The organism is Microbispora sp. H11081 (assembly GCF_012999535.1).
Classification (GTDB): Bacteria; Actinomycetota; Actinomycetes; order Streptosporangiales; family Streptosporangiaceae; genus Microbispora.
Map to the genome: position 1 here is coordinate 171858 of NZ_JABBWV010000001.1, position 229157 is coordinate 401014.

At 72.1% G+C, this 229157-nt stretch carries 200 protein-coding genes and 1 tRNA gene (1 of these 201 only partly in view); 117 read left to right on the forward strand and 84 right to left on the reverse strand.

Annotated features, from left to right (window positions below; all coding sequences use genetic code 11):
• A protein-coding gene (locus HHX31_RS00715) for a hypothetical protein (protein ID WP_169944062.1) crosses the window boundary here: on the reverse strand, nt 1-51 show its start. 165 nt of this gene lie to the left of the window's left edge; the window shows 51 of its 216 coding nt (coding positions 1-51); its start codon is at nt 49-51; its stop codon lies beyond the left edge, outside the window.
• Nucleotides 52-434: 383 nt separating this feature from the next.
• Between HHX31_RS00715 and HHX31_RS00720 the strand changes: the two genes are divergently transcribed.
• The 12 genes from HHX31_RS00720 (at nt 435) to HHX31_RS00775 (ending at nt 19244) form a co-directional block, all read left to right on the forward strand.
• A complete protein-coding gene (locus HHX31_RS00720) occupies nt 435-773 on the forward strand; it encodes a hydroxyisourate hydrolase (protein ID WP_169944063.1) in 339 nt (112 codons plus the stop codon).
• A gap of 10 nt (nt 774-783) precedes the next feature.
• Nucleotides 784-2568 (forward strand): 2-isopropylmalate synthase, encoded by a 1785-nt coding sequence (locus HHX31_RS00725; RefSeq protein ID WP_169944065.1) that lies wholly within the window; start codon nt 784-786, stop codon nt 2566-2568.
• 4 nt (nt 2569-2572) lie between these two features.
• Nucleotides 2573-5410, forward strand: a complete 2838-nt coding sequence (locus HHX31_RS00730; RefSeq protein ID WP_311931007.1) for an AAA family ATPase — start codon at nt 2573-2575, stop codon at nt 5408-5410.
• 101 nt (nt 5411-5511) lie between these two features.
• Nucleotides 5512-5763 carry an acyl-CoA carboxylase epsilon subunit gene (locus tag HHX31_RS00735; RefSeq protein ID WP_169944067.1) on the forward strand — a complete coding sequence of 84 codons (252 nt, stop codon included), beginning with the start codon at nt 5512-5514 and terminating at the stop codon, nt 5761-5763.
• Between the two features lie 184 nt (nt 5764-5947).
• Nucleotides 5948-6934: a DUF1702 family protein gene (locus HHX31_RS00740; RefSeq protein WP_169944068.1), complete on the forward strand. Its 987-nt coding sequence runs from the start codon at nt 5948-5950 to the stop codon at nt 6932-6934.
• A gap of 142 nt (nt 6935-7076) precedes the next feature.
• Nucleotides 7077-8090 (forward strand): DUF1702 family protein, encoded by a 1014-nt coding sequence (locus HHX31_RS00745; protein ID WP_311931010.1) that lies wholly within the window; start codon nt 7077-7079, stop codon nt 8088-8090.
• On the forward strand, nt 8087-10054 hold the full coding sequence (locus tag HHX31_RS00750) for a CRTAC1 family protein (RefSeq protein ID WP_169944070.1): 1968 nt from the start codon (nt 8087-8089) through the stop codon (nt 10052-10054). Before HHX31_RS00745 ends, HHX31_RS00750 begins: the two co-directional genes overlap by 4 nt.
• A 6-nt stretch (nt 10055-10060) precedes the next feature.
• Entirely contained in the window at nt 10061-11059 is a 999-nt protein-coding gene (locus tag HHX31_RS00755; protein ID WP_169944071.1) for an enediyne biosynthesis protein, read from the forward strand.
• Nucleotides 11056-16875 carry a type I polyketide synthase gene (locus HHX31_RS00760; RefSeq protein WP_169944073.1) on the forward strand — a complete coding sequence of 1940 codons (5820 nt, stop codon included), beginning with the start codon at nt 11056-11058 and terminating at the stop codon, nt 16873-16875. The genes HHX31_RS00755 and HHX31_RS00760 overlap by 4 nt, the downstream gene beginning before the upstream one ends.
• Nucleotides 16872-17300, forward strand: a complete 429-nt coding sequence (locus tag HHX31_RS00765) for a thioesterase family protein (protein WP_169944075.1) — start codon at nt 16872-16874, stop codon at nt 17298-17300. Before HHX31_RS00760 ends, HHX31_RS00765 begins: the two co-directional genes overlap by 4 nt.
• Before the next feature lie 52 nt (nt 17301-17352).
• Nucleotides 17353-17868, forward strand: coding sequence for a flavin reductase family protein (locus tag HHX31_RS00770; protein WP_169944077.1), 516 nt, complete (start codon nt 17353-17355; stop codon nt 17866-17868).
• Nucleotides 17865-19244, forward strand: coding sequence for a cytochrome P450 (locus HHX31_RS00775; RefSeq protein ID WP_169944079.1), 1380 nt, complete (start codon nt 17865-17867; stop codon nt 19242-19244). Before HHX31_RS00770 ends, HHX31_RS00775 begins: the two co-directional genes overlap by 4 nt.
• A gap of 109 nt (nt 19245-19353) precedes the next feature.
• Here HHX31_RS00775 and HHX31_RS00780 read toward each other — a convergent pair whose 3' ends face one another.
• The gene (locus HHX31_RS00780; RefSeq protein ID WP_169944081.1) at nt 19354-20136 is read right to left on the reverse strand and encodes a helix-turn-helix domain-containing protein; all 783 of its coding nucleotides are present in this window, start codon (nt 20134-20136) and stop codon (nt 19354-19356) included.
• Between the two features lie 295 nt (nt 20137-20431).
• Nucleotides 20432-21277: a metallophosphoesterase gene (locus HHX31_RS00785; RefSeq protein ID WP_169944083.1), complete on the reverse strand. Its 846-nt coding sequence runs from the start codon at nt 21275-21277 to the stop codon at nt 20432-20434.
• Nucleotides 21278-21483: 206 nt separating this feature from the next.
• Between HHX31_RS00785 and HHX31_RS00790 the strand changes: the two genes are divergently transcribed.
• The 7 genes from HHX31_RS00790 (at nt 21484) to HHX31_RS00820 (ending at nt 28455) form a co-directional block, all read left to right on the forward strand.
• A complete protein-coding gene (locus HHX31_RS00790; protein WP_169944085.1) occupies nt 21484-22047 on the forward strand; it encodes a SigE family RNA polymerase sigma factor in 564 nt (187 codons plus the stop codon).
• A gap of 38 nt (nt 22048-22085) precedes the next feature.
• A complete protein-coding gene (locus tag HHX31_RS00795) occupies nt 22086-22655 on the forward strand; it encodes a DUF5987 family protein (protein WP_169944087.1) in 570 nt (189 codons plus the stop codon).
• Nucleotides 22652-24313 (forward strand): FAD-dependent oxidoreductase, encoded by a 1662-nt coding sequence (locus HHX31_RS00800; RefSeq protein ID WP_169944089.1) that lies wholly within the window; start codon nt 22652-22654, stop codon nt 24311-24313. The genes HHX31_RS00795 and HHX31_RS00800 overlap by 4 nt, the downstream gene beginning before the upstream one ends.
• A 10-nt stretch (nt 24314-24323) precedes the next feature.
• Nucleotides 24324-25424 carry a carboxymuconolactone decarboxylase family protein gene (locus HHX31_RS00805; protein ID WP_169944091.1) on the forward strand — a complete coding sequence of 367 codons (1101 nt, stop codon included), beginning with the start codon at nt 24324-24326 and terminating at the stop codon, nt 25422-25424.
• Nucleotides 25421-26224: a TIGR03084 family metal-binding protein gene (locus tag HHX31_RS00810; RefSeq protein ID WP_169944093.1), complete on the forward strand. Its 804-nt coding sequence runs from the start codon at nt 25421-25423 to the stop codon at nt 26222-26224. The genes HHX31_RS00805 and HHX31_RS00810 overlap by 4 nt, the downstream gene beginning before the upstream one ends.
• Nucleotides 26225-26249: 25 nt before the next feature.
• On the forward strand, nt 26250-27347 hold the full coding sequence (locus HHX31_RS00815; RefSeq protein WP_169944095.1) for a hypothetical protein: 1098 nt from the start codon (nt 26250-26252) through the stop codon (nt 27345-27347).
• 121 nt (nt 27348-27468) lie between these two features.
• The gene (locus tag HHX31_RS00820; protein WP_169944096.1) at nt 27469-28455 is read left to right on the forward strand and encodes a LuxR C-terminal-related transcriptional regulator; all 987 of its coding nucleotides are present in this window, start codon (nt 27469-27471) and stop codon (nt 28453-28455) included.
• A 31-nt stretch (nt 28456-28486) separates the two neighbouring features.
• Here HHX31_RS00820 and HHX31_RS00825 read toward each other — a convergent pair whose 3' ends face one another.
• Nucleotides 28487-28705 carry a hypothetical protein gene (locus tag HHX31_RS00825; RefSeq protein ID WP_169944098.1) on the reverse strand — a complete coding sequence of 73 codons (219 nt, stop codon included), beginning with the start codon at nt 28703-28705 and terminating at the stop codon, nt 28487-28489.
• 243 nt (nt 28706-28948) lie between these two features.
• On the opposite strand from HHX31_RS00825, the gene HHX31_RS00830 reads away from it, so the two are divergent.
• The 10 genes from HHX31_RS00830 to HHX31_RS00875 all read left to right on the forward strand — a co-directional run bounded on the left by HHX31_RS00830 (nt 28949) and on the right by HHX31_RS00875 (nt 39705).
• The gene (locus HHX31_RS00830) at nt 28949-30565 is read left to right on the forward strand and encodes an acyl-CoA carboxylase subunit beta (RefSeq protein WP_169944100.1); all 1617 of its coding nucleotides are present in this window, start codon (nt 28949-28951) and stop codon (nt 30563-30565) included.
• A 215-nt stretch (nt 30566-30780) separates the two neighbouring features.
• Nucleotides 30781-31110 carry a hypothetical protein gene (locus HHX31_RS00835; RefSeq protein WP_169944102.1) on the forward strand — a complete coding sequence of 110 codons (330 nt, stop codon included), beginning with the start codon at nt 30781-30783 and terminating at the stop codon, nt 31108-31110.
• 24 nt (nt 31111-31134) lie between these two features.
• Nucleotides 31135-31896 carry a 4'-phosphopantetheinyl transferase superfamily protein gene (locus HHX31_RS00840; RefSeq protein ID WP_169944104.1) on the forward strand — a complete coding sequence of 254 codons (762 nt, stop codon included), beginning with the start codon at nt 31135-31137 and terminating at the stop codon, nt 31894-31896.
• Nucleotides 31897-31995: 99 nt separating this feature from the next.
• Nucleotides 31996-32721, forward strand: a complete 726-nt coding sequence (locus HHX31_RS00845) for an alpha/beta fold hydrolase (RefSeq protein WP_169944106.1) — start codon at nt 31996-31998, stop codon at nt 32719-32721.
• 55 nt (nt 32722-32776) lie between these two features.
• Nucleotides 32777-35341: a DNA translocase FtsK gene (locus HHX31_RS00850; protein WP_169944107.1), complete on the forward strand. Its 2565-nt coding sequence runs from the start codon at nt 32777-32779 to the stop codon at nt 35339-35341.
• Between the two features lie 309 nt (nt 35342-35650).
• The gene (locus tag HHX31_RS00855) at nt 35651-36388 is read left to right on the forward strand and encodes a helix-turn-helix domain-containing protein (RefSeq protein ID WP_169944109.1); all 738 of its coding nucleotides are present in this window, start codon (nt 35651-35653) and stop codon (nt 36386-36388) included.
• A 30-nt stretch (nt 36389-36418) separates the two neighbouring features.
• The gene (rimO, locus tag HHX31_RS00860; protein WP_169944111.1) at nt 36419-37831 is read left to right on the forward strand and encodes a 30S ribosomal protein S12 methylthiotransferase RimO; all 1413 of its coding nucleotides are present in this window, start codon (nt 36419-36421) and stop codon (nt 37829-37831) included.
• A complete protein-coding gene (gene pgsA / locus HHX31_RS00865; protein ID WP_169944112.1) occupies nt 37828-38601 on the forward strand; it encodes a CDP-diacylglycerol--glycerol-3-phosphate 3-phosphatidyltransferase in 774 nt (257 codons plus the stop codon). Before rimO ends, pgsA begins: the two co-directional genes overlap by 4 nt.
• Nucleotides 38601-39095 carry a CinA family protein gene (locus tag HHX31_RS00870; protein ID WP_169944114.1) on the forward strand — a complete coding sequence of 165 codons (495 nt, stop codon included), beginning with the start codon at nt 38601-38603 and terminating at the stop codon, nt 39093-39095. The genes pgsA and HHX31_RS00870 overlap by 1 nt, the downstream gene beginning before the upstream one ends.
• Nucleotides 39096-39348: 253 nt before the next feature.
• Entirely contained in the window at nt 39349-39705 is a 357-nt protein-coding gene (locus tag HHX31_RS00875; protein ID WP_169944116.1) for a helix-turn-helix domain-containing protein, read from the forward strand.
• 318 nt (nt 39706-40023) lie between these two features.
• Here HHX31_RS00875 and HHX31_RS00880 read toward each other — a convergent pair whose 3' ends face one another.
• The 3 genes from HHX31_RS00880 to HHX31_RS00890 form a co-directional block, all read right to left on the reverse strand.
• A complete protein-coding gene (locus tag HHX31_RS00880) occupies nt 40024-40809 on the reverse strand; it encodes an Fpg/Nei family DNA glycosylase (RefSeq protein ID WP_169944117.1) in 786 nt (261 codons plus the stop codon).
• Between the two features lie 34 nt (nt 40810-40843).
• Nucleotides 40844-41308, reverse strand: coding sequence for an Rrf2 family transcriptional regulator (locus HHX31_RS00885; RefSeq protein ID WP_169944119.1), 465 nt, complete (start codon nt 41306-41308; stop codon nt 40844-40846).
• A 175-nt stretch (nt 41309-41483) separates the two neighbouring features.
• Entirely contained in the window at nt 41484-41942 is a 459-nt protein-coding gene (locus HHX31_RS00890; protein ID WP_169944122.1) for a MarR family winged helix-turn-helix transcriptional regulator, read from the reverse strand.
• Between the two features lie 87 nt (nt 41943-42029).
• Between HHX31_RS00890 and HHX31_RS00895 the strand changes: the two genes are divergently transcribed.
• The 3 genes from HHX31_RS00895 (at nt 42030) to HHX31_RS00905 (ending at nt 44840) form a co-directional block, all read left to right on the forward strand.
• Nucleotides 42030-42590, forward strand: a complete 561-nt coding sequence (locus tag HHX31_RS00895; RefSeq protein WP_169944124.1) for an NADPH-dependent FMN reductase — start codon at nt 42030-42032, stop codon at nt 42588-42590.
• A 36-nt stretch (nt 42591-42626) separates the two neighbouring features.
• Nucleotides 42627-43391, forward strand: a complete 765-nt coding sequence (locus tag HHX31_RS00900; protein ID WP_169944126.1) for an SDR family NAD(P)-dependent oxidoreductase — start codon at nt 42627-42629, stop codon at nt 43389-43391.
• A 270-nt stretch (nt 43392-43661) separates the two neighbouring features.
• Complete coding sequence (locus HHX31_RS00905; protein ID WP_169944128.1) at nt 43662-44840, forward strand: ROK family transcriptional regulator; 1179 nt, start codon at nt 43662-43664, stop codon at nt 44838-44840.
• A 129-nt stretch (nt 44841-44969) separates the two neighbouring features.
• Here the strand turns inward: HHX31_RS00905 and HHX31_RS00910 are convergent, their stop codons facing one another.
• The 4 genes from HHX31_RS00910 to HHX31_RS00925 form a co-directional block, all read right to left on the reverse strand.
• A complete protein-coding gene (locus HHX31_RS00910; RefSeq protein WP_169944130.1) occupies nt 44970-46454 on the reverse strand; it encodes a glycoside hydrolase family 3 protein in 1485 nt (494 codons plus the stop codon).
• Nucleotides 46455-46577: 123 nt separating this feature from the next.
• Nucleotides 46578-47429 carry a carbohydrate ABC transporter permease gene (locus tag HHX31_RS00915; protein ID WP_169944131.1) on the reverse strand — a complete coding sequence of 284 codons (852 nt, stop codon included), beginning with the start codon at nt 47427-47429 and terminating at the stop codon, nt 46578-46580.
• Complete coding sequence (locus HHX31_RS00920) at nt 47426-48445, reverse strand: carbohydrate ABC transporter permease (RefSeq protein ID WP_169944133.1); 1020 nt, start codon at nt 48443-48445, stop codon at nt 47426-47428. The genes HHX31_RS00915 and HHX31_RS00920 overlap by 4 nt, the downstream gene beginning before the upstream one ends.
• 3 nt (nt 48446-48448) lie before the next feature.
• Complete coding sequence (locus HHX31_RS00925) at nt 48449-49771, reverse strand: sugar ABC transporter substrate-binding protein (protein ID WP_169944135.1); 1323 nt, start codon at nt 49769-49771, stop codon at nt 48449-48451.
• Nucleotides 49772-49988: 217 nt separating this feature from the next.
• Here HHX31_RS00925 and HHX31_RS00930 point away from each other — a divergent pair, with 217 nt between their 5' ends.
• On the forward strand, nt 49989-51164 hold the full coding sequence (locus HHX31_RS00930) for an ROK family protein (RefSeq protein ID WP_169944137.1): 1176 nt from the start codon (nt 49989-49991) through the stop codon (nt 51162-51164).
• 51 nt (nt 51165-51215) lie between these two features.
• Here HHX31_RS00930 and HHX31_RS00935 read toward each other — a convergent pair whose 3' ends face one another.
• Nucleotides 51216-52265 carry an AraC family transcriptional regulator gene (locus tag HHX31_RS00935; RefSeq protein ID WP_169944139.1) on the reverse strand — a complete coding sequence of 350 codons (1050 nt, stop codon included), beginning with the start codon at nt 52263-52265 and terminating at the stop codon, nt 51216-51218.
• Between the two features lie 89 nt (nt 52266-52354).
• On the opposite strand from HHX31_RS00935, the gene HHX31_RS00940 reads away from it, so the two are divergent.
• The gene (locus tag HHX31_RS00940; RefSeq protein ID WP_249345318.1) at nt 52355-53296 is read left to right on the forward strand and encodes an NADP-dependent oxidoreductase; all 942 of its coding nucleotides are present in this window, start codon (nt 52355-52357) and stop codon (nt 53294-53296) included.
• 58 nt (nt 53297-53354) lie between these two features.
• Here HHX31_RS00940 and HHX31_RS00950 read toward each other — a convergent pair whose 3' ends face one another.
• Complete coding sequence (locus HHX31_RS00950; RefSeq protein ID WP_249345320.1) at nt 53355-58538, reverse strand: DEAD/DEAH box helicase; 5184 nt, start codon at nt 58536-58538, stop codon at nt 53355-53357.
• Between the two features lie 137 nt (nt 58539-58675).
• Between HHX31_RS00950 and HHX31_RS34895 the strand changes: the two genes are divergently transcribed.
• The 7 genes from HHX31_RS34895 (at nt 58676) to HHX31_RS00980 (ending at nt 62477) form a co-directional block, all read left to right on the forward strand.
• A complete protein-coding gene (locus HHX31_RS34895) occupies nt 58676-58810 on the forward strand; it encodes a hypothetical protein (protein ID WP_283244361.1) in 135 nt (44 codons plus the stop codon).
• A gap of 46 nt (nt 58811-58856) precedes the next feature.
• Nucleotides 58857-59345 (forward strand): VOC family protein, encoded by a 489-nt coding sequence (locus tag HHX31_RS00955; protein ID WP_169944141.1) that lies wholly within the window; start codon nt 58857-58859, stop codon nt 59343-59345.
• 68 nt (nt 59346-59413) lie between these two features.
• The gene (locus HHX31_RS00960) at nt 59414-59608 is read left to right on the forward strand and encodes a DUF3046 domain-containing protein (RefSeq protein ID WP_169944143.1); all 195 of its coding nucleotides are present in this window, start codon (nt 59414-59416) and stop codon (nt 59606-59608) included.
• A gap of 179 nt (nt 59609-59787) precedes the next feature.
• Entirely contained in the window at nt 59788-60219 is a 432-nt protein-coding gene (locus HHX31_RS00965) for a hypothetical protein (protein ID WP_169944145.1), read from the forward strand.
• On the forward strand, nt 60216-60524 hold the full coding sequence (locus HHX31_RS00970; protein ID WP_169944147.1) for a transcriptional regulator: 309 nt from the start codon (nt 60216-60218) through the stop codon (nt 60522-60524). Before HHX31_RS00965 ends, HHX31_RS00970 begins: the two co-directional genes overlap by 4 nt.
• The gene (locus HHX31_RS00975) at nt 60517-61395 is read left to right on the forward strand and encodes an ATP-binding cassette domain-containing protein (RefSeq protein ID WP_311931043.1); all 879 of its coding nucleotides are present in this window, start codon (nt 60517-60519) and stop codon (nt 61393-61395) included. The genes HHX31_RS00970 and HHX31_RS00975 overlap by 8 nt, the downstream gene beginning before the upstream one ends.
• The gene (locus tag HHX31_RS00980) at nt 61392-62477 is read left to right on the forward strand and encodes an ABC transporter permease (RefSeq protein WP_169944150.1); all 1086 of its coding nucleotides are present in this window, start codon (nt 61392-61394) and stop codon (nt 62475-62477) included. Before HHX31_RS00975 ends, HHX31_RS00980 begins: the two co-directional genes overlap by 4 nt.
• Before the next feature lie 19 nt (nt 62478-62496).
• On the opposite strand, the gene HHX31_RS00985 is transcribed toward HHX31_RS00980, so the two are convergent.
• Nucleotides 62497-62772, reverse strand: coding sequence for a hypothetical protein (locus HHX31_RS00985; protein ID WP_311931045.1), 276 nt, complete (start codon nt 62770-62772; stop codon nt 62497-62499).
• 322 nt (nt 62773-63094) lie between these two features.
• Between HHX31_RS00985 and recA the strand changes: the two genes are divergently transcribed.
• From recA to rny, 3 genes are all read left to right on the forward strand, one after another.
• Entirely contained in the window at nt 63095-64216 is a 1122-nt protein-coding gene (recA, locus tag HHX31_RS00990) for a recombinase RecA (RefSeq protein WP_169944152.1), read from the forward strand.
• Between the two features lie 314 nt (nt 64217-64530).
• Nucleotides 64531-65238: a recombination regulator RecX gene (recX, locus tag HHX31_RS00995; protein ID WP_396710002.1), complete on the forward strand. Its 708-nt coding sequence runs from the start codon at nt 64531-64533 to the stop codon at nt 65236-65238.
• A 277-nt stretch (nt 65239-65515) separates the two neighbouring features.
• Nucleotides 65516-67141 carry a ribonuclease Y gene (gene rny, locus HHX31_RS01000; protein WP_169944156.1) on the forward strand — a complete coding sequence of 542 codons (1626 nt, stop codon included), beginning with the start codon at nt 65516-65518 and terminating at the stop codon, nt 67139-67141.
• Between the two features lie 207 nt (nt 67142-67348).
• On the opposite strand, the gene HHX31_RS01005 is transcribed toward rny, so the two are convergent.
• The 3 genes from HHX31_RS01005 to HHX31_RS01015 all read right to left on the reverse strand — a co-directional run bounded on the left by HHX31_RS01005 (nt 67349) and on the right by HHX31_RS01015 (nt 70952).
• Nucleotides 67349-68287 (reverse strand): trans-aconitate 2-methyltransferase, encoded by a 939-nt coding sequence (locus HHX31_RS01005; RefSeq protein ID WP_169944157.1) that lies wholly within the window; start codon nt 68285-68287, stop codon nt 67349-67351.
• Nucleotides 68288-68409: 122 nt separating this feature from the next.
• Nucleotides 68410-69006 (reverse strand): XRE family transcriptional regulator, encoded by a 597-nt coding sequence (locus HHX31_RS01010; RefSeq protein ID WP_311931049.1) that lies wholly within the window; start codon nt 69004-69006, stop codon nt 68410-68412.
• 140 nt (nt 69007-69146) lie between these two features.
• Nucleotides 69147-70952, reverse strand: a complete 1806-nt coding sequence (locus tag HHX31_RS01015) for an LVIVD repeat-containing protein (protein WP_211589140.1) — start codon at nt 70950-70952, stop codon at nt 69147-69149.
• Between the two features lie 197 nt (nt 70953-71149).
• Between HHX31_RS01015 and HHX31_RS01020 the strand changes: the two genes are divergently transcribed.
• Nucleotides 71150-71827 (forward strand): DUF305 domain-containing protein, encoded by a 678-nt coding sequence (locus HHX31_RS01020; protein ID WP_169944161.1) that lies wholly within the window; start codon nt 71150-71152, stop codon nt 71825-71827.
• Between the two features lie 10 nt (nt 71828-71837).
• On the opposite strand, the gene HHX31_RS01025 is transcribed toward HHX31_RS01020, so the two are convergent.
• From HHX31_RS01025 to HHX31_RS01055, 7 genes are all read right to left on the reverse strand, one after another.
• The gene (locus tag HHX31_RS01025) at nt 71838-73715 is read right to left on the reverse strand and encodes a prolyl oligopeptidase family serine peptidase (protein ID WP_169944163.1); all 1878 of its coding nucleotides are present in this window, start codon (nt 73713-73715) and stop codon (nt 71838-71840) included.
• A gap of 53 nt (nt 73716-73768) precedes the next feature.
• Complete coding sequence (locus HHX31_RS01030; protein ID WP_169944165.1) at nt 73769-74506, reverse strand: transporter substrate-binding domain-containing protein; 738 nt, start codon at nt 74504-74506, stop codon at nt 73769-73771.
• Nucleotides 74507-74597: 91 nt separating this feature from the next.
• A complete protein-coding gene (locus HHX31_RS01035) occupies nt 74598-75467 on the reverse strand; it encodes an amino acid ABC transporter permease (protein ID WP_169944167.1) in 870 nt (289 codons plus the stop codon).
• The gene (locus HHX31_RS01040) at nt 75464-76135 is read right to left on the reverse strand and encodes an amino acid ABC transporter permease (protein WP_169944169.1); all 672 of its coding nucleotides are present in this window, start codon (nt 76133-76135) and stop codon (nt 75464-75466) included. The genes HHX31_RS01035 and HHX31_RS01040 overlap by 4 nt, the downstream gene beginning before the upstream one ends.
• A 35-nt stretch (nt 76136-76170) precedes the next feature.
• The gene (locus HHX31_RS01045) at nt 76171-77004 is read right to left on the reverse strand and encodes a glutamate ABC transporter substrate-binding protein (RefSeq protein ID WP_169944171.1); all 834 of its coding nucleotides are present in this window, start codon (nt 77002-77004) and stop codon (nt 76171-76173) included.
• 43 nt (nt 77005-77047) lie between these two features.
• Complete coding sequence (locus HHX31_RS01050; protein WP_169944173.1) at nt 77048-77803, reverse strand: amino acid ABC transporter ATP-binding protein; 756 nt, start codon at nt 77801-77803, stop codon at nt 77048-77050.
• A gap of 173 nt (nt 77804-77976) precedes the next feature.
• Nucleotides 77977-79380: a cell wall metabolism sensor histidine kinase WalK gene (locus HHX31_RS01055; protein ID WP_169944175.1), complete on the reverse strand. Its 1404-nt coding sequence runs from the start codon at nt 79378-79380 to the stop codon at nt 77977-77979.
• 376 nt (nt 79381-79756) lie between these two features.
• On the opposite strand from HHX31_RS01055, the gene miaB reads away from it, so the two are divergent.
• Nucleotides 79757-81205, forward strand: coding sequence for a tRNA (N6-isopentenyl adenosine(37)-C2)-methylthiotransferase MiaB (gene miaB, locus HHX31_RS01060; RefSeq protein ID WP_169945482.1), 1449 nt, complete (start codon nt 79757-79759; stop codon nt 81203-81205).
• Between the two features lie 60 nt (nt 81206-81265).
• Here the strand turns inward: miaB and HHX31_RS01065 are convergent, their stop codons facing one another.
• The gene (locus HHX31_RS01065) at nt 81266-82015 is read right to left on the reverse strand and encodes a hypothetical protein (protein ID WP_169944177.1); all 750 of its coding nucleotides are present in this window, start codon (nt 82013-82015) and stop codon (nt 81266-81268) included.
• A 359-nt stretch (nt 82016-82374) separates the two neighbouring features.
• On the opposite strand from HHX31_RS01065, the gene HHX31_RS01070 reads away from it, so the two are divergent.
• Nucleotides 82375-83325: a ribonuclease Z gene (locus HHX31_RS01070; protein WP_169944179.1), complete on the forward strand. Its 951-nt coding sequence runs from the start codon at nt 82375-82377 to the stop codon at nt 83323-83325.
• Here the strand turns inward: HHX31_RS01070 and HHX31_RS01075 are convergent.
• Nucleotides 83298-83987, reverse strand: a complete 690-nt coding sequence (locus HHX31_RS01075) for a class III extradiol dioxygenase subunit B-like domain-containing protein (protein WP_169944181.1) — start codon at nt 83985-83987, stop codon at nt 83298-83300. The genes HHX31_RS01070 and HHX31_RS01075 overlap by 28 nt on opposite strands.
• Nucleotides 83988-84029: 42 nt before the next feature.
• Here HHX31_RS01075 and HHX31_RS01080 point away from each other — a divergent pair, with 42 nt between their 5' ends.
• From HHX31_RS01080 to HHX31_RS01120, 9 genes are all read left to right on the forward strand, one after another.
• Nucleotides 84030-84563, forward strand: a complete 534-nt coding sequence (locus HHX31_RS01080; protein WP_211589141.1) for a methylated-DNA--[protein]-cysteine S-methyltransferase — start codon at nt 84030-84032, stop codon at nt 84561-84563.
• Between the two features lie 43 nt (nt 84564-84606).
• Entirely contained in the window at nt 84607-85503 is an 897-nt protein-coding gene (gene miaA, locus HHX31_RS01085) for a tRNA (adenosine(37)-N6)-dimethylallyltransferase MiaA (RefSeq protein ID WP_311931059.1), read from the forward strand.
• A gap of 9 nt (nt 85504-85512) precedes the next feature.
• Complete coding sequence (dapF, locus tag HHX31_RS01090; RefSeq protein WP_169944187.1) at nt 85513-86325, forward strand: diaminopimelate epimerase; 813 nt, start codon at nt 85513-85515, stop codon at nt 86323-86325.
• A 163-nt stretch (nt 86326-86488) separates the two neighbouring features.
• Nucleotides 86489-88771: a tetratricopeptide repeat protein gene (locus HHX31_RS01095; protein WP_169944189.1), complete on the forward strand. Its 2283-nt coding sequence runs from the start codon at nt 86489-86491 to the stop codon at nt 88769-88771.
• A 581-nt stretch (nt 88772-89352) separates the two neighbouring features.
• Nucleotides 89353-90420 (forward strand): glycine betaine/L-proline ABC transporter ATP-binding protein, encoded by a 1068-nt coding sequence (locus tag HHX31_RS01100; RefSeq protein ID WP_311931063.1) that lies wholly within the window; start codon nt 89353-89355, stop codon nt 90418-90420.
• The gene (locus tag HHX31_RS01105) at nt 90421-92358 is read left to right on the forward strand and encodes a proline/glycine betaine ABC transporter permease (RefSeq protein ID WP_169944193.1); all 1938 of its coding nucleotides are present in this window, start codon (nt 90421-90423) and stop codon (nt 92356-92358) included.
• On the forward strand, nt 92355-93335 hold the full coding sequence (locus HHX31_RS01110; RefSeq protein WP_169944194.1) for an ABC transporter substrate-binding protein: 981 nt from the start codon (nt 92355-92357) through the stop codon (nt 93333-93335). The genes HHX31_RS01105 and HHX31_RS01110 overlap by 4 nt, the downstream gene beginning before the upstream one ends.
• A 226-nt stretch (nt 93336-93561) precedes the next feature.
• A complete protein-coding gene (locus HHX31_RS01115) occupies nt 93562-94512 on the forward strand; it encodes an ABC transporter substrate-binding protein (RefSeq protein ID WP_169944196.1) in 951 nt (316 codons plus the stop codon).
• Nucleotides 94513-94732: 220 nt separating this feature from the next.
• A complete protein-coding gene (locus tag HHX31_RS01120; RefSeq protein WP_249345323.1) occupies nt 94733-95506 on the forward strand; it encodes an HNH endonuclease family protein in 774 nt (257 codons plus the stop codon).
• 107 nt (nt 95507-95613) lie between these two features.
• On the opposite strand, the gene HHX31_RS01125 is transcribed toward HHX31_RS01120, so the two are convergent.
• From HHX31_RS01125 to aceB, 10 genes are all read right to left on the reverse strand, one after another.
• Complete coding sequence (locus HHX31_RS01125; protein ID WP_169944198.1) at nt 95614-96654, reverse strand: CU044_5270 family protein; 1041 nt, start codon at nt 96652-96654, stop codon at nt 95614-95616.
• The gene (locus tag HHX31_RS01130; RefSeq protein WP_311931068.1) at nt 96651-97364 is read right to left on the reverse strand and encodes an RNA polymerase sigma factor; all 714 of its coding nucleotides are present in this window, start codon (nt 97362-97364) and stop codon (nt 96651-96653) included. The genes HHX31_RS01125 and HHX31_RS01130 overlap by 4 nt, the downstream gene beginning before the upstream one ends.
• Nucleotides 97365-97487: 123 nt before the next feature.
• Nucleotides 97488-99449: an FHA domain-containing protein gene (locus HHX31_RS01135; RefSeq protein WP_169944200.1), complete on the reverse strand. Its 1962-nt coding sequence runs from the start codon at nt 99447-99449 to the stop codon at nt 97488-97490.
• 118 nt (nt 99450-99567) lie between these two features.
• Entirely contained in the window at nt 99568-100236 is a 669-nt protein-coding gene (locus HHX31_RS01140) for a hypothetical protein (protein WP_169944202.1), read from the reverse strand.
• Between the two features lie 74 nt (nt 100237-100310).
• Nucleotides 100311-100529, reverse strand: coding sequence for a DUF2277 domain-containing protein (locus tag HHX31_RS01145; protein ID WP_169944204.1), 219 nt, complete (start codon nt 100527-100529; stop codon nt 100311-100313).
• A gap of 29 nt (nt 100530-100558) precedes the next feature.
• Complete coding sequence (locus HHX31_RS35480) at nt 100559-101293, reverse strand: IclR family transcriptional regulator (protein ID WP_169944205.1); 735 nt, start codon at nt 101291-101293, stop codon at nt 100559-100561.
• Nucleotides 101294-101321: 28 nt separating this feature from the next.
• The gene (locus HHX31_RS01155; RefSeq protein ID WP_169944207.1) at nt 101322-102572 is read right to left on the reverse strand and encodes a (Fe-S)-binding protein; all 1251 of its coding nucleotides are present in this window, start codon (nt 102570-102572) and stop codon (nt 101322-101324) included.
• Nucleotides 102572-103927 carry an FAD-binding oxidoreductase gene (locus HHX31_RS01160; protein ID WP_169944208.1) on the reverse strand — a complete coding sequence of 452 codons (1356 nt, stop codon included), beginning with the start codon at nt 103925-103927 and terminating at the stop codon, nt 102572-102574. The genes HHX31_RS01155 and HHX31_RS01160 overlap by 1 nt, the downstream gene beginning before the upstream one ends.
• The gene (locus HHX31_RS01165) at nt 103927-105378 is read right to left on the reverse strand and encodes an FAD-linked oxidase C-terminal domain-containing protein (RefSeq protein WP_169944210.1); all 1452 of its coding nucleotides are present in this window, start codon (nt 105376-105378) and stop codon (nt 103927-103929) included. The genes HHX31_RS01160 and HHX31_RS01165 overlap by 1 nt, the downstream gene beginning before the upstream one ends.
• A gap of 18 nt (nt 105379-105396) precedes the next feature.
• Complete coding sequence (gene aceB / locus HHX31_RS01170; RefSeq protein WP_169944212.1) at nt 105397-106986, reverse strand: malate synthase A; 1590 nt, start codon at nt 106984-106986, stop codon at nt 105397-105399.
• A gap of 158 nt (nt 106987-107144) precedes the next feature.
• On the opposite strand from aceB, the gene HHX31_RS01175 reads away from it, so the two are divergent.
• Nucleotides 107145-107825: a DUF4097 family beta strand repeat-containing protein gene (locus HHX31_RS01175; RefSeq protein ID WP_169944213.1), complete on the forward strand. Its 681-nt coding sequence runs from the start codon at nt 107145-107147 to the stop codon at nt 107823-107825.
• 36 nt (nt 107826-107861) lie between these two features.
• Here the strand turns inward: HHX31_RS01175 and HHX31_RS01180 are convergent, their stop codons facing one another.
• Entirely contained in the window at nt 107862-109214 is a 1353-nt protein-coding gene (locus HHX31_RS01180; RefSeq protein WP_169944214.1) for an FAD-binding protein, read from the reverse strand.
• Nucleotides 109215-109364: 150 nt separating this feature from the next.
• Between HHX31_RS01180 and HHX31_RS01185 the strand changes: the two genes are divergently transcribed.
• Nucleotides 109365-112898 carry a BTAD domain-containing putative transcriptional regulator gene (locus HHX31_RS01185; RefSeq protein WP_169944216.1) on the forward strand — a complete coding sequence of 1178 codons (3534 nt, stop codon included), beginning with the start codon at nt 109365-109367 and terminating at the stop codon, nt 112896-112898.
• A gap of 7 nt (nt 112899-112905) precedes the next feature.
• On the opposite strand, the gene HHX31_RS01190 is transcribed toward HHX31_RS01185, so the two are convergent.
• Nucleotides 112906-114270 carry an FAD-binding oxidoreductase gene (locus HHX31_RS01190; RefSeq protein ID WP_169944217.1) on the reverse strand — a complete coding sequence of 455 codons (1365 nt, stop codon included), beginning with the start codon at nt 114268-114270 and terminating at the stop codon, nt 112906-112908.
• Nucleotides 114271-114439: 169 nt separating this feature from the next.
• Between HHX31_RS01190 and HHX31_RS01195 the strand changes: the two genes are divergently transcribed.
• The 7 genes from HHX31_RS01195 (at nt 114440) to holA (ending at nt 126959) form a co-directional block, all read left to right on the forward strand.
• Nucleotides 114440-117841 carry an AfsR/SARP family transcriptional regulator gene (locus tag HHX31_RS01195; RefSeq protein ID WP_169944218.1) on the forward strand — a complete coding sequence of 1134 codons (3402 nt, stop codon included), beginning with the start codon at nt 114440-114442 and terminating at the stop codon, nt 117839-117841.
• A gap of 115 nt (nt 117842-117956) precedes the next feature.
• Nucleotides 117957-119360, forward strand: coding sequence for a GTPase HflX (gene hflX / locus HHX31_RS01200; RefSeq protein WP_249345325.1), 1404 nt, complete (start codon nt 117957-117959; stop codon nt 119358-119360).
• Between the two features lie 451 nt (nt 119361-119811).
• Nucleotides 119812-121020, forward strand: coding sequence for an imidazolonepropionase (gene hutI / locus HHX31_RS01205; protein ID WP_169944221.1), 1209 nt, complete (start codon nt 119812-119814; stop codon nt 121018-121020).
• Between the two features lie 100 nt (nt 121021-121120).
• On the forward strand, nt 121121-121969 hold the full coding sequence (locus tag HHX31_RS01210) for a DegV family protein (protein WP_169944223.1): 849 nt from the start codon (nt 121121-121123) through the stop codon (nt 121967-121969).
• A gap of 108 nt (nt 121970-122077) precedes the next feature.
• On the forward strand, nt 122078-123247 hold the full coding sequence (locus HHX31_RS35485; protein ID WP_211589142.1) for a ComEA family DNA-binding protein: 1170 nt from the start codon (nt 122078-122080) through the stop codon (nt 123245-123247).
• The gene (locus HHX31_RS01220; RefSeq protein ID WP_311931084.1) at nt 123244-125841 is read left to right on the forward strand and encodes a ComEC/Rec2 family competence protein; all 2598 of its coding nucleotides are present in this window, start codon (nt 123244-123246) and stop codon (nt 125839-125841) included. The genes HHX31_RS35485 and HHX31_RS01220 overlap by 4 nt, the downstream gene beginning before the upstream one ends.
• A gap of 152 nt (nt 125842-125993) precedes the next feature.
• Nucleotides 125994-126959: a DNA polymerase III subunit delta gene (gene holA / locus HHX31_RS01225; RefSeq protein ID WP_211589143.1), complete on the forward strand. Its 966-nt coding sequence runs from the start codon at nt 125994-125996 to the stop codon at nt 126957-126959.
• Nucleotides 126960-127111: 152 nt separating this feature from the next.
• Here holA and rpsT read toward each other — a convergent pair whose 3' ends face one another.
• Together rpsT and HHX31_RS01235 are read right to left on the reverse strand one after the other, a co-directional pair.
• Nucleotides 127112-127384 carry a 30S ribosomal protein S20 gene (gene rpsT / locus HHX31_RS01230; protein WP_169944227.1) on the reverse strand — a complete coding sequence of 91 codons (273 nt, stop codon included), beginning with the start codon at nt 127382-127384 and terminating at the stop codon, nt 127112-127114.
• 139 nt (nt 127385-127523) lie between these two features.
• Nucleotides 127524-128600, reverse strand: coding sequence for a hypothetical protein (locus HHX31_RS01235; protein WP_396709534.1), 1077 nt, complete (start codon nt 128598-128600; stop codon nt 127524-127526).
• Between the two features lie 113 nt (nt 128601-128713).
• Here HHX31_RS01235 and lepA point away from each other — a divergent pair, with 113 nt between their 5' ends.
• Nucleotides 128714-130537, forward strand: a complete 1824-nt coding sequence (lepA, locus tag HHX31_RS01240) for a translation elongation factor 4 (RefSeq protein ID WP_311931089.1) — start codon at nt 128714-128716, stop codon at nt 130535-130537.
• Between the two features lie 67 nt (nt 130538-130604).
• On the forward strand, nt 130605-131252 hold the full coding sequence (locus HHX31_RS01245) for an MOSC domain-containing protein (protein WP_169944230.1): 648 nt from the start codon (nt 130605-130607) through the stop codon (nt 131250-131252).
• 59 nt (nt 131253-131311) lie between these two features.
• Here HHX31_RS01245 and HHX31_RS01250 read toward each other — a convergent pair whose 3' ends face one another.
• Nucleotides 131312-132580: a glycoside hydrolase family 18 protein gene (locus HHX31_RS01250; RefSeq protein ID WP_169944231.1), complete on the reverse strand. Its 1269-nt coding sequence runs from the start codon at nt 132578-132580 to the stop codon at nt 131312-131314.
• 296 nt (nt 132581-132876) lie between these two features.
• Here HHX31_RS01250 and HHX31_RS01255 point away from each other — a divergent pair, with 296 nt between their 5' ends.
• Genes HHX31_RS01255 through HHX31_RS01275 form a run of 5 tightly spaced genes read left to right on the forward strand, consistent with a single transcriptional unit; the run spans nt 132877 to nt 139610 of the window.
• A complete protein-coding gene (locus HHX31_RS01255) occupies nt 132877-134538 on the forward strand; it encodes an ABC transporter substrate-binding protein (RefSeq protein WP_169944233.1) in 1662 nt (553 codons plus the stop codon).
• A gap of 37 nt (nt 134539-134575) precedes the next feature.
• Nucleotides 134576-135532 carry an ABC transporter permease gene (locus tag HHX31_RS01260; RefSeq protein ID WP_211589145.1) on the forward strand — a complete coding sequence of 319 codons (957 nt, stop codon included), beginning with the start codon at nt 134576-134578 and terminating at the stop codon, nt 135530-135532.
• Nucleotides 135529-136374 (forward strand): ABC transporter permease, encoded by an 846-nt coding sequence (locus tag HHX31_RS33995; RefSeq protein WP_211589146.1) that lies wholly within the window; start codon nt 135529-135531, stop codon nt 136372-136374. The genes HHX31_RS01260 and HHX31_RS33995 overlap by 4 nt, the downstream gene beginning before the upstream one ends.
• Nucleotides 136371-138263, forward strand: a complete 1893-nt coding sequence (locus tag HHX31_RS01270; RefSeq protein ID WP_249345328.1) for an ABC transporter ATP-binding protein — start codon at nt 136371-136373, stop codon at nt 138261-138263. The genes HHX31_RS33995 and HHX31_RS01270 overlap by 4 nt, the downstream gene beginning before the upstream one ends.
• Nucleotides 138264-139610, forward strand: coding sequence for a M20/M25/M40 family metallo-hydrolase (locus HHX31_RS01275; RefSeq protein ID WP_169944234.1), 1347 nt, complete (start codon nt 138264-138266; stop codon nt 139608-139610).
• Nucleotides 139611-139640: 30 nt separating this feature from the next.
• Here the strand turns inward: HHX31_RS01275 and HHX31_RS01280 are convergent, their stop codons facing one another.
• Together HHX31_RS01280 and HHX31_RS01285 are read right to left on the reverse strand one after the other, a co-directional pair.
• On the reverse strand, nt 139641-140828 hold the full coding sequence (locus tag HHX31_RS01280) for an alpha-hydroxy acid oxidase (protein ID WP_169944235.1): 1188 nt from the start codon (nt 140826-140828) through the stop codon (nt 139641-139643).
• Nucleotides 140829-140865: 37 nt separating this feature from the next.
• A complete protein-coding gene (locus HHX31_RS01285; protein WP_169944237.1) occupies nt 140866-142458 on the reverse strand; it encodes an amidohydrolase family protein in 1593 nt (530 codons plus the stop codon).
• Nucleotides 142459-142690: 232 nt separating this feature from the next.
• On the opposite strand from HHX31_RS01285, the gene HHX31_RS01290 reads away from it, so the two are divergent.
• Nucleotides 142691-144313: a thiamine pyrophosphate-binding protein gene (locus HHX31_RS01290; protein WP_211589147.1), complete on the forward strand. Its 1623-nt coding sequence runs from the start codon at nt 142691-142693 to the stop codon at nt 144311-144313.
• On the opposite strand, the gene HHX31_RS01295 is transcribed toward HHX31_RS01290, so the two are convergent.
• Nucleotides 144306-145334 carry a D-cysteine desulfhydrase family protein gene (locus tag HHX31_RS01295; RefSeq protein ID WP_169944240.1) on the reverse strand — a complete coding sequence of 343 codons (1029 nt, stop codon included), beginning with the start codon at nt 145332-145334 and terminating at the stop codon, nt 144306-144308. The two genes, HHX31_RS01290 and HHX31_RS01295, sit on opposite strands and share 8 nt — an antisense overlap.
• A gap of 108 nt (nt 145335-145442) precedes the next feature.
• Between HHX31_RS01295 and HHX31_RS01300 the strand changes: the two genes are divergently transcribed.
• Both HHX31_RS01300 and hemW read left to right on the forward strand, forming a co-directional pair.
• Nucleotides 145443-147077, forward strand: a complete 1635-nt coding sequence (locus tag HHX31_RS01300) for a CdaR family transcriptional regulator (protein WP_169944241.1) — start codon at nt 145443-145445, stop codon at nt 147075-147077.
• 78 nt (nt 147078-147155) lie between these two features.
• The gene (gene hemW / locus HHX31_RS01305) at nt 147156-148376 is read left to right on the forward strand and encodes a radical SAM family heme chaperone HemW (protein WP_169944243.1); all 1221 of its coding nucleotides are present in this window, start codon (nt 147156-147158) and stop codon (nt 148374-148376) included.
• A 238-nt stretch (nt 148377-148614) separates the two neighbouring features.
• Here the strand turns inward: hemW and HHX31_RS01310 are convergent, their stop codons facing one another.
• Both HHX31_RS01310 and HHX31_RS01315 read right to left on the reverse strand, forming a co-directional pair.
• Nucleotides 148615-149424: a DUF3097 domain-containing protein gene (locus HHX31_RS01310; protein WP_169944244.1), complete on the reverse strand. Its 810-nt coding sequence runs from the start codon at nt 149422-149424 to the stop codon at nt 148615-148617.
• A gap of 18 nt (nt 149425-149442) precedes the next feature.
• Complete coding sequence (locus tag HHX31_RS01315) at nt 149443-150069, reverse strand: hypothetical protein (RefSeq protein ID WP_169944246.1); 627 nt, start codon at nt 150067-150069, stop codon at nt 149443-149445.
• A 158-nt stretch (nt 150070-150227) separates the two neighbouring features.
• On the opposite strand from HHX31_RS01315, the gene hrcA reads away from it, so the two are divergent.
• The 3 genes from hrcA (at nt 150228) to HHX31_RS01330 (ending at nt 153202) form a co-directional block, all read left to right on the forward strand.
• Nucleotides 150228-151241 (forward strand): heat-inducible transcriptional repressor HrcA, encoded by a 1014-nt coding sequence (gene hrcA, locus HHX31_RS01320; protein WP_169944248.1) that lies wholly within the window; start codon nt 150228-150230, stop codon nt 151239-151241.
• Nucleotides 151242-152378, forward strand: a complete 1137-nt coding sequence (gene dnaJ, locus HHX31_RS01325; RefSeq protein WP_169944249.1) for a molecular chaperone DnaJ — start codon at nt 151242-151244, stop codon at nt 152376-152378.
• 89 nt (nt 152379-152467) lie between these two features.
• Nucleotides 152468-153202: a 16S rRNA (uracil(1498)-N(3))-methyltransferase gene (locus tag HHX31_RS01330; RefSeq protein WP_169944251.1), complete on the forward strand. Its 735-nt coding sequence runs from the start codon at nt 152468-152470 to the stop codon at nt 153200-153202.
• Nucleotides 153203-153223: 21 nt separating this feature from the next.
• Here the strand turns inward: HHX31_RS01330 and HHX31_RS01335 are convergent, their stop codons facing one another.
• The gene (locus HHX31_RS01335) at nt 153224-153892 is read right to left on the reverse strand and encodes a hypothetical protein (RefSeq protein WP_169944253.1); all 669 of its coding nucleotides are present in this window, start codon (nt 153890-153892) and stop codon (nt 153224-153226) included.
• On the reverse strand, nt 153889-154368 hold the full coding sequence (locus HHX31_RS01340) for a SigE family RNA polymerase sigma factor (protein ID WP_169945498.1): 480 nt from the start codon (nt 154366-154368) through the stop codon (nt 153889-153891). Before HHX31_RS01340 ends, HHX31_RS01335 begins: the two co-directional genes overlap by 4 nt.
• Before the next feature lie 243 nt (nt 154369-154611).
• Here HHX31_RS01340 and HHX31_RS01345 point away from each other — a divergent pair, with 243 nt between their 5' ends.
• The 7 genes from HHX31_RS01345 to era all read left to right on the forward strand — a co-directional run bounded on the left by HHX31_RS01345 (nt 154612) and on the right by era (nt 160124).
• The gene (locus HHX31_RS01345; RefSeq protein WP_169944255.1) at nt 154612-154956 is read left to right on the forward strand and encodes a histidine triad nucleotide-binding protein; all 345 of its coding nucleotides are present in this window, start codon (nt 154612-154614) and stop codon (nt 154954-154956) included.
• A 169-nt stretch (nt 154957-155125) separates the two neighbouring features.
• Complete coding sequence (locus HHX31_RS01350; RefSeq protein ID WP_169944257.1) at nt 155126-156148, forward strand: PhoH family protein; 1023 nt, start codon at nt 155126-155128, stop codon at nt 156146-156148.
• Between the two features lie 28 nt (nt 156149-156176).
• The gene (gene ybeY, locus HHX31_RS01355) at nt 156177-156650 is read left to right on the forward strand and encodes an rRNA maturation RNase YbeY (RefSeq protein WP_169944260.1); all 474 of its coding nucleotides are present in this window, start codon (nt 156177-156179) and stop codon (nt 156648-156650) included.
• Nucleotides 156647-157942 carry a hemolysin family protein gene (locus HHX31_RS01360; RefSeq protein WP_169944262.1) on the forward strand — a complete coding sequence of 432 codons (1296 nt, stop codon included), beginning with the start codon at nt 156647-156649 and terminating at the stop codon, nt 157940-157942. The genes ybeY and HHX31_RS01360 overlap by 4 nt, the downstream gene beginning before the upstream one ends.
• Before the next feature lie 276 nt (nt 157943-158218).
• The gene (locus HHX31_RS01365; RefSeq protein ID WP_169944264.1) at nt 158219-158878 is read left to right on the forward strand and encodes a hypothetical protein; all 660 of its coding nucleotides are present in this window, start codon (nt 158219-158221) and stop codon (nt 158876-158878) included.
• Nucleotides 158875-159210: a cytidine deaminase gene (locus tag HHX31_RS01370; RefSeq protein WP_169944266.1), complete on the forward strand. Its 336-nt coding sequence runs from the start codon at nt 158875-158877 to the stop codon at nt 159208-159210. Before HHX31_RS01365 ends, HHX31_RS01370 begins: the two co-directional genes overlap by 4 nt.
• 2 nt (nt 159211-159212) lie before the next feature.
• On the forward strand, nt 159213-160124 hold the full coding sequence (gene era / locus HHX31_RS01375; RefSeq protein WP_169944268.1) for a GTPase Era: 912 nt from the start codon (nt 159213-159215) through the stop codon (nt 160122-160124).
• Nucleotides 160125-160128: 4 nt separating this feature from the next.
• Here era and HHX31_RS01380 read toward each other — a convergent pair whose 3' ends face one another.
• The 7 genes from HHX31_RS01380 to HHX31_RS01415 form a co-directional block, all read right to left on the reverse strand.
• Nucleotides 160129-160611: a hypothetical protein gene (locus HHX31_RS01380; RefSeq protein ID WP_169944270.1), complete on the reverse strand. Its 483-nt coding sequence runs from the start codon at nt 160609-160611 to the stop codon at nt 160129-160131.
• Between the two features lie 105 nt (nt 160612-160716).
• On the reverse strand, nt 160717-161580 hold the full coding sequence (locus HHX31_RS01385; protein WP_169944272.1) for an urease accessory protein UreD: 864 nt from the start codon (nt 161578-161580) through the stop codon (nt 160717-160719).
• A 1-nt stretch (nt 161581) separates the two neighbouring features.
• Nucleotides 161582-162292 (reverse strand): urease accessory protein UreG, encoded by a 711-nt coding sequence (gene ureG, locus HHX31_RS01390; RefSeq protein ID WP_169944275.1) that lies wholly within the window; start codon nt 162290-162292, stop codon nt 161582-161584.
• A 39-nt stretch (nt 162293-162331) separates the two neighbouring features.
• A complete protein-coding gene (locus tag HHX31_RS33465; RefSeq protein ID WP_249345329.1) occupies nt 162332-163423 on the reverse strand; it encodes an urease accessory protein UreF in 1092 nt (363 codons plus the stop codon).
• On the reverse strand, nt 163423-165141 hold the full coding sequence (locus HHX31_RS01405) for an urease subunit alpha (RefSeq protein ID WP_169944277.1): 1719 nt from the start codon (nt 165139-165141) through the stop codon (nt 163423-163425). The genes HHX31_RS33465 and HHX31_RS01405 overlap by 1 nt, the downstream gene beginning before the upstream one ends.
• Nucleotides 165134-165469 (reverse strand): urease subunit beta, encoded by a 336-nt coding sequence (locus tag HHX31_RS01410; RefSeq protein ID WP_169944279.1) that lies wholly within the window; start codon nt 165467-165469, stop codon nt 165134-165136. Before HHX31_RS01410 ends, HHX31_RS01405 begins: the two co-directional genes overlap by 8 nt.
• Complete coding sequence (locus tag HHX31_RS01415) at nt 165466-165768, reverse strand: urease subunit gamma (RefSeq protein ID WP_169944281.1); 303 nt, start codon at nt 165766-165768, stop codon at nt 165466-165468. Before HHX31_RS01415 ends, HHX31_RS01410 begins: the two co-directional genes overlap by 4 nt.
• 220 nt (nt 165769-165988) lie before the next feature.
• Between HHX31_RS01415 and urtA the strand changes: the two genes are divergently transcribed.
• From urtA to urtE, 5 genes are read left to right on the forward strand one after another with little or no spacing between them, the layout of a single operon-like run.
• A complete protein-coding gene (gene urtA / locus HHX31_RS01420; protein WP_211589240.1) occupies nt 165989-167176 on the forward strand; it encodes an urea ABC transporter substrate-binding protein in 1188 nt (395 codons plus the stop codon).
• A 9-nt stretch (nt 167177-167185) separates the two neighbouring features.
• A complete protein-coding gene (urtB, locus tag HHX31_RS01425; protein ID WP_169944285.1) occupies nt 167186-168040 on the forward strand; it encodes an urea ABC transporter permease subunit UrtB in 855 nt (284 codons plus the stop codon).
• Entirely contained in the window at nt 168037-169101 is a 1065-nt protein-coding gene (gene urtC / locus HHX31_RS01430) for an urea ABC transporter permease subunit UrtC (protein ID WP_169944286.1), read from the forward strand. The genes urtB and urtC overlap by 4 nt, the downstream gene beginning before the upstream one ends.
• Nucleotides 169098-169859, forward strand: coding sequence for an urea ABC transporter ATP-binding protein UrtD (gene urtD, locus HHX31_RS01435; protein ID WP_169944288.1), 762 nt, complete (start codon nt 169098-169100; stop codon nt 169857-169859). The genes urtC and urtD overlap by 4 nt, the downstream gene beginning before the upstream one ends.
• Complete coding sequence (urtE, locus tag HHX31_RS01440; protein WP_169944290.1) at nt 169846-170538, forward strand: urea ABC transporter ATP-binding subunit UrtE; 693 nt, start codon at nt 169846-169848, stop codon at nt 170536-170538. The genes urtD and urtE overlap by 14 nt, the downstream gene beginning before the upstream one ends.
• 167 nt (nt 170539-170705) lie before the next feature.
• Here the strand turns inward: urtE and HHX31_RS01445 are convergent, their stop codons facing one another.
• The 3 genes from HHX31_RS01445 to HHX31_RS01455 form a co-directional block, all read right to left on the reverse strand.
• Complete coding sequence (locus tag HHX31_RS01445) at nt 170706-171788, reverse strand: alpha/beta fold hydrolase (RefSeq protein ID WP_249345333.1); 1083 nt, start codon at nt 171786-171788, stop codon at nt 170706-170708.
• A 19-nt stretch (nt 171789-171807) separates the two neighbouring features.
• Complete coding sequence (locus HHX31_RS01450) at nt 171808-172809, reverse strand: GNAT family N-acetyltransferase (protein ID WP_169944294.1); 1002 nt, start codon at nt 172807-172809, stop codon at nt 171808-171810.
• Nucleotides 172810-172882: 73 nt separating this feature from the next.
• Complete coding sequence (locus HHX31_RS01455; protein WP_169944296.1) at nt 172883-173128, reverse strand: DUF2630 family protein; 246 nt, start codon at nt 173126-173128, stop codon at nt 172883-172885.
• A 298-nt stretch (nt 173129-173426) separates the two neighbouring features.
• Between HHX31_RS01455 and leuA the strand changes: the two genes are divergently transcribed.
• From leuA to HHX31_RS01470, 3 genes are all read left to right on the forward strand, one after another.
• Nucleotides 173427-175151 carry a 2-isopropylmalate synthase gene (gene leuA, locus HHX31_RS01460; protein WP_169944298.1) on the forward strand — a complete coding sequence of 575 codons (1725 nt, stop codon included), beginning with the start codon at nt 173427-173429 and terminating at the stop codon, nt 175149-175151.
• A gap of 308 nt (nt 175152-175459) precedes the next feature.
• The gene (locus tag HHX31_RS01465) at nt 175460-175753 is read left to right on the forward strand and encodes a type II toxin-antitoxin system Phd/YefM family antitoxin (RefSeq protein ID WP_169944300.1); all 294 of its coding nucleotides are present in this window, start codon (nt 175460-175462) and stop codon (nt 175751-175753) included.
• A 5-nt stretch (nt 175754-175758) separates the two neighbouring features.
• The gene (locus HHX31_RS01470) at nt 175759-176157 is read left to right on the forward strand and encodes a type II toxin-antitoxin system VapC family toxin (protein WP_211589148.1); all 399 of its coding nucleotides are present in this window, start codon (nt 175759-175761) and stop codon (nt 176155-176157) included.
• Nucleotides 176158-176318: 161 nt separating this feature from the next.
• Here the strand turns inward: HHX31_RS01470 and HHX31_RS01475 are convergent, their stop codons facing one another.
• Nucleotides 176319-176828 (reverse strand): carboxymuconolactone decarboxylase family protein, encoded by a 510-nt coding sequence (locus HHX31_RS01475; protein ID WP_169944304.1) that lies wholly within the window; start codon nt 176826-176828, stop codon nt 176319-176321.
• 239 nt (nt 176829-177067) lie between these two features.
• On the opposite strand from HHX31_RS01475, the gene sigJ reads away from it, so the two are divergent.
• Nucleotides 177068-178000, forward strand: coding sequence for an RNA polymerase sigma factor SigJ (gene sigJ / locus HHX31_RS01480; protein ID WP_169944306.1), 933 nt, complete (start codon nt 177068-177070; stop codon nt 177998-178000).
• Between the two features lie 32 nt (nt 178001-178032).
• On the opposite strand, the gene HHX31_RS01485 is transcribed toward sigJ, so the two are convergent.
• Nucleotides 178033-178731, reverse strand: coding sequence for a TetR/AcrR family transcriptional regulator (locus tag HHX31_RS01485; RefSeq protein ID WP_169944308.1), 699 nt, complete (start codon nt 178729-178731; stop codon nt 178033-178035).
• Between the two features lie 112 nt (nt 178732-178843).
• Here HHX31_RS01485 and HHX31_RS01490 point away from each other — a divergent pair, with 112 nt between their 5' ends.
• Nucleotides 178844-179191, forward strand: a complete 348-nt coding sequence (locus HHX31_RS01490; protein WP_169944310.1) for a YrdB family protein — start codon at nt 178844-178846, stop codon at nt 179189-179191.
• Nucleotides 179192-179241: 50 nt separating this feature from the next.
• Complete coding sequence (locus HHX31_RS01495) at nt 179242-180162, forward strand: Gfo/Idh/MocA family protein (RefSeq protein WP_169944312.1); 921 nt, start codon at nt 179242-179244, stop codon at nt 180160-180162.
• A 97-nt stretch (nt 180163-180259) separates the two neighbouring features.
• On the opposite strand, the gene HHX31_RS01500 is transcribed toward HHX31_RS01495, so the two are convergent.
• A complete protein-coding gene (locus HHX31_RS01500) occupies nt 180260-181576 on the reverse strand; it encodes a Glu/Leu/Phe/Val dehydrogenase (RefSeq protein WP_169944314.1) in 1317 nt (438 codons plus the stop codon).
• Nucleotides 181577-181813: 237 nt separating this feature from the next.
• Here HHX31_RS01500 and HHX31_RS01505 point away from each other — a divergent pair, with 237 nt between their 5' ends.
• On the forward strand, nt 181814-183397 hold the full coding sequence (locus tag HHX31_RS01505) for an alkaline phosphatase D family protein (RefSeq protein WP_169944316.1): 1584 nt from the start codon (nt 181814-181816) through the stop codon (nt 183395-183397).
• Here HHX31_RS01505 and rocD read toward each other — a convergent pair.
• The 5 genes from rocD to HHX31_RS01530 all read right to left on the reverse strand — a co-directional run bounded on the left by rocD (nt 183366) and on the right by HHX31_RS01530 (nt 187956).
• Nucleotides 183366-184571 (reverse strand): ornithine--oxo-acid transaminase, encoded by a 1206-nt coding sequence (gene rocD, locus HHX31_RS01510; protein WP_169944318.1) that lies wholly within the window; start codon nt 184569-184571, stop codon nt 183366-183368. The genes HHX31_RS01505 and rocD overlap by 32 nt on opposite strands.
• Nucleotides 184568-185422: a dimethylargininase gene (gene ddaH / locus HHX31_RS01515; protein WP_169944320.1), complete on the reverse strand. Its 855-nt coding sequence runs from the start codon at nt 185420-185422 to the stop codon at nt 184568-184570. The genes rocD and ddaH overlap by 4 nt, the downstream gene beginning before the upstream one ends.
• A gap of 106 nt (nt 185423-185528) precedes the next feature.
• Complete coding sequence (locus HHX31_RS01520) at nt 185529-185978, reverse strand: Lrp/AsnC family transcriptional regulator (protein WP_169944322.1); 450 nt, start codon at nt 185976-185978, stop codon at nt 185529-185531.
• A 123-nt stretch (nt 185979-186101) separates the two neighbouring features.
• On the reverse strand, nt 186102-186788 hold the full coding sequence (locus HHX31_RS01525; RefSeq protein ID WP_169944324.1) for a DsbA family protein: 687 nt from the start codon (nt 186786-186788) through the stop codon (nt 186102-186104).
• A gap of 157 nt (nt 186789-186945) precedes the next feature.
• A complete protein-coding gene (locus tag HHX31_RS01530) occupies nt 186946-187956 on the reverse strand; it encodes a DMT family transporter (RefSeq protein ID WP_169944325.1) in 1011 nt (336 codons plus the stop codon).
• A gap of 101 nt (nt 187957-188057) precedes the next feature.
• On the opposite strand from HHX31_RS01530, the gene HHX31_RS01535 reads away from it, so the two are divergent.
• Nucleotides 188058-188738: a TetR/AcrR family transcriptional regulator gene (locus tag HHX31_RS01535; RefSeq protein ID WP_169944327.1), complete on the forward strand. Its 681-nt coding sequence runs from the start codon at nt 188058-188060 to the stop codon at nt 188736-188738.
• On the opposite strand, the gene HHX31_RS01540 is transcribed toward HHX31_RS01535, so the two are convergent.
• Entirely contained in the window at nt 188725-189384 is a 660-nt protein-coding gene (locus tag HHX31_RS01540) for a TetR/AcrR family transcriptional regulator (RefSeq protein ID WP_169944329.1), read from the reverse strand. The genes HHX31_RS01535 and HHX31_RS01540 overlap by 14 nt on opposite strands.
• 64 nt (nt 189385-189448) lie before the next feature.
• Between HHX31_RS01540 and HHX31_RS01545 the strand changes: the two genes are divergently transcribed.
• The 3 genes from HHX31_RS01545 (at nt 189449) to HHX31_RS01555 (ending at nt 191896) form a co-directional block, all read left to right on the forward strand.
• Nucleotides 189449-190192 (forward strand): ATP-binding cassette domain-containing protein, encoded by a 744-nt coding sequence (locus tag HHX31_RS01545; RefSeq protein ID WP_169944331.1) that lies wholly within the window; start codon nt 189449-189451, stop codon nt 190190-190192.
• On the forward strand, nt 190189-190917 hold the full coding sequence (locus HHX31_RS01550; RefSeq protein WP_169944332.1) for an ABC transporter permease: 729 nt from the start codon (nt 190189-190191) through the stop codon (nt 190915-190917). The genes HHX31_RS01545 and HHX31_RS01550 overlap by 4 nt, the downstream gene beginning before the upstream one ends.
• Nucleotides 190918-190987: 70 nt before the next feature.
• Nucleotides 190988-191896: a LysR substrate-binding domain-containing protein gene (locus tag HHX31_RS01555; RefSeq protein ID WP_169944334.1), complete on the forward strand. Its 909-nt coding sequence runs from the start codon at nt 190988-190990 to the stop codon at nt 191894-191896.
• A 1-nt stretch (nt 191897) separates the two neighbouring features.
• On the opposite strand, the gene HHX31_RS01560 is transcribed toward HHX31_RS01555, so the two are convergent.
• Nucleotides 191898-192806, reverse strand: coding sequence for a helix-turn-helix transcriptional regulator (locus HHX31_RS01560; protein ID WP_311931122.1), 909 nt, complete (start codon nt 192804-192806; stop codon nt 191898-191900).
• Between the two features lie 221 nt (nt 192807-193027).
• On the opposite strand from HHX31_RS01560, the gene HHX31_RS01565 reads away from it, so the two are divergent.
• Nucleotides 193028-193522, forward strand: coding sequence for an ATP-binding protein (locus HHX31_RS01565; RefSeq protein WP_169944338.1), 495 nt, complete (start codon nt 193028-193030; stop codon nt 193520-193522).
• Between the two features lie 86 nt (nt 193523-193608).
• Here HHX31_RS01565 and HHX31_RS34915 read toward each other — a convergent pair whose 3' ends face one another.
• Both HHX31_RS34915 and HHX31_RS34920 read right to left on the reverse strand, forming a co-directional pair.
• The gene (locus tag HHX31_RS34915; protein WP_169944340.1) at nt 193609-194325 is read right to left on the reverse strand and encodes a DUF5941 domain-containing protein; all 717 of its coding nucleotides are present in this window, start codon (nt 194323-194325) and stop codon (nt 193609-193611) included.
• A complete protein-coding gene (locus HHX31_RS34920) occupies nt 194322-195917 on the reverse strand; it encodes a CDP-alcohol phosphatidyltransferase family protein (RefSeq protein ID WP_169944342.1) in 1596 nt (531 codons plus the stop codon). Before HHX31_RS34920 ends, HHX31_RS34915 begins: the two co-directional genes overlap by 4 nt.
• A 282-nt stretch (nt 195918-196199) precedes the next feature.
• Between HHX31_RS34920 and recO the strand changes: the two genes are divergently transcribed.
• Both recO and HHX31_RS01585 read left to right on the forward strand, forming a co-directional pair.
• Nucleotides 196200-196967 (forward strand): DNA repair protein RecO, encoded by a 768-nt coding sequence (recO, locus tag HHX31_RS01580; protein WP_169944344.1) that lies wholly within the window; start codon nt 196200-196202, stop codon nt 196965-196967.
• Nucleotides 196968-197090: 123 nt separating this feature from the next.
• Complete coding sequence (locus tag HHX31_RS01585) at nt 197091-197900, forward strand: isoprenyl transferase (protein ID WP_169944346.1); 810 nt, start codon at nt 197091-197093, stop codon at nt 197898-197900.
• 1 nt (nt 197901) lies between these two features.
• Here HHX31_RS01585 and HHX31_RS01590 read toward each other — a convergent pair whose 3' ends face one another.
• The 3 genes from HHX31_RS01590 to HHX31_RS01600 all read right to left on the reverse strand — a co-directional run bounded on the left by HHX31_RS01590 (nt 197902) and on the right by HHX31_RS01600 (nt 199391).
• Nucleotides 197902-198450, reverse strand: coding sequence for a CGNR zinc finger domain-containing protein (locus HHX31_RS01590; RefSeq protein WP_311931128.1), 549 nt, complete (start codon nt 198448-198450; stop codon nt 197902-197904).
• 61 nt (nt 198451-198511) lie between these two features.
• Nucleotides 198512-198913, reverse strand: a complete 402-nt coding sequence (locus tag HHX31_RS01595) for a Fur family transcriptional regulator (protein ID WP_169944348.1) — start codon at nt 198911-198913, stop codon at nt 198512-198514.
• 55 nt (nt 198914-198968) lie between these two features.
• Nucleotides 198969-199391, reverse strand: a complete 423-nt coding sequence (locus HHX31_RS01600) for a DUF6703 family protein (protein WP_311931131.1) — start codon at nt 199389-199391, stop codon at nt 198969-198971.
• 124 nt (nt 199392-199515) lie between these two features.
• On the opposite strand from HHX31_RS01600, the gene HHX31_RS01605 reads away from it, so the two are divergent.
• Both HHX31_RS01605 and HHX31_RS01610 read left to right on the forward strand, forming a co-directional pair.
• Nucleotides 199516-199833 carry an antibiotic biosynthesis monooxygenase gene (locus HHX31_RS01605; protein WP_169944350.1) on the forward strand — a complete coding sequence of 106 codons (318 nt, stop codon included), beginning with the start codon at nt 199516-199518 and terminating at the stop codon, nt 199831-199833.
• Between the two features lie 169 nt (nt 199834-200002).
• The gene (locus tag HHX31_RS01610; protein ID WP_169944352.1) at nt 200003-201388 is read left to right on the forward strand and encodes a glycine--tRNA ligase; all 1386 of its coding nucleotides are present in this window, start codon (nt 200003-200005) and stop codon (nt 201386-201388) included.
• 55 nt (nt 201389-201443) lie between these two features.
• Here the strand turns inward: HHX31_RS01610 and HHX31_RS01615 are convergent, their stop codons facing one another.
• Nucleotides 201444-204521 (reverse strand): BTAD domain-containing putative transcriptional regulator, encoded by a 3078-nt coding sequence (locus HHX31_RS01615; protein WP_169944354.1) that lies wholly within the window; start codon nt 204519-204521, stop codon nt 201444-201446.
• Between the two features lie 427 nt (nt 204522-204948).
• Here HHX31_RS01615 and HHX31_RS01620 point away from each other — a divergent pair, with 427 nt between their 5' ends.
• Together HHX31_RS01620 and HHX31_RS01625 are read left to right on the forward strand one after the other, a co-directional pair.
• Nucleotides 204949-206049 (forward strand): ThiF family adenylyltransferase, encoded by a 1101-nt coding sequence (locus tag HHX31_RS01620; protein ID WP_169944356.1) that lies wholly within the window; start codon nt 204949-204951, stop codon nt 206047-206049.
• Nucleotides 206050-206059: 10 nt separating this feature from the next.
• Entirely contained in the window at nt 206060-207322 is a 1263-nt protein-coding gene (locus tag HHX31_RS01625; RefSeq protein WP_169944358.1) for a hypothetical protein, read from the forward strand.
• Nucleotides 207323-207349: 27 nt separating this feature from the next.
• Here the strand turns inward: HHX31_RS01625 and HHX31_RS01630 are convergent, their stop codons facing one another.
• Complete coding sequence (locus HHX31_RS01630) at nt 207350-208846, reverse strand: alpha/beta hydrolase (RefSeq protein ID WP_311931133.1); 1497 nt, start codon at nt 208844-208846, stop codon at nt 207350-207352.
• Nucleotides 208847-209196: 350 nt separating this feature from the next.
• Here HHX31_RS01630 and ppdK point away from each other — a divergent pair, with 350 nt between their 5' ends.
• Both ppdK and HHX31_RS01640 read left to right on the forward strand, forming a co-directional pair.
• Entirely contained in the window at nt 209197-211848 is a 2652-nt protein-coding gene (gene ppdK / locus HHX31_RS01635; protein WP_169944359.1) for a pyruvate, phosphate dikinase, read from the forward strand.
• 150 nt (nt 211849-211998) lie between these two features.
• Nucleotides 211999-213897: a M14 family zinc carboxypeptidase gene (locus HHX31_RS01640; RefSeq protein ID WP_311931136.1), complete on the forward strand. Its 1899-nt coding sequence runs from the start codon at nt 211999-212001 to the stop codon at nt 213895-213897.
• 26 nt (nt 213898-213923) lie between these two features.
• Here the strand turns inward: HHX31_RS01640 and HHX31_RS01645 are convergent, their stop codons facing one another.
• The gene (locus tag HHX31_RS01645) at nt 213924-214715 is read right to left on the reverse strand and encodes a hypothetical protein (protein WP_311931138.1); all 792 of its coding nucleotides are present in this window, start codon (nt 214713-214715) and stop codon (nt 213924-213926) included.
• Nucleotides 214716-214888: 173 nt separating this feature from the next.
• On the opposite strand from HHX31_RS01645, the gene HHX31_RS01650 reads away from it, so the two are divergent.
• Nucleotides 214889-216196: a deoxyguanosinetriphosphate triphosphohydrolase gene (locus HHX31_RS01650; protein WP_169944360.1), complete on the forward strand. Its 1308-nt coding sequence runs from the start codon at nt 214889-214891 to the stop codon at nt 216194-216196.
• An 88-nt stretch (nt 216197-216284) separates the two neighbouring features.
• On the opposite strand, the gene HHX31_RS01655 is transcribed toward HHX31_RS01650, so the two are convergent.
• Nucleotides 216285-217142 (reverse strand): LysR family transcriptional regulator, encoded by an 858-nt coding sequence (locus tag HHX31_RS01655; RefSeq protein WP_169944362.1) that lies wholly within the window; start codon nt 217140-217142, stop codon nt 216285-216287.
• 71 nt (nt 217143-217213) lie between these two features.
• Here HHX31_RS01655 and HHX31_RS01660 point away from each other — a divergent pair, with 71 nt between their 5' ends.
• Complete coding sequence (locus tag HHX31_RS01660) at nt 217214-217957, forward strand: SDR family oxidoreductase (protein ID WP_169944363.1); 744 nt, start codon at nt 217214-217216, stop codon at nt 217955-217957.
• Between the two features lie 25 nt (nt 217958-217982).
• Here HHX31_RS01660 and HHX31_RS01665 read toward each other — a convergent pair whose 3' ends face one another.
• Entirely contained in the window at nt 217983-218828 is an 846-nt protein-coding gene (locus HHX31_RS01665) for a M23 family metallopeptidase (protein WP_169945510.1), read from the reverse strand.
• 150 nt (nt 218829-218978) lie between these two features.
• Here HHX31_RS01665 and dnaG point away from each other — a divergent pair, with 150 nt between their 5' ends.
• The 3 genes from dnaG (at nt 218979) to HHX31_RS01680 (ending at nt 222892) form a co-directional block, all read left to right on the forward strand.
• The gene (dnaG, locus tag HHX31_RS01670; RefSeq protein WP_311931143.1) at nt 218979-220901 is read left to right on the forward strand and encodes a DNA primase; all 1923 of its coding nucleotides are present in this window, start codon (nt 218979-218981) and stop codon (nt 220899-220901) included.
• A gap of 146 nt (nt 220902-221047) precedes the next feature.
• Nucleotides 221048-222187, forward strand: coding sequence for an RNA polymerase sigma factor RpoD (gene rpoD, locus HHX31_RS01675; RefSeq protein ID WP_311931567.1), 1140 nt, complete (start codon nt 221048-221050; stop codon nt 222185-222187).
• A 201-nt stretch (nt 222188-222388) separates the two neighbouring features.
• Complete coding sequence (locus tag HHX31_RS01680; RefSeq protein ID WP_249345335.1) at nt 222389-222892, forward strand: hypothetical protein; 504 nt, start codon at nt 222389-222391, stop codon at nt 222890-222892.
• Nucleotides 222893-222964: 72 nt separating this feature from the next.
• Here the strand turns inward: HHX31_RS01680 and HHX31_RS01685 are convergent, their stop codons facing one another.
• The 5 genes from HHX31_RS01685 to HHX31_RS34005 form a co-directional block, all read right to left on the reverse strand.
• Entirely contained in the window at nt 222965-223855 is an 891-nt protein-coding gene (locus tag HHX31_RS01685) for a sulfite exporter TauE/SafE family protein (RefSeq protein ID WP_169944368.1), read from the reverse strand.
• Between the two features lie 17 nt (nt 223856-223872).
• Nucleotides 223873-224460, reverse strand: coding sequence for a rhodanese-like domain-containing protein (locus HHX31_RS01690; protein ID WP_169944369.1), 588 nt, complete (start codon nt 224458-224460; stop codon nt 223873-223875).
• A gap of 41 nt (nt 224461-224501) precedes the next feature.
• On the reverse strand, nt 224502-225842 hold the full coding sequence (locus HHX31_RS01695) for a rhodanese-like domain-containing protein (RefSeq protein WP_169944370.1): 1341 nt from the start codon (nt 225840-225842) through the stop codon (nt 224502-224504).
• Nucleotides 225843-226180: 338 nt separating this feature from the next.
• The gene (locus HHX31_RS01700) at nt 226181-226450 is read right to left on the reverse strand and encodes a metal-sensitive transcriptional regulator (protein ID WP_169944372.1); all 270 of its coding nucleotides are present in this window, start codon (nt 226448-226450) and stop codon (nt 226181-226183) included.
• 132 nt (nt 226451-226582) lie between these two features.
• A complete protein-coding gene (locus HHX31_RS34005; RefSeq protein ID WP_249345337.1) occupies nt 226583-226882 on the reverse strand; it encodes a YtxH domain-containing protein in 300 nt (99 codons plus the stop codon).
• Nucleotides 226883-227125: 243 nt separating this feature from the next.
• Between HHX31_RS34005 and HHX31_RS01710 the strand changes: the two genes are divergently transcribed.
• Nucleotides 227126-227198, forward strand: a tRNA-Asn gene (locus HHX31_RS01710).
• Between the two features lie 334 nt (nt 227199-227532).
• Here HHX31_RS01710 and HHX31_RS01715 read toward each other — a convergent pair.
• Nucleotides 227533-227883, reverse strand: a complete 351-nt coding sequence (locus tag HHX31_RS01715) for an MmcQ/YjbR family DNA-binding protein (RefSeq protein ID WP_169944373.1) — start codon at nt 227881-227883, stop codon at nt 227533-227535.
• Between the two features lie 492 nt (nt 227884-228375).
• On the opposite strand from HHX31_RS01715, the gene HHX31_RS01720 reads away from it, so the two are divergent.
• A complete protein-coding gene (locus HHX31_RS01720; protein WP_311931146.1) occupies nt 228376-228915 on the forward strand; it encodes a DUF1062 domain-containing protein in 540 nt (179 codons plus the stop codon).
• Nucleotides 228916-229157: the final 242 nt, after the last annotated feature.

Here is a 229157-nt window from a genome sequence, read left to right on the forward strand (position 1 = left end):
GAAGACGGAGACGGCGAATCGCTTGACGAGGATGTTGCTGCTGCCGGCCACTGGATTACCTCCACCGTTTTCGCGGCGTCCTGTACGCCGTTCGCTTACGGGACAGACGCTCACACCCCCCGCCATCGGGCCCTTATCGTCGCGCTTCCGCGATTCCATCACCGCAGGTCAGAGCGCTATTGATGGGTGGGGTGCGGGGGTTCGCGCAACCACGGGGGAGCGCGGTCCCGCCACCGGCGGAGCCGCGGCGGCTAGCGGCGATCGCGGCGCGATGCCTACGCGATAGCGGGGCGATGCCGGGCCGATAACGGGGTGCGCGACTGTGGCATGTACCCGGGACAAGCCCGCACATGGTGGCCATGCCGGGATCGCAAGGTCCGAAGACGAGAGCGTCTAGCCGAGTCGTCAGGGACTCGGGAATGTGTGGCGATGAAATGGGCATTGCTCTGCAGGCGCTGGACGGCCTTTACGGCCGGCCGGCCGCCGGTGTGCGCGTGCGGCTTGAGCACATCGACAACGGCGCGTGGTGCGCCGATGTCAAGGCGGAGACCGACCACGAGGGGCGGGTGGGGGAGTGGCGCGGGCGCAGATTCGACCGCGGCCTCCACCGCATCGTCTTCGAGAGCGACTCGTACTTCGTCGGCCTGGGGCTCACAGCGGCCTATCCCGAAATCTCGATCACGTTCCGCATGCAGGACGAGGCCGACTCCTACCAGTTGCAGGTTCTGCTCTCGCCGCACTCCTACTCCGCCTATTTCGGATCGCTCACCTAAGGAGCCGGCCGTGAATCTCGGACGCTACAGCGGTTCTCCGCGGCTATTCCTGGAGGACCGCGCCTGGCCGGACGCGACCATCGGCGCGGCGCCGCGCTGGCTGTCGACCGATCTGCGGGACGGGAACCAGTCGCTGGCGGAGCCGATGACGCCGGCCCGGAAGCTGATCATGTTCGACCTGCTGGTGGACATGGGCTACAAGGAGATCGAGGTCGGCTTCCCTGCGGCCAGCAAGGACGACTACGACTTCGTCCGGATGCTCGTCGAGCGCGACCTCGTCCCCGACGACGTCCGGATCTCCGTACTGACCCAGGCCAGGGACGAGCTGATCGAGCGCACGGTGGCGAGCCTGGAGGGCGCGTCGCGCGCCACCGTCCACCTCTACGCCGCGACCTCGCCGCTCTTCCGCGGCCTGGTGTTCGGCATGAGCCGCGACGAGTGCAAGGACCTCGCCGTCCAGGGGACCCGGCTGGTGATGAAGTACGCCGAGCGGACGCTGGACGGCTGCGACCTCGGCTACCAGTTCTCACCCGAGCACTTCGCCGACACGGAGCCGGAGTTCGCGCTGGAGGTCTGCGAGGCCGTCATGGACGTCTGGCAGCCGGAGGCCGGCCGCGAGACCGTCCTCAACTTCCCCACCACGGTCGAGCGCGCCACGCCGAACGTCTTCGCCGACAGGATCGAGTGGATGCACCGCAACCTGTCGCGGCGCGAGCACGTGTGCCTGTCGGTCCACCCGCACAACGACAGGGGGACCGGCGTCGCCACCGCGGAACTGGCCGTCATGGCGGGCGCCGACCGGGTCGAGGGCTGTCTGTTCGGCAACGGCGAGCGCGCGGGCAACGTCTGCCTGGTCACCCTCGGGCTCAACCTGTCCACGCAGGGCGTGGACCCCGGCATCGACTTCTCCGACCTCGACCGCGTCCGCCGCACCGTGGAGCACTGCACGGGGGTGCCGGTGCATCCCCGGCACCCGTACGGCGGCGACCTCGTCTACACCGCCTTCTCCGGCTCCCACCAGGACGCCATCAAGAAGGGCATGGACGCCGCGGAGAGGGAGGCCGCCCGCGGCGGGGACGACGCCGCGCGCCTGCCGTGGCGGGTGCCTTACCTGCCGCTCGACCCGCAGGACGTTGGCCGGACGTACGAGGCGGTGGTGCGGATCAACAGCCAGTCGGGCAAGGGCGGCCTCGCCTACGTGATGAGCGTGTGGCACGGACTCACCCTGCCGCGCGAGCTGCAGGCCGACTTCGCCAAAAGGATGCAGGCGCTGACGGACGCGGAGGGCGGGGAGGTCGCGCCGGAGCGCGTCCTCGAGGTCTTCGTCCGTGAGTACGTCGTGGACTCCACCCTGCCGATCCCGCCGTACGTCGAGACCGCTGGCACGGTCACCCTGCACATCGACGCCGGCTGGTTCCGCACCGGCCCGGCGAGGACGGACACGGTCCAGGCGGTCCGCGCGGAGCTCGCGCGCCGGGGCCTGCGGGTGCGGATCGTCCATCACACCCGCCCGGCGGCCGGCGCGGGCGCGGCGGGGCGGGACGTGGCCGCGGTCTACGCCGAGTACCGCGCGGACGGCGTCTGCCACTGGGGGGCGGGTATCGATCGGGACGTCGAGCGGGCCGCGCTGGCCGCGGTGCGCTCCGCCGTCGCCAGGGCCGCCCGCGAGCGGACGCCGGGGGCGGGCGGCGGCAGCGGTGACGGCAGGGGTGACGGCAGGGGAGCGACGGACGGAAGCGGGCGGCACGGACGCCCGGGCGCCGGGCGATCCCGGCGGGTGACGGCCGGCAGGTGACCACGTGAAGGGCGGTGACACGGCGATGACCATGGTCGAAAGAGAACAGGAACTCGCGCTGCTGGAGGCGCTACTCGCCAGCGCCGTCATGGGCAGGGGCAGGGTCGCCCTGGTCGGCGGCGCGGTGGCGACGGGCAAGAGCACGCTGCTGCACACGTTCGCGGAGCAGGCCATCGAGCTGGGCGCCCTGGCCGTCACCGCGACGGGCTCGTCCCTGGAGCGCGACGTCCCGCTGGGCGTGCTGCGTCAGCTCGTGGAGGACGCCCCGCTGGTCCCGCAGGAGCGGGAGCGCGCGCTTTCCCTGCTGGAGGAGGGCGCGCGGGCGGTCGCGGCGGGCGCGGGCGAGCGCAGGCCGGTGGACGCCCAGCTCGTCCACGCGCTCTGCGGCGTCATGCTCGACCTGTCCGAGCGGTGTCCCCTGGTGCTCGTCGTCGACGACGTCCACCACGCCGACCGGGAGTCGCTGCTCTGCCTGGCCTACCTCGCCCGCCGGGTGCGGCTCGCCCAGATCGTGGCGATCTTCGGGCACGCCGACCAGGCGTGGCGTACGGACTCCTACTTCCAGACCGAGCTGCTGCGCCAGCCGCACTGCCGCCGGGTCAGGCTGACCCGGCTGTCGCGGACGGGGGTGGCGGCGATGCTGGCCGAGCGGCTCGGCGACGAGGCCGCCGAGCGGCTCGCCGACGAGATGTACGCGCACAGCGGCGGCAACCCCCTGCTGGTCACCGCGCTGGCCGACGACTACGAGGAGTCCGCCCGTACGGCGCAGGAGCCCCCGGCGGGGGTGGTCGCGGGCGAGCAGTACGGCCAGGCCGTGCTTTCGTGCCTGAACCGCGGCGAGGCGCGGGTGGCGCGGGCCGCCCGCGGGCTCGCGGTCCTCGGCGAGCCCCGCTCCCTCGACCTCCTGCTGGGCGTGCCCGCGGCCGACGTGAACAAGGACCTGCACGCCCTCGGCGCCGCCGGCCTGACCGCGCTGGGCACCTTCCGCCACGAGGCCGCGCGGCAGGCGGTCCTCGGGGCGATGGACGCGGGGGAGCGGACGGAGTTGCACCGCAGGGCGGCCGAGCTGTCGTACGGCGTCGGCGCCTCCCCCGCCGTGGTGGCCCGGCACCTGCTGGAGGCGGGGCGGGTGGACGCTCCCTGGGGCATCGAGATCCTGGAGGAGGCGGCCAGGAGCGCGCTGCGGGCCGGCCAGGTCGACAGCGCGGTCGGATACCTGCGGCTCGCCTGGCGCGCGTGCGCGGACGACACGCAGCGGGCGAAGATCATGACGATGCTCGTGCGGGCCGAGTGGCGCATCAACCCTGCCGCGCCCGCCGGCCGTCTCGCCGAGCTGGCGGAGGCGGTGCACCGGGGCAGCCTGCGGGGCGCCGACGCCGTCGTGCTGGCCAGGGCGCTGCTGTGGCACGGCCGCGTCGACGACGCGCGCGACGTGCTGGAGCAGGTGCTCGAATCGGGTGGCACGACCGACCAGGAGACGCGCGCCGAACTCGTCGTGGCCCGGCTCTGCCTGCGCGTGGCCCATCCCCCGTTCCTCACCGCGCTGGGGCGGATGACGAAGGAGGAGGAGGGGCCTGGCGGCATCGTCTCGGTGTCCGTCAGCCGGCGGCTGGAGTCGGCGCTCGCGCTGGCGGAGGTGCTGACCCGGGGGCCGCGCGAGGAGTACGTCGACGCCGTCGAGCGCATCCTGGAGGACTCGAGGCTCGACGAGATGTCGCTGGACACGGTCGAGAACTCCCTGCTGACGCTGACGTACGCGGGGAGGGCGGACCGGGCGGCCCCGCTGTGCGACATCTTCGCCGCCGAGGCGTCGGCGCGGCAGGCGCCGAGCAGGCGCGCGAGGCTCGCGGCGATCCGGGCGGAGATCGCGACCCGCCAGGGGGACATGCCGGCGGCGGAGCGCCACGCGCGCGCCGCCCTGCAGATCATCCCGATGAGCGGCTGGGGCGTCGCCGTCGGCGGGCCGCTCGGCAGCCTCATTCTCGCCCTCACCGCGATGGGGAGGTACGACGAGGTGCGCGAGCACCTGGACGCGCCGGTCCCCGAGGTCATGTTCCAGAGCCGCTACGGGCTCCACTACCTGCACGCCAGGGGCCGTCACAGCCTCGCGACCGGCTACCCGGGACTGGCGCTGACCGACTTCCGGCGCTGCGGCGAGCTGATGACTGAGTGGGATCTCGACACGCCCGGCCTGATCCCCTGGCGGGCCGACGCGGCGGACGCCTGCCTGCGCCTCGGGCAGGTGGAGGAGGCGCGTGAGCTGGTGCGGGCCCACCTCGACGGGTGCGTGCCCGACGACCCCCGGGGCAGGGGGGTCGCCCTGCGGATGCTGGCCGCCACCCTCGACCCGGTCGAGCGGCCCGCGCTGCTGCGGCAGGCGACCGGGTGCCTGCAGGCCGCGGGCGACAGGTACGAACTGGCCCGCGCGCTGGCCGACCTCGTGGAGACCCACGACGCGCTCGGGGAGTACCGCAGGGCGCGGACGATCGCCACCTGGGCGCAGGCCGTCGCCGCGGAGTGCGGCGCCGAGCCGCTGAGCGCGGCCCTGAGCCCGAGGCAGCAGTCGCACAGCGGCCCGCGCGCCGGGTCGGGCGGCGGGCCGGACCACGAGGCGGCGGCCGTCCGTCCCGGGGCCGAGCCGCTCGGCGCGCTGAGCGACGCGGAGCGCCGGGTCGCGTCCCTGGCCGCGGCCGGCTGCACCAACCGGGAGATCGCGGCCCGGCTCTTCGTCACGGTCAGCACGGTCGAGCAGCACCTGACCCGCACCTACCGCAAGCTCGGCATCGCCCGGCGCTCCGACCTGCCGCTCGTGCTGGAGTTCGGGGAGGAGGCCGGGGTCTGACCCGCCGGCGTCACCCTGGCTGGGCGCGGGCTCCCTCAACGGCAACCGGAAAGTTGCCCGCCCGCTTCGCGAGGTGTGACCGTCGAGGCGGGAGGCGCATCGTGGAGCACAGCAGCGACCTGATCGTCGTACGCGGCGACCCGACGCCGGAGGAACTCGCGGCCGTCGTCGCGGTCGTGGCCGCCGTCGCCGCGCGGGCGGGGTCGGCGGCGGACGCGCCGGAACCGCACCCCGCGCCCGTTTCGCCGTGGGCCTCGGCGTGGGCGGCCTTCGCCTGGCTCGCCCCCGGCCCCCGTCCGCTCGCCAGGGGCGCGTGGTCTTCTCCGAATGTGCGCTGGCATTGGATTAGCTGAGGAATCGCCACTCCCTTACCCCGATCGCGCATTTTACGAAAAGCCGCTTAGGACCCGCCGACGCATCCTGAGGAAAGAGCCGGCGAGGCCTTCCGGGATAACGCGGGAAGAGGAAAGCGGCTTCGGCGGCGCGGTGCCGACGGCGTTTCGAGCCCGTCCAGGGACCACGAGTGAGAGGTGTGGCATGTCGACGTTCTCCGGTTCGCTCCGCAGGCTGGTGCTGGCCCCGTCCCTGCTCGATGTGACCTTCGCCGCGCGAGGGTTTCCGGGCTCTCCTTCCGAGGTCACCCGGCGGCTGGAGGCCATCCCCCAGTCGGTCGTCTGCGGCTTCGAGTGGGGCATCGACGCCCGTGACCAGTGGGAGGTCGAGCGCAGGCTGAGCATGATCGAGCCGGAACTGCGCGGCTTCGCCTACGAGGGCGCGACGATGGCGTTCACGGTGCTCGACGCGATGGGCGGCGGCCGCGGCCACCGCACCCGCGACCTGCTGCTGGGGCCCGGGCAGCCGCACATCTTCCTCACCTACATCGGCATCGGATTCGCCATGGCCCGGCTGCCCCGGGTGCTGTGGCGCAAGGTGATGCCCGACCTCGGCGGATCGCCGTACTACCCGACGATGAGCTGGCTGGCCGTGGACGGCTACGGCTTCGACCGCGCCTACTTCGACACTCGCAAATGGGTGGACGAGCAGCGGGTGCCCACGCCCTACGCCTGGGAGGGGTCGCCCGACTACTTCCTGCGCGCGGTCGACCAGGGCATCGGGCGGGCGCTGTGGTTCATCCACGGCGCGCGGGCGGCGGACGTCGCCACCGCGGTGCGGAACTTCGCCGGCAATCGGCAGGCCGACCTGTGGAGCGGCGTCGGCCTGGCCGCGACGTTCGCCGGCGGATGCGACGCCGACGGGCTGGCGGGCCTGAGCCGCGAGGCCGGCGAGCACGCGCCCCAGGTGGCCCAGGGCTCCGTCTTCGCCGCGAAGGCGCGCAGCTACGCCGGGTTCGTGCCGCCGCACACCGAGGTGGCCACCTCCGCCCTCGCCGGCCTGTCCGTGCGGGACGCGGTCGCGCTGGCCGACGACAGCGAGGTCACCGCCGACCCGTCCGCGTCCGTGCCGGCGTACGAGCTGTGGCGGGGCCGGGTCCGCGAGCACTTCGCCGCGCGCCTGGCGGTCTGACCCGCCGGCCTCCCTTTTCCCCTGTCGCGCCGAATTATTTCAGCGCGATTCAATTCGCCATGCCCGAAATCGCGACAAATAGGCACTTCCGAAGTGGTCGCGAGTCGGCGGAATATGCGTGAATAACGCCAGAATCAGCAATGTGTGCGGGACTTTATGGAGGGCGGAGAGGAAATTGACGAGTTTTCTGCGTTCGCTGAGACGCCGAATCATGACACCGAACATCTCGGAGACGAAGCTCGCCACCCGGGGTTTCCACGTGAAGAGCCCGGAGGCCCGGGACCTGCTCGAGACGGTCGGTGAGACCTTCCTCAAGGGCTACGGCTACGCGATGGAGGCGTGCACGGTCGCGGAGGCGGAGGAGCGCCTTGAGCAGGTGCCGACCCGCTTCCGCGGCTTCGCCTACGAGGGCGCGGGAATGGCCTTCACCATCCTCGACGCGATGCCGTTCGGCGGTGGCCGGGTCGAGGAGTTCCTCGCCGGGCGCGGCGACCGGCACAACTACATGATCTACGTCGGCATCGGCTGGGGGATGGCCAGGCTGCCGAAGTTCCTGTGGCCGAAGGCCGAGTCGCTCGACCCGCTGCTGCGCTGGCTGGCCCTGGACGGCTACGGCTTCCACCAGGCCTACTTCCGCACCGACCAGTACGTGCACGGGCAGTACCGCGACGCGGCCTTCCCCTGGCCGGCCGACGCCACCCGGCCGTACGCCAACCACGCGATCGACCAGGGCATCGGCCGGGCGATCTGGTTCGTCGCCGGGACCGACGCTGAGCGGTGCGCGGACCTGATCGACCGCTTCGACCCGTCGCGGCGCGCCGACATGTACGCGGGCGCCGGGCTGGCCGCCACCTACGCGGGCGGCGCGGCCGAGGACGAACTGCTGACGCTGCGGGAGCGGGCCGGCGCGCACCGCCCGCAGCTCGCGCAGGGCGCCGCCTTCGCCGCCGAGGCGCGAGTGAGGGCCGGCCTGGTCGTGCCGCACACCCGCCTGGCGGCCGAGATCTTCTGCGGCCTGCCCGAGGACCGGGCGGCCCAGGTCACCCAGCTGGTCCGCCCGCCGCAGCCGCTGCGGGACGGCGACCCGCCCGCCTACGAGCTCTGGCGGCAGTGCATCGCCAACGAATTCGTCTCCCTTGGAGGTGTTACCCAGTGACCGCGACCCTTGGCTGGCTGCGCAGGCAGATGGCGGGAATCGTGGCGCTCGTGCTGATCGCGACCGCCTTCCTCATCGCCCGCCTGCCCTCGTACTCCGCCGCGCAGACGGCGGAGACGGCGAGCAAGTACGCCTTCACGCCGTTGTCCATCGCCCTGCCGAGCGGCTTCGACCAGAAGACGATCCGCAAGGTCAACAAGGACTACACGCACATCGACGCCTGGATCTCCTCGGTGGGCGCGGCGATCGCGATGAACGACCTCGACGGCGACGGGCTGTCCAACGACCTGTGCCTCGTCGACACCCGCATCGACCAGGTCGTGATCACGCCCACGCCGGGCGCCAAGGCGGAGCGGTACGCGCCGTTCGCGCTGAACCCGGCCCCGCTGCCGGTCAACGACCACATGGCGCCGATGGGCTGCGTCCCCGGCGACTTCAACGAGGACGGCCGGATCGACCTGCTCGTCTACATGTGGGGCCGCACGCCGATCCTCTACCTGGCCAAGACCGGCGCCACCGGGCTGTCGGCCGACACGTACCGGCCGGTCGAGCTGGTGCCCGGCGCGAACAGCACCGAGGGCAAGTACACCGGCCCGCAGTGGAACACCAACGTCGCGACGGTGGCGGACTTCGACGGCGACGGGCACGACGACATCTTCATCGGCAACTACTTCGCCGACGGGCCGGTGCTCGACCCCACCGTCTCCGGCGGCGTGCACATGAACCACTCGATGTCGAACGGCCACAACGGCGGTGAGAACTACTTCTTCCGCTTCGTCAAGGCCAAGAGCGGCGACAAGCCGGCGGCGACGTACCAGAAGCTCGACGAGGTGCTGCCCGAGGAGGTGTCGCGGGGCTGGGAGCTCGGCGCCGCCGCCAACGACCTCGACGGCGACCTGCTGCCCGAGCTGTACCTGGCCAACGACTTCGGCCCCGACCGGCTGCTGTACAACCGCTCCACGCCGGGACACTTCAAGTTCTCCCTGGTCGAGGGCACCCGCTCGGCGTTCATCCCCAAGTCGAAGACCGTGGGCCACGACTCCTTCAAGGGCATGGGCGTCGACTTCGGCGACCTGAACCACGACGGCGTCTACGACATGTTCGTCAGCAACATCACCACCTCCTGGGGCATCGAGGAGAGCAACTTCCAGTTCGTCGCCGACGTGAAGAACCAGGCCGAGCTGCGCGAGAAGTTCCGTGAGGGTGTGGCGCCGTACCGCGACGAGAGCGCGCCCGCGCAGACCGCGTGGTCCGGCTGGGGCTGGGACGTCAAGATCGCCGACTTCAACAACAGCGGCGAGCTCGCCATCGCGCAGGCCACCGGCTTCATCAAGGGACAGACCGACCGCTGGCCGCAGCTCCAGGAGCTGGCCACGGCCAACGACCAGCTCCTGCAGAACCCGACCTGGTGGCCGAACGCCCGCGCCGGTGACGACATCGCGGGCAACCAGAGCCTGCACTTCTTCGTCAAGGGTCCCGAGGGCCGCTACATCAACATCGCCCCGCAGATCGGCCTCGACGTGCCGGTGCCGACCCGCGGCATCGCGACCGGCGACGCCGACGGCGACGGCCGCCTCGACATGGCGGTCGCCCGCCAGTGGGACGCGCCGATCTTCTACCACAACCAGAGCCCCGAGCAGGGCTCCTTCCTCGGGCTGCGCCTGACCCGCGACGAGAAGCCCGCCGACGGGACCCTGCCCCCGGCCGGCTCGCCGGTGACCGGCGCGCAGATCTGCGTCATGACCCCCGACGGCCGGATGCTCATCAGCCGGGTCGACGGCAGCAGCGGCCACTCCGGCCGCCGCAGCACCGACGTGCACATCGGGCTCGGCCAGAACATCACGGGGCCCGTCAAGGCGCGCCTGCAGTGGCGCGACCGCACCGGACAGGTGCGCGAACAGGAACTGCAGCTCACCCCGGGCTGGCACTCGCTCAAGCTCGGCAGCCAGGCCAAGGAGAAGTGATCGGACATGGCTGAGAACACGCCCGTCGCGGCGCCGCGTCACGACCCCAAGGTGGTCATCGCGCTGCGTAACTTCGCGATCTCGATTTCGGTCTTCAACATCTTCGGCTACACGATCCTCGGCTTCGAGCAGCCCTGGCTGTGGCCCTTCATCGCCCTCGCCACCGGATACACCACGGAAATCGTGCTGGAGCGGATCGGCTCGCGGGCCGAGGGCCGCGGCCCCCGCTACCGCGGCAACGGCATGCGCGGCCTGGTGGAGTTCCTCTACCCGGCGCACATCACCAGCCTCGCCATGAACATGCTGACCTACGTCAACGACCAGGTCCTCGTGCTCGTCTTCGGGGTCGTGGTGGCCGTGGGCGCCAAGTGGGTGCTGCGGGCTCCGGTCAAGGGCCGCATGCGCCACTACATGAACCCGTCGAACTTCGGCATCGCCGTCATCCTGCTGGTCTTCCCCTGGGCCAGCATCGCCCCGCCGTACCACTTCACCGAGAACGTCGACACCTGGATCGACTGGCTGGTGCCGGGAATCATCATCATCGGCGGCACGATGCTGAACGGCAAGCTCACCGGCCGTATGCCGCTCATCCTCGGCTGGGTCGGCGCGTTCGCCCTGCAGGCGATCCTGCGCGGCGTCTTCTTCGGCACGTCGATACCCGCCGCGCTGGGCATGATGACGGGCGTCGCCTTCATCCTGTTCACCAACTACATGATCACCGACCCGGGCACGACGCCGTCTAAGCCCGGCCCGCAGATCGCCTTCGGCGCCGGCGTCGCCCTGCTGTACGGCCTGCTCACCGCCGTCCACATCTCGTACGCGCTGTTCTTCGCCACCGCCGGCGTCTGCGCGATCCGGGGTGGCTTCTTCTGGGCGCTGCACTTCGTGAACAAGGCCCGCCAGCAGGCGCAGACGCCGACGCCCACCATTCCACCCCAGACGCCGGCCCCGGTCATCGTCACCGGCCCCGTCTCGGTCAACGGCAAAGAGGCGGCGTCCGTATGAGCACCACCAGGATCGCCATCGTCGGCATGGCCTGCCGATATCCCGACGCCGCCTCTCCGCGGGAGCTGTGGGAGAACGCGCTGGCCGGCCGGCGCGCCTTCCGCAGGCTCCCGGACGAGCGGATGCGCCTGGAGGACTACTGGGACCCCGACCCGTCGGTGCCCGACCGGTTCTACGCCCGCACCGCCGCCGTCATCGAGGGCTACGAGTTCGACAGGGTCGGCTACCGGATCGCCGGCAGCACGTACCGCTCGACCGACCTGACGCACTGGCTCGCCCTCGACATGGCGGGCCGTGCGCTGGCCGACGCCGGCTTCCCCGAGGGGGAGGGCCTGCCGCGTGAGCGCACAGGAGTCGTCGTCGGCAACACGCTGACCGGCGAGTTCACCCGCGCCAACGTCCTGCGCCTGCGCTGGCCGTACGTCCGCCGCACGGTCGCGGCGACGCTGAAGGACCAGGGCTGGGACGACGAGCGGATGGCCGCCTTCCTCGCGGACCTGGAGGCCACCTACAAGAGCCCGTTCCCCGAGGTCGACGAGGACACCCTCGCGGGCGGCCTGTCGAACACCATCGCGGGGCGCATCTGCAACCACTTCGACCTCAACGGCGGCGGCTACACCGTGGACGGCGCCTGCTCCTCCTCGCTGCTGTCGGTGACGACGGCGTGCAAGGCGCTGCTCGACGGCGACCTGGACGTCGCCGTCGCCGGCGGGGTCGACCTGTCCATCGACCCCTTCGAGATCATCGGTTTCGCCAAGACCGGCGCGCTGGCCAAGGGCGAGATGCGCCTGTACGACAAGCACTCCAACGGCTTCTGGCCGGGCGAGGGCTGCGGGATGGTCGTGCTGATGCGCGAGGCCGACGCCGTCGAGGCCGGTCGCCGGATCTACGCCGTCGTCGCCGGATGGGGTGTCTCCTCCGACGGCAAGGGCGGCATGACCAGGCCCGAGGTGAGCGGTTACCGGCTCGCGCTGAGCCGGGCGTACGAACGGGCCGGGTTCGGCATCGAGACGGTCGGCCTGTTCGAGGGCCACGGCACCGGCACCGCGGTGGGCGACGCCACGGAGCTCACCGCGCTGTCGGAGGCCAGGGCCGACGCGTCCCCGGCGGCGGCGCCCGCCGCCGTCACCTCGATCAAGGGGATGATCGGGCACGCCAAGGCCGCGGCGGGGGTGGCAGGGCTGATCAAGGCCGCGATGGCGGTCCACGAGCAGGTCCTGCCGCCCGCGATCGGCTGCGTCGAGCCCCACCAGATCCTCGCGCGGGAGGACGCCCCGCTGCGCGCGCTGCGCAAGGCGGAGCCCTGGCCGGAGGACGTCCCGGTCAGGGCCGGCGTCACGGCCATGGGCTTCGGCGGCATCAACACCCACGTCGTGCTGGAGCAGAGCGGGCCGCGGCGGCGGGTGCTGCCCGCCCGCACCAGGAGCCTGGCCTCCTCGCTGCAGGACGCCGAACTGCTGCTGGCCGACGCCGCGTCGCCGCAGGCGCTGCGGGAGCGGGTCGCCACGCTGGCCGACTTCGTGACCAGGCTGTCGTACGCGCAGCTCGCCGACCTGGCGGTCACGCTGCAGCGCGAGCTGCGCGGGCTGCCGTACCGGGCGGCCGTGGTGGTCTCCTCGCCCGAGGACGCCGAGCGGCAGCTGCGGCGGGTGCTCACCGCCCTCGACGGCGGCGAGACCAGCCTGTTCGCGTCCGACGGCAGGGCCTTCCTCGGCCACGCCGACGGCCCCAGCAGGATCGGCTTCCTGTTCCCCGGCCAGGGCTCCGGCCGCGGCACCAGCGGCGGGGCGCTGCGCCGCCGCTTCGCCGAGGTCGAGGAGATCTACGCCAGGGCGGCGCTGCCGGCCTCCGGGGACATGGTGGCCACCGCGGTCGCCCAGCCGCGCATCGTCACCGGCTCGATGGCGGGACTGCGCGCGCTGTCCCTCCTCGGCCTGGAGGCGGACGTCGCGGTCGGCCACAGCCTCGGCGAGCTGTCGGCGCTGCAGTGGGCCGGCGCCATGGACGAGGACGCGCTGCTCGGCCTGGCCGCCGCCCGCGGCCGGGCCATGACAGAGCACAGCTCCTCGGGCACCATGGCGGGCATCCGGGCGACCCCGCAGACGGTCGCCGACCTCATCGCCGGGCTGCCGGTGGTGATCGCCGGATACAACGGCCCGAACCAGACCGTCGTCGCCGGTCCGGCCGACGCGGTGGAGGAGGCGGGGCGCAGGGCCTCGGACGCGGGCCTGAACTGGACCCCGCTCGCCGTGTCCCACGCCTTCCACTCGCCGCTGGTGGCTCCCGCGGCCGAGGCGTTCGGCGCGTACCTGGCCGGGCAGGAGTTCGACCGGGTCGGGCGGCGGATCGTCTCCACCGTGACCGGCGAGGAGCTGCCCGCGAACGCGGACCTGCGCGATCTGCTGAGGCGGCAGATCACCGAGCCGGTGCGCTTCACCCAGGCGGTCGAGCGGGCGGCCAAGGACGTCGCCCTGTTCGTCGAGGTGGGTCCCGGCCGGGTCCTCGCGGGTCTGGCCGCGGCGGCGACGGACGTGCCCGCGGTCGCGCTCGACACCGACGACGAGTCGCTGGCCGGGCTGCTGCGGGTGGCCGGCGCCGCCTACGTGACCGGCGTCCCCGTCCTCCTGGAGGACCTGTTCCACGGCCGGCTGGTCCGGCCCCTGGAGGTGGGCGCGGAGTTCCGCTTCTTCGCCAGCCCGGCGGAGGCCGCTCCCCGGGTCGCGATCCCGAAGGCGCGGTCGCGCGCGGCCGAGCAGGCCGCGCCGCCCGCGGGGACGGCGGCCTCCTCGGCCGCGGCGGACGCCGTGGCCGACGCCGGGTCGAGCATCGAGCTGCTGCGACGCCTCGCCGCCGAGCGGGCGGAGCTGCCGCTGGAGATGGTGAGCGAGGACAGCAGGCCGCTCGACGAGCTGCACCTCAGCTCGGTCACCGTCATGCACATCATCGACCAGGCCGTCCAGCGCCTCGGGGTGCCGGCGGCCCAGGCCCCGACCAACCTCGCCACCGCGAGCCTGCGCGAGCTGGCCGAGGCGCTCGACCGGCTCACCCGGGAGCCGCAGGGGCAGGCCGCCGCCCCGGCCGTGGCGGCCGGCGCCGCCGACTGGGCCAGGGCGTTCGCGGTCGACCTCGACGAGGTGCCGCTCCCGGCGCGGACCGGCCCCGGCGAAAGCGGCAGTTGGCGGCTGTACACCGCGGGGACCTCCGCGATCGCCGAGCCGCTGCGCCGGGCGCTCGACAAGGGGAACGTCGGCTCCGGGGTGCTGGTGTGCCTGCCCCCGGACTGCGCGGAGGAGCACCTGGAGCAGGCGCTGCTGGGCGCCAAGGCCGCGCTGGCCGGCCCGCCCGGCACCCGGTTCGTCCTGGTCCAGCATGGCCGGGGCGCGGCCGGGCTGGCCAAGACGCTGCACCTGGAGGCGCCGCACCTGACCACCACCGTCGTGCACACCCCCGCGGTGCCGCAGGCGGTCGACCGCGTGGTGGCCGAGGTGGCGGCGACCAACGGCTTCGCCGAGGTGTACTACGACGCCGACGGCGTGCGCCGGGTGCCGACGCTGCGCGCCCTTCCGGTACGGCCGGCCGCCCAGGCGCAGCCGCTCGGCCCGGAGGACGTCCTGCTGGTGACCGGCGGCGGCAAGGGCATCACCGCCGAGTGCGCCCTGGCCGTGGCCGAGGACACCGGCGCGAAGCTGGCCGTGCTCGGCCGCTCCGACCCCGCGGGCGACGCGGAGCTCTCCGCCACCCTGCGGCGGATGGCCGAGGCCGGGGTGACCGTGCGGTACGCCAGGGCGGACGTGACCGACCTCGGTCAGGTGCGCCGTGGGATCGCCGAGCTGGAGGCGGAGCTGGGGCAGGTCACGGCCGTCCTGCACGGCGCGGGCCGCAACGAGCCCGTGGGCCTCGCCGGTCTCGACGCCGACGCCTTCAGGCGGACGTTCGCCCCCAAGGTCGGCGGGCTGCGCAACGTGCTCGACGTGGTGGACGCCGGCAGGCTGCGCCTGCTGGTCACCTTCGGCAGCATCATCGGCCGGGCCGGCCTGCACGGCGAGGCGCACTACGCCACCGCCAACGAGTGGCTGGCCGACCTGACCGCCGAGGTCGCGGACAAGCACCCCGGCTGCCGCGCCATCTGCATGGAGTGGTCGGTCTGGTCGGACGTCGGCATGGGCGAGCGCCTGTCGGTGGTCGAGGGGCTGACCCGCAAGGGCATCGTCCCGATCACCCCCGCGCAGGGGGTGGAGATCATGCGGAGGCTGGTCGCCGACCCCGCCTCGCCCGTCGTCGCCGTGATCAGCGGGCGTACGGAGGGGATCGGCACGGTCCGCAGGGACGAGCCGCCGCTGCCCCTGCTGCGCTTCGTCGACCGGCCGCTGGTCCGCTACCACGGCGTGGAGCTCGTCACCGAGGTCGAGGTCAACTCGGGCACCGACCTCTACCTCGCCGACCACCTCCTCGACGGCAACCTCCTGTTCCCGGCCGTCTTCGGGATGGAGGCCATGGCCCAGGTCGCGTACGCGGCCACCGGGCGGGCGGAGACGCCGGCGATCGAGGACGCGCGGTTCCTGCGGCCGATCGTGGTGCCGCCGTCCGGCAGCACGACGCTGCGGATCGCCGCGACGGTCACCGGCGACGACATCGTCGAGGCGGCGATCCGAAGCTCGGACACCGGCTTCGAGGTGGACCACTTCCGCGCGACGCTGCGCTACACCGGCGAGCCCGTGGCGGACGGGCCGCCCGGCCAGGTCGCCGAGGGGCTGCCCCCGGTGACGCTGGACCCGGCGCGGGAGATGTACGGTGACGTGCTGTTCCAGGGCGGCCGGTTCCACCGGCTGCGCCGTTACCACCGAGCCGCAGCCCGGCACGTGGACGCGGACGTCGCGGCGGTGGCCGACGGCGACTGGTTCGCCCGCTACCTGCCGGACACCCTGCTCCTCGGCGACCCGGGCACGCGGGACGCGCTGATGCACGGCAACCAGGTCTGCGTGCCGGACGCCACGCTGCTTCCCGTGGGGATCGAGCGGGTGCGTCCGGGCGGCCCCGCCCTCGTGGAGGCCGGCGCGCTGCGGTACTGCGCGACGGAGCGGGAGCGCGACGGCGACACCTACGTCTACGACATCGCGGTCCGCACCAAGGACGGCGCCGTCGTGGAGCGGTGGGACGGCCTGACGCTGCAGGCGGTGCGCAAGAAGGACGGCGACGCCGGCCCCTGGGTGGCCCCCCTGCTCGGCTCCTACCTGGAGCGCACGCTGGAGGACCTGACCGGTGACCGGGTGGCCGTCGTGGTGGAGCCCGGCCTGCCGGGCGAGCAGGACGGCCCGGCCGAGCGGGACGCCCGCGCCGCCGTCGGGCTCGGCCGGGCGCTCGGCCGGCCCGTGGAGGTGCGGTTCGGTCCCGGCGGCGAGCCGGAGATCGACGGAGAGGCCGGTGTCGCGGTGTCGGCGGCGCACGGGGCCGGGGTGACGCTCTGCGTCGCCGGCGGCGGGCGGCTCGGCTGCGACGTCGCCGAGGTGGCGGCGTCCGGCGAGGGGCCCGAGCGGTGGCGGGAGGCCCTCGGGCCGAACGCCGCGCTCGCCGAGCGGGTCGCCGGCCTCGCGGGCGAGGCCCCCGCGGTCGCGGCCGCGCGGGTCCTGGCCGCGGCGCGGTCCCTTGGGCGGGCCGGCCTGCCGGAGGACACCCCGCTCGCGGCCGGGACCGTGTCCGGCCCGTGGGTGGTCGTCGACGCCGGGGACGCGCGGATCGCGACGCTCGTCACCACCCTGCGGGACGTCGCGGGGCCGGTAGTGATCGCGGTGCTCACCGAAGGGGGGTCGCGGCCGTGAGCGACTACTACGAATACCTCCACACCGTGGGGTTCGAGGAGACGAACATCGTCGGGAACGTCTACTACGTCAACTACCTGCGGTGGCAGGGACGCTGCCGGGAGATGTTCCTCAAGGAGCGGGCTCCGGAGGTGCTCGCCGACCTGCAGGACGACCTGAAGCTCTTCACGCTGAAGGTGGACTGCGAGTTCTACGCCGAGATCACCGCCTTCGACGAGCTGTCCATCCGGATGCGTCTGGTCGATCTCGCCCAGACGCAGGTGGAGTTCAGCTTCGACTACGTGCGGCTCAACCCGGGCGAGGGCGAGACGCTCGTGGCCCGCGGGAGGCAGCGCGTGGCCTGCATGCGCGGGCCGAACACCCGCACCGCGCCCGCCCGGGTCCCCGACGCGCTGGTCAGGGCGCTCGAACCCTACGCGTCCTAACCCCCAGGAGGTCAGCGTGACTGTCGACCAATCAACGGCATCATCCCTGCAGATGGACGGCCAGGTGAACGACGCCAAGGCGCTGCGGCGGGCGTTCGGCGCATTCGCCACCGGTGTGACCGTGGTGACGACGGGCGGGTCCGTCCCGCACGCCATGACCGCCAACTCCTTCGCCTCCGTCTCGCTCGACCCGCCGCTCGTGCTGGTCTGCATCGACCGGGCAGCCGTCATGCACCAGTGCCTCAGCATGACGAGCTACTTCGGGGTCTCGGTCCTCGCGGCCCACCAGGAGAGCGAGGCGAGGCACTTCGCCAACCGTTACCGCGCGCTGGGCGCCGCCCAGTTCGAGGAGGTCGAGTGGGTGCCCGGCGACCTCACGGGGGTCCCGCTCATCGCAGGGACGGTCGCCAGGTTCGAGTGCGAGCTGTGGCGTACCTACGACGGGGGCGACCACACGATCTTCCTGGGCAAGGTGCTGTCCATGGAGCAGCAGACCGACAGGGAGGGACTGCTGGTCTACCGCGGACGGTTCCAGGAGCTCACCGACCGGCCGGGGGTGGCGGCGTGAGCGTCACGAGCCGCCGCGCCCCCGCCCGGCCCGGGACCCGTACGGGCGGCGCCGCCCTGGCGCCGCCCGGGCCTCCGATCACGGCCACGCCGCGGCTGTTCCTCCAGCTCGTCCGTGACCGGATCGGGATGCTCACCTCGGCCACCAAGGCGTACGGCGACGCCGTACGCCTGACCATCGGGCCCAAGAGCATCTACCTGTTCAACCACCCGGACCACGCCAAGCACGTGCTGGCGGACAACAGCGCGGCGTACCACAAGGGCATCGGCCTCGCCGAGGCGAAGCGGGTCATCGGCGACGGGCTGCTCACCAGCGAGGGCGAGGTGTGGCGCGCCCAGCGCAGGACGGTCCAGCCGATGTTCCAGAACAAGCGGATCGCCCACCAGGACACCGTGATCGCCGGCGAGGCGGCGCGCCTGGTGGAGCGGCTGCGGGCGCGGGCGGGCGGGCCGCCGGTCGACCTGGCGGTGGAGATGACGAGGCTCGCCCTCGGAGTGCTCGGCCGCACCCTGCTCGACACCGACCTCGACCGGTTCCACTCCATCGGGCACGCCTTCGAGGACATGCAGGACCAGGCGATGTTCGAGATGGTGACGCTGAGCATGGTGCCGCTGTGGCTGCCGCTGCCGGGGCACCTGCGCTTCCGCCGCGCCCGCCGGGACCTCTACCAGGTGGCCGACCGCCTGGTGGCGTCCCATCGGGACGGCGGGGACGACGTCGTCACCCGGCTGCTGGCCGCGCCCCCCGGCGCCGACCGCCGGTCCAGGCGGCAGCGGATGCGCGAGGACCTGGTCACCCTGCTGCTGGCCGGGCACGAGACGACGGCGAGCACGCTGTCGTGGGCCTTCCACCTGCTCGACCGGCATCCGGAGGTGCGCGAACGGCTGCGCGCCGAGGCCGTGGAGGTCCTGGGCGACCGGCAGCCGGTGTACGACGACCTGCACAGGCTCAGGTACACCGCCATGGTGATCGAGGAGGTGATGCGTCTGTACCCGCCCGTGTGGGCGCTGACCCGGGTGGCCCAGCGGGACGACGAGGTCGGCGGCTACCACGTGCCGGCCGGGGCGGACGTCATGATCAGCCCGTACACGCTGCACCGGCACCCGGCGTACTGGACCGACCCCGAGCGGTTCGATCCCGAGCGGTTCGACCCGGACCGCGCGCACGGCCGGCCGCGGTACGCCTACATCCCGTTCGGCGCGGGGCCGCGGTTCTGCGTCGGCAACCACCTCGGCATGATGGAGGCGACGTTCGTCCTCGCGATGGTCTGCAGGGAGCTGCGGCTGGCCCATGTGCCCGGCCGTCCCGTGGAACCCGAGGCGATGCTGTCGCTGCGGGTCCGCGGCGGCCTGCCGATGACCGTCCATCGCGTGTAGGCGACCCGGTGCGGGCAGCCGGGGAAAAGCGAGCGGCCGGGCGGTGACGCCCGGCCGCCTTCGTCTCCGGCGAGCCGCTTGGGAACCGCGGGGGCGCGGGACCGGCCGGTCAGGAGGCCTGCCTGGAGGCGCCGGCCGGTGACAGCAGGTCACGCAGGGCCAGCAGGACCGGCGGGTCGATCGGGCGCATCGGCCGGAGCCGGACGTCGGCGAGCTGCGGTTCCGCACCCGCCTGCACGGTGATCGGCCCGAGGCACGCGATGCACTGTGCCTCGTCCTCGCCGCCGGGGATGCCGCCGGGGATGCCGAAGGCGTCCTCGTGGCCCTCGGCCGCGGACTGCGCGATCAGGTGCCACCGCCCCGGCGGCACGTTCTCCAGCACGTACGGCCCCGGCCGGTCGAGCAGGGTGAAAGAGACCGGCCGCCCGCCGAGGATCCGCTCGGGGAACAGCCCGGCGAAGACCGGCCGGTCCGGCAGGGGAGAGGAGATCTCCCCGACGATCGTCGCGGTGGCGCCGGCCGCCGCGCCGCCGCGCCCGGCCGCGAGAAGTTGGGCCGGCACGCTCCCGAGCACGCGGTACCTGCTCGGGGACAGGCCCACACTGCTGGTGAACCGCGAGCTGAAGGTGCCGACGCTCGAATAGCCGACCTGGTGGCTGATGTTCGTCACGCTCATCGCCGTCGAGGCGAGCAGCCTCTTGGCCTCGCGGAGCCGTACGGCCGACAGGAAGCGTCCTGGCGACAGTCCGGTGACCCGCTGGAAGACCCTTGAGAAGTGGAACTTGCTGAACATGGCCACCCTGGCCATGTCGTCGATGGTGATGGGTTCGCCGAGGTTCTCGTGCATGTTCTCGATCACTCTCAGCGCGGCTCGCTCGATTACGTCGTCCATTACTCCTCCCGGGGTTCGGAGGCGTCTGGTGAGCGATCCTCAATCGGATCGGGGTGGCCCGCGCGGCGAATTGTGCCGCCCGTGCCTTTCCTGGAATGCTCGTCGTCCGGAATCCACGGCGGCGCCGTGCGATTTCCGACCGCCTCGTTCCGGTCTCTGTTCTTTTACATGCGGCCGGAGCGGCCGGGCGCTGCATGGAAACATGGATTAATTTGATAATTGTTTTCCGGTGGTCGTCTGGTCGCTTTCCGTGGTCGCCGCGCCGCGTTCGGCACGGTGGTGGCGGCGCCCGCGCCTACGCCGCGGCGGGGAGGATCTGCCGCATCGCCGTGGGTCCGGGGCGGTGGCGCCGCTCGCGCGGGTAGCCGAGCGACACCTCCTCGAACCGCACGCCGTCGTGCCATGTGGTCCGCGGCACGTGCAGGTGGCCGTACACCACGGCGGACGCCTGGTAGCGCAGGTGCCAGTCGGCGGTGTGCTCGGTGCCGCACCACTGGGCGAACACCTGGTGGCGCAGCACGCGGGTGGGTTCGCGCAGCAGCGGGAAGTGGTTGACCAGCACGGTCGGCAGCCCGGGGTCGCGCGTGTCGAGTCGCGCCTCGGTCTCCATCAGCCGCGCCCTGCACCAGGCCTCCCGGCTGGGGTACGGGTGGGGGTCGAGCAGGATCTCGTCGGTGCAGACGATGCCCAGCCGGTACGCCTGGGCGAGCGACTCCTCCTTGGTGAGGCGGGGGTCGCGGAAGCTGTAGTCGTAGAGCAGGAACAGGGGGACGACGGTCGCCGGGCCGCCCGGCCCGGTCCACACGGGGTAGGGGTCCTCGGGTGTGAGCACCCCGATCCGGCGGCAGACCTGGACGAGCCTGCGGTAGCGCTCCTCGCCGCGGAGGGGCTCCGGGTCGCCGGGCGTGGTCCACAATTCGTGGTTGCCCGGCGTCCACACCACCGCCGCGAAACGATTTCGCAGAGTGGTCAGCGCCCATTCGATGTCGGAAACCTGTTCGCCGACGTCGCCGGCGACAATAAGCCAGTCACCGGGCGCGCCGGGACGCAGCGACTCCACGAAAGCCCTGTTTTCCGGGTGGGCGACATGGAGGTCGCTTATCGCGAGTAATCTTCCATTTCTCGTCCGCCGACCGGTCACGACGAAATACTAAGGGGGCGCGCGGGGCAGGGGAATCGCTCACGGCGGTTATGGGACCCCAGATTTCCGGATAGGGGACAGGGGATCCGGATAGGGGTTGTGACACCAACTTGGGCGACCAATTCTGACTCCGTTGGCCCATGCCGCGTCCGTCCTGACACCGGACGCGGGCAGGGACGCGGCCCCTCTTTGGGAGTGTGGGACGGATGGCCGAGGCTCGTGACGGCGGGTTCTCGCGCTATGCGAGACAGGCCTGGCCGGCGCTGCGGCGCACGGCTTTCCTTCTCTCGGGGGACTGGCACGAGGCCGAGGACCTCGTCCAGCGGACCCTGATCGCCCTCCACCGCCACTGGGACAGGCTGGAGCGGCACGACAGGATCTCCGGGTACGCCCGGGTGATCATGATCAGGCTGGTCTACAGCGACCGCAGGTCGCACCGGTGGTCGCGGGAGGTCCCGCACGAGTTGCCGCCGGAGCCCGAGCCCCTGGCAGATCCCTACACGCTCGTGGTCGACCGCATCCTGCTGATGAACGCGCTCGCCGGTCTCGGCCCCAGGCAGCGGGCCGCCGTCGTGCTGCGCTACTGGGAGGACCGGAGCGTCGAGGAGACGGCGTCGGCGATGGGCAGCGAGGGCTCCACGGTCCGCAGCCAGACGGTCCGCGCGCTGGCCACCCTGCGTACGGCCCTGACGGCCGCGCCGGACGGCACGGCGGGAGAGGCGCGGCGCAACGCGGAAGATGCGGCCCGCGCGGCGGTCACCGGACGATGAGGGTGACCTGAGTCGAACTGAGACACGAGGGAACGCCCATGCCGCCGCGAGCCCCAGCAGACGACAATCCCAGGACGACGACACTGGAAGCCTTCGCGGACACGATCGTCCCCGGTGAGAAGAGGTACCCGGACGACGTGGCCGTGGCCGGCGCGGCCGAGGGGGGCGGCGCGGTGCAGGCCGGCGCCATAGAACTGCTCGAATGGAACGCGACCGGCGTCACCGAGGGCCTGGACGACTACGCCCGCATGCTCAGCGACCACGCTCGCGACTACGCGGCGGAGCACGGGCTCACTCTGGACGAGTCCCTGCCGCCGTTCGTCGCGCTCTCCTTCGAGCACAGGACCGCCCTGGTGCGCCGGCTGACCGCGCCCGACCACCCGGAGAAGCCGTTCTGGGTCCTGCTCACGCTGTTCAGCAACATGGCCTACGACTCCGCGGCGCACATGAGCACGGCCGAGGCGATCGCCGCCGGGCATCCCGGGCTGCTCGCGATGGGCGTCGCCCGGCCCGACGAGGACGGCCTGTGGCGGTTCCCCGCCCACTCCTACGGCAGGCCGCTGGCCCGCCTGCACCCGGACACGACGCCTTCAGGGAGCCCCGCATGACCAGCACTGAACGCACCGACGTCCTCGTGGTCGGCAGCGGCTTCGGCGGCGCCATCGCGGCCTACCACCTGGCCGCGGGCGGCGCGCGCGTCGTCGTGCTCGAACGGGGGCCGTGGCTGGGCACGCAGGACTTCGAGCACGACTTCAAGCTCGGCTCGTCCTACACACGGGCCTTCGACTTCGTCGTCGGCGACGGCATGAGCGTGCTCGGCGGCAACTGCGTGGGCGGCGGAAGCGTCGTGTACTTCGCCGCCATGCCCCGCGCGCCGCGCTTCATCTTCGAGCGGCACGGCACCATCGGCCGCAGGATGTGGCCGGCCTCCGTCACCCGCGACACCCTCGACCCCTGGTACGACCGGGTCGCGGAGTCCATCCCCGTCACCACCCAGGACTGGAACGACGTCACGTACGCGGGCGGGCTGTGGGCCGCCGCCTGCGACCACTCCGGCCGCACCGCCAACCCGGTGCCCGTCGCGATCGACAACACCAAGTGCGTCAACTGCAACTGGATGATGGCCGGGTGCCGCTTCGACGCGAAGCGCTCGCTGCTGACCAACTACCTGCCCGCGGCGCTCGCCCACGGCGCGCAGATCCGCCCGCTGCACGAGGTGCAGCAGATCGCGCGCAACGACGACGGCTCCTACCGCGTGCACTACGACCTCATCGACGAGGAGGACTACCGGATCCGCTACGACGGCGGGGCGATCGACGCCAAGATCGTCGTGCTGGCGGCGGGCGCCGGCGCCACCCCCGTCATCCTGCAGCGCAGCGAGGCGACGCTCGGCGCCATGCCGCACGCCGTGGGCCGCTACTTCTCCGGCAACGGCGAACGGCTCAACACCGCCGTGCTCAACGAGGACCGGGTGCGCGAGGTGCTCGGCCTGTCGCGGGGCGACGGCCTCGCGTACGCGGCCAACCAGATCGGCAAGGGCCCGACCGTGGCGAACTGGGACCGGCTCGACGGCTCGCTGCCGGAGTTCACCCGCTACTCGCTCGAACAGCTCTACTTCCCGCCCGGCCTCGGCACCATCCTCGCCCAGGTCGCCGACGCCGCCCCCGGCGAGTCGACCTGGTTCGGCGTGAAGAAGAAGGAGATGCTGCGGCGCTGGCAGTCCTGGCTGATCATCTTCCAGATGATCGAGGACGCCAACGAGGGCGTCTTCGGCCCGCCGCCGGCCAAGGGCAACGCCGACCGCGTGTCCCAGCAGATGCTCGGCATCGGGCGCCTCAAGTACGACCCCGTGGAGTCCACGCTGCGCGCCTGGGCGATGGCCGACGCGGAGGTGAAGGAGATCCTGGAGCGCGACGGCCTGGCCACCGTCACCGCCTGGACCAACGACGTGATCGGCGCGTACACCGTGCACCCGCTGGCGTCCTGCCGCATCGGCGACGACCCCGCGACCTCCGCCCTCGACGACAGGAACGAACTGCGCGGGCACCCGGGCATCTTCGTCACCGACGGCTCCGCCGTGCCGGGCGCGCTCACCGTGAACCCCGCCATGACCATCGCGGCGCTCGCCGAGCGCGCGATCCCCGGCATCGTACGGGCCGCCCAGGAGCGGGGGGTGGACGTCACCTACGGCGCGCCGGCCCCCGACGGCGGGATCAGCGCCCGCCGGGGGGTCGCCGACCTGCTGCCCAGCCTGACGAGAAGGTAGGGGGCCACCGATGGGGGCCGTCCTCGCCCGCGTGATGCTGCCGGCGACGCTGCGGCAGATACGCCACGTCACGCCGGTGCGCCCCGGCGCCGCGCCGGACCTCGTGCGCCGGGTGTACGGGCAGGTCGAGCGGGACTTCGGCATGCTCGCGCCGCCCGTCATCCTGCACTCGCCCGCGCCGCAGGTGCTGGCCGCGTGCTGGCTGACGCTGCGTGAGTCGCTGCTCGCGCGGGGCGCGGTCACCCGGGAGGTCAAGGAGGCCGTCGCGGCGGGCGTCTCGCGCGGCAACTCCTGCCCGTACTGCGTGGACGTGCACCAGGCCACGATGGACGCGCTCGTCAGACGCGGCGGCGCGCCCGGCGACGGGCTGACCGCGCGGGTCGAGGAGTGGGCGCGTACGGCCGGGCGGGGCGGGCAGGCCGGGTCGCAGGCCGTTCCCGCGCCGTCCGGGCAGGCGGCGGAACTGCTCGCGGTGGCCGTGACGTTCCACTACCTGAACCGGATGGTCAACGTCTTCCTCGGCGAGTCCCCGCTGCCCCCCGCGGTGCCCGCGCGGGCGCGCAAGGGATCCATGCGGCTGTTCGGGCTGGTCATGGCGCCCGCGGCGAGCAAGGCGGGGACCCCGGGCGACTCGCTGGACCTGCTGCCCGACGCGCCGCTGCCGCCCGACCTGTCGTGGGCGGGGGACGTCCCGCACGTCGCCCTGGCCTTCGCCAGGGCGGCCGCGGCCGTGGAGGAGGCCGGACGCCGCTCGGTGCCGGAACCCGTGCGCGACCTGGTCACCGGCACGCTCGCCGGCTGGGACGGCGAGCCTCCGGGCCCGAGCCGCGCCTGGGTCGCCGACGCCGTGTCCGGCCTGCCGGACCGGCACCGCCCGGCGGGACGCCTGGCGCTGCTCACCGCCCTCGCTTCATACCAGGTGGACGACGGGGTCGTGAACGACTTCAGGCGCGAGGAGCCCGGTGACCGCGCGCTCGTCGAACTGACCGCGTGGGCCGCCATGTCCGCCGCGCGCCGCGCCGGCGCCCTGGCCCACGCGACCGGCCCGTACGCGGGCGACCGTGACACCGCTACGACTCCTACGACCTCAAGTGAGAGGACTGCGCGATGACCCAGCTGGAGACCGTGCTCAGGGACCTCACCGCGGAGGGCGAACAGCTCGACCGCGTCGTGGCCGGCCTCGACGCCGACCAGTGGAACCTGCCCACCCCCGCGCCCGGATGGACGATCCGGGACCAGATCGCCCACCTCACCTTCGTCTTCCGGCTGGCCGCGACGGCGGCGAGCGACCCCGCGGCGTTCGAGGCGATGACCGCCCCGGCCAAGGGGAACTTCGACGCGGCCGTGAACGCCGCGCTCAAGATGTTCGAGAACGACACGCCGGCGGAACTGCTCGCCAAGTGGCGTGCGGTGCGCGCGGAGGTGGTCGAGGCGCTCGCCGCCGTGCCCGAGGGCACGACCGTGCCCTGGCTGGTCAACCCGCTGCCGCCGGTCGTGCTCGCGTGCGCCGGGATCATGGAGCAGTTCGCCCACGGGCAGGACATCGCCGACACGCTGGGAGTGGAGTTCGAGCGCACCGACCGGCTCGGCCACCTCGTCGTGTTCGCCGTGCTCACCCGCGACTTCGGCTACCTGTCGCGGGGCCTCACGCCGCCGGCCGAGGAGTTCCGCTTCGAGATCACCGCGCCCTCCGGCCAGGTCTGGGCGTACGGCCCGGAGGACGCCGAGCAGCGGGTCTCCGGCCCCGCCGCCGACTTCTGCCTCCTGGTGACCCGGCGCAGGCACCGCGACGACCTCGCGGTCACGGCCGTCGGCGCCGAGGCCGACCGCTGGCTGGACATCGCCCAGGCCTACCGCGGCCCGGCCGGTGAGGGTCGCAGGCCGGGCCAGTTCGCTCCCGCGCGCGTGTAGCGGGAGGCGGAGTAAGGAGGAACCGATGAGGCCCACACCCGCGGGCTTCCGGACGGCGGGGGAGACGCCGGGGACGGCGGGAGAGGTGGCGGGCTGCCTGGACGGCACGGTCCACCTCGCGTACGCGCGGGCGTCGGCGGCCGATCCCCCCGTGGTCGCCGCCGGTTTCTCCCCCGAGACGGCACTGTCCAGGGCACGGGCCCGCGCCCGTGCCCTGGGCCTGCTGCGCGAGGCGCGCGGACCGCACGCGGCGCCCGGCGGGAACGCCAGGACGCTGCGGCTGTCCGATTTCGCGCCGCGCTCTGCTGCCGAACCGCGCTCTGCTGCCGAACCGCGCCCCGATTCCGGGCCGCACGCGGCCGGGGCCGCCGTCCCGCAGGTCGCCGGCAGGGGGCTGCTGACCGGCGCCGCCTACCGGCTGCCCGGCGAGGTCGTGTGGCTGCGGGATCACGGCGGCCCGGTCGGGCCGACCGCGATCGGGGTGGTGGACGACCACGCCCCGGCCGGCGTCGCCGACGTGCTCGCCCACGACGCGGTCGTCCGCTGGCGGGCCGCATCTCGCCGCCCGCCGCTGCGGATCACGCCGTACCTCGGCGGCCTGCTCCCGCCCGGGGTCGCGGAGGCGGCCGCCGGGCTCGGCCTGTCGGTCTCGGCGTACGCGCTGCCGGCCGGCGAGTTCAGGGCCGTGCTGGTCCGCGTGGGCGGCGCGGCCACGACCACGGCCGCCGCCTGCGGGCACGCGCTCGGCGCGGCGGTCCGCGAGGCGTTCCTGCGCGCGCTCGCGGGCGGGGTGCGGCCGGGGCGCGACGCCGGCGACCCGGGCGCGCCGGGCGGCCTCGCCGTGTGGCGCCACGAGGACGGCGACCTGAAGGACAGCGACCTGAAGGACGGCGACCCATTGGACCTGGAGCGGGTGGCCGTCGACGCCCATCCGGGGATCGTCGACGAGGCCGCCGGGCCCGTCCCTTCCGGCTGGGCGGGCGTCGCCCACCGCCGGTTCGGGCACGAGCCGATCCTCGTCCAGGCGGGAGAGGCCCGCGAGGCCGTCAAGGTGGTCTGCCCGGGCGCCGCCTGCTATCGGAGAGAGCGGCAGGGAATCGGGGTGCCGTGTCCCGTTCTGTAGTCCCCGCACCGTCGCACACACCGTCGCACACACCGTCGCACACACCGTCGCGGGCCCTGTCGGGTGCCCCGTCGGACGCGCCGTCGCGCGGATCGCGCCACCAGGACGCGGGAGGTGAGCCGTGGACGTCTCCGTGATCGGCATCTCGCCCGAGGCGGCCGAGATCTACCGGTATTTCCTCCGGTGCAAGGGCGAGGGAGTCGGATCGGTGCCGGAGGCCCTGGGGCTCTCTCCGGACACCGTCGAGGCCGCCGTCGAGACGCTCAACCGGCTGTCCCTGATCGACATCTCCGACCGGCACAGGGTCGTGGCGACGGAGCCGCGGATCGGCATCGAGCGGCTGGTGGAAAAGCGGCTCAACGAGCTCAATGCGGAGATCCGCCGGGTCCTCGCGGCGCGCGATGCCATCGCCGTCTTCATGGAGGACAAGAACGAGGGCGACCGCGCGGCGACGGTCCTCGACATCGAACGGGTGGAGGGCGTGGAGCGGGTCCGCCAGCGCATCGACGACCTCGCCTTCTTCTCCTACAAGGAGACGCTCTGCCTGCACCCGGGCGGCCCGTTCAGCCGGGCGATGATCGAGTCGGCGCTGCCGCTTGACACCCGCTCGCTGCGCCGGGGCCTGGCGATCAAGGGCGTCTACCACCCGGCCGCGCTCGACGACCCGTTCATGGTGTCCTACCTGCGCGAGCTGGTCAGCCTCGGCGCCGAAGTACGCGTCACGGACCAGCCGATGGACCGCATGCTCATCTACGACAGGAGCGCCGCCGTCGTGCCCATCGACCCCAAGGAGAGCGCGAAGGGCGCCTTGCTGGTCAGGGAACCTGGGCTGGTCTCGCAGCTCGTCATCTACTTCGACGGGGTGTGGAAGTCGGCCACCGACTTCCGCGACATCATCGAGCCCACGACCGTGGAGCCGGTGCTGTCGGAGATGGAACAACGGGTGCTCGCGGTGATGGCCACGGCGGACAAGGACGAGATCGCGGCCAGGGAGCTGGACGTCTCTGTGCGGACCTACCGGCGCTACGTGGCCGATCTGATGGCCAGGCTCGGCGCCGTCAACCGTTTCCAGGCGGCCCTGCGGGCCAAGGAGGAGAAGTGGATCTGAGCGCGGTGCCGCCCACGTGGGGGCGCCGCGCTCACCCCCAGGTGTTGCCGTACTGCACCGGGCTGCCCCAGGTGTTGCCGTCGGCGAGCACGGTGATCCGCGGCGTGCCGTCCACGACGCCGGAGTCCTGCGCCGTGCCCACCGCGCCCGCCGTCAGCCCGCACACGAGCGCGCCGGAGGTCAGGGCGACGGCCCACTTGAGGGTGCTCCACGAGGCGGTGGCGGTGGCGGTGGCGACCAGGGTCTTCATCTCGGTACCTCTCTCAGTGCCGGAGCAGTTCGTTCTCGCACTACCTACTGTGCGTCGGCGCGGGGCCGGGAACCAGGCGTACGGCGTGCAGCAAGCTGCACCGGCGTTACCGCTTCCTGCCATCGCCGCGCCGCATGGCAAAGCAGGAGGTGACAGGGCAGGCGCGGGAGATTTTGACTGAGGCCACGTGACCCGGAACGCCGGCGCGCGCACACCGCGCACCCCCCGGGGGAAGGAGCGCTGATGAGCATCTCGGAACTCGACGTCGCACCGGCCGGCCCGCCGCCGCGTACGCCCCCGGAGCGGCGGGCCCGTTCCATGGGGGCGCTGCGCGAGGAACTGGCCCGCCTGCGCGCCCGTACGGTCGCGGGCCGGCCGGACGGCGTGGCCAGGCAGCACGCGCTCGGCAAGCGGACCGCCCGCGAGCGGCTGGAGATGCTGCTCGACGAGGACTCGTTCGTGGAGATCGACATCTACCGGCGCCACCGGGCGCAGGGGCTGGGCATGGACGGGCGGCGCCCCCACACCGACGGCGTCGTCGCGGGCTCGGGCACCGTGCACGGCAGGCGGGTGTTCGTCTACGCCCAGGACTTCACGATCTTCGGCGGCGCGCTGGGAGAGGCGCACGCCGAGAAGATCCACAAGGTGATGGACCTCGCCATGTCCACCGGCTCGCCGTTCATCGGCCTGAACGACAGCGGCGGCGCGCGGATCCAGGAGGGGGTGATGTCCCTCAACGGATACGGCGGCATCTTCCGGCGCAACGTGCAGGCGTCCGGCGTGATCCCGCAGATCAGCGTCGTGCTCGGGCCCTGCGCCGGAGGCGCGGCCTACTCCGCCGCGCTCGCCGACTTCACCTTCATGGTGCAGGGCACCTCGCAGCTCTACCTGACGGGACCGGACGTCGTCGAGGCCGTGACCGGCCAGCGGGTCACCCACGCGGAGCTGGGCGGCGCCCAGGTCCACGGGACCCGGTCCGGCGTGGCGGCGTTCGTGCACGAGGACGAGGAGGCCTGCCTGGCGGAGGTGCGCTACCTGCTGTCGATGCTGCCGGGCAACAACCTCGAACCGCCGCCCGCGGGGCCGGCGTGCGGCGCGACCCACGACGCCCGCCCGCGCCTGGCGGAGATCGTCCCGGCCGAGCCCAGCAAGCCGTACGACATGCGCGAGGTGATCGCGGAGGTGGTCGACGACGGCGACTTCCTCGAACTGCACGAAGGCTGGGCGCGCAACGTCATCTGCGCCCTCGCCCGCGTGGACGGCGCGGTGGTCGGGATCGTCGGCAACCAGCCGCTGGTGCTCGCCGGCGTGCTGGACGCCGACGCGGCGCAGAAGGCGGCCAGGTTCGTCCGGTTCTGCGACGCCTTCAACATCCCGCTGGTGACCCTCGTCGACGTGCCGGGCTTCCTCCCCGGCACCGAGCAGGAGTACGCCGGCATCATCAGGCACGGCGCAAAGCTGCTCTACGCGTACTGCGAGGCGACCGTGCCCCGCGTCCAGGTCATCCTCCGCAAGGCGTACGGCGGGGCCTACATCGTGATGGACTCCCGGTCGATCGGCGCGGACCTGTCGCTGGCGTGGCCGACCAACGAGATCGCGGTGATGGGCGCGGAGGGGGCGGTCAACGTCGTCTTCCGCCGTGAGCTCGCCGCCGCGACCGACCCGGCGGGACTGCGCGCCGAACTGCTCGCGCGGTACGCCGGCGAGCTGGTGCACCCGCAGTACGCCGCCGAGCGCGGCCTGGTCGACGACGTGATCGACCCGGCGCAGACGCGCTCCGCCGTCGCCCGCGGCCTCGCCATGCTGCGTGACAAGCGCAAGCCAGGGGCCCAGCGCAAGCACGGGAACGTCCCCCTCTAAACGCACCGTCTCCGCGCCCGCCCCGCCCGCACGGGCGGCGGCGGGCGTTCGCGTGCCCGGACTCCTCCGCTGGCAGGATGCGGTAACCCCGCTGCAGCTTGCTGCCTGGCCAAGCCCTGGTTCCCCACCACCCCACGGCCGCACATTGATGGTGTGACGACAGAAGGCAGCGGACGGAGACGGCCCCCGGGCGCCCGCCTCCCCGCAGGAGCCGTGTGCCGGCCAGGGACGCGGCGGCACGCGAGGTCGCCGGGCCGGCGGCCGGAGAGGGAGCCGAGGCCATGCTGGTTCAGCTGACGGTGCGGCGGACGGACGGGCAGGCGGCGCCGGGCTCGCCGGTGGACGGGATCCGGGTGCTCGCGCTTCTTCCCGGGAGCTGGCACAAGCACCTCGAACACGTCGCGGGCGACATCGTCATCAGAGTCCGCGCCGAGGGGACGACGGCGGGCGGAGTCCGCGCCGAGGTGACGAGGATCCTCGCCACCCCCGAAGTGAGCCACCTGGAACTGGTCGCCTGCCGTTCCCTCGACGGCCCCCGGCAGTAGGACGCGAACAGAAGGAGACAACCGATGATCGCCTCGGCTGTGACGGCGGGTGAGTGCCAGGTGTGGTGGGCGGACCCGCGGCAGGAAACGATCGAGACCCTGGTGGGTGACCTCAGTGCGAACGAACTGCGGCGTGCGGCGCGCTTCCGCCGTGAGCCGGACCGCCGGCGCTTCCTGACCGGGGCGTGGCTGCTGCGGGAGGCGGCCGGCGACCGGCTGGGAGTCCGCCCCGCGGACGTGGTGGTGGACCGGACGTGCCCCGACTGCGACAGGTACCACGGCAAGCCCCGCGTCGTGACGGAGGAGGAGAGCCTGCACGTCTCCATCTCCCACTCCGGCGACAGGGTCGCGGTGGCGCTGACGGACGTGGGGCCGCTGGGCGTCGACGTGGAGGCGGTGCCCGAGACGCCGGTGGACGACCTGGCGCGCTGCGCGCTGACCGAGAGCGAGCGCCAGGCCCTCGCGGCGCTCCCCGAGCACGCGCGGTACGAGGGCTTCGCCCGGATCTGGGTGCGCAAGGAGGCGGCGCTCAAGGCCACCGGGCACGGACTGCGGATCTCGCCGGACCGGGTCGAGGTGACAGGTCCGGGGGAGAGCCCCGCGCTGCTCGGCTGGCCCGTCGACGTGCCGCCGGAAGCGGTGCGGATCCACCCGCTCGACCCCGGCCCGGGGTACGTCGCCGTCGTCGCGGTCGTCGGCGGCGACCACGGCATCACCATCCGCGAGGCGGACGCTGCGCTCCTGCGCGGGCGCGCCGGGATCGCGACGGCACGCCAGGCCGCGTGACCGGCGTTGACGACTCCCGGTGTGAGGCGCTCAATGGCGGGTGAGGCCCGCCGCGCAGGGTAGCTCCGCACCTGGCCGACCAGAAGAAGGCTGATTCTCGTGAACAAGGGCTTCATCTTGATCCCCGGCCCCTGGATGGGCGCCTGGGCGTGGGGGCCGGTGGCCCGGCGCCTGCGTGGTCACGGTCACGCCACTCGCGCGATCACGCTCCCGGGCCTGGCCGACCCCGACGGGGACGTCGCCGGCGTCGGACTCGAGACGCACGTCGGCACCGTGCTGTCGCTGCTGGAGGAGGAGGACCTGCGCGACGTCGTCCTCGTCGCGCACAGCTACTCGGGCATCGTGGCCGGGCAGGTCGCCGACCGCGCGGCCGACCGGGTGGCGCACACGGTGTTCGTCGAGGCGTTCCTGCCGCACGACGGCAAGTCGATGCTGCACGCGTTCCCCGAGCGTCAGCACGCCGCCGAACTGCGGCTCATCGAGGACAACGGCGGCCGCTGGCCCGCCCCCGACGCCGCCGTCGTTGGCGAGGGGCAGGGCCTGACCCGGCGGCAGGCGCGGTGGCTGGCCGATCGGCTCGTCGGCCATCCGGGGCGCACCGTCGCGGAGCCCGCCGTCCTCACCCGCCCCCTGACGCAGCAGCGCGCCACGTACGTCGTCTGCTCGATGGAGCACTTCGACGGACGCGTCGCCGCGGACGTCGACGCCATGCGCGCCGCCCCGAACTGGCGCTTCCACACCCTCCCGACCGGGCACTGGCCCATGATCTCGGCGCCGGGGCGGCTCGCCCATCTCCTGCACCGGATCGCCGCACGCGCCGAGTAGGGCGTCCCGGCGCGCCGCCCCGGGAATCGCCCGCATCCGGGGTAACTTCGGCATCATGGCCACCCGTACGTCCGGACAGGGGTCCGGCAAGCGCCCCTCGTCGCGCTCCGGATCCCGTGCGGCTTCCCCGAAGCGATCCCCGGCGGGTTCCCAGAGACGGCCCCCGGCGGGCTCCCGAGGCAGGGCGGCGCCCAGGCCCGCGCCCAGACGGCCGGTCGCCACCGGCCAGGACCCGGTCAGCTGGTTCTTCATGGTGATCGGCAAGCTCGTCATCGGCATGTGGATGCTGGTGGCGAACAGCGTGGGCGCGGCCGCGCGGGCGCTGGGACAGGGCGCGCGCGACCTCGACCCCGTGCACCGCCGCGACGGGCAGGGCCTGTCGGTGCTCGCGGGCGCCATCGTGATCGCCACTTTGACCTGGCGGGACACCAAGACGGGGTTCGCCGCGATCGTCGACGCCGTGGTGCGCGGGACGGTGGGGGCGCTCGCCTGGGCGGTGCCCGTGCTGCTCGCGGTGCTCGCCTGGCGGCTGCTGCGCCACCCCGACCAGAACGCCGAGACCGGCAGGATGGGCATCGGCTGGACCGCGCTGCTGGCCGGGATCCTCGGGATCGTGCACGTCGCCCACGGCACGCCGTACCCCTCGGGGGGACCCAGCGACGGCATGGACAACGTGTCGGCGGCGGGCGGCATGGTCGGCTTCATCGTCTCGGCGCCGCCGTCGAGCATCCTGCCGGCGTTCATCACGATCCCGCTGCTGCTGATGCTGTCCGGCTTCGGCCTGCTGGTCATCACCGCGACGCCGGTGCACCGCATCCCCGAGCGCCTCGCCGAGATCCAGCACATGCTCTTCCATCGGCCGGAGGAGACCGGGGAGACCCGCAAGCCGTCGGCGCCGCGCAAGCGCGGGCGCAGGCAGCCGGGCGGCGGGCGAGAAGGGTCCGAGGGCGGCGACGGCGTCAAGCCGTACGACACGCCGGTGCTGTCGGACAAGGACCACTCGCCGGAGATCGTCCCCGGCCTGATGGACGAGGCTGCGGATCCGGCCGAGCCGACCGAGCCGGAGATGCGGATCCCCAGGCAGGGGCCGCAGCCCCCGCTGCCGACACCCGCGCCGCGCAAGGTCGAGCAGCTCGTCCTGTCCAGCCAGGAGGGGCCCTACACGCTGCCTGACCTCGCGCTGCTGCGGCCGGGCAGCGCGCCCAAGCAGGAGACCAAGGCCAACCGGACGGTCCTGAACGCGCTGACCAGCGTGCTCGAGCAGTTCTCCATCGACGCGCAGGTCGTCGGGTTCACCCGGGGGCCGACGGTGACCCGGTACGAGATCGAGCTGGGCCCGGCCGTCAAGGTCGAGAAGGTCACCGCGCTCACCAAGAACATCGCCTACGCCGTCAAGTCCGCGGACGTGCGGATCCTGTCCCCGATCCCCGGCAAGTCGGCGATCGGCGTGGAGATCCCCAACGTCGACAAGGACCTCGTGTCGCTGGGCGACGTGCTGCGCTCGCAGGTGGCCCAGGCCGACCACCACCCGATGATCGTCGGGCTCGGCAAGGACGTCGAGGGCCGCACGATAGTGGCCAACCTGGCCAAGATGCCGCACATCCTCATCGCGGGCGCCACCGGCGCGGGCAAGTCGACGTGCATCAACGGGCTGATCTCCTCGATCCTGCTGCGGGCCACGCCCGACGAGGTCCGGATGGTGCTGGTCGACCCCAAGCGGGTGGAGCTCAGCGTGTACGAGGGGATCCCCCACCTCATCACGCCGATCATCACGAACCCGAAGAAGGCCGCCGAGGCCCTCGAATGGGTGGTGGGCGAGATGGACCGGCGCTACGACGACCTCGCGGCCAGCGGCTTCCGGCACGTGGACGACTTCAACAAGGCCGTAAGGGCGGGCAAGCTGGTGCCGCCGCCGGGCAGCGAGCGGGTCTACCAGCCGTACCCGTACCTGCTGGTGATCGTGGACGAGCTGGCCGACCTGATGATGGTCGCGCCGCGCGACGTGGAGGACTCGATCGTCCGCATCACGCAGCTCGCCAGGGCCGCCGGCATCCACCTGGTCATCGCCACCCAGCGGCCGTCCGTGGACGTCGTCACCGGTCTGATCAAGGCGAACGTGCCGTCGCGGCTGGCGTTCGCGACCTCCTCGCTCGCCGACTCGCGGGTCATCCTCGACCAGCCGGGCGCGGAGAAGCTGGTCGGGCAGGGCGACGCGCTGTTCCTGCCGATGGGCGCGAGCAAGCCGATGCGGCTGCAGAACGCGTTCGTCTCCGAGAAGGAGATCGGGGAGGTCGTCGCCCACTGCAAGGCCCAGATGCAGGCCGAGTACCGGGAGGACGTCGCCGCGCCCGCCGCCGCCAAGCGGGAGGTCGACGAGGAGATCGGCGACGACCTCGACCTGCTCGTCCAGGCGGCCGAGCTGATCGTGTCGACGCAGTTCGGGTCCACGTCCATGCTGCAGCGCAAGCTGCGCGTCGGCTTCGCCAAGGCCGGTCGGCTGATGGACCTGCTGGAGAGCCGCAACGTGGTCGGCCCGAGCGAGGGGTCCAAGGCCAGGGAGGTGCTGGTCAAGCCCGACGAGCTGCCCGGCCTGCTCGCCGATCTGCGCGGGGGGGCGTAGGGCCGCCGCCCGCCCCTCAGGCCCGGCCCGCCCTGAGGGGCGGGCCCGCGCGCCATGCCCTCGTACCGCCGCCGCATGACCGGCCCGGCGGCGAAGACGTGGCCGGGCCCCACCCCCGCCGAGGAGCGGATCTCCAGCCTGGAGATCGTCGTGTCCCGCCCCGTCCCCTAAACCAGTCTGGAAGTGACAGGGTAGTTGCTCGATGTCCCCCTCTGGGTACCCTCCGTAGTTAGTTACTGATTGAATGCGACTAACTACGCATCGCGGGGTGAGCTGGACGACGGTGCGCTGGAGACAGGGGGCGGAACGATGAGCGTTGGTGCTGTTTTGGCCGAGGCCCGTGAGCGCGCCGGGCTGACCGTGCGTCAGCTCGGCGAACGCACGCGGATCCGCGAGACCGTCATCGAACGCTTCGAGCAGGACGACTTCTCGGTGGGCGACTTCTACGTACGCGGACACCTGCAGGCGATCGCCTCCGCTCTCGGCCTGGACCCGGACGAGGTGCTGCGGCAGTACGCGCAGGAGAACGCCGACATCGCGTCGCCGGTCAGGGCGTCGGCCGTGTTCAGGGGCGACGTGGGCGAGCGGGCCCGCATAGCGCCCGGCTGGACGAAGGCCGCCGCGGTCGCCCTGGCCATCGTCGTGGTCGTCGTCGTCGCGCGGATGCTCGGAGGCGCCGGCGAGAAGGCGGGCCCGACGGCCGCCCAGGTTCCGGTGACGGCGCCGCACCTGCACGCGCGGCAGGACAAGGCCCACGACAAGAAGACCTTCGAGGAGGCCCTCACGCCCGGCCGCGTGGTCGTGAAGGTCACCACGCGCAAGCCCGCCTACATCGACGTGAAGGACGCCAAGGGCAAGGAGATCTTCCAGGGGACCCTGCCCGAGGGGAAGACCACGACCTACTCGGCCAAGGACAAGGTGCGGATGGTCATCGGCGACGCCGGAGCGGTCCGCGTGGAGGTCAACGGAAAGGACGTCGGCACCCTCGGCAGGGACGGCCAGATGGTCCGCCGCACCTTCGCGGCGGGCGGCCCGAGTCCCCGTTAATCGCCGACTGCCGATACCGTAGTTCGCATCATGTCTTCTCGCCGAACCGTATCGCTGATCACGCTGGGCTGCGCCCGCAACGAGGTCGACTCCGAGGAGCTGGCCGCTCGCCTGGAGGCCGCCGGCTGGCACACCGGCGACGACGATCCCGACGTCGTCGTCGTCAACACGTGCGGCTTCATCGATTCGGCGAAGAAGGACTCGATCGACACCCTGCTCGCCGCGGCCGACTCGGGCGCGAAGGTGGTGGCGGCGGGCTGCATGGCCGAGCGGTACGGCGCGCAGCTCGCCGACGCCCTGCCCGAGGCGTCGGTGATCTCCTTCGACGACTACGCCGACATCGGGGAGCGTCTCGACGACGTGCTCGCGGGCAGGCCGCTCGTCCCGCACTCGCCCAGGGACCGCCGCACGCTCCTGCCGATCTCTCCGGTCGAGCGCTCGGCCGCCCAGGCGCACATCCCCGGGCACGGCCAGGACGACGCGCTCCCCGCGGGGGTCGTCCCCGCCAGCGGCCCGCGCACCCTGCGCAAGCGGCTCACCGGCGGCCCGGTCGCCTCCCTCAAGCTCGCGTCCGGCTGCGACCGGCGCTGCACCTTCTGCGCGATCCCGGCCTTCCGCGGCTCGTACGTCTCCCGCCGGCCGGAGGACCTGCTCGCCGAGGCCGCCTGGCTGGCCACCCAGGGCGTCAAGGAGCTCGTGCTCGTCAGCGAGAACTCCACGTCGTACGGCAAGGACCTGGGCGACCTGCGCGCACTGGAGAAGCTGCTGCCCCCGCTGGCCGCGACCGAGGGCATCGAGCGGGTCCGCGTCAGCTACCTGCAGCCCGCCGAACTGCGGCCCGGCCTGCTCGACGTGATCGCCTCGACCGAGGGCGTCGCGCCCTACTTCGACCTGTCCTTCCAGCACGCGAGCGGGACCGTGCTGCGGCGGATGCGGCGCTTCGGCGACCCCGAGAGGTTCCTCGGCCTGCTCGCGCAGATCCGCGAACGCGCCCCGGAGGCGGGCGTCAGGTCCAACTTCATCGTCGGGTTCCCCGGGGAGACGCAGGAGGAGTTCGACGAGCTCGTTGGCTTCATCGAGGAGGCCAGGCTCGACGTCGTCGGCGTGTTCGGCTACTCAGACGAGGACGGCACCGAGGCGTACGGCTTCGGCGGCAAGCTCGACCAGGACGTGATCGACGAGCGGGTCGCGACGCTGACCGAGCTCGCGGAGGAGCTGACCGCCCAGCGGGCCGAGGAGCGCATCGGCACCGAGCTCGAGGTCCTGATCGAGGAGGACCTCGGCGACGGCGGCTACGAGGGCCGGGCGGCCCACCAGGGGCCGGAGGTGGACGGCGCGGTCACGGTCCAGGGCATCGGCCTGGTCCCCGGCCAGATCGTCCAGGCGGTCGCCGTCGACTCCGAGGGGGTCGACCTCATCGCCCGGATCAAGGCAGGCACATGACGGAGCGCGGTGAGCCGCCGGTGGACGTGGCGGGCCCGGGAGAGGTGGCGGGCGAGCCGATGACGCCGCCGGTCGTCGCCATGCCCGCCATGCCCGCTGTCGCCGCCGGGCCGGCCGTGCCCGCCGCTCCGGCCATGCCCACGCCGGCCATGCCCACTCCTGCGGTGCCCGCCGCCCCGGAGCCGCCGGCCGCGGGGGCCGCGGCGGAGGGCCAGGCGCGCCGTGTCAGCACCTGGAACATCGCGAACGTCCTGACGATCGCCAGGCTGGCGATCGTGCCCGTCTTCATCGTCTTCATGTTCGCCGAGGGGCAGGCCTGGCGTCTGGCGGCCCTCGGCGTGTTCCTGCTCGCCTCCCTGACCGACCAGCTAGACGGCTGGCTCGCCAGGAAGTACGCGCTGATCACGGATTTCGGGAAGATCGCCGACCCGATCGCGGACAAGGCGCTGATCGGCGCCGCGCTGGTCAGCCTGTCGTGGCTCGGCGAGGTCCCGTGGTGGGTCACACTCGTGATCATCGCCCGCGAGGCCGGGGTGACGCTGCTGCGCTTCCTCGTGATCAGGCACGGGGTCATCCCCGCCAGCTACGGCGGCAAGGTGAAGACCGTGCTGCAGATCGTGGCCATCGCCCTCTACATCGTGCCGGTGATGCCCGACCTGGTCAGGTGGGCGGCGATGGGCCTCGCCCTGCTGGTCACGGTGGGGACGGGAGCCGACTACGTGGTGCGGGCGGTGCGGCTGCGGCAGTTGGCCAGGAGCGCGAGAACCTGATGATGGGCCTGGCAGGCGAGGTGCTGTCCCTGCTGGTCAGGCAGGGCGCGACGGCAGCCGTGGCGGAGTCGCTTACGGGCGGCCTCATCGGCGCCGCGATGACCGGCCCGATGGGGGCCTCGGCCGCGTTCCGCGGCGGGGTCATCGCGTACGCCACCGAGTTGAAGGCGAGCCTTCTCGGCGTCCCTCCCGACCTCCTCGACGCGGAGGGGGCGGTGCATCCCGGCGTGGCCGCGGCCATGGCGGCCGGAGTGCGGAAACTCACAGAGGCCGACTACGGCCTCGCGGTGACGGGGGTCGCCGGCCCCGACCCGCAGGACGGCAAGCCGGTCGGCACGGTCCACATCGCGCTGGCGGGGCCTGGTGAGCGCGTCTGGCACCGTGACCTGCGCCTGACCGGAGACAGGGACTCCATCAGAAACACCACGTGCCTGGAAGCGTTGAAGCTGCTGGAAGGTGTGCTGAAGGCAAATTCGGGGGAACATTCCGGGTGATCACCGCGTTACGTCCCCAGCGAACATGCTCGCATCGGTCTGCCGCGGTGTCGCCCTCTACAGGTACGGTGGAGCTGTGAGTGAGGTCCGTGAGCCATCGGCGAGGAGCAAGACAGGCACGCGCCCGGCGAAGGGGCCGAGCGAACCCATGATGACGGCGAGGCGTATGTACGAAGGGCAGATGAAGAAGGGGCGGCATGAGCCCACCGTGCGAGGCGTCGTGAAGGCGCCCCCCCTGGGGAGGGAGCGACAGATGATCCTGCTGCGTCAGCTGCTCGGTGACGTACTGCGGCGGCTGAGGGTGCGGCAGAATCGCACCCTCCGTGAGGTCTCCACGGTGGCGCGTGTCTCACTCGGCTATCTGTCCGAGGTCGAGCGCGGCCAGAAGGAGGCCTCCTCCGAGCTGCTCGCCTCGATTTGCGGCGCACTCGGTGTGCCGCTGTCCCAGGTGTTGCGCGAGGTGTCCGACCAGTTCGCGCTGGCCGAGCTGCAGGCCGCCCCCGTGCTCGCGGATGTGCCTGAGCACGAGCGCCTGCCCATCCCCGAGACCGTGCCCGCGGGGCCGGAGTTCGAGGGTTTCCCGGAAGTCAAGGACATGGTCGCCGCCTAGGCGGCGGATTTCACCCCGTCGCGCGGCCGAGGCGTCCCCGCGACGTCGCCTGGCCGGTCCGTGCCGGTGGGCAGAGGGTCAGGTGTGGCCCGCGCTCGCGGTGCGGGGTGTGCCCTGGTGAGGGCCGAAGCCGGGTGCCCGTCCCGGCCCTGCAGACGGGTGCCTGCCCCCCGCAGGCGTTCACGCGTTCTCTTTCGCGCTGTCTCCGCCGGTCGTGTTCGGCGATCTGTCCCTCGGTCGCGTCCTTCGCCGGTCAGTCCCGCGCTGTCTCCGCCGGTCGCGTCCGCCGGACAGTCCCTCGGTCGGGTCCTTCGCCGGTCAGTCCCGCTGGCAGGCGGGGCACCAGTAGACGAGCCGCTCGGACGGCTGAGGTCCCATCTCCCCGCGCCTGATCGGGGCGCCGCAGCGGCGGCAGGCCTGGTGCGTCCTCCCGTACACGAACAACGACCGCCCGGGGCGCGGGTCGCCCGTCGTCACGGGAAACCGCGCGTCCTTGTTCGCGTCGAGGAGACGGTGGGCGACTGAGACCAGCGCCTCCAGGTCATCCGCGGGGAAGGATCCCACCGGACGCCACGGCGACACCCGCGCGGCGTACAGCGTCTCGGCCCGCCAGATCGTCCCGATGCCGGCGAGGTCGCGCTGGTCGAGCAGCGCCTCCCCGATCGTCCGCTCCGGGGCGCGCAGCAGGTTGCGCACGGCCAGGGCCGCGTCCCAGTCGGGACCGAGCAGGTCCGGGCCGAGATGCCCGACGACCCGCTCCTCGCGGTCGGTGGGCACGAGATCGACCATCCCCAGCCGGGTGCCGACCGCCTGCCACTCGGCGTTGGCGAGGATCAGCCGGACCACGTCGCCCCTGGGCGCCGGGCCGCCGGCGGGGCCGACCCGCCAGCTTCCCTCCATGCGCAGGTGGGTGTGGACCGTGAGGCCGCCCTCCACCCGGGTCAGGAGATGCTTGCCACGCGAGATCGTCGTCATCACGGTGCGGCCGCGCAGGTCGGCGGTGGCGTACCGGGGCACCCGGAAGTCGCTGCGGGTCAGCCTCCGGCCGTCGAGGGCCTGCCTGAGCCGCTTGGCGGTCCGGTAGACGGCGTCACCCTCCGGCACGGCTCTCCTCCCGTGAGGATCGTGGCCAGGCGGCTCACACGGGCATGTGCGAGTCCCACGCCGCCGGGTCGGCGGCGAGCTCGGTCACCCGCGCCGGCAGCTCGCCCTTGGCGATCTGCTCCAGGGTGACCTCTTCGAGGATGGCCCGCTCGCTCGCCCGCAAGGCGATCCACACCTGCTGCAGCGCCTGCGCGGCGCCCTGGTAGCCGACGTGCTCGGGCCGTTCGCCCCGGACGTTGGCCAGCGGTCCGTCCACCGCGCGGATGACGTCCGCGAGTGAGATCTTGCTGGCCGGCCGTGCCAGGACATAACCCCCCTCTGGACCCCGCTGACCGCGCACCAGTCCGGCGCGCCGCATCTGCAGCAGGATGTTCTCCAGGTATTTGGGGGGCATCTCCTGCTCCTTGGCCAGCTCGCCCACCGTGGTGGGTCCCTCGCCCGCGGCGGCGAGCTCGGCGGCGGCACGGAGGGCGTAGTCGACACGGGCAGAAAGTCGCATGTAGTCGATTATCCCGCCTGGTTGACCTCGGTAGGACGTCGCCCGCCCACATGACCCCGGAAGGGCCTCATCCAGACGCGGCCGTACGACGGGGGAGCGGCCAGGAGCACGGCACGCGGCGGGTCGACGGCCACCGCCGTGGCTCCCGCCGGGCTCAGGGCTGCCGCGCACCGCCTCAGGCGTCACCCGCGACGTTCTGGATCGCACGGGCGAGGCGCGCGAGATCGATGCCTTCGAGGTGGTCGAGGAAGTGCCTGCGCACGCTGGCCAGGTTGCTCGGCCACGCCCGTTCCAGGCGGGCGAGGCCGGCGTCGGTGAGGACGGCGTTGAACCCGCGGGCGTCGTCGGCGCTCCTGACGCGCTCGACCAGGCCTTGCCGCTCGAGGACGGTGACGATGCGGGTCATCCCGCTCAGCGACAGCTCGCAGGCGACCGCGAGCTCGCCCATCCGCATCCGCCGCTCCGGCGCCTCCTGCAACCGCATCAGCGCGATCCACTCGATGAGCGGCAACTGTTGTTCCCGCACCAGGTCGGCGTCGATCGCGCGGGGGAGCGCGTAGATCAGGCGAGGCAGCGCGCGGACGAGCGCGTCCTCGTCGTCGGTCAGCGGCCTCATCGGCTCCGATGTGGTCATGCCCACATTCTACTTGCTTCGCGAACGAAGCATTCATATGCTTCCTTCGCGAAGCAAGTATTTCGCTTTCGGGAAACGGAGATCGTCATGACCAGAATCGGGATCATCCTCGGCAGCACCCGCCCCGGACGCAACGGGGAGGCCGTCGCCCACTGGGTGCACCAGGTCGCCGCGCGGCGGACCGACGCGGAGTTCGAGCTCGTCGACCTGCTCGACTACAAACTCCCGCACCTCGACGAGGCGCTGCCGCCGTCGCTGGGTCAGTACACGCAGCCGCACACGATGGCGTGGGCCGGCAAGATCGCGTCGTTCGACGGGTTCGTCATGGTGACGCCGGAATACAACCACTCGACGTCGGGCGCGCTGAAGAACGCCATCGACTTCCTGTACGGCGAGTGGAACAACAAGGCCGTCGGTTTCGTCAGCTACGGCTCGGTCGGCGGCACCCGCGCGGTGGAGCACCTGCGCCTGATCGCCGGTGAGCTGCAGATGGCGGACGTGCGAGCCCAGGTGGCGCTGTCGCTCTTCACCGACTTCAAGGACTTCAGCGTGTTCACGCCCAGCGAGTTCCAGCTCGACTCGCTCACCGCGATGCTGGACCAGGTCGTCGCGTGGAGCAGGGCGCTCGCGCCGCTGCGCACCCGTTGAGCCGGCGCCGTTCACAGGAAGCGGGAGGGGGACTCGATGGGGACGCTTGACGGCAAGGTGGTTCTGATCACCGGCACCGCCGGAGGTCAGGGCAGGGTCGCGTCGCTGGTCTTCGCGCGAGAGGGCGCGAAGGTCGTCGGGTGCGACATCCAGGTCGAGGCGAACGACGAGACGGTGGAACTCGTCCGGCGCGCCGGAGGTGACATGACGGGCATCGCGCCCGTCGACCTCACAGACCCGGAACAGGCGCGGCGGATGGTCGAGGACGCCGTGGCCGCCTACGGCGGGCTCGACGTCGTCTACAACAACGCGGCCAGGCCGCGCTTCGGGCCGGTGCCGGACTTCTCGGTGGAAGACTGGCGGGTGACCATCGCCAGCGAACTCGACAATCCCTTCTTCGTGTTGAAGTTCGCCTGGCCGCACCTGGTCCGGCGGGGTGGCGGCGTCATCGTCAACGTGGCGTCCATGGCCGGCATGATCGCCGGTGAGGTCCCCCCGATGGTCGCGCACAGCGCGGCGAACGCCGGGGTCATCGGCATGACCCGGCAACTCGCGCTCGAAGGCGCGCGCCACGGGATCCGCGCCGTGGCGATCAGCCCCGGGCCGGTCCTCACCCCGGCCAGCGAGCGCGATCTCGGCGACAACCAGGCGGTCAGGGACGCGATAACCCGCAAGACGCTCCTCAAGCGCTTCGCCAGGCCGGAGGAGATCGTCGAACTGGCGGCCTTCCTCGCCTCCGACCGTGCGGCGTACATCACGGGCGTGAACTACGCGGTCGACGGGGGCGCGACCGCCTGGTGACGCCGGCCCGCTGTCTCCGGTGCCCGGCGCGTCGCGGCCGGGCACCGGAGACGTGGGGGAGGAAGCGGACGGGGGCACGATGGGAGCGTTATCAAGACGTTCTACCGGGGCGTTCCCCGTCCTTGCCGGCTCGCTAAGCTTGCTGGAAACCTTGTTGTTCATTCACGGGCGCACATGGTCGGTGCGCCACCGGGGGCCGAGCGAGCCGGCGGAGGCGTGGGTGGGCGCACCGACGGCGAGCCGGAGACTCAGACGATGGAAAGCAGGAGCATGGAGCGACGTCCTGGCGTGCCCCGGCTGCTCCGGGAGATCAACGACCGGGCCGCCCTCGAACTGCTGCTCGCCTCGGGACCCCTGACGCGCGGCCAGATCGGCGAGCTCACCGGCCTGTCCAAGGTCACCGCGTCCCAGACGCTGGCGCGGCTGGAGGAGCGCGGCCTGGTGGAGGTCGTGGGGGAGCAGGCCGGCAACCGGGGTCCCAACGCCGCGTTGTACGGCGTGATCGCCTCCTGCGCGTACGTCGCCGGGCTCGACGTCGGCCCCGACCGGGTGTCGGCGGCGATCGCCGACATCCACGGCGACGTGGTGGCCGAGGTGACCGCCACTCCCGAGGGGCGGGACGACCCGGTGTCACTCGTGCACACGGCCGTCGTGAAGGCGTGCAGGAGCGCGAAGGTGGCGCTGTCACGGCTGCGCGGCGTCGTCATCGGCACGCCCGGCGTCGTGGACCCCCGCACCGGGGACGTGCGGTTCTCCTTCGACCTGCCGCAGTGGCACGAGGGCATCCACGAGGCGCTCGCCCACGACCTGCGCAGGGACGTCACGATCGAGAACGACGTCAACCTCGCCGCTATCGCGGAACGCGCGAAGGGCGCCGCCCGGGAGGTGGACGACTTCGTGCTCGTGTGGGTGGGCCGGGGCATCGGCCTGGCCGTCGTGCTGGGCGGACGGCTGCACCGCGGCCGGTCGGGCAGTGCGGGGGAGATCGGCTACCTGCCGGTGCCCGGGGTGCCGCTCGCCGGCGACGTCAGGGCGGTTCCCGGGCGCATGCCGTCGCTCGGGGGCGGCCTGCAGTCGCTGGTCAGCTCCGAGGCGGTCACGGAACTGGCCCGGCAGCACGGCTTCACCGGCGACACCGCAGCCGACTGCGTGACCGCGGCCGTCGCGGCCGGGACCGCGGGCGAGCCGCTGCTCGACGAGGTCGCCTCCAGGCTCGCCCTCGGCGTGGCGTCGGTGTGCGTGGTGCTCGACCCCGGCCTCGTGGTGCTGGCAGGGGAGGTCTGCCGGGCCGGCGGGGCGGCGCTGACCGCCCGCGTGGAGGAGGCGGTCGCCCGCATCTGCCCGGTGCCGCCGCAGGTCGTCACGAGCGGGGTGGAGGGCAATCCGGTGCTGCGCGGCGCCGTGCTCGCCGCGCTCGACCAGGCCAGGGAAGAGATCTTCGCGTCCTGAGGGACAGCCGCCTGATACGGCCCAAACCCACCGATGTGCTGAACGCCTCGCGGCCGTCGGCGAGAACCGTGAATTCGAGCGGGATCGCTTCTCCCTTCCCGCCCGTCGAGGGAAAGCGGGGGGAGCGGTTCAGGCCGTGAGCAGTTCCACGGCCGCCTGGGTGTTGGCGCGGGCCGCGCCGTACGTCGCGATGTAGGCGCCGGCGCCCGGCCGCCAGATCGGCAGGCCCATCTCCATCACGACGGCGTCCGGGCGGGCGGCGAGCAGCCTGGAGACCAGGTCCCTGCTGCGCGGGTGCCGGTGGGCGTCCTTGACGATCACGATGAGCGTGCGGTCGCGGGCCCGGCCGAGCAGCGCCCCGGCGTCGGCGTCCTGCGGCGCGACCCGGACGATCTCGGCCTGCGGCAGCCAGGGCGCGACCCCCCAGGGCACCTCGCCCACCGCGATCGTCGGCGGCGTGTCGACCTCGACCACGAACGGATCGACCAGCGGCCCCGCCGACCCCGTGAGCGACACGGCGCGGCGGGCGGCGTCGATCCCGGCGACGTCGTCCTCCGCCACCGCCGTACGCGCGCCCTCGAACCAGTCGCGCAGCCGTTCCACCCGCGCGGCGGCCTCCTCCAGGCGCTCGCCGGCGAGCCTGCCCTCGCGGACGGCGTCCGCGATGTGGGCCAGCATGCGCCGTACGTCCTCTGGCGTGGGCAGCGGCCCGAGACACAGCATGTCCGCGCCCGCCGAGAGGGCCAGCACCGCACCCTCCGCGAGCCCGACGCTCCCGCTGATCGCGTGCATGTCGAGGGCGTCGGTCAGCACGACACCGTCGTAGCCGAGTTCGCGGCGCAGCAGCCGGGTCAGCGCCTGCCCGCTGAGGGTCGCCGGCAGGTCCCCGGTCAGCGCGGGGACCGCCACGTGCGCCGTCATGATCGACTTGGCTCCGGCCTCGATCGCCGCGACGAAGGGGACGAGTTCCCGCTCCACGAGCAGGTCGAGCGGGGCGTCCACGACCGGGATCTCCAGGTGGGAGTCCTGCCGGGTGGCGCCGTGGCCGGGGAAGTGCTTCACGCAGGCGGCGACCCCCGCCGACTGCAGGCCGCGTACGGCGGCGACCGTGTGCCGCGCCACGAGGCCGGGCGACGAGCCGAACGACCGGGTGCCGATGATCGGGTTGTCGTCGGCGGTGTTGACGTCGGCCACCGGGCCCATGTCGAGGTTCACCCCGCAGCGCACGAGGTCGGCGGCCATCGCGCGGTAGACCCGCTCGGTCAGGGCCGTGTCGTCGACCGCGCCGAGCGCCGCGTTGCCCGGGTAGGCGCTCCCGGTGTGGTAGGCCAGCCGGGTGACGTCGCCGCCCTCCTCGTCGAGGGAGACGATCGGGCGTCCCGCCCGGCTCAGGCGGGCGACGAGCGCGGCGACCTGCTCGCCGCCGGAGACGTTGGATCCGAAGAGGCAGACGCCGCCCAGGCCGTCCTCCAGGCCGCGCATGACCCAGTCCGGCGCGGTCGTGCCGCGGAACGAGATCAGCAGTGCGCCGGCCGCGAGCCGGTGCAGGCCCGGGTCGCCGGTACGCGTGGACAGGTCGGCGGCCCCCGTCAGGGGGTCGCGGGTGGCGGACATGGTGTCTCGGCTCCTTGGGTGACGGTGCGGGTGAGAGCGCGCGGGCAGGGGCCCGTACGGCCACCGGGGGCGGTGGCCGCGCGGGCGGCCGCGAGAGGGGGGAGATGCCGGTGGCGGCGGGCGTCAGCCCTTGACCGCGCCCGCGACGAGGCCGGAGACCATCCGCCGCTGGACCAGCAGGAAGAAGACGAGGACCGGGATGGTCATGAGGGTGGAGGCGGCCATGATGCCGCCCCAGTCGGTCGACCGCTGGCCGACGAAGAACTTCAGGGCGACCGGCATCGTGTACTTGCCCTGGTCGCTGATCAGAGTCAGGGCGAAGACGAACTCGTTCCAGGTGGTGATGAAGGCGAAGATGCTCGTCGCCACCAGGCCCGGCGCGACCAGCGGGAACAGCACCCGCCAGAAGGTGGTGAACCGGCCGGCGCCGTCGATCCAGGCCGCCTCCTCCAGTTCCTTGGGCACGGCCACGACGAACGTGCGCAGCATCCAGACGGAGAACGGCAGCGTGAGGCCGACGTTGATGACGATCAGGCCGAGCAACTGGTCGTACAGGCCGATCCGCTTGACCATGGTGAACAGCGGGATCAGCAGCGCCTCGGCCGGCACCATCTGCACGATCAGCAGCAGGATCAGGAACGAGGTGCGGAAGCGGAAGCGGAACCGCGCCACCGCGGTCGCCGCCAGCAGGGCGAAGACCGCGCCGAGCACGACGGCGCTGAGCGCCACGATCGCGCTGTTGAGCAGGTACTGCCAGATGGGGAGTTCGCCCACGCCCTTGGTGAAGACCCGCTGCACGTGGTCCATCGACGGCGGGCTGGGGAACGGGATGAAGCTCGTGGTGAAGATCTGGTCGTTCGGCTTGAAGGCCGTGGCGACCATCCAGTAGACGGGGAAGACCGCGAAGAGGAACACCGCGACCCCGGCCGCGTTCAGCGCGATCCGCCCGATTCTCCTGCGCGCGAGCGGGTTCATCGGATGTCGTCCTCCGTCTTCACGATCTGCCGGACGTAGACGAGGGTGATCAGCAGCAGGATCACGGTCAGCACGACCGCGATGGCGGCGCCGAGCCCCAGCTTCGGCGAGCTGCCGCCGAACGCCTCGGCGTAGCTCCACAGCGACAGGTTGAACGCGTCCCGGTTCGTGGTGCCGCCCGCCAGCAGGTAGAGCTGGGTGAAGACCTTGAAGTCCCAGATGATCGACAGCACGACCAGCACCGAGAACACCGGCTTGAGCAGGGGGAAGGTGATCCTCCTGAACGTGCGGGCCGCGCTGGAGCCGTCCATCTTCGCCGCCTCGTACAGCTCAGACGGGATGCTCTTCAGGCCGGCGAGCACCGACACCGCGACGAACGGGAACGACGCCCACACCACGGCCACGATCAGCACGAGGTAGAGGGTGGAGGTGTCGTTGAACCAGGGCTGGCCGCTCCAGTCCGAGCGGCCGAACAGCAGTCGCGACAGGCCGTCGGGCAGCAGGTTCAGCAGCCAGTTGACGACGCCCGCGTCCGAGTCGAACAGCCACTTCCACACGATGGCCTGCGCGGTCGGCGGGGTCGCCCAGGCGGCCATGATGCCGACGACCACGAAGGTCGACATCTTCGGGCCGAGCTTGTCGAGCAGCAGGCCGACAAGGGTCCCGAGGACGAGCGTCAGCGCGACGGTGACGAGGGCGAAGACCACCGTGTTGCGCAGCGACGACCAGAACAGGGGCGAGCCGAGGACGCTCTCGTAGTTGTCCAGGCCGACGAAGTCGGCGGGCGCGGGGTTGACGGCCTTGATCTGCCGTAGCCCCACCTTGTGGAAGGACATCTCGATCATCTGGTACATCGGGTAGAGCAGCAGCACCGCGATGACCAGGAAGCCCGGCAGGAGCAGGGCGTACGGCACGGCCTTCGGGGAGAGCCCGGAGCCGCGCGTCCGCTTGCGACCGCGCCGCGACGGGGCGGAGGTGTCGGCTCCGCCCCGGGCGAGGGTTGACGTCTGAGTCATGATCTACTGGTTGAGGATCGTCTCAAGCTCGGTGTTGGCGTCGGCGAGAGCCTGGTCGACGCTCTTCTTGCCCTCGATCACCTCACGCGCCGCGTTCTGCAGCACGGCCTTGGTGTCGTTGGCCTCGGCCCAGTTGGGGCTGGCCGGGAAGCCCTTGGCGACCTTGAAGGTGTCCGTGAACGGCTTCTGGGCGGGGTCGCTGCCCATCTCCGCGAGCGCGTCGGGGTAGAGCGGCAGCAGGCCGCCCTCCTTCGCGTACCGGACGCCGAACTCCTTGCCCGCCGCGAGCTTGACGTACTCGAGGGCGAGCTCGGGGTTCTTGGAATCCTTCCAGACGGCGATGTCGTTGCCGCCCTGGAAGGCCGGGGCCGGGCCGGAGCCGTCCTTGGCGGGCAGCGAGAAGAAGCCCATCTGCCCGTCGTCGACCTTGCCCTTGCTCTGCTCCTTGATGGCGGCGATGTCCCACCCGCCGGTCACGTACATGCCCACCTTGCCGGCGGCGAAGCGCTGGGCGATGTCGACGGAGTTCTGGGTCAGGCGGCCCTTGCCGGAGACGCCGTCCTTGGCGACCAGGTCCGTGTAGAACTGGAAGCCCTCCTTGAAGCCCGGCTGGGTGAGCTGGCCCACCCACTTGCCGCCCTCGAACTTGGCGAAGTCGCCGCCGGCGGACCAGACGAACGGCGACAGGGACATGTTCGCGTCGGAGCCGCCGTTGAAGGCGAAGCCGTCCACGTCCTTGCCCTGCTCGTCCACGATCTTCTTGGCCGCGGCCCGCAGGTCGTCCCAGGTCTTCGGGATCTCGATGCCGAGCTTGTCGAACCAGTCCTTGCGGTACAGCACCGCGCGGGTGCCGCCGCCCCACGGCACGGCGTAGATCTTGTCGTCGATCGTCTCGTAGCTCCACAGGTTCTGCGGGATCTGCTGGAGCTCGGTGTCGTTCTTGACGGCGTCGGTGAGGTCCGCGAGCGCGTCCTGCGCCACCCACGCGGCGACCTGGTCGTTGCCGAACTCGGTGACGTCCGGGCCCTCGCCGCCGGCGAGCGCGGTGGTCCACTTCTTCTGGGCGTCGGGCCAGGGAATCCACTGGACCTTCGCCTCGGCGCCCGTCTTCGTCTTGAACTCGGCGTTCAGGTCGTCCATGTACTTGGTGAAGACGTCGGTGGGGGCACCGAGTCGCCACACGGTAAGAGTCTGGCCGGCGAACTTGGGACCGTCGGCGGCGGCGGAGGCCGCCGGAGCGGTTGTGTTCCCGGAGTCGTCGCTTCCGCAAGCGGCGAGTCCCAGGGCCAGGGCTGCGGTCGCGGCCGCGATCTTAGCGATCTTCACGGTGGGTCTCTCCCTTCCCGGCTTCGCGTCGGGGGTGCGCCTCGTTGGGGGGTGTCGGCGGGCCGCTCACCTGCTGGAAGGCGCTCTCCTTTCGGTCGGCGCTCATGGCGTCCCGAGGCTGATCGGTTGCCTCCGGGCTGGCTGCCGATAAACTAACAAGAAAGTTTCTTATAAAAAAGACCGCGTTAGCGGATCGTGACGAGAGGGGAACCTGCCGGTGCCTCAACGACCGGGTACGCCTCGGCTGCTACGGCAGATCAACGACCGCGCGGCGCTGGAACTCCTCATCTCCAGGGGCCCGCTCACCAGGGCCGAGTTGGGAGAGCTTACCGGGCTGTCAAAGGTCACATCAGGCCAGCTTCTGGCCAGGCTGGAGACGCGCGGGCTGGTCACCGCCGCCGGGGAGCGCCCAGGCGGGCGCGGGCCCAACGCCGCGCTGTACGGCGTCAACCCCTCAAGCGCGTACGTCGCCGGCCTGGAGGTGCTGCCGGACGGCGTCACGGCGGCCGTCGCCGACATCACCGGCACGGTCGTCGCCCAGGTCACCGTGGACCCCACCGAGGCCCGTGATCCCGTGCGCATCGTCCACGAAGCCGTCCAGCGGGCCTGCGGGACCGCCGGGATCGAGGTGGCCCGGCTGCGCTGCTTCGTCATCGGCACGCGCGGAGTGGTCGACCCCGTCACCGGCGACGTGCGTTACTCGGTCGACCTGCCCACCTGGCACGTCGGCATCCTGGCCGGGCTGCGCGGCCTGCTCGGCGAATGCGTGATCATCGAGAACGACGTCAACCTGGCCGCGCTCGCCGAGCAGGCGTACGGCGCGGCGCGGGGCGCCGACGACTTCGTGATCCTCTGGACGGGTGTCGGCCAGGGCCTCGGCGTCATGCTCGGCGGCCGGTTGCACCGCGGCATCACCGGCGGCGCGGGCGAGATCGGCTGGCTGCCCGTCCCCGGGGAGCCGCTGCCGAGCGCGGTCACCGCGCCGCAAACCGGGTCGTTCCAGCGCCTCGTCGGGGGACAGGCGCTGCGGAACCTGGCCCGCGCGCACGGCGTCACCGCCGCCGACGACCCCGATCCCACGGTGGCCGACCTCGTCCGTACGGCCATCGACGCGGGCAGCGAGGCTTTCGTCGAGGACCTAGCAGGACGGCTCGCGGTCGGGGTCGCGGCGGTCGCCGTGGTCCTCGACCCGGGACTCGTCGTGCTCGGCGGGGACGTGGGCAGGGCCGGCGGGAGCCACCTCGCCGAGCGCGTGGAGGAGGCGGTGGCCCAGGTGTGCCCGAGCCGCCCGACGGTGGTGGCGACCGCGGTCGAGGGCAATCCCGTGCTCATGGGTGCGATCGTCGCGGCACTGGACCGAGCGCGCGAGGAGGTCTTCTCTGACACGGTCTGACGCCGGGCCGGTCATGGGTGCCCGGCCGCCCGGCGGCGGACGCGAGGCCGTCTACGCCGAGCCATCGCGTGCGGAGCCGGCGTGTGCGGAGCCGGCGTGTGCGGAGCCGTCGCGTGCGGAGCCGCCTTGAGTGGAGCCGCCCCGCGTCGAGCCGTCCGGGGCCGGTCGCCCTTGCGGAGGGCAGCCCAGGCGGCGGTACCTTCCGGGGGCCATGCCGTACTCGCGCTTGAACGCGTTGGCGAAGGCGAACTCCGAGCCGTAGCCGACCGCGCCGGCGATCTCGCCCAGCGTGGCGCCGGAGTCGCGCAGCATGCGCGCGGCCGTGCTCAGCCGCCACCACGTCAGATAGGTCAGCGGCGGCTGCCCGACGAGCCGGGTGAACCGGCGCGAGAACGCGGCGCGGGACAGCCCCGCGCGGCGGCCGAGGGCCTCCACCGTCCATGGGCGGGCGGGATCGCGGTGGATGCCGTCGAGTGCGGCGCTGACGGCCGGGTCGGCCAGCGCCGCGGCCCAGCCGCCGACCGCGCAGTGCTCGATCGAGACGTCGAACCAGGCCCGCAGGATGTACAGCAGCAGCATGTCCAGCAGCGCGGGCACCACCAAGGCAGCGCCCGGCCGCGGAGCGGCGATCTCGCCGCCGAGCAGTTCGACGGCGGCCCGCAACTCGGTGTCGTGCCCCAGCCTGGCGGGCAGGTGGATCATGGCGGGCAGCCCTCCGAGCAGCGGATGCACCCAGGAGGAGTCGAGCTGGTAGCCGCCGCAGAGCGTCACGGTGACGGGACCGCTGCCCTCCACGGAGGCCGAGGCGAACAGCTCGGCGTGGGCGAGGGGGTCGCCGTCGGGCTCGGTGACGGGGGTGCCCGGTGAGTCGGCCAGCGCGTAGCCGTGCCCGTGGGGGAAGAACAGCACGTCGCCCGTCGTGACCGCGATCGGCTCGCCCTCCGGCGGGATCACCCAGCACGAGCCCTGCAGCACCACCTGGAAACCCGCATAGCCGGGTGCCGGCGGAAACCGCTGCCCCCACGGCGCCGACCACTCGACACGCGCGGAACGGGGCACGCCCCTGCGCATGGAGGCGATCACGTCGCTCAGCACGTCCACCACGTGAGTCTAGTCCGCGAGACGATTACGCATGAAACAGGGACTCGGGCACATTGGACGCCTCACCTAGGGCTTCTAGGGTGGACGGCATGACGAAAGTCCTGGTCAGCGGAGCGACCACCACGATCGACCGGCCGGTAGGCGGGGAGGAGACCATGCGCGCCGCCCGCATCCACGAGTACGGCGACGCCTCCGTGATCTCGCTGGACGAGGTGCCGGTGCCGAAGCCCGGGCCGGGCGAGGTGCTCATCAGGGTGGCCGCCACGTCGTTCAACCCGTCGGAGGTCGGCCTGCGGATGGGCCTGCTGCGGGACGTGCTCGGCGGCACGCTGCCGCGCACGCTCGGCTCCGACGTGGCGGGCACGGTGGTCACCGGGGCGGGTGGCCTCGCCGTCGGGGACCGGGTGATCGGGCTCATCGAGGAGGCGGCGGCCGAGTACGCGGTGGCAAGGGCGAGTGCGCTGGTGAGGGCGCCGGAGCGGATTCCCCTGACGGACGCGGCGGCCGTGCCGGTGGCCGGGCTCACCGCGTGGCAGGCGGTCTTCGAACACGCCCGCGTCGGCAGCGGCAGCCGAGTGCTGATCAACGGCGCCGGTGGCGGCGTCGGGCTGTTCACCGTGCAGCTCGCCAAGCTCGCGGGCGCGCACGTGGTGGCGACCGCCGGGCCCCGCAGCGCCGCCGCCGTTAGGGCGCTGGGCGCCGACGAGATCGTCGACTACACCACCACCGCCCTGCCTGGCGGCAACGACGTGCTGATCAACCTGGTGCCCGGCGCCCCCGCCTCGGTGACGGAGCTGGCCGAGCACGTAGTCTCGATCACCCGGCTGATCGCGGACCCGCCCGCCGTCCACTTCGTGACCCGCAACGACCCTGGTCAGCTGACCGAGCTCGTGGCGCTGATCGACAAGGGCCTGGTGGACGTCAAGGCGGATGTTCGCCCGCTGGAGTCCCTGGCGGACGTGCACCGCGAAGCCGAGCGCGGCCTCGTCCGCGGGAAAGTCGTGCTGACGCCGGAGCCCCGGCGCGGGTGAGACGCCGCCCGGCGCACGCGCGGGGTGGCTCGGCGCCGCCCCTGGGCGCGCGGACCGGTCAGGAGCGGATGCGCAGGCCGCGGGGGGTCGGGTGGAAACCGGCGGCTTCGAGCGCCGCCGCGAGCGGGGAGTCGGCGATGGCCGTGCCGTCGGCCCGCTCGACCGTCAGCTTGCCCAGGGCTCCCCGTTTCACCGCGACGGCCAGTGCCTGGACGGCCGGGCGCAGGTCATCCTCGGACCCGAACGAGAGCAGGGTCTTCCCGCCGCGCTCGACGTAGAGGACCAGCGCGCCCTCCACCAGCACCACCAGCGCGCCGGCCTTGCGGCCGGGTTTGTGGCTCACGTCGTCGGCACGGTCCGGCCAGGGCAGGGCCGCGCCGTACGGGTTGGCGGGGTCGGTCGCCGCGAGCACGACCGCGTGGCGGGGCGGGGGCGGGGCGGGGACCGACCACAGGTCCTCGGCCGGGGCGGGACGCGTGGACGACATCGCGCGCATGCGGTCGACCGCCCCCGGCAGGGCGAACTGGGCGGCGCCCAGGCCCTCGACGAAGTAGCCCCTGCGGCACCGGCCGCTCTCCTCGAAGGCACGCAGCACCTGGTAGACGGCGGAGAAGCCGCCGGGAAGGCGCTCGGCCGTGATGCCGCCCCTCGTCAGCACGCCGTGCCGTTCCAGCAGGACTTCGGCCTGCGCGTGGGCCCGCTGGGTGGTGTCGGCCGATGGCGCGGGCAGCAGCCACCATCGGCCGCTCACGATCGGCGGGCCGCTTCTCGTCGGCAGCACCGCGCGGCGGCGCCTGGTCGTGGCGGGGCGGTGCGCGGGCCGTCCGGTGCCCAGCGTCGAGCGCAGCGGGGCGAGCGTGTCGCCGGTGACCCGGCCCGACCAGACGAGGTCCCACAGCGCCGCCGCGAGCGTCATGTCATCCGGCACCGCCGCGGTGGGCCGGGTGAAGGCGCCGGTACCGGCTGTTGTGCCCGGCGTGCCGGGCAGGGCCGCGGCGTCGGGCATGCCGGGCTGCGCTGTGGTGCCCGGCTGCGCTGTGGCGCCGGGCTGGGCTGTGGCGCCGGGCTGGGCTGTGGTGTCGGGCTGGGCTGTGGCGCCGGGCTGGGCTGTGGTGTCGGGCTGGGCTGTGGTGTCGGGCATGCCGGGCTGCGCTGTGGTGCCCGGCTGAGCGGGGGGCGTCCCCGCGGTGCCGGAGACGCGGCCGAGGATCCTGGCCCGGCGGGCCGCTGCGCCGTCCGGGCCCGACGGCGCAGCGCTCTCACCGGGCGCCGCCGCGGCGACCCGGTTGGACAGCTCGCGGAAGAACAGCGCGCCACCCCCGCTGAGGATCTCCAGGATGCGCTCGTGCAGCGGAGTCATGGTGATCTCCGACGGCGTGGGAAGCAGCAGCGGCGCGGTGTCGGCGAAGTACAGACCGACCCACCCGTCGCCGCCGGGCAGCGAACCCTGGCCCGCCCAGACGACCTCGCCGGAGGAGGTCAGCTCGTCGAGCAGAGCGGGGCTGTAGCCGGGCACCCGCGACGGCAGCACCAGCGACTCCAGCGCGGAGGCGGGGACGGCCGCTCCCTGCAGTCGTTCGATCGCCGTGATGAGGGCGTCCATCGACCGCGCTCCGGTCGGCGTGCCGCTCTGCGGGACGATGCCGTGCCACGCGGGCAGGAACGCCGCCAGCGTCTCCGGGGGGACCGGCTCGACCTCCTTGCGGAGCCGCGCCAGCGAGCGGCGTCGCAGCAGCCGCAGCACTCCCGCGTCGCACCATTCCTCACCACGGCCTCCGGGGCGGAACTCACCGGTGACCACCCTGCCCGCCGCCGCGAGACGGCGCAGCGCGCCGTCCACCACCGCGACGCCCATGCCGAAGCGGGCGGCGGCCGTGCCGGAGGAGAACGGCCCACGGGTGCGCGCGTGCCGCGCGACCAGGTCGCCGAGCGGATCGGGGGCGGCGTGCTGGCCGCCGGGCCCGCCGGGCCCGCCCGCGAGAGGCGCCTCGAGGAACTCGTGTGGCACGCCCACCGGCAACGGCGCACCGAGCGCGTCGCGCAGTCGCCAGGCGTCCTCGACGGCGGCCCATTGTTCGAGACCCGCCACGCGCACCCGGATGGCCCGGCGCGCCCGCTCCAGGTCGGTCAGCCAGGAGGGGTCGCCCTCGCGGATCGAGACGTCCTGGGCGAGCAGCGGGCCATGCGAGCGCAGCAGGTCGGCGAGGTCCTCGGCGTCACGCAACGGCCTGTCGAGCCGTGCCAGCTCCCGCTCGGTCTCGGCCACGACGTCCGGGTCGAGCAGCTCCCGCAGGTCGGCCTGTCCCATGAGCTCGGCGAGGAGCGAGGTGTCGAGGGCGAGTGCCTGCGCCCGGCGCTCGGCCAGCGGCGCGTCGCCCTCGTACATGAACGCGGCGATGTAGCCGAACAGCAGCGACGCGGCGAACGGGGACGCCTGGGAGGTCTCCACCTCGACCACCCGCACCCGGCGGGCGGCCAGGTCCCGCATGAGGTCCACGAGGCCAGGCACGTCGAAGACGTCCTGCAGGCACTCGCGCATCGTCTCCAGCACCACGGGGAACCCGGCGTACTTGCTCGCGACCCCGAGCAGATGGGCGGCCCTCTGGCGCTGTTGCCACAGCGGGCTGCGCCTGCCGGGCGAACGACGGGGCAGCAGGAGTGCGCGCCCCGCGCATTCCCGGAACCGGGAGGCGAACAGGGCCGAGCCGCCCAGCTCCTCGATCACGGCCTGTTCGATCTCCTCGGGGTCGAACACCGCGACGTCGGTCGGCGCGTCCTCGAAGGTGTCGGGCACGCGCAGCACGATGCCGTCGTCGGAGTGGACGGCCTGGACGTCGACGCCGTACCGCTCGCGCAGCCGCCGCCCGATGGCGAGCGCCCAGGGGGCGTGGATCCGCGCGCCGAGAGGGGAGTGGATCACCACGCGCCAGTCGCCCAGCTCGTCGCGGAACCGCTCGACCAGGAGCGTGCGGTCGTCGGGCACGTAGCCGGTCGCCTCCCGCTGCTCCGCCAGGTAGGCGAGCAGGTTGCCCGCGGCGTAGTCGTCGAGGCCCGCCGCACGGATCCGCGCGAGCGCGCCCGCCGCGTCGCCCCGGCCGCCCGCCCCCGCCGACGACAGCTCACGGAGGAAGGCGCCGATCGCCCGGCCCAGCTCGGCGGGGCGGCCCGGCGAGTCTCCGTGCCAGAAGGGCAGCTTGCCCGGCTGCCCAGGCGCGGGGGAGACCAGGACCCGGTCGGCGGTGATGTCCTCGATGCGCCAGGAGGTCGCGCCCAGCACGAACACGTCCCCGACACGGGACTCGTAGACCATCTCCTCGTCCAGCTCGCCCACGCGCGACGCCTTGTCGCCCACCAGGAACACGCCGAACAGCCCGCGGTCGGGGATGGTGCCCCCGTTGGTCACCGCCAGGCGCTGCGCCCCTGGGCGGCCACGCAGGGCGCCCGTCACCCGGTCCCACACGATGCGCGGCCGCAGCTCGGCGAACTCCTCGCTCGGGTAGCGCCCGGCGAGCATGTCGAGCGTCGCCTCCAGCGCGCTGCGCGGCAGTGTGGCGTACGGCGCGGCCCTGCGCACGATCGCCTCCAGCGAGTCGACCGTCCACTCGTCGAGCGCGGTCATCGCGACGATCTGCTGCGCCAGCACGTCGAGGGGGTTGCGCGGACAGCGGATCTCCTCGATCCGCCCCGTCCGCATGCGCTCGGCCACGACGGCCGTCTGGACCAGGTCTCCCCGGTACTTCGGGAAGATCACGCCTCGGGACACTGCCCCGACCTGGTGGCCGGCGCGGCCGATGCGCTGCAGCCCGCTGGCCACGCTGGGCGGCGCCTCGACGCAGGCGACGAGGTCGACCGAGCCCATGTCGATGCCCAGCTCCAGGCTGGAGGTCGCGACCACCGCCGGCAGGCGGCCGGACTTCAGCGCCTCCTCGATCTGCGACCGCTCCTCTTTCGAGACGGAGCCGTGGTGCGCCCGCACCACCTCGGGGAAGGCGCCGGCCGAGACTCCCGCCTGGGCCATGAGCTCGGACGGCATCGCGGCGGAGCCGCCCCGCCGGGCGTCCGCGCGTCCGGTGCCCGCCCCCGGCGCGTCGAGCCGGTCGGACCATCGCGCGTGCAACTCCTCGAAGGCCTCCGACCAGTGGGCCGGATCCCCTGGCGCCGCCTCCTCACTCCGCGAGTAGGCGGCCCGCCGTTCCCAGGACAGTTCGTTGAGCCGGGTGCACAGGCGCTCCGACAGCCGCCTCGAGTTGGCGAAGACGATGGTGGACCGGTGGGCCTCGATCAGGTCGAGGAGGCGCTCCTCCACATGCGGCCAGATGCTCGCGCGGTGCTCGGGCGACTCGCCGTCCGCGCCGGGCGGAGGCGGCGCGAGCTCGGTCATGTCCTCGACCGGGACCACGACGTCGACCTCGATGACCTTCTCGGAGGGCGGCTGCACGACGGCGGCGGGACGGGTCCCGCCGAGGAACGTCGCCACCTCCTCCACCGGCCGTACGGTCGCCGACAGCCCGATGCGCTGGGCCGGAGCGGGCAGCAGCGCGTCGAGCCGTTCCAGCGTCAGCGCGAGGTGCGCCCCGCGCTTGGTCCCGGCGACGGCGTGGATCTCGTCCACGATCACGGTCTGGACGCCGCGCAGCGCCTCGCGCGCCTGGGAGGTGAGGATCAGGAACAGGGACTCGGGTGTCGTGATCAGGATGTCGGAGGGCCGGGCGGCGAAGCGGCGCCGGTCCTCGGCGGCCGTGTCTCCCGAGCGGATGGCGACCGAGATGCCGGGCGCGGGCAGGCCCATCCGCAGCGCCGTCTGCCGGATGCCGGTGAGCGGGGCCCGCAGGTTCCGCTCGACGTCGACCGCGAGCGCCTTCAGAGGTGAGACGTACACGACCCGGCACGGCCGGGGCGGCTCCCCGTCCTTCTTACGGCCGCCTCGCGCGCCGCGCCGGCCTCCGGGCCGCCCCGCCTCGGACCCGGTGCGCTCATGCCCCGCCGCCTCGGGCAGGCGCCCCGCGGCCTGGCCGGCGGCCTGCCCGGCCGTGTGCTCGGTGGCGAGGCGGTCGATGGCCCACAGGAAGGCCGCGAGCGTCTTTCCCGACCCGGTGGGAGCGACCACGAGCGTGTTCTCGCCCCGGGCGATCGACGACCAGGCGCCTTCCTGGGCGGCTGTCGGCGACGCGAAGGCGCCGGTGAACCATTCCCTGGTCACCGGGCTGAAGTCGTCGAGCGAACCCACCCGCCCATCATGCATCGCGCCACCGACAGAAAACGCCGCGCCGTCAGCCCGCCGTCAGCCCGCCGCCAGGTCGGAGGCAAGTGGGGGCCATGACGGCCACAGCAGGCTGATCCCCGTACGACGCGACCCCTGGCCCACGGAGGGAACACGACATGTTCGGCAGGAGAAACCGCACCGACCGGCAGGACCTCGCCCATCAGGCCCGGCACGCCCGCCTGATCCGGTACGAGACGCTGCGGGCGCGGCGCGCGGAGTGGATCGGCTGGCGAAAATGGCTGCTTCCCTGATTTCGGTCTGGCATTACCCGCCATGCTGGGGACAGGCTTCCTCAGTATGGAAATCGACTACGCGGCCATCGAGGAGGAGCGCGCGCGGATCCGCGCGCGTTACCTCAGCGATCGCCGTGCCGCAAGCAGCGCGAGGGGCCTGCACCACTTCGCGCTTATCTCGTCAGACGTCGAGCGGACGATCCGCTTCTACCACGAACTCCTCGAGTTCCCGCTGACCGAGATCTTCGAGAACCGCGACTACCGCGGGTCCAACCACTTCTTCTTCGACATCGGCAACGGCAACCTGCTGGCCTTCTTCGACCTGCCGGGCCTCGACCTGGAGCCGTACAAGGAGGTTCTCGGAGGCCTCCACCACATCGCGATCTCGGTGGAGCGGGACGCGTGGGAACGCCTGCGCGGCAAACTCGACGCCGCGGGCGTGCCCTACCAGGTGGAGAGCGGCAGCTCGATCTACTTCCGTGACCCGGACGGCGCCCGGCTGGAGTTGCTCGCCGACCCGCTGGGCGAGATGTACGGCAGCAAGGTGATGTAGTCCCCTCCCACAGGGGAGGCCGCCGCGGCCGGGACGGCTCATCCCGGCCGCGGCGTCATACTGAACGCATGCGCCTCACAGACTTCTGGAACAGGATGCGCCGCCATTTCGGCGAGGCGTACGCGGAGTCGTGGGCGAAGGACTACGTGATCGCCGGGCTCGGCGGGCGCACCGTCGAGCAGGCCCTCGGTGAGGGCGTGGCGGCCAAGCAGGTCTGGCGCGCCGTCTGCCAGGAGGTCGACGTGGACCCCCGGCTGCGCTGACGCCGCTCCGCCTTTCCCGCTTCAACACGCCGTTCCACACCGTTCCGCCCTCTGCCGCGCGCTCTTTCCGCAGCCGCACAGGCTGCTCTCCGCCGCCTTCTACGGTCGTCGACGGCATGCACTTGAACGCTGGTTGAGACGTTGCTACCGTGTTGAACAGGTGAACACGGAGGAAGCTCATGGGCGAAGAACGTCTCACCCCTGACGAGGCGCTCCAGGAGATCGGGCGCGTGGACCAAAGGGTCCGGCGCTCCTCGCGCGGGCCCGGACGGGCGTACCTGTTCGTGGGACTGGCCACGATGGTCTACTGGCCGGCCATGTTCCTCGGCTTCCCACCGGTGCCCATGATCGCCGGAATCGGCTGGATCGTCCTGACGATCGCCCTGTGCGCGTACATGGCCCGGCTGCAGGTCCACGACCGGCTGATGAAATGGATCAACGGGCCGATCTCCGCGGCGTACGTGCTGACGATGACGCTGCCGTTCGTCGTCGGTGTCCTGCTGCTGCCCGACGAGCCCACGGGAGGCTGGACGGCGGTGGTGGTGGGGCTCTCCGTATTGGCCGGACTACCCCTGGTGTACGGTGGGCTCCGCCTGATGAGGAACCGATGACCACCCACCCCCGCCATGAGCTCGACGAGATCATCCATGCGCCGGTCCGGTTGTCGATCATGGCCGCTCTCGCCGCGGCGGACAAGGCCGACTTCCGCTTCCTCCGGGACACCATCGAGGTCAGCGACTCGCTGCTCAGTAAGCACATCCTCACCCTCGAAGAGGCCGGTTACGTCCACGTGGAGAAGACCTTCGTCGGCAAACGGGGGCGCACGTGGCTCTCGCTGACCGACGCGGGGCGTACGGCCTTCGAGACCTACATGAATGTTCTGCGACGAATTGTGGAGGCAGCCCCCCGTGCTTGAGATCGACGGCCTGCGGAAACGCTACGGAGACAAGACCGCGCTCGACGGAGTGGGCTTCACCGTGCGGCCGGGCGAGATGTTCGGATTCGTCGGGGCCAACGGCGCGGGCAAGACGACGACGATGCGCATCGTGATGGGCGTGCTCGAGACCGACTCGGGCGAGGTGCGCGTCGGCGGGCGCAAGGTGACGTACGACGACCGCCGCGCCTTCGGTTACATGCCGGAGGAGCGCGGGCTGTACCAGAAGATGAAGGTCGCGGAGCAGATCGAGTACTTCGGCAGGCTCCACGGGCTCACCCCGTCCGCCGCGCGCGCGGCCACGGCCGCCCTGATCGAGCGGCTCGGCCTGACGGATCGGCGCGACGACGCCGTCGAGTCGCTGTCGCTGGGCAACCAGCAGCGGGTGCAGCTCGCCGTGGCGCTCGTCCACGACCCGGCGGTGCTGATCCTCGACGAGCCGTTCTCCGGCCTCGATCCGCTGGCGGTCGACGCGCTCGCCCAGGTGCTGAAGGACCGCGCCGCCGCGGGCGTGCCGGTGATCTTCTCCAGTCACCAGCTCGACGTGGTCGAACGACTCTGCGACTCGGTCGGCATCATCTCCGCGGGCCGCATGGTGGCGCACGGCCCGGTGGCCGAGCTGCGGGAGCGGGAGGGCCGCGGGGTGCTGCGTGTCGTGGTCAGGGACGCCGCGCCCGGGTGGGCCGCCGGCCTGCCCGGCGAGCTGACCCGGGAGGGCGACCGCGACGTCCTGCTGTGCGAGGAAGGCGACGACCAGGCCATCCTCCGTACGGCGATCGGCGCGGGCAAAGTGGAGCACTTCGGTCGCAGGCAGCCCACGCTGACCGAGATCTTCAGGGAGGCGGTGGCATGAACGGGCTGATGCTGGTGGCCCAGCGGGAGATCCGCACCCGCGCCAGGACGAAGTCGTTCCTGGTCAGCCTGGCGATCAGCGCGGTCCTGGTGGCCGTGCTCGCGTTCCTGCCGAAGGCCCTGGGCGGTGACGACACCTACGACGTGGGCGTCGTGGGCGGCACGCCCGCGCCCGTCGCCCAACTGGTGTACTCCCCGCTGCCCGACGAGGCGGCGGCGCGCAAGGCCGTGATCGACGGCGACATCGACGCGGCCCTGGTGAACGGCGGCAAGGTCATCGCGAACGGCGAGCTCGACACCCGGCTCGGACTGATACTCGAAGCCGCCCACCGGGACGCCCAGATCAAGGCGGCCGGCGTCACGCTCACGCCGCTCCAGGTGGAGTCGGTCGGCGCCGACGCCAAGTATCAGAGCGTGCGCACCGGGCTGGCCACACTGCTCGTGATGGTGCTGTTCTTCCTGCTCGTCTACAGCGCGATGTTCGTCGCCATGGGAGTGGTGGAGGAGAAGGGCAGCCGCATCGTCGAGATCCTGCTCACCTCGGTGCGCCCCTGGCAGCTCCTCGGCGGCAAGATCGTCGGGCTGGGCGCGCTGGGGCTGGTCAACCTCGTCGTGATCATCGTCGTCGGCCTCGGGGCGTCCTTCGCGACCGGCTTCACAGCCGACCTGCCGCCGGGGATGGCGGGAATCGTCGTCAGCGCGCTCGTCTGGTTCGTGCTCGGCTACGCGTTCTTCTCGGCGGTCGCCGCCGCCCTCGGCTCGCTCGTCTCCCGGCAGGAGGAGCTCAACAGCGTCCTGACGCCGCTGACCGCGGTGATGATGCTCGCCTACGTCACGGCCTACTTCGCCGCCGTCGAGCCCACCGGCACGCTCGCGCGCGTCCTGTCGCTCGTGCCGCCGTTCTCCTCGATGGTCATGCCGGTGCGTACGGCCGCCATGGAGGTGCCGCTGGGGGAGATCCTGCTGGCCGGAGCGCTCATGGTCGTGGCCGTGGCCGCCGTCGTGCTGGGCGCGGCCCGTGTCTACGAGCGCGCGGTGCTCCGCACCGGCGCCCGGGTCAAGCTCGGCGAAGTCGTCCGCTGACCGGCCGGGCCCGGCAGGGTCAGGGGTGGCTGGAGAGCGTCCGGCTGATCATCTCGGCCGCGCGGCCGGGGTCGTCGGCGCTCTCCTGGCCGCCCGGGGCCCACAGGAACATCCATCCTTTCCCGGCGGGTGTGGCGAAGACGATCGTCTGCCTGCCGGTGCCCGGGTGCCGTACGGACAGGACCGGGTCGTCCGTGCCGAGCAGCCGCGAGGCGAGGCCGTGTTCGGACAGACGCGCCGCGAGTGCCGCGAGGTGGGCCAGGCGCTGCCGGCCGTAGTCGCCGGTGCCCGTCACGTGGCCCTCCAGCGGGAGATCCAGCTTTGCCTACCAGGATCGATCCAGGTCAGCGAACTGGCAACCATGGGAGGGTAACGCTCAAGGATGTAACGGCGGGGATGGGCCGCGTCCCTGGCCCGGGCCCGGCCGTTCCTGCATGTGATCGAACAGTCGTTCGGCTATATTGGACTGGTGCCGCCGGGTGCGCCGCCAGGTCGCCGTGGGTGCGGCGGGTTCCCCGCCCGCCTTCCCGGTGGTGTGCGGGAAGCTCCGGAAAATGTCGGTGGCACCCCGTAGTTTTTCGGTGACCAGCAGACGACCACCCTCCAGGGGGCACCCAATGGCAATCAACGACCGCGAGAAGGCCCTTGAGACCGCCCTCGCGCAAATCGAGCGGCAGTTCGGCAAGGGCACCGTCATGCGCCTCGGAGACGACGCGCGTGCCCCGATCGAGGTCATCCCCACCGGCGCGATCGCCCTCGACGTCGCACTCGGCATCGGCGGCTTCCCCCGCGGCCGGATCGTCGAGGTGTACGGCCCCGAGTCCTCCGGCAAGACGACGGTCGCCCTGCACGCCGTGGCCAACGCCCAGAAGGGCGGCGGCATCGCCGCCTTCATCGACGCCGAGCACGCCCTCGACCCCGAGTACGCGAAGAAGCTGGGCGTCGACGTCGACGCGTTGCTCGTGTCCCAGCCGGACACCGGCGAGCAGGCGCTCGAGATCGCGGACATGCTGATCCGCTCCGGCGCCGTCGACATCGTCGTGATCGACTCGGTGGCGGCCCTCGTGCCGAAGGCCGAGATCGAGGGCGAGATGGGCGACAGCCACGTCGGCCTCCAGGCCCGGCTCATGTCGCAGGCCCTGCGCAAGATCGCCGGCGCCCTGAACCAGACCCGGACGACCGCGATCTTCATCAACCAGCTCCGCGAGAAGATCGGCGTCATGTTCGGAAGCCCCGAGACCACCACGGGTGGCAAGGCGCTGAAGTTCTACGCGTCGGTGCGGCTCGACGTCCGCAGGATCGAGACGCTCAAGGACGGCACCGAGCCGGTCGGCAACCGGACCCGGGTGAAGGTCGTCAAGAACAAGATGGCCCCGCCCTTCCGCCAGGCCGACTTCGACATCCTGTACGGCATCGGCATCTCCCGCGAGGGCGGCCTGATCGACATGGGTGTCGAGCACGGGTTCGTGCGCAAGGCCGGCGCCTGGTACACGTACGAGGGCGACCAGCTCGGGCAGGGCAAGGAGAACGCCCGCAACTTCCTGAAGAACAACCCCGACATCGCCAACGAGATCGAGAAGAAGATCAAGGAGAAGCTGGGGGTCGGGCCCCGGCTCGACACGCCGAACGAGCCCGCCGCCGCTCCGGCGGCCTCGCCCGCTCCCGCGGCGGGCCGGGCGCCGGCCGCATCCGGCCGCGGCGCCAAAGCGGCCGCCGCGCCCAAGCCGGGTGACGTCTGAGCGCAGGCATGAGGCGTGAGGAGTCCCCCGGCCGGGACGACGGAATCAGGCCGGGGGACTGGAACTCTGGACCCTGGGGGGCGGACGGGGAGTCGTCCGGACCCGCCGTGGACGCGTCCGAGACGATCTCCGCCCTGCGGGCGGAGATCCGCAGGCGCTCGGGCACCCCTCGCGGCCGGCGTGGTGGTGACCGCGCCGAGGGCTTCGGCGACACCGCAGGCGGCGCCGGAGACGGCTCGGGTGGCGACACCTGGAACGCGGGCACACCGGGTGGCACACAGAGCGATGCCGGGAGCGATACAGGAAGCGGCGGCGTGGGCTTCGGCGCGGGCGGGCTCCGGGAGGAGCGCGACGGGTCGAGCCGGGAGGACGCCGGGTCCGGACGCCCGCGTCAGGGGCGCGGCAGGCGGCGCAGGGGAGACCGGGGCGAGTCACGCGAGTGGTCCGGCGGGTGGCCGCCCGACGGGCCGCAGAAGGGCAAGGGGCCGCAGAAGGGCACAGGGGCGGCCGAAGGGCCGCCTGCCGACCCCGAGGCGGTCGCCAGGGCCATCTGCTTGCGGCTGCTGACGATGGCGCCCAAGACCAGGGCCCAGCTAGCGGACGCGTTGCGCAAGCGGGACGTGCCCGAGGAGGCGGCGAACGCCGTGCTGGAGCGGTTCTCCGAGGTCGGGCTCATCGACGACGAGGCGTTCGCCGCCGCATGGGTGAGCTCCCGGCACGCCGGTCGCGGACTCGCCGGTCGCGCGCTCGCCCAGGAACTGCGACGTCGCGGCGTCGCGGAGGAGACGGTCAAGGACGCCGTCGGGCGGCTCGACCCCGACGAGGAGACCGAGACCGCGCGCCGGCTGGTGGAGCGGAAGCTGGCCGCGACCCGAGGGGTGGAGCCGCAGGCGCGCATGCGACGCTTGGTCGGCATGCTGGCTCGCAAGGGCTACTCGCCGGGCCTGGCCTTCCGGGTGGTCCGAGAGGCGATCGAGGCCGAGGGAAGCCCGTCGGATGGGCTTCCGGATGCCTTCGAGTGATCGATAGCACCATGCAAAAGTCGCTTGACAGGGTATCTTTGCTTGCTCGTTACCTCTCCGACGCTTAATCTCGACCGCAGTGAGGAGTTACTCCGCGCAGCGCGGATTGCCATAACGGTGTACCCAACGGACGAGAGACTTTGACCGGCCTCCGGGCCATATCGGCCGCCCCTCGGGGCGTCCGGGCATTGCGACCATATTTGTCCTGGTGACGCCACCGGGCGCTGCCGTGCTGCGCGTGTAACCCCTGCCGAGAGTTGCCGAGAGGGGTGAGCGCATGGACACGGTCGTGATCGTACTTGCGGTTGCGGTGGTGCTGCTGGCTCTCGTGATGATCGCCGCCCTTGTCATAGTCATGCGCCGCACCGGCGGTGTCGTCGCACCGCCCGGCCCTACACCCGAGCAGCTCGCCGAGGTGAAGGCCGAGGTCAACGAGGAGCTCGAACGCGCCAGACACGAGGCCGAAGAGATCCGTACGAAGGCGGAGCGGGACGCGGGGGAGATTCTCAAGAAGTCGGAGACACTGGCCGAGAGCGCCGCGCTGATGCGCAAGGAGGTCGAGGAGGAGACGCGCGTCCTCAAGACCGAGCTCAAGGAGCTGCGCTCCGACCTCGAACGCCGCGAGAACCGGCTGGCCGAGCGTGAGCAGCGGCTCGACGAGGAGGCGCGCAGGCAGACCGAGCGGGCCCGCAAGCTGGCCGAGACGGAGACCGAGCTGGCCGACCGCCGCGAGGAGCTGGACCGGGTGGCCGAGCGGCGGCAGGAGATCCTGGAACGGGTGGCCGGCCTGACGGCCGACCAGGCCAAGGCGGAGCTGGTCAAGGAGATCGAGAACCAGGCGAAGCGCGAGGCCGCGCTGATCGTCCGGGAGATCGAGGGCGAGGCCAGGCGTGAGGGGGAGAAGCGCGCCTGCAAGATCGTGACGCTGGCTGTGCAGCGGGTCGCCACCGAGCAGACGGCCGAGTCGGTGGTGAGCGTCCTCCATCTGCCCGGCGACGAGATGAAGGGCCGCATCATCGGCCGCGAAGGCCGCAACATCCGGGCCTTCGAGTCCACCACCGGCGTCAACCTGATCATCGACGACACGCCGGAGGCGGTGCTGCTGTCGTGCTTCGACCCGGTCCGCCGGGAGACGGCCCGGCTGACGCTGGAGAAGCTCGTCCTCGACGGCCGGATCCACCCCCAGCGCATCGAGGAGGCGTACGAGCGCAGCAAGGCCGAGGTGCTGGACCTGTGCGTGCGGGCCGGAGAGGACGCGCTGGTCGAGCTGGGCATCACCGAGATGCATCCCGAGCTGGTCACCCTGCTGGGCCAGCTCCGCTACCGCACCTCCTACGGCCAGAACGTGCTCAAGCACCTCATCGAGTCGGCGCACATCGCCGGCATCATGGCCTCGGAGCTGCGGCTCGACCGTGACCTCGTCAAGCGCTGCGCGCTGCTGCACGACATCGGCAAGGCGCTCACCCACGAGGTCGAGGGCAGCCACGCGATGATCGGCGCGGAGATCGCCCGGCGGTACGGCGAACACGAGGACGTCGTCCACGCCATCGAGGCGCACCACAACGAGGTGGAGGTCAGGACCGTCGAAGCGGTTCTCACCCAGGCCGCGGACGCGATCAGCGGCAGTCGTCCCGGCGCCCGGCGCGAGTCCCTGGAGGCGTACGTCAAACGGCTGGAGCGCCTGGAGGAGATCGCCCAGTCCTACGAGGGCGTGGACAAGGTCTTCGCGATGCAGGCGGGCAGGGAGATCCGGGTCATGGTCCGGCCGGACAACGTCGACGACATCCAGGCCCAGGTCATCGCGAGGGACGTCGCCAAGCAGGTCGAGGAGGAGCTGACCTACCCCGGCCAGATCCGCATCACCGTGGTCCGCGAGTCCCGCGCCACCGAATTCGCTCGCTGACGCGCTCCCCGGCTCGAAGGACAGTGCCCCTCGTCGCCAGTTCATGACGACGAGAGGGTTCTTTCTCTCCGTCGTCCCGGAGGAGCGCGGCGACAGCGCCGTCTGGGCAGGGTCGCTCGGCCTGACGACGCGCATGGCCTGCGCAAGGTGGTGCGCGCGCGGGGCCGCCCGGCGGCCGTGGGGGCCGCCGGGTGTCAGGCGCGGGTGTCAGGCGCGGCGGGCGGCCCAGACGGTGCGCTCGGTCCGTACGGCGAGATCCTCGCGGCGGAGAATGCTGGTCGGGCTGTCGGTGTCCAGGAGTTCGTCCAGCGCGGCGAGATCCTCGGGGCCGAGGGCGGGCGCGGCGACACCGCGGATGCGCCGCAGGCTGCTCAAGGCGTAGCGGCCGACCGCTTCGCTGCGCTTTCCTTCGATGTCGACGGTGATCGTGCGCATGTCCTCGACGGTGAAACCGGCGGCCGTCAGCATCGGGCCCCAGTCGGCGCCGCGGTGCGGAACGTGCTCGGCGTGGAAGCTGTCGGTCGCCGCATGGGCACGGTCTTCGAGCCCGGGCCGGCTCTCGGGGGCGTGGGCGGGCAGGAAGCGAGGGAAGCCCGCGAGTTCGACGAGGGCGAACAGGCCGCCGGGGGCGAGCAGGTCGTGGACGTTCCTGAGAGCGCGGCCGGGGTCGGCCATGTGGTGCATCGAGGCCGAGGCCCACACCAGATCCGGCGTGCCGAGGTCGGGCCAGTGGCCGGCGTCGAGGTCGGCCCGCACGGTCCGTACGCGCTCCTCGGCTCCGCGGGCGCGTGCCCGCTCGCGCAGGCGCTGGAGATGCCCGGGCGAGGTGTCGACGGCGGTGACATGGGCGCCGGGGAAGCGTTCGAGGAGCGCGAAGGTGCCCGCGCCGGTGCCGGAGCCCAGGTCCACGATCTGGCGCGGCTCGCTCTTCAGCGGCAGCCAGGCGGTGATGGAGGCGGTGTGCTCGGCGAGCACCTCGGCGTCCAGGTCGAGGATCTCCGCCTGCCCCGCGTCGCCGTGCCCGTGGTCGCCAGGATGGTGACCAGGGTGGTGGCCGGAGTGATGGCCGGGGTGGTGGCCGGAGTGATGGCCGGGGTGGTGGCCGCCTTCGTCATGGTGGGCGGTGTGCCGGTGTGTTCTGGGCATGGCGTCACCGTAAGCCCGTCATGCGCCTGCCGCACTACCGCTTGCGGGATACGCAAGAAGATGGCGCGGCGCGCTGCCCGGCACGCAAGAACCCCCCAGGAGCCGGGCCGATCATGGTGCGGTCACTCGCGGGAGCCCTGGCCGGCTTCGGAGCCGTCGGCGTCCTTCTGGTGTCCGCGGCGGGCGTCGCGGTCGAAGATGCCCAGGATTTCGCATGGCCCGCCTCCGGCGCCGATGGCGTGCGGCATCATGGTGGGGAACTCGGCGGCCTGGTCGGTCTCGATGCGATAGCGCCGGTGGCCGAGCATGAGGATGGCGGTGCCGGACAGCACGACGAGCCATTCGCGGCCGGGGTGGGCGCGCATGCGGGCCGGGTTGTCGGGCGGAGGGCCGGTCAGCCGCTGGCGCATGACGCTCATGCCGGGGTCGCCCTTGATGGGCCAGCGCATCAGGCCGTGGGCGGCGTCGATCATCGGACTGATGACGACGTCGTCGGCGGCGTTCTCCACGAGCTGGTCCAGCGTGGTGTCGAGCGCGCGGGCCAGGGTGACGAGCTGATCCAGGGCGAGGCGGCGCCGGCCGTTCTCGATGCGGCTCAGTGACGACTGGCTGAGGTTGGCGCGGGTGGCCAGCTCCTCCAGTGACCAGCCCTGCGCGACCCGCAGCGCGCGGATCCGCTTGCGTACGAGGCTGTCCAGCTGTCCGTCGTCTTGCGTCACGGGCCAAATGCTATGCCGCGCGGGCCGCTGTCCAGCGGCCCGCGCGGCAGGCAAGACGGGCAAGGTGTCGAGAGTGACCTCGGCGATCACGCCGATCGCGGTGGCTCCGTGATCGGCGTGATCGCTACTGAAAGACCCGGCTAGGCCTTACGGCCGAGCGCGTCGGCGAGGTCCTTGAGCGCGTCCGCCAGCGTCGCCTGCGCGGCGACGGAGGCGTCCAGCTGGTTGGAGACGGCCCGAAGCTGTGCCACGGCGGCGTTCTTCTGCGGCCCGTCGGCGAACCGCTCGGCCCGGTCGACGAACTTCTCCACGTTGGCGGCGGTGTTCTTCTGCATGGTGCCGGTGCGCAGCGCCTGCGCGTAGTACGCCCGCACCAGCGGGAAGCTCGCCGGCCACGTCACCCGCGGCTGGTGCTGGCTGTTGAAGGTGGCGAAGGTGGCCGTGGCCGCCGCGTCGATCTCGGCCTGGTCCAGGTGCTCGCTCGGGAGCAGCTTGAACGCGTCGAAGCCGCGGGCGATCTCGCTGCCGTAGACGTGGCCGTTGTAGTAGTACGCCGACCAGAAGCCACCGAGGAGCAGCGAGGTCGTGCTGATCGGGCCGCGGTCGAAGTACGCGATCTCGTGCGGGTTGGCCGAGTCGGTGAAGTCGAACATCGAGACGCCGCCCTGGTACCAGGCCTGGACCATGATGTCCCTGCCGGGCACGGGAACGAGCGACCCGTTGTGCGCGACGCAGTTCTCCTGGTTGGTCTGCGCCACCGGCAGCTTGTAGTAGCTGCGGAACTGCATCTTGCCGTCGACGATGTCGAAGATGGCGTTGGCGCCCCACGACGGCTCGTCGGTCACCCGGCACCGGGCCCCGCTGCCGCCACCCCACTCGTCAGTGAAGATGACCTTCGTGCCGTCGTTGTTGAACGTGGCCGAGTGCCAGTAGGCGAAGTTGGGGTCGGTGACCGCGTCGAGCCGCTTCGGGTTGGCCGGGTCGGAGATGTCGATCAGGATCCCGTTGCCGGCGCACGCGCCGGCGGCCAGGCCGAGCTCGGGGTAAGCCGTGATGTCGTGGCAGTGGCTGGTGACGGGCGACGGCGACCAGGTCGAGCCGGACGGGTGCCGCGGGGTCTGCGGGGTGTTCTGCAGACCGTTGATCGCCCCGGTCACCGGGTCGGTGAAGAGACGCGGCGTGGAGACGATCTCCGCGCTCTGCGGCGCGGCCACCGGCACCTTGATGACCTCGATACGCCACTGGGCGGTGTTCGGGTCGGTCGCCGCGGTGTTCGCGCAGCCCGCGAGCTCGGAGCCCGAGCGGATGCTCGACGTGCCCTGCACGTAGACGTACACGTTGGCCGGGTCGTTCTTGCTCGTGACCAGGGTGTGCGTGTGCGAGCCGCGGCAGGTCTGCACGGCCGCCACCTGGGTCGGCCTGCTGATGTCGCTCACGTCGAAGATCCGGACACCGCGGAAGCGGTCCGGGTTCACCGTGCCGCTCGCGCCCTGGGTGCCGCAGTCGAGCCGGCCCCGGGTCTCCTCGACCGACATGAACAGCAGGTTGCCGTACACCGACAGGTCGCCCTGGCCGCCGGGGCACACCACGGAGGTGGTCAGGACGGGGTTCGCGGGGGCGGATACGTCGTAGATGTTGAAGCCGTTGAAGTTGCCGACGAACGCGTACTTGCCGCTGAACGCCAGGTCGGAGTTCGCGAACGACGAGTTCCCCGGGTTCGAGGCCTGGTAGAAGCCCTCCGGCTTGTCCAGGTGGGCCAGGAGCTCCAGGCCCTGGCTCGCCTGCTGGGCGTCCAGCCAGCCGGCTCCGAGGCCGGCTCGCGGATCGGCGTCGTCGGCCATGGCGGTGGCGGGCATGATGCCCACCAGGACCGCCCCGGCCGCGACGACTCCGATCTTCTTAAGTCCAGCACGCCCCCAACGTGCTGCCGCACGGGTGATTCTCAAGGGTGGTACCCCTCCTTGTGTTTCTGTGATTCCGGTGTGACCCATTGCGCGAGCAACAGATCCCCGGGTCCGGCCCGACCCAATAGATCTATGCGGCGTTTGGGGGACACTAACTTAAATCGGGTTATATGTGCTATACCCCTACACATCCTCCGGTTTGGCCGGTCCCCCCCACCGCCGATAAGCGAGCCCAGGTCATGATCTCCACCACCTCGTCCCGGCAGCTTCTGGCCCTCGTGCTGGCGGCCGCCGCGATCAGCGCCTGTACGGCCGAGACCGCCGGGAAGGCAGCGGAGAAGGCCGGGGTGAACGTCGTCCAGCCGGGTGCGCCGGGGCAGGACAGCAAGGTCCTGCCGGCCGACGAGGTGCCGAAGGCGGACGACGGGGAGTACACCGACGCCGACGTGCGGTTCATGCAGGGGATGATCCGGCATCATTCCCAGGCCCTGCGCATGACCGGGCTCGTCGCCGGCCGCAGCGGCAGCGAGGACCTGCCGCGTTTCGCCAGGCGGATCGAGATCTCCCAGCAGGACGAGATCGACCAGATGGTGCGCTGGCTCAGGGACCGGCTCCAGCAGGTCCCGAGCGTGGGCTCGGGCGCGGGGCACGACCACGGCGGCGGCGCGCTCATGCCCGGCATGCTCAGCGAGGAGCAGTTCGCCGAGTTGGAGCAGGCCAAGGGGGCGCGGTTCGACCGGCTCTTCTACGAGTACATGATCCAGCACCACCTGGGCGCGCTGACGATGGTGGAGGGGCTCTTCGGCGACGGTGGCGGCGAGGAGGCGGAGATCAACAAGTTCGTCACCCACGTCGACGCCGACCAGCGGATCGAGATCGACCGCATGCGCGGCCTCCTCGCCCGGATGGACGGGTGAGCGGCTCCGCTCACCCGAAGATCTGCAGGTAGAACGACAACTCGGCGGCGAGGGCCGCGGCCCGGGTCTCCAGTCTCCGGAACCCGTGCGCCTCGCCCTCGAACGTCAGATACGTGCAGGGCACGCCGCGCGCCATCAGGCGGTCGGCGAAGGACTGTGACTGGGCCGGCGGCACGACGGGATCGGCGAGACCCTGCATCAGCAGCATGGGACAGGTGACCCGGTCGGCGAGGGCCAGCGGCTCACGCTCGCCGTACAGGTCCTCCGGGCCGACCAGCCACTCCACGTAGCGCGACTCGAAGTCGTGGGTGGCCGCGACCAGGGGGGCGAGCGCGCTGACGCCCGCCACCGAGACGCCGCCCGCGAAGACGTCCGACGCGCCGCAGGCGGCCATGACCGTCCACCCGCCGGCGCTCGCCCCGCGGACGGCGATCCGCGCGGGGTCGGCGAGGCCCTCGGCGACCAGCCACTTCGCCGCCGCGACCACGTCCTCCACGTCGGTCACGCCCCACCGGCCGCGCAGGCGCTCCCGGTAAGCCCGGCCGTACCCGCTGGAACCCCCGTAGTTGACGTCGAGGACGCCGATGCCGCGGCTGGTGAAGAACGCCTTGTCCAGGCCGAGCTCGCTCGTCGCGTGCCCGGTCGGCCCGCCGTGCACGAAGATCACGTACGGTGTGGCGCCCTCGTCCGCCCGCTCAGGCGGGCAGAGGTACGCGTGGACGCGCGTGCCAGGCCCCGCCTCGAACTCCACCGGCCGGGGCACGGGCAGGACCCCGGCGGGAACGCCGTCGACCGCCCGCCGCAGTTCCGTGACGCGCCCTGCGTCACCCGTGGCGTCGATCCGTACGACGGAGCGCGGCGCGCCCGCCCGGTAGCCGAGGCCGGCGACCACGTCGCCGTCCGCGTCCAGCACGGGCGCCCACCCCTGGAAGGGGACGTCGAGGTCGGTCAGCGTGCCCGTCCGCGGGTCGAGGACCCCCAGGCGCAGGTCGCCGCGCCCGTGCAGCACGGCCAGCCGCCCGTCGCCCAGCACGGCGTACGGCAGGCCGCCGAGCTGCCACAGCGGCCCGGCGAACTCCTCGTCGAGCGGGCAGAGCGCCTCGCACGACGACCCGGACACGTCGGCCCGGTAGAGGTTCCACCAGCCCGACCGGTCGGACACGGCGTACAGGTGCCGGTCGTCGCACCACAGCGGTGCGACGACCGACTCGGCGAGCCCGCCCATCACGGTCCGCGTGACGCCGTCGGACAGCCGCGTGACCCGCAGTTCGGTGCGGTTCCACGGCATGTGCGGGTGGTTCCAGCAGATGTGGGCGAGGTGCCGGCCGTCGGGGGACGGCGTGGGCGAGGCGTAGAAGTCGCTCCCCGTGACCCATTCGGTGACGCCGCCCCCGTACAGCGCCACCGACACGATCGAGCGGGTGACCTTGGCGTCCTGGTGGTGGCGTTCCCTGACGCACCACACCCGGGGCCCCTCAGGGCCGTCCTGGACCCGCAGGTCGGCGTAGCGCGACGCGCCCGGCTCGTCGGGCTCCGGCGTGATCGGCCGGGGCGGGGCGCCCCGGGACCCGGCGAGATAGAGCCGCTGGTCGGGATGGTGCGCGAAGACGATGCCGTGGCCGGGGACGACGACGTAGGACCGCCCGCCGTACTCGTGGACCCGCGTACGGGCGTCCCACGGCGCGGGAAGCAGGTCGGTGAGCGCGCCGTCGGCGGCCCGGTGGACGACCGTGCGGCGGCCGCCCTCGACGGCGCGGTCCTCCTCCCACCACGTCTCCCCGCCCAGCACGGTCGGGAACCCCGGCCGCAGGCCGGCACGTGCCACGTCGGTGGTGGAGAGGGGCGAGGGGCGCGGCGAGAACGATCTCGGGCCGGGCGTGGGGGGCATGACCGCATCCTGCCCGACGAGCCCGGCCCGGGGGGCGGGAATGCGGCAAGGTGTCAGTCGAGAGACGGGGGAGCGGTGTAGCGGGTGGCGAGCGGGCCGAGCTGGTCGATGACCGTGCGTTTCCAGGTGCCGTCCTCGAACATCCGGCGCAGCGCGTCCTCGACCTGGTCGCGCAGCGCGGGAGTCCCGGCGGCGATGCCGTACTCCTCGGTCGCCAGCGGCCTGCCGCTGAAGCGGAACCTGCCGGGATACTGCGCCGACAGCCCGGCGAGCACGGGGGCGTCGGCGACGATCGCGTCCGTCCTGCCGGAGGCCAGCAGCGGCGCGCAGGCGGCGGGCAGGTTCGCCTCGGCGAGGAAGAACTGCCTCCATCGGGCGCCGAACCTCCGCACGAGGGGCTCGGCCGACTCACGGGTGGCGCACACGCGCTTGCGGGCGAGGTCGCGCGGCCGGCGTACGGACAGGTCGCCGGCCCGGACGAGGATGTCGGTGCTGGTCACCAGGTAGGGGCCGGCGACGTGCCGGGAGCCCGCGGGGCCGGTGGCGCCGACGACGAGATCGGCCCGCGACGGGTCGAGCGTGTAGACGATCTGGTCGTCGCGGTAGCCGAGCGCCCGCGCGACGTACCGCGCCACCTGGATGTCGAAGCCGCTGTAGCGGCCGTCGGGCAGCCGGGTGACCAGCCCCGGCTGGCCGGGACGCACGCCGACCACCAGCGTGCCGCCGTTCCCGCACCCGGAGGTCAGGAGCGCGGCCGCCAGCACGCCGATCAGGGCACCGCCACGCCACACGCGCTCAATATCGGGGCCAGGCGTGTCCCCTCGCCAGCAGCGACACGGCAAAGCTCCGTTTACCCGCCGCCTTACCCGCCGCCGCGAGGGGTCAGCGCACGAGCGGCACCTCGCCGCCGGCCATCTCCGCGGCGGCCGGGTCGGCCGCGACCTTGCGGCTGCGCCTGCTGCGCCGTTCCAGCCAGGTGGCGAGGTAGCCCAGCGCCAGGTTGATCACGATGTAGATCGCCGCGATCACGATGACCGAGGGGATCAGGTTGGCGTAGTTGGCCGGTACCACGCGGGCGCCCGCGTTCAGCAGGTCGGCGTACGCCACGACGAACCCGAGCGCGGTGTCCTTGAGCAGCACCACGAGCTGGCTGACGATCGCGGGCATCATCGCGGTGACCGCCTGCGGCAGCAGGATCAGCCGCATCACCTGGTTCTTGCGCAGGCCGATGGCGGATCCCGCCTCCGCCTGGCCGCGTGGCACGGCGAGGATGCCCGCGCGCACAATCTCCGCCAGGACCGACCCGTTGTAGACCGTCAGACCGAACACCACGGCCGCGAACTCCGTCACGACCAGCCCGGCCAGGCTCCCGCCGTACTGCGCGAAGAAGATGAGCATCAGCACGGGCACGGCGCGGAAGGCCTCGACGACCACCGCGGCGGGGACGCGCACCCAGCGGTGGTCCGACAGGCGCGCGATGCCGAACACCGCTCCGAACAGCAGCGCGAGCACCGCGGCGAGCGCGGCGGCGGTCAGCGTGTTGACGAGCCCGGGCAGGATCAGCTCGGTCCACGTGTCGGCCCGCAGGAACGGCTGCCACAGCTCGCCCTTCCACTGGCCCTTCTCCTCGAACTTCGTCCACACGAAGTAGGCGGCGAGCAGCAGGACGACGGCGAACGCGAGCGTCAGGACGTTGTTGCGCAGCCGGGTCCGCGGGCCCGGGACGTCGTAGAGGACGCTGGCGCCGGTCATCGGACCACCGCCAGACGCCGGGCCAGCCGGCCGGCCAGCAGGTTCATGGGCAGGGTCAGCACGACGAACCCGGCCGCGAAGCCGAGGAAGATGGGAATGATCGCGTCTCCGTGGGCGTCGAACAGGTTCTTCATCCGCAGCGCCGCCTCCATGACGCCGATCGCGGCCGCGACCGTCGTGTTCTTGACCAGCGCGTTCAGCAGGCTCCCGAGCGGCGCGATGACCGTGCGCACCGCCTGGGGGAGGATCACCAGGCGGAGCGTCTGCAGGAACGTCAGGCCGATCGCCCGCGCCGCCTCCGCCTGCCCGAGCGGCACGGTGTTGATACCGGACCGCACGACCTCGCAGACGAAGGCGGACGTGTAGGCGGACAATCCGATGATCGACAGCCAGAAGCTGTTGAGCGACAGGTCGTCCCGGGAGAACTGGACGTTCATCACCGTGCCCAGGCCGAGGCCGCAGAACACGATGATCAGGGTGAGGGGCGTGTTGCGCAGCGCGTTGACGTACACCGTGCCCGCCCCTCGCAGCACCGGCAGCGGACTGACGCGCATGGCCGCCAGCACGATCCCCCAGACCAGCGAGATGACCCCGCTGACCACCGTGAGCTTCACCGTCAGCCAGAACGCGCCGAGGATGACGGGAAGCTCGTCGACGACGGCCTCCACCGCCGGCCTCCTCTCAGTGCCGCTCGGTCGCCGTCCTAGTACCGCTCGACGGACGGCGGCGCGGTGAAGTACTTGCCGAACTCGCCGAGGTTGGCGTCGAGGGCCTTGCGCCAGCTCCCGTCGCTGAAGAACTTCTCGATGGCGGTGTTGATCGCGTCACGGCCGGCCTTGTCGTCCATCTTGATGCCGATGCCGTACTTCTCCTCGCTGAACGGCTTGCCGATCAGCTTGAACTTGCCGGGGAACTGGGCGGCGAACCCGGCGAGGATGGTCGCGTCCGTGGAGATCGCGTCGACCTGGTTGTTCTCCAGCAGCGGCAGGCAGGCGCCGTACCCCTGCTGCTGGGTGAGGTTCTTGGACTCCCACTCGGCGCCGAACTTGTCGGCGAGCCGCTTCGGCGACGACGAGCCCTGGGCGCCGCACACCTTCTTGTCCTTGAGGGACTCGACGTCGGTGATCGAGGTGTCGTCCGCGCGGACGAGGATGTCCTGCCCGGTGATCAGGTAGGGACCGGCGAAGGAGATCTTCTTCTTGCGCTCGTCGGTGATGGAGTAGGTCGCGACGACCATGTCCACCTGACCCTGCTGGATGAACGGCTCGCGGTTGGCCGACTGGGCCTCCTTGAAGGTGATCCCGCTCTCCGGCACGCCGAGTTCCTGGGCGACGTACTTGGCCACGTCGACGTCGAACCCGCCGTAGCTGCCGTCGGGCTTCTTCAGCCCCCAGCCCGGCTGGTCGATTTTGATGCCGACGACGAGCTTCTTGTCGTTCTTCGCCTTATCGGCGATCGAGTCCGTCCCGGAGTTGCCGCAGGCCGTCAGGCCGGTAGCCAGGGCGGCGAGCGCGAGCAGGCCGGCTCCGAATCGCATCCATGTCACCTTTCGCTTTTGTGGAGCTTGTTGTGATCGGGGATCAGTGGGTGAGGATCTTCGAGAGGAAGTCGCGGGCGCGCTCGGTGCTCGGCTGGGTGAAGAACTCCGAGGGCTCGCCCTCCTCGACGATCTGGCCGTCGGCCATGAAGACGACCCGGTTGGCCGCCCTGCGGGCGAATCCCATCTCGTGGGTGACGACCATCATCGTCATGCCGTCGCGCGCCAGGCCCGTCATCACGTCGAGCACTTCCTGGACCATCTCCGGGTCGAGAGCGGAGGTGGGCTCGTCGAACAGGATCATCTTGGGGTCCATCGCCAGCGCGCGGGCGATGGCGGCACGCTGCTGCTGGCCGCCGGACAACTGGGCGGGATACTTGTCGGCCTGAGAGGCGATGCCGACCCGTTCGAGCAGCTCCATGCCCCGCTGCCCGGCCTGCTGCCTGGAGATCTTCCTGACCCTGACCGGGCCGAGTGTGACGTTCTCCAGGATCGTCTTGTGGGAGAACAGGTTGAAGGACTGAAACACCATTCCCACCTCGGACCGCAGGCGCGCGAGCGCCCGGCCCTCCGCGGGAAGTTCCTGACCGTCGAAGACGATGCTCCCGCCGTCGATGGTCTCCAGCCGGTTGATCACGCGGCACAGTGTCGACTTGCCGCTTCCGGACGGGCCGATGACGACGACCACCTCGCCCCTGCCCACGCTCAGGTCGATGTCCCTGAGCACGTGCAGCGGACCGAAATGCTTGTTGACTCCCTCCAGCCTGACAAGCGGGGCCCCACCACTGTTCTCCGTCATGGTCATCAACGTAGGGGGGTGAAGACGACCAAGTCACTAACGTCCTGGTACCGAATAGGTCACGCCATCGCTGGCCAGGGCCCTCATCGCCCGGGGCCGGGTGCGGCCCGCTCGCGGGGTCCGGGACGCGGCTTCTGCCCGCCTCGCGGCGCGGGAGCTTCGCCGGACACGACCTACCGATGGGAGACGCCGGCGTGAGCGGCGTGGCCGTCGAGCGGGCCGGCCGCCCCCGGCGCCTGGCTGAGCGGGAGGCGCAGGACGAACCGGGCTCCCCGTTCGCTGTCCTCGATGGTCAAGGTGCCCTGGTGGGCGTGCGCGATCTCCCGGGCGATCGCGAGCCCCAGCCCGGTCCCTCCCGAGTCCCGGTCGCGGGAGGCGTCCAGCCGGGTGAAGCGGTCGAAGACCGTCTCCCGGTGCTCGGGAGCGATGCCGGCGCCGTCGTCGGCGACCTCCAGCGTCGCCGTCGCCCCCGTGGCCCGTACGCTGACGAGGACCTGTGAGGTGGCGTGCCGTTCGGCGTTGTCGAGCAGATTGACCAGGAGCCGGATGACGCGCAGCCGGTCGCAGTCGACGAGGACGTTCTCCTGCAGGTCCCGAACGATCTCGATCCGATAGGCGCGGTGGTCGAGTTCGTCGCCGACCAGCCGCCCGAGGTCGGCCGGGGTGAGGTCGAGCGGGGCGTGGGCGTCCAGCCTGGCCAGGGTCAGCAGGTCGGTCACGATCGCCTGGAGCCGATCGGTTCCGCCGAGCACCGCCTCGGTCATCGTCGGCCAGTCGGTGTCGTCCGGGTGCATCAACGCGTCCTCGAGCTGGGTCCGCATGGCGGTGAGAGGGCTGCGCAGGTCGTGGGAGGCGTCCGAGGTGAACTGGCACAACTGCTTGTACGCGCCTTCGAGCCGGTCGAGGGTGTCGTTCACCGTCTCGGCCAGGAGGTTGATCTCCTGATGGTTCTTGTCCGCCGTCGGGACCCTGCGGTGGAGGTCGGTGGCGGTGATCTCCGCGAGCTCCGCGCGGATGGCGTCCACCGGGATGAGGTCCTTCCTGATCAGGCGGTAGGTCCCGGCGGCCGTCATCGCCGGCATCAGCAGGCACATGCCGATCGCGAAGAACAGCGCCGTGGTGTTGCCGTACCAGGGGACCGTCGGCACCGCCACAAAGAGGAGCCAGGGCCCGTCCGGTTGGTAGACCTTGTACGAGAAGACGGTCATGCAGCCCTTCAGCCCTGCCGGGGGACACAGGACCCGCTCGTCGAAGACGCTGTCACTGGGCGCGTGGAAGGTGGCCATCGCGGGTTTGCCGGCGAGCTGCGGCGTCGACGCGACGACCTGGCGCCGGGTGTCGAGGACCTGGACCGCCACGTTCCTGCCGGCCGGCAGCAGGGGAGGGAGATACCCCTGTCTGATGAGGGGCACCGTCCGGTCCCACGCCCCGGTGACCCGGTTTCGCGCCATGTCGGCGTCCCTGCCGCCCATGAAGATCAGGAAAAGCGTGCTGACGCCGGCGCACACCAGCGCCACGACAGCGGAGTAACCGACGGTCCTGCGGACGAGGACGGATGATCGGTTCCAGTTCTGCATAGGTTCGGGCCAATCCTTGGGGAGCGTGGGTCTGTGCGCTCGGTCACGGCCCTCCGGCCGCCTCGGGGACGAGCGGCGTGTGCCTCCACACCCCCACTAGAGGACCACAAACAGACAAAGGCCTCAATAAAGCAGATTCTTCGCTTACTCCAAGCCTGGGTAATGACGATCCCCCCTTGTCGTCATGTGACGGGCCGGATCCGGTTGGCGATGTTTCCGGTACAGGTGAGGGTGGGGAAGCGCCTACCCTTGTAGTGCGATGACTGCGACCACACACACTGTGACGACACAGGGCGCCGAGGGCGCGACGACGACGCAGAGCGCCGAGGGCGCTGCGACGACGCACGGCGCCGGGGACGCTGCCCGGACCTATGAGGTGCGGACCTACGGCTGCCAGATGAACGTGCACGACTCGGAGCGGCTGTCCGGCCTGCTGGAGGACGCGGGATACGTTCGCGCGGCCGAAGGGGACACGCCGGACGTCGTCGTGTTCAACACCTGCGCCGTCCGGGAGAACGCCGACAACCGGCTCTACGGCAACCTCGGGCATCTGAGGCCGGTCAAGATGGCCCGCAAGGGCATGCAGATCGCGGTCGGCGGGTGCCTGGCGCAGAAGGACCAGGGCGAGATCGTCCGCAAGGCCCCCTGGGTGGACGTGGTCTTCGGCACCCACAACATCGGGTCGCTGCCGGTGCTGCTCGAGCGGGCCAGGATCGCCGAAGAGGCCCAGGTCGAGATCAAGGAATCCCTGGAGACCTTCCCCTCCACGCTGCCGAGCCGCCGCGAGTCGGCGTACGCGGCCTGGGTGGCGATCTCCGTCGGGTGCAACAACACCTGCACGTTCTGCATCGTGCCGTCGCTGCGCGGCAAGGAGAAGGACCGCCGTCCCGGCGACATCCTCAACGAGGTGCGCACCCTCGTCGACCAGGGCGTCCTGGAGATCACCCTGCTGGGGCAGAACGTCAACACCTACGGTGTGGAGTTCGGCGACCGGCTGGCGTTCGGCAAGCTGCTGCGGGCCTGCGGTGACGTCGAGGGCCTGGAGCGGGTCCGCTTCACCTCGCCCCACCCGGCCGCCTTCACCGACGACGTGATCGCCGCCATGGCCGAGACGCCCAACGTGATGCACCAGTTGCACATGCCGCTGCAGTCGGGCTCCGACCGCGTCCTCAAGGCCATGCGCCGGTCGTACCGGTCCGAGCGCTACCTGGGGATCATCGAGCGGGTCCGCGCCGCCATGCCGGACGCCGCGATCTCGACCGACATCATCGTGGGCTTCCCCGGCGAGACCGAGGAGGACTTCCAGCAGACCCTGGAGGTCGTGCGGCAGTCGCGCTTCGCGAACGCGTTCACGTTCCAGTACTCCATCCGTCCCGGAACCCCGGCCGCGACCATGGACGACCAGGTGCCCAAGGCCGTGGTGCAGGAGCGGTACGAGCGCCTGGTGGCTCTCCAGGAGGAGATCTCCTGGGAGGAGAACCGCAAGCAGGTCGGCCGCACGCTGGAGGTGCTGGTCGCCGAGGGCGAGGGCCGCAAGGACGACGCCACGCGCCGCCTGTCCGGCCGCGCGGCCGACAACCGTCTCGTCCACGTCGCCGCCGCCGACGCCCGCCCGGGTGACATGGTGACGGTCGAGGTGACCTACGCCGCGCCGCACCACCTGGTGGCCGACAAGGTCCTGTCCGTACGGCGGACCCGCGCCGGCGACGCCTGGGAGACCCGGCAGGCCGCGCCGCAGCGGGGGAACGCCGTCAGCCTGGGCATGCCCGCCATCGGCCGTCCCGCTCCGCTGCCCGCGGAGCCGCCGGCCTGCTCGGCCCTCTGACGTCGCGCGCGCCGGGCGCACGACCTGACGCGCTCGATCGGGCTCGGCCGGTGGGCAGGGTCACTGGGTGAGGCCGCGCAGGACCTCGTAGCAGTAGTCGCGCCGCAGGTCGTCGAACCGCAGGCAGGGGTCCTGGATCTGGGACGCTCCGTCCGTCTCCATCGGCGGCTCGGCCGCGCTCCTGACCGCCGCGTCCATGCTCGCGGAGTCCCCGACTGCCGCGTCCCTGGCGGCGGCGCCCTTGGCCGGGGTGTCGTCGGCGCTCTTCCCCGTCGCCGTGTTCCCTCTCGCCGGGCCACGGGCCGGTTTGGCGGTGCCCGGAGCGGCGCTCCGTGCGGGTCGTCGCCGCTCCGTGTCTTTCGGCCGGCCGGCCGAGCCCTGCGAAGGCGGCCGGGATCGGGACGAGGGGCCCGCCGCGCCGTGGCGTCCGGGTGGCGGCGGCGCGTCCCGTTCGTCCGCCAGTCGCTCTCGCTCCGGGACGTCCTCCGGCGTCTCGCCGGGCCGTTCGGCCGCGCGTTCAGGCTCCCTCTCCGGCCGTTCGGCGGGCGCGGGTAACCGGGGGGCGGCCGGTGACGAGAAGAACGGGCCGCCGGCGGGGAAGCCGGGCGCGGGCGCGACCGTGGCGCGCGGGCCGGCGGCCGCCGGCAGGGCGGTCTGGGGCGCGGGGTCGCGCCCGGAAAGGACGGCCAGCACGACGCCGAGCCCGGCGATCGCGGTCACGCCGATCACGCCCGCCAGGGCGAGGACGGGATGACCGTCGCGCCGGTGCCGAGGGGATGGGGAGAAGTCCGGCATGTCGTGCTCTTTCATGCGGCGGTCTGTTTCTAATTTCTCAGTGTGCCTCCCGCGTACGGATTCACGTGGCGGTTCCACCGATTTCCGGGGGCCCCAGATAGACCGCCTCCGACCGGGATTTGGAGAAATGTCCAGCAGAATTACCGGGCTGTGTCGTACCAGGTGGCAGCGGTCGCACGCGAAACCGGCCCGTGAATGGCAGTGCTTCCCGCGCGGATTAAATTACCGTTTTGATGAATATTTGGTGATTCATCCAGAGAGTTGTCTCTCTGGAACCGGGACGGCGAGCCGGAATCCGGGATGACCGGCCACGGCGGCCCATCCGGCCCCCGGCGCGAGCAGCCGTACGGGCCGCACGACCTAGCATCGGCGGTGTGTCCGTTCGTGAACTGGTCGTCCTCGGCACGTCGAGCGCGGTGCCCACCCGCCACCGCAACCACAACGGCTATCTGCTGCGCTGGGACGGCGAGGGGTTCCTGTTCGACCCGGGCGAGGGCACGCAGCGGCAGATGCTGCACGCCGGCGTGAGCGCGCACGACATCACCTGGATCTGCGTCACCCACTTCCACGGCGACCACTGTCTCGGGGTGCCCGGCGTGGTCCAGCGGATCGCCAGGGACGGGGTGCGCCATGAGGTGCGCGCGGCCTACCCGGAGAGCGGCGAGACGTACTGGCGCGGGCTGCGCAACGCGTCGGCCTTCGCCGACACCGACGTGATCACGCCGTGCCCGGTCTCCGGCGAGGCGGCCGGATGGCCGGCGGGACCGGTGACGCTGACCGCGCGGCCGCTGTCGCACCCCGTCGAGTCGTACGGCTACCGCGTGGACGAGCCGGACGGGCGCCGCATGCTGCCCGGCGAGTTGGCCAGGCGCGGCGTGCGCGGCCCGATGATCGGGGAGTTGCGGCGGCACGGCTCGCTGACGCTGCCGGACGGTTCGACGGTCACGCTGGACGAGTGCAGCACCTCCAAACCGGGACAGAGCGCCGCCTTCGTGATGGACACCCGGATGTGCGACGGTGCGTTCGCCCTGGCCGACGGCGTCGACCTGCTGGTGATCGAGTCGACGTTCCTGTCGGAGGAGGGCGCGCTCGCCGCGCAGTACGGGCACCTGACGGCGGCCCAGGCGGGGCGGATCGCGGCCGACTGCGGGGTGCGGCGGCTGGTGCTCACGCACTTCTCCGAGCGGTACACGCCGGCGGACGAGCGGCGTTTCGTGGACGAGGTGCGCGAGTCCTACGACGGGGACGTCGTGACGGCGCGCGACCTCATGCGCGTCCCGGTGCCGAAGCGGGCGGACTACCAGGTCCAGCGGGCGACGAAGTAGCCGACGTCGTACGGCGCGTCGTCGTACAGCAGTTCGGCGGCAGGTGGGGGAGCACCCTCCGCCGCTCCGCCCAGCACCTGGAAGGCGGCCCGGCCCGCCGCCCACAGCTCACTCGCCTGATCCGGATCCAGCGCCAGAAGGCGTTCCACATCGCCTGACGCGAGCGCCCCGGCGAGCATCGCGTCGTACGGCACGGCGTCGGGGTGGACGTACCCCGGGGCCTTCTCGGTGCGCCTGGCCGAGCCGTCGCCCATGACCAGCAGGGCCACCCGCGGCGCCGATTTCGCCAGGCGGCCGCCGAGCGCGGCGCACTCGTCCGGCGGCGCGTCGAAGCCCACCGCCTCGAACCGCAGGACGGGCAGCGCGGGCCTGCACTCCAGCAGCCAGCGGCCGATCGTGAGCGACAGGGGCAGGACGGGATCTCCCCGCCCCACCCGGACGTCCGGTCCCCACGGGCGCAGCGTCCCGGCCGCGTCCCCGGGGAAGGACCCGGCGGCGTCCGCGCCGCCGGCCACGGCCAGCACGTCGGGGCGGGCGGCCAGAAGCGAGCCGACCGCCGTGGCGCAGGCCGCGCGCAGGGCGTCGAGCTCGGGTGCGGCGGCCCCGGCGACCTGCGGGACGAGCAGCGGAGGATGCGGGCAGACGGCAGCGGCGACCAGCACCCGCTCACCCTACCCCCGCCGATCACCCGCAGAATGGGACACATGGACAGCAGCACGGTGGCGTTCGCGACCGTTCCGACCAGGCTGGGCGACGTCCTCGCCGCCGTCACCGGGGACGGGGTCGCCGCGACCCACTTCAGGGACACGCCCCTGACCAGGGAGCGCATCGCCGGTCGGCTCGGGATGGCCGCCGCCGACGACCCCGCCCGCACGGCCGCCGTACGGGAGGAGCTGGCGGCGTACTTCCACGGCGAGCTGAAGGAGTTCCGGACGCCGGTCGACTGGCGGCTCATGTCGCCGATCCAGCGGCAGGTCCTCGGCACCCTGTTCGCCACGGTCCCGTACGGCGAGGTGGTGACGTACGGCGAGCTGGCGGCGCGCAGCGGTACGGGCGTCCCGGCGCGGGCCATCGGCTCGATCATGGGCGGCAACCCGCTCCCGATCATCGTGCCGTGCCACCGGGTCGTCGCCAGCAACGGCCTCGGCGGCTTCAGCGGCGGTGACGGGGTGGAGTCCAAGCGGTGGCTGCTCACCCTCGAAGGTCACCTGCCGCCCACCCTCGACTGGGACTTGTGAACTCCCCGCCACTGGGACACTGGACGGTGTGGGGGAGTCACCTGTGATCGCCGTAGTCGGCGCGACCGCGGCGGGCAAGTCCGACCTGGCCGTCGAGCTGGCGCTCCGGCTGGGCGGCGAAGTGATCAATACCGACTCGATGCAGCTCTACGAGGGCATGGACATCGGCACGGCCAAGCTCTCCATGCCGGAGCGGCGCGGCGTGCCCCATCACCTGCTGGACATCTGGCCGGTGACGCGGACCGCCAGCGTGGCCGAGTATCAGCGCATCGTCCGCCCCCTGATCCAGGACCTGCGCTCGCGCGGCAGGGTTCCCGTGCTCGCGGGCGGCTCCGGGCTCTACGTCCGCGCCGCGATCGACGACCTGGAGTTCCCCGGCACAGACCCGGACATACGGGCCCGGCTGGAGAAGGAGCTCGCCGGGGCCGGTCCCGCGCCCCTGTACGAACGGCTCAAGGGCCTCGATCCCGTGGCCGCGGAGAACATCCTGCCCAGCAACGGCCGCAGGATCGTCCGCGCGCTGGAGGTCATCGAGCTGTCCGGGCGGCCGTTCTCGGCCACGATGCCGTCGTACGACGCCGTCTACGAGAGCGTGCAGATCGGCGTCGAGGTGCCGCGGCCGGTCCTGGACCAGCGGATCGAGCTACGGGTCGGCCGCATGTGGGAGGCCGGGCTGGTGGACGAGGTGCGCGCGCTCGCCACCCGTGGCCTCGCCGAGGGCAGGACCGCCAGCCGGGCCCTCGGGTACGCGCAGGTGCTGCGCTTCCTCTCCGGGGAGTGGACCGAGGAGCGGGCGCGGGAGGAGACCGTGCGCGCCACCCGCAGGTTCGCCAGGCGGCAGGAGTCGTGGTTCCGCCGCGACCCCAGGGTCGTGTGGCTGCCGTTCGACGCCCCCGACCTGGCCGACCGTGCGATCGCCGTGATCACCGGGGCCTCCTAGACTGCTGCCATGCGGTTTCTGAAGGGCCACGGCACCGAGAACGACTTCGTCATCCTGCCGGACGCCGACGCCACGCTGGACCTGTCCCCGGTGGACGTCGCGGCGCTGTGCGACCGGCGCGCGGGCATCGGCGCCGACGGGGTGCTGCGCGTCGTGCGCGCCAAGCTCTGCCCCGAGGCGGCAGGGCAGGCCGGCGAGGCCGAGTGGTTCATGGACTACCGCAACGCCGACGGCAGCATCGCGGAGATGTGCGGCAACGGCGTCCGGGTCTTCGCCCGCTACCTCGTGGACGCCGGCCTCGCGGCGCCCGGCGAGTTCGCCGTCGCCACCCGCGGAGGGCTCAAGCGCGTACGGCTCGGCGCGTCGGGCGACGTGACCGTGGACATGGGCAGGCCGCTGGTGCTGGGGGAGAGCCGCGCCGTCGTCGGCGGGCGCGAATGCCGTGGCCTGAACGTCAACATGGGCAACCCCCACCTGGCGTGCGCGGTCGCGGAGCCGGTGGCCGGGTTCGACCTCGGCCGCGAGCCCGACTTCGACCGCGGCGTCTACCCGCTGGGCGTCAACGTCGAGATCTTCAACGCCGTGGGCGACCACAAGGTGTCCATGCGGGTGCACGAGAGGGGCTCGGGGGAGACGCGCTCGTGCGGCACCGGCGCGGTCGCGACGGCCGTCGCCGCCGCCCACGCCGCCGGTGAGACCACGGGCACGTGGGAGGTCGGGATCCTCGGCGGCACGGTCACCGTCACGCTGGACGAGGACACGAGCTACCTGTCCGGACCCGCCGTCCTCGTCGCCTCGGGGGAGTGGCCCGCCGCCCTCTGATCGGCCGCGTTTCCGATCCGTCATGTTTCTGGTCCGCCGCGTTTCCGATCGGCCGTATTTCTGCTCCGTCGTCCCGAGTCCGGCCCGCTCTCGGGCGCAGGCCGCCCAGTCACGGCCGCGTGCTGTTTGGGTCATGGTCGGCGACCTGGCAGACTGACTCCCCATGGACGTGGACATCTGGGCCTGGGTGGGTGGCACCCAGCGCGAGCTGCACGAGGCGGGTAACACGGGACTGGCCATGGCGCTGGGTGACGTGCCCGCGCAGGCGCTGGAGGGCCGTTTCGCTCAGCTCGACGTCGTGGCGCCGGCGATCGCGCAGCATGCCGAGACGCTGGAGAAGCCGTGGCTGGAGTTCTTCGCGCGCTACTGGCACCTGCTCGGGAGGGTGGGCGACCGGGCTATGGGCGCGGTCGCGCTCGACGACGCGGCCTCGCTGGTGGACTTCGCCCAGCGTGACGACGTGCGCGAGTGCCCCGGCGCCCCCGGCGCCGTGGAGCTCCTGGCGATCGCCCAGGCCAACACCGACGGACCCGGCTACGCCGAGTCCCGGCTGGCCTCCCTCGGCGCGGCCCTCGACGGCGTCGCCCCCGACTCCCTCGCCTTCTCCGCGCTGGCCACGGAGTACGTAGCCGCCCTGATCGACGCGGGCCAGGCGGCCGAGGGCGTCGCGTACGCCGAGGCGGCGGTGGAGCGCCTGCGCGGAGCCGGGCGGGAGGCGAGCTGGGAGCTGGGCGCCGCCTCCGCGCGGGCCCTGCTCATCGCCGGGCGCCCGGACGACGCCCTGACCGCGCTCGACGCCTCGACCGGCTTCAAGCCCGACGACCCGGTCGCGAAGGGCCGCCGCGAGGCCCTGCTCCGCTCGCGGGTGCTGGCCACCCTCGGCCGGATGCAGGAGGCCGTGGACGCGCTCCCCGACCTCGACGTGGTGGGCGACCACGCGCGGGAATGGGTGGAGTGGGCGCACACCGTCCGCCTGCTGTCCTCGGGCGGCTCGATCGCCAACACCTGGCAGCTCGGCCGCATCCTGCGTCAGTGGATGTCCTACTTCGAGAGCATCGGCGGGCACCGCGCGCGCTTTGAGCTCGCGGTGACGGCCGGGCACCTGGCGGTCGCCAGGCAGGGCCTGTGGCAGGCCCGCCTGCTGGCCGACTACGCCGATGCCGCCATCGCCACCCTCCGGGCCACCGAAGGGCTGGCCGAGCGCGTGGCCGAGCTGCGCGCCGCCGCCGACGCCGCCAAGGAGCTGCCGGCCCCCGGCCCCCGCGACGAGCTGGTGGCCTACTTCGACGCCGCCGACGGCCGTACGGCCGACCCCGAGCGCTGGGTGGGCTGGCTGTCGCCGGTGTCCGGCAGCGACATCGAGGCCACCCGGCGTCACACCACGACGCTCGGCTTCCTCGGCTACGCCCCGGTGGGCGCCGACATCTACTGGAAGACGATCGTCGAGAACGGCGACCCCGCCACGGCCGACACCGAGGACATCTCCTATCTCACCGGCCTGCTGATCGAGGCCGGGCAGGACGAGCGGGTGGAGACCCTGGCGGCGCGGCTGCCGGAGACCGGCTCCCACCTCGCGCTCGCCCGGCTGCACCGCGCGCGCGAGCGGTGGGAGCAGACGGCGGCCGAAGCCGAGCAGGCCGTCGCGCACGGCGGCGGGCTGGAGGCGCGCCGCCTGTGGTCGGGCGCCGTCCAGCAGCTCGGCGACAACGCCAAGGCGGCCGACATCCTCAAGCCGCTGCTCGAGTCGGGCGAGGGCGAGGAGGAGGACGTCTGGCGGGTCATCGTCCTGTCCACCGCCGTGGAGGACTGGGCGACCGTACGGGCGGCCGGCGTCAAGCTCGGCATGCCGATCGAGCCGGGCGAGGGCCCGATCGAGGAGGAGTGGCACCTGGTGCGGGTGATCCTCCCCGCTCCCGACGGCACCCAGCGGGAGGTGCTCGCCGTACGGACCGGACCGGCCACCGCCCGCCTGGCGATCCCGCAGCCGCGCGGCATGGAGTACAACGCGGGCGACGTGGTCGTGATCGACCCCCGGCCGCTGGAGCCGATCCCGGAGAACGAGCAGGAGCGGGAGAGCTTCGTGATCCCGTTCGCCGGGGTGACGATGCTGCGCCCTGGCGGCTACACGAGCTGGTTCTTCGACGGCGCTGCGCCGTCGGAGGACGAGTGGGCCGAGTTCAACGAGGTCCTCGCCGAGCGCGGCTGGCCGATGTGGGTCTACAGCGACGAGAACTACCGCGTCACCCACCCGGCCACGGGTGAGCAGCTTCCCGGCGTGTTCGGGTGGATCGCGATCCCGCCCACCGTGCGACCGTCCGACCTGGACGCCGTTCTCGACGACGTCACCGAGCAGTGGTCCCACCCGCTGGCGTGGCTGGACCTCGCCCGCGAAGTCGGCATCGAGGCCGAGCGCCACGAGCGAATCTCCAAGGAGTACGGCCTCTAACAACCGCCGTGATCTTGTAGTTTGTCGCACGCGTGCCCTCTGAGCTGCGCATCTCCTTGTGGTGATCATGCACGCCCGCCGGGCGGGGGTGGCATGACCTGCGCTTATCGCCTCCGTGATCTTGCAATTGCAAGATCACGGAGGCTGATTGCCCTGGTGGCCGGTCTCTCCGCCGATTCTGTGCATGATCACGGAGTGTGAACGCGCTGCTCGGCAGGGGTCTCTGCGACAAACTACAAGATCACGGGGAGGGCTGTCGGTGTGTGGTTGTGATCACCCATTGGCGCGGGATCCTCACGGACTGATTCGCGTGCAGGGGACATAGATCACTGGACGGTCACAATATGGAGATTAGGTGGCATTTTTCACCATAAGAGGGGCAACAGGGCCCTAGCCTCATTCCTGTTGTCAAGAACAGGATCCGTGTTGCGTCAACCGCAACGCCTGTGCGTGTGCCCTGAGGAGTCGTTGGCCCCCCGCTCTTCGTTCACGGCGTGCGAGCGGCAGCCCTCGCGCCGTGCTTTGGCGTTCCCGGGCATCCACGCCGCCTCGCGGGCGAGCGCCAAGTGAGGGGAATCAGAGTGGGCACAGCCGCGATCGAGGTTCGCGGGCTCTGGAAGATCTTCGGTCCCAAGGCCGACCGGATCATCGGCAGCCCCGACGCCGACCTTGAGCCCGCCGAACTGCGGGCGAAGACGGGGTGCACCGCCGCCGTCAGGGATGTCGGCTTCGAGGTCCGGCCGGGTGAGGTCTTCGTCGTCATGGGCCTGTCCGGCAGCGGCAAGTCGACGCTGGTGCGCTGCCTCACCCGGCTCATCGAGCCGACAGCGGGCGAACTGCGCATCGACGGCCAGGACGTGCGCGCGATGTCGGCCAAGCAGTTGCGGGAGCTTCGCCGTCACCGGGTGAGCATGGTGTTCCAGCACTTCGGGCTGCTGCCGCACCGCAGGGTCGTGGACAACGTCGGCTACGGCCTGGAGATCCAGGGCGTCGGGAGGTCCGAGCGGAACGAGAAGGCCCGGCGCATCCTGTCGCTGGTCGGGCTGGAGGGCCACGAGGAGTCCTATCCCGAGCAGTTGTCCGGCGGCATGCAGCAGCGCGTCGGCCTGGCCCGGGCGCTCGCGGTCGACCCCGAGGTGCTGCTGTTCGACGAGCCGTTCAGCGCGCTCGACCCGCTGATCCGCCGTGACATGCAGGCCGAGGTCATCCGGCTGCACCGCGAGGTCGGCAAGACCATGGTCTTCATCACCCACGACCTGTCCGAGGCGCTCAAGCTCGGCGAACGCATCGCGATCATGCGGGCGGGCGCGATCGTGCAGGTGGGGACGCCCGAGGAGCTGGTCGGGGCGCCCGCGGACGACTACGTCGCCGACTTCGTGCGGGACGTCCCCAGGGCGCAGGTGCTGTCGCTGCGCTGGATCTGCCGCGCCCCGGAGCCGGGCGAGCCGCTCGACGGCCCGGAACTCCCCGCCGACACCGTCATCCACGACGCGGTCCCGTACGCGATGGCGTCCGACCGGCCCATCCGGGTCGTCGCCGACGGCGAACTGGTCGGTGTGGTGAGCCGGGTCGACATCCTCGGCGCGGTACGGCCCGGCGACGGGCCCCTGGTGGGCGCCGCCCCCGCCGGCGCGCCCGGGGAGGCGTAGATGGTGAGCGCACCTGTGCAGGCGGCGCCGCCCGTACGGGCCCCGGCGCCGGTCCGGCGCCTGCCGCGATGGGTCGCGCCGGTCGCCGGGGTGGTCGCGGTGGTGGCCCTCTACGTGGCCTTCCGCGGCAGGGCCGTGCTGCCGCACGACGACGACGCCACCCTGTTCCACTGGCTGAACGACGCCCGCGACTGGGTGGACGCCAACCGCAACAGCAGCCCGATCTTCATCTACGTCGTCAACTACATCCGCCTGGGCGCGGCGGAGCTCTTCACGCTGATCCAGAGCGCGCTGACCGCCCTGGGCTGGCCGGGGCTCGTCGGCCTGGCCGCCGGCCTCGGCTGGCTCGCGGGCGGCTGGCGGATCGCGCTCGTCTCGCTCGCGGGCTTCGCCGGCGTCGGCGTGCTCGGGTTCTGGGAGGCGAGCGTCGAGACGCTCGCGCTGACGCTGTCCGCGGTGCTGCTGTCCCTGCTGTTCGGCATCCCGCTGGGCGTCTGGGCCGGCCGCTCGCCGCGCGTACGGCGGATCGTGACGCCGGTGCTCGACGTGATGCAGATCATGCCGACGTTCTCGTACCTGTCGCCGATGGTGCTGCTGTTCCTCATCGGGCCGGCGTCCGCGACGATCGCTACGATGATCTACGCGATGCCGCCGGCGATCAGGATCACCTCGCTGGCCATCCAGCGGGTCCCCGCTGTGACGGTGGAGGCGTCGGAGTCGCTGGGCGCGACCGGAGGGCAGACGCTGCGCAAGGTCCGCCTGCCCTTGGCGCTGAACACGATCATGCTGGGCGTCAACCAGACGATCGCCGCCGCGCTGGCGATGGTGCCGCTGACGGCGCTGATCGCGGCGCCGGGCCTCGGCGAGGACCTCATCAGGGCGCTCGCCAGGGTCAACGTGGGCGCGGCGCTCGTCCCCGGCGTCGCGATCGTGCTGCTCGCCATCGTGCTGGACCGCGTGACGCGGGCGGCGGCACAGCGGCGCGGCGGCGGCAACCGGGCGCGGGCCGTCCGCTGGGGCGGCTTCGCCGTCCTCACGGCCGCCGGGATCGCCCTGACCCCCGTGATGGCGCAGGAGTTCCCCGAGCAGTGGCAGGTGCAGATCGTCCGGCCGATCAACGACGTGGTCGACTGGATCGAGACGCACTGGTACGTCTTCACCGGCTTCCTGAACGACACCGTCGCGTACGGGCTGCTGAACCCGTTGCAGAACGTGCTGACCAGCGCGCCGTGGTGGCTGATCACGGCCGCGGTACTGGTGTTCGCCTGGCGGCTGAGCGGCCCCGCGGCCGGTCTGGTCGCCGCCGGCTGTCTCCTGGGCGTGGCCGCACTCGGGCTGTGGGCCCACAGCATGGAGACGCTGACGATGGTCCTGGTCGGCTCGTTGATCACCATCGCCGCCGGGCTCGCGCTCGGCGTGGCGGCGGCGCGGTCCCGGTGGTTCGCCGCGGTGCTGCGGCCGCTCCTCGACGCCGCGCAGACGATGCCGTCCTTCTCCTACCTTCTGCCCGCCGTGGCCTTGTTCGGCAACGGCCGCTTCACCGCGATCATGGCCTCGTTCATCTACGCGGTGCCGGTGGTCGCGCGTCTGGTGGAGGACGGCCTGCGGGCGGTCCCCGGGACGGTCATGGAGGCGGCCAGGTCCGCCGGTTCCACCGACAGGCAGCTGCTGTGGAAGGTGCAGCTGCCGATGGCCCGCGGCTCGCTGCTCCTGGCGGCTAACCAGGGCATCGTCATGACGCTGGCGATGGTGGTGATCGGCGCGCTGGTCGGCGCAGGAGCCCTCGGATACGACGTCGTGGCCGGGTTCGCGCAGCAGGAGGACTACGGCAAGGGCCTCGCCGCCGGCGTCGCCCTGGTCCTCCTCGGAGTCATGCTCGACCGGATCACGCAAGGCGCCAACGGGCGCCGCTCTCCCCACAAGAAGAGGAACGCATGAGAAAGTTTCGCCTAATCGCAGGTGTTCTCGTTCTCGGCCTCAGTCTGGCCGCCTGCGGTGGCGCCAAGGTCGAGGACGACTCCGCGGCGGCGCCGAGCGCGAGCGCCGCGGGCGCCGCGGGCGCGTCCGCGGGCGGCACGGTCAAGATGGCCATCAACGGCTGGGTCGGCTACGAGGCCAGCGCCGCCGTCCTGTCGTACCTGCTGGAGAAGGAACTCGGCTACAAGGTCGAGAAGGTGACGCTCGCCGAGGAGCCGTCCTGGCAGGGCCTCGAGTCGGGCGACGTCGACGTCATCGTCGAGAACTGGGGTCACGAGGACCTCAAGAAGAAGTACATCGAGGAGAAGAACGTCGCCGTCGAGGCGGGCAGCACCGGCAACAAGGGCGTCATCGGCTGGTACGTGCCCGAGTGGATGGTGCAGAAGTACCCCGACATCACCGACTACAAGAACCTCAACAAGTACGCCGACCTGTTCAAGACGTCCGAGTCGGGCGGCAAGGGGCAGATGCTCGACGGCGACCCGTCGTTCGTCACCAACGACGAGGCCCTGGTCAAGAACCTGAAGCTCAACTACAAGGTGGTCTACGCGGGCAGCGAGGCGGCGCTCATCAAGGCCGCCAAGCAGGCGACCGACCAGAAGAAGCCGCTGCTCATGTACTTCTACGAGCCGCAGTGGCTGTTCAACCAGGTCAAGCTGGTCAAGGTCAACCTCCCCGCCTACACGGAGGGCTGTGACGCCGACCCCAAGAAGGTCGCCTGCGACTACCCGCCGTACGACCTTGACAAGATCGTGAGCAAGAAGTTCGCCGACACCGGCGGCAAGGCGTTCGAGCTGGTCAAGGCGTTCCAGTGGACGAACGACGACCAGAACGCGGTCGCGGACGACATCACGAACAACGGCATGTCCGCCGAGGACGCGGCGAAGAAGTGGGTGGAGGCCAACCCTGCCAAGTGGCAGGCCTGGATGCCCAAGTGATCTAGTCGGTGTCCCCCGTGGTCCTTCCGCCGCGGTCGCCGCGGCGGAGGGTCTCAGGGGGCGCTTTGCGGGATCACGACCCCATGCGCCCGGCCGGGCGCGAGCACTCGTCGGCCGCGATCCCCGCGATCGCGGCCGATCGTGCTTGTTGTGGAATACTCTCCCGGTGTCGCCGCGGCCCCGCCGCTCGCGTTCGCCGCCCGTACGACATCAGATGAGGTCAGATATGAGGATCCGTCTCCTTGCCGGCGTGCTGACGCTCGCGCTGGCCATGACCGCCTGCAGTGGCGGGAGTTCGGATGACACCGCCGGAGCGGGCGCCCCCGGCGGGACGAAGACCGTGCGACTGGCGATCAACCCCTGGATCGGTTACGAGGCCAGCGCCGCCGTCGTCGCGTATCTCCTGGAGAACGAGCTCGGCTACAAGGTCGAGCGGATCGAGAGCGGCGAGGCGGACTCCTGGAAGGGCTTCGAGAAGGGCACGGTCGACGTCGTCCTCGAGAACTGGAGCCACCCGGAGCTGAAGAAGGAGTTCATCGAGGACAAGAAGGTCGCGATCACCGCGGGAGAGAACGGCAACAAGGGCATCATCGGGTGGTACGTCCCCGAGTGGATGGTCCAGAAATATCCGGACATCACGGACTGGCACAACCTCGCCAAGTACAAGGACCTGTTCAAGACGGACAAGAGCGAAGGCCTGGGCCAGTTCCTCGCCGGCGACAAGTCCTTCGTCACCAACGACGAGGCGCTGATCAGGAACCTGAAGCTGCCCTTCAAGGTGGTCTACTCCGGCAGTGAGGACGCGCTGATCGCGGCGGCCCGCAAGGCCACCGAGAACGAGACCCCGCTGCTGATGTACTTCTACGAGCCCCAGTGGCTGTTCAACCAGCTCAAGCTCGTCAAGATCAACCTTCCGCCGTACGCCATCGGGTGCGACGCCAACGTCAAGACGGTCAACTGCGACTACCCGCCCTACCTGCTCGACAAGGTCGTCAGTGTGAAGTTCGCCAAGAGCGGCGGCAGCGCGTACGAGCTGATCAAGAACTTCGTCTGGACGAACGACGACCAGAACGCCGTCGCCTACGACATGGCGGTGAACAAGATGAGCGCGGAGAACGCCGCCCGCAAGTGGGTCGAGGCCAACAAGATCGTCTGGCAGGACTGGATCCCCGCCTGACCGGCGGACGCCGATCCACCCCGCCGAAGCCTGAACGAGGGGCGTGGCGCGCACGGCGCGCCACGCCCCTCGTCGTCGTGCGCCCCGGCGCGTGAGCGCGTCTCTTTGATCACGAGACCGTGATCGCGCTGCGCCTCCTTTGCCACCTTTTTACCCTTTGCTATATCTGAGAGGGATATTTCATTACCTAGGGGTGGCTGTGGGTGGGCGTGGTACTCGGTTGATCGCCGGAATCTCGGTGGCGGTGGCCGTACTGGCCGGTTGTGGGCCGATGCCGGAACTCGACGACGCCCTCACGGGCCAAAGCGGCGGCAGCGGCGGCGGCGGTGGTGGCGGCGGCGGGAAGAGCGAGTCGGGGCCGGATCGAGGCGTCAACCCGCTCGACAACCCCGACGGCACCGGGCCTGGCCTGAAGGCCATCACGTCGGACAAGGACCGGGCGGAGGCCCGCGAGCTGATCGACCAGGTGAAGACCAAGGGCCGGGGATCGAAGACCGGTTACGACCGCGACAAGTTCGGCTACGCCTGGGCCGACAACGTCGACGACGTGCCGTGGGGCCGCAACGGCTGTGACACCCGCAACGACCTGCTCAAGCGGGACGGCGGGGACATCAAGTATCGCGACGGGTCGAACTGCGTCATCGTCTCCATGACCATCTACGACCCGTACACCGGCAAGACCATCGACTGGACCAAGTCGGAGGCGGCGGAGGTCCAGATCGACCACGTCATGCCCCTGTCGTACGACTGGCAGATGGGCGCGTCGCGGTGGAGCGAGAGCAAGCGCAAGCGGATCGCCAACGACCCGCTCAACCTGATTCCCGTCGACGGCTCCACGAACGGCTCCAAGGGCGACTCGGGCCCGGCCACCTGGCTGCCGCCCCGCACCGAGATCCGCTGCTCGTACGCCGTGCGCTTCGCCCAGGTGGCCCTCAAGTACAACCTGCCGGTGACCTCCGCGGACAAGGCGGCCATGCTGGAGCAGTGCAAGTGAGCGGGCCGGCTCGCCGGTAGCCGGCCCGCCCTGCTCGTGCGACAGGCCGGGCCGCCCGAAGCGGGCGGCCCGGCCTGCCGGGCCCAAGGCTGTGAACGGCCGGTGGCTCAGTCGCAGCCCGCGGCGGAGTCGTCCACCTTGGGCGCGGTGTCGTCGACCGTGACCTCCAGTTGGGCGGTCGAGGCGACCAGGCTCCCGGCGGGCGCCTTCGCCTCCTTCGCGTCCACCACGATGCCGCGTTCACCGAGCAGTTCGTACGTCGAGGGGTCGAAGATGATCTCCTCGCGCACCCCGCGGGAGACCCGGCCGACGCCGATGCCGCTGCGCCCCGAGGCGTCCTCGACGTTCTCGGTCACCGTGACCCCGGGAATCGTGGCGGCGGCCTTGAACAGCGCCGCGCGCTGGGGCGCCGGCACGTACGTCTCCCGCAGCAGGTCGCCGACGGCAGTCCACGCCCCCGTGTCGGGTGGATTGTCGCCGCGCGGCCGGTCGTACAGGTAGGCGCGCATCTTCTCAGGGTCGGCCGGCAGATTCTTCAGGTTGACGTAGGCGGTGTCGCGCGTGCTGTCGCAGGCGGGCAGCCGCATCCACTCGGTGCCCTTGTCCCGGTACGCCTCCGGCGGGACGGGCCAGCCGGGATAGGCCTGAGGCTCCAGATAGTCGATCTTCAGGGCGCCGTCCTTCGCGCCGTTGGCCGGCAGCCAGATCGTCCGCTTGGTCCGGTAAAGGTAGCGGGACTCCTTCTCGTCCTCGCCGACCACGGTGGCCTCGTACATCGTCTGGGAGCTCACCTTGACGAACTGGTCGTCGCGTGGCGACAGGTCGGTCACCGCGCGGGCCGCCTTGCCCAGCACCTCCTCGGCCGACATGGGCGAGATCTCCGGCAGCCGCACCACCCCCGCGCTCACGGTCGCCGGCTGTCTCTGCGGTCCTGTGGAGACGACTCCCGTGGTGACGACGGTGACGGCCGCGACGCCCGCCGCCGCGAGCAGCGCGGTCCCGCCCGCGAGGAGCGTGAGACGCGGGCGCGTGCGGGCGGGCCGGGCCCCTGGGCTGGTCAGCCGCCGCCGTGCGGCCGCCTTGGCCGCCAGGGAGTAGGGCGCGGCGTCGGGCCGCTGCCGTGCCACCAGGTCGATCTCGTCGGTCATCGGTCGTTCTCCTCGGGCAGGTCGAGATGGCGGCGCAGCTTTCCGCGCACCCGGTGCAGGCGCGAGCGGACGGTGCCGATGGGGATCTTCAGGGCCTCGGCCGTCTCCTCGTAGGAGAGGTCGGCCCAGGCGACCAGGAGAAGCAGGTCGCGTTCGGCGGACGACAGCCTGGCCAGCGCGGCGGCGAGAGCGGGCCGCAGGGCGGCGGCGCTCGCCCGCTCCACTCCGCGCTCCTCCTCGTGGGAGCCGCGCTCGCCGGCGTCGCCGGGCGTGCGGGCGATCGCCCGCAGCCGCCGGACCTCCGAGCGGCGGTGCCCGGAGATGAGGTTGCCCGCGATGCCGTACAGCCAGGGCCGGGCGTCGGCGCGGGACGTGTCGTACCTGTGCCGCTTGCGGAACGCCACGAGGAACGTCTCGGCCGTCACGTCGTCGGCGTGCTCGGGGCCGAGACGGCGGCCCGCGTAGGCGTGGATCTCGTCCGCGTGGCGGTCGAAGACGCCCGCGAACCGCTCGGGCTCGATCAGCGACGCCTCGATCAGCCATGCGTCGCTCGGCTCGGCGTCGTGAAGTCCGGCGTCGTACGGCCCCGCGTCGTAAGGCCGGGTGCCGGCGCGCGCTCCGGATCCTGGGTGCGCGCCGTCGCGGGAGCCGTCGGGCTCGTGTCGGGGGACGACCCTGGGGTAGTACGTTTCGCCGGGAACCGCACTCACCACCCGATTTGTCCGTTCATGGGGGTTATCCTTCCGTAGGCGCTGTCGCGCCTTCACCCCCTACTCCGCCGGACGGCCCTGGCCGGTTCCCTGGTTCCCGGAGTGACATCCGCTATAGCGACCTCAGCCGGTGTGCGGGCCGCCGGGCCGCCTGGTCTGTTCGTCCGGCCGCCGGACGACGAGCGCCCCCTCGACGGGATCCGTCACTGGCGACGCCACGGGGGCCGCCGCGGAGACCGGCTGGTCGAAGATGTCGATGTCGACCTCCTCGCCGCCGACCGTCAGCGTCTCCCATGCTCCGCTCACCAGCAGGGTGCGCAGCGTCTCGGTCCGCAGTTCGCGCAGATGCCGGAGGAGCGTCGCGTCGTCGGGCATGCCGGGAACGCGTGGCGACAGGCGGTCGCGGATCTGCCGCAGGCGCTCCATCAGGGCGTCGATGTCCGCCTCCCTGTCCGGGGCGGTGCGGCCCTCCTCGATGCCCTTGACGATCGTGTCCTTGATCGCCCGGGTGACCCCCTGCTCGTCGGTGGTCACCATCGCGTTCCAGGCGCGGCTCTTGTGCCGATACTGCAGCATCGACATCGCCGCCTCGTGCCGTACGAAGTCGGCGTCCCGCAACGGCCTGCCGCGCCAGTTGCGGTTGAGCGACCTGGCCAGCGAGACGGCCGACGCCAGGCCGCTGTTGAGACCCCGCCCCGGCCAGAAGTGGATCGCGTTGGCCGCGTCCCCCAGGAGGAACCCGTACGTCCCCGGGGTGGTCGAGGTGGGGGAGTACAACCGGGCGGTGAACCGCGGACGCTGCACCATGTCCAGCCGGAAGGCGGTGACCGCGCTCACGTCACCGTCGGCGACGCCGAAGAGCGCGAGCCCCTCCTTCGCCCGCTTCCACAGGGCGGAGCCCTTGATCAGGGCGGGCAGGAACAGCGTGTGGTGGGTCGAGCAGTGGAAGTCCCCTTCCTCGGTGCGCTCCATCAGGCAGGGACTGGAGGCGACGCACTCCTCGAACACGTGCCGTACGGGGTCGATGCCGACGACCTCCGCGGCCTCGTCGTCGGTGAGCCGCATGTTCAGGAAGCCCTCGCCGCGCAGGGAGTTCAGCAGGAACCGGTTCTGCGCCACGGTCAGCAGCACGATCGCCGGGTCGGGCAGGCTGGACTTCACCCGCAGCCCCAGGACGATGTCCTGCAGATGCCGGCCGTCGAGCGAGAAGATCGAGTCGTCGGCCCGGCCGAACCTGTCGGTGAAGTGCTCGCGGGTGCGCGAGCGCCCTCCCTCACAGATGGCGAGCACGTGCTCCTTGGCCACGACGTCCTGACGCTCCGCGGCTTTGAATGTTTCAGGCACCAGGCGGATGCGGGCGGGCCTCTCGTTCGCCATCTCCAGGAGAGTGTCCTCGATGTGCGCGATCCGGATGTTCCGCGGGCCGTAGCCGCGGATCGAGTCGGGACCGGCCGGCCACATCTCGCTGTAGGACCCCTCGGTGAACAGCCGAGCCTGGACGTCCTCGGGGAGAGCCAGATACTGGCGGCTCTGCACCGTCACGACCTGCTGCCGCCGGTTGTTGCCCTGCGCGGCGTTCTTCCACACGACCCGCGGGCCGTCCTCGGTCCAGCGGCCGTCGTAGATCGTGATGGTGACCCGTTGCCCCATGAGGTGTTCGAGGAGCAGGGCGAAGGCCAGCCCGACGGGCCCGCCACCGGAGACGGTGACGTGCAGGACCTGCTCAGGTTCCACGTCGGGAAGCGATTGGCGGAACCGCTGCATAAGGGAGGTGTTCACGACGGTCTCGGAGTCGTCGAACGCCTCGAAGCGGAACGTCTCCCCTCCGATGGCGATCGTGTCGCCGGGCCTGAGCAGGTGCGTGGTGACACGACTGCCGTTGACCAGCGTCCCGTTGCTGCTGCCCCGGTCGATCAGCACGTAGCCCTCGGCCTCGCGGCGCACCTCCGCGTGGAAGCGCGAGGCCCTCTCGCTCGTGATCACCACACTGTTGTCGCCCCTGCGGCCGAAGGTGATCGGCTTGTTGTCGATCGGGAAGCGCTGACCGGCAAGGGGACCTTCATACCCGACGATCGCAGGCGGCATCGGTCCGCCCCCTTTCCCTCGGAACCGCCGATGTGATCATTTATCGTGACACGCTTCACGTTTGCTGCAAAGCGTCCGAGTCAGGGCACCGGCGCGGCGCGCCGGTTCCCCGGCGTGCTCAGTCCGTGATGAGGAAGCCGTTGTGGTCGCGGGCCACGCCGCCGGCGCGGGCCGCGATCGCGAGGGCGGCCCGCCGGGCGGTGGCCGGGACGTCCGTGCCGTAGCCGCTGTTCGCCGACAGTTCGTACGTCACGTCGTCGGCGTCCCATTCGTTGACGAAGACCTCGATCGGGCTCTCGGCGCCGGCGAGCAGCGTCGTGCCCGTGCTGGTCACCGCCGTGACGGCGAGCCCGGGCACGTCGTCCGCGAGCAGGCCGATCAACTCGTCCACCGGGAGGATCCGCCCGCCGGTGACCTCGGCCAGGTCCTCTGGAGGCTCCTGGCACTCCGGGTGCTCCCGGCCGCCGAGCCGCTCGGCCAGCCCCCGCACCAGCAGGCTCGGCCGCGCGAAGTCGCCGCCCGCCTCCCCGTCGATGTTGTGGGCGACGAACGCGGCGCCCCAGCCCGCCGGGAGCCCCGCCCTGGCTGCCAGCTCCGGGGTCAGCTCGACGGGCCCGCGCAGCTCGACATTTGCGCCGATCCTGAACCCGCGCCCGTACGGCCCGGCCTGCGGATCGTGCAGCCGCACGGTCTCCAGCACGGTCGTGGGATCGGGAGCGTACGGCAGCAGCAGCGTCGGCCCCCGGCGCAGCCGCCTGGCCAGGAAGAAATCGGAAACAACACCCATAGGGCCACTTTCCCGCCCGGCACTTGCGATCCGCTTGAATCACGCTGCCCGGGACCGCGCCGGGAGGGCCCGTGCTACCGGGGCGCGGTGCCGCGCACCTGGAGGGACGCCAGCAGGGCCGTGCTGGCCCGCGTGATCGCCTCGACCGCGCGGTCGAACGCCTCGGCGTTGTGGGCCGCGGGCGCGCGGAACCCGGAGATCTTGCGGACGTACTGCAGGGCCGCCGCCCGGATGTCCTCCTCGGTCACCTCGTCGGTGAACGGCGGGCGCAGGGTCTTGATGCTTCGGCACATGACCCCATACTGGCCGATCCGTGGCGCGGTCAGGAGCGGAAGACGGCGGCGCCGAAGTCCTCCGCCACCTTGCGCAGCATCGCCGCCAGTTCCTCACGGTCGATCGCGTCGATGCGCTCGGCCGGCCCGGACACCGACATCGCCGCGAAGGCCCGCCCGCCGTCGTGGACCGGCACGGCCATGCAGTGCACGCCGCTCTCCTCCTCGCCCAGGTCGAGCGCGTACCCCCGGCCGCGCACCCGGCCGAGCTCCTCCAGCAGGTCTCCCAGCTCGGTGATCGTCCGGTCCGTACGGCGGGGCAGCCCGGTGCGCAGGAACACCGCCTCGGCGTCGTCCCGGCCGGCCAGCAGGGCCTTGCCGACGGCCGTGCTGTGCGGCAGCACACGCCGGCCGACCTCGGCGAACATCCGCAGCCTGCGCGGCGAGGGCACCTGGGCCACGTAGACCACGAAGTCGCCCTCCAGCACGGCGAGGTTGGCCGTCTCGCCGGACAGCTCCACCAGCCTGGCGAGGTAGGGCTCGGCCCAGACGGCGAGCATCCGCTCGGCCACGCCGCCTATCCGCACCAGCGCGCCGCCGAGCGAGTAGCGCCGGTCGGACTCCTGCCGGACGTACCCGCGGGCCAGCAGCGTCTGTAACAGCCGGTGGATCGTCCCGTACGGCAGGCCGGTGGCGGCGGCGATCTCCGACAGGCCGGCCTGGCCGCCGTGCTCGGACAGTGCTTCGAGCACGTCCAGCGCCCGGTCGACGCTCTGCACGCTCACCGCGTCCTCCTCCTCTGCGGTGTCCTCCTCAACGCGGGGACCGCCCCAGCATGCCCGGCGCGAGCCCTCGCAGCGAGGCGTCGAGCACCTCGGCCGTGTGCGCGACCCTGATCTCCCCCTTGCCGGCCCTCCGCACGGCGGCCGCGATCTGCATGGTGCATCCCGGGTTGGCCGACACCAGCACGTCGGCGCCGGCGGCGAGCACCCGCTCGGCCTTGCGGTCGCCCAGCTGCCTGGCCGCCTCGGGCTGGAAGAGGTTGTAGGTGCCCGCGGACCCGCAGCAGATCGCGGACTCCCCGATCTCCCGCAACTCCAGCCCGGGAACGGCCCGCAGCAGCTCACGCGGCTGGGCGCGCACGCCCTGGGCGTGTGCCAGGTGGCAGGCGTCGTGGTAGGCGACCGTGACCGGCAGCGGGCGGCGCTCGGCGACGGGCCCCAGCTCAATCAGGAACTCCGCCAGGTCGCGGGTCCGCAGCGCCTCGGCGCGGGCCGCCCAGCCGGGATCGCCGGCCAGCACCTCGGCGTAGTCCTTCATGCTCGACCCGCAGCCCGCCGCGTTCACCACCACGGTGTCCACGCCGGCCCGCTCGAAGGCGGCGATCGTGCGGCGGGCGAACCTGCGCGCCTCCGCATCGCGGCCCGAGTGCAGCGACAGCGCCCCGCAGCAGCCCTGCCGGGGCGGGATGACCACGTCGCAGCCCTCCAGCGCGAGCACCCGGGCCGTCGCCGCGTTGACCTGCGGGAAGAACTCGCCCTGCACGCAGCCGGTGAGCAGCCCGACCCGCGCCCTGCGCCGCCGCCTGGCCCGCACCAGCGGCGGCAGCCGTACGGGCCTGGGGGCGTCGGGGGCCAGTTCGGCCATCGCGCCGAGCGAGGGGTTGACCTCTTCGAGGAACGGCTGGATGCGCCTGCTCAGCCGCATCGGCAGCCGCATCGCCCGCAGCCTGCGCCGGTAGGGGAACAGCGCGAACACCAGCGCACGGATCGCGCGCTCGTCCGGGCGGCGCACGTGCTCGCGCTCGACGACCGCGCGGGTCTGCTCGATCAGCCGGTCGTACCGCACGCCAGACGGGCAGGCGGTGACGCACGCCATGCAGCCCAGGCAGGCGTCGAAGTGGCCGGCCATCGCGTCGGTGATCGGTGTGCCCTCGACGTGCTGGCCCATGAGGTGGATGCGCCCGCGCGGGGAGTCCATCTCCTCGCCCCACAGCACGTACGTCGGGCAGGTGGGCAGGCAGAACCCGCAGTGCACGCAGTCTTTGATCAGCTCGGGATCCATCAGATGCCTCCGGCGAAACGTCCGGGGGACAGGCGGCGATCGGGGTCGAACCGCTCCTTGACCCGGCGCATCAGCGGCAGCGCGCCGACGTGCCCCCACCGGTCCAGGCGGCGCGCGGCCTCCGCGGGCGCGGCGAGCACGACCACGCGCGCCTCCTCGCCGAGGCCGGCGCGCAACTGCGAGGTGAACCCCGCGACCAGCGCCGGATCGGTGTCCGGTGGCAGGGCGACGTGGAGCACATGTGCGGCGAGCGAACCGCGAAGCGCCGCCCGAAAGCCCGTGACCCGGGCCGCGTCCAGGAAGCCGAAAAGAGTCTCGGCCAGCCGGGAGGGGGCGTTCCTGAGCTCCAGCAGGATCTCCCCGCCGTCGCCCCCGCCCCCGGTGCCGGGCGGCCCGCCTCGTGCCGGGAGCTCGGGCAGGCGCCCCCACCACGGCGGCGGCTCCTCGGTCACCTGCGCGTCGCTCAGCGCGCCGCCCATGAGGGCGCACAGCGCCTTGGCGCGCTCGGCCGCGGCGGCGCCCTCGACCAGGACCGCGACCGTACAGGGCCCCTCCGCGTCGGGCCAGTCCATCTCCACGGCGCTCGGCTCCAACGGCGACTCGGTCACCGCGGGGACCATCGTCGCCAGAGATCCGGCGAGGTCGGTGCGGAGAGTCTCGAAGGTCAGGCCGTCCTCGTCCGTCCAGGTCCCGGGCGTCTCGGTGACCGGCCGTTCGACGGTCGCCGTCACCCAGGCGCGGGCGGCGGGCAGGGGATGGAGGCGGAAGGTCGCGTCCGCGATGATCCCGAGCGTGCCGTACGAACCGGTGAACAGCTTGCCGAGGTCGTATCCGGCGACGTTCTTGACGACCTTCCCGCCCGACTTGGCGATCGTGCCGTCGGCGAGCACGACCGTGACGCCGATGAGCAGGTCGCGGGCCGTGCCGTGGCGGAACGCGCGCGGCCCGGCGATGCCGGTGGCCAGCAGCCCGCCGATCGTGCTGCCGGGCACGGGCACGTCGAGCGCGAGCTCCTGACCTCCCTCGGCGAGAGCGCGCGCCAGCGCCTCGACGGTCACCCCGGCCTGCGCCCGGACGACCAGGTCGTCCGCCGCGTGCTCCGGCACCCGGTTCATGCAGCAGAGGTCGACGAGCACGTCGCAGCGCTTCGGCGGGGCGCCCCAGTGCAGCTTGGTGCCGCCGCCCGTCGCGACGGCGGCCAGGTCGTGCGCGGCGCACACCCGCATCACCGCCGCGATCTCCTCGGCCGACTCGGGCAGCGCCACCCAGCGCGGCCGCACGCCCGCCACCTCGTCCTCGTCGCCGGCCACGCGCACGGCCACGCCCGTCGCCTCCAGTGCGTCCCGCGCGTCCATCAGAACTGCTCCGCGAGGCCGGCCTCGACCAGGGGATGGGCGCCCTTGCGCACTCCGGGCGCCTCCCCGCACAAGCGCGGGGTGGGGAAGATCTTGCCCGGGTTGGCCAGCCCCCGGGGATCGAACGCGCACCGCAGGAGTTGCATGGTGCCGAGGTCGTCGTCGGTGAACATCCGGGGCATGTAGCGGGCCTTGTCCACGCCGACGCCGTGCTCCCCGGTGATCGACCCGCCGTGCTCGACGCACAGGTCGAGGATGCGCCCGCTGACGGTCTCGGCGCGCTCGGCCTCGCCGGGCACGGAGTCGTCGAACAGCACGAGGGGATGCAGGTTGCCGTCGCCCGCGTGGAAGACGTTGGCCACCCGGATGCCGTACTCCTCCTGCAGCCGGTCGATCCCCGCGAGCACGCGCGGCAGCGCGGTCCGCGGCACCACGCCGTCCTGCACGATGTACGCAGGGCTGATCCGGCCCACGGCGGCGAACGCCGACTTGCGGCCCTTCCAGATGGCCGCCCGCTCCTCGGCGGAGGCGGCCACCCGGATCTCGAAGGCGCCGCTGTCGTGGCAGATCCGCTCCACGGCCGCGAACTGGTGCTCCACCTCGGCGCGCGGGCCGTCCAATTCGACCACGAGCACGGCTCCCGCCCCAGCGGGGTAGCGGCAGTGCACGGCCGCCTCGGCCGCCTCGATCGCCAGCGCGTCCATCATCTCGATCGCGGCGGGCACGACGCCCGCCGCGATGATCGCCGACACGGCGCGCCCGCCGGCCTCGATGCCGGTGAAGGCGGCGAGCACGGTCGTGACCGCCTCCGGCGCCCGCGACAGCCGTACGGTGATCCTGGTGGCGATGCCGAGCGTGCCCTCGGAGCCGATGAACGCGCCGAGCAGGTCGTAGCCGGGGTCCATCGCCGACAGTTCGACGATGTCCCCGTCCGGCGTGACGATCTCGGCGGCGAGCACGTGGTTGACCGTGAAGCCGTACTTGAGACAGTGCGCGCCGCCCGAGTTCTCCGCCACGTTGCCGCCGATCGAGCAGACCTGCTGGCTGGAGGGGTCGGGGGCGTAGTAGTACCCCTGGTCGCGGACCGCCTCCGTGATCGCCAGGTTCGTCACCCCCGGCTCCACCACGGCGCGGCGGTTCGGGATGTCGATCTCGACGATCCGCCGCATGCGGGAGGTGACGATCAGCACGCCGTCCGTGCGGGGGAGGGCGCCGCCCGAAAGGCCGGTGCCCGACCCCCGGGCGACGAACGGCACGCCGTGCTCGGCGCACAGCCGCACCACCGCGGCGACCTGCTCGGCCGTCTCCGGCAGCACGACCACGCCGGGGGTCGCCCGGTGGTGGGTCAGCCCGTCGCACTCGTAGGTGCGAAGCCGTACGGGATCGGTGACGACGGCGTCGGGCGGGAGCGCGGCGGCGAGGCGCTCCGTCAGCGGTCCGAGCTCGGGCATCGGCCTCCTCTCATCCCCTCACGGCATGCGCGCGTACGCGGGAAGCGTGAGGAACTCCGCGAAGTCGTCGTCAAGGGCGACCTCCTTGAACAGGGCCGTGGCCTGCGCGTAGAGCTTCTCGTCGTAGCCGGGCTCGGCGGCGATGCGGGCCAGCTCCTCCTCGATGATCCGCTCCACGAGCTCCCGTGTCACCACCGCCCCGGTGTCGGCCAGCGTGATGTCGTTGTGGATCCACTGCCAGACCTGGGAGCGGGAGATCTCGGCCGTCGCCGCGTCCTCCATCAGGTTGTGGATCGCCGCGGCGCCGTTGCCGCCCATCCAGGCGGCCAGGTAGCGCAGGCCGACGTCCACGTTGCCGCGCAACCCGGCCTCGGTGATCTCACCGGGGGTCTTGGACACGGAGAGCAGGTCCTCGGCCGTGACGGCGACGTCCTCGCGCAGCCGGTCGAGCTGGTTGGGCCGGTCGCCGAGCACGCCGTCGAACACCTCGCGGCAGACCGGCACGAGGTCGGGGTGCGCCACCCAGGAGCCGTCGAAGCCGTCGCCGGACTCGCGGGTCTTGTCGGCCCGCACCTTCTCCAGCGCGACCCTGTTGACCTCGGGGTCGCGGCGGGAGGGGATGAACGCCGCCATGCCGCCGATCGCGTGCGCGCCGCGCTTGTGGCAGGTGCGCACCAGCAGTTCCGTGTAGGCGCGCATGAACGGCGCGGTCATCGTCACCGCGTTGCGCTCGGGCAGCAGGAACTCCCGCCCCCGGGTGCGGAACTTCTTGATGACGCTGAACAGGTAGTCCCAGCGGCCGGCGTTGAGGCCCGCGGAGTGCTCGCGCAGCTCGTAGAGGATCTCCTCCATCTCGAACGCGGCGGGGTAGGTCTCGATCAGCACGGTCGCCCGGATCGTCCCGCGCGGGATGTCGAGCAGCTCCTGGGCGCGGACGAACACGTCGTTCCAGAGCCGCGCCTCCAGGTGCGACTCCATCTTCGGCAGGTAGAAGTACGGCCCGCGCCCCTTGTCGAGCTGCCGCCGCGCGCAGTGGAAGAAGTAGAGCCCGAAGTCGAGCAGCGACCCCGACATCTCGGCGCCGTCCACCAGGATGTGCTTCTCCGGCAGGTGCCAGCCGCGCGGGCGGACCACGACCGTGGCCAGCTCCTCGTCCGGCCGCAGCGCGTACGTCTTGCCGCCGGCCTCGAAGTCGATCGTACGGTCGAGCGCGTCGCGCAGGTTGAGCTGCCCGTTGATCGTGTTCTCCCAGGTGGGGGAGTTGGCGTCCTCGAAGTCGGCCAGCCAGACCTTGGCGCCGGAGTTGAGCGCGTTGATCGTCATCTTGCGGTCGACAGGACCGGTGATCTCGACCCTGCGGTCCTCCAGCCCCGGCGCGGGCGGGGCGACCCGCCACGCGGACTCCCGGACGCGGGCGGTCTCGGGGAGGAAGTCGAGCATGCCTCCCGCCGACAGCTCCTCCTGCCGCGCCTGGCGGGCGGCGAGCAGCTCCCTGCGCCTGGGGTCGAACTCGCGCTGCAAGGTGGCCACGAAGCCGAGGGCCTCGGGAGTGAGGATCTCGTCGAACCGGTCCAGCAGCGGGCCTCTGACCTCGACGCGTTCCACCATTTTCCACCCCTTGGAAAAAGAGTTCTGAATCGTGGAATCGACGCTACTTCAGGGGTGGGGCGGGGGTCAACGCGGGGCGGCTCGTCGGGGACGGCTCAGGGGCTGCTGAGGGACTTCCCCGATGGGAGACGGCGCACGCGTCCGCGACGATCGAGGGCATGAGACACAAGACGATGGCGGTCGCGGGGGCCGCCCTGGGGATGGGCCTCATGGTCGCCGCCTGCGACGTGCGGTTCGACTTCGGCGGGCAGCAGGCCGTCCAGTCCTACGACGTGACCGACAAGGTGACCGTCGTCGAAACCCGCTCGGGCTCGGGCGACGTAGTGGTCAACGAGAGCGACAGGCCGGGCATCCGCGTGACCGAGACCCTGCACTGGCGGGGGGAGAAGCCCGCGGACGGCCATTCCGTGGCCGGGGACACGCTCACGCTCGCCTACAAGTGCGAAAACTGCTCGGTGGACTACAAGGTGGAGGTGCCGCGCGGCCTCACCATGAAGATCGACACAGGCTCCGGGGACATCACGCTGCGGAACCTGAGCGGGCAGATCAACGCGTCCACGGGCTCGGGCGACGTCGACGCGCGCGGGCTCGCCGCCACCTCGGTCGGCGCCCGCACGGGGTCGGGGAACATCACGCTCCGGTTCGCCGTCGCGCCCGACCAGGTGCAGGCGGTGACCGGTTCGGGCGACGGCAAGCTCTGGGTGCCGGACGGCGCCTACAACATCGACGCCTCGACCGGGAGCGGCGACCGCAGGATCCAGGTGGCGGACGACGACTCGGCGCCGCGCACGATCACGATCAGGACCGGTTCCGGCGACGCCGAGGTGCACAAGCTGTGACGCCCGGCGCCGCCGGCATCCCCGGGCCGGGCGGCGTCAGGCGAGCACGGGCTGGTTGGAACGGAAGACGCCCGCGGGGTCACGGCGGCGCTTGATCTCGCGCAGCCGGGCCAGGGTGTCCGCGTCGAACGCCGAGGCGGCCTTCTCGCCGCCGTTCAGATAGGTGAAGGGCTTGCGGCCCGACGTGTGCGGCGCCATCGCCCGGGCGATCTCGGCCAGCCGCGCGGTGACCGCCTCACCGCCCTCCGGCGACATGACCGGCCCGATCATGCCCAGCAGGTACGGCTCCGCGACAGGCGCGGCCGCACCGCCGCCGGGGAGAGGCTCGCTCAGCGCGCCGCCCAGATGACGCACCTGCACCGTGGCCAGAGGGGCGATGCCGCCCACGGCGGCGAGCAGGTCGCCGGCCACGTCCTCGCCGAACCCGGTCAGCAGTTCGGCCCGGCCCGTGCCGGGCACCGGCTGGGTCGGCTCGGCGCAGATGCCGCCCAGGGCGTCCAGCGGCATCGCGGCGCGGGTGTCGAGGATCCGGCCGGGGACGTCATCGAACCGCCGCAGCAGGCCGCGTCCCTCGTCCTCGCCGCCCAGGAACGCCGAGTCCACCGCGACCGCGGCGAGACCGCGCAGCGGCTCGGGGATATGGGGCGCCGGGGGGAACTTCACCATCGTGAACCACACGGTCAGCTCCGCGGGCGCGGCGCCGGTGACCTCCCGGTAGACGGAGAGCACCTCCGGCGCACGCTCCGCCGGCCACAGCATGCGCCCGCCGTACAGCAGGGGCGCGGGGTGCAGGTCGATCTCCATCGCCGTCACCAGGGCGAAGTCGCCGCCGCCGCCCCGCAGCGCCCAGAACAGGTCGGGGTCGGAGTCGGCCGTCACCCGCGCCTCCTCGCCGTCGGCGTCCACCACCTCGAAGGCCCGTACGGCGCCGGCGGCCCAGCCGTGCCTGCGGGCGAACCAGCCGAGCCCGCCGCCGAGCGTGTAGCCGGTGACGCTGACGACGGGGGAGCTGCCGGGCAGCCCCGTCAGCCCGTGCTTGCCGGTCGCGGTCAGCAGTTCGCCCCACGGCACGCCGGCCTCGACCCGGGCGGTCCGCTGCTCCGGCCGGACCTCGACGCCGCGAAGCCGTCCGGTGCGCACGAGGATGGTCCCGTCGAGGCGGCCCGACGCGCCGTGCCCGCTCGGCTGCGCGGCGACGGCGAGGCCGGCGAGTCTCGCGTGACGGACCACGGCGGCCGCGTCCGCCGCGTCCTCGATCTCCACGACCGCCCGCACGCGCTGGTCCACCGCCCGGTTCCAGGGCAGCCCGGCCGCCTCGAACGCGTCGTCGCCGGGCACCAGCACCCGTCCGCGCACCGTCCGCCGCAGATCGGTCTCCACAGTCGACACATTTCCTCCAGTTTTGCGGTCTTTGATCGCTCTATATCCTGGTGCTGGTGGTTTGCGGTGGATTAGTAATCGGCTAGGAGCCCGCTAGACGTTCGGCCGACAAGGCCGGGCAATACGCTACTGATCGAAATCCCCGAACCCAGAGGAAACATGGAATTCCGCCTGTTCGGTCCGATCGAGGTCATCGACCCGGCCGGTCGCGTGATAGATCTCGGCACGCCGAAGCAGCGAGCGGTGCTGGCCATGCTCGCCCTGGAGCCGGGACGGGTCGTCTCGCTCGACCGCCTCGTCGACGAGCTGTGGTCGGGTGAGGCGCCCTCCAGCGCCACCGGCACCCTGCAGGCGTACATCTCCCAGCTCCGCCGGGCGCTGGAGCCGGAGAGGCCGCCGCGCACGCCGCCGAAGACGCTGCTCACCCGCGACCCGGGTTATCTGCTCGCCGTCGCCCCCGGCCAGGTGGACCTCGTGCGCTTCGCCGCGCTGGCCGAGGACGGCCGCCGGTCGCTCGCCCGCGAGCCCGCCGCCGCGGCCGACCTGCTGCGCAGAGCCCTGGAGACATGGCGGGGCGAGCCGCTCGCCGAGTTCGCCGCGTACGAGTTCGCGCGGCCGGTCGTGGCGCGGCTGACGGAGCTGCGGGCCTCGGCCACCGAGGACTGGTTCGAGGCCCGGCTGGCCACCGGCGAGGGCGGCTCCTGCGTGCCCGGCCTGGAGACCGCGGTGGCCGGGCAGCCGTACCGGGAACGGTCGTGGGCGCTGCTCGTCCGGGCGCTCTACCGCGCGGGACGGCAGGCCGACGCGCTGGCCGCGCTGCGCAGGGTGCGCACGCTGCTCGCCGAGGAACTGGGCCTGGAGCCCGGCCCCGAGCTGCGGCGGCTGGAGCAGGCCGTGCTCGACCAGGCGCCCGGCCTCGACGCGCCCCCGGTCGCCGCCGAGCACGGCACGGGCGGCGCCCCCGGCGCCCCGGTCGGCCGGCGCGCACCGGACGCCGCCGGGGAGACGCCCGCCGCGCGTCCTGAGGCCCCGCGGACGTCCCACGCCGGCGGCCTCATCGCCAGGCGCGAGCAGTTCCAGCGGGCCGCCGAGCGCCTCGCGTGGGCGCGGCGCGGGCGGGGCGGAGTGCTGCTCGTTTCCGGAGAGGCGGGCATCGGGAAGACCAGTCTCGCGGAGGCAGTCGCCGACGAGGCGTCCGCGCTGGGGATGGCGGTCGCCCGGGGCCGGTGCGCCGAGGACACCGGCGCGCCCGCCTTCTGGCCGTGGCTCCAGGTGCTGCGCGACCTCGCGCCGCCGGAGGCCGGGCCGTACCGGACCGCGTCGTACGCAGGAGGGGCGGGCGGTGGACAGGAGGTGGCCCGGGCGCTCGCGGCCCTGTCGGGGGCCGCGGAGCCGGAGACGGCGGACGCGGGGCAGGGGCTTGGGCTCACGGCGCCTGGGCCTGTGGCGGATGGACGCGCGGGACTCGGCGCGGCGCTGTTCGCGCTGCACGAGCGGGTGACGAGGACGCTGGTCGCGGCCGGACCGGCGCTCGTCGTCCTCGACGACCTGCACTGGGCGGACGCCGCGTCGCTGCGGCTGCTGGCCTTCGCGGCCGGGGAACTGCACCGCGCGCCGGTGCTGGTGCTGGCCACCATGCGGCCGGAGCCGGGAGACGAGCCCGACCAGCTCCGCGAGACCCTGGCCGCGCTCGCCCGCGAACGCGGCGCGGAACGCCTCACGCTGCCGCCGTTCGCCCGGGAGGACGTGGCCGCCTACCTGGCCGGGCGCGACCTGCCGGACGCGCGGCTCGCCTCGGTGCTCTTCGAGCGGACCGGCGGCAACCCCTTCTACCTGGGCGAGCTGGTCAGGCTGCTGGACAGCGAACACCGTCTCGACGCGGCCTCCGCCGGGGTGCCGGAGGGCGTGCGCGAGGTGATCGGCCGCCGGGTGGCCCGCCTGCCCGAGGAGACCCGCGCGCTGCTCGGCGCGGCGGCCGTGCTCGGCCGCGAGGTGAGCCTTGACGTGCTGGAGGCCGCCTGCGGCGCCCCCGCCGAGGAGGTCATGGCGCTGCTCGAACCGGCCGTGGCCACCGGGCTGCTGACCGAGGTCCCGGACGGCTTCGATTACCGGTTCTCCCACGCTCTCGTCCGCGACGCCCTCTACACCGATCTCGGCAGGGTGCGCCGGGCACGGCTGCATTTGCGCACCGGCGAGGCGCTGGAGACGCTCGCGGGCATCGAGCCGTCGGTCCTCGCCCACCACTTCGGGATGGCGGCCAGGGCGGGCGGCGCGGCCAAGGCCGTGGAGTACGCGGTGCGGGCCGCCCGTCAGGCCACCGCCCAGTGCGCGTACGACGAGGCGGTCGACTGGTGGGGCAGGGCCCTGACCGCGCTCGGCCCGGCCGACGCGGCCCGGCGCTGCGGCCTGCTCGTGCGCCACGGCGAGGCGCTGCGGGCCGTGGGCGACGTCGACCGGGCCAGGTCGGTGCTGGAGGAGGCGATCGCCCTGGCCGCCCGGATAGGGGAGCGGGCCACGCTGATCGAGGCCGTCACCGTGTTCGGCGGGCTGTCGGTGTGGAACTGGCGCCACTACGGCGTGGTGGACGAGGAGATGGTCGCGCTGCTCGAAGGGCTGCTGGCCGAACCGGCCGCAGGTGACGCGGAGCGGGCGACGCTGCTCGGCACCCTCGGGCTCGAGCTGTACTACTCGCCGCGCCGCCCGGAGGGGGAGCGGCTGGCGGCCGACGGCGTGCGGCTGGCCCGCCGCGTCGGCGACCCCCGGCTGCTGGCCCGTTCGCTCAACAACTACCTGATGGCCGCATGGGTGCCGGAGCGCGAGGAGGAGCGCCGCCAGGCCGTCGAGGAGATGCTCGCCCTCCCCCTGGACGCGTCCGCCGAGGCCGTGGCCAGGATCTTCCGTATGGCCGGCCTGCTCAGGGCGGGCGAACTGGACGAATGGGACCGTGACCTCGCCCGCTGCCGGCGCCTGGTGGAGCTGGTCAGACGCCCAGAGCTGACCGGCATGGCGGGCATCGCCGAGGCCGCCGGCCGTACGCTCCGGGGCGACTGGGCCGAGGCCGAGCGGCTCGCCGCGGAGTTCACCGCGCTGATCGAGGGCTTCAGCATGTGGGGGCTCGACTATCCCGGGCTGATCACCCTCTACACCTGCAGGCGGGGCCAGGGCCGGGTGGCGGAGCTGGCCGACCGGCTCGTGTCCCGCGCCCACGACGCCGACATGGTGCCGCTGCGGCCCGTCGCCGTGCTCGCCGCCCTCGACGCCGGGGACACGGCTCTCGCCCGCAGGCTCGTCGAGCGGTGGGGCACTCGGATCCCCCAGGACTGGACCGCCGAGTTCCTCACCGTCGTGTGGGGCCACGTCGCCGCCCGGCTCGGCACGCCCGACCCCGCCGCCCTGCTCCGGACGCTCTCGCCGTACGCGGGGCGGCTCGTGGTGAGCGGCATGGGCGGCGCCGGATGGGGATCGGCGCACCTGGTCCTGGCCGAGCTGGCGGCCGCGACCGGCGAGCGAGGGCGGGCCAGGGACCACGCGCGGCGGGCGCACGAGGTCCACGTCCGGCTCGGCCTCGCTCACTGGGCGCGCGAGAGCGCGCGCCTCCTCGCCGGTCTGGAGCGAGCCGGTCTGGAGCGAGCCGGTCTGGAGCGAGCCGGTCCGGAGCGAGCCGGTCCGGAGCGAGGCGAGCCGGGCGGATGAGCCGCCGTCACCCGAGGACGGGGTGGTTTCCGAGGATCACGCCGTGCGGGTCACGGCGGCGCTTGACCTCGCGCAGGCGGGCCAGGACCTCGGCGGGGAAGGCGGACGATGCCGGCTCCCCGTGGCCGAGGAAGGTGAGGGGCGTGCGACCGCTCGCCACTCCCGCAACCGCGTCCGCGACGGCCGCCTGCCGCCGCAGGATCGCCTCCTCCGCGCCGGGCCCGGCGAGCACGCCGAGCGTGCTCAGCAGGTACGGCTCCGCGATGTGCCCGCAGGCTCCGCCCTTCTCGTCCACCTGGGCGAGCGCCCCGCCGAGGTGGCGGATCTGCACGTAGGCGAGCGGCGCGACGCTGCCCGGACCGGCGGCGGCCAGCAGCGCCGCCGCGTCGGCGTCGCCGAGCCCGGTGAGCAGCTCGGAACGCAGCAGCGCGGGCGTCGGATCGGTCGGCTCCGCGCAGATGTCCGCCAGCTTCGCCACCGGCATCGGGCCGCGCGTGTCGAAGAGGGGCCCGGTGATCCCGTCGAACCGGTGCAGCAACGCCCGCGCCTCGTCCGGGTCGCCCAGGTAGGTGACGTCGATCGTCACGGCGGACAGCCCCCGCAGCGGCTCGGGCAACTCGGGCAGCGGCGGGAACCACAGCAGGTGGAACCAGACCGTCAGTTCCTCCGGCGCCTCGGCCGTGGTGGCGCGGAAGGCCTCCAGCACCTCGGCGGCCCGCGCGGCCGGCCACAGGATCCGCCCGCCGTACAGCACCGGCGCCGGGTGCAGGTCGATCTCCATCGCGGTCACCACCGCGAAGTCGCCGCCGCCGCCGCGCAGCGCCCAGAACAGCTCGGGGTCGGTGCCCGCCGTGACCGTGGCGTGCTCGCCGGAGGCGTCCACGATCTCGAACGCGCGCACGCCGCCGGCGGCGAAGCCGTACTTGCGCCCGAACCAGCTCAGGCCCCCGCCCAGGGTGAACCCGGTGGCGCTGACGGCCCCCGTGCTGCCCGCGAGAGGGGTCAGCCCGTGCTCACCCGCCGCCGCGAGCACCTCGCCCCATGAGACACCGGCCTCCACCCGGGCCACCCGCTCCGCGGGCCGCACGGTCAGGCCGCGCAACGCGCCCGTGCGCAGCAGGATCGCGTCGTCGAAGGCCGCGGGGGCGTGCCCGTTCGGCTGGGTGGCGACGCGCAGCCCGGCGAGGCCCGCGTAGCCGACCACGGCCGCGACGTCGTGCGCGTCCCGCGCCTCGACGACCGCCGCGACCCGCTGGTCGACGGACAGGTCCCAGGGGCGCCTGCTCTCGTCGAAGCCCTCGTCGCCGCGCACCAGCACCCGGCCGCGTGCCACCCGGCGCAGATCGGCGCCGAGCGCCTCGGTGTGGTCCATCTCTTCCCTCCATGTGGTCTGTTTCCACGTGCGGGACCACCGTGGACGACGGGGATAGGAGCGGGCATGGGCGTGGCTTGGAAGACCGTCCAAGTCGCCGCCAAGTGGACCGTTCCGGTAGGGGTCCTCCCGCATCTACGCTTGCCGCAGCGATTAGAGGGGTTTGGTCATGAACTCGCTGTCCTTCCGGCTGCTCGGCCCTTTCGAGGTGACCGGCGGCGACGGCCGCGTCATCGACATAGGCCCGCGCAAGCAGCGTGCCGTGCTCGCCGTCCTCGCCCTGGAACCCGGCAGGATCGTCTCCCTCGACCGGCTGATCGACGAGCTGTGGGCGGACGAGCCGCCCTCCAGCGCCACCGCGACGCTGCAGTCGTACGTCTCCAACCTCCGCAAGGTGCTGGAGCCGGGACGCCGGCCGCGCACGCCCCCCGCCGTGCTGCTCACGCGCGAGCCCGGCTACCTGCTGTCCGTCGCGCCCGGCCAGGTCGACCTCGCACGCTTCGTCTCCTGGGTGGAGGACGGCCGCAGGGCGCTCGCCCGGCGCGACTACGCCGCGGTGCGCGGGTCGGTCGACCGGGCGCTCGCGACGTGGCGGGGCGAGCCGCTGGCCGAGTTCGCGGCCTACGAGTTCGCCCAGCCGGTCATCGCCCGTCTCGGGGAGCTGCGGGCGGTGGCGGTCGAGGACCGGTTCGAGGCCAGGCTCGCCCTGGGCGAGGGGCCCTCCTGCGTGGCCGACCTGGAGCGGCTGGTGGAGGCGCACCCCTACCGCGAACGGCTGTGGAGTCTGCTCGTCCTGGCCCTCTACCGGTCGGGCAGGCAGACCGACGCGCTCGGCGCGCTGCGCCGGGTGCGCGCGCTGCTCGACGAGGAGATGGGCCTGCAGCCCGGCCCCGAGCTGCGGCGGCTGGAGCAGGCGGTGCTCGAGCAGTCGCCGTCCCTGGACGCGCCCGTGCCCCTGTCCTCGCCCGAGCCGCCATCCGAACCACCGTCCGAGCCTGCGCCCCTGTCCGGGCCCGCACGACTGCCCGAGCCTGCGTCGTTGTCCGGGCCGGCGCCCCTGGACACGCCCGCCGGGCCGCAGTCGCCGTCCGAGGCGCTCATCGCGCGCCGGCGCGAGCTCGCCCGCCTCGGCGACCGGCTCGGCGCCGTACGCCGCGGGCGCGGCGGCGTGCTGCTGGTGACGGGCGAGCCGGGGATCGGCAAGACCAGGCTGGCCAGGCTCGCCGCGGAGGAGGCCGAGGCGCGCGGCGTCACGGTCGTCTGGGGCCGCTGCGTGGAGGCCGAGGCGGCCCCGCCGTTCTGGCCCTGGCTGCAGGCGCTGCGCGAGCTGGGGGAGCGGGGCAGGGCCGCGGCGCGGCTGCTCGCGGGTGAGGGCGGCGCCGCCGCCGACCCCGAGGCCGCGCTCTTCGAGCTGTACGAGGGCGTGCTGGCCGCGCTCGCCTGGTCGGGCACGCCGACAATGGTGGTGCTCGACGACCTCCACGCCGCGGACGCCGCCTCGCTGCGGCTGCTCGCCTTCCTCGCGGACGAGCTGCACCGCAGGCCCGTGCTGGTGCTGGCCACCGTACGGCCGGAGCCGGGCAGGGAGCCCGAGCGGCTGCGCGACACCCTCGCCGCCCTCGCCCGCGAGCCCGGCACCGAGCGCCTCACCCTCGCGCCGTTCACCGCGGAGGAGGTCGGCGCGTTCCTGCGGCGGCACGGCTTGACCGACCCGGCGCTCGCCGGGGTGCTCTACCGGCGCACCGGCGGCAACCCCTTCTATCTCGGCGAACTGCTGCGGCTGCTGGGCAGCGAGAACCGGCTCGACGCCGCGTCACTGGGTGTGCCGGAAGGCGTCCTGGAGGTCATCGAGCGGAGGGTCGCGCGGCTGCCCGACGCCACCAGGGACCTGCTGCGCCGCGCCGCGGTGCTGGGCCGCGATGTCAGCATCGACGTGCTGGAGGCGCTCACGGAGACCCACGCGGAGGAGGTGATGTCGCTGCTGGAGCCCGCCGTCGCCGTCGGCGTCCTCGCCGAGACGCCGGGAGGCTTCGACTACCGCTTCTCGCACGCGCTGGTGCGCGACGCGCTCTACGCCGGGCTCGGCCGCCTGGAGAAGGCCAGGCTCCACCTGAGCGTGGCGGAGGCCCTGGAGTCCCTGCCGGCGGTGCCGCCCGGCGGCCACGGGGCGGCACGCCTGCCCGTCCTCGCCCACCACTTCGCGATGGCCGCGCGGGTCGGGGGAGCGGACAAGGCGGTCGGCTACGCCGCCGCGGCGGCCAGGCAGGCCACGGCGCAGCGCGCGTACGACGAGGCGGTCGAGCTGTGGGACAAGGCGCTGCTCGCCCTCGGCGCGCGCGACCCGGCCAGGCGCTGCCGTCTGCTGGTCGAACTGGGCCGGTCGCTGCGCGTCATCGGGGACGCACTGCGGGCACAGGCGGTGCTCGAGGAGGCCATCGCGCTGGCGGAGAACATCGGGGATCGGGAGTCCCTGGTGGAGGCCGTGACGGTGTTCGGCACCCTCAGCGTCTGGAACTGGCGGTCGTACGGGGTGGTCGACGACCACACGGTCGCCCTGCTCGAGAAGCTGCTGGCGGGCCCGCTGGACGACGCCCACCGGGCGGCGCTGCTCGGCACTCTCGGCATCGAGCTCAACTACGGGCCGCGCCGGGCCGAGGGCGAGGCGATGGTGGTCGAGGCCCTGGAGATCGCCCGGAGGATAGGCGACCCCGCCCTGCTCCTCCAGGTGCTCAACAACTACATGATCGCGTCCTGGGTGCCGGAGCGTGAGGAGGAGCGACTTCGCGCCGCCGAGGAGATGCTCGCGGTGCCCGATCTTCCCGCCGCGGCCGAGATCGTGGCACGGGTACGCCGGATGTCCTGCCTGTTCAGGGCGGGGGAGCTGGCCGAGTGGGACCGGGATCTGGCCCGCGCCGAGCATCTGCTTCAGGAGGTCAGAAGCTCTGAGCTGACGGCCATGGTCCGCATCGCCAAGGCCGCGCGGCTGACCCTGGAGGGCCGCTGGGACGAGGTCGAGGACCTCGCCCGCGAGCTCGGCGAGGTCTTCGGCGACAGCAGCATGTGGGGCCTCGGCGTCGTACGGCCGACCATGCTCTACACCTGCAGGCGGGGGCAGGGCAGGGTCGCGGAGATTCTCGACGAGGTCGTCACGGTGGCGTCGCAGCCGCACAACGACCCGCTGCGTCCCATAGCCGTGCTCGCGGCTCTCGACGTGGGAGATCGCGAACTGGCCGAGGACCTGGTCGCCCGATGGGGCACGGTGATCCCCGACGACTGGTCGGGGGAGTTCGTCGCCGTCGTCTGGTCGCACGTGGCGGCTCAGCTCGGCGTCCCCGATCCCGCGGGCCTGTACGACAGGCTGGCGCCGTACGCGGACCGGCTGGCCCTGCACGGCCACGGCACGGCCGGCTGGGGCTCCATCCACCAGGCCCTGGCGCTGCTGGCGCAGGCGATGGGCGACAGGGAACTGGCCCTGCGCCACGCGCGGCGGGCGCACGAGGCGCACGTCCGGCTCGGCCTGGATCACTGGGCGGGCGAGAGCGCGCGGCTGGTGGCCCGGCTCGGCACATAAGTCGCCACATAAGGAAGTGCGTCACTTGCCGGGTCGTGTCACCATCGACTGGAGGTGCTCCGGGCCGGGAAGGGATCGGGGTGCCGGACTGTTCTGTCTAGTAGAGATGACATATATGCGAAACGAGCCCGAAGACCTCGCCGTGGGCGATTACGAACTGGAAGAGCGCCAGGCGCTCCGCCGCGTAGCGGGTCTGTCGACAGAGCTCGAAGACATCACCGAAGTCGAATACCGGCAGCTCCGGCTGGAGCGCGTCGTCCTGGTGGGCGTCTGGGCGGGCGGCACGGCCCTCGACGCGGACAACTCGCTGCAGGAGCTCAAGCTCCTGGCCGAGACCGCCGGCTCCCAGGTGCTGGAGGGTCTCATCCAGCGCCGTGACCGGCCCGACCCCGCCACCTACATCGGATCGGGCAAGGCGGTCGAGCTGCGCGACATCGTGGCCGCCGAAGGCGCCGACACCGTCATCTGCGACGGCGAGCTGACCCCCGGCCAGCTCCGCCAGCTCGAAGAGATCGTGAAGGTCAAGGTCATCGACCGGACCGCGCTGATCCTCGACATCTTCGCGCAGCACGCCAAGAGCCGCGAGGGCAAGGCGCAGGTCGAGCTGGCGCAGCTGCAGTACCTGCTGCCGCGCCTGCGAGGCTGGGGTGGCAACCTGTCGCGCCAGGTCGGCGGTCGCGCCGCGGGCGGCGTCGGCATCGGTGGCCGCGGCCCCGGTGAGACCAAGATCGAGCTGGACCGGCGGCGGATCCGCGAGCGGATGGCCAAGCTGCGGCGGCAGATCAAGGAGATGTCGACCGCCCGGCAGACCATGCGCCACCGCAGGCAGGCCCGCGAGGTGCCCAGCGTGGCGATCGCCGGATACACCAACGCCGGCAAGTCATCGCTGCTCAACCGGCTGACCGGCGCCGGCGTGCTGGTCGAGGACGCGTTGTTCGCGACCCTCGATCCCACCGTGCGCAAGACGCGCACGCCGGATGGCCGCCTGTTCACGCTGGCCGACACGGTCGGATTCGTACGGCACCTGCCCCACCAGCTCGTCGAGGCGTTCCGCTCGACGCTGGAGGAGGTGGCCGACGCCGACCTGATCCTCCACGTGGTGGACGGGTCGCACCCCGATCCGGAGTCGCAGATCGCGGCCGTCCGCGACGTGCTGTCCGACATCGAGGGCGCGCGGGACATCCCGGAGATCGTGGTCGTCAACAAGGCCGACGCCGCAGACCCGGTCGTGCTGACGCGGCTGACGATGAAGGAACGGCACAGCGTCGTCGTCTCCGCCCGCACCGGGTCCGGGATCGGCGAGCTGATGGCGATGATCGAGCGCGAGCTTCCCCGCCTCGACCACGAGGTCAGGATGCTGGTGCCGTACGACAGGGGCGACCTGATCGCGCGGGCGCACAGCGAGGGCGAGGTGCTGTCGCTGGAGCACACCGGTGACGGCACGATCCTGCACGCCCGGGTCTTCGCCGACCTGTTCGCGGAGCTGGACCGGGTGGCCAAGCCGGTCGAGACCGTCTGACTCCCGCTGTGGGCGGGCCACCTTCCGCGTGTCGGTGGCCCGTCAAGCGTGGCCCTTGCTACGATAAGGAAAGCCTAATGGGACCTTATTGTGTGGGTAACAACATGACTCCAGGCAGTGTGGTCACCCTCTCCCAGGCGTTCGCGGCTCCCGGGCCGACGTCGCCGATCTCGGTCTCGGCGCTGCGTGTGACGACAGATACGCGGCGATCCCCATGAGACCGCCGTGTGTTTCCAGCCCAAGCCTGTACATCCAGCCCACCCGTGAAATACCGTAACTGAACTGAATCGCCCGGGTTCGAGATCCCGGCGGTAGGGTCATCGCACAACATCGGTGCGCGCGATGAGGCAGGAGACCCCCCAATGACGTCCGGACGCGAAGCGGACCCGGCGGGCCAGGCGCCCGCAGACGGGGGCCGTTCGCCGTCCGCGGGTGTTCGGCAGGTGCCCGGATGACCGTTCGCCTTCTCACCAACATCGGCAGGCTCTGGACCGGCCACGATGTGTGCAGCAACGCCGCGATCCTGGTGCACAACGACCGGATCGCGTGGGTCGGCCGTGCCGCCGACCTCCCCGAGAGCGTTCCAGGAGTCGTGGACGACATCGTCGACGTCGACCACGTGGAGAATCTCGGCGGTGCGCTCGTCACGCCCGGCCTGATCGACGCGCACACCCACCCCGTCTACGCCGGCAACCGGTACGCCGAGATGGCGATGCGTTCCGGCGGGTCCAGCTCCTCCGCCATCGCCGCGGCGGGCGGCGGCATCGGCTCGACCGTCACCGTGACGCGCGGCACCGACCCCTGGACCCTGTGCAACGGCGTCCGTGAGCGGTTGCGCGAGTGGCTGCTCGGCGGCACGACGACCGTCGAGGCCAAGACCGGCTACCACCTGACCCGCGACGGCGAACTGGCCGACGTGCGGCTCCTGCGCGAGCTCGAGAAAGAGCCGATGATGCCGCGGGTCCACGTCACGTTCCTGGCGGCCCACGTGGTGCCGCCGGAATACTTCGGCCGCCAGCGCGACTACGTCGAGGCGGTGGCCTCCTGGTGCGCGGACGCCGCGGGCGCCGGGGCCGACAGCGTCGACGTCTACTGCGACGACGGCCACTTCACCGCGGAGGAGGCCCGCTGGGTGCTGGCCTCCGGCCGCAACGTCGGCCTGCTGCCGCGCATCCACGCCGGCGCCTACAACCGGCGCGGCGCCGTCCAGCTCGCGGCCGAGATGGGCTGCGCCTCCGCCGACCTGCTCCACCACGCCTCGGACGAGGACATCGCGATGATGGCGAGGTACGGCGTGCCCGCCGTCGTCTGCCCGGGCGCCGCCCTGCAGGTGGGCCACCTCCCGCCGGTGCGCCGGATGCTGGCCCAGGGCGTCCCCGTAGCGCTCGGCAGCGACCACAACCCCGGTCACTGCGGCATCACCTCGATGTCCCTGGTCATCAGCCTGGCGGTGGCGGCGTTCGGCATGAGCGTCGGAGACGCTCTGCGGGCCGCGACCCTCGGCGGCGCCCAGGTCCTCGGCGCTCCCGACCGCGGCATCCTCGCGCCCGGCCGTCTCGCCGACATCGTCCAGTGGGACGCCGACCACGAGGGCGCGTTCGCCTGGTCGTTCGGCCTCAAGCCGCGTCGCGTCTGGCGGGGTGGCGTCCCCGTCCAGTGAGGCCCAGGCCTCCCGTCCGGGGTGGTCGCGGGGCGCGCCAGGCGGGCGCCCGGGTTGACGAAAAGGTTGCCAGGCGATCACCACTGGGTAATCTCGCGGTATGTCGCCATCCGTCGCCGTCGTCACCGATTCCACGGCGTACCTCGGCGCCGAGGCGACCGGCAGGTGGAACATCGCCGTCGTACCGGTTCAGGTGCTCCTGGGGGATCGTCAACTCGACGATGTGACCCCGTTCGACGCCGGTCTTCTCACGCACGCTCTCAAGGACCGCTCGCCGATCGTCACGTCGCGTCCGGCCCCCGAGCGCTTCGCGGACGTCTATCGGCGGGCCGCGGCGGACGGCGCCTCCGCGATCGTGTCTGTGCACTTGTCCGGCGCGCTGTCCGGCACCGCCGACTCCGCGCGTCTGGCCGCGCGTGAGTCCCCCGTTCCGGTCGAGGTCGTCGACAGCGGGTCGGTGGCCATGGGGCTCGGCTTCGCCGTGCTCGCCGCCGCCCGGGCGGCCGAGGCGGGAGCACCGGCGGCCGAGGTGGCCGGTGTCGCCCGCGACCGGGCCGCCGCCACCAGCACGTTCTTCTACGTCGAGACGCTCGACTACCTGCGTCGCGGCGGCCGGATCGGCCGCGTGACCAACCTCCTGGGGTCGGCGCTGTCGATCAAGCCGCTGCTGAGCGTGGCGGACGGCGAGATCGGCGTGCTGGAGAAGGTCCGCACCGCAGGCCGCGCCCTGGCCCGCCTGGAGGACCTGGCCGTCGAGGCGGCAGGGAACCGGCCGGTCGACGTCGCCGTGCAGCATCTGATGGCGGCCGAGCGGGCCGAGACGCTCACGAAGGAGCTGACGGCGCGGGTGCCCAGGCTCGTCCGGCTGTGGGTGGCCGAGATAGGCCCGGTGCTCGGCGCCCACGTCGGCCCCGGCATGCTCGGGGTCACCGTGGCACCCGTGGACTGATCCTCCCGAGGCCGCGCCCGGTCCCTGCGCGCGGTCGAGGTTCGGGGTTGTCCACAGAACCGCGTTCGGGAGCGAATGAGCCCCTGGCGGGCGCCTACCGTCCTCGGCGTGCGAAGCAAGGAGTCTCGCGGGGCCGCGCGCGGTGTCGTCGTCGGCGAGTCCCGCCTGCGCGGGCTGCTGCGACCTTTCGATCCCGTGCCCCCGTCCGTCCGCCTGCGGTCGACGCCGGCCCCGCCAGGGCCGCCGCCGTCGTTCGGCGCGCCCCACGTCGTCCGTACGGAGCCCTACGTGCCGGATCACCCGCAGGAGGCGGCCGGTCCGCGCCGGTGGGAGCCCCAGGGCCCGGCAGAGGAGTTCACCGGCGAGTGGGACGGCCGCGCCGACGCCCCGCACCGGGAGGGCGCCCCGGTGATGCCGGAGGTGTTCACCGAGGAGTACGAGGATCGGGCGGGGGAGCCGGAGGCGTCCGCGCGTGACCTGCGAACGCTGGGACGGGCGGCGCTGGAACGGGCGGCGCTGGGACGGGCGGCGCTGGGGCGGGCGTCTGTCGGCCGCGCGCTGCCACGGCTGGATCCGGGCATGCCCGGGGTGCGACTGCTGTCGGCCGCAGGCGTCCTGGCTGTGATCGTCACCGGGATACTGGTCTGGCGGTCGAGGCCGGTGGCCGAGCCGATCGCCCCGCCGGTCCCGGCCGCCGCGGTCCGCGATCTCCCTATGACCGCCGCCACCGCAGCCACCGCCGATCCCGACGCCGTTGCCAGGGCCGTTCCGGGGGCCGGCCCGGGGGCCGGTGCGACGGCCTATGTCGCGGGTGCCGGCACGGCCGCTGCCGCCACACCCGGCTCACCCGCGCGGGTCGTCGTGTACGTCACGGGCAAGGTCCGCGACCCCGGGGTGTACGTCCTCGTGGCGGGCTCGCGGGTCGCGGACGCGATCGAGGCCGCGGGCGGGCTCAGGAAGGGCGCGAAGCCGGGTGGCGTCAACCTGGCCCGGCGCCTGACCGACGGAGAGCAGATCGTGGCCGGAAGCCCGGCGACGGCCGGACCGGGCTCCTCCTCGGGGGCCACCCCCGGCACGCCAGGAGCGGGGGTGGTGAGCCTCAACACCGCCACGGCGGAGCAGTTCGACGCGTTGCCAGGGATCGGTGCCGTGCTCGCGCAGCGGATCGTCGACTACCGCGACGCCCACGGGGGCTTCCAGAGCGTCGACCAACTGAAGGAGGTTCCCGGCATCGGAGACAGCAAGTTCGCCGAGATGCGCGACAAGGTCACCCTGTGATCGCCGCAGGCCGGTCCGGCGGCGGTCCCGAGGACGGGCGGGCCGACCCGGCCGGATCCGCCGGATCCGCCGGATCCGCGGGACAGGCCGGACAGGTCGCACGGGTCGGTTCGGCGGCGCTGGCCGCTCCGGCCGTGGCCGCCTGGCTCACGGCACTCGTGGTGCTGGGCTGCCCCGCCGGGGCCGGAGGAGTCGTGGCGCTTGCAGCCGCCGTGGCGGGCGTCGTCACGTGGGCGGTGACGAGGCGGGCGCCGCACCGCGACGCGGGACGGGACGGGGACGGCGACGCGGAGTGGGACGGGGACGGCGAGGCGGGCTCGCGTGCCGAGCGGGAGGCCGCCGGCGGCCTCGCCGGTCCGGAGGGAACGCCGGGGGCCGCCGCCAGGGTCGCGACGGCGGTGCTCGCGGCCGTGGCCGTGACGGCGGCGGTCACCGCGTTCACGGTTCTCACGGTGACCACCGGGCCTGTGCCGGACCTGGCACGCCGCCACGCCATGGTGACCGCCGAGGCCGAGATCAGCGACGACCCGCGCATCCGGCCGCACCAGGGCGGGGTGGCCCGGCGGGACACCGCTGTCGTCCGGGCCAGGTTGCTGCTCGTGTCGGCCGCCCGGGAGCGATACGCCGTGGACGTGCCCGCCGTGCTGCTCGGCCCCGCGGAAGGATGGCGTCCGCTGCTGCCCAGCCAGCGGATCCGGGTGCGGGGACGGCTGAGCCCGGCGGAGGGCGGTGAGCCGGTCGCGGCGGTGCTGCTCGTCCGAGGGCCGCCCCAGCCGATCGGCGCGCCCTCGGCCCTGCAGCGTGCCGCGGGAGCGTTGCGCGCGGGTCTGCGGGAGGCGAGCGACGTGCTGCCCGACGACCAGCGCGGGCTGCTGCCCGGCCTGGTGGTCGGCGACGTGTCGCGCCTGGACGAGGAGGTGCGGCTCGACCTGGCGACGGCGGGGCTCGGTCATCTCACCGCCGTGTCCGGCACCAACCTCGCGATCGTGGCCGGAGCCGTGCTGGTGCTCGGGCGCTTCGCCGGCCTGCCCCTGGTTCTCAGGGCCGTCTTCGCGGTCGTCGCGATGATCGCGTTTTCGGTCGTCGCGAGACCGTCGCCGAGCGTGCTGCGCGCTCTCGTCATGGGAACGGTCGCGGCAGTGGCCCTCGGCACGGGCCGCGCCAGGGACGGCGTGGCGGCCCTGTCGGCGACCGTGCTCGGACTGGTCGTGTTCGATCCCGGGCTATCCCGGCAGTGGGGCTTCGCGCTGTCGGTGTTCGCGACCGGCGGCATCCTGGTGCTCGCGCCCCGGTGGCGTGACCGCCTGACGGCGCGCCGGGTGCCCCGCCTGCTCGCCGAGGCCCTGGCCGTGACCGCCGCGGCGCAGGCGGCGGTCACGCCCCTGCTGGTGCTGATGTCAGGACGCCTCGATCTTGCCGCGATCCCGGCCAACCTGCTCGCGGAGCCTGCGGTGGCGCCCGCGACCGTGCTGGGGTTCGGGGCCGCCGTGGTCGCCCCGGTGAGCATGGACCTGGCCCGGTTGCTGGTGCGTCCCGCCGGGTGGGCCGTCGGCTGGATCATCACCGTGGCACAGCGGGCCGCGGACCTTCCGTTCGCCTCGGCGCCGTGGCTCGGAGGAGTGGCGGGCCTCGCCGCGCTCGCGGCGGCGGTCGTCGCCGGCTGGTTCGTCCTGCGGCGCAGGACGCGCAGGCGTCTGGCGGCGGCGCTCGCGGCCGGCGCCCTGCTCGCCGCGCTTGTCGCGGTGCCGGTGGTGTCGCCCTGGCCGCCGCCGGGATGGCTCATGGTCGTCTGCGACGTCGGCCAGGGCGACGCGATGGCGCTGGCGGCCGGTCCCGGGCGGGCGGTGGTGGTCGACGCCGGGCCGAGCCCGGGCCCCACAGACCGGTGTCTGCGCGCTCTCGGAGTGCGGCAGGTGCCGCTCGTCGTCCTCACCCACCCTCACCTCGACCACGTCGGCGGACTGCCGGGGGTGCTGCGCGACCGCGCGGTGGGGGCGGTGGTCGTGAGCCCTGGCCGCGTCCCGGAGGGCGAGGCCGGCCGCGTCTCCGGCCGGCTCAGGGCGGCCGGGATCCCGGAGTGGCAGGCCGTCCCTGGGATGCGATGGCGGTTCGGGCCGAGCGAGATCACCGTGCTCGCCCCCGAGGCCGGCGCGCAGGCGCGTGGCCGGGGTGAGGGATCGACGGCGAACAACGCCAGCGTCGTGCTGCTGGTCCGCTGGCGCACGCGGCCCGGTGGAGCGGCGGGCCCGGACGGGACGCCCATCGGCGCGGCCCTGCTCGCCGGGGACCTGGAGACCGAGGCGCAGGAGGCCATGGTGCGGCGCGGCCTGCCACGGGTCGATCTGCTGAAGGTTCCCCACCACGGGTCGCCGAGACAGGCCCCGGCCTTCCTCGCCGGCACGGGCGCGCGGGCCGCCCTGATCAGCGTCGGGGCGGTCAACGACTACGGGCATCCCGCTCCGCCGACGCTGCGGCGCCTGCACTGGCTCGGCATGCGGCCCTACCGCACAGACCTGTCGGGGGACATCGCCGTCGTCGCCGTCCACGACCGCCTCGCCGTGGTCGTACGGGGCAGACGGGCACAGTCCGGATGAGGAGGCCGGACAGGCGGGCGAACCGGCGCGACCGCCCGTGCCACCATGACGGCGGAGAAGAGCGTGCCGCCGTTCAAGCAGGACGGGCCCTGCCTCGCGCGGCCTGGTGGGCGGATGTGCCGCGGGCGCGTGAGCGTGGCATGCTGCGGGACATGGCGAATCCAGCACCCGTGACCCTGGTCGTCGGCGACGAGGAGTTCCTGGCCGACCGCGCCGTGGGCTCCATCGTGGCGGCGGTCCGCGCCGAGGACCCGGGGGCGGAGCTGTACGACCTCCAGGGAGGCAAGGTGCAGCCGGGAGAGCTGACCGGACTCGCCTCCCCCTCGTTGTTCGGCGACCGATCGATCATCGTGATCCGGGGTGCGCAGGACCTCTCGAAGGACGTCGTCGCCGAGGTCGTCAAATATTGCGCCCACCCGCCCGACGACACGGTGCTCGTGCTGGCCCACCCCGGCGGCGTCAAGGGGAAGGCCCTGGTGGACGGCGTGAAGAAGGCGGGCGCCGACGTCGTCACGCTCGCCAAGCCGACCAAGGCGGGAGAGCGGCTCGACTTCATCAAGGCCGAGGTCCGCGGGCACGGCCGTTCGATCTCACCGTCCGCGGCCCAGGCGCTGCTCGACGCCGTAGGCAGCGATCTTCGCGAACTGGCGGCCGCCTGCGGCCAGCTCGCCTTCGACACCGAGGGCAAGAACATCGACGACGCGGCGGTCGCGAGGTACTACCGGGGGCGCGCCGAGGTCAGCGGCTTCACGATCGCCGACCTGGCGATCGAGGGCCGGTTGGGCGAGGCGCTGGAACAGGTCCGGTGGGCCCTCGCCACGGGTGTGGCGCCTGTGCTGATCGTCAGCGCGCTGGCGGGGGGGCTGCGCTCACTGGCCAAGGTGGGCGGGGCGCCCCGCAACCTGCGCGGCGGCCAGCTCGCGAGTCACGTGGGCATGCCGCCATGGAAGATCGACCGGGTCAAGCGCCAGCTCGGCGGCTGGGGGCCGGAGGGCATCTCCGCCGCTATGCAGGCCGTGGCCGCCACCGACGAGCAGGTCAAGGGTGGCGGCACCGATCCGGCGTACGCGCTGGAGAAGGCGATCCACACGATCGTGGCCAGCCGCGGCACCCGCTGAGCCGCGCCGCGACCGGCCCGGGTGCGGGCGGGGTTCCCCGGGTGCCCGCGGTGGCCTTCGTCGTCCGGCGCCGGGCAGCGGCGCTGTAGCGGCGGGTACGCGAAAACGCCGCATCTCCCCACGAGGGAGATGCGGCGTGCGCCAGGCGAGTGTTACTTGGCGGCCTGCAGGCTGGCGGCGCGCTTGGCGATCGCCGACTTGCGGTTGGCGGCCTGGTTCTTGTGAATGACGCCCTTGCTGACGGCCTTGTCGAGCTGCCGGGACGCGGCCTGGAGCGCGACGAGGGCGTCGTCCACGTTGCCCTGGTCGGCGGCCTCGCGGAACTTGCGGACCGCGGTCTTCAGGGACGACTTGACGGCCTTGTTGCGCAGCCGGTGCTTCTCGTTCTGCCGGTTGCGCTTGATCTGGGACTTGATGTTCGCCACGAAGAAAGCCTCGAGATGTTAAGTCTTGGTCGGATGGGGCGCGCGGGCTCGTGAGAGGGCGCGCCACACGCAGTTGGACAGGATACCAACAGCCCGGGCCGCCGCTCAAATCCGCGACGGCAGGACCGCCCCGCTCATGCTATCGCGACGCGAGCGCCGCGGTCCGCACACCAGCCATCCCGCCCTGCGATTCGGCCGCCCCTCCGGGGCCGCCGCGCACCCAGGCGCTCTCGTATTCCTTCCAGTCCTGCTCCGTGGCCGCGAAGTCGACGTACAACGCGAGGCCGAACTCGGTGCGGGGGCCGTGGTCGCTGAGCGCGAGCCGGGCGCCGTCCGCGGCGGCCTCGACGCTCTCGGCCCAGTCGCCCCACCAGACGCCGTGGTCGTGGTACGCCGGAGCCCCGATGAGCAGGGTCTTGTCCTCGGGCACCAGGTCGAGGGCGAGCGCGGCCTGCCGTCTGACGTAGCCGCCGTACAGAGAGGTGAGCGGCGTCCACGAGTCGTACGTCATGATCGCCACCTGGTCGGTGAGGGCCACCACCCGGCGGAAGTAGTCCGGCGTCCAGTACTTGTCGTGGCCGATGGCCAGCGCGGTGGGGGCGCGCAGGGCGGGCAGCGGCTCGATCTGCTGTGTGGCGACCGACAGCGGCCGGGCGCCGATGGCCGCCCGCGTCTCACTCAGGACGCTGAGGAACGGCCCGTCCCCGTCGTCGACGGGCTCGAAGTCGTAGTGGATCCCGTCGAACCCGAGGTTGGCGAGGTCGCGGGCCCCGGCGACGACCCGCGCCCGGGTGGCCGTGTCGGCCAGGCTCAGGTGGGGCTTGCCGTTGTCGTTGACCGTCTGGCCGAGCCAGGCGGACACGCGGACTCCGGGCACGTTCTCCCGCCACCATTTCAGGAAATTTCTGGCATTGGGGTAGCGATCGGGGGGCAAGGTCCCGTCGTACTCGAACGGCCCGCTGTGGACGTACACGTCCCTGATGCCGCTCGCGCGCAGGCGTACGGCGAGGGCGCGCACGTCGGCCTCGGTGCGGCGGCCGTCCACCCACGCGTGGCCCATCCACAGGGCGTCGTGGCCGGTCGTCCTGGCCCAGCCGGCGGGCGTACCGGCGTACTGGAGGCGCAGCGCGGCGGCGCCGGCCAGCCCGAGCGCGAGCGGAACGGCCACGACGGCGGCGGCCAGGCGTATAACTCGTCTGGTGGTCAAGGCAAGCACCCGGACATGCCACCATGGAGGGTGGCTGGTTCGCCAGCCTCGGGAGGGCCCGCCGAGCGAGACGAGGAGGCCCGATCGACCAGCAGTCATCCAACTTGTCGAAACGGACCCCGGTGCGCACTCAGCCTGGCCACACCGACCCCGCGTTGATCCGCAACTTCTGCATCATCGCGCACATCGACCATGGCAAGTCGACCCTCGCCGACCGCATGCTGCAGATCACCGGTGTGGTGGACGACAGGTCGATGCGTGCGCAGTATCTCGACCGCATGGACATCGAGCGGGAGCGCGGCATCACCATCAAGTCGCAGGCCGTGCGGCTTCCATGGAACGGCCACGTCCTCAACATGATCGACACGCCGGGCCACGTGGACTTCACCTACGAGGTGTCCCGGTCCCTTGAGGCGTGCGAGGGCGCGATCCTGCTCGTGGACGCCGCCCAGGGCATCGAGGCGCAGACGCTGGCCAACCTCTACCTGGCCATGAACGCCGACCTCCACATCATCCCGGTGCTCAACAAGATCGACCTGCCCGCCGCGCAGCCGGACAAGTACGCCGAGGAGCTCGCGGGCCTGATCGGCTGCGAGCCCGGCGACGTGCTGCGGGTGTCGGGCAAGACCGGCGTTGGCGTCAGGGAGCTGCTCGACCACGTCGTGGCGCACATTCCGCCGCCGGTGGGGAACGCCGACGTCCCCTCCCGGGCGCTGATCTTCGACTCGGTGTACGACACCTACCGGGGCGTCGTGACTTACGTCAGGGTCGTGGACGGGCACCTGTCCAAGCGCGAGCGCGTGCTGATGATGTCCACGGGCGCCCAGCACGAACTGCTGGAGATCGGCGTAATCTCGCCCGAGCCCATGCCGTCCGACCGCGGGCTCGGCGTCGGCGAGGTGGGCTACCTGATCACCGGCGTGAAGGACGTGCGCCAGTCCCGCGTCGGCGACACGGTGACGAACGCCGCCAAGCCCGCCGCGGAGGCCCTGGGCGGCTACGACCATCCCAAGCCGATGGTCTACTCCGGGCTCTATCCGATCGACGGCGACGACTATCCCGAGCTGCGCGAGGCCCTCGACAAGCTGCGGCTGAACGACGCCGCCCTCGTGTACGAGCCGGAGACCTCGGCGGCCCTCGGCTTCGGCTTCCGCTGCGGCTTCCTCGGCCTGCTGCACATGGAGATCGTGCGTGAGCGGCTGGAGCGCGAGTTCAACCTGTCGCTGATCTCGACCTCGCCCAACGTCATCTACCGGGTGATCATGGAGGACGGCCGGGAGCACGTCGTCACCAACCCGTCGGAGTTCCCGGCCGGCAAGATCGGGCAGATCTTCGAGCCGATGGTGAAGGCGACGGTGCTCGCGCCGTCCGAGTTCATCGGCGCGATCATGGAGCTCTGCCAGGGCCGCCGCGGGCAGTTGCAGGGCATGGACTACCTGTCGGAGGACCGGGTCGAGATCCGCTACACGCTCCCGCTCGGCGAGATCATCTTCGACTTCTTCGACCAGCTCAAGTCGAAGACCCGAGGGTACGCCTCGCTCGACTACGAGCCGTCGGGGGAGCAGGAGGCCGACCTGGTCAAGGTGGACATCCTGCTGCAGGGCGAGACCGTGGACGCGTTCAGCGCGATCGTCCACCGCGACAAGGCGTACGCCTACGGGGTGGAGATGGCCAAGAAGCTCAAGGAGCTCATCCCGAGGCAGCAGTTCGAGGTGCCCATCCAGGCCGCGATCGGCGCCCGGGTCATCGCCCGCGAGAACATCCGCGCCATCCGCAAGGACGTCCTCGCCAAGTGCTACGGCGGCGACATCAGCCGTAAGCGCAAGCTGCTGGAGAAGCAGAAGGAGGGCAAGAAGCGGATGAAGATGGTCGGCCGGGTGGAGGTCCCCCAGGAGGCCTTCGTCGCCGCGCTCTCCTCCGAGTCGCCGGACAAGAACAAGAAGTAGGCCTGTCCGGATTGACCACAACTTAATGGTGTGGCGCCTAAACCTGACGATCGATTAACGTTTGGGCATGCGCATCCTCTCTGTGAACGTGGGCCGGGCCGTCGACGCCGAGTGGGCCGGAGACCTCCGGCGTACCGCCATCGACAAGCGGAGGGCCGAGGGCCGCGTCGCCGTGCACGACAACGGCCTGGACGGCGACGAGCGCGCCGACGTGGCCAACCACGGTCACCCCGACCAGGCGGTCTACGCGTACGCGCGGGAGGACTACGACTGGTGGGAGCTCCACATGGGCCGTGACCTGCGTGACGGCCAGTTCGGGGAGAACCTGACGACGTCCGGGGCCGACGTGAGCGGCGCGCTGCTCGGCGAGCGGTGGCGGGTGGGCACGGCCGTCCTGGAGGTCACCTACCCCCGCATCCCGTGCGTGGTGTTCCGCAACTGGCTGGACGAGCGCGGCTGGGTGAAGCGTTTCACCGAGGCCGGCCGCCCCGGGGCGTACTTCCGTGTCGTCGAGCGGGGCGAGTTGGGCGCGGGCGACGGGATCGAGGTGCTCGACCGGCCCTCGGACGGCGTGACGATCGCCGAGGCGTTCCGCGCCTACCACGGTGACGCGGACCTGATGCGGCGGGTCCTCGCGGTCCCCGGCCGCAGCGGCAAGTGGGACAGGGTCGCCGAGCGCGTGCTCGGCAGCCGCACCGGCGTGACCACCTCCTGACCCACTGGGCGGAAGGGCGGGCATCCTTCCGCACAGTGGGCTGGCCTCCGCCCGGCGGCTCAGCGCAGGACGGAGTAGAGGGCGGTGGTGAGGGAGGCCTTGGCGTCGTCCTGGTCGAGGGACCAGAGCATGGAGCCGCCGAGGCCCTTCAGCCGGATGTAGGCGGCCTTCTGGAGCATGACGGCGGGGTCGTCGTAGGACCAGAACTCGTTGCCGTCGTAGAGCCACAGGGTGCCGGTGAGCAGGTCGCGGTAGCGCTTGCCCGGCTTGCCGGCGAGGTTCTTGTAGTCCTCGGTGCCGGCGGCCCAGGTGCCTGGGGCGGGGCCGGTGGCGGTGGCGTACAGGCCGTTGCCGGGAGAGGTCACTCCGGTCCAGCCCTGGCCGTAGGCGGGGACGCCGATGACGAGTTTACGTGCGGGGGCGCCGCGGCCGGTGTAGTCGCGTACGGTCTGGTCGACGCTGTATTTCACGTCGTTGGGGTCGCGGCGGTCGGTGAGCAGGTTGGCCTGGTGGCCGGTGCGGTTCTCCCAGGTGCCGTGCAGGTCGTAACCCTGGACGGTGGCGAAGTCGAGCTGGTCGAACACCTTGCGGACCTCGAAGCCGGCGTCGATCTTCGCAGCGGCGGCGGGGAGGAAGGCGCTGAGCAGGGACCGCCGGTCGTAGGCCTTCATCTGGCGGCGGAGTTCGACCAGGAACAGGGTGAAGTTCCGCTTGTCCTCTGGGCGGATGACGTTGCCGTCGTTGCCGGACGAGCCGGGCCACTCCCAGTCGAGGTCGATGCCGTCGAAGACGCCGGCGGCGGCGCCGGGGGGCAGGCCGGGCAGGTCGCCCTTGAGCCACAGGCCGACGCAGGAGGCGGCGAGCGTGGCGCGGGACTCGGGGGTGAGGACGGCGTCGGAGAAGTACTTCGAGCCGGTCCAGCCGCCGAGGGAGATGAGGACCTTGAGGTCCGGGTGGCGGGCCTTGAGCTTCTTGAGCTGGCCGAGGTTGCCCTTGAGCGGCGTGTCGTCGGTGTCGGCGACGCCGTCGACGCTCTGCTCGGCGGGTACGGGACGCTGCCAGTCGGCCCAGGGGTCGGCGGAGTAGCAGGTGCCCTCCTGGCCGACGAACCCGAAGGCGTAGTTGAGGTGGGTCAGCTTCCCGGCCGCACCACTGGCGTCCACGTCCTTCACGTGGAAGTTCCGCCCGTAGATGCCCCACTGGATGAAGTAGGCCACACGCTTGTAGCGGTCTGCGCCGCCCGTGGTGGCCTGGGCCGCCGCCGACGGCGCCAGTGTGGCCGCCAGGGCGGCGGCGACCGCCACGGCGAGGATCCTTCTCACGAGCACGCAGGCCTCCCGAAGGCTTTTTATAGGAAAGTTTCCTGTAAATTGCCGCGATCGTAGATCTGGGTGATCGGGGCGTCAATGGGCGCGGCGGCGACGCCGCGGGGAGGACCACGCGACCGGTGCTCCAGACTTACCTACCGAGGTTGTCTGGAAGGGGCGACGACCTGTTCCTTTGTCCAAGTTGCCAGTGTTCCGATTGTGGTGGACGGCCAAAGTCGGGCGGGAAAACGGGGTCCTACGCTGTGTCTCACTCACCAGCGAGGTGTGAAGATCCCCCTGTAGTCGGAGGTAGCACGATGACCCGATTCAGTGCTGATGGTCGTGCAGCACTCGATCCCAACGCCGGTGGGGGGATCGGCCGGAGATCAGTGCTCGGCCTGCTCGGGCTCACCACGGCCGCGCTCGGCATGCCCGCCCTGCTGACGGCATGCGGCAGCGAGGCCACTCCGGCCGGTTCCGGGCCGGCGCCGGCTCCGGAGAGCCTGCGCTGGGTGCTCGGGCAGAACGTCGCCACTCTCGACGTGGCGAAGTCGGCGGGCGCCCCCATCCCGCTGCTCGCGCTGTCGCACGAGACCCTGGTGCGGCTGGACGAGAACCTGAGCATCGTCCCGGTCCTCGCGGAGTCGTGGGAGCAGCCCACCCCCACCAAGCTCGTGTACAAACTGCGGCAGGGGGTCAAGTTCTGGGACGGCACCCCGCTCACCGCGGAGGACGTCGCGTACTCGATCACCCGGCACCTCGACCCCAAGGTAGGGTCGCCGATCGCGTCCCTGCTCTCCAACTTCAAGTCGGTGGACGTCACCTCCCCGACCGAGCTGACCATCACCCTGTCGCGTCCCGACCCGGCCGCGAAGTACCTGACCGCGAGGTGCGCGGTCACCCCGAAGGCGTACTCGGAGCGGCTCGGCGACCAGCTCGGCGTCTCGGGCCCCGAAGTGAAGACCATGGGCACCGGCCCGTACGTGGTCAAGAAGTTCGACTCCGCCACCGGGATCGAGTACGCGGCGAACCCGTCCTACTGGGGCGACAAGCCGCGCTACAGCTCGGTCGTCATCGACTTCGTCGCCGACGCCAACGCGCGTCAGCTCGCCGTCCGCAGCGGCAAGGTCGCCGGCACCATGGATGTCCCGGTCGTCGCGATCGAGGACTGGCGGCGGCTGCCCAAGACCAAGATCACCTCATCTCCGCCGCTGATGTCGGCCTTCCTGGCGCTCAACGTCAACCGCGCGCCGTTCGACGACATCCACGTCCGGCGCGCCCTCGCCCACGCGGTCGACCGGGCCGGCTTCGTCAAGGCGTTCCTGCACGGAGAGGGAGCGCCGGCGCGCGCCGTGCCGCCGCCGGCCCAGTGGGCGAACCTCGCGGACGACGCGAAGGTGCAGCAGGTGTACGACTCCCTGCCCGCCTACGACTACGACATCGAGAAGGCGAAGGCGGAGCTGGCCAAGTCGGCACACGCGGGCGGCTTCTCGGCCACCGTGCGGTTCCCCGACGCCAACCCGCATCTCGGGAAGGCCCTGGTGAGCCTGGCGCAGACCGTCCGCCCCCTCGGGATCGAGCTGAAGGTCCAGGAGGCGCCGATGACGGACTGGCGCTCGCAGCTGATGGGCCACGAGCACGACATGAACATCATGATCCTGCGGCCCAACTATCCGGACCCGGCCGACTACCTCAACCTGCTGCTCCCGAGCAACGCCGCGGCCAAGGGCCAGTACAACATCGCGGAGTACCGCGGCGAGGGCATCGACAAGATGCTGGCCGCCCAGGCCGCCGCCGACGGCGAGGAGCGGATCGAGGCCCTCACCGCGCTGCTCACGCGGGTCAACGAGGACCTGCCGTACATCCCGCTGTGGTGGGAGGCGTCGTCGATGGCCCTCTCCGAGGACTTCTCGTACGAGGGCTACTCGACCCTCTACTACGACCAGCAGTGGGCCGACAGAGTGAGGCCGCAGGTATGACGAATGGTCGTCGTGCGCTCCGGTACGGCGGTGCGCGGTGAAGGCCATCGCGGGCTACGTGGCGTCCCGGCTCGCGCTGATGGCCGGCCTGCTCCTCGTGGTGTCGTTCGTGGTCTTCTCGCTCACCTACCTGGCGCCGGGGGATCCGCTGGACGCGATCGCGGGCAACTTCCCCCGGACGCCCGAGGTCACCGCCGCGCTCACCGCGCAGTACGGCCTGGACCGCCCGTTCCACGAGCAGTACCTCTCGTGGCTGGGCCGCGCCGTGCGGATGGATCTCGGTGAGTCCATCATGACCCGGCAGCCGGTGCTGGTGGAGATCGCCGACCGGATGGAGATCACCCTCTTCCTCAGCGCGTACGCCTTCGTGCTCGCCGTGGCGGTGGGGATCCCGCTGGCGGTCCTCGCCGCGACCCGCCCCCGGACGGTCTGGGACCGCCTGGCCGTCACCGTCTCGGTGTTCGGGGTGAGCGCGCCCGCGTTCGTCACCGGGCTCGTGCTGCTGTACCTGTTCGGCGTCCGCTGGCCGGTGTTCCCCGTGTACGCCGCCGGCGAAGGCTTCGCGGAGCGGGTGACCCACACGACCCTGCCCGCGATCGCGCTGGCGTTCATGGCTCTCGGGCTGATCGTGAAGTTCACCCGCTCGGCCCTGCTGACGGTGCTCGACCAGGACTACATCACCTTCGCGCGGGCCCGTGGGGTGCCGCCGCGCCGGGTGCTGCTCAGGTACGGCCTGCGCAACGCGCTGGTCCCGGTGATCACGGCTCTGGGGCTCGTCCTGATCGGGATGCTCTCCGGCAGCGTGCTTATCGAGCAGACCTTCTCGCTGCCGGGCGTGGGCGGGCGGATGGTCGAGGCGGTGACGTCGACGGACATTCCCATGATCCAGGGCATGGCGCTGCTCATCGCCGCGACCGTCGTGGTGATCAGTCTGCTGGTGGACCTCGCGTACTTCGCTGTAAGCCCCGACCTTCGACGGAGGTTCCGCTCGTGACCGTGCCGCAGACTCGCCGCCGCCTGCGCGGCGGGCGGATCCCGCTGCTGGTGCTGGGCGCGATCGCAGTGGTGCTCGGCGGCTTCGTCATGGCCGTCTTCGGCAGCGTTCTGGCGCCGCACGACCCCTACGCCGACAGCCTCCAGAGCACCCTCCTGAGCCCCTCGTCCACGTACTGGCTCGGCACCGACGACGCGGGGCGGGACGTGCTGTCCCGGGTGATGGTCGGCGCCAGGCTCGCGGTGCTCGGGCCGGTCGTGGTGGTGATCGTGTCGGCCCTGGTCGGCACCCTCTTCGGGCTACTGGCCGGCTACCACGGCGGCGTCGTGGACTCGGTGGTCATGCGGATCACCGACCTGCTCTCCTCGCTGCCCGCCCTGCTGGTCGCCGTGGTGCTCACCGGGGCGCTGGGAGGGGGATACGCGGTCGCGGTGGCGGTCACCTGCCTGCTGACGATCGCGGTCGACATGCGCGTGGTGCGAGGCGCCGCGCTCGAGGTGCGGCAGAAGGCGTACGTCGCCGCCGCGATGACGCTGGGCCTCGGCAGGTGGCGGGTGATGTTCGTGCACATCCTGCCCAACGTGGTGGGCCTGGTGGTGGCGAACATCTTCCTGAACCTCGCGCACGTCCTGGTGGTGCTCGCCGCCCTGTCCTTCCTGGGCCTGGGCATCCCGCCCGGCGCCGCCGACTGGGGACGCATGCTGTCCGAGAACATCGCGCTGCTGCAGAGCCAGCCCCTGGCGGCCATCGCCCCCGGCGCCGCGCTGGTCCTCTTCGCGGTCTCCATGAACCTGGTCGGCGACTGGGTGTTCGACACCATCAGCAATCGGGAGCGGTCATGACTGTGGCGATGCCGGATTCGGGACGAGCCCCGGCGGAAGTCCGGGGCGAGTCGCTGCTGGAGGTCACCGGTCTGCGCGTCGGCGTCGGGAGCGACCCGGCGGAGCGGCCGCTGCTGCGCGGCGTCGACCTGCGGGTCGCCCGGGGCGAGGCGGTCGGTCTCGTCGGCGAGTCGGGCAGCGGGAAGTCGATGCTCGCCCGGTCGGTGGTGCAGTTGCTCCCGCGCGGGCTGTCGATGGACGGCTCGATCACCTACCGGGGACGTGAACTGGTGGGCGCCAGGGGATCGGCGCTGCGCGCCCTGCGCGGCCGGGAGATCTCGCTGATCTTCCAGGACCCGTTCACCATGCTGAACCCCACGATGACGTGCGGTGACCAGGTGATCGAACTGGTCCGCGACGAGAACGGCAAGCGCCTCACCCGCGAACGCCGCCGCGAGGAGGTGGAGCGGCGGCTGCGCGAGGTGGGCATCAGGGACGCCTCGGTCGCCGACGCCTACCCTGGCGAGCTGTCCGGGGGCATGCGGCAGAGAGTCGGCATCGCCGCGGCGCTGGCGCTCGACCCGAACCTCGTCATCGCCGACGAGCCGTCGACGGCCCTGGACGTGACGACGCAACGCGAGATCCTCCGTCTGCTGCGCGGGCTTCAGCGCTCCCGGGGCATGGGGCTCATCCTGATCACCCACGACCTGCGGCTGGCGTTCTCGATGTGCGACCGGCTGGCGGTGATGTACGCCGGGGCGGTCGTCGAGGTGGGAGAGGCCCGCGACGTGGCCGAGCGGCCGATGCATCCGTACACGATGGGCCTGATCAGCTCCGAGCCCCCGGCCGACCGCCGCCTGGTGCGGATGGGCGCGATCCCCGGTACGGCGGCCCGCGCCGACGAGCACCCCGCCGACTGCGCCTTCGCGCCGCGCTGCGCCTGGGCGAGCGACCGGTGCGGCGCCGAGCTTCCGCTGCTGACGCTCGCGGGGCCGGAACGCTCGGTGGCCTGCCTGCGGGTCGACGAGCTGACCGTCGAGCTGGAACGTGCCCGTACGCGCATGCGCGACGCGGCGTCCGTCGAGGCCGGGCCGCCGGCCGGCGGGGAGTCGCTGGTGCGGGTGCGCGGGCTCCGCAAGGTCTACGGCTCCGCGCGGCGGCAGGTCGTCGCGCTCGACGGCGTGGACGTCGACATCCACGCCGGGGAGTCCGTCGGCATCGTCGGCGAGTCCGGCAGCGGCAAGAGCACGCTCGCCAAGTGCCTGCTCGGGCTGGAGACCGCCGACGCCGGATCGGTCGTCCTCGACGGGATCGACGTCTCCGACTACGCCCGCCTGAACCGGCGGGACCTGGCCGCCGCCCGGCGCACGGTGCAGATGGTCTTCCAGGACCCGCAGTCCACGCTCAACCCCTCGCTGTCGATCGGGGCCGTCCTCGCGGAGGCCGTCCGCGCCGGCGGGGTGAACGACGGCGTGCAGGATCGCGTGGCGGCGCTGATGGACCAGGTCGGGCTGCCGCGCACGCTCGCCGGGCGCAAGCCACGGGCGCTGTCCGGCGGGCAGCGCCAGCGGGTCGCCATCGCCCGGGCGCTGGCCGTCAACCCCAAGCTCGTGGTGTGCGACGAGGCGGTCTCCGCGCTCGACGTCTCGGTGCAGGCGCAGATCCTCAACCTGCTCAACGAGCTGCGCTCCGAGCTGGGCATCTCGATCGTCTTCATCACCCACGACCTCGCCGTGGTCCGCCAGGTGACCGACCGCGTGTACGTGATGCGGAACGGCGCGGTGGTCGAGGGCGGATCCACCGCGGACGTCCTGGACCGTCCGTCCCACGAGTACACGCGGCTGCTGCTGTCCGCCGCGCCGAGCCTGTCGGAGGACTGGCTCGGCCTGTCCGAGGAGGCGAGTGCCTGAATGAGCACCGAGGTCGAGGAGCTGATCCGGGCTCACGAGGATCGCATGGTCGCGGACCTGCGGGAGGCGGCCGGGATCCGGTCGATCTCGTCATCCGGAGATCCGCAACTGCGGGACATGGCCGAGTGGATCGCCGCCCGCCTCGGCGGCCTTCTCGACCAGGTGGCCCTGGTCCCGGTGCCGGGCGCGCCCGAGGCGGTGCTCGGGCGCGCGTCCGGGCGAGGGGACCGGTGCGTTCTCCTCTACTCCCACTACGACGTCCAGCCGACCGAGCCGGACGACCGGTGGCGGCACGACCCCTTCGGGGGCGTGATCGAAGGCGGCCATCTCTACGGCCGGGGCGTCGTCGACGACAAGGCGGACATCCTCGCCCGCATCCACGCCCTGGAGATCTGGCGGGCGCTCGGCAGGGAACTCCCGTGCGACCTGGTCTGGCTGAGCGAGGGAGCCGAGGAGATCGGCAGCCCCGGTCTCGCGGAGTTCACCCGCGAGCATCTGGCCGGGCTCGGCATCGACGCGTGCCTGTGGGAGTCGTACCTGCGGGGGGAGGACGGCGAGCCCGAGCTCGTCTTCGGGTGCCGTGGCCTGGTGTACGTCGAGCTGCGGCTGCGCACGCTCGGCGCCGACCAGCACTCGTCCTTCGCGACCTTCCTGCGTTCCGCGACGGCCGAGATGGCGCGCGCGCTCGCGAGCCTGACCGACGAGACCGGGCGATGCGTGATCCCCGGTTTCCACGACGGCATCACGCCCCCGGAGCCCAGGGCGCTCGAACTGATCGAGCGGGCGCCGCTGCCTTCGCTGTCGGCGGCCACCGCCGGGGACGTATCCCCGCTCCTGCCGGGGGACGAGCGCGAGCTGCGCCGCCGGTTCGCCCTGGAGCCCACCTGCAACATCGCGGGCATCAGCGGCGGGTTCACCGGGCCGGGAGTGCAGACCGTCCTCGCGAGCGAGGCGACGGCGAGACTCGACTTCCGCCTCGTCCCCGGCCAGGACCCCGCCCGCGTGGTCCGGCTGCTGCGCGAACACCTCGCCAGACAGGGATACGGGGACATCACCGTACGGGAGATGGGTCTCGTCCCGCCCCACCAGAGCAGGCTCGACTTCCCGCTGGCCGAGGCCGTCAGGCGGGCCGCGAGCGAGGTGACGGGGCATGAGCCGGTGGTCCGGCCGATCATCCCGGGCACCGGCCCGTTCGCGTTCATCGCCGGTGAGCTCGGGGTGCCCGCGCTGTGCCCGCCGGGCGCCTTCCGCATGTCCAGCATGGTCCACGCGCCGAACGAGAACCTGTCCATCGCGGACTACTTCGACGCCGTACGGTTCAACGTGCGGCTGCTCGAACTGCTCTGATCCGGCGCGTCCCGGACGCGGGTGGCGGCGTCAGCCCAGGTCGCCGCCACCCCTGTGCGGGCAGGTCCGCGCCAGGAAGCTGCGGTCGAGGTCCGCGACGTCGGCGCAGCCCAGGAGTTCGAGGGTGTTCCTGATCTCGCCGGTGAGCAGGCGGAGCACCGCGCTGACGCCGTGCCGGCCGTCCGCGGCGAGACCGTAGAGCCAGGGGCGGCCGATCAGCACCGCGCGTGCCCCCAGGGCGAGAGCCTTGACCACGTCGGCTCCGCGCCGTACGCCGCCGTCGATCAGCACCTCGGTCGAGGTCCCCGCGAGCGCGTCGACGACGCCCGGGAGGGCCTCGACGGTCGCCTGGACACCGTCGAGCTGGCGGCCGCCGTGGTTGGAGACCACAACGGCGGCGGCGCCGAGCTCGTGCGCCCGCCGCGCGTCCGCGGGCGTCATGACGCCCTTGACCGCGACAGGGCCGCCCCACTGCTCCTGGATCCACTCCAGGTCGTCCCAGGTCTGGTTGCGGTTGAACAGGTGGCCGAACCAGCCGGCGACCCCGAGCGCCCCGGTCTTCGGCACCGCGCCGAGCCCGGAGATCGTGCCCAGGCGGATGCCGGGTCCCTGCCGGAACCGCCACGCCCAGCCGAGGTGACCCGCCACGTCCAGGGCGTTGCGCATGTTCACCTTCGGCGGGACGGTCATGCCGTTGCGCAGGTCGCGTTCCCGGATGCCGGCGGTCGGCGTGTCCACGGTGAACAGCAGTGCCCTGGCGCCGGCCTCGCGGGCCTGGGCGATGACCTCCGCGGTCAGCGCGCGGTCCTTCCAGGCGTAGAGCTGGAACCACAGCGGCCCGTCGGCGTGCTTCACCACCTCCGCGGCGGAGAAGCTCGACGTGGTGCTCATGGTGAACGCCGTGCCGTGTTCGTACGCGGCGGCGGCGGCGCCGAGTTCGGCGCTGGGGTGCACGAGCGCGGGCATGCCGGTCGGGCCCAGCACGACGGGGACGGACAGCGGGGTGCCGAGCACGGTCGTCTCCAGCCGGAGCTCCGACACGTCCACCAGGACCCTGGGCGCGAACCTGACGTCGGCGTACGCGCTCAGGTTCGCGCGGGCGCTCACCTCGTCTCCCGCGCCGCCGTCGACGAAGTCGAAGACCATCCGGGGCAGCGCCGCCCGGGCGGCCGCGCGCGCGTCGTGGAGGTTCGTCCACCGATCGGACGTTCTGGGCAACTTTGTGCTCCTGTCTTGCAACTGGATAATGCGGGTGTCACGGGCGCCGAGGGACAAGACGCGTCCCGTGCCGGCCTCCGAGGTAACGTCCGTCGCGCGCGACGACTCGGCCTGCGAGCATCACCCAGGCGATTCCTTCGGGGAATCGTATGGGGTCGCCGAAAGTGGCGGTGTCCTGGACCGCGGCGGGGTCGAAGGCGACGAGGTCCGCCACCATGCCCTGACGCACCGATCCCCTATCGGCCAGGCCGAACGCGGCGGCGGGCAGCGACGTCATGCGGCGCACCGCGTCCTCGATGGTCAGCAGGCCCTCGTGGCGCACGTACCGCGACAGCACCCGGGGGAACGTGCCGAACTGGCGGGGATGGGGCAGGCCGCGCGCCCCGGGCGGGAGGCCGTCGGAGCCGATCATCGTCTGGGGGTGGGCGAGAGCCGTACGCAGATCGCTCTCGCACATGGAGTGGATGACCATGCTGATCCGCAGGTGCTCGGTCAGCAGCAGGTGAAGCAGGGCGTCGGCGGGGTCCAGCGACAGTTCCTCGGCGATGCGCCGCAGGGACTTGCCGTCGTGCTCGCCCCGCATGGAGGAGGCGATGACGACGTTCTCCCAGCCGGAGCCGTACGCGAGGTTCTCCCAGTCGTCGCCCTCCCGCGCCAGGTCGGCCCGCAGGCGCCGCACCACCTCAGGATCCCGGAGACGGCGCATGACCTGCTCGGTGCTGCCGTCACGGACCCACGGCGGCAGCAACGCGGTCAGCACGGTGCTCCCGGCGGTGTAGGGGTAGACGTCGTGGCGGATGTCGTGGCCCTGCCGGCGGGCCTCGTCGATCCTGGCCAGGAGCTCGGGCATCGCGCCCCAGTAGGGGCGGCCCGCCACCTTCAGGTGGGAGATGTGCACGGGGCGGCCGGTGTCCCTGGCGACGGCCAGGGCCTCCTCCACGCTGCGCCGGACCTGGCGGCCCTCGCCGCGGATGTGGGTGGCGTAGACGCCGTCCTCGGGGAGCAGGGCCGCCAGCTCCGTCAGTTCCTCCGGAGAGGCGAACATGCCGGGGTCGTAGATCAGCCCCGAGGAGAGCCCGAATGCGCCCGCGTCGAGAGCTTCCCTGAGCAGGTCGCCCATCGCGGCCAGCTCCTGCCGGCCCGACCGGAGCGCGGAGCGCCCCGCCGTGCCCACCCTGAGCGCGTGGTGCCCGACCAGGGGCGCGATGTTGGTCACGTACCCGAACTCGTCGGCGAGGCCGAGGAGCTCGGCGAAGGAGGGGCTGCTCGGGGTGCCGGGCGGAAAGAAGCGGGCGACGAGCTCCGCGAGCTCCTCGCGGTGGGTGGGGAGCGCGGGGCTCAGGCTGAACCCGCAGTTGCCGACCACCTCCGTGGTCACGCCCTGGAGGATCTTCGAGGTGTCCGGGTCGTCCAGGAAGGGGGCGTTGTCCGCGTGCGAGTGCACGTCGATGAAGCCGGGAGCCACGACCATCCCCGAGGCGTCCAGCACCTCGAAGGGCTCGTGCGGCACCGACCCGGGTGTCTCGACACCGGCGATCAGGCTCTCCTCCACCACGACGTCCGCGGGGAAAGAGGGACGGCCGTAGCCGTCGAGAACCACGGCACCGGTGATCAGCACGGGTCGGTTCACGCATCCTCCAGGGGGTGCCGGCCGCGACAGGGCCGGTTGAGAACGGCGGCGTCGATCGCCGCGGACGCGACAACGTTAGGAAGGGCGGCATGTCGCCGGCCTCATGCGGTCCGACCAATCCAGGTGTCCGGAGTCTGTGGGATCACACGACATTTGTCACTTATCCGGCAATTAAGGTCAGCGGGATAAGAACCGGCGCAGTGGCCGTTTCCTGTTCGTCTGACGAACCCGTATGGGAGTAGCCGTGTATCTCCACCAGGCCTTGGCGCGCACGCTGCGTGACCATCTCGACGCGACGACGCTGTTCGGCGTGATCGGAGAAGGGAACCTCTACCTGGTCGACACCTACCGCGAACTGCCGGGCGCGCGGTACGTCGCGGCCGCGCACGAGGCGGGCGCCGTTCTCATGGCGAACGGGTACGCCCAGGTGTCGGGGAAGGTCGGCGTCGCGACGGTCACGCACGGGCCGGGTCTCACCAACACCGTGACCGCGCTGGTCGAGGCGGTGCGCAACCGGTCGGCGGTCGTGCTCATCGCGGGTGACACCGCCGCCGGCGACCACGGGAACGTCCAGAACATCGACCAGGCGGCCGTGCTCGCCGGCACCGGGGTGACGCTCGTCCAGGTCACCGACGCCGCGCGGGCCCAGGTCGAACTGGTGGAGGCAGGGCGGCGTGCCCTGGCCGAACGCCGCCCTGTCGTCCTGAACCTGCCCGCCGACTTCCAGTGGGCCCAGGTCGAGCGGCTGAGCGACCTCCCGCCCCGGCTCCCCGCCGAGCTCCCCGGCGTGGCGGAGGACGACCTGAACGACGCGCTGGGCCTGCTGGCCGGCGCCCGACGGCCGGTGCTGCTCGCGGGATCGGGCGCCGCCAACCCCCGGGCCAGGCAGGCCCTCGTACGGCTCGCGGAGTGCCGGGGAGCGCGGCTCGCGACGACGCTCAAGGCCAAGGACCTCTTCCGCGGGCACCCCGCCGACCTGGGCGTCTGCGGGGGCTACGCGTCGGAGGCGGCCGTGACGGCGATCAGCGAGAGCGACTGCGTGGTGGCCTTCGGCGCGAGCCTGAACGACTGGACGACCGAGCGAGGGGGCCTGTTCCGCTCGGCGCGGGTGGTGCAGGTGGACATCGACCCGGCGAGCTTCGGCCGGCACCTGAAGGTCGAGGTCGGCCTGCTCGGCGACAGCGCCGCCGTCGCCGAGGAGATGCTCGCGTCGCTGGAGGCCGCGGGGATCGAGCCGAGCGCGTTCGCCGGCGAGCCCCAGGAGGCGCACGCCCCCGGCGGGAGCCGGCGCGGCCCGGACGCGGCACTCGACGGCGCGGCGGTGGTGGCGGCCGTCGAGTCGATGGTGCCGCGGGAGCGCACCCTGGCCATGGACGCCGGCCGGTTCCTCCACCTCGCGGTCCGGGGGTTCTCCAACCCGCCCCTCAACGCGTACGTGCACTCGCTGAACTTCGGAGTGATCGGGATCGGGCTCGCCAACGCGATCGGAGCGTGGTTCGCGGCTCCGGAGCGGCCGGTGCTGCACGTCACCGGCGACGGCGGATTCATGCTGGGCGGGCTCACCGAGTTCCACACCGCGGTCCGGGAGGGCGCCGACCTGATCGCCGTCGTGCTCAACGACGGCTCGTACGGCGCCGAGCACATCCAGCTGCGCAACCGTGAGCTGCCCGTCGACGTCTCGATGATGGCCTGGCCCGACCTGGCCGCGGTCGCGACGGCGCTGGGCGGGCAGGGGGTGACGGTGCGCTCCCTGGCGGACCTCGAGCGCGCCGGGGACGTGGTGCGGAACCGGGTCGCTCCGGTGCTCATCGACATCCGTCTCGACCCGGACCACCTCAACACGTTCGTCAGCTGAACGCCGTCCGGTAGGCGAACAGGCCGGGCACCCCGCCGGTGTGCAGGAACAGGACGTTCTCCTGCTCGGAGAGCCTGCCCTCGCGGATCCAGCGCAGGAGCCCGGCCATCGCCTTGCCGGTGTAGACCGGGTCGAGGAGCACGCCCTCGGTCCTGGCCACCAGGCGTACGGCGTCGAGCATCTCCGCCGTCGGGACGCCGTAGGCGGGACCGAGCGAGAGATCGTCGACCACCACCGTGCCGGGATCGACGTCGGGGCCGTTCCGGTGGTCGCCGAGCTGGGCGAGCGTCTCCGCGGCCAGGGTCGTCACCGCCTCGCGGGTCGCCTCCGCGTCGCGGTAGACGGAGAAGCCGAGCACGGAGACGTCCGAGCCGAGCGCGGTGAAGCCGGACAGCAGGCCGGCGTGCGTCCCGGAGCTGCCGGTGGCAAGGACGACCCGGTCGACCGGCAGCCCCGACGTGACGATCTCCTGGGCGCACTCGACGTACCCCAGCGACCCCGTCGCGTTCGAACCTCCGACCGGCACGACGTAGGGCCGGTGGCCCTGCTCCTCCAGCGACGCGACGGCTCGCGCCACCGCGTCGTCCATGTCCTCGTCCGCCGCGACGGTGACGACGCGCGCGCCCAGCAGTTCGTCGAGGAAGACGTTGCCGCAGGCGTCGTACTCGACGTCCCTGGACAGCTTCCGCTGCAGCACGAGCGTGCAGGCGAGGCCGCTCACGGCCGCGGCCGCCGCGGTCTGACGGGCGTGGTTGGACTGGACCGCGCCGCTCGTGACGAGCGCGGTCGCGCCCCGGGCCAGGGCCTCGCCGACGAGGAACTCCAGCTTGCGGGCCTTGTTCCCGCCACCGGCGAGCCCGATCCTGTCGTCGCGCTTGATCCATAGATTCGGCACCCGTCGCCCGGATTCGGCCAGCGCCGCCTGCAGCCGCGGCAGCGGGTGCACCTCACTGGTGAGAGCGCCGAAGCGGCGTCGAGGACGACGGACGAGTTCCCGGAGTGGGGCAGGCGTTGTGGTCATGTCCCAACGTTCCAATAACGGCCTGGGCCGCGGCGCTGGCCGATCCTCATAAGTCCTGATCGAATCTTGGTTCGATTCCACAAGCGGGGCGCGGCTAGTCTGCTGCTCATGCCGACACGGATAGCGCCATCGGGGGCGCGGATCGGACGGATCGTCGACGATCTCGGTCTCATCCTGACCAAGGTGCTGCTCCCGGCCGATCTCGCGGGACGGCTCGTGGACAGCGCCGAGATCCTGGAGATCGGGAAGGCGGGCGAGCCGCCGCCTCCGCGCTCGCTCGTGCTCGGCGTCGGCGTGGGGCCCGGCGACCTGACCAAGGAGCTCGTCGAGCGGCTGGCCGGGCGCGGCGTCATCGCGCTGCTGGTGCGGGACGGGCCGGAGATGCAGCAGCGCTTCCGGGAGCTGGGAGGGCGGCCGCCGATCGGCCTGCTCGCGGTCGACAGGCAGGCGTCCTGGTTCCACGTCGCGGGCCTGATCCGTGAGCGCATCTCGATGGGCACGCTGGGCCTGGGGCACGCCGAGGACGCGAGCCAGGCGTACAAGGACCTCTCCCAGATCGCGAACGCGGTGGGCGCGCTGATCCGCGCGCCGCTGATCATCCAGGATCTGGACTTCCGGGTGCTCGCCTTCTCCCAGCACCAGGAGAACGTCGACCGGGCGCGGGCGGCCACCGTCCTCGGCCAGTCGCTTCCCGACGAGTACCGCCGGATCCTGGACGAGGTCAACGCAATCGAACGGGTCTACGGGAGCCACGAGCCTGAGCTGATCACGCTGGGGTACGGTCTCCAGCCCCGTCTGGCCGTGGCCATCCGCTCGGGGACCGACATCCTGGGCTCGATGTGGGCGGCGGTGCCGGGTCCCGTGGACGCCGCCCGCGTCTCGGCGTTCGCGGAGGCCGCCAGCGTGGTGGCGCTCGCGCTGCTGCGCTTCCGTGCCGAGGTCAGCGCCCGCAAACGGATTCGAAGCGGGCATATGGTGACCATGCTCTCCGACCAGCACGCGGCGCCCGACGCCCGGGCGCGCCTTGGGCTGGCCGCGCGTGAGGTGGTCGTCCTCGCGGTCTCCGCCGACGATCTGGAACGTTCCTTCCCCGACGGGCTGCAACGTCTCGCCAGCGCGTTCGACCTGCACCTCAGCACCGCCGAGCAGCTCGCCGTGGCCGCGGCCATCGACAACGCCGTCTACGGCGTGGTGCCGACGCAGCCGGGAGGTCCGGGAACGTCGGCGGCGATCAGAATCGCGCGCGGCTTCCTCAGCCGCATGAAGCTGCCCGGCCTGCGCGTCGGGATCGGACGGCCCGCCCGCACGACGGAGGGGATAATCCGGTCCAGGCGCGACGCCGAGGTGACCCTCATGTCGATGCGGGCGACCGGCGACCCCGAGCCGGTGCGGTCCTTCGAGGACGTCGTGCTCGGAGCGACCCTCCTCAACGTGCGGGAATACTACGTGCAGCAGGAGATACCGATTCCGAGCGGGGCGGTCGCCGCGATCCTGGAGTACGACCGGCGCCATCACTCCGACATGGTGGCGACGCTCGCGGCGTACCTCGGGTCCCTCGGAGACGTCGCCGAGACGGCCCGGCGGCTGAACGTGCACGTCAACACGGTGCGGTACCGGCTGCGCCGGCTGCGGGAGGTCGCCGGGCTCGACCACACCGACCCGGACCAGATGTTCCTCGCCGGCCTGCAGTTACGCCTGATGGACATGACCGACCGCGGCGCCGGGGCGGATCCGGCCGGATGAGCGATCACATGGCGTGACCGGCGGGGAAGGCCCGGGGGTGGTCCGGCGCAGCGCCCGGGTGACGGCAGACTGGGAGGCGTGCCTTCTGTGCTTCCCGACGGCGATCCCGTCCCCGCGAGCGGCGAACTGCCGCCAGGGGCCCTCGACGGGCTCGGCTCCCGTCCTTTCGGCTTCTACGTGCACGTGCCGTTCTGCGCGACGCGCTGCGGCTACTGCGACTTCAACACCTACACCGCCGCCGAGCTCGGCCCCGGCGCCGCGCAGCGGGACTACGCCGCCACCGCGGTCGAGGAGATACGGCTTGCCCGGCGCGTGCTCGGGGACGCCGCGCCGCCCGTGGAGACCGTGTTCTTCGGGGGCGGCACGCCGACGCTGCTGCCCGCCGCCGATCTCGTACGGATCCTCGACGCCATCGGCGAGGAGTTCGGCCTGCGGCCCGGCGCCGAGGTGACGACCGAGGCCAACCCCGAGTCCGTGGACCCGGCCTACCTCAAGGAGTTGCGGGCGGGCGGGTTCACCCGGGTGAGCTTCGGCATGCAGAGCGCGGGCGAGCACGTCCTCGCCGTCCTCGACCGCCGGCACACCCCCGGCCGCCCCGCCGAGGCCGTACGGGAGGCCCGCGAGGCGGGGTTCGAGCACGTCAACCTCGACCTGATCTACGGCACGCCGGGGGAGAGCGACGCCGACTGGCGGGCCTCGCTTGAGGCCGCGCTGGCCGCCGGGCCCGACCACGTCTCGGCGTACTCCCTGATCGTCGAGGACGGCACCCGGCTCGCCGCCCGGATCCGGCGCGGCGAGCTGCCGATGCCGGACGACGACACGGCGGCCGACCGCTACCTGATCGCCGAGGAGACGCTGACGGCCGCCGGGCTGAGCTGGTACGAGGTCTCCAACTGGGCCGCGGGCGACGAGGCCCGCTGCCGCCACAACCTGCTCTACTGGACCGGCGGCGACTGGTGGGGGGCCGGGCCCGGCGCGCACAGCCACGTCGGCGGCACCCGCTGGTGGAACGTCAAGCACCCCGTGGCGTACGCCGCGCGCCTGGCGGAGGGGGCCTCGCCCGCGCACGCCCGCGAGGTGCTGGGGGCGGAGGACCGGGCCGTCGAACGGGTCATGCTGGAGCTGCGCCTCGTCTCGGGCCTCCCGCTCGCGGACATCGCCCCCGAGGCCCGTACGGCGTGCGCGCGGGCGCTGGCGGACGGGCTCTTCGAGGTGGAGGCGTTCAAGGCCGGCCGGGCCGTGCTCACGCTGCGCGGCAGGCTGCTCGCCGACGCCGTCGTGCGGGACCTGGTTCCTTAGCGGCCCCCGAGAGCGGCCCGGGAACGTGGCCGTGGCCCGGAGCCAGGCCGGTCGTCCGCGTCCCGTCATCGGTGCAAGATCACCGCGCGCGCCGCCGCTGGTCAGGAGTGGTCCGTACGGAACTCTGCGAGATCACGGAGGGCGGGCCCGCAGGCCGGCGGGGGTGTGCGCGACAAACTGCAAGATCACCACATGTGAAAGCGCAGGCAGGCGGGGATGGGTGCGGCAAACTGCAAGATCACGGGGAGGGGGTGGTGACGAAGTCGATGAGTTCTTCGACGCGGCCGAGGAGTTCGGGCTCCAGGTCGGCGTAGGTCGTGACCCGGCCCAGGATGTGCCGCCACGCCTCCTGGGGGTCCATCCGCCAGCCGAGGGCGGCGATCACGCCCTCCTTCCACGGCACGCCGCGCGGCACGTCGGGCCACGCGGGGATGCCAAGCGCCCGCGGCTTGACCGCCTGCCAGATGTCCACGAACGGATGCCCGACGACGAGCACGTCGTCCCCGGACACCCGGGCGGCGATGCGGCTCTCCTTCGAACCGGGCACCAGGTGGTCCACGAGCACCCCCAGCCGCCTGCCCGGTTCAGGGGCGAACTCCTCGACGATGGCGGGCAGGTCGTCGACGCCTTCCAGGTATTCGACGACGACCCCCTCCACCCGCAGGTCGTGCCCCCAGATCTTCTCGACCAGGGCGGCGTCGTGGACGCCCTCGACGTAGACGCGGCTCTCCTTGGCGACCCGCGCGCGCAGGCCCTCGACCGCGATCGATCCCGAGGCGCTCCGCAGCGGCCCCTTCTGGCCGGCCTTGGGGCGCACCAGCGTGACCGGCTTGCCGTCGAGGAGGAAACCGGCGGGGGTCAGCGGGAACACCCGCCGCCGGCCGAACCGGTCCTCCAGTGTCACCGCCTCCTTGTCGCAGGCCACCACGGCGCCGCAGAAGCGGCCCTCGGCGTCCTCGACCACGAGGTCGGGCTCGGCCGGGATCTCGGGGATCGTCCCCCGCCGTGGCCGCCGCCAGTCTCCGGAAAGCACGTCCCGCCCGTACATGCGGGGAACGCTAGCAAATCACGCCATGCGACGGCGGGCTCCCGAGCGGCGCACCAGCACGACGATCGTCACGGTCACCGCGGCGAGGAAGCCGATGGCGGGCAGCGCCAGCAGCGCGAGCGCGCCGCCCACCAGCCCGCCGATGTCGCCGGCGAGCTGCTTGCCGACGCCGAACCGCACTCCGTCGCCCTCACAGGCGACCTGGTAGGTGCCCGCGCTCGGGACGCCGACCTCGAACAGCAGCTCCCAGGTGGTGCCGTTCAGCGTGATGGTCTGGGAGGCGGCGGGCCGGGTCAGCCGCACCTGCGGGTCGGAGCCGTCTCCGAGCCTGCAGCTGACGTCGGTGGGCTGGTCGACCGCGGCGTAGATCGCGGGGCTGTCCGCGGGGTCGAGCGCGACGTTCACCGACTGCCCGCCGGAGAAGGTCGTGGTGGGAGCGATGCCGCCGATCGTGGAGAACAGCCCGCCGGCGAACCCGCCGACCCCCGCCACCAGCAGGACGAAGAAGAGCGCCCAGGAGAGGAAGATCCACAGCAGGCGGGGCCGGATCGGCCGGGGGCCGCCGTACGGCGGGGGAGCGGGGTGCGGCGTCCACGGGAAAGCGCCGGGCGGCGCGGCGGGTGCGGGGTTCTGGTTCTCGTACATGAGGTGAAGAATCGACCATGTCACTTGCCGTCGATTTGCAGCCCGCTTGTCCTGGTGTCCTTCGCGTTATCGCACCACGCGGGGTGGTAGCCGTACACTTGGCACTCGGGAACACAGAGTGCCAGAGTCGGTGTTTCCAGGCACAGGGAGGTGACACATTGCTCGACGACCGCAAGCTCGCCGTTCTCCGCGCCATCGTCGAAGACCACGTGTCCACCAACGAGCCGGTGGGTTCCAAGGCCCTCGCGGACAGGCACAACCTCGGCGTCTCCCCGGCGACGATCCGCAACGACATGGCGGCGCTGGAGGAGCAGGGATATATCACCCAGCCGCACACCAGCGCCGGCAGGGTGCCCACCGACAAGGGTTACCGGTTGTTCGTCGACCGGCTGTCGCAGATCAAGCCGCTGTCGGGCGCGGAGCGCAGGGCGATCGAGACGTTCCTCGCGGGCGCGGTGGACCTCGACGAGATCGTCATGCGGACGGTGCGGCTGCTCGCGCAGCTCACCCGGCAGGTCGCGGTGGTCCAGTATCCATCGCTGACGAGGTCGTCCGTGCGTCACGTGGAGATCGTCCCGCTCGCCGAGCGGCGGGTGATGCTGGTGCTGATCCTGAACACGGGACGGGTCGAGCAACGGGTGGTCGACCTGCCCGAGGACATCGCCGACGACCGCATCGCCCACCTGCGCGCCGAGCTCAACTCGTGCCTGGACGGGTGCGGGCTCTCCCAGGTGCCGGAGACCGTGGCCGACATCCCCGAGCGGCTGCCCCCCGAGGACAGGCCGGTGGCGGCTACGATCCTTTCCGTGCTGCTCGAGACGCTCGTGGAGCGGCACGAGGAGAAACTCGTGTTCGGGGGCACGGCCAACCTCGCCGCGGCGGACTTCAGCGTCGGCCTTCGCGACGTGCTGGAGGCGCTGGAGGAACAGGTCGTGCTCATCCGCCTGCTGGGGGAGACCGGCGGGCTGTCCGACATCACCGTCAGAATCGGATCCGAGAATCCCTACAGCGGGCTGCGCGGCACCTCTATCGTGGCCGCCGGGTACGGTTCGGGCGACAAGGAACTGGCCCGGCTCGGAGTGCTGGGCCCGACGCGAATGGACTATCCGGTGACGATGGGTGCGGTGCGCGCGGTGGCGCGTTACGTTGGCCAGATCCTGGCGGGGTCATAAGTGTCCAACGACTACTACGCGACCCTGGGCGTTCGGCGCGACGCCAGCCAGGAAGAGATCAAGAAGGCGTATCGCCGTCTCGCCCGTGAGCTGCACCCGGACGTCAACCCCGATCCGGAGACGCAGGAGCGGTTCAAGGAGATCAACCAGGCGTACGAGGTGCTGTCCGACGCGGGCAAGCGCCGCATGTACGACATGGGCGCCGACCCGTTCGGCGGCGCCGGGGGCGCCGGGGCCGCCGGTTTCGGCGCGGGCTTCCCGTTCAGCGACATCATGGACGCCTTCTTCGGCTCGGCGGGCGGCGGGGCGCGTGGTCCCCGCTCGCGCGCCCGCCGGGGCCGCAACGCCACGATCCGGGTCGAGCTCGACCTGTCCGAGGCGGCCTTCGGCACGACCCGCGAGATCACGGTCGACACGGCCGTGGTCTGCGACGTCTGCCAGGGCTCGGGGGCGGCGGCCGGCACCCACCCCGACACCTGCGACATGTGCCACGGGCGCGGCGAGGTCTCGCAGGTGACCCGCTCGTTCCTCGGCCAGGTCATGACCTCCCGCCCCTGCCCCCAGTGCGGCGGGTACGGCAGCGTCATCCGGCAGCCCTGCATGGAGTGCTCGGGCGAGGGCCGCGTGCGGACCCGGCGCACGATCAAGGTCAGGATCCCGGCCGGTGTCGAGGACGGCACGCACATCCAGCTCGCCGGCGAGGGCGAGGTCGGCCCCGGCGGCGGACCTCCCGGCGACCTGTTCCTGGAGATCGTGGAGCGGCCGCACCAGATCTTCGAGCGGCGCGGCGACGACCTGCACTGCACGGTGCACATCCCGATGACCGCCGCCGCGCTCGGCACCCTGATCACGATCGAGACCCTCGACGGGGCCGAGGAGATCGACGTACGGCCCGGCACCCAGGCCGGCCAGGTCATCCCGCTGTACGGCAAGGGCATCCAGCGGCTCAACGAGACCGGCAGGGGCGACCTGCTGATCCACGTGAACGTCGAGACGCCGGCCAAGCTCGACCCGCAGCAGGAGGAACTGCTGCGCGAGCTGGCGAAGCTGCGTGGGGAGGAGCGGCCGCCCGGCAAGTTCTCCCCCGGTCAGCAGGGCTTCTTCTCCCGCCTGCGGGACGCCTTCAACGGCCGCTGATCGGGTGGCATGAGCGAGCGCGGCGAGCAGGCCGGCAGGCACAGGGCGTTTCGCGAACGCGGCTCCGAGCCGTCGGGCGAGGAGGTGGCATGAGCGTTCCGGTGTTCCTGTCGGAGGCGGCGGGCCTGGCGGCGGACACCGTCGTCCTGGACGGGCCCGAGGGCCGGCACGCGGCCGCCGTGCGCCGTCTGCGCCCGGGGGAGCGGATCGACCTGACCGACGGCGCGGGACGGGTGGCCGAGTGCACCGTCACGGCGGTGGGCAAGGACTCGCTGACCGCCGAGGTGCTGCGCCGGTTCGAGGTCGCGCCGCCCCGGCCGAGGCTGGTGGTCGTGCAGGGACTGCCCAAGGGCGACCGGGGTGAGCTCGCGGTCGAGATGATGACCGAGGCCGGGGTCGACGTGATCGTCCCGTGGGCCGCCGCCCGCTGCGTCACGCAGTGGAAGGGCGACCGGGCCGCCAAGTCCCTCGCTCGCTGGCGCGCGACGGCCCGCGAGGCGGCCAAGCAGGCCAGGCGCTTCCACCTGCCCGAGGTGACCGAGCAGGCCACGACCGCGCGGGTCCGTTCGCTGGTCTCGGCGGCGGCGCTCGCGGTGGTGCTGCACGAGGAGGCCGCCGAGCCGCTGAGCCGCCTGCCGCTGCCGGAGCGGCCGGGTGACATCGTGATGATCGTGGGCCCTGAGGGCGGCGTCGCCGAGGAGGAGATCGCCGCGTTCAGGGAGGCGGGAGCCGTACCGGCCCTGCTCGGGCCCACGGTGCTGCGCACCTCGACGGCCGGCCTGGCGGCGGCCGCCGTCCTGCTGTCCCGCTGCGGCCGCTGGTGAGGGCTACCGGCGGCTGACCGGTCAGGGCGAGGGCGTCGTGTGGTTCGCCGAGTCCATCAGGGCAGTGTCCGACGGCGTCGGGCTCGGGGCCGCCGAGGGGGCGGCCGTCGTGGGCGGAGCCGTCGAGGGGCGGGGCGACACCGAGGGCACCACCGTGGGCGGCTGCGTCACCGGCGCGGGCGTGCACGACGGCGGCAGGGACACGTCGGGTTCGACGACTCCCGGCTGGGTCGTGGGTGTGGCGCAGGGGTCGGACGGCGACGGCGCCGGCCTGGTGGTCATGCCCGTCTTGTGCGTCGGGGACGGGGTCGGCCGCTCCCGCGACGGGCTCGGCGTCACCGGCACGATCACGACCGGCTGCGAGGGCGCCGAGTGGGGCGGCCGGGTCACCGTCGAGGTGTCCCTCTTGTCCTCCTGCTCGTCGCCGGCGGGGGCGATTCCCGTCGACTGCGCCACCTGGTCGCGCAGGCCGGGGACGATCGCGACGACCGTGCCCGCCACGAGCACGGCCCCGGTGACGGCCGCTCCGACGCGCCACCACAGCATGTTCCGCAGGCCGCGCAGGCCGCGCTGGTCGATTCGCCGGCGGATGATCTCTAGTCCATCGGGAGACGGCACGACCGCGTCCGCCTCCGCGCGCAGGGCACGGCGGAGCGACTCGCCGTACTCGTCGTCGGGCGGGAAGGTCATGAGAACTGCTCCAGTGCCATCCGTAGTGCGGCCATGCCGCGGGCCGTGTGACTTTTCACCGCGCCCTTGCTGATGCCCATCGCGTGCGCGATCTCGGCCTCCGAGAGATCGCCGTAGTATCGCAGCACCAGCGCCTCGCGCTGCCGGGTGGGTAAGCCGCGCAGCGCCTCGATGACGGCGGAACGCTCGAGCTCACCGATCGCGCCGTTCTCCGCGCTCGGCGCGTCCGGCAGGCCCTTGGGGGCGTACTTCTCGACGACCGCGCGGTGCCGCAGCACGGATCGCGATCGGTTAACGACCGATTGGCGAAGGTAGGCCAGTGCCTTGTCGGTGTCCCTCAGCCTGCGCCAGGCGCCGTGGATGGCGACGAACGCGTCCTGAACGACCTCTTCCGCGCTGGCCACGTCACGCACCAGCAGCACGGCGAGACGCACCAGTGACCGATAGTGAGCGCTGTACAGCGCCGTAACGGCCATGTCGGCATCCCACCCGACGGGCACCGTCCCCAACGACCTGTCGGCCACGAGGGTCTCGGTGGTCACATCGATAGGACGCTCGTCATCCCCGGAGGGTTTACGTTCTTCCGATTCATGAGGGGGCATGGCCCAGCGGTGTCCTCGCCCGACACTAGGGGGGTTTTCTGGTGCAGTCTCGCACACTCACATTAGCCAGGGGGATCTTTGCGGTAATCACCTAACGCGACGGCTAGGCTTTCGCGCGTGAGTGACTGCCTGTTCTGCAAGATCGTGGCCAGAGAGGTCCCGGCGGAGATCGTGCTGGAGACCGGACGGGCGCTGGCCTTCCGCGACATCAATCCGCAGGCGCCCACGCACGTGCTCGTCGTGCCCAAGGCACATCACGAGAACGCCGCCGCGCTCGCGGCGGCCGACGACGGCCTGGCCGACGACCTGCTCAAGGCGTGCCACGCGGTCGCCGTGCAGGAGGGCGTGGCCGAGAGCGGTTACCGGATCGTGTTCAACACCGGGCCCGGCGCCGGGCAGACCGTCTTCCACGTGCACGCGCACGTGGTGGGCGGCCGGAGCCTCACCTGGCCGCCCGGCTGATCGGCGGCGCCCGGCCCGCGCGAGCCGCCCGTACGGAGCGGTGCTCCGGTGGGGGCGGGACGACGGCTCGGCGGGGCGCCGCTCCTGGCCACGCGAGGGGGCGCGGATCGAGCCAGGGCACTAGAGTGGGAAGGAACTAGGGAGGCGATCAGGGCCGCAAGGGCCGCCCATGTCCGAGTCACAGCAAATCAGCAAGACCCAGGCCAAGGTAGTCATCCCCGAGGGGCAGCCGATGGTCAGCCTCCTCGGGTCGGGTGACGAACTGCTGCGGGTCATCGAGGGCGCCTTCAGCGCCGACATCCACGTGCGGGGCAACGAGATCACGATCACCGGCAGTCCGGAGGAGAGCGGCGTCGTCGTGCGCCTCTTCGAGGAGCTGGTGGAATTGGTCGGCTCGGGTGCCGAGCTGTCCCCAGACGCGGTCGAGCGCAGCATCCACATGTTGCGGCAGGCCACCGACCGTCCGGCCGAGGTGCTGTCCCTGGACATCCTGTCCGCGCGGGGCCGCACCATCCGCCCGAAGACGGTCAACCAGAAGCGGTACGTCGACGCGATCGACAGGCACACCATCGTCTTCGGCATCGGGCCCGCCGGCACCGGCAAGACGTACCTGGCGATGGCGAAGGCCGTGAAGGCCCTGCAGAACAAGCGGGTCAACCGGATCATCCTCACCCGCCCCGCCGTCGAGGCGGGGGAGCGGCTCGGCTTCCTGCCCGGCACGCTCTACGAGAAGATCGACCCGTACCTGCGGCCGCTGTACGACGCGCTGCACGACATGCTCGACCCCGACTCGATCCCGCGGCTGATGGCGGCGGGGACGATCGAGGTCGCGCCGCTCGCCTACATGCGCGGCCGGACGCTCAACGACGCCTTCATCATCCTGGACGAGGCGCAGAACACCTCGCCCGAGCAGATGAAGATGTTCCTGACCCGGCTCGGCTTCAACTCGAAGATCGTGGTCACCGGCGACGTCACGCAGATCGACCTGCCGGGCGGCCAGGACAGCGGGCTGAAGGTCGTCCAGCACATCCTCGAAGGCATCGAGGACATCCATTTCAGCAGGCTGACCAGTGCCGACGTCGTACGGCACAAGCTGGTGAGCGACATCGTCGACGCCTACGGCCGATACGACGCCGCGATGGCCTCGGAGCCGCGCGCGATCGCCAAGCGGCCGCGGAACAGCCGGCGATGATCACGAGCATGACGGGTGAGGAGACCCCGTGAGCATCGAGGTGGCCAACGAGTCCGGCGTCGAGGTCGACGAGTCGGCTCTGGTCGAGCTGGCCGGTCACGTCCTGGGCCGGATGGGGATCAACCCGCTGGCCGAGCTGTCGATCCTGGTGATCGACGAGGCGGCGATGGCCGAGCTGCACGAGCAGTGGATGGGGGAGCCCGGCCCCACCGACGTGCTGGCCTTCCCCATGGACGAGCTGCGGCCCAACTCCGGCGGCAGGGACGAGGACGACTCTCCCGACCCCGCGCTGCTCGGAGACGTGGTGCTGTGCCCCCACGTCGCGGCCAAGCAGGCCGCCGAGGCCGGGCACAGCGCGCAGGACGAGCTGGAGCTGCTGTGCACGCACGGCATCCTGCACCTGCTCGGCTACGACCACGCCGAGCCCGAGGAGCACGCCGAGATGTTCGGGCTGCAGGACGAGCTACTCGGCGCCTGGCGGGAGGTGCGGCGTAAGCCGTGAACGACGGCTGGCTGATCTCCGCCGTCTTCCTGATCGTGGCCGGCGGTCTGCTGGCCAGCGCGGAGACGGCGCTGACCCGCATCTCGAGGGTGCGCGCGGATGAGTTCGTCAAGGAGGGCCGGCGCGGCGGGGTGCGGCTGCGGGCGATCGTCGCCGATCCGCCGCGCTACCTCAACCTGGTGCTCCTGCTGCGGCTGAGCTGTGAGCTCGTCGCCACGGTCATCGCGACGCTGCTGTTCGTCGACTGGGTGGGCGACCGCGGCCAGGCGTATGCCGGGGCGGCCGTGGTCATGATCCTGGTGAGCTACGTCATCGTCGGGGTCATGCCGCGTACGCTCGGCCGCCAGCACGCCGAGCCCGTCGCGCTGGCGAGCGCTCCGATCGTGTACGGGCTGACCCGGATCCTCGGCCCGCTGCCCTCACTGCTGATCCTGCTGGGCAACGCGCTCACGCCGGGCAAGGGCTTCCGCGAGGGCCCGTTCACCTCCGAGGCCGAGCTGCGCGACCTGGTCGACCTCGCCGAGCAGCGCCGGGTCATCGAGCCCGACGAGCGGGAGATGATCCACTCGGTCTTCGAGCTGGGTGACACGCTGGTGCGCGAGGTGATGGTGCCGCGCACCGACATGGTGTTCATCGAACGCGGCAAGACGCTCCACCAGGCGCTCTCGCTCGCCCTGCGCAGCGGGTTCTCCCGTGTGCCCGTGGTCGGGGAGAACGAGGACGACGTGGTGGGCATCGCCTATCTCAAGGACATCGTCCGCCGCATCCAGGACACCGGCGACGGCGGCGTCCGGGTGGACGAGCTGATGCGTCCCGCGACGTACGTGCCGGAGAGCAAGCCGATCGACGAACTGCTGCGCGAGATGCAGGCGCGGCAGATCCACCTCGCCATCGTCATCGACGAGTACGGCGGCACGGCCGGCCTCGTCACCATCGAGGACGTCATCGAGGAGATCGTCGGCGAGATCGCCGACGAGTACGACCAGGAGCCTCCGCGGGTCGAGTGGCTCGACGACGGGGCGGCCCGGGTGACCGCGCGGCTTCCTGTCGACGAACTCGGCGAGCTGTTCGACACCGAGCTCGAGGTCGAGGACGTCGACACGGTCGGCGGCCTGCTGGCGCACGCGCTGGGCCGGGTGCCGATCGCGGGCTCCGAGGCGGTCGTCGGGGGGTTGCGCCTGACGGCGGAGAACCTGGCGGGACGCCGCAACCGGATCAGCACGGTGGTGGTGCGCCGCGAGGAGCACGCGACGGGCGAGGAGGTCGTGGCCGCCGAGGCCGGCCACGAGTGACGACGGCCGCCCGGCCACTCCGCAAGTGTCTTTCAAGTAGGTCGCAAGTGAGCCCGGCCAGTGTTGTCCCAGGCGCTCAGAAGGGGTTCGGGGCGCCTCGTCGGGGAGGCCGGCGCGCCGGAGGGGTTGACGGCGCACCTGAGCCTCCCCTGGGGGTCTGTTGATCGATACGGGGCTCTCACCCGGCGCGGGGTGAGGGCCCCGTATCGATTACGCAATGTGATTACCCGTGCGCGGTCCGGGGAAGGAAACCTCCGGCAAAGCGGGGAGGCGGGTATGCGCATCGTCCACACGGCCGTCGCGGGCTGCCTGGTGCTGGCCACCGGCGGGTGTGGCGCCGGCGAAGTCACCTACGCCGCCGTCCGGCCTCAGGGGAAGACGGGCGAGGCGAGCGCCGCGCGGGCGGCGCTCGGCCGGCTGGACGGCCTCCCCGACGGGTTCTTCAGCCACGCAAGGGCGCCGTGGCGCCCGCCGTTCCGTCCCAGGTCCCGCGCCTGCCGCGTGCTGTTCGACGCGGCGGCGGGCAGGCTTCCGAGCGAGGGGCTCGGGGGCAGGGCCGCCGCCACCTACCAGGGCGCGCACACCGGCGAGCTGGCCGGGGTCGGCGTCGGCGTCTACGACGGCGGTGAGGCGGCCGAGCATCTCGCCGCGCTGCGCGAGGCCCTCGCCGGCTGCGCGACGGCCGACGCCGGCACGCCGTACGACCGCCTGGCGGCCACGCGGACGCCGCTGCCCGGGATCGGCGGCGCGGACGCGGCCGCCCGCGCCCTGACCGGCCGGGTGGGCGGCTACCCCTACCGCATGCACCTGGTCGTCGCCCGCTCCGGCCGCACGCTGATCACGCTCGTGCACGCGGGCCTGACCCCGCCCGACCCTGCCCGTACGGCCGAACTGACACGGCTGCTCGTCCGCGAGGTCGGTACGCTTGACGCGTGACAGAGACGCTGGACCCCGAGGACGGGAAGATCATCGCGCTGGCCAGGTCGGCGCGGGCGCGTGGCGGCACTCCCGAGGGCGCCGCGGTGCGCGACGAGACCGGCCGGACGTACGCCGCGACCACGGTGGCGCTGCCCTCGCTCCGGCTCTCGGCCCTGCAGGCGGCCGTTGCCATCGCCGTGTCCAGCGGGGCGAAGTCCCTGGAGGCGGCCGCGGTGGTCACCGAGGCCGACGACCCGGCGGAGCCCGACCTGGCCGTGGTCGAGGACCTGGGGAACGGCACGCTGTTCCTGGCCGCTCCCGACGGCACGCTGAAGGGCCGGTACATCTGACGATGAACGCCGAACCCAGCGGTTTCCGTGCGGGCTTCGCCTGCTTCGTCGGCAGGCCCAACGTCGGCAAGTCGACGCTGATGAACGCCCTGGTGGGCGCCAAGGTGGCGATCACCTCGTCGAAGCCGCAGACGACGCGGCGGGCCATCCGCGGCATCGTCCACCGGCCGGACGCCCAGTTGGTGATCGTGGACACCCCCGGTTTCCACCGTCCCCGCACGCTGCTGGGGGAGCGGCTCGACAGCCTGGTGCTGTCCACGCTCACAGAGGTCGACGTGATCGGGTTCTGCGTCCCCGCCAACGAGCCGATCGGCAAGGGCGACCGGTTCATCGCCGAGAAGCTCGCGGCGGTCAAGAAGACCCCGGTGGTGGCGGTCGTCACCAAGTGCGACCTGGCCACCCGCGAGCAGATCGCGCACCAGCTTCTTGCGGTGTCCGCGCTGGCCGACTTCGCGGAGATCGTCCCGGTGTCCGGGCAGAGCGGCGAGCAGCTCGACGTCCTCACCCGCGTGCTCGTCGAGCGGCTGCCCGAGTCGCCCCCGCTGTACGCGGGAGGGGAGCTGACCGACGAGCCGGAGCAGGTGCTGGTCGCCGAGCTGATCAGGGAGGCCGCGCTGGAGGGCGTGCGGGACGAGCTGCCCCACTCGATCGCGGTGGTCGTCGAGGAGATGAACCCCCGGGAGGGCCGTGACGACCTCCTCGACGTGTACGCCCACATGTTCGTCGAGCGCCCCTCGCAGAAGGCGATCGTGATCGGCCCCGGCGGCGCGCGGCTCAAGGACGTGGGCACCCGCGCCCGGCAGCAGATCGAGGCGCTGCTCGGCACCCGGATCTACCTCGACCTGCGGGTGAAGGTCGCCAAGGAGTGGCAGCGCGACCCCAAGCAGCTGCGGCGGCTCGGCTTCTACGACTGACGGGTCACCGGCGGCGCAGCAGCGCGGCGGAGGCCAGCACGGCCAGCGCGACCGAGGCCAGCAGGCCGGCGAACCAGCCGTACTGGATCGTGGGATGCACCCGCAGCAGCCCGGAGACCTGGAAGTCGAGCCGGCCCACGAGGTCGTGCGGGTCGGCGAGGAACATGGCCAGCGCGAAGGCCGCCACCGCGCCGGGCAGGATCGCCAGCCCCGTGAACAGCCAGCTCCGCGCCGCGCCGAGCACGCCGAGCACCATGGCGGTGATCCCGGCGCCCAGCACGAACCAGCCGGAGCCCGCGTCGACCCCGCGCACGGCGTGTGTGAGGGACGCGTCGAGGATGCCGAACTCGGCGGTGAGGCCGGCCCAGGGGAGCAGGGCGGTCACGGCCAGCGCGAACCCCGCGGCGACGACGCCGGCGGCCCGCAGGGCGCCGGCCACGCTGGTGTCTCGCCGCGGCCTGCCGGGATGCTGCGTGGGTTCCGACACGATCACCAGGCTACGGCGCGGGGCGGCGGGTTTCAGCCCCCCGCGACCGACTGCCGGTGCGGCGGCGGCCTATCCGGCGACCTTCCTGACGACCTTCGCGACGGCCTACGCGACGGTGGACGGCCCGGCTGTGGCGGCGTCCGGTGCGACGTCCGGCGGCCCGCATGGCGGCCCGGGTGGCGGGTCGGGTGGTGTGCCGGGCGGCGGGAGGGAGGCCGCGGCCTCCTCGCCGCGCCGCAGCCGCTCCCTGAGCTCGACGGCGTCCGCGCCGAGCGCGGAGACCTGCACGCCTGGACCGGCCAGGGGCAGCGCCGCCCAGCCGTCCCCCACGAAGGCCCGCCGCTCCCGCTTGGCGTCCGGTTCGTCGGGCGGGGCCCAGGCCGGGCCCGCGAGGAGAGTCGAGCCGACGCATCGGGCGTCCCCGTAGACGGCCGGGCTGCCGTCCACCGCCTCCTCGCCGACCAGGAGATCCTGGCGGAGCAGCGGGCGTCCGGCCACGGTGGCGTCGAACCGCGCGTGGCCGCGTCCCGGCCGTTCGCCGTGCCGCCCGAACACGATCTCCTCCCGCCAGAAGACCGTGGCGTCCTCGGCGAGCGAGAGCCGTACGACGAGACGGTGCGCGCATCCGGCGGCGAGGATCGTCGGCTCGGGGGTGAAGCGCAGGGCGGCGCCCGCCCCGACCCGCGCCCGTACGACCATGACCGAGGGGGTGTCCGCGAGACCGGGCAGCACCAGCGTGGCGGCCACCGAGCGGACCTCCAGCGAGGTGCCGGGGGCGACGTCCACGGCGAGGTCGAGGCGGTCGCCGCGCAGCGGGCCCGCGCCCGTCGAGACGAGGTGGACCCGCCGTGGGCCGGTCTGCCGCAACGTCAGCGGCGGGTCGGAGCGGAGCGTCTCCAGCCGGGTGCGGCCTCCGCTCGCCGCCTCCGTGCGGATCAGCGCCCGCGCCGTGACGGCGCCGGATGCCATGTCAGGGAGCCGTGGCCGTGTGGGGGCTGGGGGCGGAGTGGTGATGCGGCTCCCCGTGCTGATGCAGCCAGACGTCGACCATGGTCGTCACCCACTCGGCGACGGTGCGCGCGCCCCTGTCCTCCCTGATCGACGTGAACAGCACCGGCTTGCCGTCCCGTACGGCCGCCGCGTCGCGGGACATCACGGTCAGGTCGGCGCCGACCATCGGCGCGAGGTCGGTCTTGTTGACCACGAGCAGGTCGGCCGAGGTGACCCCGGGCCCGCCCTTGCGCGGCACCTTGTCGCCGCCCGACACGTCCAGCACGAAAATCTGCCGGTCGGCCAGGCCCCGGCTGAAGGTGGCGGTGAGGTTGTCGCCGCCGCTCTCGACGATGACGAGGTCGAGCGGCCCGAACCGCTCCTCCAGCGTCTCGACGGCGTCCAGGTTGGCCGCGATGTCGTCGCGGATGGCGGTGTGCGGGCAGCATCCGGTCTGCACGGCGAGGATGCGGTCGGGGTCGACGACCCCCGCGCGGCGCAGGAAGTCGGCGTCCTCGGTGGTGTAGATGTCGTTGGTCACGACCCCCAGCCGCAGGGTCGGCCCGAGTGTCCGGCACAGCGCCGCCACCAGGGCGGTCTTGCCGCTTCCGACGGGCCCGCCGATGCCGAGGCGGAGCGCCCGCCCGTGCGGCTCCGCCGGGTCGTGCACGTCGTCGTGGTGAGCGCCCATGGTGAACCTCGTCTTTCTCGTCGTTGGCGGGATGGGAGGTCAGGAGACGAAGAGCTTCGCGGGGTTGGTCAGGTGCCCCTCGGCCAGGAGGTCGAGCGCGGGCGCGCTGTGCCCGGGCAGCGCCCGCCACCCCGCCTGCCATGTGCCGCCGCGCTCGCCCGGGTTCGCGCCGAATTCAGCGCCGAATTCAGCGCCGAATTCCTGGCCGAGCTCAGCGCCGGGATCCTCGTCCGGCCCTTCGTCCGGCTGCTTGTCCGGCCCGTTGTCCGGCCCGTTGTCCGGCCCGTTGTCCGGCCCGTTGTCCGGCCCGTTGTCCGGCCCGTTGTCCGGCTCTGTGCCGAGCGGGACGGCGCCGGTGAGCGGCGCGCAGGCGGCGTGGGCCGTCTCGTCCAGGGCGGGCGCGAGGTCGGCGAGCAGGCGATGGACGGCGACGGGGTCGAGCCCGAGTAGCCGCACGGCGGCGGTGGCCGGGCCGGTGATCGAGGCGTAGGCGGCGGCCAGCGCGGCCTGGAGGGGCTCGCAGCCCGCGGACGCCGCCGCCGCGCCGAGCGCGACGGAGTGGTGCGGGCCCTCGGGCACCGCTCGCACCAGCGCGTCCAGCGCGGCCGACGGCCACATCCGGCGGGCGGTGCGCAGCAGAAGCCGCCCCTGGGTGCGGGAGGACTCGCGCTGCGCGGGCGATGCGGTCCTGGCGTCGGCCTCGGCGTCCAGCAGCCGCCACACCGCCGCCGGTTCGCCCGTGAGGCCGTCGGTGCCGCCGGTGCCGTCGGCGGAGCCTCCGGGCGGCCGGGCCGCGCGATCCCGTCCCCCCGAGGTCCCAGTGCCGGTCTCCGCGCCGGTCTCCGCGCCGGTCTCCGCGCCGGTATCCGTGCCCGTCTGCGTGCCCGTCTGGGTGCCGGTTTCCAGGACGAGCTCGGCGACGGCCAGTTCGCACGCGGCGGCGGCGAGCGCGGCGGCGACGAGGCCGGAGGTGGCGAGCCTGCCGCGCAGGAACCGCGCCAGGTCGCCGGTGCCGGTGATGGCGCCCCGCCGTACGGCCTCCTCCACGCCGCCCGAGTGGGCGTGCCCGCCCGCCGGCAGCCTGGAGTCGGCCAGCAGCAGCAGCGCCGCGTCCCCCTTCACGCCGGACATCAGAAGAGGAAGTAGCGCTGCGCCATCGGCAGCGACTCGGCCGGGGCGGGCTCGATCAGCTCGCCGTCCACGTGCACGGCGAAGGTGTCGGGATCCACCCTGATGTCCGGCAGCGCGTCGTTGAGCGGCATCGCGTCCTTGCGCCTGGCGCGGACGTCGGCCACCGGGGCCAGCCGCCTGCGGACGGCCAGGCGGTCGGCAAGGCCGTCCTCCAGCGCGAGCGGCGCCACGAAGTGCAGCGAGGTCGCGGCGGCGGTGACCGGGGCCGCGCCGAACATGGGACGGGGCAGCACGGGCTGCGGCGTCGGGATCGACGCGTTCGCGTCGCCCATCTGGGCGTAGGCGATGACGCCGCCCTTGACGACGAGGTCGGGCTTGACCCCGAAGAAGGCCGGGCTCCACAGCACGAGGTCGGCGAGCTTGCCGGGCTCCACCGAGCCGATCTCCGCGTCCAGGCCGTGGGCGATCGCCGGGTTGATCGTGTACTTGGCCACGTACCTGCGGGCGCGGAGGTTGTCCGCGGGACCGTCGCCCGGCAGCGCGCCGCGGCGGCGCTTCATCACGTGCGCCGTCTGCCACGTGCGGATCACGGTCTCGCCGACCCGGCCCATGGCCTGGGAGTCCGAGCCGATCATCGAGATCGCGCCCATGTCGTGCAGGACGTCCTCGGCCGCCATCGTCGTCGGCCTGATCCGCGACTCGGCGAAGGCCAGGTCCTCGGGGATGGAGGGGTTGAGGTGGTGGCACACCATGAGCATGTCCAGGTGCTCGTGGTGGGTGTTGACGGTGTGCGGCCTGGTCGGGTTCGTGGACGAGGGCAGCACGTTGGCGTGGGAGGCCACCGTGATGATGTCGGGGGCGTGACCGCCTCCCGCGCCCTCGGTGTGGTAGGCGTGGATGGCCCTGCCGCCGATGGCCCGCAGGGTCGACTCCACGAAGCCGGCCTCGTTCAGCGTGTCGGTGTGGATGGCGACCTGCACCCCGGTGGCGTCGCAGACCCGCAGGCAGGCGTCGATCGCGGCGGGGGTGGTGCCCCAGTCCTCGTGCAGCTTGAAGCCGGAGGCCCCGGCCCTGAGCTGTTCGAGCAACCCTTCCTCGCTGACCGTGTTGCCCTTGCCGAGCAGGGCCACGTTCACCGGGTAGGAGTCCAGGGACTCCAGCATCCGGCCGAGGTACCAGGTCCCGGTCACGGTGGTGGCCTTCGTGCCCTCGGCGGGGCCGGTGCCGCCGCCGATGACGGTGGTCACGCCGGAGGCGAGCGCCTCGTCGAGGATCTGCGGGCAGATCAGGTGCACGTGGGAGTCGACCGCGCCCGCGGTGACGATCTTGCCGTTGGCTGCGAGGATCTCGGTGGACGGGCCGATGACGAGGTCGGGGTGGACGCCGTCCATGGTGTCGGGGTTGCCGGCCTTGCCGATGGCGGCGATCCGGCCGTCGCGGACGCCGATGTCGGCCTTGACCACGCCCCAGTGGTCGAGGATCACCGCGCCGGTGATGACCAGGTCGGCCGCGCCCTCGGCCCGCGTGGTGCGCGCCTGTCCCATCGACTCGCGGATGACCTTGCCGCCGCCGAACACCGCCTCGTCGCCCGCTCCCGCGGGTCCCATCGACAGGTCCTCGGTCACCTCGACGTACAGGTCGGTGTCGGCCAGGCGCACCCGGTCGCCTGTGGTGGGGCCGTACAGCGCGGCGTAGCGGGCGCGCTCGACGCTAGACATCGGTCCTCCCGTCGAGGGGCCCGGCCCATTCGGGGCGCAGTCCGGGTACGACACGGTTCCCCGCGAGCGGGACCAGCGTGACGTCACGCTCAACTCCGGGCTCGAACCTGATCGCGGTGCCCGCCGGGATGTCGAGGCGGGTGCCCCAGGCCGCCTCCCGGTCGAACTCCAGGCCGGGGTTGGCGGCGGCGAAGTGGTAGTGCGACCCGACCTGCACCGGCCGGTCGGCGGTGTTGACGACTCTCAGGGTGATCCGCTCTCTGCCGGGGTTCAGCGGCACGTCGCCTTCGCCGCACAGGATCTCGCCCGGCACGCCCGCGCCGGTCATGTGATCGGGTTGTGGACGGTGACGAGCTTGGTGCCGTCGGGAAAGGTGGCCTCGATCTGGACCGACTCCAGCATCTCGGGCACGCCCTCCATGACGTCCGCGCGCCGCAGGACCTTGCGGCCGGCGTCCATCAGGTCGGCGACGCTCCGGCCGTCACGGGCGCCCTCCAGGAGGAAGGACGCGATGAGAGCCGTCGCCTCCGGATGGTTGAGGCGAAGGCCGCGCTCCTTGCGCTCGCGGGCCACGCCCGCGGCGACGTGGATGAGGAGCCGTTCCTGTTCGTGTGGAGTGAGCCGCATGGCGGGACGATAAGTACCCGGCGTTTCCCCGGCGTTACCCAGGGATTTCGTACGCGTATCCCACCGGCGGTGAGCCCTCGCTAATGAGTTGTTAACGCACGGGATTTCGGCGGGAAATACCGCGCGCCCACCTTGACGGCAGACGGATCGGCGCGGGGGCCGTAGTGGCAAGGAGAGATAATTGCGGAACTCATTATGGCGTGCCGGAGCGGCGTTCGCTCTGGCGACCGCGACGCTCACGGCATGTGGCGGACAATCCTCGACAACTGGAACATCCGAAGCATCTGGTGGCTCGGACACCATCAAGGTCGGGCTCCTGCATTCCCTCAGCGGCACGATGGCCATCAGCGAGGTCACGGTCAGGGACGCGGAACTGCTCGCGATCGAGGAGATCAACGCGGCCGGCGGCGTGCTCGGCAAGAAACTGGAGCCCGTCGTCGAGGACGGCGCGTCCGACTGGCCGACGTTCGCGGAGAAGGCCACCAAGCTCATCGCCCAGGACAAGGTCGCGACCGTCTTCGGCGGCTGGACGTCGGCGAGCCGCAAGGCGATGCTCCCCGTCTTCGAGAAGCGCAAGGCGCTGCTGTGGTATCCGGTCCAGTACGAGGGCCTGGAAAGCTCGCCGTACATCTTCTACACGGGCGCGACGACCAACCAGCAGATCGTCCCCGGCCTCGACTACCTCAAGGAACAGGGAAAGAAGAAGCTTTTCCTCGTCGGCAGCGACTACGTCTTCCCCCGGACCGCGAACAAAATCATCAAGGCGTACGCCGCGGCGAACGGAATGGAGGTGCTCGGCGAGGAGTACACCCCGCTCGGGCACACCGAGTACAGCACGCTGGTCAACAAGGTCGTCGAGGCGAAGCCGGACGCGGTGTTCAACACGCTGAACGGCGACAGCAACGTCGCGTTCTTCAAGCAGCTCAAGAGCGCGGGGATCGGCGCCGACAAGATGCCGGTCATGTCGGTCTCCGTGGCCGAGGAGGAGGTCAAGGGCATCGGGATCGACAACGTCGCCGGGCACCTCGTGGCCTGGAACTACTACCAGACGACCGAGACCCCGGAGAACGAGAAGTTCGTCGCCGCGTTCAAGGCGAAGTATGGCGCGGACAAGGTGACCTCCGACCCGATGGAGGCCGGCTACAACGCCGTCCACCTGTGGGCCGAGGCCGTGAAGAAGGCCGGGAGCACCGACGTGGAGGCCGTCAAGAAGGCCGCGGGCGGAGTGTCCTTGGACCGCCCCGAGGGCAAGGTCACCATCGACGGCGAGAACCAGCACGTCTACAAGACCGCGCGCATCGGGGTCATCCAGCCGGACGGTCAGATCAAGGAGGTCTGGAACTCCGGTGAGCCGATCAAGCCGGATCCCTACCTCAAGACGTACGCCTGGGCCGGCGGCCTGGTCTGACGGGCCGAAATGGAGGGAATGGTCAACCAGCTGCCGATCGGGCTGTCGATCGGAGCGGTCCTGCTGCTCATCGCCCTCGGGCTGACGTTCACCTTCGGGCAGATGGGCGTGATCAACATGGCCCACGGCGAGTTCATCATGGCGGGGGCCTACACCGCCTATCTGCTCCAGGGCGTGGGCTTCCTGGTCGCCCTCCCGGTCGCCTTCGTGGTGGCCGGGGTCATGGGCCTCATCCTGGAGCGCACCCTGATCAGGCGCTTCTACGGCCGCCCGCTGGACACGCTGCTGCTCACCTGGGGTGTCAGCCTCATCCTCCAGCAACTGGCCCGTGACCTGTTCGGGGCGCCCAACGTGCAGGTCGCCTCGCCCGAGTGGCTGCGCGGCGGCCTCGGGATCCTGCCCTACAACCGGCTGTTCATCATGGGACTCGCCGCGGCGTCGGTGGTCGGGATCTGGGCGTACATGAACAGGACAGGACAGGGACGGCGGATGCGGGCGGTGATGCAGAACAGGAGGCTCGCGGCCACGAGCGGCATCGACACCGGACGGGTCGACCAGCGGACGTTCTTCATCGGCTCCGGCCTCGCCGGAGTCGCGGGGGTCGCGCTCACGCTGATCGGGCCGGTCGGCCCGACGCTCGGGACGTACTACATCGTGGACGCGTTCCTCGTGGTCGTCGCGGGCGGCCTCGGCCAGTTGCGCGGCGCGGTGCTGGCCGCGATCGGCCTCGGCCTGCTGAACTCCTACGCCGAGTTCTGGAGCGACGCCAGCCTCGCCAAGGTGGCGGTGCTCGTGGCGATCATCGGCTTCCTGCAGATCCGGCCGCAGGGGCTGTTCTTCGTCCGATCGCGGGCACTCACATGACCGCCCTCCCGGTCTCGCGCCGGGTCCTGTCCGGACGGTGGCAGGGCCCGGCGGCCTTCACGGCGGTGGCGGTGCTCGCCCTCGTGGTGGCGCCGCTGCTCCTGGAGCCGTTCCGCCTCGGCCTGCTGGCCAAGTATCTCTGCTACGCGATCGTCGCGCTGGGCATCGGCCTCGCGTGGGGGCAGGGCGGCATGCTCACGCTCGGGCAGGGGGTGTTCTTCGGCCTCGGCGGCTACGCGATGGGCATGTATCTCAAGCTCAACGACGCCGGGGGAGACCTGCCCGACTTCATGGTCTGGAGCGGGGTCGAGAAGCTGCCCGCGCTGTGGAAGCCGTTCGGCAACCCCGTCTTCGCGCTCGCCATGGTCGTCGTCCTGCCGGTCGCGGTCGCGCTGCTGCTCGGCGTGCTGGTGTTCCGCCAGCGCGTACGGGGGGCGTACTTCGCGATCCTCACCCAGGCGCTCGCGGCGGCGCTGGTGATCCTGCTGGTCGGGCAGCAGGGGCTGACCGGCGGCACGAACGGCCTGACCAACTTCTTCGACTTCTTCGGCCGCGACGTGGCGGCCGACGAGACCCAGCGGGGCCTCTACCTGCTGGTGGCGGTCGTCCTCGGGGCGCTCTACCTGGGCGCCAGGCAACTCGTCCGCAGCCGGTTCGGGCGGTTGCTGCTCGCCGTCAGGGACGGCGAGGACCGGGTGCGCTTCCTCGGGTACGACCCCGCCACCGTGAAGACGCTGACCTTCGCCGTCTCGGCGGGCATGGCCGGCATCGCGGGGGCGCTGTTCGTGCCCGTGGTCGGCATCATCTCGCCGGCCCTGCTCGGGGTCGTGCCCTCGCTCGAACTCGTCGTCGCGGTGGCCGTCGGCGGCCGGTTCGCGCTGGCCGGCGCGGTGCTCGGCGCGGTGGTGATGGGCTACGCGCGCACCTACTTCAGCGAGGAGCTCCCCGACGCCTGGCTGTACCTGCAGGGCGCGCTGTTCGTGCTGGTCATGACGCTGGCGCCCAAGGGCATCGCGGGCCTTGCCGCCGCCGTCGTACGCAGAAGGGAGGCGAGGGCGTGACCGAGCCGCTCTTGGAGATCCGCGGGCTGGAGGTCGCCTTCGGCGGCTTCCGGGCGCTCGACGGGGTGGACCTGTCCGTCGGCCGGGGCGAACTGCGCTTCCTGATCGGGCCGAACGGCGCGGGGAAGACCACGCTCATCGACGTGATCACGGGCCTGACGAAGCCAACCGCGGGCACGGTGCGGTTCGAGGGGCAGGACCTCGCGGGCCGCAGGGAGCACGAGATCGTCCGGCTCGGCGTGGGCCGGACCTTCCAGACCTCGGTGGTCTTCGAGGAGCTCACCGTGCTGGAGAACCTGGACCTCGCGGCGTCGTTCCGCCGCCCCCTGTGGTCGCTGCTGCGGCGCAGGCGCGGGGTGTCGGAGGAGGTGGCGGCGGCGCTGGAGACCACCGGCCTCGACGCGCTGGCCGGCAGCAGGGCCGGGGTGCTCTCCCACGGGCAGCGGCAGTGGCTGGAGATCGGCATGCTGATCGTCCAGCGGCCGCGGCTGCTGCTGCTCGACGAGCCGGTCGCCGGGATGTCGTCCGGCGAGCGTGAGCGCACCGGCGAGCTGCTCACCGAGGTCGCCCGCGACCACACCGTGGTCGTGGTGGAGCACGACATGGACTTCCTGCGCCGTTACGCCTCCCAGGTCACCGTCCTGCACGAGGGCAAGGTGCTGACGGAGGGCTCGGTGGAGCAGGTGCGGGCCGACCCGCGCGTGCAGGAGATCTACTTGGGACGGGCGCGGGAGGATGCCGAGGATGTTGTCGGTTGAGGGACTGGAGTCGGGGTACGGCCGGGCCCGGGTGCTCTTCGGCGTCTCGCTGGAGGTGCCCGCCGGGAGCCTCGTCTGCGTGATGGGCCGCAACGGGGTCGGCAAGACGACCCTGCTCGACACCGTGATGGGCGTGCTGCCCGCGACCGGCGGGACGGTGCGGTTCGAGGACAAGGACGTCACCCGGCTGCGCCCTGACCAGCGCGTACGGCTCGGCATGGGCTACGTGCCGCAGGGGCACGACACCTTCCCCCAGCTCACCGTGATGGACAACCTCCTGGTCACGCTGGAGGCGTCCGCGCATCGTGAGCACGCGGCGCTGGAGGAGGCCCTGGAGGTCTTCCCCCGGCTCAAGCCGCTGCTTAAACGCCCGGCGGGCTTCCTGTCCGGCGGTCAGCAGCAGCAGCTCGCGATCGCCCGCGCCCTCGTCACCCGGCCGAAGCTGCTGATCCTGGACGAGCCGACCGAGGGCATCCAGCCCTCGATCATCCTGGAGATCGAGGAGGCGATCGAACGGCTGCACGCGACCGGTCTCGCGATCCTGCTGGTGGAGCAGTATCTCGACCTCGCGCTGCGACTGGCCGACGGGTTCGTGATCCTCGACGCCGGGCGGGTGGTCAGGTCGGGCCCCGCGCGGGAGCTTCAGGACGAGGAGGTCCACCGGCTGTTGTCGGTCTGAGCCCGGAGCTTACGCTGGAGGGGAGGAAGCGATCGCACGTGTGAACGCCTTCGGCCGTGCCGGAGGCTCCGCACCGCCCACGCGGTGAGGGCCCGTCCGGACCCGGCATTGCGCACGGCCCGACCGCTTCCTCCGCTGTCTCCCGCCTCGCATGTCCGAGGCGCCGGTCACCCACCGAGGCCGGTTTCGGTCCGGGCACGCCGGAGATGGCCGAGTATCACCCTGACGACCAGTTCGGGCCGGTCCCTGTGGATCTGATGCCCCGCATGCTCCGCGACGACGTGCTCGGCGTTCGAGGACAGGCGGGCCAGGTCGGCCTGGAGCGGAGACCAGACGGAATAGAAGCGGCGCTGTTCCGCGATCGCCCCGATGTCGGCTCCCGGCGGTTCGTCGGGACTGGAAGAGATGACCGTGAGCGGGATCGACCCCAAGCTCGGCGCTCGGCGGCGTACTTGCCAGGGATTGACGGTGATCGCGGCCGCCGCCTCACACAGCTCCGCGCGGCGTTGCCGGTCGCCGAGGTCGAAGGCGATCCTGGTGGAGAGGAGCTTCGACGGCAGGCGCCGGGCTTCGGCTTCGCGGCGGACGCGGTTGCTCCATCCCACGTCGAAGGCCAGGCGTCGAAGCCCCAGTGGCGTCAGGCGTGAGCGCACCATTTCTCGGGTGATGGCGCCTCTCGTCCCGTGCAGCAGGCGGATCTGCTCAGGATGGCTGGAATCGACAAGGACGACCGCTGCCACGACACCGGGCCTTTCGGCCGCGAACAGCCGGACGACGTTGCCCCCGGCCGAATGCCCTACCAGAACGTACGGCGGAGCGATCCCCGCCTCGTCCAGTGCGCGTCGCAGGTCGCGAGCGGCTCCCAGCGCCGTTCCCGCACACGGAGACGGGTCGCTCCACCCGAGACCGGCGCGGTCGTAGAGGACGACCGACGACTCCGCCGCCAGTTCGGGTAACAGGGCGGCCCAGTTCAAACCCGGCTCCCCCAGTCCCGGCACGATGACGACGGTCGGCGAGCCCGTGCCCGCGGTCCACAGATGGATCCGGCGGCCGCCGACGTCGACCGTCCGTCCTGGGGGAGGAAACCGGCGCCGATCACGCCGGGCTCCGTAAGCCTGGTACACGGCGCTCAGGGCGGCACCGGCGATCGCTCCCGCGACGAGCCCGGTCAGGGTCTTGACGATGATCCCCCTGCTGCCGACTCGGCAGGGGCCTCGGCGCCGGTCAGGTGTTGGCAGCGCAGATCTCATCGCCGGCCCGCGCCCGTGGTCAGATGTCGAGCTGCCACTGGTGCCAGGTGTCGAAGACCTCGAACCCCAGCGCCTCGTTGATCGCGAGCATGTGCGGGTTCTCCACCGAGTTCCACGTGATCACCCGCTCGATCGACGACTCGCAGGCGCGGAACCAGGTGAGGTTGGCGAGCTTCAGCACCAGCCCGAGCCGGCGGCCGCGGTGCGGGGCGAGGACCGTGGTCGCGCCCTGGCGGGCCCATCCCTCCGGGCGCTCCGCGTCCACCACCAGCTGGGTGAACCCCGCGGGCTCCCCACTGGCGGTGTGCCGTGCGATCACGGTGTAGGTCCGCTGGCCCGCCCGCCCGAGCATCTCCTCGCGTGCGCGCACGCGCTCGGGGGTCCACCGCTCGTCCTCCATCGCGAGGTCGCCCAGCGGATGGTCGTTCATGCCCTCCGTCAGGCGGGCCATGTCGCCGAGCAGGTCGTCGGGGGTCGGCCCGGCCCACCGTTCGAGTGAGTAGCCCGTGGCGTGCCGTGTGGCCCGGCCACGGAGGAGTTCGAGGCCCGACCAGTCGGCCGTGCGCAGGTCGAGCACCAGCCGGGTCTCGGTGGAGGCCGGGGAGAAGCCGCGGGCCTTGGCGAAGGCCGTGCCCGGTCCGTCCGACGGCGCCTCGGCGATCAGCACGCTTCTGCCCAGGTCGCGCACCCGGCCGATCGCGTGGTCCAGCAGCGCGCCGCCGACCCCCGCACGCCGCCGCGAAGGATGCGTCATCAGCCGGAGCATGGCCAGGTGGGTGTTGTCGTCCTGCGGAAGGTGGAGGATGTGGCCGCCGACGACCCGGTCGCCGTCGCGCGCCGCCCACGCCTCGGCCCGCTCGCCGCCGGATCCGCTTCGTACGCTCGCCGCGAAGTGCCGCCACGACATCGCGGGCCCCGCGTCGTCGCAGGCCCGCGACACGGCGTAAAGACCGGCCAGAAGTGAGTGACCGTCCGGATCGTCTTCCTCCTGCGCCGTGGGGGCGACGCGCGTCATCTGCATGCCGACAAGAATTCCCTACATCCTGTCAGGACGCGACCGATTTTTCACATCGTGGAACAGTGGGAGTGAGGGCCTACTGGACGTAGTTCTCGACCTCGTCGGCCGGCCGGGGGGACGCGTGGTCGGGGTCCTCGCCCGCGTCGCGCCGGGCCCGGCGCTGGCGCAGCAGGTCCCAGCAGCGGTCGAGTTGCTCCTCCAGCGAGGCGATCCTGCCGTGCTCCTCCTCGGAGGTCACCTCGCCGGCGACCAGTCGTTCGCGCAGCGAGTGCTCCTCGTCGACCAGTTCGCTGATCCGCCTGAGGATGTCGTTGTCCTTCATGCGGCCTCCTTCACGTCACGGCTCACCCTAACCCGCCGGCTCGTCTCGCAATGTGATCGGGTGTCTCTCGCGGTGGAGGGCGTCTGCTAGTCTGCTTGGCATGCTGCGCGGACTCCTTCTTATCCGCCGCGGCGAGGGCCTGTAAGAGGCCGGCTCCCTCGCCGCGGTGCGAGAGTCATGCGCGTCGGCCGCCCTGGTTTTCTTCCAACGGCGCCCCCTTTTCCCAGTGAGACGACGGCAACGTCGTGCCCGGGGCTCGCCGTGCGCCCGACAATGCGCGCCCGACAAGGAGCATCCAATGAATGAGCAGCAGCCCAGCCCGATGCCGTTCCATCGCTACACGCCGTTCGAGCCCGTACGGCTGGCCGACCGCACCTGGCCCGGCAAGGTCATCACCAAGGCTCCCCGCTGGTGCGCGGTGGACCTGCGCGACGGCAACCAGGCGCTGATCGACCCGATGGACGCCGACCGCAAGCTGAAGATGTTCGACCAGCTGGTCCGGATGGGCTACAAGGAGATCGAGGTCGGCTTCCCCGCCGCGTCGCAGACCGACTACGACTTCGTCCGCCAGATCATCGAAGAGGAGCGCATCCCCTCCGACGTGGTCATCCAGGTGCTGACGCAGGCCAGGCCCGAGCTGATCGAGCGGACCTTCGAGTCGCTGCGCGGCGCCCGTCAGGCGATCGTCCACCTGTACAACTCCACCTCCACCCTGCAGCGCCGGGTCGTGTTCGGCCAGGACAGGGACGGCATCACCGCCATCGCCGTCGAGGGCGCCAAGCTGTGCAAGAAGCTGGCGGCCGAGATCGAGGGCACGGAGATCTACTTCCAGTACTCGCCCGAGTCCTTCACCGGCACCGAGCTGGAGTACGCCGTCGAGGTGTGCAACGCCGTCAACGACGTGTGGCAGCCCACCCCCGACCGCAAGGTGATCCTCAACCTGCCGGCGACGGTCGAGATGGCCACCCCGAACGTGTACGCCGACCAGATCGAGTGGATGCACCGCAACCTGGCGTACCGGGACTCGGTCGTGCTGTCCCTGCACCCGCACAACGACCGCGGCACCGCCGTCGCCGCCGCCGAGCTGGGCTACATGGCGGGCGCCGACCGCATCGAGGGCTGCCTGTTCGGCAACGGCGAGCGGACCGGCAACGTCTGCCTGGTGACGCTGGGCATGAACCTGTTCTCCCAGGGCGTCGACCCGGAGATCGACTTCTCCGACATGGACGAGATCCGGCGCGTGGTCGAGCACTGCAACCAGCTGCCCGTGCACCCCCGCCACCCGTGGGGCGGCGAGCTGGTCTACACGGCCTTCTCCGGCTCCCACCAGGACGCCATCAAGAAGGGCCTGGAGCACCTGGAGCGCGACGCGGAGGCCGCGGGCGTGCCGGTCGACGAGTTCACCTGGGCCGTGCCGTACCTGCCGATCGACCCCAAGGACATCGGCCGCACGTACGAGGCCGTGATCCGCGTGAACAGCCAGTCGGGCAAGGGCGGCGTCGCCTACATCATGAAGGCCGACCACCAGCTCGACCTGCCGCGCCGGCTGCAGATCGAGTTCTCCCGCGTCATCCAGGCGCGTACGGACGCCGAGGGCGGCGAGGTGACCGCCGCCGAGATGTGGGAGCGGTTCTCCGACGAGTACCTGCCCAGCGCGGCGAGCCCCTGGGGGCGGCTGGGCCTGCTGGCCCACCGGCACAGTTCCGCGGTGGACGACAAGGACGCGATCAGCGCCGACGTGCGGATCGACGGCCAGATCCGGGAGATCCACGGCGTCGGCAACGGCCCCATCTCGGCCTTCTGCGACGCGCTGGAGAGCGTCGGAGTGCCGGTGCGGGTCCTCGACTACACCGAGCACGCGATGAGCGCGGGCGCCGACGCCAAGGCCGCGTCGTACGTGGAGTGCGAGGTCGGCGGGCCGGAGGGCACGAAGGTCCTGTGGGGCGTGGGCATCGACGCCAACACGACGACCGCCTCGCTCAAGGCCATCATCTCGGCCGTCAACCGCGCCACCCGCCCCTGACGCCCCCCCACACCCAACCCCCCGTGATCTTGTAGTTTGTCGCAGTGATGTGGCATGACCTGCGCCTTCACTGTTCGTGATCTTGCAGAAAATCGCAAGACTACGCCCTGACCTGCCCAAAAGGCATCCGTGATCATGCGATAGGCGGCACCCGGGAGATCCCCGTCTGCCGCCTTTCGCATGTCCTGAGGTTTCCGGCCGGGCGTACATCGCCGCATGAGGTCCCCATGCCGCTGGGATGGTACGCATGCGGTTCGCTTGTGTACCGCCGGCTTCCTTCGTGGACCTGGTTCGGTTAGCCTGTGTACGTGGAGGATGAGGTCGTCAGCGTCGGCGTCCGGGAGTTGCGTGACCGGCTCGCGCACTATCTGGAGCTGGTCCAGGCGGGCAACACGGTCGAGATCACGGAGAGGGGCCGACCTGTGGCGCAGCTCACCGCACTGCCGCACGATCGTGTCGTCACCGAGAGGCTCGTGGCGGAGGGCCGCATGACGCTGCCCGAGGTGGAGATCGACTGGACCGCCTGGCACGCGATGCCCGCGGAACCCGGACAGCCGCTGCCCAGCGAGGTGCTGGCGGAGCTCAGAGCGGACGAGCGTTGATCTATTTGGACTCTTCCGCGCTGGTCAAGCTGGTCGTCAGGGAAGAGGAGACGGCGGCGCTCGAAGGGTGGCTGGCGGCACAGGCCAGGCCGGTCGCCACCTGTGAGCTGGCCAGGACCGAGGTGGTCCGGGCGGTGCGGTCCGCCGGACCCGAGGCGGTCACACGGGCGAGAGCGTTGCTGTCGCGGCTGAGAACGCTGCCCGTGGACACACGGCTTCTCGACACGGCCGCCGAGATCGGGCCCTCCGGGCTGCGGACTCTCGACGCGCTGCACCTGTCCGCCGCGGGAGTGCTGGAGCGGGCTCTCGACTGGTTCGTGGCCTACGACAAGCGGTTGCTCGCGGCGGCCGGGGAGGCGGGCCTTCCCACCGCAGCCCCCGGTTCGGACTGGTCCGGCTCATGACGGCGAAGCCTGGCGTGACCGGCGGAGCATAGTGCCGGGCGGTGAGCGACGCGGAGGTGGGGGCCGCGGCGGCGAGCCGTGACCCGGGCGAGAGGCGGCGCCCCCGTCACTCCCCGGTTGCCGCCTCTCACCCGTCCTCAGCGCGTCACGCCCGGCATGTTCTACTTCCGGTAGCTCTTGCCGAGTGCCTCACCCGGGATCGGCCTGGCGATGAGGGCCACCGGGATGAAGAAGCAGATCTGGCCGATCGCGATCGTGAGCGTCCACAGGGCCTTCTCGTCGTAGTGCGCGGCGGCTCTGGCGTACAGCTCGTCGGGCACCCGCTCTCCGTACGGGTTCGGGGTGAGCACCGCCTCCACGAGCTCCAGCGCGACCCGTTCCGCGTCGGTGAAGTAGGGGGCGTCCCGCCAGGTCGCGACGGCGGTGATGCGCTCCTCGGTCTCCCCGGCCTTGCGGAGCTCGCCCGTCTGCCGGATGGCGTGGTAGGTGCTGCCGGCGATCTGCCCGGCGCGAAGTTGCACCAGGCCGATGGTGGTCCTCGGGATCGCGCCGTTCAGGGTGGCCTTGAGCATGGCTCCGGCGAGCGCGGCCACCTCTTCGGGAAAGAACTGGCCGGGGTCGGGCAGCCGCGACTGGAGGCTGTCTTGCCGGGTCGCTGTGGAAGAAGGCATGGTGGGGTCTTCCCTCCTGGGTTCCAGCGGTTTCCGGAGGCCCGGCGCGGATGGCCTGCCTCGGGGGACGGCGCGGGTTCCGCCCGTACGCCGTTCCTGTCGTCCGACGACGTGGCCGCCCGGAATGTGAGGCGCCGCTGCCAAGGTGCCCCGCCTCACACGCGCCCCGGCCTCACATTCGGGGTGGTCGCCTCGTCGTACCGGTGAGGGCGGACGAGACCGAGGGAGCCGGCGAGACCATGACCACCGAGTCCGAGCCAGTGGACGGCCCGGTCGATCCGGGGCTGAGCGCGATCATGAGCGAGCGGCGGCAGCTCATCAACCTGGCGTACCGGCTCCTCGGCTCCCTGGCCGAGGCGGAGGACGTCGTGCAGGAGACGTACGCCCGCTGGTACGCCATGTCCCCCTCGCGGCGGGAGGCCGTCGAGTCTCCCGGCGGCTGGCTGACGAGGGTGGCCGGCCGCATCTGCCTGGACCTGCTGGGCTCGGCGCGGGCACGGCGGGAGCGCTACGTGGGCGAGTGGATCCCAGAGCCGCTGCCCGACCGCACGGAGTGGGCGGCCGGGCAGGGGGCCGATCCGGCCGACCGGGTCACTCTCGACGAGTCGGTCGGCATGGCCTTCCTTGTCGTGCTCGAATCGATGACCCCGGCCGAGCGCGTCGCGTTCGTCCTGCACGACGTGTTCCGCTACTCCTTCGCGGAAGTGGCCGAGATCGTCGGCCGTACGCCGGGGGCGTGCCGCCAGTTGGCCTCCTCGGCCCGGCGCCGCGTCCGCGCGTCACGGCCCGCCGCGGCGGCGACGGCCCGGCAGGCCCGTGTCGTCAGGGACTTCAAGCGGGCATGGGAGGCCGGGGACATCGGCGCGCTCATCGGCGTCCTCGACCCCGGCGTCACCGTGACCGCCGACGGCGGCGGGGTGGTCGACGCGCTGCCGCACCCGCTCGAGGGTGCGGAGGAGGTCGCGCGTTACGCGGTCGCCCTCATCGCGAGGACGGCCGGGCTGACGTTCCTGGAGCGTACGGTCAACGGCCAGCCGGGCCTGGTGGGGCAGCGGGACGGCGTCACGGAGGTCGTGATGGCGTTCGACGTGGTGGACGACCGGATCAGGCGCGTCTGGGCGGTTCGCAACCCCGAGAAGCTCCAGCCGTGGAGGGCGGGCTCGCCGTCCTGACGGCCGGGGAACCGTGGCCCGAGGGGAGCGCGTCAGCCAGGCAGGCCGAGGAGGCGGCCCAGGCTGGTCATGTTGTGGTCGAACAACTCGGCCCGATGGGTGATCGTGTTGTTGAACTGGCCGAAGAGCTCGAAGCTGACCATCCCGAACAGGCCGGTCCACGCGACTATCGCCCGGGTGACCCCGTCGTCCGGCACGTCCGGCATCAGCGACCGTACGACCTCGGCGTCCTGCGACAGGACCGCGGGCGGCGGCGGGCAGCCAGGGGGAGGGGTGAGCCTGCCCGCGCGGTGGGCGTCGGAGACGATCCGTCCGAACACGGCCGTGTCCCGCGTCGCCGGCGCGATCGTGTCCTGCGGAGCGGCGTAGCCCGGCACGGGTGAGCCGTACAGCAGGGCGTACTCGTGCGGATGGGCCAGGGCCCACGCGCGTACGGCGCGGCAGACGGCGAGCCAGCGCCCGGTGAAGTCGTCGCGCGCGCAGGCGGCGTCGGCGCGCTCGACGGCCTCTCCGAGGGCGTTGTACCCGTCGATGATCAAAGTGGTCAGCAGGTCGTCGCGGCTGGGGAAGTAGCGGTAGATCGCGGAGGAGACCATCCCCATCTCGCGGGCCACCGCCCGCAGGGACAGGCCCGCCGCCCCCTCGGTCGCCAGCTGACGCCGGGCGATGTCCGTGATCTCTCTGATCAGCTCCGCTCTGACCCGCTCCCGGGCGGTACGGCTCGCGTTCATGCGGCCAGGCTAGCAGAGCACCTGAGTGATTCAAGAGCAGTGCTCTTGACGCAGGCATCCACGTGAGAGAGCATTGCTCTCATAACGGATCGATGACCTCAAAGGAGTACCCATGCTCACCGTGATCAAAGGAACCGCCGCCGCGGTGATGTTCTTCCTGGAGCTGGGCGTGCTGATCTCGCTGGCCTACTGGGGGTTCACGCGGGAGGCGCATCTCCTGGTCCGGATCCTCCTTGGGCTGGGCACGCCCGCGGTGTTCGCGACGCTCTGGGGGTTGTTCATGGCGGGCGGCAAGGCGCCGCACCAGTTGCACGGGCTCGCCAGGGCCGCCTTCGAGGTCGTGTGGTTCGGGGCGGGGGCCGCCGCCCTGGCCGCCTCCGGACTGATCACGGCGGGCGTCGTGTTCGCGGTCGTGTACGTCGTGGACGGCGTGGCCCGGCTGCTGACGAATCAGGTTTGAGGGGAGAGGGCCGCGAGAGGCGCCGGAGGGACGGCGATAGTCTCCGGGGCATGAGAGTGGGGATCATCGGTCTGGGCGACATCGCGGAGAAGGCGTACCTGCCGGTGCTGGCGGCGACGCCGGGCGTCGAGCCGCTGCTGTGCACCCGCGACCGTGCGACGCTCGACCGGCTCGGCGACGCGTACCGGATCGGCGCCCGCTTCCCCTCCGTGGACGCCCTCGTCGAGGCCGGGATCGACGCGGCCTTCGTGCACGCGGCCACCACCGCGCACGTCCCGATCGTGACGACGCTGCTCGACGCGGGCGTGCACGTCTACGTGGACAAGCCGCTCGCCTACGACGCCGCCGCCTCCGCCGGGCTCGTACGGCTGGCCGCCGAGCGGAACAGGTCGCTGATGGTCGGGTTCAACCGCAGGCACGCCCCGGCGTACGCGGCCCTGCGCGACCTGCCGCGCGACGTGGTCGTGATGCAGAAGAACCGGCGTGACCTGCCCGGAGACCCGCGTGCCGTGGTCTTCGACGACTTCATCCACGTGGCCGACACGCTGCGCTTCCTCGCCCCAGGGCCGATCACCGCCACCTCGGTCAGGACCAGGGTGCGGGACGGCCTGCTCGACCACGTCGTGCTCACGCTCGGCGGCGACGGTTTCACCGCCGTCGGCGTGATGAGCCGCACCAGCGGCGCGGCCGAGGAGACCTGCGAGGTCATGGGCGAGGGCGGGAAGCGGCGGGTGGTCAACCTCGGCGACCTGGTCGACTACGCCGGGGGCGAGACCGTGACGCGGCGGGGCGACTGGGTCCCGGCGCACCGGCAGCGCGGCATCGAGCAGATCTGCGGGGAGTTCCTCGCGGCGGTGCGGGAGGGCCGGATCCTCACGGCCGGCGACGCACTGCTGACCCACGAGCTGTGCGAGGAGATCGTCCAGGCCGCCGGCCCCACAGCCGGCCGGACCGGGGCCCTGACGGCCTGACCGCCGGCGGCACCCTGGCCCTGACGGCCTGACCGCCTCCCGGAAGCCGCATATTCCCGGGAGGCGGCCGTCAGCGCCGTCTTCGATGGCCCGCCCGTCAGGGGTAGAGGCCGCGCATCCTGTGCGCCTCGGCCACGCGCTCCACCCCGATCGCGTGGGCGGCCTGGCGGAGCGTGAGGTCGCGCCCGCCGGCCAGTTCCGCGACCGCCCGGTAGGCGTTCTCCATGAGGTCGCGGAGCCGCATCTCGACCTCGCCCGCGCTCCACGAGTACGCCTGGGTGTTCTGCACCCACTCCAGGTAGGACACGATCACGCCGCCGGCGTTGGCCAGGATGTCGGGGACCACCATGACCCCGTTGTCCGCCAGGATCAGGTCGGCCTCGGGCGTGGTGGGCCCGTTGGCGCCCTCCACGACCAGGCGGGCCCGTACGCGCGGGGCGTTGTCCGCCGTGATCACGCCTTCGAGCGCGGCGGGGACCAGCACGTCCACGTCGAGTTCCAGCAGGTCGCCGTGGGAGAGCGGGTCGGCGTCGCGGTAGCCGTGGACGGATCCGGTCTCGGCCGCGTGGGCGCGCAGCGCGGCGACGTCGAGCCCGGTGTGCCGGACGACGGCGCCGCCCACGTCGGAGACGGCCACGACACGGCAGCCGGCGTCGGCGAGATACTGCGCGGCGAGCGCGCCGACCTTGCCGAAGCCCTGCACGGCCACGGTCGCGCCTTCGGGGGAGCGCGACCCGTTCATCGCGGCAAATGCCTCCAGTGCGGCGATCTGCACCCCGCGCGAGGTCGCGCCCGCGCGGCCCAGCGAGCCGCCGAGCGCGGTGGGCTTGCCGGTCACCACACCGGGAACCGAGTAGCCCGCGTTCGCGCTGTAGGTGTCCATGATCCAGGCCATGGTCTGCTCGTCGGTGCCCACGTCGGGCGCGGGGATGTCCTTCTCCGGGCCGATGAGCGGCAGGATCTCGTTGACGTAGCGCCGGGTGACGCGTTCGAGTTCGCGGGTGGTCAGCGTGGCCGGGTCCACCGCGACGCCGCCCTTGGCCCCGCCGTACGGGATGCCGACGAGCGCGCACTTCCACGTCATCCACATGGCGAGGGCGGTGACCTCGGCGAGGTCGGTGGCGGGGTGGAAGCGGATGCCGCCCTTGGCCGGGCCGCGCGACAGGTTGTGCTGCACGCGGTGGCCCTGCACCACCTCCAGGCGGCCGTCCTCGCGGCGCACGGGCACCGAGACGGTCAGCGAGCGGCGGGGCGTGGCGAGCATGCGGTGCATGCCGTCGTCGAGACCGAGGAATCGGGCCGCCTCGGCGAGCTGGAAACGGGCGGCGGCGAGCGCGTGCTCGCCCTGGGTCTGCCGATGGGGGATCGGTGACCGAACCCCCGACGCCGTTGTCGGGAAGTCCGTGATGGTCATTCTGTTGTTCTCCTGTTCGGAAGAGAGGCCGTCCCCCTGGGCCCCCGCGGTCGTCGACGTTGACGACCGTGTACGTCGGGCCTGAGAGGAGCGACACCAGGATCAAATCGCGAGCCGTGGTGATCGCGATATAGGCCAATAAGGAGATCGTCAGGCGCGGTTTCGCCGTTCTGGTGAACTTTGTGGACGCTTGGCGCGCCTTTTGCTATAGGCGGGGTTTGGCAGTAGACAGGGTGGATGCCGGAACTTGTGCTTGGCCCGCTGCTGCGTCACGTGGACGCCGCCGCCGCGACCGTCTGGGTGGAGACGTCCGAGCCGTGCACCGTCCGCGTACGGGCGGGCGACGCGTGCTCTGAGGAGCGCACCTTCACCGTCCACGGTCACCACTACGCCCTGCTCGACGTCGGCCTCGACGGGCCGGTGGCCTACGAGGTGGAACTCGACGGCCGGCGGGTGTGGCCGGAGGAGGACCTGCCGCCGAGCGTGATCCGCCCGCTCACCCGCCTCGACCGGCTGATCTTCGGCTCCTGCCGCACCAGCGTCCCGCACGACGAGCCGTACGTGCGCACGCACGGCCCGGACGTCCTTCGGGCGTACGGCCTGCGCCTGATGGAGTCGCCGGAGGAGCGGCCCGACCTGATCCTGCTGCTGGGCGACCAGGTGTACGCCGACGAGCTCACCCCGGACATGAAGGAGTTCATCGCCGGGCGCAGGGAGGAGGGCCCGCAGGAGGTCGTCGACTTCGAGGAGTACGCCGAGCTGTACCGCCAGGCGTGGTCGGACCCCCCGGTGCGCTGGCTGCTGGCCACCGTCCCGACCGCGATGATCTTCGACGACCACGACGTCAGGGACGACTGGAACACCTCGGCGGCGTGGCGCGAGCAGATGGCCGAGGTGGCCTGGTGGGACCGGCGCATCGTCTCGGCGCTCGGCTCCTACTACGTCTACCAGCACCTGGGAAACCTGCCCCCGGAGGAGCGGGCGGCCGATCCCGTGCTCGCCGCGCTGCGCGCGGGCGGGGGAGAGGAGGCGCTCGACTCCTTCGCCAGGCGGGCCGACCGGGAGCCCGACTCGGTGCGCTGGAGCTACCACAGGGACCTGGGCCACGCCCGGCTGATCGTGCTCGACAGCCGCAGCGCCCGGGTGCTGGAGCCGGGCCGCCGGCGGATGCTCGACCCCGCCGAGTGGGACTGGTTCGACAAGCACGCCACCGGCGACTTCGACCACCTGCTCGTCGGGTCCTCGCTGCCGATCCTGCTGCCCACGGGCATCCACCACGTCGAGAGCTGGAACGAGGCGGTCTGCGACGGCATCTGGGGCCGCGCCGCCGCGCGGTGGGGCGAGCGGGTGCGGCAGTTCCTCGACCTGGAGCACTGGGGCGCCTTCCGCCGGTCCTTCGAGGACCTCGCACGGGTGGTGCTCGAGGTCGCCTCCGGCCGGCGGGGGGAGCCGCCCGCGAGCGTCCTGCTCCTGTCGGGCGACGTCCACTACTCCTACATGGCGTCCGTACGGCGCCTGGGCGGCGGGCGGGTCCACCAGATCGTCTGCTCGCCGATCCGCAACCCGCTCAGCCGCACCCTGCGCTTCGCCAACATCGTGGCGTCGTTCGGGCTGGCGGGCGTGCTCGGCGGGGTGCTGGCCAGGGCGGGCGGCCTTCCCCGGGCGCCGTTGAAGTGGCGGATCAGCAAGGGCCCCTGGTTCCCCAACATGATGACCGCCGTCGACCTCGCGCCCGGAGAGGCCAAGGTGACGTGGTTCACCGACACCGGCGACCACGACACCGTGACGATCAGGCCCGAGCCTCCCGCAGCACCGCGCTGAACTGGTCCATCGCCCACTCCAGGTCGTCCCTGGAGACGACGAGGGGCGGCGCGAGGCGGATCGTCGAGCCGTGCGTGTCCTTGGCGAGCACGCCGCGGCGCATGAGCGCCTCGCTGATCTGACGGCCCGTGCCGAGCGAGGGGTCGATGTCGATGCCCGCCCACAGTCCGCGGCCGCGCACCGCCACCACGCCGGGGCCGAGGCCGGCCAGCCGCTCGTGCAGGACCGCGCCCATCTCGCGGGCCTTGGCCTGGTACTCGCCGGTCCTCAGCAGCCCGACGACCGCGTCGCCGACGGCGCACGCGAGCGGGTTGCCGCCGAAGGTGGAGCCGTGCTGACCGGGCCGGATCACGCCCATGACGTCGGCGTTCGCGACGACCGCGGAGACCGGGACCACCCCGCCGCCGAGCGCCTTGCCCAGGACGTACAGGTCCGGGACGACCCGCTCGTGGTCGCAGGCGAACGTGTCGCCGGTGCGGCCGAGGCCCGACTGGATCTCGTCGGCCACGAGCAGCACGTTGTTGTCGGTGCAGATCTCCCGCACCGCGGCCAGGTAGCCGTCCGGCGGGACCAGCACGCCCGCCTCGCCCTGGATGGGTTCGAGCAGCACGGCCACCGTGTTCTCGTCGATGGCCTCCCTGACCGCCTCGGCGGAGCCGTACTTGACGACCCGGAACCCGGGCGTGAACGGGCCGAACCCGTCGCGCGACTCGGGGTCGGTGGAGAAGCCCACGATCGTCGTCGTACGGCCGTGGAAGTTGTCCTCCATCACGACGATGTTGGCCTGGCCGGGGGCGACGCCCTTGACCTCATAGCCCCACTTGCGGGCGACCTTGACGGCCGTCTCCACGGCCTCCGCGCCGGTGTTCATCGGCAGGACCATGTCCTTGCCGCACAGCTCGGAAAGGCCCGTCACGAACGACGCGAACCGGTCGTGGTAGAACGCCCGGCTGGTCAGCGTCAGCCGGTCGAGCTGCTCGCGCGCGGCATCGAGGATCGCGGGGTTGCCGTGGCCGAAGTTCAGCGACGAGTAGCCGGCCAGGCAGTCGAGATAGCGCTTGCCCTCCACGTCGGTGACCCACGCGCCCTCGGCGGAGCTGATCACGACCGGCAGCGGGTGGTAGTTGTGCGCGCTGTGGCTCTCGCTGAGCTTGATGAACTGCTCGGTCCTCATCGGGTCTCCCTGCTCGGCCGGATCTCGAGGGTGCAGCACTTGGGGCCGCCGCCGGACTTGCGCAGCTCGCTGAGGTCGACCGTGACGACCTCGAAGCCGCGCCGCTTCAGCTCCAGGACCAGCCCGGTCGCCTCGGCGTTGACGACGACGTTGCGGCCGTCGCTCACCGCGTTGAGGCCCAGCACCTCCGCGTCCGCGGACGTGGCGATCACGGCGTCGGGGAACAGCCGCCGCAGCACCCTCCTGCTGCCCTCGCTGAACGCCTCAGGGTAGTACGCCACGTTGTGGCCGTTCAGCGGGAACAGGGCGGTGTCGAGGTGGTAGAACCTCGGGTCGACCAGGCGCAGCGTGACGACCGGGCGGCCGAGGAACTCCTGGGCCTCCATGTGCGCCGCCACGTCGGTGCGGAAGCCCGTCCCGGCCAGGATCAGGTCGTCGAGCGTCAGGTAGTCGCCCTCGCCCTCGTTGGTGAAGGACGCCTCCAGTGTCTCGTATCCCCTCTCATCGAACCACCGCAGGTAGGCGGGGCCCTCGGCGGCACGCTCCGGGTGGGCGAACCTCGCGCCGTAGACCCGACCGTCGACCACGAGCGCGCCGTTGGCGGCGAACACCATGTCGGGCAGGCCCGGGATCGGGTCGATCAGGCTGACGGTGTGACCCAGGCTCTCGTACGCCTGCCGGAGGCTCTCCCACTGCCGCAGCGCCCGTGCGGTGTCGGTCTCCTTCTCCGGGTGCATCCACGGGTTGATGGAATACGAGACCGTGAAGAATTCGGGCCGGCACATCAGGAAATGCCGGACCGTACCCGAGCGGCCACTCAGCGTGGTCTCGGTGGCTGGCGCGAGCGTCATCGTCGACTCCAAGCGGGAATAGGGTGAACGAGTCCTCAGCCTAGGAACTGGGAGACGACTAGCCAACGCGCCCGCGTTGCGATCACCTGCGGATTGATTGCGTCCTTCACCCGTTTTGCGGCGATCCGTTAATCAGCCTGGACAGCACGATGGCGCTCTTGGTACGGACCACGAACGGCTCGGCCGCCAGGCGCTCTATCACCCGCTCCACGTGCCGTACGTCGGTCGCGCGGATGTGCAGCAACGCGTCCGCCTCGCCGGTGACCGTGCAGGCCGAGACGACCTCCGGATGCCGGGACACGGCCATGCCGATGTCCGTCGGGGAGGTCTTGCCCCGGCAGTACAGCTCGACGTACGCCTCGGTGGTCCAGCCGAGGGCCGAGGGCGCCACCCGGGCGCTGAACCCGGTGATCGCGCCACTGGCGACGAGCCGGTCCACCCGCCTCTTCACGGCCGGAGCCGACAGGCCCACCTGACCGCCTATCTCGGCGTACGTCGCTCGGGCGTCCTCGACGAGGGCCCGGATGATGGCGCGATCGAGCTCGTCCAACTTCACGTGGACCTGTATACCGCCGCCGCCGCCCGGCCGCCGCGTCCGGCATGCTCCCGCGCCCGGCATGCCACCCCGTCCGCGGCAGCGACGACGGCGGCGTTCTGTGCCTTGGAGCGGGTGCTTGGGTCAGGCGGCGGCGCGCTTGAGGATGTCCTCGTACACGCTCGGATCGTCGGATGAGACGACCGGCCAGCCGATCCCGTACGCGCCGGCCCAGCCGACCTCGATTCCGGGGTTGGCGTGGTCGGTGCCGTCCGGCAGGAACAGGTGCGGGCTGCAGTTCACCCGGTCGGTCGCCGCGACGGCGGCCTGCTCGGACAGCGTCGCGCGTGCCCGGCCGTCGTCGAGCGCGGCCGCCAGTGCGGCCACGTCCACCACGCCGGTGGACGCGGCGGCGTCCAGGATGACCTTGCGGTGGCTGATGCACCGCGACTCGGCCCAAAAGGCCCTCCGCAGCGCCAGGTCGAGCTGTTCCGAGGCGGTGAGTCCCTGCTCCTTGGCCGCCTGGACGGCCTCCAGCGCGGGCAATGTGGTGGACGGGTACAGCCAGTCCTTCGCCTGCCACAGCTGCCACCCCGCGCCGGGCTCGAGCGAGGCCATCCGGGCCACCTCGCTGTCGGTTCCCGGCCGGGGGCTGGGCGCCTCGTTGAGCAGTTCCAGAGGGAAGGCGTGATGGTCGAACCGGACCCGGCCGGTCAGGCCGAGCCGTTCCCGGGTCTTGTGGAGCCGGTGCACCGCGATGTGCGCGAAGGAGCACCAGATGTCGGAGAAGATGATGATGGTGCCGGGCTCCGGGGGCGGTGCCGTCGTCATCGGCGTTCTCCTTGTGTCGTCTCTTGTCCTGCGACGGTTCGTGCGAACTGAGGATGTGCCGGGACGCCGGGCGGACCAGGTCGTCCGGGGGGTGTCGAATCCGGCCGGGTCGACCAGGTCGGTCAGGTCGGCCGGGGCGTCTCCGCGGTGACTTCGCTCAGGTGAGCTGGACGAGCGCCGACCCGGCGACGAGCAGGGCGAGACCGGACAGGCGCGGCGCGGTGAGCGGGCGGCGGGGCAGCCGCAGGAGGCCGCGGCCGTCGATCACGGCGGACGCGAGCTGCTGACCTGTCACGGTCAGCGCCACGGTGGTGGCGGCGCCGATCGCGGGGATGAGCGTGAAGGTGGCGCTGACATAGGCCGCGGCGCAGGCGCCGCCGAGCCAGCCCCACCACGGCATCGCGGGCAGCCCGCCGAGTCGAGGCGCGGGGGTGCGGCGTGTCGCCAGCAGGGCGATCAGCACCACGGCGATGGTGACCGTGGCCACGATGAAGCTGATCATCGCGGTCGTCACCGGCTCGTGTATGTCCGCGCGGAGCGCGGCGTTGACCGCGCCCTGCACGGGCAGGACCGCGCCCGCGACGATGCCCAGCAGGATCCAGCCGCCCCGGCCGCCCGCCCGGCGTACGCCTGTGACGGCCGGGGAGGTGAGTGTCGCGGTCCGCGCCCCGCCTGCGGGTCCTTCCTGGGCCTTCGGCGCAGGTCCAGGGGTGGGCGGCGCCGTGCGCTGCTCGCGGACGACCACGGTGATGCCGGCCAGGACCGCGAGCGCGCCGAGGGCCATGCCGATGCTCGGCGGCCGGCGCGCGACGCCGAGCAGGCCGAACAGGTCGAGCCCCAGCGACGCGAACATCTGGCCGGTCACGAACAGCCCGGCCGCCGCGAGAGCGCCCAGGCGGGGGAAGAGCAGGATCCCGCTGGTGATGTAGAGCGGGCTGGCGAGACCCCCGAGCAGGTGCCAGACCGGGATGCCCGGCACGAGGCGGACCGCGCCGATCGCGCCGGCGGCGACCGCGAGGAGCGCCAGCAGGGCGGCCGCCACGCTCAACTGCAGCGTCGAGGCGCCGTACGGCGTGCCGACGGCCTTGTTGAGCTGGAGATTCGCCGACGCCTGCACGGCCAGGAGGCAGCCGGCCAGCAGCGCCGAGGCGAGGAACAGGGCATGCATGGCAATCCTCCACGACATAAGTGGACGCGGTGTCCGGATGAGCGTAAGCGAGAACCGGACACCGTGTCCACATGGTTGAGGCGAAGGGCTACCATGTCCTCATGACCAACGGGTTGAGGGATCCCGGCGGGAACCGGGCGAACGGCCGCGTTCCCGCGGGACGGGAGATCCCGGCCGGCGCGGGCCGCGAACTGCCCGTGCTGGACCTCGAACCGGGCCGGCCGGTGCGGGAGCGGGCGGACGCCGCGCGCAACCGCATGCGGGTGCTGAAAGCGGCGGAGGAACTGTTCGCGACGAGGGACGCCAGGCACGTCACGATGGACGAGATCGCCAAGGCGGCGGGGGTGGGCCGGGCCACGCTCTACCGGCGCTATCCGGACCCGGCGTCGATCGCGACGGCCCTGCTCGACGAGCACGAGCGGCGGGTGCAGGAGCACATCCTGAGCGGCCCCCCGCCGCTCGGGCCGGGGGCCGCGCCCGCCGACCGGCTCGCCGCCTTTCACCTCGCCATGACCGACCTGCTGGAGCGCCACCTCCACCTCGTCCTGGGGGCCGAGACGGGAAGCGCGCGGTTCGCCACCGGCGCGTACCGCTTCTGGCGCCTGCATGTGCGGATGCTGCTGACCGAGGCGGGGGTGCCCGACCCGGACGCGGCGGCGGACGCCGTGCTGGCGCCGCTCGCGCCCGAGGTCTACCAGTTCCAGCGGCACACCCTCGGGCTGTCGCAGGCCCGCGTCACCGAGGCGCTGGTGTGGAGCGCCCGTCGGCTCACGGGAGGCTGAGCGCCCCGGGCGCGGGGCGCGCGCAGTAGTCGCCGATCCCGCGTTCCAGCAGGTCGAAGGCGCGCTCGGCGTGCCGCCCGATGTCGGCCCTGATTCGCGCGGGGTCCTCGCCCGCCATCTGCCGGATGGCGAAGTGGCGGGTCAGCGCGTTCACGACGGCGCAGATCTGCGCCGACACCAGCCAGGGGTCCGGGTCGTCGTGGTCCGCGTCCGACTCCTCGGCGAGCGTGCGGGCCAGCCGTTCCTCGCGCTGGACGTCGAGCATCCGCACTCGCGACTGCAGGGCGACGCTCTCCCTGACCCGCTGCGCGAACAGGTCCATGCCCTCGCTCATCCCGTAGCGCCAGTCGCCGGACTCGAGCGACTCGAAGAAGTCCCGCCGCACGGCTCCGACCGCGGTCTCGCCCTCGCGGCGCTCGCGTACGGCGCGGGCCAGCAGGTCCTCGGTCTCCTCGCCGCGGTCGAGGAACAGGTCCTCCTTCGTGCGGAAGTAGTTGAAGACGGTGTTGACCGACACGTCGGCGGCTTTGGCCACCTCGGCCACCGTCACGTTGTCGAAGCCCCGTCGCAGGAACAGCCCCATCGCGATGTCGGCGATGCGCTGCCTGGTCTCCCGCTTCTTGCGCTCCCGCAGTCCCTCTTCCATGCCTCGATTGTAAGGGTGAACACAATATTTAAGTGACTCCAAATTTGGTGCTACTCTAACCAGCATGATTCACACCAGAGGGCTCACCAAGACGTACGGCCAGGTCGAGGCCGTCCGCGGGATCGACCTCGACGTCTCCGCGGGGGAGATCGTCGGTTTCCTCGGACCGAACGGCGCGGGCAAGACCACCACGCTGCGCATGCTGACCACGCTGCTGCGTCCGACGTCCGGCACCGCCACGGTCGCGGGCGTCGACCTGTTCGCCGACCCCGCGGGCGTGCGCCGCCGCATCGGCTACGTCGCCCAGGGCGGCGCGTTCGCCCCGTTCTCGCCGGTCGGGGAGGAGCTCGTGCTCCAGGCCCGCCTGTACGGCCTGACCAGGGAGGAGGCCCGCGAGCGGGTGACCGCCCTGCTCGCCGGGCTGGACCTGCCCGGGGTCGAGGAGCGTACGACGGCCACGATGTCGGGCGGCCAGAAGCGCCGGCTGGACATCGCGATGGGCCTGCTCCACCGGCCCGAGGTGCTCTTCCTCGACGAGCCGACGACCGGGCTCGACCCGCAGAGCCGCGCCGGCCTGTGGGACCACGTGCGGCGGCTGCGCGACCGGGACGGCCTGACGGTCTTCCTCACGACCCACTACCTGGAGGAGGCCGACGCGCTCTGCGACCGCGTTCTGATCGTCGACCACGGCCGGATCGTCGCCGCGGGCACTCCGGAGGAGCTGAAGTCCGCGCACGGCGCGCGCACGCTCGACGACGTCTTCCTGGCCGTAACCGGCCGTGAGCCGCGTGAGGGGGCCGCCGCGTGACCGCCCTCGCCGCCCTCACCGGCCACTACCTGCGCGCCTCGTTCGGGAACAAGTTCACCCTGGCCTTCGGCGCGCTGCAGCCGTTCCTCTACCTCGTGCTCTTCGGCCCGTTGTTCGCCAACAGCGGGGTGGGCTCGTGGGCCGTCCTCGTGCCCGGCCTGCTGGTGCAGCTCGCGCTGACCAGCGCGGGCATGGCGGGCTTCACCATCGTCTTCGACCATCGGTTCGGCGTGCTGGAGCGGCTGCGCGTCACCCCGGTGAGCCGGGTGACGCTGCTGCTCGGCCGGGTGCTCAGGGACGCCGTGGTGCTGCTGATCCAGGCCGTGACCATCATCGTGGCGGCCTGGGCGCTGGGGTTGCGGGCCCCGCTCGCCGGAGTGCTCGCCGCCCTGCTGCTGGTCACCGTGCTGTCCGTCGGCATGGCGTCGCTGTCGTACGCGGCGGCGCTCACGATGCGGCAGGAGCTGTTCGCGCCCGTGATGTCCACCGTCGTCATCCCGCTGATGCTGCTGTCGGGCGCGCTGCTGCCGATGTCGCTCGCCCCGGCCTGGCTGGACGTGGTGTCGAGGCTCACGCCGTTCCGGTACGCGGTCGAGGGACTGCGCGCGCTCTTCGCCGGTTCGTACGCGTCGTCCGCCCTGGTGTGGGGGGTCGTGGTGTCCCTGGTCTTCGCCGTTGTGGGCGTCGCCGTGGGCACCGGTCGCTTCCAAAGGGAAAACGCCTGATCAGGGCCAGGGAAAGGCATTCGAAGTTCATACCGCTTTGCGGGCGCCGCCGGGCGCGGGGGCGGTCACAATGGGGGACGTGGCGGACGCCAACTTCACCCTCGTCCAGCTGCGTTACTTCGTAACCGCGGCCGAGCTCGGCAGCATGACCGCGGCCAGCAGGGAACTCATGGTGGCCCAGTCGGCGATCTCGGCCGCGATCGCCCAGGTGGAGCGCGAGCTGGGGGTCCAGCTCCTGATCCGCCATCACGCTCGCGGCCTGTCGCTGACCCGCGCCGGCGAGCGCTTCCTCGTGGAGGCGCGGGAGTTCCTGTCCCACGCCGCGGCGCTCGCCCAGTCGGCCCGGGGCCTGGCGGGCTCGCTGACCGGTGAGCTCGTCGTCGGCTGCCTGACCACGCTCGCGCCGTTCTACCTGTCCCGGTTGCTGCGCGAGTTCGCCGGGCGGTATCCGGGAGTGCGGGTCAGCGTCGCGGAGGGCGAGCTCTCCAGCATGGAGTCCGCCCTGCTCGACGGGAGATGCGAGGTCGCCCTCGTCTACGCCATCGACCTCGCCCTCGACCTCGACATCCGGCCGCTCACCCGGGCCAGGCCGTACGCGCTGCTGCCGCCGGAGCATCCGCTCGCGGGGGCGGAGGCGGTGTCGCTGGCGGAGCTGGCGGCCGAGCCGATGATCCTGCTGGACCTGCCGCGCAGCCGTGACTACTTCCGGACCATCTATCCGACCGAGCCGCGCGTGCGGTTCCGCACGTCGAGCTACGAGACGGCGCGCTCGCTCGTGGCCGGCGGGCACGGCTACTCGATACTGAACCAGCGGGCGGAGAGCGACCTGACCTACGACGGCGGCCGGGTCGCGTGCGTTCCCATCAGCGACGACGTGCCATCGCTCGACGTCGTGCTGGCCTCGGTGCGCGGGGTGCGGCCCACCGCGCGCGCCGTCGCCTTCGCCGAGACCTGCCAGGCGTTCTTCTCCGGCAGGTAGCTCACCCGAGGTCCGCGAGCAGCTCCTGCAGGAACGCGCCGGTGTGCGAGGCGGGCCTGGCGTCCACGCACACCGCGTTCAGCACATGCGTGTACGCCTCGGTGTCCTCGGCCTTGTCCAGGTAGAGGGCGCTGGTGAGCTGTTCCAGGTAGACGACGTCGGGCAGTTCCGGCGCGTCGAAGCGCAGGATCGTGAAGGGCCCGCCGCACGCGGCGTGCCCGCCGTGGTCGAACGGCACGATCTGCAGCGTGATGTTCGGCTGCCTGGTCACCTCGATGAGGTGCTCCAGCTGGGCCCGCATGACCTTGCGGCCGCCGATCGGGCGGCGCAGCGCGCCCTCGTCCATCACGGCCCACAGGGTCGCGGCGTCCGGGCCCGTCAGCCGCTCCTGCCGGCGCATCCGCAGGTCGACGTGCCGGTCGACGTCGTCGGCCGACCGCCTCGACGCGCCGCGCAGGAGGAGGGCCCGCGCGTACTCGGGCGTCTGCAGCAGTCCGGGTACGTGCTGCAGCTCGTAGCAGCGGATGACGGACGCCGCCTCCTCGAGCCCGACGTAGAACTCGAACCAGCCGGGCAGCACGTCGCTGTACTTGTGCCACCAGCCGGGGATGTTCGCCTGCCTGGCGAGGTCGAGCAGCACGGCCCGGTCGTCGGGGTCGGTGATGCCGTAGAGGGTGAGCAGGTCGGCGACGTCCCGCTCCTTGAAGCCGACCCGGCCGAGCTCGAGCCTGCTGATCTTGGCGTGCGACGCGCGGATGGCGCCGGCCGCCTTCTCTGGGGTGATGCCGCTCTCCCGGCGCAGCCGCCTGAGCTGGGCCCCCAGCAGCAACCGCAGGGCGGTCGGGCCGCCGCGGGCGATCCCGGCAGGTGCGGCAGGTAAGGGGACGGTGCTGCCCGCCTGTCCGTTCACGTGGGGCTCCATACGCTCCGGGGAGAAATGCTGGTAAACCAACCGGACTGATCATCCTACCGGAGTGGGCTGCGCACGTCTTTCGGGGAAGTTCGACAGAAAGTCGGGGACCTCACGACATTTGCACGTGCACGCGTGCTTGCATCCGCAAGGCACAGGGCAAGATACACGACGGCAGGGAAATTCACATCATGTAATGGGTGAGACCTGAGGGATAGGCGATGACTGCAGACCTTGCGGGGCCGGGAGCCGCGACGGCGCCTACGTGGTTGACCTCGATGTTCGAGCAGGACGATGTCGCCGGCTTGTCCCTGCCTCCGTCGGCGACGTGCACCTTCCGCGGGCGCACCATGTCCGCCGCCGCCGCGCGTGACTTCACCGCCAGGACGCTGAGCGGCTGGGGAGTTCCCGAGCTCGTGCCCGACGCGCAGATCGTGGTGTCGGAGTTGGTGACGAACGCGCTGCGGCACGCTCCGGGCGACCCCGCCGACGCCCCGCCGATCCGGCTGAGCCTGGTGAAGCACCGGTTTCATATCGGCTGCGGGGTGAGCGACGCCAGCGCCCGCGTGCCCGCGGTCTCGCCCTGGAGCGACCTGTCGGAGTCGGGCCGCGGGCTGCACCTGGTCGGCGCGCTGACCGCGGCGTGGGGATGGATACTCACCCGCGGCGGCGGCAAGGTGGTCTGGGCCCTGTTCGACGCCTCGCCCGCCTCCTGACCGGCGCTTCCCGAGGCCGGCCCCTGACCGGTCCGGCCCCGGGGACGCCGCCGATCCCGGCGGGCCCCAGGGACGGGACTGGCGGGTCAGCCCTGCTCGGCGTCGCCGGTGACCTGCTCGGCGGCCTCCTCGGGAGACTGCTCCAGGTCCTGCTCGGCCTGGGCCTGCGCGGACGCGGATGCCTTGTCCAGCCGCACCCAGCTCGTGATGCTCTCGATCGCGAACAGCACGAGCAGGTACGCCGTGAGGACGACCGCCACGGGGGTCAGCCATCCGGCGGCGGCGCCCACGCCCAGGATCAGCAGGCGGACCTCCCAGCCGAGCCCGGCCTGGTACAGCCAGGCGGGGGGCCAGATGCCCTGCCGGGTGCGGTAGACGGTGTCGTACGTGTGGTAGCCGATCGCGTAGAGGAGCACGAACAGCAGCCACTTGGGCGTGTCCGCGGCCAGCCCGAGCAGGATGATCGTCGCGAACTCGGCCGCCCGCAACAGCGGGGGAGTGAGCCAGTCGAAGCGGCCCAGGTGGTCGCGGCCCGCGGTGGGGAGGACCAGCACGAGCAGCACGGCGACGGGCACCAGCAGGATCGGGCCGTCGGTGAGCGAGCCCGTGACGGCCAGCGCCACGATCGCGAGCAGCGCCACCACGGTCGCGGGCACGGGCGGCAGCAGCCGGCCCAGGGCGCCCTTCAGCGCGGTGGCGAGCGGGCCGTCGTCGCGGTAGGCGAGCAGGCGCGCGGTCTGGACGCGGCGGCGCTCCTCGTCCGGGTCCGGGAGCGGCGTGGTGGTCTGCGGCTGAGTGATCATGCGAGCGACCTCAGGAGACGTCCGGTGAGGGTGTAGGTGGCCGCGATGCCGCCCCAGACGATCAACGTCAGGAACGTCACCCGGGGGTCGAAGAACGCGGCGGTGATCGCGATCGCCGCGAAGCGCTCACCGATGGGGAACACGATCATCTTGCGGGCCCAGTGGACCGGGCGGAACTTGCCGGCCTTGGTCCAGAGCTTCAGGATTCCGCGCACGCCGGTGCTGCGGCTCGCCCTGCGCTCCTCAAGCGCCTCACGCAGCGGCCGGTCGTCGGCGACGGTCAGGTCCAGCGTGGGCAGCGGCACGGGCGCCTTGCGCCGGTTGGCCGCGCCGAACGAGAAGTCGAGCAGGTGCTTGACCGACTGGAGGGCCAGCGCGACCAGCGCCAGGGTCCAGATGCCCTCGCCATCGCCGAACTGCCCGGACACCGTCGCGCCGACCGCGAGGCCGACGAAGACGGCGTACTCCTTGAACCGGTCGAACGTGGCGTCCAGCCAGGCACCGAGCACGCCGAACTTGCGCGCGTACCGCGCGACCTGCCCGTCCACGCAGTCGAAGACGAACGCGAAGTAGATGAGCACGCCGCCGGCGATCGCCCCCCAGCGGGTGCCGGTCGCGAACGCGCCCGCCGCCAGCAGGCCGAGGGCGATCGAGATCAGCGTCACCTGGTTGGGGGTGAGCCCACGGCGGGCCGCCCAGCGGGCGATGAAGCGCGAGTAGGTGCTGACGAAGAACGTGGTGAAGAAGCCGTCGGCGCCCTTCACCGCGTTGTCGAGCCGGGCCCTGTCCTCGTCGAAACCGGCCATCTCGGCGAGCGCCTCGTCGGCCTCCGCCTGGCTGCGGACACGGCGGAAGAACAGGTCGCGCCGGCCGCGCCGGCCCACCGACACCCCGCGCCGGACGAGGCCGAGCACGAGAAGCTCGGTCACGTCGTCCTCGGGGCCGAACAGGTGGGCCATGTCCGCCAGTTCCCTGGCGACCTCGGCGAGGACCGGAAGGTGCCGCTGGTGGAGGTGGAGCGGCCCGAGCAGCGCCGCGTTCGGCCGGGTCACCGCGTGGTAGGCGGTGCCGACCGAGATGATCCGGCTGCGGCCGATGCGGGTGCGCTGGGGCAGGCCCTCGATGACCTTGTCGCCGATCTCGGGCGCCGCCTCCTCGATGGGCACGAGTTCGGGCGCGGACTCGTCCTCCAGTTCGTCGCGCTGCTCGCGGACGACCAGCGCGATGGCACCGCGCTTGGCCTTGGTGATCTGGTAGAGCAGCTCGTCGTGCACCAGCGAGTCGGCCGGCAGGATCAGCAGGTTCTCCTCGGCGCCCTCGACCACGTCGGCCAGCGCGCGCAGGTCTCCCGCGACGTCCGGGCTCTCCACCACCCGTCCGTACGGCCTGCGGTAGGCGGCGGCGTCCCCCGGCCGGGCGATCGTCGTCGGCTGGGGGTCCATGACGGCGGCCTGCGCGAGCAGCCTGTCGTACGCGGAGGGAGCCCCAGGCAGCGATTTGAGAGTGATGTCCGCGGGCAGGGCGGGCTGGCCGCCGGGCGGCGGGGGACTGATCGGGCCGGGCGGGGCGCCCAGCAGGACCACGCGGGTCATGGCAACCTTTCACGCAACGGGGGGAGATCAGGCCCGCAGGCTTGACCGGCGTGGGGAAGCCCGCCGGAAGCCAAAGCTTAGTGAGCTTTCAGTTGAGCCGATGCATCCCAGGTTTACCGTACGGCCCTGTGATGTACAGCTCGGGGATGGTTTGTCACCGGGCATTGTCGCCGGATCATTACCGAATTTTCACCGTTTGTGTGCATATGCGGGGTCAAGGTCCGCGCCGACGAATGTCCCCGCGGCGCGGTGGGCGCCCGGCCGCGCCCATACGATGGCGGGGTGAGTCTCTACCGGGACGAGGGCGTCGTGCTGCGCACCCAGAAGCTGGGCGAGGCGGACCGCATCATCACCATCCTCACCCGGCGCACGGGCAAGGTCCGCGGCGTGGCCAAGGGAGTGCGCAGGACCATGTCGCGCTTCGGCGCGCGGCTGGAGCCGTTCTCCCACGTCGACCTGCAACTCCACAGCGGCAGGTCGCTCGACGTGATCACCCAGGTCGAGACCCTCCACCCGTACGGCGAGGCGATCGTGGCCGACTACGCCAGGTACACCGCCGGCACCGCGATGCTGGAGACAGCCGACCGGCTGACGGTGGGGGAGAAGGAGCCCGCGCTGCGCCAGTTCCTGCTGCTGGTCGGCGGCCTGCGCACGCTCGCCCAGGACGGCCACGAGGCCCGGCTGGTGCTCGACGCGTTCTTCCTGCGCTCGCTGGCCGTGGCGGGGTACGCACCCGCGCTGTCGGAGTGCGCGCGGTGCGGCGCTGAGGCCGTGCGCGCCTTCGCGATCGTCGCGGGCGGCGTGGTGTGCGGCGCCTGCCGCCCGGCCGGCGCCGCGGTGCCCGCCGCGGAGACGATCGCGCTGATGATCGCCCTGCTGCGCGGCGACTGGGCGACCGCCGACGCCTCCGAGCCCAGGCACCGCGCGGAGTGCAGCGGCCTGGTGGCCGCCTACCTGCAGTGGCACCTTGAGCACGGCATCCGCTCGCTGCGCCACGTCGAGCGCGAATGGCCGGGTCAGCCGGCCCGCGGCGAGGCGAGGATCGTCTGACCCGCCCTCGGTGGCGCCTGCCACCCGGCCGGGCGGGGTCCGCACAGGACCCGCACAGCACTCGCACATGACCCGCACCTCCACCGCGTCTGAGGACAGGTCAGGACGCAATACCCTCGACACATGGTCCGTCCTGTCACTCCACACCCGTCCGGGGCCGTGCCGCCCGCCATCCCGCGCGACCTGCTGCCGCGACATGTGGCGATCGTCATGGACGGCAACGGCCGCTGGGCCAAGACACGCGGGCTGCCCAGGACCGAGGGACACAAGATGGGTGAGGCGTCGCTGTTCGACGTCATCGAGGGCGCCATCGAGCTCGGCATCCCCTACCTGTCGGCGTACGCCTTCTCCACGGAGAACTGGAAGCGCTCGCCCGACGAGGTGCGCTTCCTCATGGGGTTCAACCGCGACGTGATCCGCAGGCGGCGCGACCAGCTCCACGCGATGGGCGTGCGGGTCCGCTGGGCCGGGCGTCCCGGGCGGCTGTGGAAGAGCGTCATCAAGGAGCTCGAGGACGCCGAGCGGATGACGGCGGGCAACAGCACGCTGACCCTGCAGTTCTGCGTGAACTACGGCGGACGCGCGGAGATCGTGGACGCGGCGGTGCGGCTCGCCCGCGACGTCGCCGCCGGCCGGGTCAAGCCGGACAAGGTGACGGAGAAGATCTTCGCCCGCTATCTGGACGAGCCGGAGATCCCGGACGTCGACCTGTTCCTGCGCTCCTCCGGCGAGCAGCGCACCTCCAACTTCCTGCTCTGGCAGTCCGCGTACGCCGAGATGGTCTTCCTCAACCGGCTGTGGCCCGACTTCGACCGCCGGGACCTGTGGCACGCGTGCGAGATCTACGCCAAGCGCGACCGCAGGTACGGCGGCGCCCTGCCCAACGCCGTCTCCGGCGCCGGTGCCGCCGACGGGTACGGCGAGGCGTCCTGACTCAGGAGGCGTCGCGGCGGCGGGCCCGGTACGCCGCGACGTGCATGCGGTTCCCGCAGGTGCGGCTGTCGCAGTAGACCCGGGAGCGGTTCCGCGACTCGTCCACGAAGACATGCCCGCAGTCGGGGGCGGCGCAGGTGCGCAGGCGCTCCCGCTCGTTCTCGACGAGCACGTGGGCGAGCGCGACGCCGCAGTCGGCGGCCAGATGCTCGGCGAGCGACGCGTCCGGCGCGAAGTAGTGGACGTGGAGAGGGTGGCCGTCGTGCTCGGTCAGGCTCGGCGTGATGCGGGTGCGCCGCAGCAGCGTGTTGAGCAGTCCGACCGCCGTCGGCTGGTCCTCGGCGGTGAACACGGCGGTGAACTCCTCGCGCAGGGACCGGACCTCGGCGAGGTCGCGCCCGGTCAGCTCCCTGACTCCGCTGACCTCCCGCCTGCGGACGAACTCCTCCAGGTCGCCGAGTTCGGCCAGCCCGTCGCGCTCGCCGGTGGCGGTGTTGATCAGCTCCACCACCGTCGCCAGCGAATACACCATGTCATGGCTGAACGGCACGCCATCTCCCTCATGTCGCGGCGCAGGAAGCGTACCTCTCGAAAGGCCCGTGCGGGGCGGGTCAGCCCTTTCCCGGCGGCTCTCCGCAGGACTCCGCGCACGAGGAGCAGGTGCCGAAGACCTCCACGGTGTGCGTGACGTCGATGAAGCCGTGCTCGGCCCCGACGACCTCGGCCCAGCGCTCCACGTCGGGCCCGGCCACCTCGACCGTACGGCCGCAGACCCGGCACACCAGGTGGTGGTGGTGGGAGTCGGTCTGACAGGCGCGGTAGACCGACTCGCCCTCGTCGGTGCGCAGCACATCGACCCGGCCGGCGTCGGAGAGCGACTGGAGCGCCCGGTACACGGTCGTCAGGCCGATCTTCGAGCCGACCGAGCGCATCTCGGCGAACACGTCCTGTGCGCTGCGGAACCCCCGGCTCTGCCGGAGGATCTCGTGCACGGCGTCGCGGCTCTTCGTCATCAAGACTCCTGTGTACGGCTTCGCCCTACGACCTACAAGGTTAGGCCGGTTCGCGCTAAATCAGTCCGAAACGGGTGGCGGCGAGGAGGACCAGGAACGTCCCGACCACCACCCGCAGGAGCCGGCCCACCGGGCGCAGGGACGGCCATGACAGGTAGGCCAGCCAGACGATGAACGCGAGCACCGGCAGCACGGCCACGCCGCCCCGCCAGTCCGGCATCACCAGTCCGGCGATCAGGAGGACCACCAGCACCAGCGGGGCGAGCCAGCGGGGCTGCTGGAACAGGAAGACCAGCGGGGTGGCGCTCCGGCGCTCGATCTCCGCGCGCAGCCCGGTCGCGCCGGGCGTGTAGAACTGCTCGCCGGGCGGCAGCGGACGCCGAGCCCGGGAGGACGCCTGGTTCGTCCGGGCGGGGGTCTTCCTCGCCAGCGGATGCGCCGGCACCTCACGGCGCGGCGGTTCTGTTTCGCTTCCCACGCGTTCGAGCCTAGTCCCGCGACCGCCGAAGTTCGCCCGTCCCGTCGGGGTCGTCCGCCCGCGAGCGGACGGGCGCGTCGCCCCTCCCGGTGAGGCGCGGGGGCGGGGTGGCATGCTGGGCGGCATGCTCGCCGTGATCCGTTACTCGGTGCCGGGCGCCCGCGCCGACGAGTTCGCCGCACAGGCGCAGGCCATCCTCGATCTGCTGGCCGCGCAGCCGGGATACCTGCGCGGGCAGATCGGCAGGTCGGTGGACGAGCCGGCCCTGTGGGCCGTGGTCAGCGAGTGGGAGGGCGCGGGCTACTACCGCCGCGCCCTGTCGGCGGCGCGAATGGTCATGTATCCGCTGATGACTCTTATGATCAACGAGCCCAGCGCCTTCGAAGGCGTCTACGCGCTTCCTGACGAGGGGGCGAACGCGGGCGCACCGGGCAAGGCTTGAGCGCGAGGCCGCCGGATTCCCCTAAGCTTGAGCACAGATCCGGGCAGGTGGCCGGACATTCCGCCGCCGCCGGCAGGCGGCCGGCAGGCCCGCCCGCTCAGCGAGCACCGATCAGCGCATCGCTGAACCCGATCCCAACGCCGACACCCAGCCGGATGGAGTTCCACTGATGGCACGTCGCACCGACGTATTGGAAACGATTGTCAGCCTGGCCAAGCGCCGCGGGCTCGTCTTCCCGTCGAGCGAGATCTACGGAGGCCTGCGAGCGTCCTGGGACTACGGCCCCCTCGGTGTCGAGCTCAAGAACAACGTGAAGCGCGAGTGGTGGAAGGCCATGGTGCAGGGCCGCGACGACGTCGTCGGCCTCGACTCCTGCGTCATCCTCGCCCGCGAGGTCTGGCAGGCCAGCGGCCACGTCGACACCTTCACCGACCCGCTCACCGAGTGCCAGTCCTGTCACAAGCGCTACCGCGCCGACCACCTCATCGAGGCGTACGAGGCCAAGCACGGCAGCGAGCCGGCCGGCGGCCTGGCCGACCTCACCTGCCCCAACTGCGGCAACAAGGGCGCCTTCACCCAGCCGAGGCAGTTCAGCGGCCTGCTGAAGACGTTCCTCGGCCCGGTGGAGGACGAGTCCGGCCTGGCGTACCTGCGGCCGGAGACCGCCCAGGGCATCTTCATCAACTACCTGAACGTCCAGCAGTCGGCCCGCAGGAAGATCCCGTTCGGCATCGGCCAGATCGGCAAGTCGTTCCGCAACGAGATCACCCCGGGCAACTTCATCTTCCGCACCCGCGAGTTCGAGCAGATGGAGATGGAGTTCTTCGTCAAGCCGGGCACGGACGAGGAGTGGCACCAGTACTGGATCGACGAGCGCCTGCGCTGGTACGTCGACCTCGGTATCAACAAGGACAACCTCCGGCTCTACGAGCACCCGAAGGAGAAGCTGTCCCACTACTCGAAGCGGACCGTGGACATCGAATACCGCTTCAACTTCGCCGGCGGCGAGTGGGGTGAGCTGGAGGGCATCGCCAACCGCACCGACTTCGACCTCACCGCGCACGGCAAGGCGTCCGGCACCGACCTGTCGTTCTTCGAGCAGGAGTCGGGCGAGCGCTACGTGCCGTACGTCATCGAGCCGGCGGCGGGTGTGGACCGCGCGACGCTGACGTTCCTCGTCGACGCCTACACCGTGGACCAGGCGCCCAACGCCAAGGGCGTGATGGAGGAGCGGACCGTGATGCGCCTCGACCACCGCCTCGCCCCGGTCAAGGTCGCGGTGCTGCCGCTGTCGCGCAACGCCGACCTGTCGCCGAAGGCCCGCGACCTCGCCGCGCGGCTGCGCCGCCGGTGGAACGTCGACTTCGACGACGCGGGGGCCATCGGCCGCCGCTACCGCCGCCAGGACGAGATCGGCACGCCGTTCGCGATCACGGTGGACTTCGACACCCTTGAGGACCAGGCCGTGACGATCCGCGAGCGGGACTCCATGGCCCAGCAGCGGGTCGCGCTCGACCAGGTCGAGTCGTACCTGCGCCAGCACCTCAACGACTAGACGAGCAGGTCACAAGTCGCCCAGGGCGGCCGTCCAGGATCGGACGGCCGCCCAATCACCTTTTGTCGTCATCGGGGTTCCGGTGCCGCTCGGCGGTTCCGAGCAGCGTCGTCAGCTCCTCCACCTCGGGGTGGTTGTCGAGCTGCGCGAACAGCCGGCGGGCCGCGCTCCAGGCCGTACGGGCGCGGTCCGGGTCGGTGGCCGCGTGCAGGGCGCCGAGGAACTTGAGCGCCTGCGCCTCGTGGAAGGGGCTGGCGAGCTCGCGCCAGATCTCGACGGCGGCGACGGTGTGGGCGACGGCGAGGGCATGGTCGCCCTCGGCCTGTTCGAGCTCGCCGAGCGCGCCCAGCGACATGGCCTCCTGGAACCGCGCGCCCCACTGGCGGGCCAGCCGGATGCTCCTGGCGAGCACGTCCCTGCCCCGCGGGTCGCCCAGCTTGACGTAGGTCATGCCGAGGTGCGGCAGGATCGTGATCTCGCCGCTCATGCTGCGGAGCGAACGGGCGAGTGTCACGCCACGTGTGAAGTGCGCCTCCGCCTCGGCGAGACGGCCCTCCTCCCGCCGTACGATGCCGAGCAGGCTGTGGATCCGGCACAGCTGCGACGGGAGGGGCACGTCCTCGGCCAGCCGCAGACTCGCCTCCAGGTGGGCGGCGGCCCTCGTGGGATCTCCGAGGACCCGGTGGCCGTACCCGAGCTGCCACTCGGCCTCGACCTGACCGAGCACGTAACCCGCGTGCCGCGCCTTCGCCAGCGCCGCGTCGAGGTAGGCCACGGCCTTGCCAGGCTCTCCCCGGACCAGGAACGCGGTGCCGGCGAGGATCCGGGCGTCGACCTCGCCGAGGACGTCGCCCGCGCTCTCGAAGAGCCCGGCGGCGGTGAGCGCGTGCTCCAGCGCCTCGTCCTCGGCGTGCCAGGGCCCCATGCGCAGGCACTCGGTGAGGTCGCGCAGCATGAAGGCGCGGCCGCGGTCGTCCCCGGCGCGCTCGCAGGCGCGCAGCGCGATCCGGCTGGTCGACTCCCAGTCGTCGTAGTAGTCGTGCAGCTCGAAGAAGTTGACGGCCGCGTCGGCGAGTTGCCAGCAGAGCGTGTGCGCGCCGAGCGCGGCGGCCTGCTCGACCGCGGCCCGGAGCGCGCCTCTTTCCGCCTCGAACCAGGCGGAGGCGTCGGAGATCTCGACCTGCGGCTCGTACGGCGCGCCTTCGGCCGCGAGGGTGGGGAACACCCGGCCGGGCAGCCGGGTGTCGGCTCGCCTGGCGAGGACCAGCCACCCGCCGAGCGCACGGGTCACGGCCGCGTGGACCACGCCCGGGGCGGCTTCCGCGGCGGCGCGGTCGCGGGCGTGCAGCCGGATCAGGTCGTGGAAGCGGTAGCGGGACTGGCCGGCGGCGTCGGCGCCCGCGACGGCGAGGAGGTCGGCGCCGAGCAACTCGCCGAGAGGGCGCTCGGCCTCCTCGGGGGACGCGCCGAGCACGGCCGCGGCCACCCAGCCGGCGAAGTCCGGGGTGTGCAGCTCGCTGAGCAGGTAGTACAGCCGCCGGGCCGAGGGTGACAGCGCCGTGTAGCTCAACCCGAGCGAGGCCCGCACAGTGAGGTCCCCGACCGAAAGCTCGTCGAGGCGGCGTCGCTCGTCGCGCAGGAGGTCGGCGACGCGGGCGAGTGGCCAGTCGGGGCGGGAGGCCAGCCGCGCGCCCGCGGCCCGGACCGCGAGCGGCAGATGGTCGCAGAGCCGGACGATCTCGGTGGCCTCGCCCGGCGCGGCCCGCACCTGCTCCGGCCCCGTGATCCGGGCAAGCAGCTCGACCGCCTGGGCAGGCCGGAACACGTCCAGGCGCAGGTGCCGCACGCCCGCCAGGCCCGTCAGCCGGGGACGGCCGGTGATCAGCACGCCGCAGGCGCCCGATCCCGGCAGCAAGGGGCCGACCTGGGCTTCTCCGGCCACGTTGTCGATCACGACGAGCATCCGCCTGCCGGCGAGGAGCGACCGGTAGAGGGCCGTGCGGTCGCCGATCGACTCGGGGACGGCGGATCCGCCGACGCCGAGGGCGCGCAGCATCGACTCCAGGGCCCGGTTCACGGCGGCGCGGTCGTCGGTGGCGTGGTGGTCGGCGGCGTGATCGGCGGCGTGATCGGCGGCGGAGAAGCCGACGTAGAGCTGCCCGTCGGGGAACTCGCCCGCGACCAGATGCGCCACGCGCAGGGCGAGGGTGGTCTTGCCCACCCCGCCCATGCCGGAGATCGCGCAGATCGCCGGCGCCTGGCCGCCGCCGGGAGACAGCGCGTCCCTGAGCGTCGCGACCTCGTCGTCCCTGCCGGTGAAGTCGGCGATCGTGGGCGGGAGCTGGCGAGGGATCACGGCGCCTCCGGCCGGCCACTCACCCGCTCTCCCGGGCGGGTCGGTCCGCTCGTCGCCACGGAGGATCGCCTCGTGCGCGCGGCGCAGGACGGGGCTCGGCTCGAGCCCCAGCTCGTCGGCGAGCAGGCCGCGGACGGCGGCGTAGGTCTCCAGGGCCTCGGTCTGCCGGCCGGACCGGTAGAGGGCGAGCATGAGGTGCGCGTGCAGGCCCTCCTGGTAGGGGTGGGACTGCGCCACCGCGCGCAACTCGGCCACCGCCTCCGCGTGCCGGCCGAGGGCCAGCTCGGTCTCCGCCCACCGCTCGTAGACGGTGAGCCGGAGTTGTTCGAGGGACAGCGCCTCCTCCGCGAGCGGGCCGGAATCGAGGAACTCCCCGAACGCGGGCCCCCGCCACAGGTCCAGCGCACGCCGGAAACAGCGACCGGCGGATTCGTGGTCCCGCCTGTCGAGCGCCGCCGACCCCTCCGCCGCGAGCCCTCTGAACCGCGCCGCGTCCACCTCGCCGTGCGCGAGGAGCAGGTATCCGTCCGGCTTGCTCAGCAGTCGCTCCGCGCCCAGCTGGACGCGCAACTGATGGACGTACGACTGGAGGTTGCTGCGGGCAGAGACCGGCGGCCGGTCACCCCACAGCACCGTGGTCAGGAAGTCGCCGGAGACGGTCTGGTCGGCCCGCGCGACGAGACCGGCGAGCAGCGTGCGCAGCTTCCTGGCGCTGCCGACGAAGACGGGCCTGCCGTCGCGGATCACCTGGATCGGGCCCAGGACCTCGAACCGCATCCAGTGTCGCTCCGCCCCGCACAGCCACAGAGATCGCCGGGCCGTGGCGGGCCGCACGGTCATGCTCACTGAGCGGCGCGGCTCGGCGGGCCAGCGTGTTGATCTTAGGTCGTCGCCGCGGCAGGGCGCAAAAGGTCTCCGTTCTGCGCGACGTGACGACTACGTACGGCGATGTAGTGCGGCCATGGCGGCGGTTCGTATGTTTTTGGACATCCTGCGGAATGCATTTCCGAAAGCGCCAAACGCCAGGGAGGTGACCATGGAGAAGCAGAAGAGCGAGCCCAAGAAGCTGGAGCTCAAGGTTCGCAAGCTGGAGAAGATCGAGACGACCAAGCTCCGTGAGGGCAGCGGCTGACCTGGGCCGACGCGCCGGAGCCGATCGAGCGGCGATCGGCTCCGGCGTTTCACGTGACGAAAGAGTGCGCGCATGCGGAAACCTCGTGTCAAACGCGTTCATCTGCCGACCGTCCTCCCCGACGGCCGGATAAGGATCGGCCTCGGTCAATACGGCGTGGCCGCGGAACTGCAGGACGACGCCGAGGGGAACATCGCGCGGATCCTCACCCTCATGGACGGCACCCGCGACGTCGAGCGGATCTGCGCCGACTTCGTGGCGGACAGCCCGGAGTTCGACGGGGAGAACGTCCGCGAGATCGTCGAGGCGCTCGTCGCCGAGGGGTTCGTCGAGGACGCCGGGGCGGCGCCCCCCGCCAACCTCTCCGCACGGGAGCTGGAGAGGTACGAACCGGCCCGCCACTTCTTCTCCTGGGTCGACACCGTGCCCCGGGAGTCGCCGTACACCGTCCAGTCGCGGATCAAGCAGGCCAGGGTGACCGTGCTCGGGGTGGGCGGCACCGGGTCCGCCGTCGCGGCGGGGCTGGTGGCGAGCGGCATCGGCGCCCTGCACGTGGCGGACTTCGACGAGGTCCAGGAGTCCAACCTGACCCGGCAGCTCCTCTACACCGAGCAGGACGTCGGCGGGTCCAAGGTCGAGCGGGCCGTCGCCCGGCTGCGCGCGATGAACGGCCTGGTCACGGTGACGGGCAGCGACGTCAAGGCGACCGGGGCCGACGACGTGGCCGCGTTGATGGCCGGCTGCGACGTGTTCGTGCTCTGCGCGGACGAGCCCCAGCCGGACATCATGCTCTGGACGAACGAGGCGGCGCTGCGTACGGGAACTCCGTGGTTCGTCAGTTTCTACGCCGGGCCGATGGCGGTGGTGGGCTCATTCCACCCCGGCGAGACGGGATGCTGGCTCTGCATGCGCCGTGACGAGGACGCCAGGGAGGGCGCACTGGGGGAGCGCCCGCTCGTCGCCGGGCACGGCCGGCCGAACGCGGTGGTCGCCGCCAGCGCCAACATCAGCGGTCACCTGTGCGCCCTTGAGGTGACGTACCACCTCGGCGGCCTGCGGACCCAGGCGCGCGGACGGATCTTCCACTGGAACTTCGCGGTCTGGGACCACGTCTACGCCCTGGACGTGCCGCGCCACGACGACTGTCCCGCCTGCGGCTCGGTGCGCGGATGACGGTGCGCGGATGACGGAGCCCGTCGCGGTCGGCCCGGCCGGCACGCTCCTGCTGCGCCCGCTCAGCGTCCAGGCGGACGACGACCCGGACAGCGTCATCGTCGGGCGGCCGGAGCTCGGCGAGTTCGTCAGCCTGCCCGCGCTCTACGGCAGGGCGATCGAGCTGCTCGGAGACGGCCTCACAGTCGGCGAGGTCCAGCGCCGGATCGAGGACGAGCACGACGTCGAACTGGACGTCGTGGGGCTCGTGGAGGCGCTCGTCGGCCTCGGCTTCGTCGCACGGCTGGACGGCGCGGACCTGCCGGACCCGGCGGACGCGGCTCCGCCGCCCCACCTGCCCTGGCTGGCGGACCGGCACGTGAGGTGGCTCTTCGGCCGTCCCATGGCGGTGCTCTGCGCGGTCGTGGTCGTCGCGGCGCTCGTCACCCTGGTCGACCGGCCCGATCTGGTGCCCGTCTACCACGACTTCTTCTGGAGCGACTACATCGGGCTCACGACGCTGGTCAACACCGCGATGTTCTCGGTGGTGATCAGCCTGCACGAGCTGATGCACCTGGCGGCCGCGCGGTCTCTCGGCACTCCGGCGCGCATCGGGCTGGGCACCCGTCTGCACAACCTGGTCGTGCAGACGGACGTCACCGCGATCTGGTCGGTGCCGAGGCGCTCGCGTTACCGCGTCTACCTCGCCGGGACCTTCTGCGACCTCTTCCTCCTGGCGGCCCTGCTGCTCGTGCTCGCCCACGCGAACCCGCCGGAGGGGGTCGCTGCGCTCCTGCGGGCCCTCGCGCTGGTCACCATGCTGAGCATGCCGATGGAGCTGCACGTCTACATGCGGACCGACTTCTACTTCGTGCTCGCCGACCTCCTGCGCTGCCGCAACCTGTTCGGCGACGGGCTCGACTACGCGCGCTACCTGCTCCGCCGCGTGGTCGCAGTCGCGAGGCGGGCACGGCCTCCCGCCGACCCGAGCGCCGAACTGTCCGCCCACGAACGGCGGGCGGTGCGGATCTACGCGGTGCTGCTCGTCCCCGCCGCGACGGTCGCCCTCGGCATGTTCGCGATCTACACCCTGCCGATCGTCGCCGGCTCGCTGATCCTGGCGCTGGCCGCCGTCTGGGGCGGCCTGAACGGCGGCCCCGTGCTGCAGGGCGTCGACGGCGGCCTCTTCCTGCTCGTCGAGGGCGGGATCCACACGCTCTTCGTGGTCACCTTCGTCCGGTCGCATCCCCACTGGTTCCGCCGCCGGAGGCCCGGAGCGCCGGCCGTACGGTGACCGGCCGTGTACGCGCGTCGCCCGTGCTCAGTCGCAGCGGGTGCCCTTGGCCGGAACCGTCCCCTCCAGCAGGTACGCGTCGACCTTGTCGTTGATGCACTTGCTCTGGCCGTACGCGCCGTGGCCCTCGCCGTTCAGCGTCAGCAGCACGCCGGTGCGCAGTTGCTCGGTCAGCCGTGGCGCCCACTGGTAGGGCGTGGCCGGGTCGTTCGTGACGCCGACCACCAGGATGGGATTGGACCCGGTGGCGTCGATGTGCCTGGCGGCGTCGTCCCCGCGCACCGGCCAGACGCTGCACGACCCCGCGCTGATCGCGGTCGGCCCGAAGATCGGGGTCTGCTTCTCCAGCCGCCTGGCCAGTTCCTCGCCCTGGGCGACGGAGGGCCGGTCGGTGCTGTCGACGCACAGCACGGAGGGCAGCGAGAACTGCAGGGTCGAGTAGGTGCCGTCCGGCTGCCGCCCGGCGTACTGGTCGGCCAGCGCGAGCAGGCCGTCGAGCTTGCCCTTCCTGCCCTCGTCCAGGGCCTCGGTCAGCAGCGGCCAGGTGAACTTGCTGTAGAGCGCCTGGGTGATGCCGGCCCTGGCGACGTCCTCGGTGACCGGGCGCGAGCCCACCTTGCCCGGCGTGCGGGCGAGGGTGTCGAGGAGCTTCAGCACGGTGGCGTTGGCGGCGGCGGGGTCGGCGCCGAGCGGGCAACTCGTCGGCGTCTTGGCGCAGTCGGCCAGATAGTCCTCGTACGCCTTCTGGAAGCCGAGGGCCTGCGTCTTGGCCATTTCCAGCATGTCGATCGAGGGGTCGACGGCGGAGTCGAGCACCATCCGCCCCACCTTCTTCGGGAACTGCGTGGCGTACACCGCGCCGAGGTGGGTCCCGTAGGAGAAGCCGAGGTAGTTGAGGTTCGGCTCGCCGAGTGCCCCGCGCAGTAGCTCCAGATCGCGTGCCACGTTGACGGTGCCGACATAGGGCAGGATCCAGCCCGCGTTGCGCTCGCACCCCCGGGCGAACTCGGTCACGAGCTTGGTCTCGGTGGCGGTGTTCTCGCTGGGCTCCCTGGTCATGTACTGGTCCATCTGCGGCCCGCTGAGACAGCGGATGCCGCTGCTGCGCTCCACGCCGCGCGGGTCGAAGCTGACCAGGTCGTAGCGGGTGTTGAGGGTGGAGAACGCGTGGGCCGCGTTCATGAGCGTCGTGACGCCCGAGCCGCCCGGCCCGCCGAAGTTGAATACCAGGGAGCCGATCCGCCGGCTCTGGTCGGTGGCGCGCAGCCGGATCAGGGCGATGCCGATCTGCCTGCCCTCCGGCTTGGCGTAGTCGAGCGGCACCTGAAGCGTGGCGCACTCGAAGCCGGAGGAGGAGGCGGTCTCCTCGCACGCCTTCCACTGCAGGGACGGCGTAGCCGTGACGTACTCCTCCGGGACCACCCGCGCGCCGCCGCAGCCGGCGGTCGCCGCCAGCGCGCCGAGCCCCGCCACCGTCGCCGCCACGACCGGCCAGATCCTGCGGGCCGACACCCCTCGCGACACTGAAACCCCTCGTGTTGGACTGTATTCGGAGGGTGTCTCGTTTATATCGCAGACCGGTGCGGTGGTGACGCCGACGCACCGGAACTCCGCCTTACCGGACAATAGTCTAAACCATTTCCGCTCAGCAGGCGATGGGTCTACGCGGAACGCATGGAGACAAATTGGTTTATACCAGTCCGCACCCTCGCGAAGATTGGCCGATCTTTGATTGGATTAGACCTCTGACAGGCCTTCTACCTGCTTAGACGCCATATGTGGTGAAGGGTGATGTTTGGTGCTGCTTTTCCTAGGTACAGTCCCGGTTGCGGGCCGCGTCCGCGGTTTCTTTGAAGTCGGCGAAGGAGCGTCACATGCCCAAGTACGTTTGCGACTTCACCGAGGGCAACAAGGACCTCAAAGACCTCCTCGGTGGTAAGGGCGCCAATCTGGCGGAAATGACCAACATCGGCCTTCCTGTTCCTCCCGGCTTCACGATCACCACCGAGGCGTGCCGTCACTACCTCAGGCACGGCGGCATGCCCGATGGACTGGACGCGGAGATCGGCGAGCACCTCGCCGTCCTGGAGGCGCGGATGGGCAAGCGTCTCGGCCAGTCGGACGACCCGCTGCTCGTCAGCGTGCGTTCGGGGGCCAAGTTCTCGATGCCCGGCATGATGGAGACGGTCCTCAACATCGGCCTCAACGACGACTCGGTGCTCGGGCTGGCCAAGCAGTCGGGCAACGACCGCTTCGCGTGGGACTCCTACCGCCGGCTCATCCAGATGTTCGGCAAGACCGTCCTGGACATCGACGGCGAGCTGTTCGAGGACGCGATGGACGACCTCAAGGCCGGGCGGGAGGACACCGACCTCGACGCCTCCGACCTCCAGCGGCTGGTCGAGACCTTCAAGGACATCGTCCGCGACCGGACGGGCCGCGACTTCCCCGCCGACCCCCGCGAGCAGATGGACCTCGCCGTCAGGGCGGTCTTCGACTCCTGGAACGCCCCGCGCGCGGTCCTCTACCGCCGTCAGGAGCGCATCCCCGCGGACCTCGGCACGGCCGTCAACGTCGTCGCCATGGTGTTCGGCAACCTGGGCGCCGACTCCGGCACCGGTGTCGCCTTCACCCGCGACCCCGGCTCGGGACGCCAGGGCGTCTACGGCGACTACCTGCGCAACGCCCAGGGCGAGGACGTCGTCGCGGGCATCCGCAACACCGTCCCCCTCCAGGAGCTGGAGACCATCAACCCCGCGGCCTACCGCGAGCTCCTCGACATCATGGCGACGCTGGAGCGGCACTACCGCGACCTGTGCGACATCGAGTTCACGATCGAGCGCGGCAAGCTGTGGATGCTGCAGACCCGCGTCGGCAAGCGCACGGCCGAGGCCGCCTTCTGCATCGCGACCCAGCTCGTGGACGAGGGCCTGATCGACATGGACGAGGCCGTGACCCGGGTCACGGGCGACCAGCTCGCCCAGCTCATGTTCCCGCGCTTCGCCGCGACGGAGGGTGGTCGCAGGCTGGCCACCGGCATGAACGCGTCCCCCGGCGCGGCCGTCGGCAAGGCCGTCTTCAGCTCGGAGCGGGCCGTCGAGCTTGCCGGGCAGGGCGAGGCGGTCATCCTGGTGCGGCGGGAGACCAACCCCGACGACCTCGCCGGGATGATCGCGGCCAAGGGCGTGCTCACCTCCAGGGGCGGCAAGACCTCGCACGCCGCGGTGGTGGCGCGCGGCATGGGCAAGACCTGCGTGTGCGGGGCGGAGGAGCTTGAGGTGGACACGCGCGCCCGCCGCTTCACCGCGCCCTGCGGGACCGTCGTGAACGAGGGCGACGTGATCTCGATCGACGGCGGCACCGGCGCCGTCTACCTCGGCGAGGTCCCCGTCACCGCCTCGCCGGTCGCCAAGTACTTCGAGGGCGAGCCGTCCGAGGACGAGCTGGCCGAGGACGAGCTGGTACGGGCCGTCGACCGCATCATGACCCACGCCGACTCCGTGCGCAGGCTCGCCGTACGGGCCAACGCCGACACTCCCGAGGACGCCGCCCGCGCCCGCCGCTACGGCGCGCAGGGCATCGGGCTGTGCCGTACGGAGCACATGTTCCTGGGGGAGCGGCGGCGGCTCGTGGAGGACCTGATCCTGGCCACGACGCCGAAGGAGCGGCAGGTCGCGCTCGAGGCGCTCGAACCGCTTCAGACCGGCGACTTCACCGGCATCCTCACGGCCATGCGCGGGCTGCCGGTGACGATCCGGCTGATCGACCCGCCGCTGCACGAGTTCCTGCCCGACCTCACCGACCTCGCCGTGCGGGTAGCGCTGGCGGGGGACGAGGCGGTCGACAGGGACCGCAGGCTCCTGGAGGCGGTCAAGCGGCTGCACGAGCAGAACCCGATGCTGGGCCTGCGCGGCGTGCGGCTCGGCCTGACGATCCCCGGGCTGTTCGCGATGCAGGTGCGGGCCATCGCCGCCGCGGCCAAACTGGTCAAGGGCGCCCGGGCGGAGATCATGATCCCGCTGGTCGGCGCGGTGCAGGAGCTGGAGATCGTCCGGGAGGAGGCGGAGCGCATCCTCGCCGAGGCGGGCGTGGACGCGGCCATCGGCACGATGATCGAGGTGCCGAGGGCGGCGCTGACGGCCGGGCAGATCGCCGAGGCCGCGGAGTTCTTCTCGTTCGGCACCAACGACCTCACCCAGATGGCCTGGGGCTTCTCCCGCGACGACGTGGAGAGCGCCTTCTTCGGCAAATACCTCGACCTGGGCGTCTTCGGCGTCTCGCCGTTCGAGTCGATCGACCGTGAGGGCGTCGGACGCCTCATGCGGATCGCGGTAGAGGAGGGCAGGCGGACCCGGCCGGGCCTCAAGATCGGCATCTGCGGTGAGCACGGCGGCGACCCCGCCTCGATCCACTTCTGCCAGGAGATCGGGCTCGACTACGTCTCCTGCTCGCCGTTCCGGATCCCGGTGGCGCGGCTGGAGGCCGGCCGCGCGGCGCTGACCTGCGCGGAATCGGACACCCGATGAGTTGAAATTCCACAGAATATCCGGACTGGTTGTGGAATGACCAGGTCGGAGGACGGGTGTTTCACCGGGTCGCGCGACACGGCCCGGTGACCGTTGAAGCCGCCCGCCTGAGTGATCACTCTACGTACCTACCGCAAGGAAGGACGTGGAGTGAGAATACGTCGCCGCCCGCCGGCGCTCGCGATCGCCGCGGCGCTGTTGTGCATCCTGCCCGCGCTGCTCGCGGCCGCCCCCATGCCGTCGGCCGTACCACCGCTGACCCCGCGGGAGGCCGCCGGGCAGGCCCCGGCGGGCCGGGCGGACGAGCCTTCGTCGTCGAGGCAGTACCAGGTGGACGGCCCGGCCACCGTCGCGCAGCGCAACGCGGTGGCCCGCACGGGGGCCGCGATCGACGAGGTGCACGGCCGGAGCCTGGTCGTCACCGCGACGCTCCAGGAGGCCGACGCCATCCGCCGGCTCGGGTTCCGGATCACCGAACTGCCGCCCCCGGCCGAGACGGGCGGCCCGCAGACCTTCGACTTCCCCACGGGAGACTCCGGCTACCACAACCACGCCGAGCTCAGCGCGCTGGTGGACCAGGTCGTCGCCGCGCACCCCGCGATCGCCCGCAGGTTCAGCTACGGCCGCTCGTACGAGGGCCGCGACCTCATGGGCGTCAAGATCAGCGACAACGTCGCCACCGACGAGAACGAGCCGGAGGTGCTGTTCACCGCGCACCAGCACGCGCGCGAGCACCTCACCGTCGAGATGGCGATCTACCTGCTGCGCCTGTTCACCGACAACTACGGCGGCGACGCCCAGATCACCGATCTGGTGAACACGCGGGAGATCTGGATCCTGCCCGACCTCAACCCCGACGGCGGCGAGTACGACGTCGCCACCGGCTCCTACCGGTCCTGGCGCAAGAACCGCCAGCCCAACTCCGGGACCTCCAGCGTCGGCACCGACCTCAACCGCAACTGGGGTTACCGCTGGGGCTGCTGCGGCGGCTCGTCGAGCACGCCGTCCAGCGAGACCTACCGCGGCGCCGCCGCGGAATCGGCCCCGGAGGTGCGGGCGGTGGCCGACTTCGTACGCGGCCGGGTGGTCGGCGGCGTCCAGCAGATCAAGGCCGCCATCGACTGGCACACCTACAGCGAACTCGTCCTGTGGCCGTACGGGTACACGACGGCCGACACCGGCCCCGGCATGACGCAGGACGACAGGGACGCGCACGCCGCGCTCGGCCGGAGCATGGCGGCCACCAACGGCTACACCGCCGAGCAGTCGAGCGACCTCTATGTCACCGACGGCTCGATCGACGACTGGCTGTGGGGCACCTACAAGATCTTCACGTACACGTTCGAGATGTATCCCAAGGGGAGCAGCCCCGGCTTCTACCCGCCCGACGAGGTGATCGACAGGGAGACCTCGCGCAACCGGGTCGCCGCGCTGCTGCTCGTCCAGAACGCCGACTGCGTCTACCGCGTCATCGGCAAGGAGTCGGCGTACTGCGGCACCGGCACGCCGCCCACCGTCGTCTACTCCGACACCTTCGAGACCGCGACCGGCTGGACGGTGAACGCGGCGGGCACGGACACCGCCACCTCGGGCGCGTGGGAGCGCGCCGACCCCGCCGCGACCTCCTCCAGCGGGGCCAAGCAGCTCGGCACCACGGTCAGCGGGACCTACGACCTGGTCACCGGCGCCGCCGCCGGGACGAGCGCGGGGGACCGCGACGTCGACGGGGGAGTGACCACGGTCACGTCGCCGCCGATCACGCTGCCCGCCTCGGGGACGCTCACGCTGTCGTTGTCCTGGTATCTCGCCCACGGGTCCAACTCCTCCGCGGCCGACTATTTCCGGGTGAAGGTGATCGGCGGCACGACCGGCACGGTCTTCGAGCAACTCGGCGCGGCCACCGACAGGGACGCCGCGTGGAGCGTCGCCACCGCGTCGCTGACCGGGTTCGCCGGCCAGACCGTGCGGATCCAGTTCGAGGCGGCCGACCTCGCGACCGCAAGCCTCGTGGAGGCCGCCGTCGACGACGTGCGGATCACCAGGAGCTAGACCGGTCACCGGGAGCCGGACCGGGGTCAGGCCCACTCCCAGCGGATGCCGCGGACACCGGGCCGGGCCCCGGTGTCCACCACGTGGGCGGTCCCGAACGCGTCGACGCGCAGTTCGCCGGCGTCGCGGGGCCGCGCCGCCGGGTCCGGCGACCAGGTGTGGAAACACCGCACGGGCAGCCGCCCGTCAGTGAACCGCACCTGCACCAGATGCTGCTCGACCGGGTCCCGCAGGCGCCGGTCGTACCTGTCGGCCGCGGCGACGTCGGTCACGTACTCCACGACGTGGGTCTCGCCGGTCGCGAGCGGGTGCGGGAAGATCAGCTCGGTCAGGAGCCCGGAGCCGTCGTCTCCGCCCCTGCCCGGCCGGCACCCCCGGGTGCGCAGCAGCCGGGTGCCGGGCGGATGGGTGACCTCGTACCTGTCCACACCCGGCGCGGCGGCCCGCAGCACGACGCGGGCGCTCACGCGGTGCCGCAGGCCCGCGCTCACCACCGCCTGCTCGTGGTGGCTGAGCACGGTGAGCGTCTCCGGCCGCCGCCCACGCGGGCGGGGCGGCCCGAGCAGGCCGATCAGGGCGTACTCGGGCAGCGACAAGATGACCTCGAGCTCCCTGACCGCCGCCAGGGAGGCGGCGCGCTCGGGCCGGGACCGGCCGCGCTGCCAGTAGCTGAGGCTGGACATGCTGACCTCGAAGCCCCGCTCGCGCAGCCGCGAGTGCAGGCGGTCGAGGCTCAGGCCCCGCGTGCGGATGGCGGCCCGCAGGGCGCGCTCGAAGGGCCCGGACCTGAGGACCTCCGCGAGCTCGTCGTCCACCACCAGGGATCCTCCCCGGAAGCGCCAGAGCGGCAGAAGCCGAGTATCGCCCGCGGCCGTTCACCGGACAAGAGGGCAATCTCCCATCGGACAACCAGATCTGTCGTGAAACCCGACCTTCGCGGGTAGGCTCCATTCCCCGCCGCCACGGGGCTCGCCACAGGAAAGGAGGACGCATGGCCCGCTACGACGAGCACGACCAGGCGCGGTGGGTGCCGGAGCCCCCGGGCAACCCCGAGCGGAGCGCGTTCGAGCGCGACAGGGCACGCGTGCTCCACAGCGCCTCGCTGCGCAGGCTCGCCGCGAAGACGCAGGTGGTGGCCCCCGCCGACTGCACCGGCCTGCACAGCCCCCGTACGCGGCTCACCCACTCGCTGGAGTGCGCGCAGATCGGCAGGGAGATGGGCAAGGTCCTCGGCTGCGACCCCGACCTGGTGGAGACCGCCTGCCTCGCCCACGACCTCGGGCATCCCCCGTTCGGCCACAACGGGGAGGCCGCCCTCGACGAACTGGCGGCGCCGTGCGGCGGGTTCCAGGGCAACGCGCAGAACCTGCGCCTGCTCACCCGGCTGGAGGCCAAGGTGATCACCGAGGACGGCCGCAGCGCCGGGCTCAACCTCACCCGGGCGACGCTCGACTCGGTGTGCAAATATCCCTGGGCCGGGTCCTCCTGCCGGATCCCCGGCGTCCCGCTCGCCCGGGAGGGCCAGCCGTACTGCGTCTACCCCGACGACCTGCCGGTCTTCCAGTGGGTGCGGGAGGGCGCGCCCGACTACGCGGTCGGCTTCGAGGCGCAGGTCATGGACTGGGCCGACGACGTGGCGTACTCGGTGCACGACCTGGAGGACGCGCTGACGTGCGGTCACGTCACCATGGACGCGCTGCGCGATCCGGAGGAGCGGCTGGAGGTGTGCCGTCTGACCAAGGAGTGGTACGCGCCCGACGCCGCTATCGAGGAGCTGTCGGAGACCTTCGCCCGGCTGATCGCCGAGCCGCTGTGGCCGGCCGCCTATGACGCCGGGCCCGCCGACCTCGCCGCGCTCAAGCGGCTCACCAGCGCGCTCATCGGCAGGCTGTGCCGCTCGGCGCAGGACGCCACCCGCGAGGCGTACGGCTGCCGCCCCGCCCCGGCCGCACGCGGCGCCGCGCCCGGGCGGTACGGCGCGCATCTCGTGGTGCCGAGGCCGACCAGGCTGGAGTGCGCGCTGCTCAAGGGCGTGACGGCCTGCTACGTGATGTCGCGGGAGGACCACCACGCCGTCCAGGCCCGCCAGCGGGAGATCATCGCCGAGCTGGGCGACCTCATCCTGCGGGGCGCCCCGGCGACCCTGGAGCCCGCCCTGCGCCCGCAGTTCGAGCAGGCCGCCGACGACGCGGGACGGCTGCGCGCGGTGGTCGACCAGATCGCCTCGCTCACCGACGCCTCGGCCATGGGCTGGCACCGGCGCCTTTCCGCGGCCACGCACCGCCTCAGGGCCGGCTGACCCGCCGGGGCCGCCCTCAGGAGCCGGTTCGCGGGGCACTCTCGGGCTGACCCGTGTGGCAGCCTCGGGGGTGACTCGCGTGGCCGCCTCAGGGCCGGCCCGCTCGCCGCGCCACCTCCGCCGCCGTGCGCACGAAGGCGGCCAGCGCCCGCGACCGCGCGTCCTGTGGCCAGGCCAGGACCAGCGTCGTCGGCGGCGCGTCGGTCACGGGCACGCCGACGAGGTCGTGACGCAGGTTCCCCCGGATCGACTGGGGGACGACCGCCACGGCCCGGCCGAGCGCGACGAGATGCATGAGCTGGCCGCTCTCGGCGATCCGGAAGGAGCCCTCGGGGACGGCCCCGGGCCACCGCGGCAGCGGCTCGCCGTCGAGGTCCGCCATCGACAGCTCCGCGCGCCCGGCGAGCCGGTGTCCCCGGGGCAGCACCGCCACCTGGCTCTCCACCAGGAGCTCCTCGACCGCCAGACCGGTCAGATCCTCGCGCGGAGCGTGCAGCAGGGCGGCGTCGGCCCGGCCGTCCCGCACCATCGCGCCCCGCTCCAGGGCGTTGAAGACGATGTCGACGGGCACCGCGCCCGGCGTGGCCGCGTACGCCGCGAGGATCTCCGGCAGCAGGTCGGCGTCCCCGCCCGGTTTGGCGGCGAGCACGAGCGAGGGCGCGTGGCGGCCGGCCCGCCGGGTCCTGCGCACGGCCGCCGACACCGCGGCGAGCGCGGCCTGCCCCTCCCGCAGCAGCGTCTCGCCCGCTTCCGTCAGCTCCACCGTGCGGTGGTCGCGATCGAGCAGCCGCACCCCGAGGCGGCGTTCGAGCTGCTGGATCGCCCGCGACAGCGGCGGTTGCGCGATGCCGAGCCGCCGGGCCGCCCGCCCGAAGTGCAGCTCCTCGGCCACCGCCACGAAATAGGTCAGCTCACGCGTCTCCACGGTGTCGTCACCGGGTGTCATACCGCCAAGGTATCGCCCGTGACCGAGACGGTGTTGGGCACCGAGGAGGCTGAGGTGATGGGCTGACATCCATGAACGACACCGACACCATCGCCCTGGTCACGGGCGCGAACAAGGGAATCGGCCTTGAGGTCGCCAGGCGGCTCGGCGAGCTCGGCATGACCGTGCTGCTCGGGGCGCGCGACCCGGGGCGCGGGGACGAGGCGGTCGCCAAGCTCCGGACGGAGGGGCTGGAGGTCCACCCGCTGACGATCGACGTCACCGGTGAGGAGAGCGTGCGGGCGGCGGCGGAACAGGTGGGGGAGCGGTTCGGCCGCCTCGACGTGCTCGTCAACAACGCCGGCATCTCGGGCGGCACGCGCCAGACACCCGGCTCGGTCGACCTCGGCGTCGTGCGCGCGGTGTTCGAGACCAATGTGTTCGGCGTCATCCGGGTGACCGACGCGATGCTGCCGCTGCTGCGGCGGTCCCCGGCCGGGCGGATCGTCAACGTGTCCAGCGGCACGGCGTCGATGACGCACATGACCGACCCCGGCCACTACTTCTCCCGCAGGCCGGGCGTCGCGGGCTACCCGCCGTCGAAGGCCGCGCTGAACCTGCTCACGATCCAGTACGCCAAGGAGCTGAGGCCGCTCGGCATCCTGGTCAACGCCATCGCCCCCGGGCCGTGCGACACCGACTTCGCCAGGGACCTCGGCATGTCCCTGCCGCGTACGGCGGCGCAGGGCGCGGCGGTCGCGGTCAGGCTCGCGACGCTCGGCGCCGAAGGACCGTCGGGCGGGTTCTTCGACGAGGAAGGACCGGTGCCCTGGTGACCGTCACCCTGGTGACCGTGCTCGCCTAGAGCGGGATGACCACCGTGTCGTCGTCCTTGTCGTTCTTCTTCGGCGGCCTGGTCTCCTCGACCGGGGTGGGCGTCGTCGGCTGCTGCCGGCTGGTGGGCGTCGAGCACAGTTGCGTGCAGGGCGGGGTGGCGCCCATCCGCTTGCGCAGCGTGAGCATCTCCTTGCGCGGGGAGACCGTGCGGTTGCCGTCGTCCCAGGCGTCCAGGTAGGGCCACGGCGGCACGATGCCACGGCGGACCCACCAATACTGGGGCTCGACCGGCCAGGAGATGGCGAAGTAGAGGTTGCTCGCGGTGTCGCGGGCGTTGCCCGTGTTGCCCACCCGGCCGAGCAACTGCCCGGCCTTGACCTTGGTGCCGGGCGTGACGTCCTCCTCGACGGAGTCGAGGTGGCCGCCGAGGTACAGCACGCCGTCCTCGCCCTTGACCGTGACGAACCGGCCCTCCCGGTCGGGGCCGCGGTCGGTCGAGGGCGTCCAGAGGTTCCGGAGGTTGACCTCCTGGACCACCCCGTCGACCGGCGAGACGAACGCGCATCCCTTGGCGGCCCAGATGGTGGTCTTGGGGAGCACGAGCAGTTTGCGGGAGTACGACACCTTGCAGCCCTTGACGGGGAAGGCGTACGTGTAGGGGGACATCTTCGGCGGCGGCACCAGCACCGGCTCGTCCCCGGGTGGGGGCGCGAGGGGGCCGGGCTCGGAGTCGACGGTCGCGGCCGTGATGCCGTTTCCCTGCGGCGGCGTGGGCGGCAGCGTGCTCACTCCCGCGACCCCGGCGGGCGCGCCGCAGGACGCCGCGACGAACGCGGCGCCGACGAGGGCGGCCATTCTCCCCGAACGCATGATCTCCACCTGGTCGACGTTACCGAACCTTTCCTTTGTAACGGACCTAGCCGTACATCACGACCTGTTCCGGAAAGTCGTGACATGTCCGTCCTCGACGTGGGCGGAGGGACGCCCGGGCTGTCGGGGGCAGGCTCTAGACTCGCCAGCGTGGCAGGGCGAAGCGGTCGGATCAGTGACGAGGACATCGCGCTCGTGCGGGAGCGCTCGCCGATCGCCGACGTCGTCGGCGAGCACATCCAGCTCCGCAACGCGGGCGGGGGCAACCTGAAGGGGCTGTGCCCGTTCCACGAGGAGAAGTCGCCCTCCTTCAACGTCACCCCGGCCAGGGGCTACTACTACTGCTTCGGCTGCGCCGAGGGCGGCGACGTCATCACGTTCGTCCGCAAGATCGAGAACCTGACGTTCGCCGAGGCGGTCGAGCGGCTCGCGCAGCGCGCCGGAGTCCAGCTCCGCTACGAGCAGGGCGGCTACGTGCCGGGGCGCGAGCAGGGCGAGCGGCTGCGGCTGATCGAGGCGCACCGCGCCGCCGCGGAGTTCTACGCGGAGCGGCTGTCCGCCCCGGACGCGGCGCCCGGGCGGCGCTTCCTGTCCGAGCGCGGCTTCGAGCGGGCCGACGCCGAGCACTTCGGGGTCGGCTACGCGCCGGACGAGTGGGAGGCGCTGGCGCGGCACCTGATGGCCCGCGGGTTCACCGCGCAGGAGCTGATAAAGGGCGGCCTGGCCCGCGAGGGCAGGCGCGGCCCGGTCGACCGGTTCCGCGGCCGCCTCGTCTGGCCGATCCGCGACATCACCGGCGACGTCATCGGGTTCGGCGCGCGCAAACTGCTCGACTCCGACGACGGCCCCAAATACCTGAACACCCCCGAGAGCCCGATCTACCACAAGAGCTCGGTGCTGTACGGCGTGGACCTCGCCAAGCGGGAGATCGCCAAGCGGTCCCAGGCCGTGATCGTCGAGGGCTACACCGACGTCATGGCCTGCCATCTGGCCGGCGTGCCGACCGCGGTGGCCACCTGCGGCACCTCGTTCGGCGAGGAGCACATCAAGGTCCTGCGCCGGCTGCTGCTCGACCAGGCGGAGTTCCGGAGCGAGGTGATCTTCACCTTCGACGGCGACTCCGCGGGGCAGAAGGCCGCCCTGCGGGCGTTCCAGGACGAGCAGAAGTTCGTCACGCAGACCTTCGTCGCCGTGCAGCCCGAGGGCCTCGACCCCTGCGACCTTCGGGTCAAGCAGGGCGACGCGGCCGTGCGCGACCTGATCGCCAGCCGCGAGCCGCTGTTCGCCTTCGCGATCCGCAGCACGCTGTCCCGCTACGACCTCAACACCAACGAGGGCCGTCTGGCCGCGCTCGACGCCGCCGCGCCGATCGTGGCCTCGATCAAGGACCCGGGGCTGCGCAAGACCTACGTGGTGGACCTCGACCGCTGGCTGGGCTTCATCGACGAGGGCTTCGTCATCCAGCGCGTCCAGCAGGTCGTGGGGCGGACGCAGGACGGCGGGCACGCTCCCGGGCGCCGGCAGCAGGGCCGCGCGGCGGCGGCGCCTCCGCGGCCCGCGCCCGCGCGGCAGGAGCCGATCGATCCCGCCGTCCGCCTGGAGGCGGAGGCGCTCAAGCTCGCCGTGCAGCGGCCCGCGCTGCTCGGTCCGGAGTTCGACGCGCTCGGCGCGGCGACGTTCACCCTGCCCGAGCACGTCGCCCTCTACGAGCTCGTCATGGCGGCGGGGGGCACCGCCGCGGGAGGGCCGGGCGGGCGTGAGTGGGTCGACCGGCTGCTTGAGCAGGCCGGCGAGGGGACGCAGGGCGGGACGGGCCTCGACCTGAAGTCGCTCGTCACCCGGTTCGCGGTCGAGGCCGTGCGCGCCGACGTCAACGTGGAGGAGCGGTATGGCGCGGCCGTCCTGGCCAAGATCCAGGAGATCGCGGTGGGCCGGGCCGTCGCCCAGGTGAAGTCGCGGCTGCAGCGCCTCAACCCGGTTGAGGAGCAGCAGGAGTACAACCGGCTGTTCGGCGAACTCGTGGCGCTGGAACAGCAGCGGCGGGTGTTGCGAGAACGCGCGAGTGGGGCCTGAATAAACGTCCCTTTCCAGTTCTCACAGCGGCCAAACGTATTGTTTGATCTCGATTCGGTATTGACTTCCGCCTTACCTTGGGTGACAAAAATAGGCCTGCCATTCAGTGGTGCCTTTACTGCACACTGTGTTGCGTGGGTGCATCGGTGCTGCCAAGCAGGCCGCCATCGGTAGACCAGGTGGCGGACCTCGTCGCGAAGGGAAGGGAACGCGGGAGCGTCACGGTTGACGACGTGGCCGCCGCGCTCGACCGATCCGAGTTGCCCGCCGACGCGCTGGAACGCGTCGTGCGGATGCTCGCCGAGAACGGAGTTGAGGTCCTCGAGCCGCAAGGCGACGAGGAACCCGGCAAGCCGGACGAGGAGGATATCGGCAAACGCGCTCCGACCAGCGACCTGGTCAGGATCTACCTCCGGGAGATCGGCAGGGTTCCGCTCCTCACCGCCGAAGAGGAGGTGGAACTGGCCAAGGCCATCGAAGCGGGCCTGTTCGCGGAGGACAAGCTGTGCGAGAGCCACGCCGCCAGGTTCGCCCAGCCGGAGCTGGAGGACCTCGTCTGGGAGGGCGTCCGCGCCAAGCAGCGGCTCATCGAGGCCAACCTCAGGCTCGTGGTCTCCATCGCCAAGCGCTATGTGGGCCGCGGAATGCTGTTCCTGGATCTCATTCAGGAGGGCAATCTCGGACTGATCCGCGCGGTCGAGAAATTCGACTACACCAAGGGATACAAGTTCTCGACGTACGCGACATGGTGGATTCGCCAGGCGATCACCCGGGCGATCGCGGACCAGGCGAGAACGATCAGGATTCCCGTGCACATGGTCGAGACGATCAATAAATTGGTCCGGGTGCAGCGGCAGCTTCACCAGGATCTCGGCCGGGAGCCCGCCCCCGAGGAGATCGCCGCCGAGATGGACCTGCCCATCGACCGCGTGATCGAGATCCAGCGCATCGCGCAGGAGCCGGTCTCGCTCCAGGCGCCGATCGGCGAGGAGGACTCCGACCTCGGCGACTTCATCGAGGACGCCGACGCGGTGGTGCCGATGGAGGCCGCGGCCTTCATCATGCTGCAGGACCAGCTCGACGACATCCTGGCCACGCTGTCGGAGCGCGAGCAGCGGATCATCCAGCTCAGGTTCGGCCTCTCCGACGGGCACCCCCGCACGCTGGAGGAGGTCGGCAGGGAGTTCGGCGTGACGCGCGAGCGCATCCGCCAGATCGAGTCGAAGACGCTGGCCAAGCTGCGCCACCCCACCCGGGCCCAGACGCTCCGGGACTACCTGGACTGACCTCCCCTTTCCCCTGACGCGGACGAGCGCCTCCCACTCCCGGGAGGCGCTCGTCCGCGTCTGCGGGCCTCCCGGTGTGTCCCGGTGTGTCCCGGTGCGTCCAGGTGCGCCGCCCGGGTCCCACGGCTCCGTATGACGGGGAGGACCGGGCCGCCGGATAGCCTCGGGGGTGTAACGGTCGTCGTACGCTGGCGGTGCCTCTTGACTCCTCCCAAGCCCTCGTTGTCCCGCCTGTTCGGCTCCCGGCTTCCCCGGGAGGTCCGGACGGCTCTCGCGCTGGAGAGCGGCGAGCGGCCGATCAGCCACGCGCCGGCGCCGGACGGCGGCCACGTCGTCGCCACCACCCGTGCGCTGCACCTGCCGGACGGGCCGCGCCTGCCCTGGCACCTGATGGACAAGGCGGTGTGGGACGAGGAGGGCGTGACGGTCACGATGACGGACGGATCCGTCCACCGGGCTCTCCTGCCCGAGCCGGGCAGGCTGCCGGAGACCATCCGCGAGCGGGTGACGTCGACCATCGTCGCGAGCCGTCACGTGGCCATCGACGGACGTGGGGGAGTGCGCCTCGTCGCCCGCCGGATCCCCGGCTACGACACCCCGCGCTGGGAGTTCATCTTCGACCCCGGCCTCGACGCGAAGGACCCGGGGCTGCGCGCGCACGCCGAGCAGGCGCTCGAGGAGGTGCGGCGCAGCCTCGGCGTGTGAGGCCGGCGAGCCCGGGCCCTGGCCGGAACCGTGACGACGGCTCCGTTCCGGTCCGGCCGCTGTGCGGGGGCGTCATGTGTGGTTGAGCTCCGCGACGCGCGGGACGCCGCCGTCCGTCCGGCGCCGCTGGCACAGCAGGAGGTAGACGATCCCCGCCGCCGCGGCCGAGGCGGCGGCCAGCAGCACGGTGACCCCCCACGGGCTGTGGAGCAGCGCGGACGGCGCCTGCTGGGCCAGCACGAACCCACCCATGACGAGGACGAACCAGCCGAATCCCCTGCGCAGGCGGTCGGCGTCGACGCGCCCGGCGAGCAGGCCCCCGGCGAGACCGCCGGCGACCGCCATCGCCGTGACGGGCAGGGCCATCGACCAGTCGACATCGACGGCCTGCAGGTAGCCGGCGAGCCCGGCGAACGACTTCATCGCGATCACCACCAGCGACGTGGCGACGGCCGTGCCCATCGGGATGCCGCCGAGCAGCACCAGCGCGGGGACGACGAGGAACCCGCCGCCGGCCCCGACCAGTCCGGTGACGAGGCCGACGACGACGCCTTCGGCGACGGCGTGCGGGATCGGCACGTCCCTGTGGGCCGCCGCGGGCCTGGACGACCCGCGGCCGCAGATCATGGCGACGGCGGTGGCCGCCATCATCAGCGCGAATCCTGCCAGCAGCGCCGCCGTGGGCAGGCGCGGCCCGAGCAGGCCACCGCCGTACGCGCCGGCCATCCCGGCCAGGCCGAAGATCAGGCCGGTCCGCCACCGGATGCGGCCGGCGCGTGCGTGGCCGACGGCGCCGACCACGCTGGTCACGCCGACGACGAACAGGGACATGGCGATCGCGGACGCGGCCGGGACGCCCGCGACGTAGACGAGCAGAGGGACGGTGAGGATCGATCCTCCGCCGCCGAACAGGCCCAGGGTCAGCCCGACGACGACGGCGCCGGCAAGGGTGAGAGCGGTCATGGCGTCGCCTCGATCCGTCAGGCCGCGCTGCGACCGGGGCGGCGGATACAGGCGAGGGCGGCGTCCACGTCCGCGCCCGCGCCGCGGTTGTACGGCAGGCGGGCGAGCAGCATGCCCATGGCGCAGGTGTCGGTCAGCCCGGCGAAGACCAGGCCCGCGCCGACGAACGCGCCGACGAAGCGGGCCCCGGGCAGCCACAGATCGGCCACGATCGAGGCGAGCACGATGCCGCCCGCGACCAGACGGACCTGGCGTTCCAAGCTCCACCGCTGCCTGCCGCGCACCACGGGGGCGCCGGAGGAGATCCAGGCGTTCATCCCACCGGCGAGCACGGCGACATCGCTCAGGCCCGCGTCGCTGAGCTTCTTGTGCGCCTGGGCCGCCCGGCCACCGGACTGGCAGATGAGCAGCAACCGTCCGCCGGCGTCGGCGACGATCCGCCGCAGATGGGCGTCGACCTGGTCGAGCGGCAGGTTGATCGCGCCGCCGATGTGCGCGGTCTCGAACTCGGCGGGGGTCCGCACGTCCACGACCAGCACGTCCGGGTTGGCGGCGATCAGCGCGCGGGCCGTCGCGGTGTCGATGTTCGCGGAATCGGTGTTCATGGCTTCTTCCTCGTGGTTCTTGTCGTTGTCGCAGGTGGGAGTCAGGCGGCGTGGCGGGCCGAGAGCGTGGCGACCACGTCGGGCACGCCGGCGCCGTCGAGCGCGACCGGTGCGTATCCCAAGGTCGTGAGGAGCGTGGCGGCGATGGCCGCGCGCCGGCCCGATCCGCAGGCCACGAGCACCGGACGGTCCCGGTCCAGCTCGGCGGGGACGCCCTCGGTCACCAGGTCGGGGAGGAAGCGCTCGACCGCTCCCTCCAAGCGCAAGGCCCGGCGCTCGTTCGGCATGCGCACGTCCAGCACCTGGGCGCCGGGCTGGGCCGTCCGCGCCGTGAAGGCCGCGAGGTCCAGCCGCTCGAACGTCGTGGTCGCGGCCGTGCCGAGGTCGCGCACGACGCCGCGCACGGTGTCGATGCCGATCCGCGCCAGCTGGGTCACCGCCTCGGCCACGTCCTGGCCGGGGTCGGCCACGAGCACGACCGGCGACCCGTACGGCAGCAGCCACCCGGCCCAGCTGCCGAAGTCCGCGCCCAGCTCGATGCCGACCGACCCGGGCAGGAAGCCGCCGGCCTGCGTCGCGCGGGGCCGGATGTCGACCACCCGCGCGTCCGCCGGCAGGTCGGTGACGGCCAGTTCGGGAGGCGTGGTCGAGGGCATCGGCGGCACGCCGAGCGTGTTGGCGGGGCCCATGTGCCGGTAGAAGGCCGGGATCGGCATGGGCGCGGCGAGCAGTTCGTCGGCCAGACCTTCGGCGTCCTCGACGGCGAGCAGCGGGTTGGACCTGATCTCCGCGCCGATCGTCGAGGTGTAGCGGCCGGCCCCGCTCGCGCTGCAGAACGACCCCTCGCCGTGGGTGGGGAACAGCCCGACCTCGGGCGGCAGCGCCGCCAGCCGGCGCAGCGAGCCGTGCTGGAGCCGGGCCAGGGTGCGTGCCCTGGCCGGGCCGAGCAGGTCGGGCCGGCCCGCCGAGGCCACCAGGAGGCTGCCGCCGGAGAACACCGCGACCGGCTCGCCCTCGATGAGCACCAGATAGCTGGTGTGCTCGGGAGTGTGCCCCGGGGTGTGGATCGGCCGCAGGGACAGGCCGCCGCCGCCCTCGATGTCCTCCAGGTGGAAGGCCGGGGTGTGCGGGTAGGCGGGCGCGGCAGCGGCCGGCAGGACCAGCTCGGCTCCGGTCCGCAGAGCCGCCTGCTCGCCGCCGGACACGTAGTCGTTGTGCAGGTGGGTCTCCAGCACGAACCGCAGCTCCACGTCGCGCTCGGCCGCCGCCCGCAGGAACCTGTCGATGTCGCGCTGCGGGTCGACGAGCACTCCCTTGCCCGCGTGGGTCAGCAGGTAGGTCTGGTCACCGAGACCCGGAGTGCGGAAGGACACGATTTCCATAGGTGACACCTCACTTCTGTATACCCCTGGGGGTATATGACGAGCCTGGAAAAGCCGAGGCGGGCCACTCGGGCACGCCTCGTTTGTGCGGGATTTGGGCTACTTCGGGCGCATACCCCGGGGGGTATGTACCGGACGTACGGAAGGGGCGAAGGGTCGCGTGTGGCGGGTCCGCCGGTGGAGCCGGGTCGGTGCCGACGAATCAAACCCTGCCATGTGTGGCCCAGGCGGAGCCTCGCCGCGTCGTCGCCGATGGCGCTGTCATCGGCTTGTTCTCCGCCTTGCGACGCACCGGCGTGGAGCCGCCCTCGCGACGGGCGGCGTCCGCCGGGCGCGCACTAGGCGAGGGCCAGGAACAGCTTCTCGAGCTCGGCCACGCTCATCGGAGCCTCCTCGCCCCGCTCCTGCGCGGCGTGGCAGTGCCGCAGGCCGCTGGCCACGAGCTTGAATCCGGCCCGGTCGATCGCCTTGGAGACCGCGGCCAGCTGGGTCAGCACCTTGGTGCAGTCCTCGCCCGCCTCGATCATCGCGATCACTCCGGCGAGCTGGCCGTGTGCCCGCCGCAACCGCGTCACCGCGTCGCCGACCATCGCCTCGTTCATCTGCATGTCCCATTTATACCCCCGGGGGTACCTGACGTGCAAATAAAGCAGCGACCCCCGGCGTCGAGCCGGGGGCCGCTACCTGCTTCTCCGGGCCGTCCGGCCGGCGGTCGAGGCGTGATCAGCCGGGGGATCGGCTCAGGGGATCTGGTCGGCGCCGCTGGGCCAGCCGGTGGCCGTGCCGACCCTGTCGGTTCTGTCGGACTCCCAGCTCTCCGTCTTCTTCAGGAACGGCACCCGGTCGCCAGCGAGGTCCTTGGCCTTGCCCGCCACCTTCGAGGCCTGGGCGCCGACCAGCCCCGCCGCCTCCTGGACAGTGGGGCTGTCCGCGAACCGCTGCGCGAAGCGCTTGATCTGCTCGTAGCGCTCACGCCCCGCCCGCGTGCCGAGGACGTAGCCGACGGCCAGCCCGGTGGCGAACATCGCCTTGTATCGCATCTTCCACCTCCGCGCTCGTGTTCCTCGCCCCCCTACCCTGAGAGCCTGTCTCTATCCAACAGCAGCCGTCCAGACCCCGCCCGGGCGGGCTTCCTGGCCGCCCGGGTGCTCTTTGCCATTTGCCGATCAAGACCCGGCGACGCGCGGACGGAATCGATGTGACAGGGACCCCCCGGAGTGCGCTAATCTAGTTCCGCGCCGCAAGGAAAGCCGAAGGGCCGGAACGAGCGGAGCAGAGCACGATCCCGTGTAGCTCAATCGGCAGAGCAGCCGGCTGTTAACCGGCAGGTTATAGGTTCGAGTCCTATCGCGGGAGCTCATCACTCCGGAGGCCGGTGATCCCAGATCACCGGCCTCGGTCGTTTCCCGGGCACGCACGGTTGTTTTCGGGCACGCGCGTTTCTGGCGCCGCGGTTTGTTTTCCGGGCTCTCATGGTCGGCCCCTCGCGTCCACGGCGCGGCGGCCGTACAGCGAGTGCCCCCGGGTGGCCGGGGGCGGGGCTCACCGGACGTCACCCGCTCGCCCGCTCAGTCACCTGAGACCTCGCGGGCGAGCGGTCTTCCGGGCATTCCGGCCGCGCGGTCTTCCGGCGTCGTTCCCCGAGATCACCGGAGCCGTGCGCTCCGCGGTGGACAGTGGGGGTGGGGCGTCATGGCAGGAGTTCGGGCTCGTGCGCCTCGACGAGGTCCCTCGGCGCGGTGAGCAGCCACGCCTCGGTGACGAGTTCGAAGAGCTCGTCCGCTTCGATCTTGTCGAGCTTCACGACGACCCAGCCGAAGCGGCCCGCGGTGAACTGCACCTCGAAGACCTCGGGGCGCTCGGACACCAGCGCGATCTGTTCCTCGATCGGCTGTTTGAGCCCGACGGTCCGGGTCTTCTCCCACATATATCCGAAGCCCTTGCCGTCCACCTTCAGCGAGACCCACTCGCCGCCGAAGCTCTGCTCGACCTCGGGCAGCCTGGCCAGCAAGGTCAGGAACTCATCCACGCTCACGCCCATGACTCACCTTCTACCAGCCGCCTCCGACAATTCGCGTCACCAGTCCTCCTGCGTCCCACCCCGAAGTCGACCGGATCATGGTCCGCCTGCTACCCGGGCCCGGCGTGCGCGTCCACGACCCGTGCTCCGGCCGACACCTGGAAGGCATCGGCCGGGAGTGTCGATCCCATGCGGCCGTACGAGCCGGGGCGCACCTCCTTCGCCGAGGTGATCCGCCGAAGACGAGGACTACACCGCCGTGGAAAACCGATTGAACCCTCCTCGCGCGTCCGCCTAGGGTGACCGCGACCCCGTCGTAGTGAGGACAGAGGACACAAGCGCGTGACGCCGCCCGCTCTTCAGACCTGACATCTTCTTCCGCTCACCTTCACGCCGGCCCACGCGCCGGCTCTTCCGGGCTGCCCGTGCGCGCCCGGTCATGTGGCGTCTGAGGCCGCGCGCGATCGGCCTCGTGTCAGGTCTAGAGAGATCATGTCTTCACAACCTCATACTGTGCTGCCCTGGGTCGTCCGCCGGATCGGATTGCCCCTGTTGTCCCTGCGGTGCCCCGACTGCCGGTCGGAGTCGGCCACCACCGGCGAGGGCAGGTTCCGGGTCAACGCCAACGGCAAGCTGCTGGACGTGTGGCTGCTGGTCTGCTGCGTGTCCTGCGGCCGTACGAGCAAGCTCACCGTGCACGAACGGGCGCCGGTCAGAACCTTCGATCCCGCCGAGCTCGACGGCTACCTCGCCAACGATCCGGAGCTGGTGGCGTCCGTGCTGCTGGATCCGCTGCTCGCCCGGCGCAACCGGTTCACCCTGGACTGGACGGGGGCCTGGCGGCTGGACATCCCGCCGGAGTCCCTCGACGGGGCGTGGCCGGTCCGGGTGGAGGTCGTCTTCGAGGATCCCGTGCCCGTGCGCCCCGAGCGGCTCATCGCGCGGGGGCTCGGCCTCAGCAGGGGCGAGGTGCTGCGCCGGATCAAATGCGACGTCCCGCTGCGCCGTACGACGAGTGCCGGGTTCACCTTCATCGTGATGCCGGCGGACTGACGGGGGCGCGGCCGCGGCGTGATCCCCTGACGCGTCCGGGCTGGCCACGTCTCGCCCCGGGGGTGGGTCCAGGTTGTCCTGATCCGCCCCCGGTGGGCCCCCCGTACGCGCGGCGCCGGAGATCCACGGGTCGCCGGTGTGTGGATTTGGCGGACAAATCCAGGGACTTCGCGGAAAATGTGGAGCGCTGCGGCCGTACCGGTCGCGGCTGCCGCGGATCACGGACGGCGCAGTGGGGTGAG

Excerpts from the sequence above, each read along its gene's own strand:
- HHX31_RS00720 (WP_169944063.1), top strand. The coding sequence starts at position 435 with ATGGGCATTGCTCTGCAGGCGCTGGACGGCCTTTACGGCCGGCCGGCC.
- HHX31_RS00740 (WP_169944068.1), top strand. The coding sequence starts at position 5,948 with ATGTCGACGTTCTCCGGTTCGCTCCGCAGGCTGGTGCTGGCCCCGTCC.
- HHX31_RS00755 (WP_169944071.1), top strand. The coding sequence starts at position 10,061 with ATGGCTGAGAACACGCCCGTCGCGGCGCCGCGTCACGACCCCAAGGTG.
- HHX31_RS00760 (WP_169944073.1), top strand. The coding sequence starts at position 11,056 with ATGAGCACCACCAGGATCGCCATCGTCGGCATGGCCTGCCGATATCCC.
- HHX31_RS00770 (WP_169944077.1), top strand. The coding sequence starts at position 17,353 with ATGGACGGCCAGGTGAACGACGCCAAGGCGCTGCGGCGGGCGTTCGGC.
- HHX31_RS00780 (WP_169944081.1), bottom strand. The coding sequence starts at position 20,136 with ATGGACGACGTAATCGAGCGAGCCGCGCTGAGAGTGATCGAGAACATG.
- HHX31_RS00790 (WP_169944085.1), top strand. The coding sequence starts at position 21,484 with ATGGCCGAGGCTCGTGACGGCGGGTTCTCGCGCTATGCGAGACAGGCC.
- HHX31_RS00795 (WP_169944087.1), top strand. The coding sequence starts at position 22,086 with ATGCCGCCGCGAGCCCCAGCAGACGACAATCCCAGGACGACGACACTG.
- HHX31_RS00800 (WP_169944089.1), top strand. The coding sequence starts at position 22,652 with ATGACCAGCACTGAACGCACCGACGTCCTCGTGGTCGGCAGCGGCTTC.
- HHX31_RS00805 (WP_169944091.1), top strand. The coding sequence starts at position 24,324 with ATGGGGGCCGTCCTCGCCCGCGTGATGCTGCCGGCGACGCTGCGGCAG.
- HHX31_RS00810 (WP_169944093.1), top strand. The coding sequence starts at position 25,421 with ATGACCCAGCTGGAGACCGTGCTCAGGGACCTCACCGCGGAGGGCGAA.
- HHX31_RS00815 (WP_169944095.1), top strand. The coding sequence starts at position 26,250 with ATGAGGCCCACACCCGCGGGCTTCCGGACGGCGGGGGAGACGCCGGGG.
- HHX31_RS00825 (WP_169944098.1), bottom strand. The coding sequence starts at position 28,705 with ATGAAGACCCTGGTCGCCACCGCCACCGCCACCGCCTCGTGGAGCACC.
- HHX31_RS00830 (WP_169944100.1), top strand. The coding sequence starts at position 28,949 with ATGAGCATCTCGGAACTCGACGTCGCACCGGCCGGCCCGCCGCCGCGT.
- HHX31_RS00840 (WP_169944104.1), top strand. The coding sequence starts at position 31,135 with ATGATCGCCTCGGCTGTGACGGCGGGTGAGTGCCAGGTGTGGTGGGCG.
- HHX31_RS00850 (WP_169944107.1), top strand. The coding sequence starts at position 32,777 with ATGGCCACCCGTACGTCCGGACAGGGGTCCGGCAAGCGCCCCTCGTCG.
- HHX31_RS00855 (WP_169944109.1), top strand. The coding sequence starts at position 35,651 with ATGAGCGTTGGTGCTGTTTTGGCCGAGGCCCGTGAGCGCGCCGGGCTG.
- rimO (WP_169944111.1), top strand. The coding sequence starts at position 36,419 with ATGTCTTCTCGCCGAACCGTATCGCTGATCACGCTGGGCTGCGCCCGC.
- pgsA (WP_169944112.1), top strand. The coding sequence starts at position 37,828 with ATGACGGAGCGCGGTGAGCCGCCGGTGGACGTGGCGGGCCCGGGAGAG.
- HHX31_RS00870 (WP_169944114.1), top strand. The coding sequence starts at position 38,601 with ATGATGGGCCTGGCAGGCGAGGTGCTGTCCCTGCTGGTCAGGCAGGGC.
- HHX31_RS00875 (WP_169944116.1), top strand. The coding sequence starts at position 39,349 with ATGATCCTGCTGCGTCAGCTGCTCGGTGACGTACTGCGGCGGCTGAGG.
- HHX31_RS00885 (WP_169944119.1), bottom strand. The coding sequence starts at position 41,308 with ATGCGACTTTCTGCCCGTGTCGACTACGCCCTCCGTGCCGCCGCCGAG.
- HHX31_RS00890 (WP_169944122.1), bottom strand. The coding sequence starts at position 41,942 with ATGACCACATCGGAGCCGATGAGGCCGCTGACCGACGACGAGGACGCG.
- HHX31_RS00895 (WP_169944124.1), top strand. The coding sequence starts at position 42,030 with ATGACCAGAATCGGGATCATCCTCGGCAGCACCCGCCCCGGACGCAAC.
- HHX31_RS00900 (WP_169944126.1), top strand. The coding sequence starts at position 42,627 with ATGGGGACGCTTGACGGCAAGGTGGTTCTGATCACCGGCACCGCCGGA.
- HHX31_RS00905 (WP_169944128.1), top strand. The coding sequence starts at position 43,662 with ATGGAGCGACGTCCTGGCGTGCCCCGGCTGCTCCGGGAGATCAACGAC.
- HHX31_RS00910 (WP_169944130.1), bottom strand. The coding sequence starts at position 46,454 with ATGTCCGCCACCCGCGACCCCCTGACGGGGGCCGCCGACCTGTCCACG.
- HHX31_RS00915 (WP_169944131.1), bottom strand. The coding sequence starts at position 47,429 with ATGAACCCGCTCGCGCGCAGGAGAATCGGGCGGATCGCGCTGAACGCG.
- HHX31_RS00920 (WP_169944133.1), bottom strand. The coding sequence starts at position 48,445 with ATGACTCAGACGTCAACCCTCGCCCGGGGCGGAGCCGACACCTCCGCC.
- HHX31_RS00940 (WP_249345318.1), top strand. The coding sequence starts at position 52,355 with ATGACGAAAGTCCTGGTCAGCGGAGCGACCACCACGATCGACCGGCCG.
- HHX31_RS00950 (WP_249345320.1), bottom strand. The coding sequence starts at position 58,538 with ATGCATGATGGGCGGGTGGGTTCGCTCGACGACTTCAGCCCGGTGACC.
- HHX31_RS34895 (WP_283244361.1), top strand. The coding sequence starts at position 58,676 with ATGTTCGGCAGGAGAAACCGCACCGACCGGCAGGACCTCGCCCATCAG.
- HHX31_RS00955 (WP_169944141.1), top strand. The coding sequence starts at position 58,857 with ATGGAAATCGACTACGCGGCCATCGAGGAGGAGCGCGCGCGGATCCGC.
- HHX31_RS00960 (WP_169944143.1), top strand. The coding sequence starts at position 59,414 with ATGCGCCTCACAGACTTCTGGAACAGGATGCGCCGCCATTTCGGCGAG.
- HHX31_RS00965 (WP_169944145.1), top strand. The coding sequence starts at position 59,788 with ATGGGCGAAGAACGTCTCACCCCTGACGAGGCGCTCCAGGAGATCGGG.
- HHX31_RS00970 (WP_169944147.1), top strand. The coding sequence starts at position 60,216 with ATGACCACCCACCCCCGCCATGAGCTCGACGAGATCATCCATGCGCCG.
- HHX31_RS00980 (WP_169944150.1), top strand. The coding sequence starts at position 61,392 with ATGAACGGGCTGATGCTGGTGGCCCAGCGGGAGATCCGCACCCGCGCC.
- recA (WP_169944152.1), top strand. The coding sequence starts at position 63,095 with ATGGCAATCAACGACCGCGAGAAGGCCCTTGAGACCGCCCTCGCGCAA.
- rny (WP_169944156.1), top strand. The coding sequence starts at position 65,516 with ATGGACACGGTCGTGATCGTACTTGCGGTTGCGGTGGTGCTGCTGGCT.
- HHX31_RS01005 (WP_169944157.1), bottom strand. The coding sequence starts at position 68,287 with ATGCCCAGAACACACCGGCACACCGCCCACCATGACGAAGGCGGCCAC.
- HHX31_RS01020 (WP_169944161.1), top strand. The coding sequence starts at position 71,150 with ATGATCTCCACCACCTCGTCCCGGCAGCTTCTGGCCCTCGTGCTGGCG.
- HHX31_RS01025 (WP_169944163.1), bottom strand. The coding sequence starts at position 73,715 with ATGCCCCCCACGCCCGGCCCGAGATCGTTCTCGCCGCGCCCCTCGCCC.
- HHX31_RS01035 (WP_169944167.1), bottom strand. The coding sequence starts at position 75,467 with ATGACCGGCGCCAGCGTCCTCTACGACGTCCCGGGCCCGCGGACCCGG.
- HHX31_RS01045 (WP_169944171.1), bottom strand. The coding sequence starts at position 77,004 with ATGCGATTCGGAGCCGGCCTGCTCGCGCTCGCCGCCCTGGCTACCGGC.
- HHX31_RS01050 (WP_169944173.1), bottom strand. The coding sequence starts at position 77,803 with ATGACGGAGAACAGTGGTGGGGCCCCGCTTGTCAGGCTGGAGGGAGTC.
- HHX31_RS01055 (WP_169944175.1), bottom strand. The coding sequence starts at position 79,380 with ATGCAGAACTGGAACCGATCATCCGTCCTCGTCCGCAGGACCGTCGGT.
- HHX31_RS01065 (WP_169944177.1), bottom strand. The coding sequence starts at position 82,015 with ATGAAAGAGCACGACATGCCGGACTTCTCCCCATCCCCTCGGCACCGG.
- HHX31_RS01080 (WP_211589141.1), top strand. The coding sequence starts at position 84,030 with ATGGACAGCAGCACGGTGGCGTTCGCGACCGTTCCGACCAGGCTGGGC.
- dapF (WP_169944187.1), top strand. The coding sequence starts at position 85,513 with ATGCGGTTTCTGAAGGGCCACGGCACCGAGAACGACTTCGTCATCCTG.
- HHX31_RS01095 (WP_169944189.1), top strand. The coding sequence starts at position 86,489 with ATGGACGTGGACATCTGGGCCTGGGTGGGTGGCACCCAGCGCGAGCTG.
- HHX31_RS01105 (WP_169944193.1), top strand. The coding sequence starts at position 90,421 with ATGGTGAGCGCACCTGTGCAGGCGGCGCCGCCCGTACGGGCCCCGGCG.
- HHX31_RS01110 (WP_169944194.1), top strand. The coding sequence starts at position 92,355 with ATGAGAAAGTTTCGCCTAATCGCAGGTGTTCTCGTTCTCGGCCTCAGT.
- HHX31_RS01115 (WP_169944196.1), top strand. The coding sequence starts at position 93,562 with ATGAGGATCCGTCTCCTTGCCGGCGTGCTGACGCTCGCGCTGGCCATG.
- HHX31_RS01125 (WP_169944198.1), bottom strand. The coding sequence starts at position 96,654 with ATGACCGACGAGATCGACCTGGTGGCACGGCAGCGGCCCGACGCCGCG.
- HHX31_RS01135 (WP_169944200.1), bottom strand. The coding sequence starts at position 99,449 with ATGCCGCCTGCGATCGTCGGGTATGAAGGTCCCCTTGCCGGTCAGCGC.
- HHX31_RS01140 (WP_169944202.1), bottom strand. The coding sequence starts at position 100,236 with ATGGGTGTTGTTTCCGATTTCTTCCTGGCCAGGCGGCTGCGCCGGGGG.
- HHX31_RS01145 (WP_169944204.1), bottom strand. The coding sequence starts at position 100,529 with ATGTGCCGAAGCATCAAGACCCTGCGCCCGCCGTTCACCGACGAGGTG.
- HHX31_RS01155 (WP_169944207.1), bottom strand. The coding sequence starts at position 102,572 with ATGGATCCCGAGCTGATCAAAGACTGCGTGCACTGCGGGTTCTGCCTG.
- HHX31_RS01160 (WP_169944208.1), bottom strand. The coding sequence starts at position 103,927 with ATGGACGCGCGGGACGCACTGGAGGCGACGGGCGTGGCCGTGCGCGTG.
- HHX31_RS01165 (WP_169944210.1), bottom strand. The coding sequence starts at position 105,378 with ATGCCCGAGCTCGGACCGCTGACGGAGCGCCTCGCCGCCGCGCTCCCG.
- aceB (WP_169944212.1), bottom strand. The coding sequence starts at position 106,986 with ATGGTGGAACGCGTCGAGGTCAGAGGCCCGCTGCTGGACCGGTTCGAC.
- HHX31_RS01175 (WP_169944213.1), top strand. The coding sequence starts at position 107,145 with ATGAGACACAAGACGATGGCGGTCGCGGGGGCCGCCCTGGGGATGGGC.
- HHX31_RS01185 (WP_169944216.1), top strand. The coding sequence starts at position 109,365 with ATGGAATTCCGCCTGTTCGGTCCGATCGAGGTCATCGACCCGGCCGGT.
- HHX31_RS01190 (WP_169944217.1), bottom strand. The coding sequence starts at position 114,270 with ATGGACCACACCGAGGCGCTCGGCGCCGATCTGCGCCGGGTGGCACGC.
- HHX31_RS01195 (WP_169944218.1), top strand. The coding sequence starts at position 114,440 with ATGAACTCGCTGTCCTTCCGGCTGCTCGGCCCTTTCGAGGTGACCGGC.
- hflX (WP_249345325.1), top strand. The coding sequence starts at position 117,957 with ATGCGAAACGAGCCCGAAGACCTCGCCGTGGGCGATTACGAACTGGAA.
- hutI (WP_169944221.1), top strand. The coding sequence starts at position 119,812 with ATGACCGTTCGCCTTCTCACCAACATCGGCAGGCTCTGGACCGGCCAC.
- HHX31_RS01210 (WP_169944223.1), top strand. The coding sequence starts at position 121,121 with ATGTCGCCATCCGTCGCCGTCGTCACCGATTCCACGGCGTACCTCGGC.
- holA (WP_211589143.1), top strand. The coding sequence starts at position 125,994 with ATGGCGAATCCAGCACCCGTGACCCTGGTCGTCGGCGACGAGGAGTTC.
- HHX31_RS01245 (WP_169944230.1), top strand. The coding sequence starts at position 130,605 with ATGCGCATCCTCTCTGTGAACGTGGGCCGGGCCGTCGACGCCGAGTGG.
- HHX31_RS01255 (WP_169944233.1), top strand. The coding sequence starts at position 132,877 with ATGACCCGATTCAGTGCTGATGGTCGTGCAGCACTCGATCCCAACGCC.
- HHX31_RS01270 (WP_249345328.1), top strand. The coding sequence starts at position 136,371 with ATGACTGTGGCGATGCCGGATTCGGGACGAGCCCCGGCGGAAGTCCGG.
- HHX31_RS01275 (WP_169944234.1), top strand. The coding sequence starts at position 138,264 with ATGAGCACCGAGGTCGAGGAGCTGATCCGGGCTCACGAGGATCGCATG.
- HHX31_RS01290 (WP_211589147.1), top strand. The coding sequence starts at position 142,691 with ATGGGAGTAGCCGTGTATCTCCACCAGGCCTTGGCGCGCACGCTGCGT.
- HHX31_RS01295 (WP_169944240.1), bottom strand. The coding sequence starts at position 145,334 with ATGACCACAACGCCTGCCCCACTCCGGGAACTCGTCCGTCGTCCTCGA.
- HHX31_RS01300 (WP_169944241.1), top strand. The coding sequence starts at position 145,443 with ATGCCGACACGGATAGCGCCATCGGGGGCGCGGATCGGACGGATCGTC.
- HHX31_RS01310 (WP_169944244.1), bottom strand. The coding sequence starts at position 149,424 with ATGTACGGGCGGGACGTGCTTTCCGGAGACTGGCGGCGGCCACGGCGG.
- HHX31_RS01315 (WP_169944246.1), bottom strand. The coding sequence starts at position 150,069 with ATGTACGAGAACCAGAACCCCGCACCCGCCGCGCCGCCCGGCGCTTTC.
- HHX31_RS01330 (WP_169944251.1), top strand. The coding sequence starts at position 152,468 with ATGAGCGTTCCGGTGTTCCTGTCGGAGGCGGCGGGCCTGGCGGCGGAC.
- HHX31_RS01335 (WP_169944253.1), bottom strand. The coding sequence starts at position 153,892 with ATGACCTTCCCGCCCGACGACGAGTACGGCGAGTCGCTCCGCCGTGCC.
- HHX31_RS01340 (WP_169945498.1), bottom strand. The coding sequence starts at position 154,368 with ATGGCCGTTACGGCGCTGTACAGCGCTCACTATCGGTCACTGGTGCGT.
- HHX31_RS01350 (WP_169944257.1), top strand. The coding sequence starts at position 155,126 with ATGTCCGAGTCACAGCAAATCAGCAAGACCCAGGCCAAGGTAGTCATC.
- HHX31_RS01365 (WP_169944264.1), top strand. The coding sequence starts at position 158,219 with ATGCGCATCGTCCACACGGCCGTCGCGGGCTGCCTGGTGCTGGCCACC.
- era (WP_169944268.1), top strand. The coding sequence starts at position 159,213 with ATGAACGCCGAACCCAGCGGTTTCCGTGCGGGCTTCGCCTGCTTCGTC.
- HHX31_RS01385 (WP_169944272.1), bottom strand. The coding sequence starts at position 161,580 with ATGGCATCCGGCGCCGTCACGGCGCGGGCGCTGATCCGCACGGAGGCG.
- ureG (WP_169944275.1), bottom strand. The coding sequence starts at position 162,292 with ATGGGCGCTCACCACGACGACGTGCACGACCCGGCGGAGCCGCACGGG.
- HHX31_RS33465 (WP_249345329.1), bottom strand. The coding sequence starts at position 163,423 with ATGTCCGGCGTGAAGGGGGACGCGGCGCTGCTGCTGCTGGCCGACTCC.
- HHX31_RS01405 (WP_169944277.1), bottom strand. The coding sequence starts at position 165,141 with ATGTCTAGCGTCGAGCGCGCCCGCTACGCCGCGCTGTACGGCCCCACC.
- HHX31_RS01410 (WP_169944279.1), bottom strand. The coding sequence starts at position 165,469 with ATGACCGGCGCGGGCGTGCCGGGCGAGATCCTGTGCGGCGAAGGCGAC.
- HHX31_RS01415 (WP_169944281.1), bottom strand. The coding sequence starts at position 165,768 with ATGCGGCTCACTCCACACGAACAGGAACGGCTCCTCATCCACGTCGCC.
- urtB (WP_169944285.1), top strand. The coding sequence starts at position 167,186 with ATGGAGGGAATGGTCAACCAGCTGCCGATCGGGCTGTCGATCGGAGCG.
- urtC (WP_169944286.1), top strand. The coding sequence starts at position 168,037 with ATGACCGCCCTCCCGGTCTCGCGCCGGGTCCTGTCCGGACGGTGGCAG.
- urtE (WP_169944290.1), top strand. The coding sequence starts at position 169,846 with ATGTTGTCGGTTGAGGGACTGGAGTCGGGGTACGGCCGGGCCCGGGTG.
- HHX31_RS01445 (WP_249345333.1), bottom strand. The coding sequence starts at position 171,788 with ATGAGATCTGCGCTGCCAACACCTGACCGGCGCCGAGGCCCCTGCCGA.
- HHX31_RS01450 (WP_169944294.1), bottom strand. The coding sequence starts at position 172,809 with ATGCAGATGACGCGCGTCGCCCCCACGGCGCAGGAGGAAGACGATCCG.
- HHX31_RS01455 (WP_169944296.1), bottom strand. The coding sequence starts at position 173,128 with ATGAAGGACAACGACATCCTCAGGCGGATCAGCGAACTGGTCGACGAG.
- leuA (WP_169944298.1), top strand. The coding sequence starts at position 173,427 with ATGAATGAGCAGCAGCCCAGCCCGATGCCGTTCCATCGCTACACGCCG.
- HHX31_RS01475 (WP_169944304.1), bottom strand. The coding sequence starts at position 176,828 with ATGCCTTCTTCCACAGCGACCCGGCAAGACAGCCTCCAGTCGCGGCTG.
- sigJ (WP_169944306.1), top strand. The coding sequence starts at position 177,068 with ATGACCACCGAGTCCGAGCCAGTGGACGGCCCGGTCGATCCGGGGCTG.
- HHX31_RS01485 (WP_169944308.1), bottom strand. The coding sequence starts at position 178,731 with ATGAACGCGAGCCGTACCGCCCGGGAGCGGGTCAGAGCGGAGCTGATC.
- HHX31_RS01490 (WP_169944310.1), top strand. The coding sequence starts at position 178,844 with ATGCTCACCGTGATCAAAGGAACCGCCGCCGCGGTGATGTTCTTCCTG.
- HHX31_RS01495 (WP_169944312.1), top strand. The coding sequence starts at position 179,242 with ATGAGAGTGGGGATCATCGGTCTGGGCGACATCGCGGAGAAGGCGTAC.
- HHX31_RS01500 (WP_169944314.1), bottom strand. The coding sequence starts at position 181,576 with ATGACCATCACGGACTTCCCGACAACGGCGTCGGGGGTTCGGTCACCG.
- HHX31_RS01505 (WP_169944316.1), top strand. The coding sequence starts at position 181,814 with ATGCCGGAACTTGTGCTTGGCCCGCTGCTGCGTCACGTGGACGCCGCC.
- rocD (WP_169944318.1), bottom strand. The coding sequence starts at position 184,571 with ATGAGGACCGAGCAGTTCATCAAGCTCAGCGAGAGCCACAGCGCGCAC.
- ddaH (WP_169944320.1), bottom strand. The coding sequence starts at position 185,422 with ATGACGCTCGCGCCAGCCACCGAGACCACGCTGAGTGGCCGCTCGGGT.
- HHX31_RS01525 (WP_169944324.1), bottom strand. The coding sequence starts at position 186,788 with ATGACGACGGCACCGCCCCCGGAGCCCGGCACCATCATCATCTTCTCC.
- HHX31_RS01530 (WP_169944325.1), bottom strand. The coding sequence starts at position 187,956 with ATGCATGCCCTGTTCCTCGCCTCGGCGCTGCTGGCCGGCTGCCTCCTG.
- HHX31_RS01535 (WP_169944327.1), top strand. The coding sequence starts at position 188,058 with ATGACCAACGGGTTGAGGGATCCCGGCGGGAACCGGGCGAACGGCCGC.
- HHX31_RS01540 (WP_169944329.1), bottom strand. The coding sequence starts at position 189,384 with ATGGAAGAGGGACTGCGGGAGCGCAAGAAGCGGGAGACCAGGCAGCGC.
- HHX31_RS01545 (WP_169944331.1), top strand. The coding sequence starts at position 189,449 with ATGATTCACACCAGAGGGCTCACCAAGACGTACGGCCAGGTCGAGGCC.
- HHX31_RS01555 (WP_169944334.1), top strand. The coding sequence starts at position 190,988 with ATGGGGGACGTGGCGGACGCCAACTTCACCCTCGTCCAGCTGCGTTAC.
- HHX31_RS01565 (WP_169944338.1), top strand. The coding sequence starts at position 193,028 with ATGACTGCAGACCTTGCGGGGCCGGGAGCCGCGACGGCGCCTACGTGG.
- HHX31_RS34915 (WP_169944340.1), bottom strand. The coding sequence starts at position 194,325 with ATGATCACTCAGCCGCAGACCACCACGCCGCTCCCGGACCCGGACGAG.
- HHX31_RS34920 (WP_169944342.1), bottom strand. The coding sequence starts at position 195,917 with ATGACCCGCGTGGTCCTGCTGGGCGCCCCGCCCGGCCCGATCAGTCCC.
- HHX31_RS01585 (WP_169944346.1), top strand. The coding sequence starts at position 197,091 with ATGGTCCGTCCTGTCACTCCACACCCGTCCGGGGCCGTGCCGCCCGCC.
- HHX31_RS01595 (WP_169944348.1), bottom strand. The coding sequence starts at position 198,913 with ATGACGAAGAGCCGCGACGCCGTGCACGAGATCCTCCGGCAGAGCCGG.
- HHX31_RS01605 (WP_169944350.1), top strand. The coding sequence starts at position 199,516 with ATGCTCGCCGTGATCCGTTACTCGGTGCCGGGCGCCCGCGCCGACGAG.
- HHX31_RS01610 (WP_169944352.1), top strand. The coding sequence starts at position 200,003 with ATGGCACGTCGCACCGACGTATTGGAAACGATTGTCAGCCTGGCCAAG.
- HHX31_RS01615 (WP_169944354.1), bottom strand. The coding sequence starts at position 204,521 with ATGCGGTTCGAGGTCCTGGGCCCGATCCAGGTGATCCGCGACGGCAGG.
- HHX31_RS01620 (WP_169944356.1), top strand. The coding sequence starts at position 204,949 with ATGCGGAAACCTCGTGTCAAACGCGTTCATCTGCCGACCGTCCTCCCC.
- HHX31_RS01625 (WP_169944358.1), top strand. The coding sequence starts at position 206,060 with ATGACGGAGCCCGTCGCGGTCGGCCCGGCCGGCACGCTCCTGCTGCGC.
- ppdK (WP_169944359.1), top strand. The coding sequence starts at position 209,197 with ATGCCCAAGTACGTTTGCGACTTCACCGAGGGCAACAAGGACCTCAAA.
- HHX31_RS01650 (WP_169944360.1), top strand. The coding sequence starts at position 214,889 with ATGGCCCGCTACGACGAGCACGACCAGGCGCGGTGGGTGCCGGAGCCC.
- HHX31_RS01655 (WP_169944362.1), bottom strand. The coding sequence starts at position 217,142 with ATGACACCCGGTGACGACACCGTGGAGACGCGTGAGCTGACCTATTTC.
- HHX31_RS01660 (WP_169944363.1), top strand. The coding sequence starts at position 217,214 with ATGAACGACACCGACACCATCGCCCTGGTCACGGGCGCGAACAAGGGA.
- HHX31_RS01665 (WP_169945510.1), bottom strand. The coding sequence starts at position 218,828 with ATGCGTTCGGGGAGAATGGCCGCCCTCGTCGGCGCCGCGTTCGTCGCG.
- HHX31_RS01685 (WP_169944368.1), bottom strand. The coding sequence starts at position 223,855 with ATGACCGCTCTCACCCTTGCCGGCGCCGTCGTCGTCGGGCTGACCCTG.
- HHX31_RS01690 (WP_169944369.1), bottom strand. The coding sequence starts at position 224,460 with ATGAACACCGATTCCGCGAACATCGACACCGCGACGGCCCGCGCGCTG.
- HHX31_RS01695 (WP_169944370.1), bottom strand. The coding sequence starts at position 225,842 with ATGGAAATCGTGTCCTTCCGCACTCCGGGTCTCGGTGACCAGACCTAC.
- HHX31_RS01700 (WP_169944372.1), bottom strand. The coding sequence starts at position 226,450 with ATGCAGATGAACGAGGCGATGGTCGGCGACGCGGTGACGCGGTTGCGG.
- HHX31_RS34005 (WP_249345337.1), bottom strand. The coding sequence starts at position 226,882 with ATGCGATACAAGGCGATGTTCGCCACCGGGCTGGCCGTCGGCTACGTC.
- HHX31_RS01715 (WP_169944373.1), bottom strand. The coding sequence starts at position 227,883 with ATGGGCGTGAGCGTGGATGAGTTCCTGACCTTGCTGGCCAGGCTGCCC.